The sequence below is a fragment of the Pseudomonas sp. rhizo25 genome, from assembly GCF_031931935.1.
Classification (GTDB): Bacteria; Pseudomonadota; Gammaproteobacteria; order Pseudomonadales; family Pseudomonadaceae; genus Aquipseudomonas; species Aquipseudomonas synxantha.
The window spans coordinates 450661-681346 of the sequence record NZ_JAUJXA010000001.1 but is presented as its reverse complement, the minus strand read 5'-3'; the positions used below and the strand labels follow the sequence as shown (position 1 = coordinate 681346).

Here is a 230686-nt window from a genome sequence, read left to right as displayed (position 1 = left end):
TCTACGACCTGCAGTCCGGCCGTTACCTGGCCTTGGGCATGAAGAACGAAGAGAAACAGGCCTATGACTTCGGCTTCACCGCCACCACCAGCGACTTCACCCCAGCGGCCCTGCGCCAGGACGGTGTTCGCTAACCTGTAGGAGCGAGCTTGCTCGCGAAGGTCGTCAACGATAACGCGCCCATCCTGGATGGGCGCGTTGTTTTTGAGTGCTTCGCGAGCAAGCTCGCTCCTACTTCTTCCCAGGAGTCTGGGCGAGATATTTTTTGTCGTAGTTCTTTTTCAGCCATTTGTTGCAAAGATCTACAATCCCGCCGCTTTTACCGCTAGTCTGCGGACATCTGCAATGCCGACAACAGCCTTCTACAAGAGCCCGGCGATGACTGATCTGTCCCGAATCCACGGGCCTGCCAGCGTGGTGATTCCGACCCTGGAAGGCCGTTTCTACAGGCCCCCGCTACCTGACGGCTACGTGCTGCGCCCGCGCCTGTGCGAACGGCTGAATGCCGGCCTGGACGGGCGACTGCTGCTGGTCTGCGCCCCTGCGGGGTTCGGCAAGAGTTCGTTGGCGGTGGAGTTCTGCCAGGGCTTGCCAGCCCATTGGCAAAGCCTGTGGTTGGGCCTGAGCCCAAGGGACAGTGACCCCGGGCGCTTCCTGGAACGGCTGCTGGATGGCTTGCAGCAGTACTTTCCACAGCTCGGCGGCCAATCCCTCGGTTTGCTGAAAATGCGCCAGCGCCATCAACCCTTTGCCTTTGAAGAATGGCTCGATGGCCTGCTCGATGAGCTGGCGATGCACCTGTCTACGCGCTCGCCTTTGTTGCTGGTGCTGGACGACTACCACCTGGCCCAGGGCCCGGTGCTGGATCGCTGCCTGCAGTTTTTCCTCAACCATTTGCCCGATGGGCTGTTGGTTCTGGTTACCAGTCGGCAGCGCCCCGATTGGCACCTGGCGCGCCTGCGCCTGTCGCGGCACCTGCTGGAACTGCATGAGCAAGACCTGCGTCTGACCCATGACGAATCCCTGGCTGTGCTGGATGGGCACAGCAGTGCGTTGCGCGGCGAGGCGTTGGAAAACTTGATCCGCCGTAGCGAGGGTTGGGTCGCCGGCCTGCGCTTCTGGCTGCTGGCGGCCTCCGAAGCTGGCAGTGACGGCGCCTTGCCCCAGAGCCTGCACGGTGGCGAAGGGCTGATTCGCGATTATTTACTCGAAGAAGTCATCGATTGCCTGCCCGTGGAGGTGCAAGGGTTCCTCTACGACACGGCCTCCCAGGAGCGCTTTTGCAGCGAGTTGTGCGATGCGGTGCGCGAAGCCCATGACAGCGCAGAAATCCTGCGTTATCTGCAGGCTCACCAGGTATTTCTGGTACCTCTGGATGAACAAGGCCATTGGTACCGTTATCACCATCTGTTTTCGGACCTCCTACGTACTCGCCGCGAGAAGAGCGCGACCTTGCCGCCGGCCAGCTTGCACTTGCGCGCCTGCCGTTGGTTCAACGCCCAGGGGTTGATCGACGAAGCGGTGGAGCAGGCGCTGCGGGCCGGTCATCTGGATGTGGCGGCGAACCTGGTGCAGAACCTGTCCGAAGAGCAGCTGTTGGCGGAGCAGAATGTCGGCATGCTGCTGCGCTGGAAGATGGACTTGCCCGACAGCCTGCTGATCAGCACACCGCGCTTGATCGTGCTGTATAGCTGGGCACTGGGGCTGGCGTGCCAATTGGATGCGGCGCAGGAGCTGTCCAGCTATCTCAGCCGCTTCCTGCCGGCGCCATCGGCCACCGCGCAGAAATCCATGCTGGCCCAATGGCTGGCACTGAGCGGGATCATTGCCCGTGGGCGCGGGGACCGCGAGCTGACCCAGCGCTATTGCAACGAGGCGTTGGAAAGCCTGCCGCAAAAGCGTTACGGCCAGCGCCTGATGTGCCTGTCGACCCTGTCCAACCTGGCCATAGTCGATGCCGACCTGTGGCGCGCCCGGGGCCTGAACCGCGAATCCCTGGAACTGGCGCAGCGCGTCGGTAACCCACTGTTTGAAGCTTTGGCTCATTACGACCGGGCCCGGGTGCTGCAGGCGCGGGGCGAGATCCTGCGCTCCCTGGACGAAGTACGCCAGGGCCTGGAGCGCCTGCACGGCCTGGCGCCCCAACGGCTGTACGCCGTGCGCGCGCGGTTGTCGCTCTATGAAGGCTACCTGCTGCTGGCGCGTTACCAACCCGAAGCCGGCCTTGTGCGCTTGCGCGCCGGCTTGGCCGAAGCCCGCGCTTGCCGGGACATCAGCGTGCTGATCGGGCATTGCGTGATCGCCAACTTCGAAGGCCGGCGCGGCGATTTTTCCAATGCCTTTGCCGAGCTGGCCGAAGCCGAGCGCTTGATGCATATCTGGGACGTGCCGCCGATCTACTATCTGGCGATGATCACCCTGATCAAATGCGAATTGTGGCTGGCCCAGGGGCGCACTGACTTGGCCGATGCCTGGCTGACCCGGCTCGGGCAGACCTACAACGGTGAGCACGCCGCGGCCGCTCCGGAGTTTCATCCGCACCTGCCACAGCATATCGAGCTGCAACAAGCTGCCCTGGATGCCGCGCGCCATCAGCCCGACATTGCCCTGCAACGCCTCGAAAGACTGGCGCAACAGGCCCATGACAGTGGGCGCCAGATGATTGCCCTGATGGCCCTGACCCAGCAAGCACAGCTCCTGCTGGAGTGTGGTCAGGAGGCCAAGGCCAGGACGGTATTGGCTCGCGCACTTGAAGCTGGTGCGGGCGGCGCGCTACAGCCGTTTCAGCGGTTGCTGGAAGGTTACCCGGACTGGATGCGCGAGCAGCTGGGCAAGGAAGCCCATGGCCTGCTGAACCAGAGCTTGCTGGCGCTGCTGCCTCAAGCCCGTGTGGTCGAGGCCTCGCCTCATCAAGAAACCCTGAGCACGCGGGAACTGGCGGTGTTGCAACTGATTGCCCAAGGCTGTTCAAACCAGGAAATCAGCAACCAGCTGTTTATCTCCCTGCACACGGTGAAGACCCACGCCAGCCATATCAACAGCAAGCTCGGCGTGGAGCGTCGAACCCAGGCGGTGGCGCGAGCCAAGTCCATGGGTTTGCTGGCCTGAGTGCATCGCCGTTTATTGTGCAGCAGGGCAGCCTTTGAGTGATGTGTCGACCGTCTGATTGATCAACGCCGCGAAACGCTTGAGGTTGTTCTGGTGCGCCAACACCAGCTCGTCGATGCTCGGCCCTGCAGGTGACTGCAAGGTGCTGCGACAAGTCAGGGCCGGGTGATCGCCGTTGACCTGCCGCAGACGCCAGCGCACGTCGAGCAACGCGTACTGCCCGGGGACCGAGTCAAAACGCTGTACTTCAATGCGCAAGGCCACAGCCTGCTGCGGATTACTGTTGGCCAACTGATCCACCAAAGCGCTCCTCAGCTCGTCGGCGAGGCTGGCAGCCCACCACTGGGTTTCAAGAATCGCCAACCCACTGTCGCCCTGGCGCACCACTATCTGCGCGCGATCAACCTGGGGCGGCACACTGATGCTGTCAATGCGCACGCCGGCGGCATCCGCTCGCGAGCTGTTGCTCCAGTGCGCCGGGGTCAGGGTGTGGAAGGCAATGGGTTCACTGCGACACGCTGCGAGCAGCAGCAGGGAGGTCAGCAGCGTGATCTTCAACGGCAGCGTCATGGCGGCTCCAATGGTCATTTGCGCGGTGGTCCTTGCAGGTCGGTCGGCGCGGCGTTATCGGGACGACCGCGAATCAGCGACTCCGGATGCCGGCCAAGGTAATCCGAGAGTTCGCGCAAGGAGCGCGACATGCGCGCCAGTTCATCCAGGGTCTGGGTCAGTTGTTCACGCTGCGGCGAGTCTTCGGCCAGAGTAGAACTGGCTGATTGGAGGGTCTTGCTCACGTCGGCCAACGTCGTCTGAACACCCGGCAGAGTCTTGGCGTTGAATTGCGCCAGCCCCTTGCGCAGTTCGACCAGGCTGGCGTCGAGGTTGCCGGCAATGCGCTCGACAGGCAGTTGGCTAAGCTTGTTGACGATGCCTTCGAGCTTCTCCTGCAACTGTTCGAGGTTGCCGGGGATCGTGGGAATGCCAACCGGACGTTGGTTGGGGTCAAATGCGACTTTCTCGGCTTTGGGGTAGAAGTCCAGGGCGATGTACAACTGGCCGGTCAGCAAGTTACCGCTGCGAGCCTGGGCGCGCAGGCCGTTTTCGATGAAGCTGCCGATCAGGCGCACGCCAGCCGCCTCATCGTCAGGGTTATTGTTCATGGCCTTGAGCAGCTTGGTATGGGCTTCGCCGAGCAGTTGCGGATAGATCACGATGCCGACATTCACCGGGAAGCTGCGTTTCTTCGCATCGAAATCCAGGTTGATCGACACCACTTTACCGAACTCGACGCCGAGGAACTCCACCGGCGCGCCGACTTTCAGCCCGCGCAGGGCCTGGTCAAAGCGCAGGACCATGTATTGCCCCTTGCCATTGGGCGGGGCGAGGGCGCTTTGCTGGTCTTCGAACAGTTCAAAACCGCGGTTTTCCTCGGCTGGCTTGTCGTTGGGGTTGTAGGGTGGGGCCTGGAAGGAGATCCCGCCCATCAACATGGACGACACGGATTCGGTCTTCAACGCAAAGCCATTGGCGCCGACGCTCAAATCGATACCGCTGGCATTCCAGAAGCGGGTGTTCTCGGTGACATACAGGTCATTGGGCGCATGCACGAAAATTTCGATATTCACGCCCTTGCCTTCGCTGTCCAGCTCATAGGCCACCACCTGGCCCACGGGGATTTTGCGGTAATAGACCGGGGAGCCGATATCCAGCGACCCCAGGCCCTGGGTATGCAGGGTGAAGCGCTTGCCTGGCTCGCCGTAGGTGATGGGCGGCGGATTTTCCAGGCCTGTGAACTGTTTGGCGCGGGTCTCGGATTGGCCGATGTCTGCGCCGATGTAGTCACCGGAAAGCAGGGTGTCGATGCCGGATACGCCGCCTGCGCCGATACGTGGGCGCACCACCCAGTACTTGGAATCTTCGCGGGTGAAACTTTCCGCCTGCTTGGACAACTCGACGGTGGCGTTGACGCTTTTCTGGTCATCGCTCAATGCGACGTCTGTGACTTGGCCAATCACCACGTTGCGGTATTTGACTTCGGTCTTGTTGGCGACCAGACCACTGCCGGTCTTGAAGTTGAGGGTGATGGTCGGGCCTTGTTGCATGACGCTGTGAATCACCAGCGAGATGCCCACCAACACAGCGACAATCGGTACGATCCACACCAGTGAAACGCTGAAGCGACGCGTCTTGATCGCAGGCTTGCCTGCTGGGGTGTCAACGTCGTGTGGCGTCATCCGAACGCTCCTCATAGTGTGGGTTTTCCCAGATAAGCCGTGGGTCGAAACTCATGGCCGCGAGCATGGTAAACACCACCACCAAGCCAAAAAACAGAATGCCCAGGCGCGGCTCGATCGTGCCCAGGGCCTGGAACTTCACCAGTGCGGCCACCAGTGCGACCACGATCACATCGAGCATCGACCAATAGCCGATCAGCTCGATAAACCGGAACAGCTTGGAGCGCTCCTTGCGCGCCCACAGGCTATTGCGCTGCACGGTGACCAGCAACAGTGCCAATGACACGAACTTGATGCCCGGAACGGCGATGCTGGCGATGAAAATGATCAGGGCAATGTCCCAGGCGCCATGCTGCCAGAACTCCAGCACGCCGCTCATGATGGTACTGTCTGCCCCCGAGCCGAGCATGGTGGTGTTCATCACCGGCAGTAAATTGGCCGGTACATAAAAGGCGAGGGCGGTGAGCATGTAGGCCCAGGTTCGGGTCAGGGACTGAACCTTGCGCCGGTGCAAGGGCGCGCCGCAGCGGTCGCACTCGGTGGGCTCTTGGAGCATGTCGCAGGCCTGGCCGCAGGTGTGGCACAGGCACAGGTTGAGCTCGCGGGCAGTGGGCGGTGAATTCATACGGTGTCCCACAGGTCGCGCACATCGCGCCCGGCAATGCGGATCAGCAACAGGCTGAGGGCGGCCAAGGCAAACAGGCCGGTGCCGGGGATTACATCCAGCATACCGGCCAGCTTGAACACCGCGACCATCGCACCCAGCAGGCAGACTTCCAGCATGCTCCAGGGCCTGAGGGCTTCCAGCCAGCGCATGCACAGCTTGAATGCCGGCGAGCGTCGGCCGGCCAAGGCGAAGCTCAATACCCAGATCAGCAACAGCAGTTGAAACACCGGCGCGATGATGATGGAAATTGCCGCCACCAACGCAATAAACGTGATCGGCCCCAGGCTCAACGCCACCACCGAATCCCAGAGCGTCGCGCTGTTTTTCAAGCCCTGCAGGCTGATGCTCATCACCGGGTAAAAGTTGGCGAAGGTCCACAACACCGCTGCGGTTACCGTCAGGGCCAGGCGTTGTTGCACCGTCAGGCCGTTATGGCGCTGCAATACGCCCGCGCAGCGTACGCACAGGGCGGTTTGATGTTTGGCGAGCGTGACTTTTTCGTACACGCAGTCGCAGTGTTCGCAGATGACCTGCTGTTGATTCGCCATACGTCTTGCTCCAAACGCGACACGCTGCGGTCCTGGCTGTTGCTGGGTTCGATGGCGCTTGAGTAGCTTAGCATTTGATGCAACGCAAATTCGATGCCTTCCAGATCTGGGGCAACGTCAACCATACTGTGTCAGGAATGCCATAGAGCTTGCAGGAACGTCCCATGCTTAACCAGAAAGGCCCGTTGATCCGCGAAACTTTCCCCGTCGGCCCGTTGCAATGCAACTGCACCATCATCGGTGACCCGATCAGCAAAAAAGCCATTGTGGTCGACCCGGGCGGCAACCCTGAGTTGATCCTGGCGCGGCTGGCTGCCCTGGGCCTCCAGGTGGTGAGCATTATCCACACCCATGCCCATCTGGATCACTTCCTGGCCTCCGGGCAGTTGAAGGAGAAGACCGGCGCGACGCTGCACCTGCATAAAGAAGATCAATTCCTCTGGGACAACCTGGAAATGCAGTGCCGGATGTTTCGCGTGCCCTATGTCCCGGTGCCGTCGCCGGACCGCTGGCTGGAGGATGACGAGGAACTGGCCTGCGGTTGTGGCGTGGCCTTGCACACACCAGGGCATACGCCGGGTTCGATGAGTTTCTGGTTTGCCGATGCCAAGTTGCTGATTGCTGGTGACACCTTGTTCCGGCGCGGCGTTGGACGCACCGATTTATGGGGCGGCGACCAGGCGACAATCGTGCGTTCGATCAAGCAGCGCCTGTATACGCTCGACGAAGGCGCGACGGTGGTCACCGGTCATGGGCCGGACACCTGCCTGGGCGACGAGATGCGGGAAAATCCCTTCGTGCGCGCTTGATCGTCGATGAGTCTGACAAGCGCTGCAGCAAAACCCAGGTCGTTTTCTGCCTGCGTCTGCTACGGTTCCTGTAGCGGTGACATTGGCTAACCTTTTGTTACAGCATGGGCGGCGGCCACGGAATTTTTACCGCTGGTCGTGTTCCAAACTCGGCACAGGTCCATTGCCAATGTCCTCTGCATCACAGAATGCAAAAGTAGGAGCTTCCCTTCATGTTTACTCCGCGTCGTCTGCTTGTTGTCGCTACCGCCGTAGCCCTGTTGTCTGGCTGCGCTTCACCTAATCCATATGACGGCAGCCAGGGACAGGCCAGCAATGGTTCCGAAAGCGGTATGAGCAAGACCGCCAAGTACGGCGGCCTGGGTGCGCTGGCCGGCGCGTTGGCTGGTGCGGCCATCGACCATAACAACCGTGGCAAGGGCGCGCTGATTGGCGCAGTCGTCGCGGGTGCCGGCGCCGCTGGTTATGGCTACTACGCCGACCAGCAAGAGAAAAAACTGCGCGAAAGCATGGCCAACACCGGGGTGGAAGTGCAGCGCCAGGGCGACCAGATCAAGCTGATCATGCCGGGCAACATTACCTTCGCCACCAACTCGGACGCGATCTCCAGCAGCTTCTACCAGCCGCTGAACAACCTGGCCAACTCCCTCAAGCAGTTCAACCAGAACACCATCCAGATCGTCGGCTACACCGATAGCACTGGCAGCCGCCAGTTGAACATGGACCTGTCCCAGCGTCGTGCCCAGAGCGTGGCCAACTACCTGACTTCCCAGGGTGTCAGCGCTGCCAACCTGAGCGCCCGCGGTGCCGGCCCGGATAACCCGATTGCCAGCAACTCCGACGTGAATGGCCGTGCCCAGAACCGTCGCGTAGAGGTCAACCTCGGCCCGATCCCAGGCCAGCAATACGGCCAGCCGGGCCAGCAACAGCAGGTGCCACAGCAGAACAATCAGTTCCAGGGCAATCCATACCAGCAGTACCAATAAACCCTGCTCACAAAAAAGGGCGCCGTGCAGTCAATGCACGGCGCCCTTTTTTGTGGCTGCCGATCTACATCAATCGATGTACTCGAACACCTTGACGATCTTCTGCACACCGGACACACCCTGTACCAGGTTGGCGGCACGGGTGGCTTCGGCCTGGGTCAGCAGGCCCATCATGTAGACGATGCCGTTATCGGTGACGATCTTGATCCGCGAACCCGGGACCGCACTGTCGGTAAGCATCTGCGCCTTGATCTTGGTGGTCAGCAAAGCATCGTTGCTGATGGCCAGCAGGGTGATCGGGTCCATGACCTGCAACTCGTTATGGACCTTCTTGACCCGCTGCACCCCCGCGGCGGCTTGCTCGGCCTGGGCCTTGAGGTCGGCGCGGGGTGTTTGCCCTGCCAGCAGGACGACACCGTTGAAGCTGGTCACTACGATGCGCGATGCACCGTTGCCCAGGTCGGTGGCGGCCTTGGCGACGTTGACCTTGACCTTGGTTTCGATCAGCGAATCATCGATGGTGCTGCCGAATGTGCGCGTGCCCCTGTCGTCCTGGATGGGGGTGTCCCGTGTGGCGGTGATTGCCGAGCTGCAGCCGCTGATGGCTAGGCACAGCGTAATGGCCATAAGGCTGAGGCGGTTAACGGTCATTCTTCACTCCCGAACAGTTGGCTGTCGATCAGATCGCACAGGCAGTGGATCGCCAGCAGGTGGACTTCCTGGATGCGTGCGGTGACATTGGCCGGGACGCGAATCTCTACGTCCTCGGGCAGCAGCAGCGAAGCCATGCCGCCGCCGTCGCGTCCGGTCAAGGCTACGACAATCATTTCACGATCATGTGCGGCCTGGATCGCCTGAATAATATTCGCCGAGTTGCCGCTGGTGGAAATCGCCAGCAACACATCGCCCGGCTGGCCGAGGGCGCGGATCTGCTTGGAAAAGATTTCGTTGTAGCTGTAGTCATTGGCGATCGAGGTGATCGTCGACGAATCGGTGGTCAAGGCAATGGCCGGCAGGCTCGGGCGCTCACGCTCAAAGCGATTGAGCAGCTCGGACGAAAAATGCTGGGCATCGCCAGCCGAACCACCGTTGCCGCACGAAAGCATTTTGCCTTCGTTGAGCAAGGCGTTGACCATGACCTGACTGGCTTGCTCGATGTGCGGTGCAAGTACGTCCATCGCCTGTTGCTTGGTGTCGATGCTGGCCTGGAAAAGCTGGCGAATTCGGGATTGCATGTCCATCTGTGTGACCTTAAGTAGCGCGGCTGTTTGGCACAGGTAATGTGCAGCCCGCAAAGCAAAGAGCAAAAGTGTGGGTTGAAGGTGCCGGGTGGGTCAGCTGTCGAAGGCATCCTTGAGCCAGTTCAAATCAGCGGGACCCGACGGTGTGCTTTCCATGGCTACCACATCGAAACGGCAGGGGCTGTCAGCCCAGCGATGCTCTTTTTGCAGGAAGAACTGCGCAGCGAGTATCAGCTTCTGACGTTTGCGCCCGTCGATACTGGCGAGCGCGCCACCCCATTGTGCGTGTTTTCTATAGCGGACTTCGACAAATACTACTGTATCGCCGTCAAGCATGACCAGATCAAGCTCTCCGCGTTTACACAACCAGTTCTGCGCCAAAAGGCGCAGACCCTGTTGTTGCAGGTATTTCAGTGCCTGGAGTTCGGCATCCTTGCCGCTTTGTGCGCTGGACCGCTCGGGCATCAGCGCGGGGTATCTGGAAGGCGCTGGATGTCGCCGCCGACGAATTTCGCCCATGGCATCTGGCGATCAACGCGCTGGTTGGCGCTGATGCCCAGGTTGCCCGAGAGGCCGTCGACACGGGTGTCCGGCAGCGCCTTGAGCTGGCCCAGGCGTGGCGCCAGGCGGTAGGCATCGACACCCATGGCGTACAGGCGGCCGAGGCTGCCATTGGCCTGTGGCCATTGTGCGGCTACCTGGTTGCGCAGCGGGTCGGTGGTATTAAGCAGCCAAGGGGTTTCGCAGAACATCACGTTGGTCATGTCCAGGTACTGGTTGCGGTCGCCGCTGGCACTGAATACGTGGGATGTCGCGTAGACCGGCACATCACCGGCGTACTGGAAGTTCAGGGTCGGCTTGATCTGCTGGGCCAGTTGCGGGGTGACGGCCAGGAAGATGAACTCGATGTCCTGGCGACGCGAAGGCTGGGCGGCAACGTCGGTGCCGACCGTGCTTTGCAGGCTCTTGGCACGGCCTTCACTTTTGCGCAGCTGAAACAGATCGGCGATCTGTTGGGCCAGTGCCACGGGCTGATCGACATATTCGACACCCATGACGGTGCCGCCATTGGCTTCCCAATCCTGGCGGAAGGCCTTGTAGACACGCTCGCCCCATTCGCCACGTGGCACCATGGCGGCGGCGCGATGCAGGCCATCGGCGCGGGCACGGCGCGACACTTCACGGGCTTCGTCTTCAGCGGCCAGGCCGAACTGGAACAGTTGTGCCGGGCCTTGATCGGTCTCGCTGTAGTTCAGTGCCAGGGTAGTGATCGGCAATTGCGGGCGTGCACTGAGCTGCTTGACCAGTGGTTTTTCCAGCGGGCCAACCACCAATTGCACGCCGGCGGCCTGGGCCTTGGCGTAGAAGTCGTCGAGGGAGGTCATGCGCGAGCTGTCGTAGAACTCAATGATCGGCGCCTTCTGCCCGGCTTGTTCGGCCTGGTAGTGAGCCGCCATGAAGCCTTCACGCAGCGCCTTGCCAACCGAAGCCAGAGGGCCTTCCTGCGGCAGCAGCACGGCAATCTTGTTCAATGGCTGGCTGGCTAGTTCCTTGAGCTTGGTCAGCGGCGTAGGCAGTTGAACCGCGGCCGGGTGGCCCGGGTTCTGTGTGCGCCAGGTATCGATGGCGGCTTGTTGTTGCTCCAGGGTGCCGGCACCCTTGACCGCCTGGGCCAGGGTAATCCAGCCGTCCAGTGTCGGGTTGCCGGTGGCTTGCAGCTGTTCGGCAGGCAACGCAGCAATCAATACCCAGATGGCTTCGTGGTTGCTTGCAGCGGCATCCCCGGTGAGCAGCGGTGCCATGGCTACCCGCTCGCGAGCGGCGGCGAGGGTCTGGCCATCGGCTTCATAGGCGCGGGCATGCACGGTGCCGGTGCGGATCTGCTGGTCTGTCGGCAGCTCCTTCAGGCTTTGCAGGCTGGGATGGTTCAGCGCCGCCAATGCCGCCTTAGGCTGATTGCGCGTCATTGCCAGTTCGGCGGCCAGGGTGCTGGCAAATACTTGAGCGGCCGGCTTCAGGACATCCAGGGGCACCTGCGCAAGAATCTGCGACGAGCGTGCAGGGTTGTTCTGCTGGTAGGCCAGGTCAGCCGCACTCAGGCGCAACATGGCGGCCTTTTCTGGCGTCTTGGCGTTCGTTGCCTGTTCGAGCAATTGCTCGATACTGGCATCCGGGGTCCGTGGAAGGTCGCCAAGGCTGGACGAGGGCGAGCTGGCGCAAGCGGCCAGCAAGGCAGCGAGGCAGAGGGCGGAGAGCAGCCGCAGGCAAGCGATCATGTAAGTGTTCCTGATACCGATCAAATTAGCGTGGAAGTGTACCCAAGCACTGGCCCAGGCGCGATGTTAGTGGCGTGAAACAGTCGATTTAGGTCGTGCAAATGTTGCGTTTAACTAACGGTGGCTGAATCGGCATCCACCGTGATGGCATATTTTCAAGGCGTCTACGCGCTACAATGTTGCTTTTGCCAACCATCGAGGTGTGCGTTTTGACTGCTCCAGGTCCATTGAATTCCACTGCAGGCTCGCTTTTTGTCGTGGCGACGCCCATTGGCAACCTGGACGACATCAGTGCGCGGGCGCTGAAAGTGTTGCGCGAGGTTAAATTGATCGCGGCCGAAGATACGCGGCACTCCCTGCGGTTGATGCAGCATTTTGGAATCAGCACGCCATTAGCGGCATGCCACGAGCACAACGAGCGTGAAGAAGGCAGCCGTTTCATCACGCGCCTGCTGGCCGGCGATGACGTGGCGTTGATCTCCGATGCGGGTACGCCCTTGATTTCCGATCCGGGTTATCACTTGGTTCGCCAGGCACGCGCCGCTGGTATCAATGTAGTGCCTGTTCCGGGAGCCTGCGCGCTGATCGCTGCATTATCTGCCGCTGGCCTGCCATCGGACCGCTTTATCTTTGAAGGCTTCTTGCCGGCCAAGGCGGTGGGGCGTCGCGCACGCCTGCAAGCGTTGAAGGAAGAGCCGCGCACCCTGATCTTCTACGAAGCCCCGCACCGTATCCTGGAGTGCCTGCAGGATATGGAGCTGGTGTTTGGCGGTGAGCGCCTGGCGCTGTTGGCCCGGGAGCTGACCAAGACCTTTGAAACCCTCAAGGGCTTGCCGCTGGAAGAGCTTCGCGCATTTGTCGAAGGCGACAGCAATCAGCAGCGGGGTGAGTGCGTGGTGCTGGTGGCGGGTTGGGTTGCGCCGGAAAATGAAGATGCGGTGGGGAGCGAGGCGATGCGCATCCTCGATTTGCTGCTCAAGGAAATGCCGCTCAAGCGTGCCGCGGCCTTGGCGGCGGAAATTACCGGGGTGCGCAAAAATGTGTTGTACCAGGTGGCGCTGGATAAGCAGAAAGCCGAATAGTTCCGGGGGGGAACCTGTATTGCGTCTGAACGTGATGGCACCGCGGTACTTTTAATACTTGTCCTGAGGCCGCCGTGCCGTTAACCTGCGCGGCGGAGAGTCGATTGGACAGTCGCTGCCCTCTATGAAAATTAGGGGGGGGAGGAAAGTCCGGGCTCCATAGGGCGAAGTGCCAGGTAATGCCTGGGAGGCGTGAGCCTACGGAAAGTGCCACAGAAAATAACCGCCTAAGCACTTCGGTGCCGGTAAGGGTGAAAAGGTGCGGTAAGAGCGCACCGCACGACTGGCAACAGTTCGTGGCTAGGTAAACCCCACTTGGAGCAAGACCAAATAGGGTCCCAAGGCGTGGCCCGCGCTGGGACCGGGTAGGTTGCTAAAGATGTCCAGTGATGGCCATCGTAGACGAATGACTGTTCAAGACAGAACCCGGCTTACAGATCGACTCTCCACCTTTTTTCCTTGCGCTCGAATCTCGTGCGCAAACCCGGTAGTAACGCAAGAATCCCTCCCTGCCAAATCATTGGCAGATGCATCTTCGTAATACCAAAAAAATCTTACTCTTAATAAATTACTTTAACTTTAGGTCGTAGCTCTCTGAGCTATTTGCCGTTGTTGAGTCAAAAACATCGTCAAACTCTGGTTTCTCCTCCTTTTACCTTCCTAAATCTCCGTTCTGTAAGGCTTTTCCTTGAATACGCGCCTTGACGGTGTGGTAGGCGCATTCCTATAGTGTGCGCAAGTGGCGGAAAGTGGCACAAAGTGGGTTTTTTGAACGTAAAACGCTAAAATTTGGAGAAACGCATCTGTGTTTCGCGGAGCTAACGCTATCAGTCTCGATGCAAAAGGCCGTCTCGCCATGCCGAGCCGGTATCGTGACGAGCTCATTTCGCGAAGTTCAGGCCAGTTGATCATCACGATTGACGCCGTTGACCCTTGTTTGTGTGTTTACCCCCTCGATGAGTGGGAGTTGATTGAAACCAAGTTGCGCGCGCTGCCTTCATTGCGTGAAGAAAACCGCCGCCTCCAGCGTTTGCTGATCGGTAATGCCGTCGACCTTGAACTCGATGGCAGCGGTCGTTTCCTGGTGCCACCGCGTCTGCGCGAGTACGCCAAGCTCGACAAGCGCGCAATGCTGGTGGGCCAACTGAACAAGTTCCAATTGTGGGACGAAGATGCCTGGGATGCTGTGTCTGCAGCAGACCTGGCTGCTATTCAACAACCGGGCGCCATGCCTGATGAACTGCGTGATTTGATCCTGTGACTATTGATAGCGGCTTTAACCACATCACCGTACTGCTTGACGAAGCCGTTGAGGCTCTCGCCGTACGCGCGGATGGCTGCTATTTGGACGGCACCTTTGGCAGGGGCGGGCACAGCCGGTTGATACTCAGCCAGCTCGGACCCGACGGTAGGCTCCTCGGGTTCGACAAAGACCCTCAAGCGATTGCCACCGGGCAAGCGCTAGCGGCCGAAGACGGCCGCTTTGTCGTTGTGCAACGCAGCTTTGCCGAGTTGGGTGCCGAAGTCGCCGAGCGCGGCATGGCGGGCAAGGTGGCCGGGGTTTTGCTCGACCTGGGCGTGTCTTCGCCCCAGCTCGACGACCCGGAGCGCGGCTTCAGCTTCATGAACGACGGCCCCCTCGACATGCGCATGGACCCTACGCGAGGCGTCAGCGCTGCGCAGTTCATCGCCACGGCTCCGGTAGAAGAAATCGCCCGCGTATTCAAGGAATACGGTGAAGAGCGCTTTGCCGGCCGCATGGCGCGCGCCGTGGTCGAGCGCCGTGAAATCCAGCCGTTCGAGCGTACCGCCGACCTGGCCGAAGTGCTGAAGGTCGCCAACCCTGCGTGGGAAAAAGGCAAGAACCCGGCGACTCGTGCGTTCCAGGGCCTGCGCATTCACGTCAACAACGAATTGGGCGACCTGGAAACCGGCCTTGAAGCCGCGCTTGACGCCTTGGAAGTGGGCGGTCGTCTGGTGGTGATCAGCTTCCACTCCCTGGAAGACCGCATCGTCAAACTGTTCATGCGCCGTCTGGTCAAGGGCGAGTCCGACAACCTGCCGCGCAACCTACCGGTACGTTTCGAAGCCTTTGTGCCGAAAATCAAAATCCATGGCAAAGCGCAGTTCGCTTCCGAAGCCGAGCTCAAGGCCAACCCACGTTCCCGTAGCGCCGTCATGCGCGTCGCGGAGAAGCTGCGGTGAGCAAGCTTTTCGCCAAGCCCCTCCCGGGCGGCAGCTTCTTTATGTTGCTGCTGTTTGTCGGCGTGCTGGTGTCCGCGATTGCGGTGTCCTACAGCGCCCATTGGAACCGCCAGTTGCTCAACACCCTGTATGGGGAATTGAGCGTGCGTGACAAGGCGCAGGCCGAGTGGGGCCGCTTGATCCTCGAGCAAAGCACCTGGACGGCCCACAGTCGTATCGAAGTGCTGGCCACCGAACAGTTGAAGATGCACATCCCTGGCGCGGCCGAAGTCCGCATGGTGGCGCCATGATGAAACTCGAAGGCGCACTCTACCCATGGCGTTTCCGCCTGATGCTTGGCTTGCTGGCATTGATGGTGGGCGCGATCGTTTGGCGCATCTTCGACCTGCAGGTGGTCGATCGTGACTTCCTGATCGGCCAGGGTGATGCCCGAAGCCTGCGACATATTCCGATTCCCGCGCACCGTGGCCTGATCACCGACCGTAACGGCGAGCCCCTGGCCGTCAGTACCCCGGTAACCACGCTGTGGGCCAATGCCAAGGAGTTGCAGGTCGCCAAGGACAAGTGGCCCGAACTTGCCGCTGCCCTGGGCCAGGACCGCAAAGCCCTGACCGAACGCCTGGAAGCCCAGGCCAATAAGGAATTCATCTACCTGGTTCGTGGCCTCACCCCCGAACAAGGCCAGCAAGTGCTCGACCTTAAAGTCCCTGGTGTCTATGGCATCGAGGAGTTTCGTCGTTTCTACCCCGCGGGTGAAACCACGGCGCATATGGTCGGTTTTACCGATATTGATGACCATGGCCGCGAAGGCGTAGAGCTGGCCTATGACGAATGGCTGGCCGGTGTGCCCGGCAAGCGCCAGGTCATCAAGGATCGGCGCGGCAGATTGATCAAGGATGTCCAGGTCACCAAGAACGCCAAGGCCGGCAAGCCCTTGGCGTTGTCGATTGACCTGCGTCTGCAATACCTGGCCAACCGTGAACTGCGTAACGCGATCATGGAGAACGGCGCCAAGGCCGGCAGCCTGGTGATCATGGATGTGAAGACCGGCGAGATCCTTGCCATGGTCAACCAGCCGACCTACAACCCGAACAACCGTCGCAACCTGCAGCCGGCGATGATGCGTAACCGCGCAATGATCGACGTGTTTGAACCGGGTTCGACCATGAAAGCCATCTCCATGAGCGCCGCCCTGGAAACCGGGCGCTGGAAACCCAGTGACAAGGTAGAGGTGTATCCAGGCACGCTGCAATTAGGCAAGTACACCATTCGTGACGTGTCCCGCAGCGAAGGCCCGATCCTGGATTTGACCGGTATCCTGATCAACTCCAGTAACGTCGGCATGAGCAAGGTCGCCTTTGATATCGGCGGCGAGGCCATCTATCGCCTGGCGCAAAAAATCGGCCTGGGGCAACCTACCGGTCTCAACTTCCCGGGTGAGCGCGTCGGCAACCTGCCGAACTATCGCGAATGGAGAAAGGCTGAGACGGCCACGCTTTCCTACGGCTACGGCTTGTCGGTGACCGCGATCCAATTGGCCCATGCGTTCTCGGTATTGGCCAATAACGGCCGCATGGTCCCGCTGAGCCTGATCCATGTCGACGAACCGCCGCAAGCCACCCAAGTCATGCCGGAGAACGTCGCCAAGACCATCCAGGGCATGCTGCAACAAGTGATCGAAGCACCGCGTGGCGTATTCCGTGCCCAGGTCCCGGCGTATCACGTGGCAGGCAAGTCCGGTACTGCACGTAAGACCTCGGTGGGTACCAAGGGCTATGCCGAAAACTCCTATCGTTCGCTGTTCGCCGGCTTCGGTCCGATGAGCGATCCGCGCTACGCCATCGTCGTCGTGATCGACGAGCCAAGTAAAGCCGGCTACTTCGGTGGCCTGGTCTCGGCGCCGGTGTTCAGCAAAGTGATGTCCGGCACCCTGCGCCTGATGAACATCACGCCGGATAACTTGCCGCCGACCCAACAAGCCAACGCCGGCCCACCGGCCGCCGCTGTAAAAGCCAATGGAGGGCGCGGCTGATGTCTCTGAGCCTGAACAAGATTTTTGCCCATGCCGGCCGCGATCTGCTGATTCGCGAGTTGAGCCTGGACAGCCGTAATGTACGCGCCGGTGACCTGTTCCTGGCGGTGCCCGGCGGCAAGTTCGACGGCCGTGCGCATATCGCCGACGCCCTGCAACGCGGTGCGGCCGCCGTGGCGTATGAAGTGGAAGGCGCCACCGTGCTGCCGATCACCGATGTGCCGTTGATTCCGGTCAAGGGCCTGGCTGCGCAGCTTTCCGATATTGCCGGGCGTTTCTACGGTGACCCGAGCCGCCACCTCAACCTGGTGGGTGTGACCGGCACCAATGGCAAGACCAGCGTGACCCAATTGGTCGCCCAGGCCCTTGACCTGTTGGGCCAACACTGCGGCATTGTCGGCACCCTGGGCACGGGCTTTTATGGCACGCTGCAAAGCGGCCTGCACACCACCCCGAATCCGATTGCCGTGCAAGCGACCCTGGCCGACCTGAAAAAGGCCGGTGCCAAGGCCGTTGCCATGGAAGTTTCTTCACACGGCCTGGACCAGGGTCGAGTTACCGCCCTGGCCTTTGACGTTGCGGTGATGACCAACCTGTCCCGCGACCACCTCGATTACCACGGCACCATGGAGGCGTACGCCGCTGCCAAGGCCAAGCTGTTTGCCTGGAATGACTTGAAATGCCGGGTGGTCAACCTCGACGACGCATTCGGCCGTCAACTGGCTGGCGAAGACAGCGAAGCGCGCCTGATCAGCTATAGCCTGCAGGACTCCAGCGCATATCTGTTTTGCCGTGAAGCCCAATTCAATGACGAAGGCGTGCGCGCCACCTTGGTCACGCCCCAGGGCGAGCACCATTTGCGCAGCACCCTGCTCGGGCGTTTCAACCTGAGCAACCTGCTCGCCGCCATCGGCGCATTGCTGGGCCTGGATTACGCCCTGGATGAAATCCTGCGCGTGCTGCCGAAGCTGGAAGGCCCGGCTGGCCGCATGCAGCGCCTGGGTGGCGGCACGCAGCCATTGGTGGTGGTCGATTACGCCCACACCCCGGACGCCTTGGAAAAAGTCCTCGAAGCCTTGCGCCCGCACGCCAAGGGCAAATTGCTCTGCCTGTTCGGGTGCGGCGGTGATCGTGACCGCGGCAAGCGTCCATTGATGGCCGAGATCGTCGAGCGTCTGGCCGATGGCGTAGTCGTCACCGACGATAACCCGCGCAGCGAAGACCCGAGCCAGATTTTCGACGACATCCGTGTCGGCTTCAAAGATGTCGCCAAGGCCACTTTTGTTGCCGGCCGCGGCGCCGCCATTGCCCGGTTGATTGCCAGCGCTGGTGTTGACGACGTGGTTGTCCTTGCGGGCAAAGGCCACGAGGACTACCAGGAAATCAACGGCGAACGCCATGCCTTCTCCGATCTGGTCGAGGCCGATCGCGCCCTGACCGCCTGGGAGGCCGCCCATGCTTAAAGCGATGAAGTTCAGCGAACTGGCGCACGCGCTGTCGGCCCGTGTACTTTCGAGCGACTGCACGTTCACTGGCGTCAGTATCGACAGCCGCAATATCCAGCCGGGGCAATTGTTTGTCGCGCTGGCAGGCCCGCGTTTTGACGGCCACGACTATCTCAACGAAGTCGCCGCCAAGGGTGCCGTCGGCGCCCTGGTGCAGCGCGAAGTGGCAGACTCCACTTTGCCACAACTGCTGGTTGCCGATACCCGCTTGGCCTTGGGCCAATTGGGTGCGCTCAACCGTGCCGCCTTCGATAAGCCGGTAGCGGCCATTACCGGCTCCAGCGGCAAGACCACGGTCAAGGAATTGCTCGCCGGTGTCCTGCGCACGCGCGGGCCGGTACTCGCCACCCGTGGCAACCTGAACAATGACTTCGGCGCACCGCTGACCCTGCTTGAACTGGCCCCGGAACACACGGCGGCAGTGATCGAGCTGGGCGCTTCGCGTATCGGCGAAATCGCCTACACCGTGGCGCTGACCAAGCCCCACGTTGCAATTATCAACAACGCCGGTACCGCCCATGTCGGCGAATTCGGCGGCCCGGAAAAAATTGTCGAAGCCAAGGGCGAAATCCTTGAAGGCCTCGACGCCGCGGGCACTGCCGTACTTAACCTGGACGACAAGGCTTTCGAGACCTGGCGTGTACGCGCCGCCGGTCGCAAGGTGCTGACGTTTGCGGTGCTGAATGCGGCCGCCGATTTCCATGCTTGCGACATCCATGTTGACGCTCGTGGTTGCCCGTCCTTTACCTTGCACACCCCGCAAGGTGACGAGCACGTGCAGTTGAACCTGCTGGGCAACCATAACGTCGCCAACGCCCTGGCCGCCGCCGCCGCCGCCCACGCGCTGGGCGTGTCGCTGTTCGGTATTGCCACCGGCCTGGGCGCGGTGCAGCCGGTCAAGGGCCGCACCGTAGCGCAATTGGCCAGCAACGGCATGCGCGTCATCGATGACACCTACAACGCCAACCAGTCCTCGGTCTGCGCCGCCATAGACCTGCTCAAGAGCTTCGATGGTCGCAAGGTACTGGTGCTGGGCGATATCGCCGAGCTGGGCGACTGGGCCGAGCAGTCCCATCGCGAAGTTGGCACCTACGCCGCCGCCAAGGTCGACGCGCTCTACGCGGTCGGCCCGAACATGGCGCACGCCGTTAGTGCCTTCGGCCCCGGTGCGCGGCATTTCGCGACGCAGGCTGAATTGATCCAAGCGCTGGCCGCTGGTGAACACGATAAAAACACAACCATTTTGATCAAGGGATCGCGCAGCGCGGTGATGGAAAACGTCGTCGCAGCCTTGTGTGGCTCAAGTACGGAGAAACATTAATGCTGCTGCTGCTGGCTGAGTATCTGCAACAGTTCCACAAAGGCTTCGCGGTCTTTCAGTACCTGACCCTGCGCGGGATCCTGGGTGTGCTGACCGCGTTGTGTTTGTCGCTGTTCCTGGGGCCGTGGATGATCCGCACCCTGCAGAACCTGCAAATTGGTCAATCGGTTCGCAATGACGGCCCGCAGTCGCACCTGTCCAAGTCCGGCACCCCGACCATGGGCGGTGCGTTGATCCTGTCGTCCATCGGCATCAGCACCTTGCTCTGGGCTGACTTGCACAACCGCTACGTGTGGGTGGTGCTGCTGGTGACCCTATTGTTCGGCGCCATCGGCTGGGTCGATGACTACCGCAAGGTGATCGAGAAAAACTCCAAGGGGCTGCCAAGCCGCTGGAAGTATTTCTGGCAGTCGGTGTTTGGTCTGGCCGCGGCGATCTTCCTCTACACAACGGCCCCAAGCGCAGTCGAGACCACCCTGATCATCCCGATGCTCAAGGACGCCAGCATCCCCCTGGGCATTGGTTTCGTGGTGCTGACCTACTTCGTGATCGTCGGCTCCAGCAATGCGGTCAACCTGACTGACGGCCTCGACGGCCTGGCGATCATGCCGACGGTGATGGTGGGCGGCGCCCTCGGCATCTTCTGCTACCTGTCGGGCAACGTGAAATTCGCTGAATACCTGCTGATTCCTTATGTACCGGGCGCGGGTGAGTTGATCGTGTTCTGCGGCGCGCTGATTGGTGCTGGCCTGGGGTTCCTGTGGTTCAACACCTACCCCGCACAAGTCTTCATGGGCGATGTCGGCGCACTGGCGCTGGGCGCAGCCCTGGGCACCATCGCGGTGATCGTCCGCCAGGAAATCGTGCTGTTCATCATGGGCGGCGTGTTCGTGATGGAAACCCTGTCGGTGGTCATCCAGGTGGCTTCCTTCAAATTGACCGGGCGTCGCGTGTTCCGCATGGCGCCGATCCACCACCACTTTGAACTCAAGGGCTGGCCCGAGCCACGCGTGATTGTCCGCTTCTGGATCATCACCGTGATTCTGGTACTGGTCGGCCTTGCCACCCTGAAACTGAGGTAGAAACGAGTGTCCCTGATCGCTTCAGACCACTTCCGCATCGTTGTCGGCCTCGGCAAGAGCGGCATGTCCCTGGTTCGCTTCCTGGCGAACCGGGGCACGTCGTTTGCCGTGGCCGACACGCGGGAAAATCCACCGGAGCTGGTCACGCTGCGCCGTGACTACCCGCACGTGGAAGTGCGTTGTGGCGAGCTGGATGTCGAGTTTCTGTGCCGTGCCGACGAACTCTACGTGAGCCCGGGTCTGGCCCTGGCGACACCGTCCCTGCAAGCGGCTGCGGCGCGTGGCGTGAAGCTGTCCGGCGATATCGACCTGTTTGCGCGTAACGCGAAGGCGCCGATCGTGGCCATCAGCGGTTCCAACGCGAAAAGCACCGTGACTACCCTGGTTGGCGAGATGGCGGCTGCGGCCGGCAAGCGCGTGGCCGTGGGCGGCAATCTCGGCGTGCCGGCGTTGGACCTGCTCAGCGATGACGTCGAGCTTTACGTGATGGAACTGTCGAGCTTCCAGCTGGAAACCACCCACGACCTCGGCGCTGAAGTGGCTACCGTGCTGAACGTCAGCGAAGACCACATGGACCGCTACAGTGGCCTGCCGGCTTATCACCTGGCCAAGCACCGGATCTTCCGTGGTGCCAAGCAATTTGTAGTCAATCGCCAGGATGCCCTGAGCCGTCCGCTGATGGGCGAGGGCATGCCTTGCTGGACTTTCGGCCTGGGCAAACCCGATTTCAAAGGCTTCGGCATTCGCGAAGAGAACGGCGAGAAATACCTGGCCTTTGAATTCCAGAACCTCATGCCGGTGCGCGAGCTGAAAATCCGTGGTGCCCATAACCAGTCCAATGCCCTGGCGGCCTTGGCGCTCGGGCATGCCGTCGGCTTGCCGTTCGACGCCATGCTCGCCAGCCTGCGCACGTTTGCCGGGCTCGAGCATCGCTGCCAGTGGGTACGCGACCTGAATGGCGTCAGCTATTACAACGATTCCAAAGCCACCAACGTCGGTGCCGCCCTGGCGGCCATCGAGGGCCTGGGGGCGGATATTGACGGCAAGCTGGTGTTGATCGCAGGTGGCGATGGTAAGGGCGCCGACTTCAAGGATCTTAAAGGCCCGGTGGCTGCACATTGCCGTGCCGTGGTGCTCATGGGCCGTGATTCGGATTTGATCGCCGCCGCCCTCGGCGATGGGGTGCCGCAAGTACGCGCCACCTCCCTGGACGACGCCATTGCCCAGTGCCAGGCGTTGGCCCAGCCGGGTGACGCTGTGTTGCTGTCGCCCGCATGTGCCAGTTTCGACATGTTCAAGAACTACGAAGAGCGCGGCCAGCTGTTCGCTCGCGCCGTGGAGGCCTTGGCATGAACATCAACTTGCGCAACATCATCAAGCCGTACCCGTCGCCGATCATCACCGGGCGCGGTGTCGACCTTGATTTCCCGATGCTCGCCGGTTGCCTGGCGCTGCTGGGCCTGGGCCTGGTGATGATCACTTCGGCATCCTCCGAAGTGGCTGCCGTGCAATCGGGCAACACCCTGTACATGATGATCCGTCACCTGGTGTACCTGGTGATCGGCCTCGGCGCGTGCATCGTCACCATGATGATCCCCATCGCCACTTGGCAGCGCCTGGGTTGGCTGATGCTGATCGGCGCGTTCGGCTTGCTGGTCATGGTGATCCTGCCCGGCATCGGTCGCGAGGTGAATGGCTCGATGCGCTGGATCGGCTTCGGCGCGTTCAACGTGCAGCCTTCGGAAATCGCTAAGGTGTTCGTGGTGATCTACCTCGCCGGCTACCTGGTGCGACGCCAGAAAGAAGTGCGCGAAAGCTGGATGGGCTTTTTCAAGCCGTTCATCGTGCTGCTGCCCATGGCCGGCCTGTTGCTGATGGAACCGGACTTCGGCGCCACCGTGGTGATGATGGGGGCGGCGGCGGCGATGCTGTTCCTCGGCGGCGTCGGCCTGTTCCGCTTCACCTTGATGGTGGTGCTGGCGGTGGCAGCAGTGACGATTCTGGTACAGGCGCAACCCTACCGGATGGCGCGCTTGATCACCTTTACCGATCCCTGGTCCGACCAGTTCGGTTCAGGCTATCAGCTGACCCAGGCACTGATCGCCTTTGGTCGCGGCGAGTGGCTGGGCGTGGGCCTGGGCAACAGTGTGCAGAAGCAGTTCTACCTGCCGGAAGCGCACACCGACTTTGTGTTCTCGGTATTGGCCGAAGAGCTTGGCGTGGTCGGTTCGCTGTGCACCGTGGCGCTGTTCGTGTTCGTGTGTGTGCGCGGCATGTACATCGGTTTGTGGGCCGAGCGGGCCAAACAGTATTTCGCCGCCTATGTGGCATACGGCTTGTCGTTCCTGTGGATCGGCCAGTTCCTGATCAACATCGGCGTGAACGTCGGCCTGCTGCCGACCAAGGGCCTGACCTTGCCGTTCCTCAGTTACGGCGGCAGTTCGTTGGTAATCTGCTGCGCCTGTCTTGGCTTGTTGCTGCGTATCGAGTGGGAGAGTCGGACCCACCTGGGCAGTGAAGAGATGGAGTTCAGCGAAAGCGACTTCGCCGAGGAGCCGACCCATGGGCGCTAACGTGCTGATCATGGCGGGCGGCACCGGGGGCCACGTGTTCCCGGCCTTGGCCTGTGCGCGTGAATTCCAGAGCCGCGGCTACACCGTGCACTGGCTGGGTACACCCCGTGGCATCGAGAACGAGTTGGTGCCGAGTGCCGGCTTACCCCTGCATTTGATCAACGTCACCGGTCTGCGCGGCAAGGGCAAGCTGTCCCTGCTCAAGGCACCGTTCGTATTGCTCAAGGCGGTATGGCAGGCACGCAAGGTCATTCGTGAATTGAAGCCTGTGTGTGTGCTTGGCTTTGGTGGCTACGTGACCGGCCCGGGCGGCGTCGCGGCGAAGCTCGCCGGCGTACCGGTGATCGTGCACGAACAGAACGCCGTCGCCGGTACCGCCAACCGCCTGCTGGTGCCATTGGCCTCGCGGGTGTGTGAAGCCTTCCCGAAAACGTTCGCCGCCTCGGACAAGCTGCGTACCACCGGCAACCCGGTGCGTACTGAGCTGTTCATGGCCATTGCGCGTGATGCGCTGGCCGGGCGCAAGGCGCACCTGTTGATCCTGGGCGGAAGCCTGGGCGCCGAACCGCTGAACAAACTGCTGCCCGAAGCGGTGGCGCAGCTGCCTGTGCAATTGCGCCCGGAGATCTTCCACCAGGCTGGCAAGCATCACGATGAAGTCACCGCAACGCGTTATCGCGAGGCGGGTGTGGAGGCGAATGTGCAGCCCTTCATCAAAGACATGGCCCAAGCCTATGGCTGGGCCGACCTGGTGGTCTGCCGCGCTGGCGCGCTGACCGTCAGTGAACTGGCCGCCGCCGGTCTGCCGTCCTTGCTGGTGCCTTTGCCCCACGCCATCGACGATCACCAGACCCGCAACGCCGAATATTTGGCCGGGGAGGGCGCTGCCTTCCTGCTGCCGCAAAGAACGACCGGCGCCGCCGATTTGGCCGCACGCCTGACCGAGGTTTTGATGCAACCGGAACGACTCAACAGCATGGCGAGCACCGCAAGCCGCCTGGCCAAACCTGACGCAACCCGCACCGTGGTGGATATCTGCCTGGAGGTGGCCCATGGTTGAGAATCAGAAAGCCATGCCGCAACCCGAGATGCGCCGCATCCGGCGTATCCACTTCGTCGGTATCGGCGGCGTGGGCATGTGCGGAATTGCCGAAGTGTTGCTGAACCTGGGCTACCAGGTGTCCGGCTCGGACTTGAAGGAGTCGCCGGTCACTGATCGCCTGAAGTCCTTTGGCGCGCAGATTTTTATCGGTCACCGTGCCGAGAACGCCGCCGAGGCCGATGTACTGGTGGTGTCCAGCGCCGTGAACACCTCCAACCCGGAAGTGGCCACTGCCCTTGAGCGCCGTATTCCAGTGGTGCCGCGTGCCGAGATGCTCGCCGAGCTGATGCGCTACCGCCATGGCATCGCCGTTGCCGGTACCCATGGCAAGACCACGACCACCAGCCTGATCGCCTCGGTGTTCGCCGCCGGTGGCCTGGACCCGACCTTCGTCATCGGTGGCCGCCTGAATGCAGCCGGCACCAATGCCCAGCTCGGCACCAGCCGCTATCTGATCGCCGAAGCCGATGAGAGCGATGCGAGCTTCCTGCACCTGCAACCGCTGGTCGCCGTCGTCACCAACATCGACGAAGACCACATGGCGACCTACGACGGTGACTTCAACAAACTGAAGAAAACCTTCGTCGATTTCCTGCACAACCTGCCGTTCTACGGTCTGGCGGTGGTGTGCCTGGACGACCCGGTGGTGCGTGAAATCCTGCCGCAGGTCAAGCGTCCGACCGTGACCTACGGCTTCAGCGAAGACGCCGATGTGCGCGCAATCAATGTACGCCAGGAAGGCATGCAAACCTTCTTCACCGTGCTGCGTCCCGACCGCGAACCGCTGGATGTCTCGGTGAACATGCCGGGCAACCACAACGTGCTGAACTCCCTGGCGACCATCTGCATCGCCACCGATGAGGGCGTCAGCGATGAAGCCATCGTCGAGGGGCTGTCGCGCTTTGCTGGTGTCGGCCGTCGCTTCCAGGTCTACGGTCAGTTGCCGGTTGAAGGCGGTGACGTGATGCTGGTGGACGACTACGGTCACCACCCGACCGAAGTTGCCGCTGTGATCAAGGCCGTGCGCGGCGGCTGGCCGGAGCGCCGTCTGGTGATGGTTTACCAGCCGCATCGCTACAGCCGTACCCGCGACCTGTACGACGATTTCGTCAATGTACTGGCCGATGCCAACGTGCTGCTGCTGATGGAGGTTTACCCGGCCGGTGAAGAACCGATCCCGGGCGCTGACAGCCGCAAGCTGTGCAACAGCATCCGCCAGCGCGGCCAACTGGACCCGATCTACATCGAGCGTGGCGTCGACCTGGCCCCTATCGTCAAGCCGCTGTTGCGCGCCGGTGACATCCTGCTGTGCCAGGGTGCCGGTGATATCGGTGGCCTTGCGCCCAAGTTGCTGGCGAGCCCGCTGTTTGCAGCCGTGGCAAAGGGGGCGTCGAAATGATCACTGACTACGGCTCCCTGTTTTCCACTGTCGCGCCTGCCGATTTCGGTCGCGTCGCCGTGCTGTTCGGCGGCAAGAGCGCTGAGCGCGAAGTGTCGCTCAAGTCTGGCAATGCCGTGCTCGAAGCCCTGCAAAGTGCGGGTGTGAACGCCTTCGGTATCGACGTGGGCGATGACTTCCTCGCCCGCCTGCAGGCCGAAAAGATCGACCGCGCCTTCATCATTCTTCATGGCCGTGGCGGTGAAGACGGCAGCATGCAAGGCCTGCTCGAATGCGCCGGCATCCCCTACACCGGTAGCGGTATCCTTGCTTCCGCGCTGGCGATGGACAAATTGCGCACCAAGCAGGTGTGGCACAGCCTGGGTATTCCAACACCACGTCACGCCGTGCTGTGCAGCGAAGACGATTGTATTTCTGCGGCCAAGGAACTGGGCCTGCCTTTGATCGTCAAACCAGCCCATGAAGGCTCCAGTATCGGCATGGCTAAAGTGAACTCGGCCGCCGAATTGATCGACGCATGGAAAGCGGCAAGTACCTACGATTCGCAAGTGTTGGTGGAACAGTGGATTTCCGGTCCCGAGTACACCATCGCCACCCTGCGTGGCCAGGTATTGCCGCCCATCGCTTTGGGCACGCCCCACACCTTTTATGACTACGACGCCAAGTACGTGGCCTCCGATACCCAGTACCGGATCCCGTGCGGCCTCGATGCAACCAAGGAACAGCAATTGATGGACCTCACGGCAAAAGCCTGTGAGGCGCTGGGTATCGCCGGTTGGGCGCGGGCAGACGTGATGCAGGATGACCAAGGGAATTTCTGGTTCCTTGAAGTCAACACCGCACCGGGCATGACCGACCACAGCCTGGTTCCCATGGCCGCCCGTGCCGCCGGTCTGGACTTCCAGCAGTTGGTGCTGGCGATCCTGGCCGACAGCATTGAGCCAAGAGGCTGAACACATGAAAGGCGCATCGCTTCGTCATCAGCCCCCACAAGCACCGAGCCGCAAGCCGGTGCCGCGGGGCGCCAGCCGAATGGTGGCTAAAGAGCCGATGTCGGCGCGCCTGCCGAAAGCCAACTTTGGTTTTATCAAGGCGCTGTTCTGGCCGGTGCTGCTGGTGGTATTGGGCTTTGGTACCTACGAAGGCGCGCAGCGTCTGTTGCCGTATGCCGACCGGCCGATCACCAAGATCAGCGTGCAGGGCGACTTGAGCTACATCAGTCAGCAGGCGGTACAGCAGCGCATCGGCCCGTACCTGGCGGCGAGCTTCTTTACCATCGACCTGGCCGGCATGCGCTCGGAGCTGGAACAGATGCCGTGGATCGCCCACGCCGAAGTCCGCCGTGTCTGGCCGGACCAGGTGACGATCCGCCTGGAAGAACAACTGCCCGTGGCCCGTTGGGGTGATGAAGCGCTGTTGAACAACCAGGGCCAGGCGTTCACCCCGCGTGAGCTGGCCAACTACGAGCACCTGCCGCAGCTGTTCGGGCCGCAGCGGGCGCAGCAGCAAGTGATGCAGCAGTACCAGGCCCTGAGCCAGATGCTGCGGCCACTGGGCTTCTCCATTGCACGCCTGGAATTGCGTGAGCGGGGCAGCTGGTTTTTGACGACCGGGGCAGGCAGTTCCGGCCCGGGCATCGAGTTGTTGCTGGGACGCGACCGCTTGGTGGAAAAGATGCGCCGCTTTATTGCCATCTATGAAAAAACCTTGAAAGAACAGATTACGAACATTGCGAGCGTCGACCTGCGTTACGCCAACGGCCTGGCCGTCGGCTGGCGTGCACCGGCTGCGCCCACGGCAGCACAACCCGCTGTCGCGAAGAATTAAGAAGAGGCAGGACCCATGGCAAACGTGCAAAGCGGCAAAATGATCGTCGGTCTCGATATCGGCACCTCCAAGGTGGTGGCGCTGGTGGGCGAGGTCGGGGAAGACGGCGCGATCGAAATCGTCGGTATTGGCACGCATCCGTCCCGGGGCCTGAAGAAGGGCGTGGTGGTGAACATCGAGTCCACCGTGCAATCGATCCAGCGCGCCATTGAAGAAGCGCAGCTGATGGCCGGTTGCCGGATCCACTCGGCGTTCGTCGGCGTGGCGGGCAACCATATCCGCAGCCTGAACTCCCACGGCATCGTGGCAATCCGCGACCGCGAAGTCAGCTCCGCCGACCTTGAGCGCGTCCTCGACGCCGCCCAGGCCGTGGCGATCCCGGCTGACCAGCGCGTGTTGCACACCCTGCCGCAGGATTACGTGATCGATAACCAGGAAGGCGTGCGCGAGCCCCTGGGCATGTCGGGCGTGCGCCTGGAAGCCAAGGTCCACGTGGTGACCTGTGCCGTCAACGCCGCGCAGAACATTGAAAAATGCGTGCGCCGCTGCGGCCTGGAAATCGACGACATCATTCTCGAGCAGCTGGCTTCGGCGTACTCGGTGCTGACCGACGACGAAAAAGAACTGGGCGTGTGCCTGGTGGACATCGGCGGTGGCACCACCGACATCGCGATTTTCACCGAGGGTGCGATCCGTCACACCGCGGTGATCCCGATTGCCGGTGACCAGGTCACCAACGACATCGCCATGGCGCTGCGTACACCGACCCAGTACGCCGAAGAAATCAAGATTCGTTATGCCTGCGCCCTGGCCAAGCTGGCCGGTGCCGGCGAGACCATCAAGGTGCCAAGTGTCGGCGACCGTCCTCCCCGTGAGCTGTCGCGCCAGGCCCTGGCCGAAGTGGTCGAGCCACGCTACGACGAACTGTTCACCCTGATCCAGGCTGAACTGCGCCGCAGCGGCTACGAAGACCTGATCCCGGCCGGCATCGTGCTGACTGGTGGCACCTCGAAGATGGAAGGCGCGGTCGAACTGGCCGAGGAAATCTTCCACATGCCAGTGCGCCTGGGCGTGCCCCATGGTGTGAAAGGCCTGGGCGACGTCGTGCGCAACCCGATTTATTCCACCGGTGTGGGCTTGCTGTTGTACGGGCTGCAGAAGCAGACCGACGGCATTTCCCTGTCGGGCCCGAGTATCCGCGACAGCTACCGCAGCGACGACGAAGTGAAAGCGCCGTTGTTCGAGCGGTTGCAGGCTTGGGTCAAAGGCAATTTCTAAAGATTTACCGCGACACCGCAGCACCCGCAGTAAGCAGTAGGCGAAAAAACTAGAGAAAATGAAAGGAGAGGGAACATGTTCGAACTCGTAGACAACATCCCCGCAAGCCCGGTTATCAAAGTAATCGGTGTTGGCGGTGGCGGCGGCAACGCTGTCAATCACATGGTCAAGAGCAACATTGAAGGCGTTGAATTCATCTGCGCCAACACTGATGCCCAGGCGCTGAAAAGCATCGGCGCGCGGACCATCCTGCAATTGGGCACAGCCGTGACCAAGGGCCTCGGCGCTGGCGCCAATCCGGAAGTCGGCCGTCAAGCCGCCCTGGAAGACCGCGAGCGTATTGCCGAAGTGCTGCAGGGCACCAACATGGTGTTCATCACCACCGGCATGGGCGGCGGTACCGGTACCGGTGCTGCACCGATCATTGCCGAAGTGGCCAAGGAAATGGGGATCCTGACGGTTGCCGTCGTGACCCGTCCGTTCCCGTTCGAAGGCCGCAAGCGCATGCAGATCGCCGACGAAGGTATCCGTCTGCTGTCTGAAAGCGTCGACTCGTTGATCACCATCCCCAACGAGAAACTGCTGACCATCCTGGGCAAGGACGCCAGCCTGCTGTCCGCGTTCGCCAAGGCTGACGATGTACTGGCCGGTGCCGTTCGCGGGATCTCCGACATCATCAAGCGCCCGGGCATGATCAACGTCGACTTTGCCGACGTACGTACCGTGATGAGCGAAATGGGCATGGCGATGATGGGCACTGGCTGCGCCAGCGGTCCGAACCGTGCACGCGAAGCCACCGAAGCGGCCATCCGCAACCCGTTGCTCGAAGACGTGAACCTGCAAGGCGCACGCGGCATCCTGGTGAACATCACTGCCGGCCCTGACCTGTCCCTGGGTGAGTACTCCGACGTGGGTAGCATCATCGAAGCCTTCGCTTCCGAGCACGCCATGGTCAAGGTCGGTACCGTTATCGATCCGGACATGCGCGACGAACTGCACGTGACCGTGGTTGCCACCGGCCTGGGTGCGAAAATCGAGAAGCCTGTGAAGGTCATCGACAACACCCTGCATAACAGCCAGGCCAGCCACGCCAGCCAGGCGGCCGCCGCTCCAGCACCTGCTCGCCAGGAGTTGCCATCGGTGAACTACCGTGACCTGGACCGTCCGACCGTGATGCGCAACCAGGCCCAGGCCGGTGCTGCTGCGTCCCGTAGCCCGAATCCGCAAGATGACCTGGACTACCTGGACATCCCGGCATTCTTGCGTCGTCAGGCCGATTAATGGAATGTATCAGGGCTATGAAGGTGATTGGTGTTCAGCAAAGGTCTGGTCTGCTATTATCGCCAGCCTTTGTTGATACCAGTTCGCAATTTGCGCTGAAGCGGTCCAAGCCATGATTAAACAACGCACCCTGAAGAATATTATTCGTGCCACAGGTGTAGGTCTGCACTCCGGGGAAAAGGTCTACCTGACCCTCAAGCCTGCACCTGTCGACACCGGCATCGTGTTTGTGCGTGCCGACCTGGACCCTGTGGTGCAGATACCTGCTCGCGCGGAAAACGTTGGCGAAACCACTATGTCGACCACATTGGTCAACGGTGACGTCAAAGTGGACACGGTGGAGCACTTGCTCTCGGCCATGGCCGGTTTGGGCATCGATAACGCCTACGTCGAGCTCTCCGCGTCCGAAGTCCCGATCATGGATGGCAGCGCTGGACCCTTCGTATTCCTGATTCAATCTGCCGGCCTGGAAGAACAGGACGCAGCCAAGAAGTTCATTCGCATTCTGCGGGAAGTGACAGTAGAAGACGGCGACAAGCGCGCCACCTTCGTCCCGTTCGAAGGCTTTAAAGTGAGCTTTGAGATCGATTTCGATCACCCGGTATTCCGTGACCGCACCCAAAGTGCAAGCGTGGATTTTTCCAGCACTTCGTTCGTAAAAGAAGTCAGCCGCGCCCGTACCTTTGGTTTCATGAGTGACATCGAGTACCTGCGCAAGCACAACCTCGCACTCGGCGGCAGCGTTGAAAACGCCATTGTGGTCGACGCGGATGGTGTACTGAACGAAGACGGCCTTCGCTACGAAGACGAATTCGTGAAGCACAAGATCCTCGATGCAATCGGTGACCTCTACCTGCTGGGCAATAGCCTGATAGGCGAGTTCAAAGGCTTCAAGTCGGGCCACGCCCTTAACAACCAGCTGCTGCGCAAGTTGATTGAGCAGACAGACGCTTGGGAAGTCGTGACCTTCGAAGATGCCAGCACCGCACCGATCTCTTACATGCGTCCCGTTGCGGCGGTGTAAGTAACAACTCTCTTTCTTTAGTTTTAAAGGCTGCCTTCGGGTGGCCTTTTTTTATGCCTCGTTTATAGGGGCGCGGCATCCACAATCCGATTGCGCCCCGTGTGCTTGGCCTCATACAACGCCTGGTCGGCCTTGAGCAGCACACTCTCAAGGGACATACCGCTACGTTTCTGCCAGGTACTCATGCCGATGCTCACGGTAACCGGCTGTTTATCCCCAGCCACCCGTGGCAAACGCTCGACGCTGATGCGGATGCGCTCGGCGATCACCCAGGCGCCGTTGGCGTCGGTATGGGGCAGCACCACGGCAAACTCTTCACCGCCATAGCGTGCTGCCAGGTCGGCCGGACGGCGGATATTGCTGTCGATCACCTGCGCCACTGCGCGCAACGCATCATCGCCACCCTGGTGACCATGGCGGTCGTTGAAGGCCTTGAAGTGGTCTACATCGATCATCAACACGGTCAAGGGCTCCGTCGAGCGCTGTGCCCGGTCCCACTCCAGGCGCAGGCGCTCGTCCAGGGTACGGCGGTTGGCCAGGCCGGTGAGGGCATCAGTGGCTGCCAATTCTGACAGCACCTGTTCAGCGCGATGACGACGGCGCAGCTCCATGCACAGCGCCCAGGTCAGCCACAACAGGCCTACGCACAGCACGCCTGTGGCGATGCTCACCAGCCACGCCGCACGCCGCCATGGCGCAAATATCTCGTTGCTGGACAAAGCCACCGCGACGATCAGCGGCAGGTTGCCCACACTGGAGAAACTGTACAACCGCGTCTGGTGATCGACACTGGAGATACTCTGGAAGCTGCCATCGCGCTCGCGCAGCATGCGTGCCACATTGGGGCGCTGGCTCAGGTCCTTGTCGAGCATGCCTGCTTCCAGCAAAGGTTCTTGGGCCAACAGGATGCCTTGGTGGTTGAGCAGGTTGATCGTGCTGTTGCTGCCGATGTTCAGGCTGCTGAACAACTGGTGGAAGTACGACAGGCGCATGGAGGCGGCGGCGACGCCCAGGAAGCGCCCGTCCGGCGACGAAACGCGGCGGCTGAACGCGATGCGCCATGGGTCATCGCACACACAGCGGGCCATGAATGGACGGCTGATATATAACCCCGCGTCCGGATTTTCGCGGTGCACCTGAAAATAATCCCGATCAGAGAAGTTACCCAGCTTGGGTGTGAGCAGGGACGAATCGGCAATCACCTCGCCGTTCGGGCTCAGCAGCAGGATATCGCCCTTGTACGGCGCCGCCGCCGAGCGATCGAACAGCACCAGATGGCGGATGCTCGCTGAAACGTCTTGCAGGTCAGTGCGCTCGGTGGCGGCGATCAGGCCTTTGAGGGCCATGTCGTAGAGCTCCACGTTGCGCAGCACGTCGGCATCGATCAATTGCGTGATGGTATTGGCGGTGCGTTTGGCCGTCTGCAAGGTATTGGCCTGTTCCCGAATCAGCAGCGCGGTGACGATCCCCACGATCAGCAACACTGTCAGCGTACTGCCCAGGATCAGCAAGCGCTCCGGGCGGCGGTCAGGACGGGTTAGGCTTGGGCTCATCGGACGCACTTCTGCTTTGGGGATGCCCATAGCTTAGTAGTAACTCTGGAATAGGTCGCAGAACCAAAATGTGGGAGCAAGCCCCCACATTAGGAACGCTGTCAGAAGACGTTGATGGGGTAGTCCACAATCACGCGGTACTCATCCACGTCTCGATCCACTGCCGAATAGCCATTGCTGCCTCGATTGGTCGCCCATTGCAGGCGCACCGACAGGTCCTTGGCCTTGCCGCCTTGCACTACATATTTCAAATCGATATCCCGCTCCCAGTGCTTGGCATCTTTGCCATCGGCGCTGTACCAGCTGCTATAGCTGCGGCTGTTGGGGTCGACCTTGGTCAGGTCGGTCTTGCCGCTGATGTAGGACACAGCGGACGTCAGGCCAGGCACACCGAGGCCGGCGAAGTCGTAGGCGTACTTGAGCTTCCATGAGCGCTCGTTGGGGCCGTTGAAGTCCGAGTACTGCTGGGAGTTATCCAGGTAAATGCTGTCGCCCTGGGCGATGTAGTCGAACGGCGTGTTGCCGTTGACCCGCTGGTAGGTGGCCGTGACGCTGTGGTTGCCCACGCCGACAGTGAAATGCAGGCTGTAGGTGTTGTTGTCGATATCCCCCAGCAGGGATTGGCCGGTGTCCTGGGTGTGGTAGTAGTGCAGGCCTGGGGTCAGGCTGACCAGGTCGTTGAGAGCATAGGTGTATTCGAGGTCGTAGTAGTACTGATGCCATACGTCCTTGAGTTCGGAGGCGTACAGGTTGCTGGTCAGCCCCGTGATACCGCTGAACGATACGCCGGCCCAGTCCAGGTGCTGGCTGTCGGCGTTGGCGGGCAAGGCGCCATAACTGGTGCCGATGCGCCGGTGGCCGCTCTGGTTGTAGAGCTTGGTGAAGCTGGCCTGGCCGCCCTCGATCATCCAACCGTCGAAGCTGTGGTTGGTCACACTCACACCACGGAAGGTCTGCGGCAGCATGCGGGTCATGCCGCCGGCGATCACCGGGTTATTGAGGAACAGGTCGCCGGCTTTCAGTTCGGTATCGAAGGCACGCATTTTCAAGGTGCCGCCGGCGGTAGAGAACGATCCGGGTGCCTTGCCGTTGCCACTGCCGTAGGGAAGGATGCTGGAGCCATCGGTGCCACCACCACCGTCGAGCTTGAGGCCGAGCATTGCATTGAGGTCCAGGCCGAAGCCGACGGCGCCTTGGGTGTAGCCGGACTCGAAGGTGCCGATAAAACCCTGGCCCCATTCCTTGCTGTCATCGGTATGAATGTCGCGACGGTCGCGGTTCATGTAGTAGTTGCGCGTATTGATCGTGAGGTGGGAGCCTTCAACGAAACCGTCGGTGGGGGTGGTGTCTGCCGCCTGGGCGAGGGGAGTGATCGTTGCTGCAACTGCGAGGAATAACGGGGTGAACGTCAGCGAGTTCTTCACCGGTGGAGCTCCTTTGGTCAATCAAGAACGGCCAGTGTCGTGGGGGTGTGCCTGGCCTTTTTTTACGGCAAAAAAAAGCCGCTGAAGTCAGCGGCTTTAAGACAGATTCCCAGTGTAGAGCCCTGGAAAAAAGTCGAGGGAAATTCGGGTAAGCGGGTCAGCTGCCTTTGCCGTCGCGCTCATCGATGCGTCAAAGTAACGCAGGTGAGCGGTGCGATACAGAGTGTAACAAGATAATAACTATTGCCCAAACTGTAACAGTTAGACGAAGGATCTGCGTAAAGCTAACTGGGGAGGTGTTCCCAAGTTTAGACGGGCAGAGTAATGCCAAAGGTATTACCGCCGTGCTCACTACGCACAAACACATCCCCCCCATGCATCAACGCAATCGCCTTGACGATGGCCAGCCCCAGCCCGTGGTTCGCTCCGCTGTTGCTGCGCGACGCATCTACCCGATAGAAACGTTCGAACAGGCGCGGCAAGTGCTCGCGGGCAATCGCCTCGCCAGGGTTGGTCACGCCGATTACCACTTGTTGCTCCCGCACCTCGATGTTCACGTCGATCACCTGCCCCGCAGCGGTGTGCTGCACCGCATTGCTCAGCAGGTTGATCAGCGCACGCCGCAGGTGGGCCTTTTCGATCTGCACCCGGGCATCGCCGTGCACGCGCACTTCAACCTGGGCGTCTTCGAGGATGAAATCCAGGTAATCGAGGGTCGTCGCTACCTCATCAGCCAGGGAGCTTTCGATCAGCTTGGTGGCCTTGCTGCCCTGGTCGGCGCTGGCGAGGAACAGCATGTCATTGATGATCGAGCGCAGCCGTTCCAACTCTTCCAGGTTCGATTGCAGCACCTCGAAGTACTGCTCCGCGGAACGCCCGCGGGTGAGGGCGACCTGGGTCTGGCCGATCAGGTTGGTCAGCGGCGAGCGCAGTTCATGGGCCACATCGGCATTGAAGGATTCCAGGCGTGAGTAGGCTTGTTCGACGCGGTCGAGGGTGGCGTTGAACGAGTTGACGAACTGGCTCAGTTCCGGCGGCAGCGGTGACAGATGCAGGCGCCCGGAGAGTTTGGGTGGCGCAAGTTTCTGTGCCTCATCCGAGAGCTTACCCAGGGGCTTAAGGCCGATACGCGCGACCCAGAACCCCAGCAGCGCCGCCAGCACCACGCCGACCAGCGCCAGGCTGACCAACGCTACCAGCAGGTGGTGCTGGGTGGCGCGAAAGTTTTCGGTGTCGATGGCGATCATGAAGCGCAGCGCCGGACGTTGGTCCTTGGCCGCAAACTGGCTGACCAGCACCTTGAACGGATAATCATGGCCGGGCAGGCGCAGGTCGCGCTTGCCTGTCGGACCCTGTGCAAAGGCGCGGATTTGCGCATCGGGCTCGCCGTATTCATAGCTCGGGTCACTGCTGACCACCCAGAAACGGATACGCTTGTCTTCTTCGCCCAGCAACTTGAGCTTGGCCTTGATCTTGACCCAATGCTCCGGCGTACCGAAGCGATTGACCGACGATTCCAGCACGCTGTAGCGCGCATCCAGCTCGGCCTCGGGCAACAACCCCAGGCCGCGATCCACCTGCTGATACAGCACGCCGCCGATCAGCACGAAGATCAGCAACGCCACCAGGGTGAACATGCCGCTCAGGCGCAGAGCAATGGAATTAGCCGACACTACGGTTCTCCAGCACATAACCCATGCCGCGGATGGTGTGCAGCAGCTTGTGTTCGAACGGCCCGTCGAGCTTGGCGCGCAGGCGCTTGATCGCCACTTCTACCACGTTGGCATCGCTGTCGAAATTGATGTCCCAGACCATCTCGGCAATGGCGGTCTTGGACAGGATCTCGCCCTGGCGCCGCGCCAATACGCTGAGCAGCGAGAACTCCTTGGCGGTCAGGTCCAGGCGTTGGCCGTTGCGGCTGGCCTTGCGGCTGATCAGGTCGATCCACAAGTCGGCTACCGTAACCTGCACTGGCTCGTGGCCGCCGCTGCGGCGGGTCAGGGCTTGCAGGCGCGCTACCAGTTCCAGGAACGAAAACGGTTTGCCCAGGTAATCGTCGGCGCCTTCACGCAGGCCGCGGATGCGGTCTTCCACGCGCTCGCGGGCGGTGAGCATGATCACCGGCGTCTGCTTGCGGGCGCGCAACGCACGCAACACACCAAAGCCATCCAGGCCGGGCAGCATCACATCGAGCACGATCACCGCGTAATCGTTTTCCAGCGCCAGGTGCAGACCCTCGACGCCTTCACGCGCCACGTCGACGGTGTAGCCTTGCTCCGTAAGGCCGCGGTGCAGGTAGTCCGCGGTTTTCTCTTCATCTTCAATAATCAGGACGCGCATGACCGCCTCAGTGTGTGGTCGCCAGCGCCAGCGCTGGTTTGGGCCTGTGGAAAAACCGTTCAAGGTACAAGTATATGACCGGCGTAGTGAACAGCGTCAGTGCCTGGCTCACCAGCAAGCCACCGACTACCGCGATGCCCAACGGCTGGCGCAGTTCCGCACCCGGACCCGAGCCCAGCATCAACGGCACTGCCCCAAGCAAGGCGGCGAGGGTGGTCATGATGATCGGCCGGAATCGCGTGACGCAGGCTTCGTAAATCGCATCCTCCGGCGGCAAACCGCGTACGCGTTGGGCTTCCAGGGCAAAGTCGATCATCAGGATGCCGTTTTTCTTCACAATGCCGATCAGCAATACCAGGCCGATCAAGGCCATGATTGAAAAATCCTGGCCCAGCAACCACAGCATGACCAGCGCACCGAGGCCCGCCGAGGGGAGGGTGGAAATGATCGTCAGCGGGTGCACGAAACTCTCGTACAGCACACCCAGGATAATGTAGACCGCCACCAGCGCCGCAAGGATCAACCACGGTTGGCTGGCCAGCGAACTCTGGAACGCCTGGGCCGCGCCCTGGAAGTTGCCGATCAGGGTACTCGGCATGCCGATGTCGTTCTTGGCCTGGTCGAGCATGATCACGGCATCGCCCAGGGCCACGCCGGGCGCCAGGTTGAACGACAGGTTGGCGGCGGGGAACATGCCGTCATGACTGATGGACAGCGGCCCGACAGTGGGCGGGTCGACCCTGGCCAGCGCCGACAACGGCACCATCTCGTTGGTCAGCGGCGAACGCAGGTAGAAGTAATTGAGGCTTTCGGCTTTGCCGCGCTGTTGGCTGTCCAGTTCGAGTATCACTTGGTATTGGTTGATCTCGGTCTGGAACTCGTTGATCTGGCGCTGGCCAAAGGCGTCGTACAGCGCCTGGTCGACATCGGTGGCGGTCAGGCCGAAGCGGGCAGCGGCCTGGCGGTCGATACTGATGTGGGTGATGCTGCCGCCCAGTTGCAGATCATTGGACAGGTCGCGAAACGCCGGGTTGGCGCGCAGTTTTTCGGTGAGGCGTTGGGTCCAGGTGTTCAGCGTCGGGCCGTCATTGCTCTTGAGCACATACTGGTACTGGGCGCGGCTGGGGCCGGAGCTCAGGTTGATGTCCTGGCCAGCGCGCAGGTACAGCACGATACCCGGCACCTTGGCCAGTTGTGGGCGCAGGCGATCGATGAATTGGCTGGCAGATACGTCACGGTCACCGCGGTCTTTCAAGGCAATCCAGAAGCGCCCGTTGGCGATGGTCTGGTTGCTGCCGGTGACGCCCACTGAGTGGGAGAAGGCTTGCACTGCCGGGTCGGCCTTGACGATCTCGGCCAGTGCCTTGTGCTTGGCGACCATGTCCGGATACGACACATCGGCCGCCGCCTCGCTGGTGCCGAGCACAAAGCCGGTGTCCTGGACCGGGAAGAACCCCTTGGGGATAAACACGTAGCCGACCACGGCCAGTGCCAGGGTCACCACGAAGATCGCGGCCATGCTGCGTTGATGCGCCAGCGCACGGCGCAGGTTGCGTGCATAGCCGGCCAGCAGGCGTTCGCTGAAGGTGGGCTTGGCGTGGGCGTGATGGGTGGGTGCACGCATGAACAGGGCCGCCAATGTCGGTGCCAAGGTCAGCGAAACCACCACCGAAATCAGGATGGTCGAGGTGGCTGTCAGCGCGAACTCCTTGAACAGCCGCCCGACCACGCCGCCCATGAAGAGCAGCGGAATAAACGCCGCCACCAGCGAGAAGCTGATGGACACCACGGTAAAGCCAATCTCGCCGGAGCCCTTGATCGCGGCTTCGCGCTTGCCCAGGCCCGCCTCCAGGTGCCGGTGAATGTTCTCCACCACCACAATCGCATCGTCGACCACAAAGCCCACGGCAATCACGATGGCCACCAAGGTCAGGTTATTCAGGCTGAACCCCATCAGGTACATCAGGGCGAAACTGGCAACCAGCGATACGCCAAGCACAGCCGACACAATCAGCGTCGCCGACAGCTGGCGCAGGAACAGCGCCATGACCGCCACCACCAGCAGGATAGCGATCAGCAGGGTCATTTCCACTTCATGCAATGAGGCGCGGATGGTTTTGGTGCGGTCGGTCAATACACTCACCTGCACCGAGGCCGGCAACATGCCTTGCAGGCGCGGCAGTTCGGCTTGAATGCGGTCGACGGTCTCGACGATGTTGGCGCCGGGCTGACGTGAAATCACCAGGTTCACGCCCGGGGTATCGCCGGACCAGGCTTGCACGTAGGCGTTTTCTGAACCATTGACGACTTTGGCGATATCACGAAGTTGCACCGGCGCGCCGTCCTTGTAGGAAACGATCAGCTGACCGTATTCCTCCGGGTGAAACAGTTGGTCGTTGGTCGACAGGGTCGACACGCTGTTCTCGCCATAGATCGCGCCCTTGGCCAGGTTCAGGCTCGATTGCTGGATGGTCAGGCGAATATCGGCGAGGGTCAGGCCGATGGCCGCGAGCTTGTCAGGGGATGCCTGCACACGAATCGCCGGACGCTGCTGGCCGGTGATGTTGATCTGGCCGACGCCGTCGATCTGGCTGATCTGGCGCGCCAGCAGGGTTTCCACGTAGTCGCTCAGTTCGGTGCTGGGCATGCTATCTGAGCTGACACTGAGGATCAGCACCGGGCTGTCCGCCGGGTTGACCTTTCTCCAGGTCGGCAAACTCGGCATATCGCTGGGCAGCTTGCCCGATGCGGTGTTGATGGCGGCCTGGACTTCCTGGGCGGCGGTGTCGATGCTTTTTTCCAGGGTGAATTGCAGGGTCAGTTGGCTGGACCCCAGGGCGCTGCTGGAAGTCATCTGGGTCATGCCGGGGATGGCACTGAATTGCACCTCCAGGGGCGTGGCCACCGATGAGGCCATGGTGTCCGGGCTGGCGCCGGGCAGCTGCGCGGTGACCTGGATCGTTGGGAATTCCGCTTCCGGCAGGGGCGCTACAGCCAGGCGCGGGAAGGCAATGATCCCCAGCAGTACGAGGGCGAAGGTCAGCAGCAGGGTGGCGACCGGGTGATCAACACACCAGGCCGAGGGCGAACGGCCGCCGTTCATGGTTGCACCTTGGCGTCAGCGGTCTGGATTACTTGCGGCGGCTCCTTGAGCACCTCCACCCGGGCACCGGCCTTGAGCCGCGACTGGCCGTCGCTGACCAGCACATCCCCGGCCTGCACGCCCTTGATAATGTTGATCTCGCTGTCCTGGTAGGCGACCTGCACCGGCACCACCTCCACGGTGTCATCGCTCACCCGGTACACGAAGTGCGAGTCCAGGCCACGCTGCACCACGGTCGGCGGCACCACCAGGGCGTTCTTGTCGAGGGCGGTCTGGATCTTGATGGTCACCAGTTGCCCCGGCCACAGCTTTTGCGATGGGTTATTGAACTCGGCCTTGGCCCGCAGGGTGCCGGTGGTGGAACTGATCTGGTTGTCGATCAGGCTCAGGTGGCCTTCGCCGAGCAGGTCGCCGGTCTGGCCGTCGGTGTCGGCGCCCAGGTAGGCATCGACACTTGCCCGGGTCGGCGCGGCAATCAGGCCCTGCAAGGTCGGCAGCATCTGCTGGGGCAGGGAGAACGTCACGGCTATCGGGTCGATCTGGGTGACTGAAAACAGTCCCTGGGTGTCGCTCATGCGCAGGAAGTTACCTTCATCCACGCTGCGAATACCTACGCGGCCACTGACCGGGGATCGGATCTGGGTGTAGGAAAGTTGTACCTGAGCCGCATCTATCGCAGCCTGGTTGCCTTGCGCCGTGGCCTTGAGCTGGTTGACCAGTGCCTGTTGCTGGTCATAGGTCTGCTTCGACACGCCGTCGTCAATGCTCAGCTCCTTGTAGCGCTTGAGGTTGACCAGTGCCACTTGCAGTTGCGCCTGGCTTTCGCCCAATTGCGCCTTGGCCTGGTCGAGGCTGGCCCGGATAGAGCGGTCGTCGATGCTAGCCAGCAAGTCACCGGCTTTTACCAGTTGGCCTTCCTTGACCAGCAGTTTGGTGAGGATGCCGTCGATCTGCGGACGAATCACCACACTGTGCAACGACAACACCGAGCCGATGCCGCTGACGTACCGCGCAACATCCTGCTGCACCACGCTCACCACCCGAACCGGAATTGCGCTGGGTGCTGCCAGCCGGGTCTTGGCTGGGCGGGTCAACGCCCAGGCTGCAACGCCCAGTATCAGGAGTACGCCTACTATCAAGGCCGTGTTTCGTTTTATGTGCATGGAAAGACGCCAGCGGCGCAGTTGCAGGTTTCAAGCTGCACGCTGCAAGTTGAAGTTAGAATGAGTGCTTTATAGCGCTGTCATGCGGTCAGCACAGTGACGGCAAACTGACAGCGGTGACAGCTGGGGGTTGAACTTGCGGTTGAAGCTTACCGCTGGCAGCTCCAGCCCCGTATACTCGCGTTTTTACGCCTATAGCTGCGCCGGAGCCCCTATGTCTTCCCCCACCCAACCCCCTGTCGAAGCGGCCGAACTCGTCGACCTGGCCACTGCCGATGGCGTTGAAAAAGCCGAGATCCCGGCGTTCAAGTTCCCCTTCAAGCCGGGCGAGCTGGCCGCGGTCAAGCATGCCGGCCAGCCTTGGTACAAAGGCGGTGCCAAGAATGGCCATGCCAAGACGCCAGGTATGGCGCCACCTGGCACTCGTCGTTCCATGGGTAAACGTTAGGATCAAAGCTTGTTGCGCTGTATCGGCTGTTGCCTACAGCGCGCGTAGATATTTCTGATTGTAGGTCCGCGACCATTTCTTGAAAGCTGGCACAGTACTTTACTCCGCCCCAATGATGCTCATCGGGTGCGGTGAGCCAGTTTTTCCCGGAAAAGGACGTTCCTGTGGCCCTGATACACATTTGTGCTGTGTTTGCTCTCTTGCTGTCGACGACTGTTGCTGCCGCCAGCGATCAACCACGACACGAAATCCGTTTCGCCGTCGCCGCGCACTTCCCGCCGTTCCAACACCGCAACTCCCAAGGGCAACTGGTGGGGTTGAATATCGAACTGGGTAACGCCCTGTGCGAGCAACTCAACGTGCGCTGTACCTGGGTCGACCAAGTGGTCATGGAAAATTTCCCGGCCCTGGACGGCCGAAAGTTCGACGCGATCATGGGCATGGCGCCGACGTCGAATCGGCGACAACAGGTGAGCTTTACCAATGCGCTCTACCCCATCACCACCCGCTTGGTGGCCCGTAAAACCGCAGGCCTGACCCCTGATCGGCGGTCGCTCAAGGGCAAGCGTGTCGGGGTCTTGATCAGAAGCAATCGTGAAGCCTTTGCCCTGTCGCAGTGGGCGCCGGCAGGCGTGATCATCAAGAGTTTCTGGCTCAATGATCAACTGATCAACAGCCTCCTCGCGGGCGATATCGATGCGACCCTGCAAGGTGCGGTAGAGATACGTGAGGCCCTGCTGGACACGGCTCAGGGCCTGGATTTCGATTTTCTCGGCCCGGTTGTTTCGTCTGACCTGTTGGGCGACAGCGTGGCGATCGCAGTGCGCAAGCTCGATACCTCGTTGCGCAATGAACTCAACCATGCGCTTGAAGAGCTGATGCAAAACGGTGAATACCAGCGCATCGTCGAGCCCTATCGTCTCGATGTGCTGCCATCCAGTCCGTGATGGCTGGGGGCGAGCCCCCATTGACATGAGGCGCACCCGCCAAACCCCCATCAGCGGTCAGGCCGCCCTCAGTGAGATAAACGCATAGTTGGCCGGCACCTCGGTGGCAATCTGCGCACCGGCGTCCAGCAGTTGTTCGGCGATATCCATCCCGGACACATGGAACACCCATTCAGTGGCCATGGCTGGCTGGTCGGTCGCCTGCTCAATGGCGTGGGTGAATGCCTGCATATCTGGCAGGTACGCGGTAAAGCCATCGCCCTTGAGCGCAGTTGTCCGAATGCCGAGCAACGCGCACACCGCCTCCTTGGCCTGCACATCATCACGGTCGGCCTGGCGCGAACGACGGATCAGTTCAACCAGTTCCAGGTCCATCAGTTCGCCACCAACGATCAGCGCCGGACCCTGTTCCCAGGACTGCGGCGGGCAATCCTTGGCACTCGGGTTCAGCGGGATATGCGGGTTGATCTCCATCGGATAGATCCGGCACACCAGAGGGCGTCGTTCGTAGATGCGACAGCGGTTGTCTTCGTCAAGATTCCGGCAGGGGCCGGCGTTGTAGGCCGCAAAGGTGATTGCCACGAACGCCTCGGTATTGCCGCTGGGCACAATCACTGAACGGCGCTCGGCGTGCTCGCGTTGTTGCAGGGGCAAGCCCAGGCCGTTACGCAGGAAGCCTTCGACCAGAACGATGACATTACCGCCGTCCGCCGCCCATTGCCGGGCCTCTTCGAGGGTCAGGGGCACGTGATGGTCGTTGCAGCATTTGCCGCAACCTACGCAGGAAAAATGAGTGTTCATGGCGGATCTGTCACCAGGCAAGTTCAGAGGGAACGCTTGAGTGGTGACGGGTTTTTACCTCTATCCACCGCTCGGGCTCTCTGGAAGCAAGTTATGCGCCAGTGGTTATCAGTCCTTGGTCACTATGTCCCGTAGGACAAATTTCATACCCGCACTTTCATACAGCTGCCGGGCACGCAGGTTGCTCTCCAGCACCTTAAGATCCACATAAGGTTCGCCGCGCTGCTTGAACATCTGGAAGGTCTGCAGCAACAAGGCTCGGCCCAGTCCCTGGCCTTGGGCGCAAGGGTGCACGGAGAGGTTCTTGATAAAGGCACTGGTCCAGCATTGCGCCACCCCGAGGATGCCGCCGGCGTTACTGGCTACCAGGCACAGTGTCGGATCGAACTCGGCATTGGTGACGAATTGCCGGCGCCATTCATCCAGCCGGGCGACACGGCCGCCGCCCTGGTCCTGGGTCATGCGCAGCACGGCATGGATCGCCGGGGCCAGTTCATCCCGGTAATGATCCAGCTGCGTATCCGCTGGCCACTGCGGGGCGGTCAGGCTGCCTGTGAGGTCGCGACGCAGCAGCTGGAAATAATCGGCCAACGCCTACAGGCCCTTTTGCGCCACGGCTTTGGCGGCCACGACCAGGCACTTGGTCAGTTCCGGCGATGAGAACTTGGTCAGCACCGCATCGGCACCGGCCAGGCGGGCTTTTTCGCTGTTCATCGCGCTGTCCAGGGAAGTGTGCAACAGCACATAGAGGTCCTGGAAGTCTGGGGTTTCGCGCAGGGTACGGGTCAGGGCGTAGCCGTCCATCTCGGACATTTCGATGTCCGACACCACCACGTTGATTTGCTCGCCGGTGCCTTGCAGCTCCAGCAACACGTCGATGGCCTCCTTGGCGCTGCGGGCGGTGTGGCAGGTCAGACCGAGGTTGCGCAGGGTGTGTACCGATTGCTGCAGGGCCACCTGGCTGTCGTCCACCACCAGGATGCGCGCATTGCCCAGTACTTCGGCTTCTTCCATGGTCAGGTCGGTCGGCGCCGCTTCAATCGGTGCCGGGGCGATGCCGTGGATGACTTTCTCGATATCCAGCACCTGCACCAGGCCACCTTCCACCTGGGTCACCCCGGTGATAAACGCCCGATTGCCGCCAGAACCGTAGGGGGGCGGGCGGATATCGGTGGTCAGGCAATGCACGATCTTGCTCACCGCCTGCACATGCAGGCCCTGCTTGGAACGGCTGACATCGGTGACGATCAGGCAGCCGCCGTCCGGGTCTTGCAAGGGCATTTCGCCCAGGGCGCGGCTCAGGTCGATCACCGAAAGTGAAGCACCGCGCAAGGTGGCGATGCCTTTGACGTGGGGATGGGACTCCGGCAGCTTGGTCAGCGGCGGGCAGGGTATGATTTCACTGACTTTCAACAGGTTGATAGCCATCAGCTTGCCGCTGCGCAAGGTAAAGAGCAGAAGCGAGAGTGAGTCTGCGCGGGCTTTAGTGGTGGACATAAAAACCTTCTGTGGATCAGGGATGACAATCATCTATGGAAGGTTATCGACTCGGCTGGCCTGGGCTTTAACCGGATTTTGTGTCGGGCACTGCTAATGTGGGAGGGGGCTTGCTGCCGATAGCGGCGTGTCAGCCAGCAGATGTACAACTGATCCACCGCCATCGGGAGCAAGCCCCCTCCCACATTGGGTTATGTATCAGCCTTTCCAGGCCTGGGGATTCACCAGATCCTGCGGGCGCTGGCCCAGCAGCGCGCTACGCAGGTTGGCCACGGCGCGGTTGGCCATGGCTTCGCGGGTTTCGTCGGTGGCCGAGCCGATATGCGGCAGGGTCACGGCATTGCTCAACTGGAACAGTGGCGATTCGGCCAGTGGTTCCTTTTCATACACATCCAGGCCGGCACCACGAATACGTTGGGTTTGCAACGCTTCGACCAGCGCCGATTCATCCACCACGGGCCCACGGGAAATATTGATCAGGATCGCGCTGGACTTCATCAGACCCAATTCGCGAGTGCTGATCAGGTGTTGGGTCTTGTCGCTCAATGGCACCACCAGGCAGACAAAATCCGCCTCGGCCAGCAACTGGTCCAGGCTCCGGAACTGCGCGCCGAGCTCTTGTTCCAGCGCGGTCTTGCGGCTGTTGCCGCTGTACAGGATCGGCATGTTGAACCCCAGGCGTCCACGCCGGGCTACGGCTGCGCCGATATTGCCCATGCCGACGATGCCCAGGGTCTTGCCGTGCACATCGCAGCCAAACAACGGTGCGCCCACGCTGGCTTTCCAGTGGCCGGCCTTGGTCCAGGCGTCCAGCTCGGCCACCCGGCGTGCGCTGCTCATCAGCAGGGCAAAGGCCAGGTCGGCGGTGCTTTCGGTGAGCACATCGGGGGTGTTGGTGAGCATGATCCCGCGCTCATTGAAGTACGGCACGTCGTAGTTGTCGTAACCCACCGACACACTGGACACCACCTCCAGCTTGCTCGCGCCTTCGAGCTGCTCGCGGCCGAGCTTGCGGCCCACACCTATCAAGCCGTGGGCGTGGGGCAGGGCTTCGTTGAACTGTGCGTTGATATCCCCCTGTTTGGGATTGGGCACTATCACCTCGAAATCCTGTTGCAGGCGTTCGATCATGGGCGCGTTGATGCGGCTGAAGGCCAGGACAGTCTTTTTCATTGCAGGCGGGCTCATCGACTACGGAAGAATGCCAAGCACGCTAACATTCCCGCCGTTGATTGTCAGGACACTCTAGCTCTAAAGGGGGGGGCAGGCTCTGAATGTAGGAGGGGGCTTGCTCCCGATGGCTATGGTTCAGTCAAAACATTTAGTGACTGACACCCTGCTATCGGGAGCAAGCCCCGTCCCACAGTTGTTCTGTGTTGTCGGGCAGAAATCAGGTCGCCATCCGCACGCCACCCAAACCACCACTCAACTCATACGCCACCAGCTCAGCCTGGTGCGCCGCCAGGATCTCCGGCAACGAACCGCGCAGGTATTCCACCCAGGTCTTGATCTTTGCATCCAGGTATTGGCGCGAGGGGTAGATGGCGTACAGGTTCAATTCCTGGGAGCGGTAGGTCGGCATCACCCGCACCAGTGTGCCGTTGCGCAACCCTTCGATGGCGGCATACACCGGCAACAGGCCGACGCCCATGCCGCTGGTGATTGCGGTTTTCATCGCGTCGGCCGAATTGACCAGGAACGGCGAGCTGTTGATCGCCACGCTTTCCTGGCCTTCGGGGCCGTTGAAGGTCCATTTGTCCAGCTGGATCACCGGGCTGACCAGGCGCAGGCACGCATGGTTGAGCAAGTCCTGGGGCCGCTGTGCGCAGCCCTTGGCCTTGACGTATTCCGGTGAGGCGCAGGCGATGCTGTAGGTGATGCCCAGGCGCTGGGACACGAACCCAGAGTCCGGCAGTTCGCTGGCCAGCACGATGGACACGTCGTAGCCCTCGTCGAGCAGGTCCGGCACGCGGTTGGCCAGGGTCAGGTCGAAGGTCACGTCGGGATGGGTGCGGCGGTAGCGGGCAATCGCGTCGATGACGAAGTGCTGGCCGATTCCGGTCATGGTGTGCACTTTGAGCTGCCCGGCGGGGCGGGCGTGGGCATCGCTGGCTTCGGCTTCGGCCTCTTCCACATAGGCGAGGATCTGCTCGCAGCGCAGCAAATAGCGTTTGCCGGCCTCGGTCAGCGCGATACGCCGGGTGGTGCGGTTGAGCAAGCGGGTTTGCAGGTGGGCCTCAAGGTTGGAGACCGCGCGCGAGACATTGGCCGTGGTGGTGTCCAGTTGCACGGCGGCGGCGGTGAAGCTGCCGGCTTCGGCCACGCAACTGAAAGCGCGCATATTTTGCAAAGTGTCCATGGGGTGTTCTCAAGGGAGATAGCAAATTGTGACAGAAAGTAACGCCGTCCAGTGATCCCTACCAACGGATTATCGCCTGAACGGTAACAAAGATTCACAGGAATGCCAGCTTATCGTCCTCCTTGCCGCCGCCTAGAATTGCGCCACCTCTTGCGCAACACCCTCTCAGGAATTCGCTTGCCGTGCCGCGTCACATCAGCAGAGAGCTGAAGACTCTCAGTGTTTGGGCCTTATCGTTAGCCATCAGCGGCTGCATCGGAACCGGAGGAATCGCCCCCCAAGGCCACGCCCTCAACGCCAATACTTTGGCCACCGACGAAGCCATTCAAGACGCCGCCCAGGACGCCCACTGGCCCACCACCCAATGGTGGCAAGCCTACGGCGATCCGCAACTCAACCGCTGGGTCGAACTCGCCACCCAGAACAGTCCCAGCCTCGCCATGGCGGCCGCCCGCGTGCGGCAAGCGCGGGCGCTGGCCGGGGTGGCAGAGTCGGCAGAGTCGTTGCAGATCAACAGCGACACCACCCTCAAGCGTCACAATTGGCCGAAAGATCAGTTCTACGGCCCCGGCGAACTGAGCGGTGCCAACACCTGGGACAACAATTCATCCCTGGGCCTGAGCTACGCACTCGACCTGTGGGGGCGGGAAAGCAACAACACCGAGCGCGCCGTCGACCTCGCCCATATGAGCGCCGCCGAAGCGCGCCAGGCCCAGCTCGAACTGCAGAACAACGTGGTGCGCGCCTATATCCAGCTGTCGTTGCACTACGCCAACCGCGATATCGTCGCCGCCACTCTGGCCCAGCAACAGCAGATTCTCGACCTGGCCCACAAACGCCTGGCCGCCGGGATCGGCACGCACTTCGACGTCAGCCAGGCCGAAAGCCCGCTGCCGGAAACCCATCGCCAGCTGGATGCCCTTGACGAAGAAATCGCCTTGAGCCGTAACCAGCTGGCGGCGCTGGCGGGCAAAGGCCCGGGCGAGGGCGCGCAGTTGCAACGCCCGTGCCTGGCCCTCGCGGCACCTTTGAAACTGCCTTCGAGCCTGCCGGCGCAGTTGCTCGGTCAACGCCCGGACGTGGTCGCCAGCCGCTGGCAGGTGGCGGCCCAGGCCCGTGGCATTGATGTGGCCCACGCCGGTTTCTACCCCAACGTCGACCTGGTCGGCAGCCTCGGCTACATGGCCACCGGCGGCGGCATGCTGGAATTCCTGGCGGGGAAGAAATTCAACTACAACGTTGGCCCGGCGATCACCTTGCCAATTTTTGATGGCGGCCGCCTGCGCGCCCAACTGGGTGAAGCCAGTGCCGGTTATGACATCGCCGTCGCCCAGTACAACCAGACCCTGGTCAACGCGCTCAAGGGCGTCAGCGACCAGTTGATCCGCCGCGAGTCCATGGACAAGCAGTCGGCCTTCGCCGCGCAGTCGGTGGCCTCGGCGCAGAAAACCTACGACATCGCCATGATCGCCTACCAGCGTGGCCTCACCGATTACCTCAATGTGCTCAACGCCCAGACCCTGCTGTTCCGTCAGCAACAGGTCGAGCAACAGGTGCAGGCGGCACGCCTGAGTGCCCACGCCGAACTGGTGACCGCCCTGGGCGGCGGCCTCGGTGCCGGCAACGATGTGCCCCAGGATGCCAAGACCCTTCCGAGCAAGACCCCGGCGGCGCTTGCCGTGTTTGATCACTGAGTAGGATTTGATGACTCCCTTGCCTGCACCGCTGCGCTGGCTGCATTCCCTTGAGTGGCGCCGTGGCTTTTTCGACTGGGCACGCAGCGACGGCGTGACCTGGGTGTATATCTTCAAGGTGCTGGTCGCTGCGTTTCTCACGCTGTGGCTGGCCATGCGCCTGGAGTTGCCGCAACCGCGCACGGCGATGATCACCGTATTTATCGTAATGCAGCCCCAAAGCGGCCAGGTGTTCGCCAAAAGTTTCTACCGCTTCCTCGGCACGTTGGCGGGGTCGGCGGTGATGGTGCTACTGATCGCCTTGTTTGCGCAGAACACCGAACTGTTCCTCGGCGCGCTGGCGATCTGGGTGGGCATTTGTACCGCCGGCGCCACACGTAACCGCAACTTCCGCGCCTATGGCTTTGTGCTCGCCGGCTACACCGCAGCGATGGTCGGCCTGCCGGCCCTGGCCCACCCGGACGGCGCCTTTATGGCGGCCGTGTGGCGGGTGCTGGAAATCTCCCTGGGGATTCTGTGTTCGACGCTGGTCAGCGCGGCCATCCTGCCGCAGACCTCCAGCGCGGCCATGCGTAACGCGTTGTACCAGCGCTTTGGCGTGTTCGCGCTGTTTGTCACCGACGGCCTGCGTGGGCGCAGCCAGCGCGAGCATTTCGAGGCCAGCAACGTACGCTTTATCGCTGAAGCCGTGGGCCTGGAAGGCTTGCGCAGCGTCACCGTGTTTGAAGACCCGCACATGCGTCGGCGCAATGGGCGACTCAGTCGCCTCAACAGCGAATTCATGAGCATCACCACGCGCTTCAACGCCCTGCACCAGTTGCTTGAACGCTTGCGTGCCGATGAGGCTGATCATGTGGTCGCAGCGATCAAACCCGGCCTGCAAGACCTGGCCGAAGTGCTCGACAGCTTCTCCGGTCGCGCCCTCACCAGCCCGGATGCCGCACGCCTGGTCAATCAACTGAGCGCCTACAAGGACGGCCTGCCTGCCAAGGTGCGCAGCCTGCGGGCGAGCTTCCAGGACGATAACCCTACCGAAGCCGAGCAACTGGATTTCCATACTGCCTACGAGTTGTTGTACCGCTTCGTCGACGACCTGCACAACTACGCGCAAACCCACGCGTCCCTGGCCGACCACCACCATGCGCGGGAAGACTGGCACGAGTCCTACACGCCAAAAACCAACTGGTTGGCCTGCGCCGCCGCCGGGGTACGGGCCTCATTTATCCTTGTCGTACTGGGCAGTTACTGGGTCGCCACCGCCTGGCCCAGTGGCGCGACCATGACCTTGATCGCAGCGGCCACGGTGGGCCTCTCCGCCGCCACACCCAACCCCAAGCGCATGGCGTTCCAGATGGCCTGCGGCACCTTGATCGGCGCCTTGGTCGGCTTTGTCGAAATGTTCTTCGTGTTCCCCAGGATCGACGGTTTCCCGTTGCTGTGCGTGATGCTCGCACCGGTGATCATCTTCGGGGCCTTTCTCTCTTCCCGCCCCAGGTACGCCGGTGTCGGTGTGGGGCTGTTGATTTTCTTCAGCACCGGCTCGGTGCCGGACAACCTCACGGTCTACAACCCCTACACCTTTATCAACGACTACATCGCCATGGTCATCGGCATGCTGGTATGCGCGGCGGCAGGGGCGATCATCCTGCCGCCCAACAGCCGCTGGCTGTGGCGCCGCCTGGAGCAGGACCTGCGTGAGCAGGTGGTATATGCGATCAGCGCCAAGCTCAAGGGTCTGACTTCGAGCTTTGAAAGCCGCACCCGCGACCTGCTGCACCAGGCCTACGGCCTCGCGGTCGGCCAGCCGCAGGTGCAGCGCGACTTGCTGCGCTGGATGTTCGTCGTGCTGGAGGTCGGCCACGCGATCATCGAGCTGCGCAAGGAGCAAGCGATCCTGCCGGTGCACCCGGCGTATGCCGAGTCCCAGCCGTGGCGCCAGGCAATCCGTGTGATGGGCCGTTCGCTGGTGCGCTTGTTCCTGCAACCCAGCGCCAGCAACCTGGAGCGCGGCTTGATCGCCGTCGACCATGCGATCAGCCGCGTACAGGCCACCGATGAACCTTTCGCCCCGCACTTCGATACCTCGGCCCTGCGCCGGGTGAAGAGCTACCTGCACTTTATCCGCACTTCGCTGCTCGACCCGCAATCGCCACTGGCGGCCCTAAAAGGAGCCTCGAATGCCCCGTGAAATCGCATTTCATGGCATCTATATGCCGACCATGACCCTGATGTTCCTGATCGCCGCGGTGTTGGCCTGGGCGATTGATCGCTTCCTGGCCGGGTTCGACCTGTATCGGTTTTTCTGGCACCCGGCGTTGCTGCGCCTGAGCCTGTTCGCTTGCTTGTTCGGCGCCCTGGCGCTGAGCGTCTACCGTTGAGAATGCCCCGATGAAAAAGTTTTTCAGCCTGCTCGCGACCTTGCTGGTTCTGGCCTTGGCGATCTGGATTGGCCGCACGTTGTGGGTGCACTACATGCAAACGCCATGGACCCGCGACGGCCGCGTACGCGCCGACATCATCAACGTCGCGGCTGACGTGACCGGCGAGGTGGTGGACGTGCCGGTACGCGATAACCAGTTGGTAAAAAAAGGCGACCTGCTGATGCAGATCGACCCCGAGCACTACCGCATTGCCGTCAAGCAAGCTCAATCGCTGGTGGCCTCACGCAAGGCTACCTGGGAGATGCGCAAGCTCAACGCCCACCGCCGCGCCGACCTCGACGCCCTGGTGATCTCCAGGGAAAACCGCGACGACGCCAGTAATATCGCTGACTCGGCCCTGGCCGATTACCAGCACGCCCTGGCGCAACTGGAAGCCGCCGAACTCAACCTGAAACGCACCCGCGTGCTGGCGGCGGTGGACGGCTACGTCACCAACCTCAACGTGCATCGCGGCGACTATGCGCGTATCGGCGAGGCGAAGATGGCTGTGGTGGATATGAATTCCTTCTGGGTCTACGGCTTCTTTGAAGAAACTAAGTTGCCCCACGTCAAAGTCGGGGATAAAGCCGATATGCAATTGATGAGCGGCGAGACCCTCAGGGGCCATGTGGAAAGCATCTCCCGCGGTATCTACGACCGTGACAACCCTGAGAGCCGCGAGCTGATTGCCGATGTGAACCCCACGTTCAACTGGGTGAGGCTGGCCCAGCGCGTGCCGGTGCGCATTCACATTGATGAAGTGCCCGAGGGCGTGCTGCTGGCGGCTGGCATCACCTGCACCGTGATCGTCAACCCAACACAAAACTAAAAACTGTGGGAGATTCAAATGTGGGAGGGGCGGTGCGACGATTCGACTTGCCCCCGATGGCGGTGGGTCAGTCACAGATGTGCTTACTGACACTCCCTCATCGGGAGCAAGCCCCCTCCCACATTTAGACCCGTGTTATGCCTTGATAAAGGTCTCATGCAAGTGCCGCCAAAGCAGCGCACCACTGGCCTGTTTCTCAAATACTACCGTGGCGCGGCGGTCGGTCTGGGTGCCGCTGTCGTCAATCTGATGCTCGCGATACGTGACCGTCGCGCCGCGTGCATGGCGGTCGATGCCGGTCATTTCACTCAAGGTGATTTTCAACCCCGGGCGCATCCCGCCCAGGCGCGTGAACAACGCATTGACCCCGGCCCTGTTGACCCGCGTGCCGGTGGCGGGCGCGATCATGCTGAACTCGGGTGAGAAGCGCGCCAGCAGGTTTTGCAGCGTGCCCTCAGGCGCAACACCGGCAAACCATTGCTCGATCTCGACGTGGGTCTGGATCACTTCTTCAAAAAAATCACTGTAGTCAATCATGCTTGGGCTCGCTGGAAGGGTGAAGCAGGCTGCGTACCCTGGACGCATCCAGGCGCAGCACTGCGAAAAGCGGCAACAGGGTCAAGGCTGCCGCCATCGTGAAGGTTATGGCGAAGGAATCCAAGGTCGACAGCACGGCACTGAGCACGGCGGCACCTACGCAGAAACTTACTTGGCGGTTGATATTCCACAAGGCACTGGCGTGGCCCATGCGCTCGGCGGGGATATCCAGAAAGGCCAGGGTCTGTGCGGTGCTGCTGCACAGGCTGCCGCCCAGGCCCATCAACACATAGGCGGCAATGATCAGGGCCGGCTCGTTGAGCAACAGGATGCCGCCGCATTGCAGTGTCATGCCCGCCACCAGCAAGGGTTTCGGACCACAACGATTGAAGAGTTGCTTGCTCAGGTAGATCGCCATGGCCGAGGCCAGGGCCCAGGGCAACATGAGTGCGCCGGTCTGGGTAGCGTCATACCCCAGGCCGCGTACATAGAGGATGGCAATCAGGCTGGTGCCGATAAATACCCCGGGAATGCACAGGTAGACCAGCATCGCCACGCGCAGCATCGGGCTGGCGGCCTGTTTGAAAATACTGCCCAGGTCCAGGGGCGGGCGCGTGCTTGTGGGCACATCGGGTTTTATCCACAGGAGTGTCAGCAGCAGGGTGATCAAGGCCAGTGGCAGGTTGGCGTAGAAAATCCAGCGCCAGGACAGGCTGTCGACAATCACCCCGCCCAACGCCGGGGACAGCGCCGGCACCAGCAATGCCACCGACATGACCCGCGCCGTCAACTGGCTGCGCTCGGCCGCTGGAAAGTGCCGGTAGGCCATGGCTTGCCCCACCGGAATCAACAAGCCGCCGCCGAGTCCCTGCAAAGCGCGCCAGCCGATCAACGCATCGATGGAACCGGCCTGGCCGACCATCACCGAGGCTCCTGCGAACAGCAGCAGACTGGTAGCGATCAGTGTGCGCTCGCCCATGATTGCCGCCAGCCATACACTCAAGGGAATAATTACCGTCAACCCGAGCATGTAGGCATTGCTGATCCACGCCAGCTGCGTGACCGAAGCGTGCAGCTCGCGAGCGATATCCGGGTAGGCGACGGTGGCGACAAACATGTTCACCAGGTCCAGGGCGAAGCCCAGTAAAAAGATCCAGGCGACTTTCGAGCAGTAGTTCATGAACGCTATCCTGCGAATGAAGCGTGCAGGGTAGGGCGGGCGTAGCGTTTGAGATACGTCGGTTTGGCTGTTAGTTTGTCAAAAATATTTTGACAACGGAGGACGTGGCCCATGGTCAGCCTGGACCGATTCGACACCTTCAAGGCCGTGGTCGAGGCGGGCTCGCTCACGGCCGCCGCGGATCTGCTCGGCCAGACCCGCGCCGTGGTCAGCTTCAACCTCAAGCGCTTGGAAGCGGAGTTGGGCGTTACCCTGCTGACCCGCAATACCCGCCAGCTGGCGCTCACCGATGCCGGCGAACGTTTCTACCTGCGCTGCACCCGCATGCTTGAAGAGGCTCGTTTGGCGGTGGAAGAAGCCCGCTCCGAGCACGCGCAGCTCAAAGGCACTCTGCGGATCACCACCACCGTGGAATACGCCCTGGCCGTGGTCGCCCCGGCGGTAGAAGCCTTTCGCCGCCTGCACCCGGACCTGAATATTCACTTATCCACATCCTCCACCCATGCCGATCTGATTTCCGAGCGTTTTGACGTAGCGATTCGCCTGGGTCGCTTGCTGGACTCCAATCACCGCGCCGTGCAGTTGTCGACGTTTGACGTGTTCGCCGTCGCGGCGCCAGCGTTTGCAGGCGTTAAGACCTTGGATGAGTTGGAACAGGTGCCCAGGCTGGGCCATGGTCGCCTGACCGAATTGAGCGTGACCGACCCCGGCGGCAATGAGCACCAATACCGTGCCGGTCCCGCCGCGTTAGTGGCCGACAGTGCGGCGGTGCTCCAGACGTTTGCCGTGCGTGGCCATGGTGTGGCGATTCTGCCGCAATGGCTGGTGCAGGATGATCTGGACGCAGGCAGGCTGGTGCGCGTGTTGGCGGACCATCGCTTTGCGCCGCAAGGGATCTATGCGATGTATCCGGATACGCGGCATTTGCCGCTGAAAGTGCGGGCGTTTATTGATTTTATGAAGGGTTGGTATCAGTTGGTTAGTTGACGGATGACATTTACGAGGATGGGGGCAAAAGGCTTCAGCCGATTGTGCGCATCGGGCAGTCTTAAGTCTTCCAGTAGCATCTTCAGAAGCTCGCCGTCTTCGGCTTCAAGGTCATTGCCTTCCATTCCGTAGTCGAAGAGCAGCGTATCAAGAATGGATTTTCTGGCGCTGAACAGCGTGCGATTGTTTTCACGGCAGTCGCCAAGGTTCAGCACTTGGATGGACGTGATCGCCCTGGGGCTCAAACCCTCCACACGGCCTGATAGATAAAACTTCAGTTCGGTTTCGCATTCGTCCATCAAGGATGTCAGTGGCAATGTCTGATGTGCATGGGCTTTGCCACACTGTTTGCTGCGGTTGCAGCTGGCGACGATATTTGAATAATCGAGCGTCCGATGGGGGTGGGTCTCCCGGGCCGCAACGTGTTCGTTATGGGCAGTCTCTTGGGTAATTGCATGGCAGCAATACGCGCACAAACCATGCTGCTCTTCGATACAGGCTTGGCGAATACTGTTTCTTTCTTCGTGGGTTAGGTCGCAGTAGCGACCTTTCGGATTGTCGCGCATCCATTTCGTCAATTCTGCTGGTTCATTTCCTTTTATGATCTTACGCACTGCGCAACTCCAGCTTGCGGATCAGAAGGGCGGCTTTGGTCAGTTCGATATGGCCAGGGGGCAGGTCAGTGGACAGCTCTTCGAACAGTGCATTGGCTTCTTTCAGCTTTTTTTCTTGCAGCAACTCCAGCAAGCGATCCAGTCGAGACTGAACTTCACTGTTGCGTATATCTGTGTCCATGACGCTGAGCAGTACCTGATTGGCATCAAGGCCGTATAGGCCGGTGCGCTCCTCCAGTTCGCCATCGTCGAGGACATAGCACAGGACGTTCTTGGTATCGCTGATCACCAATGGGGAATGGGTCGTCAGGATGAATTGGCAGTTGGGGAAGGTTTCAGTGAGTTGCTGGATTAGGCGGCGTTGCCATTGAGGGTGCAGATGAAGGTCGACCTCGTCGATTAGGATGACACCAGTGCCTTCAAGCGGATTCTTCAATGAGGGATTCATGAGTGCCAAGCGGCGAGCAATGTCGCCGACAAGTGCCATCAGTGATTTTTCCCCTTGAGAAAGTTGAGAAACACTGAGTGTATTGCCTAGCTTGTCGATAGCCATATGCAATCTAGGTTTTCGCTGGACTCTAAGGTTGCTAAAGTCAGGCATAAACTTGCTGACGGCGGTCCGCACGGCATTTAGCTGAGGATCACGTGATGCTAGGTGCATATTTTTCAGCTCAGATACCAGTTTTTCATCCGTACTGGAGATTTTTTCCAGCTGTTCCATTACGGCTGAGGATATGCCCTGCTCGTTCTCAGTATCTTCTCTGTCACGGAACCATTCAAAAAACCGTCCGAAATCTACGCCACCATTTAGAGCGTTTTCGTATCCATCAAACTGATCGAATGGATTTTCGGATTTTCGGATTGTTAGTGGAACGTCAAGGACAGATCTTTCGACAGGGTAGAAGGCCACTAGGGGAAGTGAGCCGCTGCCATCAATCAACCCTAGATGAACGCGATAGAGTTCAGCCAGCTCAGTTAACTTAGTAAGAGAGCTATTTACCTTTGCTTTATGGCCCCGCAAGGTGCGAGCAAGTGTCCATGAATAGGTCGCCGAGGCTGATGCTGACGGGTGAGTTATACCGCTGACTTCAGCCTCGATTGTCGCGAATCGCTCACCATTAGTGACCACATCCTCTTGGATGGGACTGCCGCCGCCATTGTCGGTGCGAATGCGGCCAACCAGCCAACTTAACGACGTGGCTATCGACTTCAAAATCGTCGTCTTCCCCGCCCCATTGTTCCCCACAAACACCGTCACCTTCGACGCATGCTTTTCGGTAGGCGCAAAGGCGACTTCCAAGTCGGCAAAACGACCGACGTTATTCAGTCGAATTTTTCTGATTTCCATCGCATTACCCTTGTGGGGCCAGTCAGTTTCAAGAGGCAGGCGGCGATTATGGCACTCATCCCGGATTTTGGCAGGTAGGCTTCACGCTTGCTTACAACACACCACCCAACCCAAAACGCTTCTTCAACACCTTCTCCAGCAACCCCTTGGGCAACAACGCCGCCATCAGCGGCAACGCCCGGCTGCCATTGCCTGAACGCAACAGACGCGGTGGCTGCGCTCGCTGCACGGCCTTGAGCACATCCGCGGCAAATTCACTGGCCGGGGTGGGTTTATCCTGGGAGGCTTGGCTGCGTGCCCGAATGCCTTCGCGCAACGACCACCAGGGTGACTTTTCGTTGATCAACAGTTCGGCCTGAGCCCCGGCGTTTTTCGCGAAGCGGGTATCAATGGCGCCGGGCTGTACTTCCATTACCCGCACGTCAAAAGGTGCCAATTCCATGCGCAGGGCATCGCTCAAGGCATGTACAGCCGCTTTGGACGCGCAGTAGGCGCCGGCGAACGGTGTGACCAGTACTCCGGAAACACTGCCGATATTCACCACCAAGCCTTTATTGCGACGCAGGGCGGGGAACAGTGCCTGGGTCACGCCGACGATGGAAAATACATTGGTTTGGAACTGGCGTTGCATCGCTTCGGTGCCGCCGTCGAGCAACGGGCCCATGGCGCCGTAGCCGGCGTTGTTGACCAGTACATCCAGCTCGCCCAATTGCTCGGCCAGACGTTGCAAGGCGGCGCTGTCGTTGACGTCCAACTGCACGGCATTGAAGCTTGCGGCAGCGAGGGCGGCGACGTCATCGGGCTGGCGAGCGCTGGCCCACACGTTGAAGCCTGCGGCTTTGAACGCGTCGGCGAGGGCGCGGCCGATGCCACTTGAGCAACCGGTGATCAGTACGTTGGGCATGCATCATTCCTTTGTCAGTCCGAGAAACTGCCTTGCAGGTGCTCGGCGCGAAATTCCAGGGTTTGCGGGCGATAGCCGGGGCGCAGTGGCGGGGTGGGCAGGCAATCGTCCCAGGTGGCGCCGGCCTGTAATTCGCCTGGGCCACGATAGCGCGGGGCGGCGTAGACGTTGTCGGCCAGGTTGACTATGTCCCCCGGCGCATAGGCCGCGACGCGCCAGCGCAGTTCGGTCAGCGGTACGTCGTTGCCGTTGTTCAGGGTCAGTTTTAAAGGACGGTCGGCCGGGCATTCCTGCGGGGCGTAAGTAATGCGTAGTTCAAGGCGAGCCAATTGCGCGGCCTCGCGGTTGTCCAGCCAGACGACCCAGACGGCGATGAAACCCAGGCCGACGGCAGCGGCCAGCGATACCGGCAGCGCCTTGGCCGGATAGCGCAGCAGCAGAACCAGCCAGGTGATGATCAGGAGAACGCCGAAGAACATGGAGACCACCTCGAATAGGGAACGAGCATCCTAACTTAAGCGTAGGTGTGACCGCGATCGGGTACTTGAGCTTACATTTCCAGCGGAACCACTGCGCCTTGAACACTCACACATCTGACGCCCTACAGGGAGTGTAGCGACAACATTCACACTTCCCTATGAGGCTCATTTTATGTTGGGACCTACCCCGAATTCGCCCCGTCTTCTTTCCGTGCAAAGCGTCAACACCACAGACGCATTTGCAGCCAAATTGGTCAGCAACGCTGAAACTGCCAATGACGCGGACTCGCACAATCGCGTGCCTATTTCGCCGGTTTTAACCTACGCACCCGCTGGCACTTCTGTTCCCAGTTCGCCCGGCATACCACCTGTCAGGGTGGAGTATCCGCAGCTAGTACGGCAATTCAAGGTCACCGATCAGGAGGCACTCGTCACCCAACATGCCTTTTTAACCCGCGACATGCAGCGTTTGCATGGTGAGCAACCGAGTTTCAATGATTTCCTGCGCCAGCAACTAGGCCAAATGGTCCCGGACCAGCCGTCCCTGAGGCTAAAAGACCTGACGTTCAAACGCTGGATCACGCAGAGCGATGGCACGGTGAAAACGCTGTCTTCAGAGCCACTACGGGACGCCTTGAGCAGAAAGGTGGTGAGCCTGTTGACCGATCCTGACCAGAAGGACGAGGCAGACAGCGCCGAACAGTTCGGCATATTTACCCGTGCTTCAGACGGCTCCGAGAGTGTCAGCGTCAATGTGCAGCTCACGCTGGATACGATTGCCCGGCGCATTGTCACGCAATTTGCGCCGACCCTTCAGGCATTCTGGACAACACCTCGCCCGACTTTGCGAGACCCCAACGTTCTGGAGTCTCCTCAGAATCAGTTGTTGGCTCTGCATAAGCAACAACTGTCGACCCTCGCCGCGTTGCGTGTGAGTGATGGAACACTGAGCGCGGCGAGCAAGCGATTGATCGACGCCGCATTGCAGTACCCCACGCTGGCCGAACGGGAAGCGGCCTTTCCCAATGATGCACGCCCGGGTGTCTACCCGCTTACCATGGATGATGGCACTGAGCGCGGCGCCTTGATGGCGGGCAGCTTCCTCATCACCAGTACTGACGGGTCCGAGGCGACGCCTCCCACCTGGGCGAAAGGCCGGACCCTGCCTCTCAATGATGCAAACGGGCCGGTTGTGCTGTACACCCCAAGTGAAGGGTTCGAAGAGTTCGCTACACCTGCCCAGGCACGCCAGGTACTTGCGCAGCGTCTTGATGCGGCGGGCCCCAATGCTGATCTATTGCGGCAAACGCTGCCATTGGCGCTGCAAAACAAGACCGAGCCACCCTCTGGCGATGATTTGATGTGGAGCGTCGAACCCTTGGCAGGGGATGTGCTGGGCGAGGGCATTTCCCGGATGCTCAAGCGCCAGGAGGAGGAAATCAACGCGAACTTTTCCCGCGCAGCGACGGACCCGGGAGCATGGAAGGCTTTCGATAATGCCGCTGATTGGTCGTACCTGCTCAGTGGTGACAATGCTATGTTGGCGCGGGATGAAAAACTGGCTGATAAGCTGGCGCCTGAGTGGCTCAAAAATTTGACCCCGGAGCAAGAAACTCTCTTTGATTTTCTGGAGCACTCCGAGGCAATTAGCACACGTGCGCTGGCATCGATGCTGGAAAAACTTCCTGCTTTGAACGTCTTTGCCCGAGACCGGATAAACGAAGCAATCAAAAAGCTGTACCCGAGCGCGCAGGTGAATGCGGACAAGTTGATGGTGCAGGTGAAAACCAGGTCGAGTCTGCAGAGTGGCGGACGAGGCAGTACCCATACACTCGGCTTCAACAACACAAGTATGTCGCTGACGGATCTGGCACTGAAAAACCCCAGCGAATTTCCAGCCATTGAGAGGGGCCGGTTCACTCAAGTCACGTACACATTGCCGCTGACCGACACCCAGGGCAACCCGATCCTGGATGCTGAAGGCAAGCCCGTAATTCTGGATACCGAGCAGCTCAAAGCGTTGGTCAACACCACTGATGTGGGGGGAGGGTATACCCGATTGCTTAAAGAACAGTTGGCCACGGACACCCAGGAGGGTGCTGCGGGTGAGCTGCGCAAAGCATGGAAAGCCAGCCTGAGTGACGCGCTGGATAAAGAAGCTTTTCTGGCATCACTCAACCCCGATGCCTACACGTCGCCAGCGATCCTCGACACGAGTTCCAAACGGGGCGCGCAGTGGGTTGCGGCTGTTCTTGATCATCCAGATCCGGCCGACCGGCCTCAGGTCGATGGAAAAAACATTGTCGTCAATGCGCTTGTCCAGCGTGGGTTGCCGGTTCAGGGCGTCATGGTGATTGGCAACCAGACAGACAAACAGCTGGTGCTGTACACGCCGGATGCGCCCGACGGTGTGTCCTTTCGCGAAGTGGCCGATGAAGAAGCTTTGAATGCCTTGATGGATAAAAAGGAGTGGAGGCTTTACAGCGCGAGCAGGACATCACCGATCGATAAAAATGATGTGGTCAAAGCTGGCGAGGCCATCAGGTCGTATGCGTTCGATGCGACGAAGAATCCAGTGCGCACCGTCGGACTGCTCATCGACATGCTCAAGTTGACGAGTGCTCGCATGACACTCAAGCCCATCGATGGCAACTTCCAGGAGGAACTGTACAAGCAAAAAGTAAAATCGCTCATCGACCATGCTGACCATCAATCCGTCAGTAGCGCCGAGGTTGCGACTCAATCGAAAATCAACAAGGCTCTATTCGGTATTGAAGTGGCGATGATCTTTGCAGACTTGTTGCCTGTGCTCGGCAAAGGCGTGTCGATGGGGGTGCGCTTAGGTAAAGCAGCCTTGACGACCTTGCGCGCCAATGCCCGAATCCTGCCACGGCTGATCAAGAAACCGGGGCTACTGCGTGGGGTTTATTCGGAGTTCAGTGTGGCTGCCTCTGGTATCCCCAACGTTCGTGTCGCGCCGTTGCGGCCGGTCCCCAAGAGCCCATTGACCAGCAGGGCACCTGCTCCAGTGATCCCGTTACATACGTCAGGTAGTGTGCCTGCGTCAGCGGCCGGCGCGAGCCAAAACCTCAACCTGAGTGCCATTGCTGTGTCGGACGATGTCATCAAAGGCCGGCCGTTGAGGCCCGACGGCACCTACAACGTCGGCGACAATTGGTACGTGCGCTTTACCGACGATACCCAGGTCAGCAGGGTGTATCAGATTGACTCGGCCTTCCATGCGCGCGATGGGCGAGTCGCGATCATCGATCCCGGCATGCCCTCGACCGCGCCAAAACTCTATCGGGTACGGGCGTTTCTGCAGTCGGACGGTAATGGTGGATGGCGATCGAGCCGATTGCCAGGTGGGGCTCCACAACCTACGACGGTTTCCCAGGGTACCAAACGCCCGGCGAGCCAGGGCAGTTCTACAACCGGCGCCGGCACGAGTAGCGCGACAAATGGCCTACCGGCCTCCAAGCGACCCAGGGTGCCTGAAAGTTTCCCGGGCGAAAAAGCGCTGATGGAGCCGCCGGTCAAAGGTAAAAATGTTTTTTATCACTACACCTGGGCCAAGCCGCATGCCGCGATAACGGCCGATCGAAGTCTTTCGCCTTCAAGTTCAGACTTGAGCGGTCAACCTCTTCCCGGCAAGCGAGGCAGGCATTACTTTACGGACTTGGCGCCAGGGGATATGCCGACCAAGCAGATTTCCGAAACCATCTTCGGAAAGCGTAAACATGGCAATGCGCTGGATAAAATGTCGCACTACTATGAAGTCAATACCTCGGGTTTGAATGTCATACAAAGCCCAAATAACCCGCATATTTTTTATGTGGATATACCGTTTGAAATTCCGTTGAAGTACCGGGGCGGGCCAAACGGTGAGTTAGTTGATCGTGTCATTTCCCATGGGAAAACACCGCTTAAATTGTAAGTACATGGCGGCTGCTTTCACGTAGAGCGTGGAAGCAAAAAGCCCCCACCCAACCCACTGCGGATAGGGGACGCAATGGGCTGGGTGAGGGCTTCTTGTACGACTGTTTTATTGCGCGATAGTTTTCACCGACACGCCACGTTCAACCGGCGTCGAGCGACCGTAGATATCTTCGAAGCGCTCGATATCGTCTTCGCCCAAATAGCTGCCCGACTGCACTTCGATGATCTCCAACGGGATCTTGCCCGGATTGCGCAGGCGGTGCACCGAGGCGATCGGGATGTAGGTGGACTGGTTCTCGCAAAGCAGGAACACGTTCTCGTCACAGGTGACTTCGGCGGTGCCGCTGACTACGATCCAGTGTTCGGCACGGTGGTGGTGCATCTGCAGGGACAGGCACGCGCCCGGCTTGACCGAGATGTGCTTGACCTGGAAGCGCCCGCCCATGTCCACCGAGTCGTAGGAGCCCCACGGACGATAGACTTCGCAGTGGTTCTGGGTTTCGCTGCGGCCTTGCTCGTTGAGGGTGTTGACCATCTGCTTGACGCCCTGGACCTTGTCCTTGTGGGCAATCATCATCGCGTCCTTGGTTTCCACCACCACGATGTTGTCAAGGCCGATCACCGACACCAGTTTGCCGTTGCCATGCACCATGCAGTTGCGGCTGTCCTGGATCACCACGTCGCCTTTGCTGACGTTACCGTTGGCGTCTTTGTCATTGACCGCCCACAGCGAGGCCCAGCAACCCACGTCGCTCCAGCCGGCGCTCAATGGCACCACGCAGGCACGCTGGGTTTTTTCCATTACTGCGTAGTCGATGGAATTGTCCGGGCAGCAGGCGAAGGTGGCGTCGTCGAAGGTCACGGTGTCGTGGGTCTGCTCGCTGCGCTCCAGGGTCAGTACGCAGGTGTCGTAGATGTCCGGATCGTGCTTTTTCAGCTCTTCAAGGAAGCGGCTGGCACGGAACAGGAACATGCCGCTGTTCCAGAAGTAACCACCGCTTTTGACGAACTCGATGGCGCGCTTTTCATCGGGTTTTTCCACGAACTGCTGCACGCGGCTCACACCTTCGGGCAGCAGCGAGTCGTTGGTGGACTTGATGTAGCCGTAACCGGTTTCCGGACGGGTCGCCGGTACGCCGAACAGCACCATCTCGCCACGCTCGGCGGCCACGGTGGCCAGGGCCAGGGCACGTTGCAGGGCTTTCTGGTCGTCGATCACGTGGTCGGCGGGCAGCACCAGCATCAGTTCGTCGCGGCCTTCGTTAACCAGCATCATCGCGGTCAGGGCCACGGCCGGTGCGGTGTTGCGGCCAAATGGCTCCATCAGGATGCGTTGGCATTCGAGCTTACGTGCGCTCAGTTGCTCATTGACGATGAAGCGGTGGTCTTTGTTGCAGACCACGATAGGGGAGTCCATGCCTTCGAACACCAGGCGCTCCAGGGTTTGCTGGAACAGCGTGTGCTCGCCGGTCAGGGCCAGGAACTGCTTGGGGAACTGTTTACGCGAAAGCGGCCAAAGACGTGAGCCGCTACCACCGGAAAGGATTACTGGGATCATGGGTGTTTCTCCTTGAATCAGTTTGGGTCAGAGCTACGAAGGTTTGTCGTTTCACTCTTGTTTTTGTCTCGTATCCTGGCCGGCCGCAGCCGACCAGGAAAATTCATTCAGCGGGTCGACACCGGGCGTTTCACCCAGACTGGCGACAGGCTCGAACCGGAACCGGTGACGTACAGCACCGCTGCCTCACCGCGCTCCAGGGCAACCGGCTTCACATCGCCGACCTTCTTGTCGCCGTCATACAGCGCCAGGCTCACCTTCACCGGGTTGATCTCGCGCTCGCCACGGCCCTTGGCGGCCACCGACTTGACCACATCGGTCTTGCCGTCGGCAGTTTTCAGGGTCAGGGCCTTGTCGCTGAGGTTCTGCACGCGTACCAGGGATTTCTGCTTGTTCTTGAACGGCGGCTCTTCGATCAACTGAGGTTGGCCGCTGCTGTTGTTGACCAGGGTGTAGTAGTGATCGGCAGCGAGTTTGACCGGCACGGTCTGGCTGCCGACCTTGGCGCTGTAGTCACCGCCCGGCATGAAGCTGAAGTCGCTGCTGGCCAATGGCGCCACGTCGCTGAGGTTGGTGCTGCCGACGGTGGCGCTGACTTCCTGGTTGCTGGCGTTGTAGATGCGCACGAAGCTCGAACCCTTTGGCGCGGTTGGGCCGTACAGGGCGGCGTCACCACCGGCGAAGGCTGACATCGATACGAAGCTCAAGCCGGCAGCGATGGCCAGGGTCTTGGCGAGACGACGCGGAGTAGTAGTGAAAGTCATGTGAGTTACCTCTCTTTCAGTTTTGCGCCCGGTCGGGCGTCTCGGATTTAGGTGTGTTGCTTGCCATGTTCTGTTGGCGCGAACCGGCTTGTTTAAGCTGCGCAACCCACGATGGGTCGGCATCACCGATTTCGTTATTTACGGGCAGATAGCGTTCGGGAAATTCCCAGATCAGCACCTGGGGCGGGTTGTTCTTGAAGTCGTCGCTTTTCAGGTAGCTGAGCATCGGCAGGATCGGGCCGTGGCCGTCTTCGGCGTAGCTGACCACGTCACTGCCCAGGGCTTGCTTGAGGGCGCCGACGAAGTTCCAGTTGGGGTTGGCGCTGTAGCTGGTGCCCACCAGTGCCACTGGGGTTTCGCTGTCGCTGAACAGCGCGTCGTCGCCTTTGGTTTCGGCCAGGTGCGTGACGCGTTTTTCCAGCGGCTCTTTAGGTGGCATCAGGTTTTCGAACAGCGGGTCCAGGGGCAGGAACAAGCGCAGGTCGCCTTTGTGTGGCTCGATCTTTTCGGCCTCGGTGACAAAACGCTGCGGCTCGCCGCTCAGCGGGGTCTTGTCGGCAATGGTTTTCGCCAGTTGCTTGGCGGCGATTTCCGCGCCATCCGGCGTCCAGTGGGTGTCGGTGCGCAGGAATACCTGCTTGCCGCCCAGCTTGGCCTGTTGCAGCGGCCCAAGCAGGTCGGGGGCCGGGATGTTGTCGGCGGCGACCCGGGCGTGGAAGTCCTGGTACAGGTTGGCGTGAATGCTCGCCGGTTTCACCTCACCCAGGTGTTCCGGGTACAAGCGCACCTTGGCCGGCACGATCGCCATTACCAATTGAATGCCCTGGGCCTTGAGCTTCTGGCGCACGCCCTCGACCAGCGCGTAGTTGCCCTCCAGGTTCTGGTCTTCGTTGACGGCGGGGTTGAATTCCTCATCGCTGTACAGCCAGTGATCGCGGCCCAGCACCACCCCAGGGCGGCCCTCATTGAACAGCTTGTAGTCCAGCGCTGCCCACAGGTTGGTGCCGATGCGCTTGATCGGGAATTCGTCGTCGTAATGGGTCTCGACGGCTTTGGTCCAGCGCCCGTTAAGCACGGTGGCGTCAGCATTGGTGCTGAAGCCCATGAAGCTGCGCAGCGACCAGGCGCCCAGTGCCAGCAACAGCACCATGAACAGGCTGATATAGAGGACGCGTAATGAACGGGTCATGGTCGGCTCCCTCAGAATTGGAAGTAAAGGAACGGCGAGAAACTCTGCGCCGACAGTTTCAGGATCGACGCCACGAACAGCAGCAGCACCGCAGCGCGCATGGCGTAGCGTGGCCAGTCAGCGGTCCAGTAGGCCGGTTGCACGGCGGCGTCACGGCCTACGCTGAAACCAGGCTCGTGGATGCTGCCAGGGTTGTCGCCAGGCACTGCCTTGATCAGGCTCGGGTCGGCCGGCTTGGTTTTCTCGGCAGGGCGATTAGTGTAGAAGTCGCGCAGGCCGAAGAACGCCAGGGTCGCGTAGGCCACCACCAGGGTCGCCACTTGCAGGCCGGTGAGGTTGGCGCGGTTGAGTTCCGACAGCGACCACTCGCCAAAGCTGAACATCGCACCGTACATGCGCCCGGCGACGTGCAGGTTTTCAGCGCGGAAGATCACCCAGCCCATCACCACCAGCAGGAAAGTGAAGGCCCAGCGCAGCACATTGAAGCTGCGCGGCGCGGTGTTCAGGCCAATGGCTTTTTCAACCGCCAGCCACATGCCGTGCCAGGCGCCCCAGACGATGTAGGTGATGTTCGCACCGTGCCACAGGCCACCGAGCAGCATGGTCAGGAACAGGTTGCGATAGGTGGTCAGCGTGCCTTTGCGGTTGCCGCCCAGGGTGATGTACAGGTAATCACGCAGCCAGGTAGAGAGGCTGATGTGCCAGCGCCGCCAGAACTCGGTGATCGACTGGCTGATGTACGGCTGTTTGAAGTTTTCCATGAAGCGAAAACCCATCATCAGGCCCAGGCCGATGGCCATGTCGCTGTAGCCGGAGAAGTCGAAGTACAGCTGCGCGGTGTAGGCCAGTGCACCCAGCCAGGCGTCGCCGGTGGTGGGGTTTTGCAAGGCGAAGCAATGGTCGGCCACCACCGCCAGGGTGTCGGCAATAAAGACTTTCTTGATGAAACCCTGCATGAACCGCGTGCAGCCCTCGGAGAACTTGTCGAGGGTGTGGGTGCGGTTGTTGAACTGGTCGGCCAGGTCACGGAAACGCAACACCGGGCCGGCAATCAAGTGCGGGAAGATCGCCACGAACGCCGCGAAGTCGATCAGGTTGCGGGTCGCCGGGGTGTCGCCACGGTACACGTCGATGATGTAGCTGATGGACTCGAAGATGTAGAACGAGATCCCGATCGGCAACAGCACGTGGGTGAGGATGAAAGGCTCCAGGCCCGCCGACTTCATCATCACGTTGATGCTGTCGACGCCGAAGTTGGCGTACTTGAAATAGCCGAGGATGCACAGGTCGACTGCCACGCCGAGCAGCAACCAGCGCTGCGCCGGCTTGGTACGCACGCCGGCGGCACCGACCTTGAGGCCGATCCAGTAGTTCCACAGCGTGACGGCGGCGAACAGCGCCAGGAAGTCCACTCGCCACCAGGCGTAGAACACGTAGCTGGCAATCAGCAGCAGCAGATTGCGATAGCGTTGCCCGCTCAAGTAGTACAAGCCGAGAAAGATCGGCAAGAACAGAAACAGGAACACATTGGACGAGAAAACCATCCCGATCTCTCCATGTTTAACCAACAGTCAAGGGCCAGAGCCCCCCCAAACCCCCCCACGATTTCGGGGGAGGTTGTATTGCATTTCTACTGACGAAACCGGCTTCAAATGTGGGAGGGGGCTTGCTCCCGATAGCGGTGTGTCATTGAGCACAGATGGCGACTGTTACACCGCCATCGGGAGCAAGCCCCCTCCCACATTTTTTACCGCGTTTGCTCAGGAACCTTTTTTGCCTTTTTCGTGCGCCGGGTCGTAGACCTTGGTCAGGTCGCCACCCAGGCGGAATGTCTTGAACGGCTGCATCTCATGCTTGCGCTCGATCACATCCGGCGCGCAGGTGTAGAGCGTGCAGAAGGGCTCAAGCCAGGCAAATTTCATGTCTTCCTTGAGGTCCTTCATGTCCTGCTCTTTGCCGTTCTTCTGCTCGAAGATCTCCGGGTCTTTCACCCCGGCCAGCACCTTGTCGCCCAGGCGTTTGAGCGCGCCGTTGTTTTCCTGGCGCAGGTCCACGCCGTTGACCAGGGCAAAACTGGCGATCATCGACAGCGGCGGCAGGGCGTAGTTGTGATACGACAGGGCGCGCTGTTGGCGCTTCAACTCGTTCGGCAAAAAGCCTTGGTCATCGACCTGGTTGGCGCCGACCTTGTATTCCTTCACCGCCCAATCAAACAGGTCGCGGCGGTTAGTGGCGATGGAAGTCGCCATCACCGACCAGGCGGCCCAGTAGGAGTGGTTGTTGGTTTTTTCCAGCGGCAGGTTGTCCCAGTCGCTTACCACCTGGTCGGCCAGCTTGTTGAACCAGGCTTCGATCTGTTGGGATTCCTGCGGGTGCTTGGCCAGCGGCTGCGACTCGGAGAATTTCAGGCGTACATAGGCTGAAGCCATGCTGCCCAGTGCCCATTTGCGCATGGATTTGCCGGTGTGGTTGAAGTCCTTGGACATCAGCGCGTCGGCCTTGGCCCACGACACCAGCCAGTTCAGCGTGCATTCGAGCTGCTGGGGGCGGCCGTCACGCATGAACTGCATCACGCGCTTACTGGTGTCTTTTTCCAGCTTGGTGATGTCGGCGGTGCTGTCGCGAAAGGCCTTTTCGGACTGCACATTCAGCGTGGAGCGCGCCTTGTCCGAACCTTCGTACTTGCTGCGAAATTGCAGCGAACCGGTGTACGGCGCTGGCATGGCGTCGCAGTCATTCTTGAAGTCGCCGGTCTTGAACGCTTCGATCGGTGCGAAATAGCCCTGAGGCGGACGCAGTGGCGCGGCGGCGTTGGCGGCCCCGGCGAAGATCGCCAGGCCCAGCAACGATGGAATCAATAACTTTTGCATAAGTAACCTCATTGCCCGGTTGAAGCGGTTTGTTGACCGCCGGCTGGGAATACGTTGCGTGTGCAAATTTTCGCTTCGACCTTCTGCGCGGCAGCACCCTGTTCCGGGCCCTGCACTTCCACGGCCAGCAAGTTCTGCGAGGCCCAGTCTTCATCGGTGCGCAGTTCAAAGGCGAAACGCCCGTCTGTATCGGATGTTTCGGGTTTCTCGATCTTGATGTCCTCGTGGCGACCGTTCATATACCAGAGGGTGGCTTGCAAGGTTTTCACCGACGGATCGGCGAAGCGGATATCGACCTGGTGATTGGCGTTGCGCAGGTCCTTGTTGGCACTGTTGACCATCAGCTCGTTCTTGCCGGGCTTGAGGGTGGTGCTGGCGGACATCTGCGCGGTCTTGCCTTCGCACCCGTTGTCCAGCAGCGCCATCATCTGGCGATAGATGGTTTCCTGGTCGAGGCGGTACAGCGGCGAGAATTCCCAGATCAGGATCTTCGGCGGAGTCTTCTGGAATTCGTCGCTGCCCAGGTACTGGATCATCGACCCTTCCAGGCCACCGCCGGGGAAGGCGACGTTAAGGATGTCGGCGCCGATTTCCTCCTGGAGGAAGCCGGCGAAATTGTAGTTCTTGCCGCTGTGGCTGGTGCCCACCAGGGTAATCTGCGGGTTGCCCGAATCGCTGAACAGGTCGCCGTCACCGGCTTCGCCCTTGGGCTCGGTGGTGAACTGGTCCATGTACTGGATCGCATAGCTGGTGCCGCACAGTTGCCCGGCCATGTTGTGCAGGGTGCCGGTCTTGCCCATGCGGCCCGAGCGCTTGGTCTCGAATTCGCGCTTGGGAATTTCGGCGTACTCAGGCATTTGCTTGACCTTGGCCGCGACGATTTTCGCCGTGCGCTGGGCTCCGTACGGGGTCCAGTGCTGGTCACCGCGGAAGTAGAAATCGTGGGCCGGCAATTCGTCTGGCAATTGCTCGTTGGTCAGTGGCGAAAGGTCCGGCACTACGTAGCCCATCTTGGCGAAACGGCCAAGCATGGTCTTGTAGTTGGTCAGGGCCTTGTCGAAGTCGAACTTGGCTTTCTCTTCGGGGTTGAGCTTGTTGCGGTTCACCAGGCCACGGGTCGGTTGGTAGACCACCACCAGTTCCACGCCCTTGGCCTTGAACGCATCGTGCAACTGCTGCATGCGTTTGTAGCCTGCCGGTGTGGTGTCGAATTCGGTGCGCAGGTCTTCCTGGGTACGAAACAGCCAGTCGCCCTGGGCTTGTACCAGAGTGGTGAAGTTCTGCTGGTAGCGCGTGGTGTAGTTCTTCGCGTCATGGGCGGCCGGGCACAGGCTGCAGCATGGCTCGGCGGTGAAGGTCGGCGCCTTGACTTCGTCGGCGCGCACGCCCTGGCTGGCCGCAAGCAGGCCGAGGGTCAGACCCGAGAGGCTCAGCAGTTTGATCATGTGTGGGTGCATAAGGGTCATCCTCAGTCCTGCATTTCGGTCTGGCGTTCGACAGGGTCGATCAGCACGGCTTTCTGCTGGCGCACCAGCAAGTCGAGAATTTCTTCCTGGCGCTCGCCAAGAATGCCGTTGAAGCTGATGCCGCTGGATTTGGTCGGCGCCAGCATCGACACGCGGTACAGCTCGACACTCAGCGGCGAATCGATGGACAGCGGCCCGCTGCCGTTGCCCGCCAGTTCACCACCTACCACGATCAGCGAGACCTTAGCGTCGAATGGGTCGAGGGCAATGTCGCGGTCGGTGTCGGTCAAGTCCTTGATGTGGCCGTAGAGCCCCGTCAGGCCGTTGGCCATCGAGGTGTTTTCGTAGAGCTTGATATTCACGCTGTTACGCACACGAATGCCGTGGCGACGATTGGCGATGACCTTGTTGCCCCACAGCAGGTTGTCGCCGCTCTCATAGAGGGTGATGCCGTCGGTGTGGTTGCGGTAGATCTCGTTGTCGGCGATCAGGTTGTTCACGCTGTTACGGTCGATCACCAGGCCTGAGAGCTTGTTGTCGTAGCTGCGGTTGTTGAAGATGAAGCTGTCGTTCACTTCCCGGGAAATGATGATGCCGTGCTTCTTCTTGGTGCCGTACACCGTGTTGTCGGCGATGATCAGGCCGTGGGAACGGTCATGGGGGTCAATGCCGTAGACGATGTTGTCTTTGTAGGTATTGCCCTTGATCACGAAGCCCGTGGTCTCGTAGCAATAGAAGCCGTACCACATGTCCGAGAACTCGGAGTCGATGATCCAGCCGGTCGGCTCAGGACGCTTGAGCACCTTGGCCATGTTCGGCGTGTACTGGGAAATACTCACCCCGTAGGACTTACTGTTGGCGTAGCCGAAGCTGGCCATCTTGGTCTTGGAGATATAGGTCTCGGTGCCGCCCCAGGCCAGCAGGAACGGGCGGAATTCCTTGGCCGACTTGAACAGCGCCGGGCCATTGGCTTTTTCATCCCAACCGGTGACCTTGGTATCGCGCACAAACAGCTGGCCGTCGTTGATCAAAAACGAGCCGGCTTGCTGGGACAGACGCAATTCCTGGGTATTTTTGTCGATATCGAGGATGCCCTTGCGCCCGACCACGATCGGCAGCTTGGCCAAAAAGACACCCGGCGACGTTTCGCTGAAGTACTGCTTGGGCACCTTGCCCAGCAGGTCCTTGAGGTTCATGTAGCCATCGTCGACAAAGATCGCCTGGGGAATGCCGTGCTGGCGCACTACCCATTCGGCCATCTTGTTATCGCCACCGATAAAGTCCTTGAGCGCGTCTTCCTGCATCATGCGGCGCACGCTGATCTTGCCCGGCTTGGTCTTGACGATCTTCTTTTCCATGGCTGCGGCGGTGTAGCCCGACAGGTCCGGCAGGGCAGGCTTGGCCATTTCCAGCGGCGCGGTGGGCGGGCTGGAAATGGTGTAGGTCTTGGCCTGTTGCAGTTCCTTGGCGATGATCGGCGCCTTGGCCGTCGTATCGGCGAACGCTGTGGCGCTGGCCAACAGCATTGCCGCGACGAGTAGGCTTTGAGCATTCATGGCGCAGGCTCCCATCAGAATTTCCAGACCACGTCGACAAACGCGCGGTGCATGTAGGAGTCGACCTGGCTGCCATAGGCGTCGCCCGGCTTGAACACGCCGGCACGCAAGCGCACCAGGGCCGACGGCTCGTCGATCGACTGGCTCAGCGCGGCGGGCAGCAAGCCTTTCTTGAAGTACTTGGTGACCACCAGGTCCATCTCCTGGCCGAGGTCTTTCTTACCGTCTTCCAGAGGCAGGGACGTGCTGGAGAGGATCGCGCCGGTGACGTCATCGGTGTTGTTCTGCACTGCATCGATACCGTTGCTGCCCACCGGCTTGTTGCCGTCCACGCGCCAGAACTTGTGGTACACCAGGCTGGCGTCGTAGTCCTCGCGCAGCTGCCAGGAACCGAACAGGCTCATGGACTGCATGTTGTTCATCTCGCCGCGATACGCTTCGCCGAAGCGGTGCACGCGGGATTGGGTGCCGGTCCAGTTCGAACGGTTGCTTTGCAGGCCGTTCTGCTCGTACTCGGCACTGGCGCGGGAGTAGGCCGCGCCCACTTGCCATTGCGGGTCCAGACGCAGACGCACGCCGAGGTCGGTGGCCCAGCCACTCACGTTATCGCTGCGCTTGGCATTGGTCGGACGAGTGCCGTCGGCATTCAAGGCATTTACGGTGTCGCGGTCGCCGCGCATGCCGGTGATGCTGGCCCAGTAGTTGACGGTGTTGGTATTGCGCCAGTTGTAGGCGTCGCTGTTGGCTTCGATGCCGAGCCAGGTCAGGTCGCCGTTCTCGCGTTTGTCCAACGGGTCCGTGGCCACGCCTGGTTCGGCGTAGTCGAGCTTGCCGTCGTCATGGGTGTGGTGACCGCGCAGGCCGATCCACTGGCCCGGCGTCCACTGGTAGGCGGCGTCGGCGTAGAAGTGCTGGCGGTCCTTGTCCTTGGGCGAGAGTTCCTTGAGGTCGGTGCGGTACTCGCTGAAACGTTCGGCGGCGCCGACATTGGCCTTGAGCAAGGTGGTGTCGAAGGTCCAGTTCAGCGCTTCGATGTTGGTGTCGCGCCATTGGCCGTCGTCATTGCGCAGGCGTTGGCGACCGAACTTGAGGATCTCGCCGGGGTAGGGCGTGAAGCCGCTGTAGCCAACCCAGAACTCGCGCAGGGCCAGGTAGTTTTTCTTGGCCTTGCGGTCGTCGTTGCTCGACTGTTCGGTGGTGTCATCGGCCGACTGTTGCAAGGTGTCGGTCTCGATGATGTCGCTGGACACGACGGCCTGGCCCATGGCGTAGGCACTCCACGCGCCGCTTTCGCCGTAGATCCACGGGCGCAGGTCGAGGCCGATGCCGTTGACGTCGCCGCCTTTCTGGGTGCCGAGGTCGCGGTCATCTTCGGACTGTGCAGTGGCTTTGACCTCCAGGCCGAAGTTCTTGGCTTCGGTCAGCGCGGCCAGGGTCGGGCACGACCACAGCAGGGCGAAGGTCAGGCCGATACCGGCCTTGACGAATGGGTTGAGCTTCATAGGGATTCCTCGCCGTCTTCTTCTTGCAGGGCGTGCAGTTGCAGCGTGCTTTGGGCCAGGGTGCCGCGGGCGGCCAGTTCCTGTTGCACCAGGCGTTGGCCTTCGGCGCGTTGCTCAGGGGTCAATGGCGCCTCGAGCTGGGTAGCCAGGTCATTGGCCTCTGGCGTGTTCTGGGCCTTGGCCAGTTGGCTGAAGACATAGGCGTTCAATGGGTCGGGCTTGGTGCCCTTGCCTTGGGAAAACAGTTGGGCGATGGCGAAGTCGGCGCTGTTCTGGCCGTTGCGCGCAGCGGTCAGCAGGTGGTCCAGGGCTTTTTGCGGGTAGACCTTGCCCAGGTAGCCACGGCGGTAGATCTGGCCGAGGTAGTAATCGGCGGCCACTTCACGGCCCACGGCTTTTTCGAAGTGGGCTTCGGCGGCCTTGGCGTCGGCCGGCACCCACTTGCCTTCGTAGTAGAGCTTGCCCAGCAGCAGTTCGGCGCGCGGCTGGTCGGCGGCGCGGCCGTTGTCGAGGTACTTCATCATCTGGTCGACGTCGCCCATTTCGGGGAAGTCGTAGAGCAGTTGCGCCAGGCTGACCCAGGAGGCCGGGTAGGCAGGGGCGATTTTTTCAAGCAAAGCCTGGGCGGTTTTTTCGTCCGGCGTGCCGAGGCTGGCATCACCGAGTACGCGGGCCACGCTGTCGACGCGCTGGGCGGTGACGCTGCCACGGCTGTAGCCTGCTTCCATCTGCTTGAGCAGCTCAGCCTGTTTTTCCGGCTCGGCTTTTTTCTGGTAGACCGTGGCCAGCTCGACATAGCAGATATCGGTGGTGTTCAACGCGGCCTTGCAGATGCGCTCGACGTCATCCAGGTGCTGGTCGTAAGTGTCTTGGGTGCGATACAGCAGCACCTGGGCCAGGCCGGCTTCCGGGTAACCGGCCGCTTGCCATTTGCTGATCTGCTGCTGGGCATTCACGTTGGGAAAGCTGTGCGGGTATTGCAGGTACAGCATCGCCAGCGGGATCAGGGTGTTGCCTTCGCCATTGGCGAAGGCTTTTTTCAGCAGGCTTTCGGCTTCATGGTGCTCAGCTTCAGTGGCACCGGGCTTGGCCACCAGCAGGCGGCCAAGGCGCGCCTGGGCGCGGGGCGAAGTGTCCGCCGCCGCACGGTAAGTGGCTTCGGCCTGCTTGATTTGCGCCGGATCGCGGGTGCCTACCTGGATATCGGCCAGGCCCACCTGGGCCTCGCTGTAGCCCAGGTCTGCCAGTTGCTGGTAATTCTGCTGCGCGGTGACGGTATCGCCGCGTTTCAGCGCTTCATTGGCCAGGCGTTGGTCGGGCAGGCCGGCGCAACCGGCCAGGCTCATGGCCAGTGCCAGCGCGCAGTACGCAGAGGCCAAGTGAAAACTGCTCTGTGTGGGAGCTGGCTTGCCTGCGATGGCATCGCTGCGGTGCAACTGATGCACCGAGTCGCCTGCATCGCGGGCAAGCCCGGCTCCCACAGAGGTCAGCGGTGTTGTTGGAATAGGGTTCACAGGCATGTCCTCGCTTACAGACCGTGGGCCATGGCTTTGTCGATCAGCCAGTTCAGCGATGGGCCGCGGTCACTGGTGACTTCCACCGGGCGACCGGCGTAGGTGCTGTCCAGCGGTGCGTCGGGCTTGATCTGCACACGGATGTCAGAGGACAGGTCGGCGCTGTTCAGGCTGGTGCTGCTGACGATGGTGCCGGTGCGAACCTGTTCTTCGTCGGCGACCTGGAAGCTCACCGGCGTACCTGGACGCACATCGCCAAACTGGCGGTAGGTGAAGCGGGCTTCGACGTTAGCCTGGCTGCCACGCGGCACCAGTTGGAAGATCACATCGCCCTTGCTGGCGTACTGGCCGTCGGCGACCAGTTGCTGGGCGACCACGCAATCGCATGGCGAGGTGAGGGTGCCGGTCATTTGCTTGCCGAACAGCTCTTCAACCTTGGCCGGTTGCAGTTGGTCTTCGTCCAGGTGGCCCTTGAGCACGTCGAGCATACTGGTGCTGAACGTCGCCAGTGGCGCGCCCTTGGCCGCTACCGAGTCACCTTTGAGCAGGCTCTGCACGGTGCCGTCACGCGGCATGGTTACGTTCATGCCCGGTACGCTGACGAGGCCGGCCTGGGCGTGGCTGACGAAGTACATGCCGTACAGCGATTTGAAGACAAAACCGAACGCGGCCAGGCCCACCAGGAAAATCGCCAGGCTGAACGTCACGGCACGCAGGCGACCGAATGCGGTCATGCCGCTGCCGCCGTCCTTGACCTTGCGTGCCTTGGTGAAGTTGTCGCGTTGCAGGGTCGCCAGCACGTCGCCCATGGTCACGATGTCGCCGGACAGGTGCGAGGTGATCAGGTGGCGCAGGGTGGAAATGTCCTGGGCATCGAGGTTCTGGAACTGGCAGCCGGTGCGGCCGGTCTGGCGGTCGTAGGAGCGAATCTGCAGCTCCACATCCATGGCCAGGCCGAGGTTATCGATCACGAACTGCAGGCGGCCCTTGTGCACCTGGCCGACGGTGAGCGGCTGGGTCGCGGTGAAGGCCAGGCCGCCGGCGGACAGGTCGATGACCCGCGCTTCGGTCGGCGTGCGGTCGCTGTTGAAGAAGCGCAGCTTGGCCGGGATTTTGACCCGTGCATGCTGGCGCTGGGCTTCGGATTCGTGGACAACGTTGGCGTTTACTTGGCTGTTCATAATGTTCTAGTTCCTAGTTAATTCAGGCTTGGCAGGGTCAGACCATCATCAGCAACACGGCAACGAAGATGCTGCCGGCGGAGAAGGTCATGGTCCGAGACGACCAGGTGTTGAACCAACGTTGAAAGCTGGCCAAATCGCGGGTCAGTTTGGTGTCCTGGCGGGTCCAGGACTGTTGATCAAGGCGGAAGAACACGTAGATCTTCACCAACGCGCCCATGATCTGGTTGTAATAGAGAATCATCGGGTAGGCCGGGCCGATCTTGTGGCCCGAGCACGACAGCAGCAGGGTCAGGATCAGGCGGGTAAGACCGATCCACAGCAGGTAGACCAGGATGAACGCGCCGCCGTACTTGAAGGTGGCAATCATCGCCACGGTCAGGCCTAGCAGGGAGGTCCACATCGACACGCGCTGATCGAACAGCACTACGCTGGTGAACAGGCCGAGGCGACGTACACCCAGGCCGAGGGCGCGGGAGTTCTGGCGCAGGTTGTTGCCATACCAGCGGAACATCAGCTTGCGGCTGGCCTTGATGAAGCTTTTTTCCGGCGGATGTTCCACGGTGTTGATCGCGGCGTCCGGCACGTAGAAGGTGTCGTAGCCCAGGCGCATCAGGCTGAACCAGCTGGACTTGTCATCACCGGTCAGGAACTTGAAGCGCCCCAGGCGCCAGTGTTGCAGCGAGTCGCTTTCCACGTCGGCGATAAAGCCCGGGTCGGTGACCACGCTGGCACGGAACACCGACATGCGCCCGGTCATGGTCAGTACGCGCTTGGACAAGGCCATGGAGCACATGTTGATGTGGCGCTGGGCGAAACGCAGCTTGTGCCACTCGCTCATGATATAGCCGCCGCGTACTTCGCAGAATTCGTTGGTGGTCAGGCCGCCGACATTACCGAACAGTTGGAACCACGGCACGGTCTTGCGCACCACACCTTCGGCCAGCACCGTGTCGCCATCGATTACGGCTACCACGGCGCGGTCATCCGGCAGGTGGCGAGAGATAGCACGGAAACCAAAGGCCAGGCCGTCACGCTTGCCGGTACCGGCGATGCGCACGAAGTCGAGCTTGACGTGGGCCGGCGGGTTCATCTTTTCCCAGAGGCTCTTGACCAGCAGCTCATCGGACATTTCCACCAGCGAGCAGACCACGGTAGTAGGGAAGCCGCATTCGATGGCTTCACGGATCACCGAGCTGTAGACCTGGGCGGTGGTCAGCGCGTCGATGCGGAAACTGGTGACCATCAGGAACACATGGGACGGGTCGGCGGCCTTGCCCAGCTTGCGCACTTTGCGGCGCAGGTGCGGATAGACCACGTACAGGAACAGCATGCCGCGAAAGAAATGCGTCGCGCCCATGGAGTAGCGCCAGATACCCACGGCACCAATCAGGAAAATAAAATTCTTCGATTGCGAATCGAAGGTGCTCGCCGGCAACAGCAGGGCGAGACCCATCAGCAGGCTGAGGAAGAACAACCAGCCGGCCGCTTGCAGAAATATATGTTTTAACTTGGACATAAGCGTCATCCGCAGGGGGAGGAGGCTTCAGGCTGCAAGCGCTGGGGATAAAGACACTTGCAGCCTGAAACTTGCCGTTGCTGTTACCAGCAAATACCTTCGGTACGGCCGCTCACGCTGGTGGCCTTGGACATGAAGCCCACCAGATCGACCACTTGCTTGCCATGCGGGGCGTTCTGCGCCAGGGCACGGAACTTCTCATCACGGTTGCCCAGGATGATCACGTCGGAGTTGTTGATCACGTCGTCGAAGTTCGAGTTGAGCAGGGACGACACGTGGGGGATCTTGCCTTCGATGTAGTCCTTGTTTGCGCCGTGCACACGGGCGTACTCGACGTTGCTGTCGTAGATGCTCAGGTCGTAGCCCTTGCCGATCAGCATTTCCGCCAGTTCCACCAGTGGGCTTTCACGCAGGTCGTCGGTACCGGCCTTGAAGCTCAGGCCCAACAGCGCAACTTTGCGCTTGTCGTGGCTGGAAACGATGTCGAAGGCGTTCTGTACCTGGGACTCGTTGCTGCGCATCAGCGAGTTGAGCAGCGGCGCTTCCACGTCCAGGGAGCCGGCGCGGTAGGTCAGGGCACGCACGTCTTTTGGCAGGCACGAACCGCCGAAGGCGAAGCCTGGACGCATGTAGTACTGGGACAGGTTGAGGGTTTTGTCCTGGCACACCACTTCCATTACTTCGCGACCATCGACGCCGACGGCCTTGGCGATGTTGCCGATCTCGTTGGCGAAGGTGACCTTGGTGGCGTGCCACACGTTGCAGGTGTACTTGATCATCTCGGCAACGGCGATGTCCTTGCGGATGATCGGTGCGTCGAGTTCTTCGTACAGCGACTGCAGGACATCGCCGGAGGCTTTGTCGAACTCGCCGATGACGGTCATCGGTGGCAGGTCGTAGTCAGCGATGGCGGTGGATTCACGCAGGAATTCCGGGTTGACCGCGACACCGAAGTCGACGCCGGCTTTCTTGCCGGAGCAATCTTCGAGGATCGGGATCACCACGTTGGCCACGGTGCCAGGCAATACGGTGCTGCGCACCACGATGGTGTGGCGGGTGGTCTTGTCACGCAGCACAAAACCGATCTCGCGGCATACCGATTCGATGTAGTTGAGCTCCAGGTCGCCGTTTTTCTTGCTTGGCGTACCGACGCAGATCATCGACAAGTCGGTGTCACGAATGGCTTCGGCGAAGTTGGTGGTACCGCGCAGCCGGCCAGTCTCGATGCCCTGGCTCAACAGTTCGCCCAGACCCGGTTCAACGATTGGCGATTTACCCGCGTTGATCAGGTCGATCTTTTCCTTGGAGATGTCTACGCCGACCACTTCGTGGCCACGGGCAGACAGGCAACCGGCACAGACCGCGCCAACGTAACCCAAACCAAATATGCTGATACGCATCGCATTTACCTCTTTGTCACTGAAGACGTTCTTAATCATGCCAATAGATGGCCGGAGTTCATGTTTGCAAGCGTCACTGATGCCGCGAAAGTTAGGCGAATAGACGCCGACTTGCCGCGTGCAGGCATGTTGAATAGTGAGTGACTAACTATTGCACTCAAGTTGTGCGCAACTTGGCCTTTTTATTGGGGCTTGCCCTGAAATGCAGCCGGGCTTCCTTGGTGGAGGGCTCCGGCGCCAGTGCCGCAGGGCTTTGATACAGGCTTAAAGCCTTTTGATATCAATGCCTTGGGTTTTCACCACTGGCTCATTTAGGTCAGCGCTGCCTTGGCCTTCAGGGTTGGCAATAAGTGCTTATCGCTACCCTCAACTCAAACAGTTGATGTTATGACCATAGAGTCAAAGTGTTTTATGACAACTTGACTACTTCCGTTGGTCGCTGTGTAAGTCATCTCTTACGTAAACAGAGAATTTCGTTACCGGTGGTATGAGCGGCGCTTCAGGGTGAAGTTCCTGGCCGCTCATCCTGTTTCTGGAAATTTCTTGAAATATTAGAAAAGATGGCACTGGTACTATAGTGATAGCACTTGCTATTTAGGCCAGTAGTTGTAGGGAGTTGGAGAGAGAAGATAGTTTTGTGCCACTACTGTTTAAAAAAAGTGGTGCCACTACGAAAAAAACTGACGAGTGTCGAGTGAAGAAATCGTTAGGGTTGTATCTGGATATTTTTCTGGCGCCAAATAAATGACGATTTATGGTTTGGAATACAAACAAAATGTGGGAGGGGGCTTGCTCCCGATAGCGGTGCGTCAGTCACTGAAGTGTTGACTGAATTACCGCTATCGGGAGCAAGCCCCCTCCCACATTTGATCCGCAGTGTCTGTGCAGCCTTATTCCGGTGCGTGATCGCGCAAGAACACCAGGTTATCCGGCTTGGACTGCTCCGCATTGAAGCGATAGCCCTGTACATCGAACTGCTTGAGCTTGGCCGGGTCGTTGATGCGCTCTTCGATCACAAAGCGGCTCATCATGCCCCGGGCCTTCTTCGCGTAGAAGCTGATGATCTTGTACTGGCCGTTCTTCAGGTCCTTGAACTCGGTGTTGATGACCCGCGCATTCAGGGCCGGGCGCTTGACCGCCGAGAAGTACTCGTTGGAGGCCAGGTTGAGCAGCACGTCATCGCCCTGTGCGGACAATGCTTCGTTCAGCCATTCGCTGATGCGCGTGCTCCAGAAGGCGTAGAGGTCCTTGCCACGGGCGTTGGCCAGCTTGGTGCCCATCTCCAGGCGGTAGGGCATCATCAGGTCCAGGGGGCGCAGCAGGCCGTAGAGGCCCGAGAGCATGCGCAGGTGATCCTGGGCGTAGCTGAAATCGGCATCGCTGAAGGTCTCGGCGTTCAGGCCGGTGTACACATCGCCCTTGAATGCCAGCAGCGCCTGCTTGGCATTGGCCGGGGTGAAGGCGGGCGTCCAGCTGCCGAAGCGGGCGGCGTTGAGGCCACCGATCTTGTCGGAGACGTGCATCAACTCGCTGATTTGCGCCGGGCTCAGCTTGCGCAGTTGTTCGATCAGTTCCTGGGAGTGGTCCAGGTATTGCGGCTGGGTGAAGCGCGCAGTGACCGGCTTGGACTCGAAGTCGAGGGTTTTGGCGGGGGAAATCACCATCAGCATGAAGTTGGCTCCTTTAATCGTGGGCGAGATTCTAGGGGGTGGGGCGTTTTGACTCCACCTATGATGGTGATAGGTGCGATCCGCTATGATGGCCGGTAACTCTGGAAAGGAAGACCCCGTGTGCGATTAGCGCTTTTATTGTCGGCTTGTCTACTATGCGTCACCGCCCAAGCCGCGCCGGTTGACGTAGCCAGCCTCGACCGCAGCACCTGGCCGGAAAAACTCAGCAGCCCGGCGCTGTTCGATGTGGCTTCGCGTGCGGAGATCCTCATGTTTGCCCACAGCCTGTTGGCCAGTGAGGCCCTGGACGAAAGCGCGCTCAAGCAGCGCCTGGGCTTGAAGATCATCAACCTGGCGGCTATCGACGACCTGCGTCGCCAGTTGTGGCAACGGCTGTTGGAGAACTACAGCTTCGCCCAGCAAAGCTGCGAAGAAGATGCCTCGTTCTGCTTCCTGGTGGACAACATGGACGACCTGCGTGAGCAGGCCGGCAAGTTCGAGGTCAGTGACAACTCTTTCTATATAGGCTGGGCCGCCCCCAGCCGGCACTTCCACGAGCGCTATCTCGACGAACTGCTGCGCAAGGCCGCGCTGTTCCCGCAGATCAGCAGTGAAGTGGCGCGCTTTGGTGATCATGAGCGCAATGGCGACGAGCTCAATGACCGCATGTTCCTGCTGACCTTCGATGGCGGCCCGGCACCGGTTGGCGGCAATACCGACTGGCTCACCGACTACCTGCGCAAACAGAAGATGAACGCCACGTTCTTTGCCCTCGGCAGCAGCTTGCAAACCCGTGTAGAGCGCAGCTCTGCTGCCGATGTGCAGGCGCTGTACCAGGGGCAGTGCGTAGGTATCCAGGGTTGGGAGTACCGTTCCCACAGCCATTGGGTTGACTGGCAAAGCTCCATCACCCGCAGTGCCGCGCTGGTGCAGAACCTGATGCCGGAGAACTATCTGCCGCTGTTCCGCCCACCCTATGGGCAGCGCCGCGCGGACAGCCAGGGTTTCTTCCAGCAACAGGGTTTGCAGGTGGCGTTGTGGGACATCGATTCCCAGGACGAGCCGGGCAAGCTCAAGGCCGATGAGTCGGCGCAACGGGTGCTGACGCTGATGCTGCTGTGGCGCAAAGGTGTGATTGCCTTTCATGACACCCAGGACAAGGCGCGGGTGGCAATACCAATGGTGTTGCAGGCAACGGCGCAGAGTGGCTTGGGTTGGCAGGAGTGCCGCGAGGCGTTTCGCTGAGAATGCCCGGCCCTGTTGGGGATGAGGGTTTTTAGGGGTGATTTGCTGCGACATTTCGATGCAGGCGGACTTCCGACTTTAACGGGGCAGCTGGCACTCGGCTAGTGCTATTCGTCATCCTGAAAAATAAACTTCAAAAAAGCGTCAAAGTGCTTTTTCCTGTCATGGGTTTTGCGGTATTACGAAGTCAGACCGCCGAACCCTGCAACACAGGTGGCGTCTTCCAAGACTCCTCATGTGGGCACTGCACTTGACGTCACTCAGGTGTGGTCGGTGGTCGAATCGAGGCGCAGCACCGCCCAGGTATTGCGTCGACTGGCTCCCACAAAGGTGACCGAGTATGGATGATCATGGACGTACCCCTTCTTCCGACCAGCCAATCCTTTACGTGCTTGATACCAACGTATTGATCCACGATCCAAACGCACTGCTTAACTTCGAAGAACATCACGTCGCCATCCCGATGATCGTGCTTGAGGAGCTCGACAAACTCAAAAGCGGCCACCACAGCGTTGCCGCCGAATGCCGCCAGGCCATCCGCCTGATCGACAAGACGTTGGGTGAAGCTTCGCCCGAGGATGTTGAGGTCGGCGTGCCGATCCAGCGTGGCAAGAGCGGGCCCAAGGGCTTGCTGTCGATCCTGATGAGCAAGCGCAGCGAGCCCAATAGCCTGCTGCCGGAAAACCTCAACGACAACAAGATCATCAACCAGTTGATCGACCTGCACGCGCGCGACAAGGACCTGCGCGTAGTGCTGGTGACCAAAGACATCAATATGCGCCTCAAGGCACGAGCGTGTGGGATCGCTGCCGAGGACTACAGCACCGACCAGCTGGTCGACGACGTGTCGATGCTCTCCCGTGGTTATCACATGATGACCGGCTCGTTCTGGGATCGTGTCAGCAAGGTCGAGACCCGCCAGGACCACGGCCGTACCTGGCACCAGGTGCAGCTGATCGACAACCTGCCGGCCGTGCATATCAATGAGTTCATCGTCGACGAACAAGGCTTCGTGGGCTGGATCAAAGAGATCCAGGTCGACAAGCTGCTGATCCTCGACCTGCATCAGGAACCCCTGTTGCACCAGGAAGCCTGGGGCCTGAAACCGCGTGATATCTACCAGAGCCTGGCGCTGTACGCGCTGCTCGACCCGGATATCCACCTGGTCAATCTGACCGGTGCCGCAGGTTCGGGCAAAACCATCCTCGCCCTGGCTGCCGCCATCGAGCAAACCATGGTGACCAAGCGCTACCGCCGCATCATCGCCACCCGCAGCGTGCAGGGCTTGGACCAGGAAATCGGCTTCCTGCCTGGCACCGAGGCGGAAAAAATGGAGCCGTGGCTAGGGGCGATCACCGACAACCTCGAAGCCTTGCACATGGATGACGAAAACACCCATGGCAGCGTCGACTACATCCTCAGCAAAGTGCCGTTGCAGTTCAAATCCCTCAACTACATCCGCGGGCGCAGCTTCCAGCAGAGCCTGATCCTGATCGATGAATGCCAGAACCTTACCCCGCACCAGATGAAAACCATCATCACCCGTGCCGGCGCCGGTTCCAAAGTGGTGTGCCTGGGCAATCTGGCACAGATCGACACCCCTTACCTGTCCGCGACCAGCTCCGGGCTGACCTACCTGACGGAACGCTTCAAAGACTTCCCCAACGGCGTGCATATCGCGCTGCAAGGGGTGCCTCGTTCGATCCTGGCTGAATACGCCGAATCCCACCTGTAACCAACAAGTGGCTAAATGCCACGAACCACCCCGGATTTTTCACGAAATCCGGGGTTTTTGTTGTTGGCGACATTTGTCTGCGATAACGCGCCCTGGGTGCTTGTGGTCTTTGTAATTATTTTGTTACATTTTTTCTCGCGGTAAAAACAATAAAAACACTCCACAACCCGTCGGAGCGCCACCTCCTTGATTCGACGAACCTTTTGAAGACCTATCTAGGGTTTTCACCGTGACCCTGCCTATTACAAAAGCCCGAAACACCGCTCATTGACGACGCACATATCCAAAGGGAAAGGAAAATGGACGTAGCAGGTAATGGCTTCACTGTGTCGCAACGCAAGCACTCTACTCGTTTCAAGCAGATGCCCCTGACACCCATCGCACTCGGCCTGGCCCTATGGCTGGGGCAGGGCTCGATGGCCTGGGCCGATGACAATCCCTATACGTCACAAGTATTGGAATCGGCGTTCAGGAAAGCCGTCGCGTCATTCGGCCCCAACACCGACGTGTACAAGAACCTGCGGTTTGCCTACGCGGATATCGTCGACCTGGCGGCCAAGGACTTCGCTGCCCAGTCCGGAAAGTTCGACTCGGCCCTCAAGCAGAACTACGAACTACAGCCTGAAAACCTCACCATCGGCGCCATGCTCGGCGATACCCGGCGACCGCTGGACTACACCTCGCGCCTGGATTACTACCGCAGTCGGCTGTTCAGCAACAATGGTCGCTACACCACCAATATTCTCGATTTTTCCAAGGCCATCATCGCCAACCTGCCGGCCGCCAAGCCCTATACCTACGTAGAGCCGGGCGTGAGCAGCAACCTCAACGCGCAACTGAACGCCGGGCAATCCTGGGCTGGCGCAACCCGTGACTGGAGCGCCAACGCGCAAACCTGGAAGACCCCGGAAGCCCAGGTCAACTCTGGCCTGGACCGCACCAACGCGTACTATGCCTATGCCCTGGGCATCACCGGCAAGGGTGTGAATGTCGGCGTGCTGGACTCGGGCGTTCTCACCCGGCACTTCGAATTCCAGGGCAAGAATGCCCAGGGCCAGGACCGCGTGCAGGCGGTGACCTCCACCGGCGAGTACTACGCCACCCATCCGCGCTACCGTCTTGAAGTGCCCAGCGGCGAGTTCAAGCAGGGTGAGCATTTCAGCATTCCCGGGGAATACGACCCGGCGTTCAACGATGGTCACGGTACGGAAATGTCCGGTGTGCTCGGGGCCAGCCGCAACGGCACCGGTATGCACGGCATTGCCTTCGATGCGAATATCTTTGTCGCCAACACCGGCGGCAGCGACAACGATCGGTACCAAGGTTCCAACGACCTCGACTACAACGCGTTCATGGCCAGCTATAACGCCCTGGCGGCGAAGAACGTGTCGATCGTCAACCAGAGCTGGGGGCAAAGCTCGCGCGATGACGTGGAGAACCACTTCGGTACGGTCGGCGACAGCGCCGCGCAAAATCTGCGGGACATGACCGCGGCCTATCGCCCGTTCTGGGACAAGGCCCACGCCGGTCACAAGACCTGGATGGACGCCATGGCTGACACCGCACGGCAAAACACCTTTATCCAGATCATCTCGGCGGGCAACGACAGCCACGGTGCCAACCCGGATACCAACGCCAACCTGCCGTTTTTCAAGCCGGATATTGAAGGCAAATTCCTCGCGATCACCGGCTATGACGAGACCAGCGCCCAGGTCTACAACCGTTGCGGCACCTCGAAGTGGTGGTGCGTGATGGGTGTGTCGGGCATCCCGTCCGCAGGGCCGGAGGGTGAAATCATCCCCAACGCCAACGGCACCTCCGCCGCCGCGCCGAGCGTTTCCGGGGCCTTGGCCCTGGTGATCCAGCGCTTTCCCTACATGACCGCCAGCCAGGCGCGGGACGTATTGCTCACCACCTCCAGCCTGCAGGCGCCGGATGGCCCAGACACACCTGTCGGTGAGCTGACAGGTGGCCGCACCTACGACAACCTGCAGCCGGTGCACGATGCCGCCCTGGGTACGCCGCAAGTGCCGGGTGTGGTCAGCGGCTGGGGCCTGCCCAACCTGCAAAAAGCCATGCAAGGGCCAGGGCAGTTCCTCGGTGCGGTGGCGGTGGCCTTGCCTGCCGGTACCCGCGATATCTGGGCCAACCCGATTTCCGATGAGGCCATTCGCGCCCGGCGCGTGGAAGACGCTGCCGAGCAGGCGACCTGGACGGCGACCAAGCAGCAAAAGGGCTGGTTCAATGGCCTGCCCGCCAATGCCTCGGCCGATGATCAGTTCGAATACGAGATCGGCCATGCCCGGGAACAGGCGACGCTGACCCGTGGCCAGGACCTGCTTACCGGCGCCACCTACGTTGGCAGCCTGGTCAAGTCGGGGGATGGCGAACTGGTGCTGGAGGGCCAGAACACCTATTCAGGCAGCACCTGGGTGCGCGGTGGCACATTGTCGGTGGATGGCGTGTTGACCTCTGCCGTGACGGTGGATGGCAGCGCCGTGGGCACGCGCAATGCGGATAACGGCGTGCTGACCACCTTGGGCGGCACCCTTGCCGGCAACGGTACAGTGGGCGTCTTGAGCTTGAACGCTGGCGGGCGCGTGGCACCGGGGCATTCGATTGGCACGTTGCGTACTGGCGACGTGACCTTCAATCCGGGCTCGGTGTATGCCGTCGAAGTCGGCCCCAATGGCCGCAGCGACCAGATCCAGAGCAGCGGCGTGGCGACCCTCAATGGCGGCCAGGTGAACGTGTCCCTGGAGAACAGCCAAAACCTGCTGTCCGCCAGCGAGGCGCGCAGTTTGCTGGGCCAGCAGTTCAGCATCCTCAGCGCCAGCCAGGGCATCAATGGCCAGTTTGCGGCGTTCGCGCCCAACTACCTGTTCATTGGCACGCAGCTCAACTACCAACCCAACCAGCTGACCCTGGCGATAGCGCGCAACCAGACCAGCTTCGCCAGCGTCGCACAAACCCGCAACGAACGGGCGGTGGCGACAGCGGCCGAGACGCTGGGCGCCGGCAGCCCGGTCTACGAAAGCCTGTTGGCTTCGGATTCCGCCGACCAGGCACGGGACGCGTTCAAGCAACTCTCGGGGCAACTGCACTCGGATGTGGCGGCGGCGCAAATGGCCGACAGCCGTTACCTGCGCGAAGCGGTCAACGGGCGTCTGCAGCAGGCCCAGGCGCTGGATTCCAGCGCGCAGATTCAGGCCAGCGACAACGGCGGCTGGGTGCAACTGCTGGGCGGGCGTAATAACGTCAGCGGTGACAACAACGCTAGTGGCTACTCGTCGTCCACCAGCGGCGTGCTGCTGGGTTTGGACACCGAGGTGAGTGATGGCTGGCGGGTGGGGGCGGCGACCGGTTATACCCAGAGCCACCTCAATGGCCAGTCGGCTTCGGCGGACAGCGACAACTATCACCTGTCGGTATATGGCGGTAAGCGCTTCGAAGCCATTGCCCTGCGCCTGGGTGGCGCCACCACCTGGCACCGCCTGGACACTTCGCGGCGGGTCGCCTACGCCAATCAGTCGGACTACGCCAAGGCCGACTACAGCGCACGCACCGACCAAGTGTTCGCCGAGATCGGCTACACCCAATGGAGCCTGCTCGAACCCTTCGCCAACCTCACGTACCTGAACTATCAAAGCGACTCGTTCAAGGAGAAAGGCGGTGCCGCTGCTTTGCACGCCAGTAAGCAAAGCCAGGACGCGACGCTGTCGACCCTGGGCCTGCGTGCGCATACGCAGTTGCCGATCAGCGCCACCTCGGCGGTGACCTTGCGCGGTGAGTTGGGTTGGGAGCATCAGTTCGGTGACACCGACCGCGAAGCCTCGCTGAAGTTTGCCGGCAGCGACACCGCCTTTGCCGTCAACAGCGTGCCCGTGGCCCGGGATGGCGCGGTGATCAAGGCCAGCGCGGAGATGGCCTTGACCAAGGACACCCTGGTGTCGTTGAACTACAGCGGCTTGCTGTCCAACCGCGGTAACAACAACGGGATCAATGCCGGGTTTACCTTCCGTTTCTAACCTTGCACTTGATCTTCGTGTAGGAGCGAGCTTGCTCGCGAAGGACGCCAACGATAACGCGGGGTAGCAGGAACCCCGCGATATCGTCTGGTTTTTCGCGAGCAAGCTTGCTTCTACAAGGTTTACAATTGCTGCTCCCGATCAGGAGTATCCCTGTGCTGACTCATCTCGATTCCCAAGGTCGCGCCCATATGGTCGACGTCACCGATAAAGCCGTGACCTTCCGTGAGGCGGTGGCCGAAGCGCGGGTGCGCATGTTGCCCGAAACCCTGACAATGATTGTCGACGGCGCCCACCCCAAGGGCGACGTATTCGCCGTGGCCCGCATCGCCGGGATCCAGGCGGCAAAAAAAACCAGTGACTTGATCCCCCTGTGCCACCCGCTGATGCTTACCGGCGTCAAGGTCGAGCTACGCGCCGATGGCGTGGATGCCGTGCATATCCTGGCGCGCTGCAAACTCTCCGGCCAGACCGGCGTGGAAATGGAAGCCTTGACTGCCGCCAGCGTTGCGGCGTTGACCATCTACGACATGTGCAAGGCCGTGGACCGTGGCATGACCATCGAAAGCATTCGCCTGCTGGAAAAGCTGGGCGGTAAGAGCGGGCACTTCAAGGCGGATCAGGTATGAGTATCAACGTGCTGTTTTTTGCCCGCTACAGCGAAGCGATTGGCCTGGATTCGCTGGAGATGGAAGGTGACTTCGCCACCGTCGACGCCGTACGCCAAGCATTGGCGGGTGATCCGGGCTTCGAAGTGCTCAACGAGACCAGCCTGATGTGCGCCCGCAACCAGGAGCTATGTGGCCTCGACGAGCCACTGCAAGCCGGCGATGAAGTCGCGTTTTTCCCACCCGTGACCGGAGGCTGACCATGGCCATTCGTGTGCAAGTCGAAGCCTTTGATCCCGGCGCTGAAGTCAACGCCATGCACGCCGCCAATGTCGGCGTGGGCGCGGTGGTGAGTTTTGTCGGCTATGTGCGCGACTTCAATGACGGGTGTGATGTGTCGGGGATGTTTCTTGAGCACTACTCCGGCATGACCGAAAAGGCTTTGGCCAAGATTGCCGTCGAGGCTGAGCAGCGCTGGCCGTTGCTCAAGCTGGAGGTGCTGCATCGTATCGGCGCGCTGGAGCCGGGAGAGCCGATTGTGTTTGTCGCGGCGGCGAGTGCGCATCGCCAGGCGGCGTTTGATGCCTGTGCGTTTGTGATGGATTACTTGAAGACGCGGGCGCCGTTCTGGAAGAAGGAAAACACCAGCGAGGGGCCGCGTTGGGTAGACGGGCGGGACAGCGACCACGCGGCAGCAGACCGCTGGAAATAGCACGCCAAACACAGATGCAAATGTGGGAGGGGGCTTGCTCCCGATAGCGGTGGCACATTCAACATCTCTGTTGATTGACCCATTGCTATCGGGAGCAAGCCCCCTCCCACATTTTTGATCGAGTTTTAGCCGTTAAGGGCGTTTGCGTTCTACAGCTCGCAGCAAGTGCGTTGGCGGCGTCTCACAACTGATCTTGCGCCCCAGCAGTGTCTCGATCGACGGCAACTGATACGAATCATCTTCCCCGGCAAAGCTGATCGACACACCCGCAGCCCCGGCACGCCCGGTACGACCGATACGGTGCACGTAGTCGTCCGGCACTTCCGGCAGGGTGAAGTTGATCACGTGGCTGATGCCGTCGATATGAATACCGCGCCCGGCCACGTCGGTGGCCACCAGTACGCGGATCTTGCCTTCGCGAAAGCCTTCCAACGTCTTGATACGCTTGTGCTGCGGCACGTCGCCCGACAGTTGCGCGGCATTGACGCCATCGCGCACCAGGCGTTCTTCGATGCGGCGCACTTCGTCCTTGCGGTTGGCGAACACCATCACGCGCTCCCAACCGTTGTCATTGACCAGGTTGTAGAGCAGCTTGTACTTGTCGGCACCGGCCACGGCGTAGATGTGCTGCTCGACGTTTTCGCTGGCGACGTTCAGCGCCTCGATCTCGACGATGGACGGGTCGGTGGTCCACTGCTTGGCGAGGTTCATCACGTCTTCGGTGAAGGTCGCGGAGAACAGCAGGGTCTGGCGCTCGGCTTTGGGCGGGGTCTGGCGGATGATCTGGCGTACTTGCGGGATAAAGCCCATGTCGAGCATGCGGTCGGCTTCGTCCAGCACCATCACTTCGACCATGTCCAGGTGCACGTCGCCGCGCTGGTTGAAGTCCAGCAGGCGGCCGGGGGTGGCGACCAGGATATCGCAGTGGCGGGCTTCAAGGTGCTTGAGCTGTTTGTCGAAGTCCATGCCGCCGACGAAGGTCATCACGTTGAGGCCGGTGTACTTGGTCAGATCGGCGGCGTCCTTGGCGATCTGCACCACCAGCTCCCGGGTCGGGGCGATGATCAACGCGCGCGGTTCACCCATGTAGCGCTCTTTCGGCGGTGGCGTCTGCAGCAGCTGGGTGATGATCGAGATCAGGAATGCGGCGGTCTTGCCGGTACCGGTCTGGGCACGGCCGATGGCGTCTTTACCCGCGAGGGTGAAACCCAGCACCTGCGCCTGGATCGGCGTGCAGTACGGGAAGCCCAGGTCCTGGATGGCATGCATCAGTTCCGGGGCCAGCTTGAAGTCGTGGAAGCGGGTCTTGCCTTCCTGGGGCTCGACGACGAAGTCTTCGAGTTTCCACGGGGTTACCGGCGGCTTGGGCGCGCGTTCGCGACGTGGTTTGGCCGCAGGCGCCGTAGCGACCTCGGCAGGCTGGGCCTGTTCAGGCGGCGTCACCGAGGGTTGTTTCGGTGCGGCGGCGGGCGTAGTCCGGCCAGGCTGTGGACCGTCATTGCGGTTGCCGGGCTTGGGGGCAGGAGCACTGGGAACAGGCGCGAGCGGCTCAGCCGCGCTTTTGCCGAACATCTTCTTGAGTGCTTTGAGCACGGTCATCTCATTAATTGGTTAAGGAATATACGCCGGCCAGTGTAATGCAAGAATCGGGCGCGGCGTAGTGCGTCTGTCATACGGCTACATAAACGCGGGTTTCAGCGCAGGCGTTCAGCCAGCCAGGTGCCGATATCGCGTATCTCTTCGGGTAACACTTCGTGGCCCATTGGGTATTCCTGCCATGCCACGGTGACACCACGGCCCTTCAAATGCTCATAGGCGCTACGGCCCATGGCGTTCTGCACCACCTCGTCGTACTGACCATGCAGGCACAGTGTCGGAATGCGCTGCTGGCTGGCGGATAATTCCAGCTCATTATCAAAGGTTGGCGCGTAGGTGGAGAGGGCTATGACGCCACCCAGTGGCCCCTCCCAATTTAAGAACGCGGTGTGGAAAACCACGGCACCGCCCTGGGAAAAACCCGCGAGGAAAATTCGCGAAGCGTCTATCCCGGTTCTCTTCTGAGCCTCGATCAAATCAGTGAGCATTTTCGCCGAGACTTCCAGTTCTTCCAGGCTGATCGAACGCGCCGGGCTCATGGCCTTGATGTCGTACCAGCTCGGCATCTCGTAGCCGCCGTTGATGGTCACCGGGCGCGTCGGCGCCTGGGGCAAAACGAAGCGCGTGGTCAGCAAGCTTTCCTGCAGCGCCTCGGCTACCGGCAGGAAGTCGTAGCGATCGGCACCCAGGCCATGCAACCAGATAACGCAGGCATCTGCGGGCTTGGCGGGCTGAAGAATCAAGGGTTCGGTCATGTCTGCTCCATATATGTGCGCGCGCTCCGATTGGGGGCGTCGGAACGGTGCGCGACAGGTTGATCTGTTAAGAGAATGTCGCAAGGGTGAATCTTTTGCCATTAACCCAGGGTTGCAAGCGCTTGGCCAGCACTCTGGTACGCGCCTTGCTATGTGTAGGTCGATGTCAGAACTCTCCCGGGACGGTAACACTATCAGTGACCGCCGTTCAGGGGATAGCCGCTGGAATGATTGCGAAAACCTCATGCCGCTTGACCCCAAAAAAAGCCAACACGGGTCGATATCGCCTCATAAGGGTGCGCTGGGGTTGGAGCTTGGACACAACAAGAGCAACTGGAGGTTTGAATGAAGGTATTGAAATCCACCCTGGCCATCGTCACTGCGGCGGCTGTATTGGGTGTCAGTGGGTTTGCCCAGGCGGGCGCCACCCTGGATGCCGTGCAGAAGAAAGGCTTTGTGCAATGTGGCGTGAGTGATGGCCTGCCGGGCTTCTCGGTGCCGGATGCCAGTGGCAAGATCCTCGGCATTGATGCCGACTACTGCCGCGCCGTAGCCGCTGCGGTTTTCGGTGACGCCACCAAGGTCAAGTTCAGCCAGTTGAATGCCAAGGAGCGTTTCACCGCGCTGCAATCGGGCGAAGTCGACATCCTGTCGCGCAACACCACCATGACCAGCTCTCGCGATGCGGGCATGGGCCTGAAATTCCCAGGCTTCATTACCTACTACGACGGCATCGGCTTTTTGGTCAACAACAAGCTCGGCGTGAAAAGCGCCAAGGAGCTGGACGGAGCAACCATCTGCATCCAGGCCGGTACCACCACCGAGCTGAACGTTTCCGACTACTTCCGCGCCAATAACCTCAAGTACACCCCGATCACCTTCGACACCTCCGACGAAAGCGCCAAGTCGCTGGAATCCGGGCGTTGCGACGTGTTGACATCCGATAAGTCGCAACTGTTTGCTCAGCGCAGCAAGCTGGCCGCGCCGAAAGACTACGTGGTGCTGCCGGAAACCATTTCCAAGGAGCCTCTGGGCCCGGTCGTGCGTAACGGTGACGACGAGTGGCTGGCCATCGTGCGCTGGGTGGGCTACGCCATGCTCAACGCTGAAGAAGCCGGTGTGACCTCGAAAAACGTTGAAGCTGAAGCCAAGTCCACCAAGAACCCCGACGTCGCGCGTTTGCTCGGTGCCGATGGTGAATATGGCAAAGACTTGAAAGTGAAGAAGGACTGGGTCGTACAGATCGTCAAGCAAGTGGGCAACTACGGCGAAATGTTCGAGCGCAACCTGGGCAAGAGCACGCCACTGGAAATCGACCGTGGCCTGAACGCGCTGTGGAACAACGGCGGCATCCAATACGCACCCCCTGTGCGCTGATCGCTGATGGTTCTATCACCCGGTGGGCCAACCGCCGGGTGATGTTCTGTTCCATTCTTTGCGGGGCACTTCATGCAAAATCAAATCGGCGCACCCAAGCAGAAGCTCAGCTTCAGCGATCCCAAAGTGCGCGCGTGGCTATTCCAGATCATCACCATCGTGGCGGTGGTCTCGCTGGGCTGGTACCTGTTCCATAACACCCAGACCAACCTGCAACACCGGGGTATTACCTCGGGTTTCGACTTTCTTGAACGCAGTGCCGGCTTCGGCATCGCGCAGCATTTGATCGACTACACCGAATCGGACAGCTATGCCCGGGTGTTTGTGATCGGCTTGCTCAATACCTTGCTGGTGACCGTGATCGGTGTGGTGCTGGCAACCCTGCTCGGCTTTATCATCGGCGTGGCGCGGCTGTCGCCCAACTGGATGATCAGCAAGCTGGCGACGGTCTACGTAGAAGTCTTTCGCAATATCCCGCCGTTACTGCAAATCCTGTTCTGGTATTTCGCGGTGTTCCTGACCATGCCGGGGCCGCGCAACAGCCATAACTTCGGTGACACCTTCTTCGTCAGCAGTCGTGGTCTGAACATGCCGGCAGCCCTGGCGGCCGACGGGTTCTGGCCATTTGTCGCCAGCCTGGTGATCGCCATTGTCGCCATCGTGCTGATGACCCGCTGGGCCAACAGGCGCTTTGAAGCCACTGGCGTACCCTTCCATAAATTCTGGGCCGGCCTGGCGCTGTTCATCGTGATCCCGGCGTTATGTGCGTTGATCTTCGGCGCGCCGCTGCACTGGGAAATGCCCCGGCTTGCAGGCTTCAACTTCGTCGGTGGCTGGGTATTGATCCCTGAACTGCTGGCGCTGACCCTGGCGCTGACGGTGTATACAGCGGCGTTTATCGCCGAGATTGTGCGCTCGGGGATCAAGTCCGTGAGCCACGGCCAGACCGAAGCCGCGCGCTCACTAGGCTTGCGCCCGGGGCCAACGCTGCGCAAGGTCATCATCCCGCAGGCGCTGCGCGTGATCATCCCGCCGCTGACCAGCCAATACCTGAACCTGGCGAAAAACTCGTCGCTGGCCGCCGGTATCGGCTACCCGGAAATGGTTTCGCTGTTTGCCGGCACGGTGCTCAACCAGACCGGCCAGGCCATCGAGGTCATTGCCATCACCATGAGCGTGTACCTGGCGATCAGCATCAGCATTTCCCTGCTGATGAACTGGTACAACAAGCGCATTGCGCTGATCGAGCGGTGAGGAAACGCCCATGACGACGCATACGTTCAAACCTGACATGCCGCCGCCGAGCAAAGTCTTCGGGCCGGTGGCGTGGATGCGCGCCAACTTGTTCTCAAGCTGGCTCAACACCCTGCTGACCTTGCTGGCGATCTACCTGGTGTACCTGGTGGTGCCGCCGATCCTGCAGTGGGCCATTCTCGACGCCAACTGGGTCGGCACTACCCGCGCCGATTGCACGAAAGAGGGTGCTTGCTGGGTGTTCATCCAACAACGCTTCGGGCAATTCATGTACGGATACTACCCAGGCGAGCTGCGCTGGCGCGTAGACCTGACGGTGTGGCTGGCCATTGTCGGCGTGGCGCCGTTGTTCATCTCGCGTTTGCAACGCAAGGCGATCTACGGTCTGGGCTTTCTGGTGCTGTACCCGATCATCGCCTACTTCCTGCTGCACGGCGGCGTCTTCGGCCTGAGCACGGTGGCGACCAGCCAATGGGGCGGCCTGATGCTGACCCTGGTGATTGCCACGGTCGGCATCGCTGGTGCCTTGCCGCTGGGCATTGTGTTGGCGTTGGGGCGGCGCTCGAACATGCCGGCGATCCGGGTGGTTTGCGTGACCTTCATCGAGTTCTGGCGCGGCGTGCCGTTGATCACCGTGCTGTTCATGTCCTCGGTGATGTTGCCGTTGTTCCTGCCCGAAGGCATGAACTTCGACAAGCTGCTGCGAGCGCTGATCGGCGTGATCCTGTTCCAGTCGGCCTATGTGGCAGAAGTGGTGCGTGGTGGCTTGCAGGCGATTCCCAAGGGGCAGTACGAAGCCGCCGCGGCGATGGGCCTGGGTTACTGGCGCAGCATGGGCCTGGTGATTCTGCCGCAGGCTTTGAAGATGGTGATCCCGGGGATCGTCAATACCTTCATCGCACTGTTCAAGGACACCAGCCTTGTGATCATCATCGGCCTGTTCGACCTGCTCAACAGCGTCAAGCAAGCCGCCGCCGACCCCAAATGGCTGGGCATGGCCACCGAAGGCTACGTGTTCGCCGCCCTGGTGTTCTGGATTTTCTGTTTTGGCATGTCGCGCTATTCCATGCACCTGGAACGCAAGCTCGACACCGGCCACAAGCGTTAGGAGTGGTTTTTATGAGCGAAGCAATCAAGCAGCCTGTGAGCCCTGAAGGCATTATCCAGATGCAGGGTGTCAACAAGTGGTACGGCCAGTTCCATGTGTTGAAGGACATCAACCTCAACGTCAAGCAAGGCGAGCGCATCGTGCTGTGCGGCCCGTCGGGTTCGGGCAAGTCCACCACCATCCGCTGCCTCAATCGTCTGGAAGAGCACCAGCAGGGCCGCATCGTGGTCGATGGCGTGGAACTGACCAACGACCTCAAGCAGATCGAAGCGATCCGCCGTGAAGTCGGCATGGTGTTCCAGCACTTCAACCTGTTCCCGCATCTGACCATCCTGCAGAACTGCACACTGGCGCCGATGTGGGTGCGCAAGATGCCCAAGCGCAAGGCCGAGGAAATCGCCATGCATTACCTGGAGCGCGTGCGCATCCCGGAGCAGGCCCACAAGTTTCCGGGGCAACTCTCCGGCGGCCAGCAACAGCGTGTGGCGATTGCCCGTGCGCTGTGCATGAAGCCGAAAATCATGCTGTTCGACGAACCGACTTCGGCGCTGGACCCGGAAATGGTCAAGGAGGTATTGGACACCATGATCGGCCTGGCCGAAGACGGCATGACCATGTTGTGCGTGACCCACGAAATGGGCTTTGCCCGCACCGTGGCCAACCGTGTGATCTTCATGGACAAGGGCGAGATCGTGGAACAGGCGGCGCCGAATGACTTCTTTGACAACCCGCAGAATGATCGAACCAAGTTGTTCTTGAGCCAGATTTTGCATTGATCGGTGTTTGAAAAAACAAACCCGGCCTGGCCGGGTTTATTTTTTGGGTTAGGACGCTTTGAGTGCTTCAGTGTCGTTGTTCACGGTGTAGGTGAAGGCGCCGCGCATATCAGCGCCTTCCGCCAGGGCTTTCGCGTCCGCAAGCAGGTGCGGGTGGCGATCCAAGAATCGCATCAGCAGCACCAAGGGTTTGGGGGCTGGAACTTCGCCGCGTTCGTACCGGGAGAATGCGTTGTGGCCGCCACCGGACAGCAAATCCACGGCTTCCTTTTGCGTAAGGTGCAGTTTTCGGCGGATGCGCTTCATCTCGGCGCCGATCATTTTTCGAGCGGCGAGGACTAGCTCGTCACCCGCTTCGCCATAGCGATCTGCACTATCGGTATCGGGGTCCCAAAAGCCGTCGCCGCATACCTTGCATTCCCAGCCTGCAAGATTGTCGACTCGACGCTCCATGCCTTTGACGCTTATGGTTTCGCTGCGGCCCTCGAAATAGCTCAATGCATCAGGGGCGCCACAGATGTAGCACAGCTCGGTTTTTTTCATGGGTGTTTCTCCTTGAAGGAGATTACCGGAGGTCTACCGTCTGTGCAGTAAGTGACCTTGATGTAAATCTCCCTGCCTTTTGAATGAGTGTGGTACACGTCCTGCCAGACTCGATGGTCTCCATAAGTGGTCATCGACTTGTACAACATCCAGTTTTGCAACTCATAGATGACCTCCTGCATTTCCTCAAGGCTAAAGCACAGGTCCCAGCCGCATCGTTGTGCTGACTGGGTAAATGCTTTCCTCCCGAGCCGCCTGACGTCTGCTTTGATCACCGCCAAATCGTAATGAGGTGTGTACTTTTCCATAAGACACCTGAGTCCAATAATTACCCTATGAGGGTAATTTTACCAATCGAAAATACTGCTCCTTTTTGCTGCCTAAGAACCCTAGTGCGTTGCCTTTGTAGGCAACTCCGAATAGCCTGTAGGAAAATTCATCCTATGATTGGACGAAAGCGCAAACCCCATGACAGACATCGCCCCACTGATCAAACGCTCCCTGGTCGACCAGGCCCTGGAGCAGTTACGTCTGCGCATTGCCCAAGGCGTGTGGGCCATCGGCGAACGCCTGCCCACCGAGCCGGAGCTGTCTGCCGAGCTGGGCATCAGCCGCAATACCGTGCGCGAGGCCATGCGTGTGTTGGCGTTCTCTGGCTTGATCGAAATCCGCCAGGGTGACGGCAGCTATCTGCGCTCGATGACCGATCCGTTGGGCACAATGCGTGCGCTGTCCCATTGCACGCTGGAGCAGGCGCAGGAGACGCGGCAGATCCTCGAAGTGGAGGCTGTCGGCCTCGCCGCAGTGCGGCGCACCGATGAAGACCTCGGCGCGTTGCGCCAGACGCTCCAGGTCAGCGCCGAGCTGTATCACGGTGACCTGGAGGCTTACATCAACGCCGACCTGGTGTTCCATCGTCGGTTGGTAGATGCCGCACATAACCCGGCATTGAGCGAGCTGTACCACTACTTTTCGGCCATCGTCGGCGCGCAGTTGCGCCAGACCCTGAACATCTCACCGCGTCGCCAGGCCGTGTTCGACCTGCACAGCGCCTTGCTCGACGCGGTAGAGCACCAAGACCCCGAACGCGCCAAATCCCTCTGCCGGCAGTTGATCAATGAACCCTGAAACCCAACGCAAGACTGAAGTCGAAGAGCTGTTGATCGACGCCGAAGCCGATGACGAGGTGGTGCAACACACATCGCCGCTCGTCACCCGCCCGTGGCTGTTGCTGCTGGGCCTGATCCTGGTGGCGCTGAACCTGCGCCCGGCGCTGTCGAGCATGGCGCCGCTGCTCAGCGAGGTGTCCGCGAGCCTGGGGTTGTCGGCGGCCAAGGCCGGGTTGCTGACCACCTTGCCGGTGCTGTGCCTGGGCCTGTTCGCGCCGCTGGCGCCGGTGCTGGCGCGGCGTTTTGGTGCTGAGCGCGTGGTGCTGGGCATTCTGCTGACACTGGCCGCCGGCATCATTCTGCGCAGCTGCTTAGGTGAGGTGGGCCTGTTCGCCGGCAGCCTGATCGCTGGTGCGAGTATCGGCATCATCGGCGTGTTGTTGCCGGGCATCGTCAAGCGTGACTTTGCCAGGCACGCCGGCACCATGACTGGCGTCTACACCATGGCCCTGTGCCTGGGCGCCGCGCTGGCGGCGGGGGCTACGGTGCCGTTGAGTCATTACTTCGGCGGCAGCTGGAACATCGGCCTGGGGTTCTGGATTTTACCGGCGCTGCTGGCGGCGTTGTTCTGGTTGCCCCAGGTCGGGCCGAAACACGGTGCCCATCAGGTCGCCTATCGCGTAAGAGGTTTGCTGCGCGACCCGCTGGCGTGGCAGGTCACCTTGTACATGGGCCTGCAATCCTCCCTGGCCTACATCGTGTTTGGCTGGCTGCCGTCGATCCTGATCGGGCGCGGCCTGAGTGCTACTGAGGCCGGGTTGGCGCTGTCCGGCTCGATCATCGTGCAGTTGTTCAGTTCGCTCGCCGCGCCCTGGCTGGCCACCCGCGGCAAAGACCAGCGCTTGGCCATCGTAGTGGTGATGCTGCTGACCCTCGGCGGCCTGTTCGGTTGTCTCTATGCGCCCTTGGATGGGCTATGGGGCTGGGCGATTCTGCTCGGCCTGGGGCAGGGCGGCACTTTCAGCCTGGCGTTGACCTTGATCGTGCTGCGTTCGCGCGATTCCCACGTCGCGGCCAACCTGTCGAGCATGGCCCAGGGCTTTGGCTACACCCTGGCCTCCATGGGCCCGTTCGCAGTCGGCCTGGTGCATGACTGGACCGGGGGGTGGGGCGCTACCGGCTGGATCTTCGCCGTGATCGGCCTGGGCGCGATCGTGGCGGGCCTGGGTGCCGGGCGGGCGCGCTATGTGCAGGTCTCCAGCGAGAAGGTCTAGAGGTAAACCACTTCCAGCGTGGCCGAGCCATCCAGGGGCGTGTCGACGCTCAGGTCGAGGTTGCGCCGGGCACTGATCACGGTGTGGATACTCACGGTGCCGGTCAGCGTGCCAATCGCCGAGGGCCCGGCGACGCTGCCTTCGATGTCTGTAAAGCCCAGGTAGCTGTTGGCGCCGATGTCGATGGGGTTGAGGTTGGCGGTGCGCCAGGCCACGCCGCCGGTGGTCGACTCGGTGCCGTAGATCGACGCGATGGTGTCCGCCTGGGTTTGTCGTGGGTCGAAGCTCATGGAGTACAGGCCGAGACGGTTGCCGCTGTGGTCGAAACCCAGCCCGTAGTAAATCTCACTGTTGACCGTGGCCGAGCCGTCGCGGTTGTCGCGCATGCGCAGGGCATAGCGGCTGGGCGCATTGCAGTCGATGCTGATCTGCAGAGTCTTGACGGGCAGGCGCGTGCCTTGCTCGAGGTTCAGGTCCTGGTGGGAAATCTTGCCGTAGTCGATTACTCCGCCTGCGGACAACAGTGGCGTGCAAGCCGTGGGGATGATACGGCCCAGGACACTCAGGTCGATGCTGGAGGCGGCTTGGGCCGGCGCGGCGCTCAGCGCAAGCAACAAGGCGGGCAGTGCAGTGCGGTGGATGTTCATCAGGCGAACTCCTTACAAGTAGATGATTTCGATGGTGCCAGAGCCGTTGATACGCACCACTTCACGCAGGTCCAGCGATTGTGTGGGGGCCAGGTAGGTCTTGATGCGTACGGTGCCGCTCAGGTTCTGGATAGCCACCGGCCCTGTGGTGGTGCCGAGCCTGTCGGTGAAACCCATGATGCTGTTGGCGGCCATGGGGATCTGGCGCTGGCTGGAGCTGCTCCAGGCCACGCCGTTGCTGGTGGAATCGGTTCGATACAGCGATGTGAAGGCATCGGCGGTGAATTCCGCCGGGTCGACCGTAACGAAATACACGCCGATTTTGTTGCGGCCGGCATCCAGGTCCAGACCGTAGGCGGTCTCATCGATACCACCGGTGGCCGAGCCTTCGCGGTTATCGTGCATGCGCAGGGCGAACGGGGTCGGCGCATCGCAACTGACGGCAAAGCCCAGGGTCCTCAGGGGCATCGGGGTTTCGGTGGTGGCGTTCAGGCTTTTCGCCGGCAGGACGCCGTAATCCACCACGCCATGATCGGACAGTGACGGTTGGCAGGCGGCCGGGGCAAAATGCGCGCGCAAGGTCAGCTCGCGATAGCGCCCCTGCAACGGCGAGTAAAAGGTTCCGGACACTTCCCAGGTGGTGGCGTCTCGCACCCGGGTGGCGGCACTGTCGGCCCAGGCGCGCAGCGTCAGTTGCAGGGACAGGGTGCTGCCTGTGACCACGCTGCCCTGCAAGGTCGGTGCGATGCCATGGCCGGCGTGCCAGTCCTGCACACTGGCGTTGCTCAGCGGTGGCTGCCCCCGGGCGGCGAGCAAGCCTAACTCCACCGCTTTGCCATCGACCACACCGTTGCTGGCTTCAATCTGGTAGTGACCGTGCTCGGTAAATTGCAGTTGCTGCGCATCGGCGGCCAGGGCGCGGTAGAACAGGCTCAGGTCTTGGGGCTGGGGGCAATTGAAGGTCAGGCTCAGGCGCCGTTCGCCGAGCAGGCGTTGTGGCGCACTGTCGTTCTGGGCGATACGGCTCATCAAGCCGAAATCCAGCAGCGATTCGCTGAGCGTGAGCTGGCATTCATCTGCAGCCAGGACGTTGCCGGCCAGGCCGAGCAGTAGCCACAGGCTGATAGGGCGCAAGAAAGTCATACGGGACATCACGGTGATCCTCAAGGCGTTTGGCATCGGGCAGGGGCAGTTTCGAAATACACCGAGGGGTCGGCTTTCTTCGGCAACTCGAAGCGCAACACACAACGGCTGCCTCCGGGCAAAGTGACCCACAGCGTCGGCTGCTCCAACACATTGGGCAGGAACACTTGGCTGGAGTCCTGCACCAGGGTGACGAACTCACCCTCTGCGGTGCTGACCGAGGCGCCCCTCGGCAAGGGCGCGCCCTCATCGGTGCTGACGGTGAGCAATGCGCGGCGCGTCAGGCCCACGCCGAACTCGACCCGGTCCACCGCGCCGCGGCCTGCGGCGATCACCGCCAGGCCGTTGTTGATATCGGCGTTGCGCGGCAGCGAACGGGTCTGGACCTCCACCGGGCTGCGTCCATAGGCGCTCACCTGGGGCACTACCGCCTGGCCTTGCCAATCGGTCCAGACCGGCCCGCTGGGCGTGCTGACCTTGATCCCGCTCATCTCACCGACCGAGAGCAGGGCGAAGGTGTCGCGCACCGGGTAGGGTGAGAAGGTCACGCCATCACCATGCAGCACCACGCCGCCGCGTGCGCCGCCCTGGTAGCTGGAACGCTCGGCGTCGGAGCGGCTGTAGCTCAAGTCGAGTTGGGTGTAGCGCGGCAGGGCCGAGAGGCCCAGGGTGGTTTCCACTTGGTTATCGCGGGTGTCGTGCTCGGCGCTGACGCGATAGCTCAATTGATCGTCGAGCTGGTCGTTGATACCCACGCCGGTGCGGTGTTCGCCACCGGAATTACGTGCCCAGGCGCGCATCCGGCGATTCTCGCCCAGGGGCAGGCTGATATTCAGATACACGGCATTGTCCTGTTGATTCTGCCCGCCCATCTGCCATTCGGCACTGGCAGACAGCGATACCCCGCCGACGCTGGTGCCCCACGACGCCAGGCCTCGACTGCTGCTGCGGCCGTCGAAGCTGGCGGCGCGGGAAAACCCGGCACTGAAGGCCCCGAGCCAGGGGTGGGACCAGCCCAAGGTGGCGCTTTGCTGGTCGCGGTAACGCGAACGACTCTGCTCGTTGCTGACCTGACGGTAGGTGCTTTCTTCCAGCTCGCGATAGCCGGGGCTGCGCCAGGAATTGGCGACACTGAATGACCATCGCTCATTCAGGCGCTGTGACCAGGACAGGTCGGTCTGCACGCCAGACACCTGTTCCCAGCCGCTGCTATCGGAGAGCTGGCTGGTCAGTTGCACTTGGCTGTCCAGCCAAGGCAGCCAGCTCAGGCTGACGCCGCTGGCACGGTAGTCGTCGGCCACTGTCACGCCGCCGCCGACGCTCAGTTGCGCGTGCACGGGGCCGGTCCAGCCGGCGCTGGCCACCCAGGGGTCGGTGCCCTGTGCGTCGCCGATATTGCGCACGCGGCCCGCCGCCAGGGAGTAGCCCGGGGCCGGCAAACCGAGCCCCAGCATCGCCGCCGGCACGGTGAACCGCCGTTCACCGCCGACGCTTTCCTTGACCGTGACCTCCACATCCGAACGGGTGTTGAGGCGCCGCACATCGCTCAGGGCAAATGGCCCGGCGGGCACCACCGTGGAATGGATCAACGCCCCGTTCTGGCGTACCTCGACTTGCGCCGGGCTGTTGGCGATACCTTCGATCACCGCGCCCTGGCCTTGCTCCTGCAGGGCTTGCTCGGTGAGTACCTGCACCCCGTTGATCTGCGCGCCGGCCAGCACCGGATTATAGAGGTTGATCTGCCCGGCCTGCAGCACCGCCTGGTGGCTGGCGAAGGTGCGCTGGGCATAGGCTTCCAGGTGGGTGCTGCGTGACAAGCCGTCCTGCCAGGTTTGCACCTGGCGGCTGCGTACGATCCAGTCGCCGGCATTGAACCCGATTTCAGTATTGGCCGAGCCGAACCGGCTGGCATCATCGCCGTAACGGTTGTAGAAACCACTGAGGTCGTAGTTGAGCAGACCGGCGAACCCACCGGTTTCATACCCCGAAACATCCTGGGGCACCGGGCGTAAGGCATCGGTGGGCACCACCAGCGCCACCGAGAGCGTGGCCGGATCCGGCTCCACCAGGCTTTGCGGGTACTGCCCGATAAAGTCGTGGCACGGGCCGCTGTCGTTGGGCGTCAGTAGATGGGCAGCCTCCAGCAGGGCGCGATCGAAGCACAGCCTGCCCTGCTGATCGAACGCCACCTCTAGCCGCCCTCGACGCTGGCCGTTGACCCGCAGGGTGATCTTATGCCGGCCAGCGGCGAAACGCGGCGCGTCCAGCAGCAGGCTTGCCAGTTGCGGATCAATGCCGCGCTGGTTCAGGGTCTGTGCGTCGAAGCCTGGCCTTGGCGCGGCGTCGGGCCACGCCTTGGCCGGCACCAGTGCGCACAGCAATACCAGGGTCGCCAACGGTGGACGGGCAGATGCAGCGGGCACGGCTTCGCCGTCACGGTAACTCAGGACTGTTTTCACGAAAGGCACTCAATCTGGTGGACGCCCGGTGCCGGCCCTGGCTACGTTGGCGGCGTCCTGGCAACGGTCGATGCGCCGTCACTCGTTATGCAGGCGCCTGCCTGGCGCCTGTTGGTTTCAAAGGGTGATAGGCGCGTCGTAGGCGGCCACGGCAAAGCCATACACGGTGGCCGGCTGCAGCCGCACCTGGGTCGCTGGCCCGCCGGTAGCCGGCACATTGAGGGTTTCGCCGGGCAGCACATAAGTGCGTGGCAAGGTCGCCTGGCCGTCGCCGGGCAGCAGGCGCAGTTCCTGGGCGAGGCGCACCACATACGGCGTATCGTTACGCACCTGCAATGTGCCGTCGCGCAGGGTCCAGGTCAGGTCGGTCCAGGGTGTGCGATTAATCGCCAGGCCCTTGGGATGCACGATCACCGGCAGGTTCTGGCGTACGGTCACGCCGACCCGGGCGTGCCCGGCTTCGGTGGCGGCCCGGCCCTGGGGCATGCCTTCAAAAATCGCGCGTTTGAGGCGCTGAGTGCGCAACGGCGCCTGGTTTTGCAGGATGAAGCGCACCAGTTGCGACTTGCCGCTTTCCACCCTGGACAACGGTGGCGTCACCACCAGCAGCGGCTCGGAGTCTTCGGGAATGTCTTGCAAGGTCACGTGCAGCAAGGCCAGGTTGCTGTCGGTGTTGGTGACCGAGACAGCCGCCTCACCATCGGCTTCGTGGATGATTACCACGGAGGTGTCGGGCACCATGCCGTCAGCCTGGGCATTGAGGCTCAACAGTAAGGCCAGGGTCGCAAGTGTGAGGCGTGTCGACGTCATGACAAAGTTTCCATTGGGCAAGTGAGTGGTTCAGAGGTAGCGCAAGTCCAGGACGACGGAACCGTCGAGGGGCACTTCCTGATCCAGGGTCAGGTACTGCGAAAAGTTGATCGAGGTGTCGACCCGCAGTTGGACGTTCAACTGGCGGATGAAGTCCGGTAGACGGTCGCCGGGCAGGGCAAACCCCATGTAGGACCTGGGATAGGCATTGGGCTCCGCCGCCCAGGTTTCGCCGCTGTCGTAGGAAGCCAATACCTGCATCGTCTGGGCGTCGCCTACCGGGTTACGCAACGACAGTGCCACGGAGCCGAGGCGTTCTTGCGGGGCGTGGACATTTCTGCCCAGGCCGTAGAAGTAATCCGGTGCCAGGGATGAATCCGCACGGTTGTCGATGCCCACCAGGGCAAACAGCATCGGCCGGTTACAGCGCACCGTCAGTTCCAGCAGTTGAGCCGGCAATACGGTGAATTCGTCGCTGCTGAGGGTGTGGGCGGGAATGCGGCCGTGATCGACGGAGCCGTTGTCGGACAGTTCCACATTACAGGCGTCAGGGGTCAGACGGCCGGTCACCGTAAGGTCGACGAAGGAGGCCGCGAGCGCCGGGGCGGCCAGTGTCAGTGCGAGTACGACAGCAAAAAGGCGAGGGCGCATGTTCATCGGTGCAGGTCACTGGGTCGAATGAGGGTGGCCGATACGAAAAAAAGCCCATGCAGGCCGGTTTCCAGGCCGGCATGGGCGTACAGCAGATTAGAGATACATCACGGTCAGGGTGGCTGAACCATCAATCTGGACTTCATTGCTCAGGTCCAGGCGATCCGTGCGGTTGATGGTGGTATCCACCTCCAGGTCCAGCAGCAGTTCTTGCACCGGCACCGGCTGAGTCGGGTCACTCATGTCGGCTACCGAAATGTAAAAGTTGGGGTCCCAGAATTTTTCAAGGAACCAATTGTCCTGGCCGTTGATAGAGGCAATGGACTGCACTGCGACGCCGTCAGCGATGGGGTTAATGACTCTGATGTGATAGTGGCCGAGTTTCTCGGTGCCATTGATCAGGCCCAAACCGTAATCGCCGTTACTGATAGACGAGCCTTTACGATTGTCTTCCGATTGCAGCGCAATAAGGGTCTGCCCCTCGCAGACCACCGCCATCGTCAGGGTGTGCAAACCAATCATTGTCGGGTTGTCGGGGTTGAGGTCCTTGGCGGAAATCTTGCCATGGTCAATCACGCCGCCACTGGACAGGCTCGGCGTGCACGCGCTGGGGACGATCAGGCCCTTGACCGTCAGGTCCACGGTCGAGGCAGCGAAAGTGGTTGTGGTGGCGAGCAGCAGCGTCGCGCTGGTCAGTGCGCCAAGTAGTGTTTTCATGGGACATGTTCCTTCGATGGGGTCTGTATGCAGCGGTTACAGGTACATGAGTTGTACGGTGGCGTGGCCGTCCACCGGCACTTCGTCAAGCAGCGTCAGGCTGTCGCTGGGCGCGATATGGGTGTTGAGCCTGAGGTTGGCCTGGAACTGGCGCACCGCGACCGGCACCGGCACGTTGTTGATCGCCACTGCCGTCAATACGGTGGGGTTGAGCTGGGTGCCCAGTTGCCACGTCGTGCCGCCATCGCTTGAGTTGATGGTCTGGGCGGGCAGGTTGTCGGCCAGCGGGTTATACAGGTTGAAGCCGGCGCCGCCGATCTTCTCGCCTTCTGCGGTCATGCCCAGGCCATGCCAGTGCGGGTGATTGGCGCTGGAGCCGGGCCGGTTGTCGATGGTGTTCAGGGTGAACAGCGTCGGCCCTTCGCAGCTCACGCTCAATTGCACGGTCTGCCGGGGCAGCGGAGTGTATTGGTCGGCATTGAGCTCTTTGGCCGACATTTTTCCGAAATCGACCACGCCGCCGCCGGTAATCAGGGTTTCGCAGGCGCTGGGGGTAATTACCCCGGTAACGGTGAGGTCCTGGGAACTGGCCGCGAAGGCGGGGGGCGCGCAGGTAATCAACAGAACGCTGCCAAGGGCAACCAAATGCTTGTTCATAAATGTGTTGTTCCGGTGTGTGACCAACAGGCGAAAACAGACCCATGGCGACCCACTGCAGCAAGGCAAGTGCTGTCAGGTCTGGTTTATAGCCGCCCTTGATAAATGTGGCGGGTCGTTACCCTCTGGCGGGGTGCAAACAATTTAGTCAGCGCCGTTACACACGGATATACAACTTTTACGACATTGGCCCAGCGGCAAGTAAAGGGAGGCGGGGTAAAGCTATTTAAGCGAGAAAGTTTTTTTTCGTAGTTGTTGTATCGTCAGTCATACATCTGAAAGGATATTTTGAGTGTGCGATTACAGTTATTTGAACGGCTTTGAGGGCTGCGCTATGCAGCGCCTTGAATGTCTGTTCCTGGCTGTTACGTCAGTGCTGCCCGAACTCAAGTAGTACTGCAAGGAGCACCTGATGAGGTAAGCGGGCGTGCTTTCGAGCGATGTCGCTTCGCAGAAAAACTGATGCGCCATGCCGCGACACCGGCACATTGGCGACAACAGTGTGTATTGGTAGTGGAGGATCACTGCGTCTTCAGGGCGATGACGGGCTGGCAACTGGATAAGCTCGGGCTGAGCCACCACTTGGTCGAGAATGGCAGCAGTGCCATGGCGGCCATTGCGTGCCGGCGTTTTGACCTGGTGATCAGCGACTGTCAGATGCCGGTCATGGATGGGTATAGCCTGGCGCGTGCCATACGCCAGCGCGAGCAAGACCTGGGGTGTGAGCGAGTGCCGATCATTGCGCTGACCGGCAACCTGGTGCACGACGACCCGCAACGCTGCCGCGACGCCGGCATGGATGCCTGGTTGCTCAAACCGCTGGCCCTTGAACCGTTGCGTGACATGCTGATGCGCTGGCTGCCCGGCGAGCGGGTAGCGCTTCCGAGCCGGTCGCCGGGCGTTTCTGCGCCGGGGTGGCCTACCCGCGCCAGCCTGGTCGAGCTGTTTGGCAGCCCGCAGGTCGTGGATCAGATGCTGCGTAGCCTGCTCACCGAAGCGCTGCTGGACACCCAGGCACTCACTCTCGCACGCAACGCCTTGGATGCCAGATTGACTGCTGAGCGCTTGCATCGCCTGGTAGGCAGCCTGGCCTTCTTGGGTGGCGCGGGGCTGGAGTCCAGGGGCAGCGCCTTGATCAGTGAGGTACGTACCCATGGCGTGGCATTCAACCAGCAGAAGTTGGAAGTGTTCCAGCGCGATCTGGCGGCTTATCTCGACTACTTACGTGAATTGTGACGATTTTTCGAAGTTGAACGGTTTTGTCGTGACTTTGGAGTGTAAGAATTTTCCTTTTGTTCTGTAAGTTCAAAACTACCCCCTTCAAAACATGGGGTGCGGCTGAACCTCACTTGCTGTTACCGGTTGTTACCAATCGCCAGCAAGGTTATTTTGCGTGCATTCAATTTGCCATCATTCGTGGGTATGTATGCTTCGTGTAATTATTGCTGACGATCATCCCATTGTACGTATTGGGCAGAGAGTGGTGATTGAGGCGGGCGGCAGGTGCAAGGTGGTCGCGGAGGCCAACGGTCCCGATGAGTTGCTCAACTTATTGGCCAAGGTACCTTGCGATGTGCTCGTCACTGACTTCGCCATGCCCGGGGGGCAGCAGGCCGACGGTTACGGCCTGTTGAGCCTGTTGAGTCGCCAGTACCCGGCGCTGCCGGTGATTCTGGTAACCATGTTCGCCAACATCGCTACCTTGCGCGCCTCATTTGCCCATGGCGCACGCGCCATCGTTGCCAAGAGCGCCTCGGCCAAGGAACTGCCCCTGGCGATCAAGGCAGTGTGCGCCGGCCAGAACTTCGCCAGCGAGTCCCTGCGCGAGCAGTTGGTGGAGGCAGGGCCGGGTGATCAATCGCAACAGCCGCAGCTGTCGGGCAAGGAGCGCGAGGTGGTGCGCATGCTGGCCAGCGGCATGACCGTCAGCCAGATTGCGGCGCGGGTCAATCGCAGTATTTCCACCATCAGCAAGCAGAAAAGCACGGCCATGCACCGGTTGTGTATATCCACGGATGTGGACTTGTTCGCTTATGCGCGTGCCGCAGGCATGGTGCCTTAGAAAGTTGCAGTTTTATGACAGTGGTTGATTAACTAGTGTGCGATTTTGGATTCGTATTAGTTGTATTCAGCTCAAGGTCGACCTGCTCTAAGTTGTGATGGTCTTTCTGTCGTTACTGCGATGGGCTGACATCCCTAGTCTAATTAGTTGAGTCGAACTTCAGGTTGGCAAAACGCCGGAGTGCGTTGTTCGATCCGTTGATAATCGGCCGAAAGTGAGCATTGATATGCAACCGTCTCGTGCACTTATGACCGCCGCCCTTTGGCTGGCGGGTGTTTCCAATGTAATGGCTGCGTCCAGTGTGGACCTCAGTGTGGTCGGCAAGATCACACCGGCAGCCTGTACGCCTCTCTTGTCCAATGCCGGCGTGGTGGACCATGGCAAGATCTCGGCCCAGGACCTGCATCCTACCGGCTACACGAAGCTGCCGGACGCCTCGCTTGAGTTGTCGGTCACTTGTGATGCGCCCACCTTGCTGGCGGTCAAGAGCACTGATAACCGTCCCGGCACCTCGGCCGAGCAGTTGGGCTCGGCTTCAGTGTTTGGCCTGGGCCTGGCCAGTGGCAATGAAAAAATCGGCTGGTACAGCCTGATGATGGCGCAAGTGAGCGCCGACGACGTACCGGGTATGCCGATTGAGTCGGCCAATGGCAACATGTGGCTCGATGCTGCGGGCAACACGGTCTGGCAGCCGGGCTTTCTGCGCAGCATCAAGGACCCGGGCAACGCCACTCCGACACCATTGGCGATGACCACCTTCAAGGGCGTGCTGGAGGTGTCCACGACACTCACCTATAAGAGAAACCTGCCGATCAGCGAAGAGATCCAGATAGACGGCAGCGCCACCCTGGAAGTGGTCTACCTCTGATACCGCCGGGCATCGCTCATCGACGCGGTGAATAGCCATGGCTTTCCCACGCGGTGCGGACTATCGTTCAGTCCTTCCTGAACCACGTGCGAAGCCTGCCCATGAGTGATGCCCATAACGCCCTGATTACCCAGTTCTACCAGGCTTTCCAGCGCCTGGACGCTGAAGCCATGGCCGCCTGCTACAGCGACGACGTGGTGTTCAGCGACCCGGCTTTCGGTGAGCTGCATGGGCGTGATGCCGGTGACATGTGGCGCATGCTCACCACCCGTGCCAAGGACTTCTCCCTGACATTCGACCAGGTGCGCAGTGATGAAACTACTGGCAGCGCGCACTGGGTGGCGACCTATCTGTTCAGCGCCACCGGTAATACCGTGGTCAACGATATCGGCGCCAGGTTTGTGTTTCGCGACGGCAAGATCTGCGAACACCATGACCACTTCGACCTGTGGCGTTGGTCGCGCCAGGCGTTGGGCCTCAAGGGCCTGTTGCTCGGCTGGTCGCCAGCGCTGAAAAACGCCGTGCGTGCCCAGGCACGCAAAGGCTTGAAGGCATTCCAGGCCGGTCGTTGATAAGATTGGCCTCCCTGCGGTTTGCCGAAACGACTTGTGACTGATCCTTCTGAATCCAAACCCTGGTTTGTCTACCTGGTGCGCGCCGCCAATGGCTCGCTGTATTGCGGCATCAGCAATGATCCGGTGCGCCGCTTTGCCTCCCATCAAAGCGGCAAGGGCGCGCGGTTTTTCTTGTCCAGCCCGGCTGTTGCGCTGGTTTATACCGAGCAGTGTGCAAGCAAAGGGGAGGCGTTGCGCCAGGAGCGGCTGATCAAGAAGCTTAAGAAGAGCGCCAAGGAATGCCTGGCGGCGAGCGGCTCGTTGATTGACAGGGGCGGCTAGGGCATCCGAGAAAATATTTTCTGATTCAGGTGAGGTAAACCCACGGCCCATCCGTGTAGTGCATGAACTGCGATCTATTCGCATTAACAGCGTTCTCTACACGGGTTCTCACAGCATGAAGTCAGCGGCAGGCGGTTGGGTAAAACAGTGGCTGGGAGCCTCGGTATTAGCGGTGTCGGGGTTGGCATTGCTGCCGCTTGGCATCGCCCAGGCGCAGGAGCAGCAAAGCGCCCAGTTCACGTTTGCCCTGGCCGCCAAACCGTTGCCCCAGGCCTTGAGTGATTTCAGCCGGGTCACGGGCCTGAGCGTGATCTATACCGATGACGCGCCCTATGGCCTCAATGCCCCGGCCGTCAGCGGGCAGATGAGTGCGACCCAGGCCCTGCAACGCCTGCTGAGCCATTCAGGTTTTACCTTCCGCCAGATCGACGCCCGCACCCTGGCCCTGGAGCCGGTGCCTACCGACGCAGCGGTGAGCCTCGGCGCCACCACCATCAGCGCAGCCAACCCGACCCAGGACAGCACCAGCTACCAGCCGCCGCCCACCAGCTCGGTGATGCGCTCCCATGGCCTTCTGCTGGAAACCCCGCAAACCGTCAACGTGGTGCCGGCCCAGGTGCTGCGCGACCAACAGCCGCGCAACCTGGATGACGCCCTGGGCAATATCAGCGGCATCACCCAGTCCAACACCCTCGGCAGCACCCAGGACGCGGTGATGTTGCGCGGTTTTGGCGACAACCGTAATGGCTCGATCATGAAGGACGGCATGCCGGTGGTGCAGGGCCGGGCCATGAACGCGACCGCCGAACGGGTCGAAGTGCTCAAGGGCCCATCGTCTTTGTTGTATGGCATCCAGGACCCGGGTGGCGTGGTCAATATCGTCAGCAAGAAGCCCGAGCTGGTGCAGTCCACCTCGCTGACCGCCCGTGGCTCAAGCTTCGGCAGCGGCAAGAACGGTAGCGGTGGCAACCTGGACACCACCGGCCCGCTCGGTGACAGCGGCCTGGGTTATCGGCTGATTGTCGATCATGAAGATGAAGACTACTGGCGCAACTACGGCACCCATCGTGAGACGCTGGTGGCGCCGTCCCTGGCCTGGTATGGCGACACCACCCAAGTGGTAGCGGCCTATGAGCACCGCGAATTTCTTGCGCCGTTCGACCGTGGCACCGCCATCGATCCCAAGACCAACCATCCGTTGAACATCCCCGCCACCCGTCGCCTGGATGAGCCATTCAACAACATGGAGGGCCGCTCGGATTTGTACCGCCTCACGGTCGATCATGATCTGAACGACGACTGGAAGGCCCACTTCGGTTACAGCTGGAACCGCGAGACCTACGATGCCAGCCAGGTGCGGGTGGTCAAGGTCAACACCAACGGCACCCTGACCCGCAGCATGGACGGCACCCAGGGCGCGTTGACCACTGACCGCTTTGCCACCGCCAGCCTCGAGGGCAAGGTCAACGTGGCCGGTATGCAACATGACTTGGTGTTCGGCCTGGACGACGAGTACCGCAAGATCTACCGTGCCGACCTGATCCGCCAGGCGCCGCGTGGCACGTTCGACTACAACAACCCCGTGTATGGCAACGAAGTGGCGGGGTCCAGGGTCAGCGCCCCCGACAGCAACCAGACCGACCTGCTGCGCAGCGACTCGCTGTTCTTCCAGGATGCCATCCACCTCAATGACCAGTGGATCCTGGTCGGCGGTGCGCGCTACCAGATGTACGACCAATACGCCGGCAAAGGCGTACCGTTCACTGCCAACACTGATGGCAACGGGCAGAAGTGGGTGCCGCGTGCCGGCCTGGTGTATCGCTACACCGATGAGCTGTCGTTCTACGGCAGCTATACCGAGTCGTTCAAGCCCAACTCCACCATCGCGCCACTGGCGAATAAAACCGTGCTGGACGGCAGCCTGCAACCGGAAGAGTCCAAGGCCTGGGAGCTGGGCACCAAGTTCGATATGCCGGGACGTATCACTGCGAGCGCGGCGCTGTTCACGATCGACAAGCGCAATGTGCTGGTGCAGGTGGGTGAAGGCTTGACGTCGGTCTACAGCGTGGCGGGCAAGGTGCGCTCCCGTGGTCTGGAGCTGGATGCCAGCGGCCAGTTGACCGACAACTGGAGCCTGATCGGCAGCTATGCCTACACCGATGCCGAGGTCACCGAAGACCCGACGCTCAAAGGCAACCGCCTGCAGAACGTGGCGAAAAATACCGGCTCGCTGTCGGCGGTGTATGACTTCGGCAGCATCTTCGGCGGTGATCAACTGCGGGTCGGCGGGGGCGCTCGCTATGTGGGCGAGCGCGCCGGGGACGCGGCCAACAGCTTCGAACTGCCGAGCTACACCGTGGCCGATGTGTTCGCCAGCTATGACACCAGGCTTGAGGGGCAGAAGGTCAAGTTCCAGCTCAACGTGAAGAACCTGTTCGACCGCACTTACTACACCTCGTCGGTGAATACGCAGTTTGTGTCGGTTGGCGATGCGCGGCAGGTGTCGGTGTCCAGCACACTTACCTTCTAACGCCATCCCTTTGTAGGAGCGAGCTTGCTCGCGAAAAACGTCAATGCTCACGCGGGCTGCCTGGTTTAACGCGTTGCCTGTGCGTTCTTCGCGAGCAAGCTCGCTCCTACAGTGTTAGCGTTGCCGTTATTGTTGATTTTGCGGGAACGGCACACTGATGCACTTTGGAAAATGGTTTCACACCAGCACCCTGCTGGTCGGCTTGAGCTTTTTACTGGGTGGCTGCGCCAGCGTTTCGCAGACGTCCACGCCTGCCACCCTGGACAAACTGTTAAGCGACCCGGCGCTGCACGGCGCCACGGTGTCGCTGATGGTGCGCGATGCCCGCACGGGCACCACGCTTTACCAGCACAACCCACGCACACGGTTGGTGCCCGCTTCCAACCTCAAGCTGCTGACCACGGCAGCGGCGATGGATGTGTTGGGGCCGCAGTACCGTTTCTCTACCCAGTTAGTCAGTGATGGCATACGTCAGGGCGACCGTCTGACTGGCAACCTGTACCTGCGTGGACTCGGCGACCCGAGCATCCAGTTCGCCGACTACCAGGCCCTCGCCGCGCAGTTGGCCAGTCAGGGTGTGCGCCAGGTGCAGGGCGACCTGGTGTTCGATGACACCTGGTTCGATGCCGAGCGGCTGGGTGTCGACTGGTCCCATGATGATGAAACCACCTACTACGGCGCGCAGATTTCGGCGCTGACTGTGTCACCCAATGCGGATTTCGATGCCGGCAGCGTGCTGGTCACCGCCAAGGCGCCGTTGCGGGCCGGCTCGCCAGTGGGTGTCGATATTTTCCCGCCCACCGATTACCTGCAACTGAGCAACCGCGCCGTGAGTGGGCCGGGCAACACCTATGGAATCAACCGCCGCCATGGCACCAACCTGCTGCAACTCAGCGGTGCGGTGGCTCCGGGGCGACAGAGCCAGCAACTGATCAGTGTCTGGGAGCCGACGCAACTGGTGGCCAATCTGTTTGAGCAGGCGCTGGCGCAGCAGGGGATTAAAGTATTAGGGCGTCGAGTGATGGGCGCGGCAAGTCCGGCAGCAGTGACAGTGCTGGCCGAGCACCAATCGGCGCCATTGCAGGAGCTGATCGTGCCGCTGCTCAAGCTCTCGAACAACAACATGTCCGAAGCCTTGCTCAAGGCCATGGGCCGCCAGACCGCCAACAGCGGCACGGCGGCGGCGGGCGTGACGGCGGTGGCCGGGTTCTTGAAGCGCCAGGGGGTGGACACAAGCAGCCTCAATCAAGTCGACGGTTCCGGCCTGTCGCGGCGCAACCTGGTGTCGGCGCAAACCCTCACCGACCTGCTGCTGGCCGCGAGCAAACAGCCATGGTTCAACGCCTGGTACAACGCGCTGCCGGTTGCCGGCAACACTGACCGCATGACGGGCGGCAGCCTGGGTTATCGCCTGCGTGGCACCTCGGCCGAAAACAACCTGCATGCCAAGACCGGCTCCATGGGCGGCGTGTCGTCATTGAGCGGCTACGTTACCGACGGCCACGGGCGCAAGCTCGTGTTCTCGATGCTGACCAACAATCATGTGGTGGCCGGTGCGCAGGTCAAGGCGCTGGAGGATCGCCTGGCTGTGGCTTTGTCACGCAGCGAGGATTGATTCAGGGCTGATAGCCCATGCGCCAACTCACGGCCCGGGTCGCCGCCAGCAGATGCTGCGCCGCCGGGCCATCTTCATCGGCGTGGAACAGCGACGTCGGGCCGACTACGGTCATCACCGCTGCCACCTGCCCGACGGCATTGAACACCGGCGCCGACAACGCATCCACGCCGGGCATCAGCAAGCCATGCACAAAATGCAGGCCACGGCTGCGGATCTGCTCGCACACCGTGGCGTAGGCCTGATCGTCCGCCAGCGAGTGGGCGATGCCGGCTTGAATCTCGCGTTCGCGCAATTCCACGGTTTCCCGCGACGGCAGGTAGGCGCTGAACACCAGCCCGGTGGACGAGCTGAGCAGCGGCAACACCGAGCCCAGCTGTGTGACCACAGTGACGGCACGCACCGCCGGTTCGATCTGCACCACTGTTGCGCCCTGGTTGCCCCACACCGCCAGGAAGCAGGTTTCATTCAATTCATCGCGCAGCTCCGCCAGGGGCATGGCGCCGACTTTCAACACATCCATGCTGCCCAGCGCCGCCAGGCCCACGCGCAGTGCTTCGCGGCCCAGGCCGTAATGGTTGGTGGCGGGGTTCTGTTCGGCAAACCCCGAGGCGATCAGCGCCTGCAAATAGCGGTGGACCTTGCTCGCCGGCATCTGCACATGGTCAGCCAGACGTGACAGTGAAGTGGCCGGAGACAGTTCGGCCAGGGCCTTGAGAATATCGGTGCCGACTTCCGCCGAGCGGACTTTCTGTTTACCGGTGTCGCGGGGCTTTTCCATGGAAGGGCGAGAATCCGAGAGATGAATGGGCGTCTTTATAGCTTGACGCTCGATAGCGATCAAATTACGTTATGCGTAACTGGATTACGATAAAAACAACTTGTGTACAGAGGATGATCCATGCACCTCGAATATCTATCTGGCTTTGGCAATGAATTCGCCAGCGAAGCCTTGCCTGGCGCGCTGCCGGTCGGTCAGAACTCGCCACAAAAAGCCCCTTACGGGCTCTATACCGAACTGTTTTCCGGTACCGCCTTCACCATGGCCCGCAGCGAAGCGCGGCGTACCTGGCTGTACCGCATCCAGCCGTCGGCCAACCACCCGGCGTTCATCAAGCTGGAACGCCAATTGGCCGGTGGCCCGCTGGGCGCAGTAACGCCCAATCGCCTGCGTTGGAACCCCTTGGATCTTCCGAGTGAGCCGACGGACTTTATCGACGGCCTGGTCGGCATGGTGGCCAACTCGGGGTCGGAAAAACCTTCGGGCATCAGCATCTATCACTACCGCGCCAATCGCTCCATGGAGCGCGTGTTCTTCAATGCTGACGGCGAACTGCTGATCGTCCCCGAACAGGGTCGCCTGCGCGTCACTACCGAACTGGGCGTGCTGGACGTCGAGCCGCTGGAAATTGTCGTACTGCCCCGCGGGCTGAAGTTCCGTATCGAACTGCTGGACGCGCAAGCACGCGGCTACGTCGCGGAAAACCACGGCGCCCCGCTGCGCCTGCCCGACCTGGGCCCGATCGGCAGCAACGGCCTGGCCAACCCCCGCGACTTCCTTACACCGGTTGCCCACTATGAAGACCTCAAGCAACCTACAACGCTGGTACAGAAATTCCTCGGTGAACTGTGGGCCTGCGAGCTCGATCATTCGCCACTCAACGTGGTCGCCTGGCACGGCAATAACGTGCCGTACAAATACGATCTGCGCCGGTTCAACACCATCGGCACGGTGAGTTTCGATCACCCGGACCCGTCGATCTTCACCGTATTGACTTCGCCCACCAGCGTGCACGGCCTGGCCAATCTCGACTTTGTGATTTTCCCGCCGCGCTGGATGGTGGCCGAGAATACCTTCCGTCCGCCGTGGTTCCACCGCAACCTGATGAACGAATACATGGGCTTGATCCAGGGCGCCTACGATGCCAAGGCCGAAGGCTTCCTGCCCGGCGGCGCGTCGCTGCACAGTTGCATGAGCGCCCACGGCCCGGACGGCGAGACCTGCACCAAGGCCATCAATGCAGACCTGGCGCCGCACAAGATCGATAACACCATGGCCTTCATGTTCGAGACCAGCCAGGTGCTGCGCCCGACTCAGTTCGCCCTCGAGTGCCCGCAACTGCAACCCGCTTATGACCAGTGCTGGGCCGCACTGCCCGCCACCTTCAACCCGAATCGGAGATAACCCATGACGCAATCAACGCTTGCCCGCAGCTGGGTGGCCTCCGCCAACGGCCACGCGGATTTCCCCCTGCAAAACCTGCCCCTGGGCATATTCAGCATCAATGGCTCGGCACCGCGCAGTGGCGTGGCGATTGGCGACGCAATCCTCGACCTGCATGCCGCGTTGGATGAGTTTGACGGTGAAGCCCGACGCGCCGTCGAGGCCACGGCGGGTGGCCAACTGAACGCGTTTTTTGAACTCGGCCGTGGCCCTCGGGTTGCCCTGCGCGAGCGCCTGCTGGAACTGCTGGCCGAAGGCAGTAAGCTGCAAACCCGCGAGGCGCAGGTGCTGCACCGTGCCGCCGATTGCCAGATGCACTTGCCGGCCAGGATCAATGACTACACCGACTTCTACGTCGGCATCGAACACGCGCAGAACGTTGGCAAATTGTTCCGCCCGGATAATCCATTGTTGCCGAACTACAAGTACGTGCCGATTGGCTACCACGGCCGTGCCTCGACCATTCGCCCGTCAGGCACGGATGTGCGGCGCCCCAAGGGCCAGACCCTGCCGGCCGGCCAGACCGAGCCGACCTTCGGTCCCTGTGCACGCCTGGACTACGAATTGGAATTGGGCATCTGGATCGGCCAGGGCAATGCCATGGGCGACGCGATTGCCATTGGCGATGCCGCCGAACATATCGCCGGCTTCTGCTTGCTCAACGACTGGTCGGCGCGGGATATCCAGGCCTGGGAATACCAGCCGCTGGGGCCGTTCCTGTCCAAAAGCTTTATCACCAGCATCTCGCCATGGGTGGTGACGGCCGAAGCGCTGGAGCCATTCCGTAAAGCACAACCGGCGCGGCCCGAGGGTGATCCACAACCCTTGTCGTATCTCTTGGATAAGCGCGATCAGAACGCGGGTGCCTTTGATATCGAACTGGAGGTGCTGCTCACCACGGCTTTGATGCGTGAGCAGAACCTGCCCGCTCATCGTCTGACTTTGAGTAACACCGAACACATGTACTGGACCGTGGCGCAAATGGTCGCGCACCACAGCGTCAACGGCTGCCAGTTGCAGGCCGGTGATCTGTTCGGCTCGGGCACCTTGTCCGGTCCGCAACCGGGGCAGTTTGGCAGCCTGTTGGAGATCACCGAAGGCGGTAAGAAGCCAATCGAATTGCCCAGCGGGGAGGTGCGTAAATTCCTTGAGGACGGCGACGAAATCATCCTGCGTGGCCGTTGCATCCGCGAAGGTTTTGCCAGCATCGGCTTTGGTGAATGTCGCGGCACCGTGGTCGCGGCGCGCTGAGAGGGCAGGGCAATGGAACTCTATACCTACTACCGTTCCACCGCGTCGTATCGGGTACGAATTGCCCTGGCGCTCAAGGGCCTGGACTTCACCGCGCTGCCGGTCAACCTGCTGGTGCCGACAGGCGGCGCCAATCACCAGCCCGAGTACCTGGCGATCAACCCGCAAGGGCGCGTGCCGGCGTTGCGCACTGATGAAGGCGCGTTGCTGATTCAGTCACAGGCGATCGTTGAGTACCTGGAGGAATGTTATCCACAGGTGCCGCTGCTTCCGAAAGATCCCGCGTCCCGTGCCCACCAGCGCGCAGTTGCGTCGATCATCGCCTGCGATATCCACCCGTTGCATAACTCCAGCACTCAAAACCTGTTGCGTAAGTGGGGGCATGATGAAACGCAACTGCTCGAGTGGATCGCCCATTGGGTCAGTCAGGGATTGGGCACGGTGGAGCAGTTGATTGGCGATGACGGGTTTTGCTTCGGCGCGCAGCCGGGCATGGCGGACGCGTTTCTGATACCCCAGCTGTACGCGGCCGAGCGCTTCAAGGTGCCGCTGGGGGCGTACCCGCGTATCGGCCGAGTAGCGGCGTTGGCGGCGCAGCATCCGGCGTTTGTGCAGGCTCATCCTGCCAACCAACCTGACACACCTTAGCTTTCAGAAATTGCCTAAATCCAAATGTGGGAGGGGGCTTGCTCCCGATTGCTGTGTATCAGCAATAAGTTTGTCAACTGACACACCGCTATCGGGAGCAAGCCCCCTCCCACATTTGATCGTGCCAACATAAAAAAAATAAAGGTCCCTTGCGATGCACAATCAGATTGCCAGCTTTCGCGCGGCACTCGACGCCCGCCCGGTGTCGCGCTATCAATGGTTGATTCTCCTGTTGCTGGCACTGCTACTGGTCACCGATGGCTATGATGCCCAGGTGCTGGGTTATGTGGTGCCGGCGCTGGCCAAGGATTGGGGCCTGGAAAAAGCCGCGTTCGGCCCGGTCTTCAGTGCCAACCTGCTCGGCCTGACCCTGGGCTCACTGCTGGTGACGCCGCTGGCGGATCGGTTTGGCGTGCGACGTATTTTGCTGGCCTGTGTGCTGATCTACGCCAGCCTCACAGTGCTGATGGTATTTGCCAATTCCCTGACCACCCTGATGACGGCGCGGTTTATCTGCGGCATCGGCATGGGCGGTGCTATGCCCAGCGCCATGGCATTGATGTCGGAATATTCGCCGCCTCGCTTGCGCACCTTGATGGTGACCTTGGCCGCGTGTGGCTTTTCGTTCGGCGGCGCGGCGGGCGGGTTTGTAGCCGCCGGCTTTATCGACGGCTTTGGTTGGCAGGCGGTATTCCTGGCCGGCGGTGTGACGCCGTTGTTGCTGTTTCCATTCCTGATGTGGCTGTTACCGGAATCCCTGCCGCGTCTATTACGCGATAAGCCGCCGTACCTGCGATTGCGCAAGGTCACGGCGCGCATGTTGCCCGACTGGCAACCGCCACTCGCGAGCGAAGCCGAAAACCTGCGGGAGCAGGGCAGTAAGTTCACGGTGGTGGAACTGTTCCGAAATGGTTACGCGCGCCCGACGTTGCTGATCTGGGCGACCTTTTTTGTCAGCCTGATCCTGCTGTACTTCATGATCAGCTGGTTGCCTTCACTGCTGCTCGAAAGCGGCCTGGCGCTGAATGAAGCCAACCTGGTCACCTCCATGTTCCTGTTCGCCGGCACCTTGGGCGCGATCCTCATGGCCTGGTTTGCCGACCGCCTGAAAAGCAAAGTGCGGCTGCTGTGCGGCGTACTGGCGGCAGCGGCGTTGTGCACCGTCCTGCTGGGCTTGAACCACGACAACCCACGCTACCTGGTGGCCTGCGTGTTTGCCGCCGGGTTCTGCATCATTGGCGGGCAACTGACCCTCAATGCGTTTGCGAGCAATTTCTACCCGGCGCAGGTGCGCGCCACCGGCACGGGCTGGGCATTGGGTGTGGGGCGGTTCGGGTCAATTCTGGGGCCGTTGTTTGGCAGCCTGTTGCTGGCGATGCATATACCGGTGCAGCAGATTTTCTTTTTCTGCGCGATTCCGGCGGTGATGGCGGCGCTGTTGATTATCCAGGTGCGCTCGCCGGGCGTGAGCGAACCCATAGACCCGGCGCATAACGACATTCTCAAGGCGTCCTAATGCACCACTGAATTGGGCGGCAGGTGCCCCAGCCGCTCGGTCAGGCGCAGACGCTGGATGGGATCATCACTGAGCATCAGCGCATGTTCCAGGTCAAAGCGTTCAGCACTCGGGCAGTCCAGGCGCTGGTACAGGCTGGCCCGCGCCAGGTAGTCGGCGGCGTTGGCACTGCCCAGTTCCAGCACGCGCTCGGCGTCTACCAAAGCGGCCAGCGGTTCGTCGTTGGAAAGGTGCAGTTGGCGCAGGTTGCGCGACAAGCGTTGCAGAATCGCCCGTGGTTCGGCGGTATGCAGGTGGTCGGCCTGCAACTTGAGTTTCGGCCCGTATTGCCGGTGCAGCAGCTCGCGACAGTCATTGGGGTACAGGCGCCGTCCACCGCACGGGTCGAGCAGGTGATCGGTACCGGGCACCCGCAGCAGGAAGTGGCCCGGGAAGTTCACACCGACCATGGGGATATCCAGGCGCCGCGCCATTTCCAACGCGATCAGGCCCATGGCCAAGGGCTGCCCGCGTTTGCGTTGCAGCACCTTGTCGAGCAATGCGGCAGCGGGACGCAACGGGGTGTGGTCATCCTGGGCGAACCCGAGGTCATTCATGCGCCGCAGCAGCGGTTGGCCCAGCTCGTCCGCCGGCAACATGGGCATGCCCAGGCTGACCTGTTGTTGTAGCGCGGTGAGATCCTGCAGGATCAACAGTGGTTGCACACTGGCATCGTGTTCGGCAGCAATCCACAGCGCCGCTTCGAACAGCGCAGGGGGTGAACGGTCCAGGCAGGCGAAAAAGGCGGTGCGGGGATTCATTGCGTTCTCCGGCGGATGCCCCTGTTTTAGCCTTGCAGGGAATTTTCGTCCAGCGTCTTAAGAAATATCCCGCGCTCTTATGTCGTAGATCCCACGAAACAGCGCGGCTTATTCCAGTGCAATCCAGCAGTTTTTTACCGCCGGCCTATACTTGGCCCACTACCAGAAGTAATTCGGGAGCTCGAAGATGTTTGCGCTCATGCACAGCACCCGCCTGGAATCGCTGCACCTGAGCGTAGACCCGGTGACCGGGTTGAAGGCGATCATTGCCATCCACGACAGTCGCCGCGGGCCTGCTTTGGGCGGTTGTCGCTACCTTGCTTACCCTGACGATGAAAGTGCCGTGGCCGATGCTGCGCGGCTGGCCCAAGGGATGAGCTATAAGGCCGCGTTGGCTGGGCTGCCGGTGGGCGGCGCTACTGCGGTAATCATGCGTCCTGCGCACGTGGAAAGTCGTGCGGCCCTGTTCGAAGCATTTGGCCGCTGTATCGAAAAACTCGATGGCCGCTACATCACCGCCATCGACAGCGGCACCTCAGTCGCCGATATGGACTGTATCGCCCAGCACACCCGCTTCGTCACCAGTACCACCGCCGCCGGCGACCCTGCGCCCCATGCTGCCATGGGCGTCTTCGCCGGCATCCGCACCACCGCCATGGCGCGCCTGGGCAGCGACAACCTCGAGGGCCTGCGCGTCGCGGTGCAGGGCCTGGGCAACGTCGGTTATGCCCTGGCCGAGCAACTGCACGCCGCCGGTGCCGAATTGCTGGTCAGCGACATTGATCACGGCAAGGTGCAGCTGGCCATGGAGCAACTGGGCGCCCACCCCATCGCCAACGACGCCTTGCTCAGCACCCCCTGCGACATCCTCGCGCCCTGCGGCGTGGGTGCTGTCTTCAACCGCAGCAGCGTTGGTCAGCTGCGTTGCGCCGCGGTGGCCGGTTCGGCCAGCGCCCAACTGACCAACCTGGACATCGCCGACCAGTTGGAAGGCCGTGGCATCCTCTACGCCCCGGACTACGTGATCAATTCCGGTGGCCTGATCTACGTCGCCCTCAAACACGCCGGCACGGACTTGCCTGGCATCACCGCGCACCTGTCGAACATCGGCACGCGCCTGACCGAAATCTTCGCCCACGCCCAAGCCGAAAAACGCTCCCCGGCACGGGTGGCCGACGAGCTGGCCGAACGCCTGCTGTACAAATAGCCCAGGCATTAAAAAGGCCCTGAATCGATGATTCAGGGCCTGTTCAATTCGGGCTTTACTCTGCCGCCGGGTTCAGCAACTCGGACAGCGCGTCCGGTTGGCTCTTGAACGCCTTGGCAAATACATCGCGGTTCTTCGCCATGTAGATCCCGGCTTCTTCCACCTGCTGCTCGCTCAGCGACGGCACGGCTTTTTGCAACACTTCTGCCAGCAATTCAGCGAGTTCCAGCATTTTGTCATGACGGTCAGCTTCGGCTTTATCCATGAACAAACGCTCCAGATCTCGGCTGCTGCGGTATACCACTTCGACGGCCATTCACCACCTCACATGCCTTCACGATAGTTGTCTTTTGCGACTACTGTATTTATATACAGCGAAAAGGATAAGCCAAACGTTGGGGTTTGGATAGTAGGTTTTTAATGTAGTTGGGAAATGGGGGTTTGCTACACCGGAAATTTCTGACAACTTGCCGGGGTTGCGCTGGAATTGTCCGGTGGCTTACCTTCCTCGGGCGCTGCATTTGCAGCGAGTGGGCTTGGCGGCCCAACAAGGAAGCGCAACGACCCCCCCCTGTAAGAATGTTGGATTTTTGCATTAGCATTCTTCTGCCATGGCGGGTTGCGCATGGACCCTTCGGGGTGCCGGGGTGTTCCTTGCCGGTCCGCCAACCTTGTGCAATCCGTCACCCAATCTGCTTGGCGGCAGCCGGTGATGGTTTCTTAACTAAGGAACTAGGCCATGAAAAAACACACACCCAACCCCCCGCCTACTGAGTCGGTGCTATTCAGTGTCACACCTGAGGCAGACACAGAGACCTTACTCGCAAACGCCAGCGAAACGCTGAGCAGTGCCTGTGAGATGGCCAATAAGCTGGCATTCGACCTTGAAGGTCCGCAGCGAAGCCTGGTCCTGGCAATTCATCAGTTGATTGAAATGGGCGGTCTGCTGGTCGAGCGCGCGCTGGAGCAAGTCGCACCAACTTGATGCTAAGGCCCGATCGTTCTCACACTCGTGGGAACGATCCGAGCACAATTAAGTGCCTCGTGTCACTCGGCCACCATCTCACTATCCTGCCTATGGCCTTGTTTCTGCATGCAGAACAACCGTCACGTCCAACCCGCATTATCCGGTCGAGCCGACCTAAGGAAACACCATCGTGAAAATCAACTGGGCCGAAAGGCTGCGCCAGCAAGTCCATGGGCTGGCCGAGTCCCTGGGCAATCTGTTTGTAGAGTCGTTCCACTACCTGGCGCTGTTTGCCATCGGAGCGGTAACCGCCTGGGCAGCGGTGATGGAATTTCTGGGGATGCTGGAGAACGGGCACATCAAGATCGATGACATCTTGCTGCTGTTCATCTACCTGGAATTGGGCGCGATGGTGGGGATTTACTTCAAGACCAACCACATGCCCGTGCGCTTCCTGATCTACGTGGCGATCACCGCGCTGACGCGCCTGCTGATCTCCAACGTGTCACACCACAACCCGCCGGATATCGGCATCATCTACCTGTGCGGTGGCATCCTGCTGTTGGCGTTTGCCATCCTGGTGGTGCGCTACGCGTCGTCGGCTTTCCCTTCGGTGAAGGTCGAAGGCCCGCGTCGCAAGGGCGAGGCGAGCCTTGAAACCGAGAAAGGTGAGCTTTAAAGCCCGACGCTGAACGGCAGGGTACGGGCGGGCGGTTGCTGCAGGAGTTTGTGGTTGTCGCCGTCCGTCATCAGTTCGAGGATTTCCACGGCGCTATGGCCCTGCTCGATGGCGATGCCGAACTGGATGCTCTGTACCAGGCGTCGCAGCCTTTGCGGGTCGTTGCGCTGTTCGGCGCTGATCATGCGCTTGGCCACCACGCCGGTTTCATCCGACAGGGTGAGCATGATGCTGCCGTCCAGCCGCTGGATGCTCAGGTTAACGCGGTATTGGGGGCTGAAGGTATCGGTGATGATCTGAAAAGGGTTGTCCATGGTGCGTTACCGCCTGATAAGAACATGCAGTCATTGACGGCCGGTGTCGGGATTAGTTCGCATTGCCTGACCATCGGCCAAAGTCCGTTTTCCTCGTAAGTTCTACAGCAAGCCTCGTGCCGTACAAGCGCTGAAGTTTTAATGTGGGAGGGGGCTTGCCCCCGATAGCGGTCTTTCAGCCAAGTATTTATTGGCTGACACACAGCTATCGGGGGCAAGCCCCCTCCCACATTTGTTTTGTGTGGCCATTGGGGGCGGTGAACTGTTTCAGGGCAACGCTGAGAAAATGATCGCAGACAGCGCAGTCGGGATGCTCGGGTAGGAGTGCCCCAATCAGCACTCCACCCAGCTGACCGCCAGGCCGCCCCGTGACGTTTCTTTGTATTTGTCATGCATGTCGGCGCCGGTATCGCGCATGGTGCGGATCACCCGGTCGAGGGAAATGAAGTGCTTGCCGTCGCCGCGCAGGGCCATTTGCGTGGCGTTGATCGCCTTGACCGCGGCAATGGCGTTGCGCTCGATGCACGGCACTTGCACCAGGCCGCCAACCGGGTCGCAGGTCAGGCCGAGGTTGTGTTCCAGGCCGATTTCGGCGGCGTTTTCCAGTTGCTCCGGGGTGGCGCCGAGTATATCGGCCAGCCCGGCGGCGGCCATGGCGCAGGCCGAACCGACTTCACCCTGGCAACCGACTTCGGCGCCGGAGATCGAGGCGTTTTTCTTGCAGAGAATGCCGACGGCGGCAGCGGCCAGGAAGAAATTTACTACGTCGTCATCGGACGCATCAGGGTTGAACTTCATGTAGTAATGCAGCACCGCCGGGATGATCCCCGCCGCACCATTGGTCGGCGCGGTGACCATGCGCCCGCCGGCGGCGTTTTCTTCGTTGACGGCGAGGGCGAACAGGTTGACCCACTCCATCGCCGACAGGGTCGAGGTGATGACGTTGGGTTTGCCAATTTCCAACAGGCTGCGGTGCAATTTTGCCGCCCTACGTGGCACATCCAGGCCACCGGGCAGGATGCCTTCATCACGCAGGCCCTGTTCCACGCAGTCGCGCATCACCGACCAGATATGCAAGAGGCCGCTGCGGATCTCTTCGTCGCTGCGCCACGCGCGTTCGTTGGCCATCATCAGTTCGGAAACCCGCAGGCCGTGCTTGTTGCACAGGGCCAGCAGTTCCACCGCGCTGGAAAAGTCGTAGGGCAATTGCACATCGCTGGTCGGGGCAATGCCCGAGGCGGCCTCTGCAGCTTCGATGATGAAGCCACCGCCAACCGAGTAATAGGTTTGCTCGCTCAATAAGCCGTTGTCGCCATAGGCGTGCAAGGACATGGCGTTGGGGTGGTAAGGCAGGCTTTCATCCAATAGCAGGAGGTCGGTTTGCCAGTTGAAGGCAATTTCCTGGGAACCCGCAAGCAGTAATTGGCCGGACTCGCGCAGCTGCTGGATGCGTGCATTGATCGAGGTGGGGTCGACCTTATCCGGCCATTCGCCCATCAGGCCCATGACACAGGCGCGGTCGGTGGCGTGGCCGATGCCCGTGGCGGACAGCGAGCCGTACAGGCGTATCTCGACGCGGCGGGTCTGGCTGAGCAACTGCTGGTCGACCAACGCCTGGGCGAATGTTGCCGCAGCGCGCATCGGGCCGACGGTGTGGGAGCTGGAGGGGCCAATGCCCACTTTGAATAGATCGAAAACACTGATAGCCATGCTAAACCCTTACAAGCAATGGAGTAGAAATCGCTGCCATGTTTTGTAGGACGAGCGCAATTAGGGCGATACTGAGCCTATAGATCGACACTGACCAACGAATTGTTCTAAGACACCCTTTAGCAGGACTAAACCCTATGACCCGCCCCCTCAATGGCCAGACCTATGTCTGGTTGCATGTTTTCTCCTGCGCTGCACGGCACCTGTCGTTCACCCGCTGCGCCGAAGAACTGCACATCACACCAGGTGCGGTGAGCCAGCAGATTCGCCAGCTGGAGGAACGCCTGGGGTTTCGGTTGTTTCATCGGCGTGCGCGCGGGGTGGAGCTCAGCGCCGAGGGGCAGCGCCTGGCGGCCGTGGTGGGGGAGGCCTATGGCAGCATTGATGCGGAATTGCGGCGCCTGGACGCGGGAATGATCAGCGGCACCTTACGCTTGCGTTCGATCCCGTCGTTTCTCGGCAAGTGGCTGACCCCGCGCCTGCCGCGTTTGCAGCAGCGTTTTCCGGATATTCAATTGCGCCTGGTCGCCGAGGACAGCAGCATCGCCTTGCATGAAGGTGATTTCGACCTTGCTATTGACCTGAACGACGGCAGCTACCCCGGCTTGTTATCCACAGCCCTGCTGGACGAGCAGATATTCCCGGTATGCGCGCCCAGCTTGTTGCGTGGCCGGCCACCGTTGCACGGCCCGGCTGACCTCGCGCACTTCCCACTGCTACACGACATCACCGCCTGGCGTGGGAGTTATGAATATGCCGAGTGGGAGTTTTACCTGAATGCCATCGGCTATCACGGTGCGGATGTGCGGCGCGGGCATACCTTCAATCGCAATCACTTGACCATCGAAGCCGCCATTGCCGGCATGGGCGTGGCAATTGCGCGGCGCACCTTGCTCAATGATGAACTGGAGCGCGGCACCCTGATCGTGCCATTCGGCGTGGCCGTGCCCAACCATAAACGCTACGTGCTGCTGTACGCGCCAGGTGCGTTGAACCATCCGGGCGTGCGTGCGGTGCATGATTGGCTGGTAGAGGAAGCAGGGGTTTTTCGCGTTTTGCACCCTTTGGCAGAGGCGCAATTATGAGATTGGTTGGTCGTAAGAAGATGTAACTAACTCCCCACCCTACCAGCGTTTTTGCCCGTCGTCAGGGTTAATTTGTAATGTAGGATTTATCTTTGCAAAGGGGTTGAATTGTTTCAGCAGGTGCTCAATTGTGTAATCAGGAGGTCATGGTTTCACCACCCCGGTGTTGCAGTTTGTGACCTCTGGCGAGCTAGCTGAAATAAGGGAAGAACTATGCAAATCCAAGTCAATAGCGATAACCATATTGAAAGCAGCATCCGACTGGAGGAGTGGGTACGTACTACCATTGAGAGCACGCTCGAACGTTATGAAGAAGACCTGACCCGTGTTGAGGTCTACCTGCGGGATGAGAACGGCGACAAGCCCGGTCCCCACGATTTAAGTTGCCGCCTGGAAGCACGGCCAAAGGGCCATCAACCGGTTTCCGTGTGCCATAAAGCAGATACGCTGGAACAAGCGATCGATGGCGCCGCCACCAAGCTGGACCATGCGTTGGAACACCTGTTTGGCAAACTGCAAGGCAAGCCTCGCGCTGCTGCGAAAACCCAGCCAATCAACAAAGTGAATGAAGACGCGCTTGAAGAGGAATTCCTGGAAAACGAAAACGCTGCAATCAACGGCTGACCGTTTTTTAAACCCCCACTGAAAACGGGCCTGCATATGCAGGCCCGTTTTCGTTCAGCCACGGAGCCTGAAGAAATACCGGCTCAGCGCGGCTAATCCGCAAGCCCCCAAGCCCGCAAAGAGCATGGCCCAACCGGCGCCGGTGCGCAGTGCCGTCTGCGCATCAACGGCGGTCAGCCCCGGCGCGTTCAGCTTGCCTGCTGCAATATGCTGGCTGAGCGCTGCCCACTCCAATGCCGTGTTGTCAGGCAGCACATTGGCCAGGTGGTGGCTGATCCCCAGCAACAGCACCAGGCCCATCAACGCAATGTTGAGTGCCAGGGTGATCAGTCGTGCGCTGAAGTCGATGCCCGACGCCATGCCCGCACGGTCAGCCGAGACGGCCCCGGTAGTGGTGTTGGTGGTGGGCGAGTTGGTCAACGCCAGGCCAATGCCGGCGATCACGCAACTGAGCAACACCAGTGCGGTGCTTGGCTGTGCGGCGACATTGACGGCGGCCATGGCCAGGAACCCCGCGCCCATCGTACCCAGGCCCAGGGGAATGATGCGTTCGGCGCCGAAACGCAGGGCCAGGCGTTCGGCCAGGGGCGGCACCAGCAGGGTAGGCAAGGTGTAGGCAAGCAGGGCGGCGCCAGTGGTCAGGGTGTCGTAACCCAAACCGGCCTGGAAATACAACGGCAGGTAAATCATGAACGGCCAGAAGCTGAAGTTCATGCCGATCGAGCCCATCAACGCACCGTTGAAGCGCTGGATACGGAATACCGAGAAATCGAACATCGGGTGTGGGCTGCGCAGTTCGAGCAAAATGAACAGCAGCATGCCTATCAAGGACAGGCCGGCCCAGCCGAGCATCGCCGGGGTGCCAAAGCCATACTCGCTGCCCTGGGTGATGAAATAGACCAGCGCGAACACCGTCATCGTCAAGGTCAGCATACCGGCGATGTCCAGGCGATGACTGGCCGGGTCACGGGATTCCTGCACGCTGGCATGCAGCAGCACCAAAGTGAACAGGGTCAGCGGTACGTGGACCAGGAACACCCAGCGCCAGTCCGCCACGGCCAGGATTAATGCCCCGACCATCGGCCCGAAACCCAGGCCCACGCCGGCAATCACTCCCCATATCGCGAAGGCTCGCGCTCGCGCCGCCGGCTCGCGGAACTGATGGGACAGGATGGCGAACTGGCAAATCATCATCGCCCCGGCACCAATGCCTTGGACGAACCGCGCCACGATCAGGGTCGACGCATTGTCCGCCAGCCCACAGGCCAGCGAGGCCAGGCCGAACAGCCACAGGCACAGCACCAGTACGCGCCGACGGCCGAAGCGATCGGCCAAGGTACCCGCCGCCATCAGCACACTGGTGCAAGCCAGGGTATAGGCATTCATGATCCATTGGGCGTCCTGGAAACCGGTGCCTAGTTGCTGTTCAAGGGTCGGCAGGATGACCGGCACGCTGGAGATTTCCAGGCCGAACATCAGGGCTACCAGGCAGACGGCGGTGAGGGCCAAGCCATTTCTGGTGGTGCTTGGCGGGTGGAGGGCCGATACAGCAGCGGCGGGCGGCATGACAGGTTCCTTTTGAATAGGGGAGGGTTCTATTCTCTCGGGAACCAGATTCGTTATTTGTGATAAGTTTTCCATTAATAAGGGAATCACAGGCGACAATTGACTCATGGCCACCCCGCGTTTTGATGGCGTCGAGCTGTTTCTGCAAATTGTCGAGAGCGGTAACCTCACCGAAGCCGCCGAGCGCCTGAACCTCACGCGCTCGGCCGTCGGTAAAGGCTTGGCGCGCCTGGAGGCGCGGCTTGGCACATGTCTGCTGCAGCGCTCCACGCGCCGCCAACGATTGACCGAGGACGGGCAGGCGTACTACGAGCATTGCCTGCGCGCTTTGGCCGAACTGGAAGCCGCCGAATCGGTGCTCGAAAGTGGTCGGCAACAACCACGCGGGCGGTTACGGGCGAGCGTGCCGTTGGCTTTCGGGCACCACTATGCGGCTCCGGCGTTGTGGGGCTTGATGGAGCGTTACTCTGAACTGGAAATCGAGATTTGCTTCTCCGACCGCATGATTGATCTGGCACAGGAGGGCTTCGATATGGCCGTGCGGATCGGCACGTTGCCGGATACCGACCGCCTGAGTGCACGCCGCCTGGGACAGCAGGTCATGGGGCTGGCGGCGTCACCGGCGTATCTGCAGCGCAGGGGGAGCATTGAAAGTATGGAAGACCTGACCGTTCATCGCGGCATCGCGTATCGCAGCAACACCACGCATCGCTCGCACTTGGCCTCGCTGTTGGTGCTGGATGATCTCCAAGCGGTAGCCGATGCGGTCATCGCGGGCGTAGGGCTGGCCTGGTTACCGAGTTGGTTGATCGCCCACTATGCGTTGCGCGGGCAATTGCAGGCAGTGTTGCCAAGCTATCGCGAGCAGCCGGCGCCTATCCATGTAGTCTGGCCGACGGCGGTGCATATGCCGGCCAAGACGCGGTGTGCCATCGATGCGTTGGTGGCGGGTACGCCCAGTTGCCTGGCGGGTAGCTAGACCCTCGGATGTACTTCAATCCTGGACACACTGAATATCAAATGTGGGAGGGGGCAAGCACCCTCCCACATTTGGATTTGTTACGGTCTGCAGGTTGGAGGCAGATCAGAACGCAATGGACGTCTGCACATACACCGTACGCGGCTCACCCACGTACTTGCCCTTGTTGTTATCGTCGAACGAGCGGGTGTAGTACTGCTTGTTGAAGATGTTCTTCACCCCCACCGCCACATTCAAATCCGACAGTTGCGGGCCGAAGTCATAGGCCGCACGGCTGCTGAACAGCATGTAGCCGGGGATGCGCCCATTGGCACCGTCGGCGCTTTCGGCCTGGGTGTTGGCATTGTCGGCAAACTGGCTGCTCTGGTAGCTGCTGTCCACATTCAGCTTCCACGGGCCGTCGGTGTAACCCACACCGAGAGTGCCTTTGTGCTTGGACGAGAAGGGCACGCGGTTGCCTTTGTTCGGGCCGTCTTCGCGGATGGTCGCGTCAACATAGGCATAAGTGGCATACACATCGAAACCCGCCAGCGCCGGGCTCAGGCCGTCGAGGGCGTAGTTGATGCTCGACTCGATGCCCTGGTGGCGCGTCTCACCACGGGCGATCACCGTGTCGTTGGTCTGGTTGCTGTCGTACTGGTTGTCAAAGTTGATCAGGAACGCGCCGATTTCAGCACGCAGCGTGCCGTTGTCATAGCGCGTGCCGAGCTCCCAGGTGCGGGCTTTTTCCGGTTTGACTTCGCCGCTGTTCACGCGGTTGGGCATCTGGCTGTACTGCACGCTGCCGAATGAGCCTTCGGTGTTGGCGTAGAGGTTCCAGTCCTCGGTGAGGTGGTAGAGCACGTTCAGCGCCGGCAGCGCGGTGTTGTAGTCACCCTTGTATTTGACGTTGCTCAGGTTGTTGGTCTGCTGGGACTCGATCATCTCGTAGCGGATGCCCGGAGTGATGGTCCACTTGCCGATATCAATGCGGTCGTCGATGAAGAACGCATTGGCTTCGGTGCCACCGCGCGTGTCGCGGTCGTTGCGGCTGTCGGTGGTGGGGATTTGCTGATTGGCGGCGATTGGCGTGCGGTAGCGCAGTTCGTGGCCGGCTTCATTGATGTAGCGGTAGCCGACGCCCACTTCATGACTCGTGGGGCCGAGGTCGAAACCCTGGGCGAATCGGGTCTCGAGGCCGCGTACCCAATATTCGCGTGGCGACAGCGACAGGAAGCTGCCCTGGTCCAGATAACCGCTGCGCAGGGTCTTGGTGAAGAAGCTGTTGACCGTGAATTCGCGACGGTCCTGCTCGTAGCGATAGCCGACGTTGAACATGGTACGGCGGCCCCAAAACTTGTCGTAGGGGCGGGTGGACTGGTATGGATCGGCTTTGTAATCCTTGACGTTCAAGCCGCCGGGCATATCGGCCTGGCCTTCGTAGTACTGTGCCATGGCGTTGAAGCTGTTGGCGTCGTCCAGTTGGTATTTGCCCTTGAGGATCAGGTCGTCGATGCGCGTATTGCTGTTTTCGCGCCAGTCGCCGCCGCGGGTGCCGGAGTACAGCAGCGCGCCGCCCAGGCCATTGTCGGCAGTGCCGCCGGCCAGCAGGTTGCCGGTGGTCTTGAAGCCATCGTGGCTGGAAGACGGGCTGGTCTCGGTCTGCAACCCGCCCTTGACCGTGGGCGCATCCGGGATAGCGCGGGTCACGAAGTTGACGATGCCACCGACGTTCTGCGGGCCGTAGCGCACCGCACCGCCGCCGCGTACCACATCCACCGCGTCCATGTTGCCCATGCTGATCGGCGCAAAGGACAACTGTGGCTGGCCGTAGGGCGCAAAAGGCACCGGGATGCCATCCATCAATACCGTGGAGCGCGACGCCAGGCGCGGGTTGAGCCCGCGAATGCCGAAGTTCAACGCCATGTCGTGGCTGCCGGTGCCGTTGTTTTCCGGGGCATTGACGCCGGGGATGCGGTTGAGCACATCGCGGGCCTGGGTTGCGCCTTGGCGTTCAAACTCTTCACGGCGGATAACGTCACGGGCGCCGGGGTGTTCGAACACGTTGGTTTGCGCTGCGTCACCGAGCCAGTCGCCGACCACGTTGGAGGTTTGCAATTCAAGGGGGGCGGTGACGCCGGTCGGTTGCAGGCTGTAGGCATTGTCACCTTCGGCCCGGGCTTGCAGGCCGGTGCCTTCCAGTAATTTCTGCAGGCCGTCGGCGGCGCTGTAATTGCCCGACAGGCCGCGGCTTTGCATGCCGGCCGTCACTTCGGAACCGAAAGACACCAGCACCCCGGCTTCGCGACCAAATTGATTCAGGGCCGCTTCCAGGGTGGTCGGCGCGATGTGGTAGGTCTTGGTGTCGGCAGCCATCGCGGGGGGAAGGACGGTCAGGCTGAGGCTGGCGCCCAATAGGAGTTGGCGCAAGGTGCGGGCGAGAAGCGTCGGTTGCTGGGGCATGAAGGCGGTCCTGAGAAGGAAGGATCAAGGTGGCTTTCCTTCTCTGTCACGCCAGGTGCGGAAAACGGCTCACTTAAACGCAAAATAAATTCAGGCACGTGCCTGCACGGTCACCCAATAGCGGGTAAAGCGCCGCACTTTCACCGGCAGGCTGACTTCCAGCAGGTCGAGGATGCGTTCGCTGTCATCCAGCGGGTAGCTGCCGGACAGCAGCAGGTTCGCCACTTGCGGGTCGCAATGCAGCTGGCCGCGGCGATAACGCCCCAGTTCGCTGAGAAAGTCTTCCAGGCGCATATGCGCGGCCACCAGCATACCGTCGGCCCAGGCGCCGCTGTTGGCGTCGGTCGGGCGCGGGGTGTCCCAGCCTTTGCGGGTGAAATTCATCTGGTGCGCGGCCGCTACGTTCAGTGGCAAGCCACCGTAGTTATTGGGCGTGACCTCGACCTGACCAGCCAGCACTGCGAGTTGGGTATGGTCGTTGAACTGGCGCACATTCAGGCGCGCCGCCTGGCTGCTGAGCAGGCCCTGGCCGGTCAGCACGCGCAACGGCGTATCGCCTGCATGGGCGGTCAGCAGAATTTCGCCTTCAAGCAGGCGGATCAGCCGTTGCTGCCCATCGATATGCACATCCACTGCGCTGCCCGTGTTGAGTTTCAACTGGCTGCCATCGGCCAGTTGCACGGTGCGACGCTGGCCCACCGGGCTGCGATAGTCGGCGCTCAGCGGTGGCAGGATATGTTGCTGGCGCAGGCTCCAAACTGCTGCCGAACCGGCGCCCAGGATCAGCAGCAACTTCAGCGCCTGGCGCCGGCTGCGCAAGGTGGGGGCATTCAACGCCGCGTGGGCCAGAGGCGAGGGCATGCCGCGCAGGCGTTGATTGACCTGCTGGATCTGTTCCCAGGCGCGCTGGTGCTCGCTGTGGGCATTCAGCCATTGTTGCCAGGCTGCTTGCTGGCGTGGAGTGAGCGCGCCTTGCTGCATTTCCAGCAGCCAGTGCACGGCTTGTTCGGCGACTTGGCTGGAGACGTTCATAACGCGAAGTAACAGCGCATGGCCGCTTTGGTCAGGTGGCGCTTGACGGTGGCGATGGAGATGCCCAGTTCAGCGCTGATCTGCGCGTAGGTCAGGCCATCGAGCTGGGCGAGCAGGAAGGCCCGCTTGACCAGCCTGGGCAAGCCATCGAGCAGTTGGTCCAGCTCCAGCAGGGTTTGCAGGATGATTGCGCGGTCTTCTTCCGACGGTGCGACGTGCTCGGGCATTTGCGCCAAGGCATCGAGGTAGGCGCGCTCCAGGTCCTGGCGGCGATAGAAGTTGAACAATACGCGCTTGGCCACGGTGGTGAGGAAGGCGCGGGGTTCGATCAGGGTCGGGGTGTCCCTTGCGCTGAGCACGCGGATGAAGGTGTCCTGCGCCAGGTCGGCGGCGTTTTCCGGGCAGCCGAGCTTGCGTCGCAACCAGCCGGTGAGCCAGTGGTGATGGTCGTTGTACAGAACTTCGACGGTATTGGACGGCTGCAACGCGATCACTCCGTAAGCATCGCCATGCTTTAGAGAACAAGAATTGTTCGCATTGTAGGGGCGACGACGAGGTTCGGCAATCCGTCACGGCAGGTGATTCATCCGTTCTCTTTTGCTTATGAGAATATTTATCATTAATATTGCGCGCTGATCAGCTTGGCGTCTGCCGCATGAAAAGCAAAACCTCATTGCCCGTTTCCTACCGCCTCGCCGTCACCTCGCGTGTGCTGGCGGCTGTTATCGGCGGCTACCTGATGGCATCCCTGGCCGCCATCTGCCTGGCGTTGTGGATGCCCACATCGCGTGCCGACGCGGTGGTCACCGGCATGATGAGCTCGTTTGTGTTCTACCTGCTGGCGGTGCTCTGGTGCTTTGCCTGCCGCACTGCGTGGCGTGCCTGGGCGGGGGTGATGCTGCCAAGCGCGCTGTTTGCCACCCTGGCCGGCGTAGGTTTGTGGATGGTGCGCACATGAAGGAGGGTTTTCGCCAAGCCATGGCCTGGCTGCATACCTGGGCCGGGTTGATCTTCGGCTGGCTGCTGTTCGCGATTTTCCTGACCGGCACCCTGGCCTATTTCAAAGACGAAATCACCCACTGGATGCAGCCCGAAGTGCAGGCCCATCCCCTGGATGACGGGCGCAGCCTTGCCGTGGCCCAAAGCTACCTGCAACAACAGGCGCCGACTGCGGCGAGCTGGTTCATCAGCTTGCCGACCAGCCGCGACCCAGGCTTGTCGGTGATGTGGCAAGACAAGGCCGAGCCGGGCAAACGCGGCACCTTCATCCAGAAAATCCTCGACCCGGTCAGCGGCCAACCGGTGCAGGCCCGCGACAGCAAGGGCGGCGAGTTCTTCTATCGTTTCCACTTCCAACTGCAAATGCCTTACCCGTGGGGCCGCTGGCTGTCGACCATCGCCGCCATGGTGATGTTTGTCGCGCTGATCACCGGCATCATCACCCACAAGAAAATCTTCAAGGACTTCTTCACCTTCCGCCCGCGCAAAGGCCAGCGTTCCTGGCTGGACGGGCACAACGCGGTGGGCGTGCTGGTGCTGCCATTTCATCTGATGATTACCTACAGCAGCCTGGTGATTTTCATGAGCATGGTGATGCCGGCGCCGATCATGGCGTCCTATGGCGACGACAGCCGGGCATTCTTCAAGGAGCTGTTTCCCAACACCGACAACCCGCCGGCCCTCGGCCAACCGGGCCAGTTGCTGCCGTTATTGCCGATGTACCAGCAGGCGCGGCAGCAGTGGGCGGGCGGCCATGTGGGACGGGTGGCAGTCAACAACCCTGGGGATGTGAACGCGTCGGTCAACGTGTTCCGCGCCGGCTCCGATAGCGTGGTGCATGATTTCGGCAATACCGTGTCGTTCAATGGCACCACCGGCGAGTTGTTGCGGGTTAGTGGCGAGCCGTCCCTGCCGGCGGTCGTCGGTGGCAGTTTCTACGGCCTGCACATGGGCCATTTTGCCGGCCCGGTACTGCGCTGGCTGTACTTTATCTGCGGGTTGGCGGGCACGGCGATGATCGGCACAGGGCTGGTGATCTGGCTCGGCAAGCGTCAGCTCAAGCACGCCAAGAGCGCAGTGATGCCGTTTGAATTGCGCCTGGTAGAGGTGCTGAATATCGCCAGCATGTCTGGCTTGATGATCGCCATCGCCGCGTTTTTCTGGGCCAACCGCCTGTTGCCGGTAAGTTTCGCCGCGCGCTCTGACTGGGAGGTGCAAGCCTTCTTTGTCGCCTGGGGCCTGAGTTTGTTGCACGCGATGCTGCGTCGCGGTCGTCGAGGCTGGGTCGAACAACTGAGCATCGGCGCGCTGCTGTTTGTGGCGATCCCGCTGCTTAACGCAATGACCACCACGCAGCATTTGGGCGTCTCGCTGATGAACGGCGACTGGGCCATGGCCGGCTTCGACCTGACCTGCCTGGCCAGCGGTGTGTTCCTTGCCTGGGCGGCGTGGAAGATGCAACGCCGTACCGCGTCGCAACCCAAAGCCGAACGTGCGCGTGGGTTGACGCTCAAGCAGGAGGCCGGCTGATGCTCCTCGCGCTGCTGATGTGCTACGCCGGGTTTACCGCGCTGTGCCTGTCCACCGACCGTCATCACGGCGAGCTGCTGCACAGCAAACTCACGTCGAAGCGGCGCTTGGGGCTGCGGCTGGGTGGCTGGTTGCTGCTGATTGCCGCGATCTGGCCGGCGGTGCTGGCCGCAGGCTGGAGCCAGGGCCTGGTCGAGTGGTGCGCAGTGTTGATGCTCAGCGCCTTGTTGCTGGTACTGCTGTTGCCATATCGGCCAAGGCTGGCGCTGATTCTGGCAGGCCTCAGCCTGCTGGCCAGCCCTGTCGCGGCACTAGCCCTGTCCTGAGCCTGCCATGATGATCAGCCCACCGCCGGAACCCCAGGACCGCCCGCACCCCGATGCGGCCGGTGGGCGCGCGCATTTCCTGCAGGTGTTTTTGTCCCAGCGTTCGCAGATGGAAGCGCTGGTCAGTCGCCGTGTCGGGTGCCGCGCCACGGCAGCCGACCTGGTGCAGGATTTGTTCCTGCGCTTCTGGCGTCGCCCCTTGGTGCAGGTTGAAGAACTCAGCACCTACCTGCTGCGCTGCGCCAGCAATATCGCCATCGATCACCTGCGTAGCGAAGGTGCACGAGTACGCAGCAGCGAAGGCTGGTTGCCCGAGCAATCAGATCACCAAGTCTGCGAACCCCAGGCCGCACTGGAGGCAGGCCACGATCTGCGCCACGTGGAAACCGCCCTGCGCAATTTGCCCGAGCGTACCCGCCAGATTTTCCTGCTTAACCGTATCCACGGGCGCAAGTATGCAGAAATTGCCAAGGCCATGGGGCTGTCCCAAAGTGCCGTGGAAAAACATATGATGCGCGCCCTCGAAGCCTGCAAGGCCAGCCTTCGTGAACCAACGCAGCCACGCACGCCAGGGAAAGCACCGTGAACATCACGCCGACACCCGCCCAGGAACAGGCCGCCCTTGACTGGCTCAGCCTGCTGCATGACCAGCCCAGCAGCGGCGACCAGGCTACGTTCAGCCGCTGGCTGCGCGCTGATCCCGCGCATGCCGAGGCGTACGCCCAGGCTCAGGTACTGTGGGAACTGAGCGAAGAGCCGGCGCGCAAGCTGGCCGATGAGGACGCGCTGGCCTTGCAGGCCTACCTCAATAAGATGAATTCCTCCAGGCGCTCCCGTGCACTGCGCTGGCCCGGCGCCCTGGCCATGGCCGCCTGCCTGCTGGCGATGGTGTCGATGGGCGCCGGTTGGCAGCCGTCGCGCTGGGTCGATGAGTTGGGTGCTGACTACGTGACGGCGCCGGGGGAGGTGAAGACCTTCACCCTGACCGATCAATCCGTGGTCACCCTTGACGCCGACAGCGCCATTGCCGTGGATTTCAGCCATGGTCAACGGCATATCCAGCTGCGGCGTGGCGCGGGATTCTTCAGCGTGGCACACACCGGCCAGTCCTTTGTGGTGGAGGCGGGCGGTGGTCAAGCGCAGGTGCTGGGCACCCAGTTTGAGGTGCGCCTGCAACCGGCCGGAGCCGAGGTTACCGTATTGTCCGGCCGGGTGGGCGTCACACCATCGGAACAGGGCCAGCAGCAGGTTTTGACAGCAGGTCAGCAAGTGGCCTACGCCGATGGCGTTGCCGATGCCATGCACGCTGTCGACAGCGAATCCCGCCTGGCCTGGCGCGATGGTTGGCTTAACTACTACCAGGCGCCGCTGGCCGATGTGGTCCAGGACTTGAGTCGTTATTACCCTGGCCGATTGCTTCTGCTCAATGAAGAGATGGGCGCCAAACGCGTCAGCGGCAGTTTCCCGAGCAACGACCCGTTGGCGGTATTGAACGCCTTGCAAGCGGTGCTGGGCTTTGAACAACACAGGCTGCTGGGTCGCATCATCGTGTTGCGCTAGACGCAGCGCCGTTCACCGAACCTTCATCGCAATCGCTAAAACCTGTCACCAAACGGTTACACGTGCCGTGGATCATCCCTGGGTTCCTGAGCAAGTGGTCAAGAAGAGCACCTCTGCCCCATACAACACAACAATGTCAGTAAGGGATCTACACGTGAACTACAACTCTCTTTATGCCCTGCTTCTGGCATCGGGCCTGGGCGGCTTTGCACCGCTGGTTATGGCTGATGACACCCAGGACGTAGGTTCGGTGAACGTTGCCGGCAAGCAGACCCTGGGCAACGGCCACATGATTCGCGAAGAAAGTGCCAAGGCGCGCTCGACGGTGACCAAGGAGGCCATGGACGAAATGTCGGCCACCGCCAACGCCATCGACAAGCTCAAATACACGCCGGGCATCAACGTTTCCAGCGATGACGCCAGCGGCACCAGCGGCACCAACTTCACTATGCGCGGCATGAGTTCGGACCAGGTCGGGGTGTCGGTGGACGGCGTGCCGATCAACGATTCTGGCAACTACAGCGTGTATTCCAACCAGTTGGGCGACCCGGAAAACCTTGCCGAAGTGTTCGCCACCCAGGGCTCCTCCGAGGCCGACGGCCCGCACATCGGTTCCAGCGGCGGCAACATCGGCATGATTACGATGCGGCCAACCAAGGAGGCGGGGGTTTTTGCCAAGCAGACCTTGGGTACCAATAACCTGCGCAAGACCTTCGTTCGGGCGAATACCGGCGATTTCGGTGGTCTCAAGACCTGGGTCTCGGCATCGCACCTGGAAGGTGACAAGTGGCGCGGCAAGGGTACCCTGCGCAGCGATAAAATCGAGTGGAGCAGCCTGTTCGAAGGTGACAACGGCAATTCCACGTTGGCCACGGTCAAGTACAACAAGCAGGAAAATTACAACTACAACAGCCTGAGCAAGTCGCAGTTCGACAATGAAGGACGGCGCAAGGACTACGCTGAAAGCCCGGTGTACAAGGCCGGTTTGTTGTCTGCGTCCTACAAGCTCAACCGCAACCCCTTTGAAAGCGTCAACGCCACGCTGACCCAGCGCTGGCAACTGCAAGACAACCTGTCGTTGACGGTCACGCCGTATTACTACTGGTCCAACGGTGGCAGCTTCAGCGGCCAGACTGCCTCCAACCTGGGGCCGAGATCCGACAAAGCCGGTAACTACGACCTCGGCAACCTGCAATCGGCCAACTACTATCGCCCTTCGTGGACCGAGACCTGGCGCCCCGGCGTCACGGCCAAAATGAAGTGGGACATCAACGAAGAACACAGCCTGGACTACGGCTACTGGTATGAACGCGCACGCCAGCGCCAGACCCAGCCGTTTATCGGCATCAACGGCGAAGGCGCGCCGGATGATGTGTGGGGCGACTACAACAGCGGCGGACAGGTGGTCGACAAGAACGGTGCGACGGTACAAGGTCGTCACTACTACACCGTCACCCCATCGCAAAAGCTCTGGGTACAGGACAGCTGGCAAGCCACGCCGGACCTGAGTTTTGTCGGCGGCGTGGCCTACCAATACGTCGAACGTGACGGCAACAACCTCGGCAGCCTGTACGACAAGCCGGAAAAACGTAACACCCGTTACCACCAATTCCTGCCCAGCTTCAGCGCCAAGTACCAGGTCGACGAGAGCAACCAGGCGTTCTACAACGTCACCCGCAACATGCGCACGCCGCCCAACTATGTGCTGTACAACAAAGGCGACTCCGTCAGCCTCAAGTCCGAGTTGAGCTGGAACCAGGAACTGGGCTGGCGCTACACCGAAGACGACATGGCCTTGAGCGCGACCCTGTTCTACATCAGCTTCAAGGATCGCCAGGTGTCGACCACCGATGCCAGCGGCGACTACATGGTGCTTAACGTTGGCAGCGTCGCTAACAAAGGCCTGGAATTGGAATGGAGTGGTTTGTTGCCCCACAACTTCAACTACTACGCCTCGTACACCTACACCCAGTCCGAGCAGAAGGACGACCTGCTCAGCAAGAATGTGCTGTTGCCCACCTCTGGCAAGCAACTGGCCAACGTACCGGAAAATATGTTCAACCTGGTGTTCGGCTATGACGACTCGCGGTTCTACGGCAACGTGGCGGGCAAGTATGTCGGCAGCTTCTACGGTGATTTGACCAACAAGGAGAAGATCGAAGGCCGTACGGTGTTTGACCTCAATGCCGGTATCTATTTGCCGGTGGACAAGAAGGTCATCAAGTCGGCGACCCTGCGCTTGTCGATGCTCAACGTCTTCGACAAGGAATACCTCAGCTCGGCCCGCACCGTGGCGTTCAACTCGACACCGGTCAACGGCCTGGCGCCGAGCACGGCGTATTACAACGTAGGGGAGGAGCGCACGGCGATGGTGTCTCTAGAGGCCAACTTCTAAGACCACCGCAAAACCAAATGTGGGAGGGAGCAAGTCGAATCGTCGCACCGCCCCTCCCACATTTGATCCACGGTGTTTCAGGAGCTGGGTTATTTCAGGGCCGCCATGATCGCATCCGGGTCGTAGTCGCGGATCAGTGTGCCATTGACGTCCACAAATGGAATTCCGCCACCACCCAACGCCTCATAGGCCTTGCGCGCCTGGGCGTCCTTCTCGATATCCAGCGCCTGGTACGGGATACCCTTCTGGTCCAGAAAACGTCGGATCTGCTTGCAGTATCCGCACCACTGCGTGGAATACAGCACCACACGTGCCGAGTTGCGTACCTGTTCCGAAACCACCTGGGACGGGTTGAACAGCCGCTCGACCTTGCCCCAGTTCTGGATCACCACCACCACCAGCAATACCAGCAGGACTTTCTTGAAGACCCCGCCCAGCATCAATTACGACGCTTGAGCTGGTCGGTCAGTTGGGTCGGCAGGCCCTTGATGATCAAGGTGCCGGCAGCTTCGTCGTACTCGATCTTGTCGCCCAGCAGGTGTGCTTCAAAGCTGATGGACAAGCCCTCGGCGCGCCCGGTGAAACGGCGGAACTGGTTGAGGGTGCGTTTGTCCGCCGGGATTTCCGGCGACAGGCCGTAGTCCTTGTTGCGGATATGGTCGTAGAAGGCTTTTGGCCGATCTTCATCGATCAGGCCGGAAAGTTCTTCCAGGCCCATGGGCTCGCCGAGCTTGGCCTGGCTGCTGGCGTAGTCCACCAGGGTCTTGGTCTTTTCACGGGCGGATTCGTCAGGCAGGTCTTCGCTTTCGACGAAGTCGCTGAACGCCTTGAGCAGGGTGCGGGTTTCGCCCGGGCCGTCGACGCCTTCCTGGCAGCCGATAAAGTCGCGGAAGTACTCCGAGACCTTCTTGCCGTTCTTGCCTTTGATAAAGGAGATGTATTGCTTGGACTGCTTGTTGTTCTGCCACTCGGAGACGTTGATGCGTGCTGCCAGGTGCAACTGGCCCAGGTCCAGGTGACGCGAGGGGGTCACGTCCAGCTCGTCGGTCACCGCCACGCCTTCGCTGTGGTGCAGCAGGGCGATCGCCAGGTAGTCGGTCATGCCTTGCTGGTAGTGGGCAAATAGCACGTGGCCGCCGGTGGAGAGGTTGGATTCCTCCATCAGCTTCTGCAGATGCTCCACGGCGGTACGGCTGAAAGTGGTGAAATCCTGGCCACCGTCAAAGTATTCCTTCAACCAGCCGCTGAACGGGTGCGCGCCGGACTCGGCATGGAAGAAACCCCAGGCCTTGCCTTGTTTGGCGTTGTAGCTCTCGTTGAGGTCGGCAAGCATGTTCTCGATGGCGGCCGACTCGGACAGCTCGGAGTCGCGGGCGTGGAGAACTGCGGGTGTGCCGTCGGGTTTTTTGTCGATCAGGTGGACGATGCAATGACGGATCGGCATAGGCTTCTCGGCTGGTTGAAGGGGGAGCGGTTGGCCTCCCCGAAAAGTCGCCCAGTGTACCGCACCCATTGGTCAAGACGTGCCCCGAAGGGCATTTTGCCCTTCTCCGACCGGCCATATGCCTTTTTTTCACGGTTTAGAGCGATAAAGCTGACCAAATGGGTATGTTGAGGCGGATATTTCCCCGTCTCTGTGCTAGTTTTGCCCGGTCTTACGCCAAGTCTCGGCGTTAAGCGTGCATTCAGCATTTGTCAGGTCGAACCAATCCCCGTTTCAAGCATCTATAACCCCGATCTCCGTGGTTATGGCCGGGGATGCCAGGCCATGACGGTCGGGCTCGACGGCTGACACTGCACTCTGCAATCCATATGAATTTGATAGGGAAGGAACACCACAATGGCTTTGACTAAAGACCAACTGATCGCTGATATCGCTGAAGCTATCGACGCGCCAAAAACCACCGCGCGTGCTGCTCTGGACCAACTGGGCCAGATCGTTGCTGATCAGCTGGAAAACGGCGGCGAAATCACTCTGCCAGGCATTGGCAAGCTGAAAGTGACCGAGCGTCCTGCCCGTACTGGCCGTAACCCTTCGACTGGCGCTGCCATCGAAATCGCTGCCAAGAAAGTTATCAAGCTGGTTGTGGCTAAAGGCCTGACCGACGCTGTTAACAAGTAAGAAGCAGTAAAAAAAACCGTGCTTCGGAGTGATCCGGGCACGGTTTTTTGTTGCCTGCGGTTTTTCTAACTAACTGTAGGAGCGAGCTTGCTCGCGAAAGACGTTAACGATAACGCGTCCGTTCTGGTTGAACGCGGCGCCTTGGTGTTTTTTCGCGAGCAAGCTCGCTCCTACAGGTGGGCTAGCGGACCCAGCGCTGGCGCCAGATCTGCTGCTCATTCTTGGTCTGGAACGTCCACGCCACAAACCGGCTTTGCTTCTGCCCCTGAGACATCTCCACCACCTGGCTTTCCAGCACGCCGGCTTTTTTCAGCGCGGTCTGGATCGCGGGCAGGTTTGACGCTTTTGACACCAGGGTGCTGAACCACAACACCTTGTGGGCAAAATGCGCACTCTCGGCGATCAACTGCGTCACAAAGCGTGCTTCGCCGCCTTCACACCACAGCTCGGCCGATTGGCCACCGAAGTTGAGGACCGGCAACTTGCGTTTCGGATCGGCCTTGCCCAGGGCACGCCACTTGCGCTCGCTACCCTTGGTGGCTTCGTCCATGGACGCATGGAACGGCGGGTTGCACATGGTCAGGTCAAAGCGCTCGCCCGGCTCCAGCAAGCCCAGCAGGATCTGCTTGGGGTTGGGCTGTTGGCGCAGCTGGATGACCTTGCCCAGGTCATTGGACTGCACGATGGCCTTGGCGGCGGCGACGGCTATAGGGTCGACTTCCGAGCCCAGGAAGTTCCAGCGATACTCCATATAGCCAATCAGCGGGTAGACGCAGTTGGCGCCCATGCCGATGTCCAGCACCTTGACGATGGAGCCGCGCGGGATCTTGCCGTCGTTGACGCTGGCCAGCAGGTCGGCGAGAAAATGCACATAGTCGGCACGCCCCGGCACCGGCGGGCACAGGTAATCGGCCGGGATGTCCCAATGCTCGATGCCATAGAACGACTTGAGCAAGGCCCGGTTGAATACCCGCACCGCGTCCGGGCTGGCAAAGTCGATGCTTTCCTTGCCATAGGGATTGATGATCACGAATTGCGCCAGCTCTGGCGTGGTCTTGATCAGCGCCGGGAAATCGTAACGGCCTGTGTGACGGTTGCGCGGGTGCAGGGTGGCCTCTTTGCGCGGAACCACGGGCTTGGCCGGGGTAGCGGATTTAGGCTTCTTGCGCGGGGGTTTAGGCGTAGTGGGGGCGGTCATGTTGATTCTGGTGTTGGCTCAAAGTGGCGGCCATTGTCACACATTCCCGAGGACAACTCGGTCAAATGTGGGAGGGGGCTTGCTCCCGATAGCGGTGTGACAGTCAAGAATATTGAGACTGATCCACCGCTATCGGGAGCAAGCCCCCTCCCACAGAGGCAAAAAAAGAGACCCGGAGGTCTCTTTTTTCACGCGAATTGAACCTTACAGGCTGGAGATCCGCGCATGTTGCTCGGCCAGCTTGCCCAAAGCCTGTTCAGCTTCGGCCAACTTGGCGCGTTCTTTGTCGATCACTTCTGCCGGTGCCTTGTCGACGAACGCCGCGTTGGACAGCTTGCCGCCCACGCGTTGCACTTCGCCTTGCAGGCGGGCGATTTCCTTGTCGAGACGGGCCAGTTCCGCGCCCTTGTCGATCAGACCGGCCATCGGCACCAGCACTTCCATGTCGCCGACCAACGCAGTGGCGGACAGCGGCGCTTCGGCATCGGCAGCCAATACGGTGATCGACTCCAGCTTCGCCAGCTTCTTAAGCAGCGCGTCGTTCTCGCTGAGGCGACGCTGATCTTCAGCGCTGGCGTTCTTCACGAACACCGCCAGTGGCTTGCCCGGCCCGATGTTCATTTCGGCGCGGATGTTGCGCGTGCCGAGCATCAGGGTCTTGAGCCACTCGATATCGCTTTCGGCGGCCGCATCGATGCGCGCTTCATTGGCCACCGGCCAAGGTTGCAGCATGATGGTCTTGCCTTCGATACCGGCCAGCGGCGCCAGGCGCTGCCAGATTTCTTCGGTGATGAACGGCATGAACGGATGCGCCAGGCGCAACGCCACTTCCAATACGCGCACCAGGGTGCGACGGGTGCCGCGCTGGCGTTCGACCGGGGCGTTTTCGTCCCACAATACCGGCTTGGACAGTTCCAGGTACCAGTCGCAATACTGGTTCCAGATGAACTCGTACAGGGCCTGTGCGGCCAGGTCGAAACGGAACTGGTCGAGCTGGCGGGTCACTTCGGCTTCGGTGCGCTGCAACTGCGAGATGATCCAGCGATCTGCCAGGCTCAACTCATAGGCTTCGCCGTTCTGGCCGCAGTCTTCGCCTTTATCCAGCACGTAGCGCGCAGCGTTCCAGATCTTGTTGCAGAAGTTGCGATAGCCTTCGACGCGGCCCATGTCGAACTTGATGTCGCGACCGGTAGAGGCCAGCGAGCAGAAGGTGAAGCGCAGGGCGTCGGTGCCGTAGCTGGCGATGCCGTCGGCGAATTCGTCGCGGGTCTGCTTCTCGATCTTTTTCGCCAGCTTCGGCTGCATCAGGCCCGAGGTGCGTTTCTGCACCAGGGTTTCCAGGTCGATGCCGTCAATGATGTCCAATGGGTCCAGGACGTTGCCCTTGGACTTGGACATCTTCTGGCCCTGGCCGTCGCGTACCAGGCCGTGCACGTACACGGTCTTGAACGGTACCTGCGGGGTGCCGTCTTCGTTCTTCACCAAATGCATGGTGAGCATGATCATCCGCGCAACCCAGAAGAAAATGATATCGAAACCAGTGACCAGCACGTCGGTTGAGTGGAATTTCTTCAGGAACTCGGTCTGCTGCGGCCAGCCCAGGGTGGAGAAAGTCCACAGGCCCGAGCTGAACCAGGTGTCGAGTACGTCGTTGTCCTGTTGCAGCACAACATCCGCGCCCAGGTTGTGCTTGGCACGCACTTCGGCTTCGTCGCGGCCAACGTAAACCTTGCCCGACTCGTCGTACCAGGCCGGGATGCGGTGGCCCCACCACAGCTGGCGGCTGATGCACCAGTCCTGGATGTCGCGCATCCACGAGAAGTACATGTTTTCGTACTGCTTGGGCACGAACTGGATACGGCCATCTTCCACGGCGGCAATCGCAGGCTCAGCCAGCGGCTTGGTGGACACGTACCACTGGTCGGTCAGCCACGGCTCGATCACGGTGCCGGAGCGGTCGCCCTTCGGCACTTTCAGGCCATGGTCGTCAACGCTGACCAGCAACCCGGCAGCGTCGAACGCGGCAACGATCTGCTTGCGCGCTTCGAAGCGGTCGAGACCGGCGTATTCGGCCGGGATTTTGCCGTCGATGCTGTCGTTCAACGTACCGTCCAGGTTGAACACCTGGCAGGCCGGCAACACGGCGGCATTCTTGTCGAAGATGTTCAGCAGCGGCAGGTTGTGACGCTTGCCGACTTCATAGTCGTTGAAATCGTGGGCCGGAGTGATTTTCACGCAGCCGGTGCCGAATTCAGGGTCGCAGTAGTCGTCGGCGATAATCGGGATGCGACGGCCAACCAGCGGCAGTTCGACGAACTTGCCGATCAGCGCCTGGTAGCGCTCGTCGTTCGGGTTCACCGCGACGGCGGCGTCGCCGAGCATGGTTTCCGGACGAGTAGTGGCGACGATCAGGTAGTCGTTGCCTTCAGCGGTCTTGGCGCCGTCGGCCAGCGGGTACTTGAGGTTCCACAGGAAGCCTTTTTCGTCGTGGTTTTCCACTTCGAGGTCGGAAATGGCCGTGTGCAACTTGGTGTCCCAGTTGACCAGGCGCTTGCCGCGGTAGATCAGGCCGTCTTCATGCAGGCGCACGAAAGCTTCTTTAACGGCTTCCGACAGGCCGTCGTCCATGGTGAAGCGCTCGCGGCTCCAGTCTACGGACGAACCCAGGCGACGGATCTGACGGCTGATATTGCCGCCGGACTGGTCTTTCCATTCCCAGATCTTTTCCAGGAATTTCTCGCGGCCCAGGTCGTGACGGCTCTGGCCGGTGGCTTCGAGTTGACGCTCCACCAGCATCTGGGTGGCGATACCGGCGTGGTCGGTGCCCGGTTGCCACAGGGTATTGCGGCCCTGCATGCGGCGGAAACGGATCAACGCATCCATGATCGCATTGTTGAAGCCATGGCCCATGTGCAGGCTGCCAGTGACGTTCGGTGGCGGAATCATGATGGTGTAGGAGTCGCCGGCACCTTGTGGGGCGAAATAGTTTTCGGACTCCCAGGTGTTGTACCAGGAAGTTTCGATAGCGTGGGGCTGGTAGGTCTTATCCATGCGCGGCGGGACCCTAGTTGGCATTTATTCAGGAAAGCCGGCAAGTATAACGGGGCAGGACGAGGAGGGCGAGTTGAAGACGGACTTAAGGCTGATGCAAAACTAATGTGGGAGGGGGCTTGCTCCCGATTGCTGAGTGTCAGCCACCGAATCATCGGCTGATACACCGCTATCGGGAGCAAGCCCCCTCCCACAGGAAATATCAGTGTGGTTTAGGACTGGTACTGGCTGAGCAACCGTTCCATGCGCGCATCCATCCGCCGCTTGATCTCAGCTTCAATATGCGGGGCAAAGTCGTCGATCACATCCTGCATGATCAGTTGCGCGGCGGCGCGTAGTTCGTTGTCCAGGTGCAGCAGCAGGGCATCGGGGGCTTTTTCTGCGGCCGGAGCGGGTTCGGCAACCACAGGTTCCGGTGCGGCAGGCTTGCCGCCGACCATATCGAACAGCAGCGGAATCTGTACCTCGCCATCGACCGTGTCGGTCAGAAGAGGCGGCTGCAGGTTGTCATCACCCAGCAACTGGCGGATCGACTCAAGGTCGTCCAGCAGGTGGTCGTCTTTTTTCAGCGGGTTGGGAGTGTCCATCGTGTACTCAGAGTCGTTGTAGCCGGTGATCCTGCAAAGAATAGCCCTGTTCGCGGTAGAAACGAAAACTCTCCCGCGCGGCCTGACGAATAGCCGGGTCTTCCACCACCACTTCCGCCACGCGGGCAAACGTCTTGGCAAAGGCCGGTACTTTCAGGTCGAGGTTGACCAGCAGGTCCTGGTGATCGCCGCAACTGTCCCCTAAACCCAGGACAACCAGGCTTTCAGGTTCGGATTCGGCGGGGCCGTGGGGCACGAAGCTTTCGCCCTTGAAGCGCCACAGGCGGGCATCCAGTTCGTCACGTTGGGCTGCATCGCTGCAATGCAGGTAGATGCGGTGGCCCATGCGCCAGGCTTTTTCGGTGAGCTTGCAGGCAAAGTCCAGGCGCGCGAGGGGATCGGCGCTGGGCAATATATAGAAGTCGACTTGGGTCATTGCAGTTCCTGGTGCTGGCCCGCCAGTTCTGTAGGAACGAGCTTGCTCGCTCCTACAGAAGGGCCGGTGGCGCTTAGGCTTTGGCGCGATCCAGCAGGTACTGGGTCAGCAGCGGTACTGGACGACCAGTGGCGCCCTTGTCCTTGCCGCCGCTGGTCCAGGCCGTGCCGGCGATGTCCAGGTGCGCCCAGTTGAAGTTCTTGGCAAAGCGCGACAGGAAGCAGGCCGCCGTGATGGTGCCGGCTTTCGGACCACCAATGTTGGCGATGTCGGCGAACGGGCTGTCCAGCTGTTCCTGATACTCATCGAACAGCGGCAGTTGCCAGGCACGGTCATCGGCGGCCTTGCCGGCGCTGAGCAGTTGCTCGATCAGTTCGTCGTTGTTGCCCAGCAGGCCCGAGGTGTGGGAGCCCAGGGCAACGATGCAGGCCCCGGTCAGGGTGGCGATGTCGATCACGGCTTGCGGCTTGAAGCGCTCGGCATAGGTCAGGGCATCGCAAAGCACCAGGCGGCCTTCGGCGTCGGTGTTGAGGATTTCCACGGTCTGGCCGCTCATGGTCGTGACGATATCGCCTGGGCGGGCAGCGCCGCCGCTCGGCATGTTCTCGGCACACGCCAGGATGCACACCAGGTTGACCGGCAGTTTGAGTTCCAGCACCGCACGCAGGGTGCCGAACACGCTGGCGGCGCCGCCCATGTCGTACTTCATCTCGTCCATGCCGGCGCCCGGCTTGAGGCTGATGCCGCCGGTGTCGAAAGTAATGCCTTTACCCACCAGGGCGTAGGGCTTCTCGGACTTCTTGGCGCCGTTATATTGCATCACGATCAGGCGTGGCGGCTGGTCGCTGCCCTGGCCCACGGCATAGAACGAGCCCATGCCCAGTTCCTTGATCTTCTTCTCGTCGAGCACTTCGACTTTCAGGCTCTTGAACTCCTTGCCCAGCGCCTTGGCCTGTTCGCCCAGGAAGGTCGGGTGGCAGATGTTCGGCGGCAGGTTGCCCAGGTCGCGGGTGAACGACATGCCCTTGGCGATGGCCTGGGCGTGGGTCACGGCGCGCTCGACTTCAGCCTGGGCGGCCTTGATGGTCAGCAGGGTGATTTTTTTCAGGGCGCGCGGTTCGGCCTTCTGGCTCTTGAACTGGTCGAAGGTATAGCCGCCGTCCACCAGGCTTTCGGCCAGCAGGCGGGTCTTGCCATAGCTGTCACGGCCCTTGATGACGATTTCGTCGAGTGCCAGTGCCGCATCCGTGCCACCGAGGCCCTTGAGGGTGGTGAGGATGCCGCTGACAATTTTGCGGAACGGACGGTCGCCCAGTTCAGCATCCTTGCCCACGCCCACCAGCAAGACACGCTCGGCTTTAAGGTTAGGCAGGCTCTGCAGCAGCAGGCTCTGGCCGACTTTGCCGGCCAGGTCGCCGCGCTTGAGCACTGCGCTGATAGCGCCGCCGCTCAGTTCGTCCAGTTGCTTGGCGGCGACGCCGAGTTTGCGGCCTTCGCCGACAGCGACCACGAGGGTGGCGGTTTTCAACGTTTCGGGGCTAACGCTTTTTACAACCAATTCCATTTTCGGGTCCCTTATAAGGTCGGTGAGCCTGGCGTTTGTACCCAGGCTTTAAAGCTTGGCGGCGTTGTAAGCCGCCCGCGACAAAGGCCGCAGTTTGAACCTCGCCGACGGAGCCTGACAACCCTTGGCGCGTGCTTTGTGCGTGCGCATGAGTAAGCTCCGTGACAGGCGCGACCAATCACAGGATAATGCCCCATCTTTTTAGCCGGCCCGCGCAAACGGGCTGACTCGGTATGCTTGCTTGTTTGGCCGCCTTAGCCTGACAACCCTGGAGTGTCTGGTTTGATCGTCTTCCGTTATCTATCCCGCGAAGTCCTGTTGACCCTGAGTGCCGTGAGTGCGGTATTGCTGGTCATCATCATGAGTGGTCGTTTCGTCAAGTTCCTGGCCCAGGCCGCTGCTGGCGCCCTGGATCCAGGTTCACTGTTCCTGATCATGGGCTACCGGATGCCCGGCATGCTGCAGCTGATCCTGCCGCTCGGGCTGTTTCTCGGCATATTGCTGGCCTATGGCCGGCTGTACCTGGAAAGTGAGATGACTGTGTTGTCGGCCACCGGCATGAGCCAGCAGCGCCTGCTGGCCATGACCATGGTGCCGGCCGCCGGCGTTGCCCTGGTGGTGGCCTGGTTGAGCATGAGCCTGGCACCCCAGGGGGCCATGCAGTTCCAGCTGCTGCTGAACAAGCAGGATGCGATGACTGAGTTCGATACCCTCGAGCCCGGGCGCTTCCAGGCGCTCAGCGACGGTTCGCGGGTGACCTACACCGAAACCATGACCGACGACCGCTCCAACCTCGGCGGCGTGTTCATTTCCCAGAAGAACCTCGGCCAGAACCAGAAAGACCGTGGCATTACCATCCTGGTGGCCGATAGCGGGCGCCAGGAAATCCGTCCCGATGGCAACCGCTACCTGATCCTGGAAAACGGCTACCGCTACGACGGCAGCCCTGGCCTGGCGGATTATCGGGCGATCAAGTACGACACCTATGGCGTCATGCTGCCGAAGGCCGAGATCAGTGACGAGGTCACCGACCGCGACGCACTGCCCACCTCATCGCTGTTCGGTAACCCGGAATTGCGCTCCGTCGCCGAGTTGCAATGGCGCCTGTCCCTGCCGCTGCTGGTGTTCATCGTGACTCTGATGGCCGTGCCGCTGTCGCGCGTCAACCCGCGCCAGGGGCGCTTCCTCAAGTTGCTGCCGGCGATCCTGCTGTACATGGCCTACCTGACCATCCTGATTTCTGCCCGTGGTTCCCTGGAGAAGGGCAAGTTGCCGCCAGCCCTGGGCCTGTGGTGGGTACACGGGGTTTTCCTGATGATCGGTCTGGGACTGCTCTACTGGGAACCTATCCGTTTGAAAATGAAGAGCCGTCGTGGCCTGAAGGAGTTGGCTCGTGGCTAAGCTTGATCGTTACATTGGTAGCAGCGTACTGATCGCCATCCTGGCGGTATTGGGCATCATCCTCGGCCTGGCCTTGTTGTTCGCCTTCATTGATGAAGTGGGCAACGTTACCGACACTTACACAGTCACGGACGTGCTGAGCTACGTGGCACTGACTGCGCCGCGTCGTCTCTACGACATGATGCCGATGGCCGCGCTGATCGGTTGCCTGATTGGCCTGGGCACCCTGGCCAGCAACAGCGAACTGACCATCATGCGCGCCGCTGGCGTCTCCATTGGTCGTATCGTCTGGGCGGTGATGAAGCCGATGCTGCTGCTGATGGCGTGCAGCGTACTGATCGGCGAATACGTTGCGCCTCCGGCGGAAGCCACCGCCCAGGCCAACCGCGCCCTGGCCCAGGGGTCGGGCGATGCGCAAAGCGCCAAGCACGGCCTGTGGCACCGCCAGGGTGATGAGTTCATCCACATCAATGCCGTGCAGCCAGGCGGCCTGCTGATCGGGGTGACCCGCTACACGTTTGATAAAGAGCGGCACATGCTGTCCTCCAGCTTTGCCAAGCGCGCGCAATACAGTGCCGAGCAATGGCAACTGAGCGATGTCACCACCACTTACTTCCGTAATGTGGGCCAGGGCACCAAGTCCAGCACCGAAGTGATCAATGTGCCGACCGAGCAATGGGATATCGCCCTGAAGCCGGAATTGCTCAATACGGTGGTCATGGTTCCGGAAGCACTGCCGATCTCCGGTTTGTGGAGCTATATCCATTACCTCAAGGACCAGGGCCTGAACAACGGTCGCTACTGGCTGGCGTTCTGGGTCAAGGTGCTGCAGCCGGTGGTCACCGCCGCGCTGGTGCTGATGGCGATCTCCTTTATTTTCGGGCCATTGCGTTCCGTGACCCTGGGCCAACGGGTATTTACCGGCGTGCTGGTGGGCTTTACCTTCCGCATCGCCCAGGATTTGCTCGGGCCCTCGAGCCTGGTGTTCGGTTTCTCGCCGCTGTTTGCGGTGCTGGTGCCGACGGCCATCTGTACTCTGGCCGGGTTCTGGCTGCTGCGCCGGGCCGGTTGACGTCGCGCTTATGCACAAAAAATGCCCCGCTCCCATGAGCGGGGCATTTTTGTTCTGGTCACCAAAGATGACGCCTGGCCCGAGCATCAGGTACAATTCCCGGCTATTTTTCAGCGGGCAATCTGCCTGCAGCCTTTTTGAGTGTTGATCCGTGAGTGATTTGAGTCATATCCGCAATTTCTCCATCATCGCCCACATTGACCATGGCAAGTCGACGCTGGCCGATCGGTTTATCCAGATGTGCGGCGGCCTTGCCGAGCGTGAAATGGAAGCCCAGGTCCTGGACTCCATGGATCTTGAGCGCGAGCGCGGGATCACCATCAAGGCCCACAGCGTGACGCTGTACTACACCGCCAAAGACGGTATCAAGTACCAGCTGAATTTCATTGACACCCCAGGCCACGTCGACTTCACCTATGAAGTCAGCCGCTCCCTGGCCGCCTGCGAAGGCGCGTTGCTGGTGGTGGACGCGGGGCAGGGCGTTGAAGCCCAGTCCGTGGCCAATTGCTACACCGCCATCGAGCAGGGCCTGGAGGTCATGCCGGTACTGAACAAGATCGACCTGCCTCAAGCCGACCCTGATCGCGTCAAGGAAGAAATCGAGAAAATCATCGGCATTGACGCCACCGACGCCGTCGAGTGCAGCGCCAAGACCGGCCTGGGCGTCGACGAAGTGCTCGAGCGCCTGGTCAAGACCATTCCCGCGCCAACCGGCAACTACGAAGATCCGCTGCAAGCGTTGATCATCGACTCCTGGTTCGACAACTACCTGGGGGTTGTCTCCCTGGTACGCGTGCGCCATGGCCGTGTGAAGAAGGGCGACAAGATCCTGGTCAAGTCCACCGGCAAGATCCACCTGGTGGACAGCGTCGGTGTATTCAACCCCAAGCACACCGCCACCACTGATCTGAAAGCCGGTGAAGTAGGCTTCATCATCGCAGGTATCAAGGACATCCATGGTGCGCCGGTAGGTGACACCCTGACTTTGAGCTCTACCCCCGACGTCGCCATGCTGCCGGGCTTCAAGCGTATCCAGCCGCAGGTCTACGCCGGCCTGTTCCCGGTCAGCTCCGACGACTTCGAAGACTTCCGTGAAGCCTTGCAGAAGCTGACGCTCAACGACTCGTCGCTGCAGTACACCCCGGAAAGCTCCGATGCCCTGGGCTTCGGCTTCCGCTGCGGGTTCCTGGGCATGCTGCACATGGAAATCATCCAGGAGCGCCTCGAGCGCGAATACGACCTGGACCTGATCACTACGGCACCGACCGTTATTTTTGAGCTGGCGCTGAAAACCGGTGAAACGATTTACGTCGACAACCCGTCCAAGCTTCCAGACCTGTCTTCCATCGAAGACATGCGCGAACCGATCGTGCGCGCCAATATCCTTGTGCCACAGGAACACCTGGGCAATGTGATTACCTTGTGTATCGAAAAGCGTGGCGTACAGCACGACATGCTCTTCCTCGGTACCCAGGTGCAAGTGACCTACGACTTGCCGATGAACGAAGTGGTCCTGGACTTCTTCGACCGTCTCAAATCCACCAGTCGCGGCTATGCTTCGCTGGATTACCATTTCGACCGTTACCAATCGGCTAATCTGGTGAAACTGGATGTGTTGATCAACGGCGACAAGGTCGATGCCCTGGCACTGATCGTGCACAAGGACAACGCGCACTACAAAGGTCGCCAGTTGACCGAGAAGATGAAAGAACTGATTCCGCGCCAGATGTTCGACGTCGCGATCCAGGCCGCCATTGGCGGGCAGATCATTGCGCGGACCTCCGTCAAGGCTCTCAGAAAGAACGTACTGGCCAAATGCTACGGCGGCGACGTAAGCCGTAAGCGCAAGCTGCTTGAGAAGCAAAAGGCCGGTAAAAAACGCATGAAGCAAGTGGGCAACGTGGAAATTCCACAAGAAGCCTTCCTTGCGGTGCTCAGGTTGGATAGTTAGGTCCTATGTCACTAAATTTCCCGCTGTTGCTGGTCATCGCCGTTGCCGTCTGTGGTTTCCTGGCGTTGCTCGATCTGGTGTTTTTCGCCCCGCGTCGGCGGGCAGCCATCGCTTCCTATCAGGGCAGCGTCAGCCAGCCCGATGCGGTGGTGGTCGAGAAGCTCAACAAAGAGCCCTTGCTGGTTGAATACGGCAAGTCGTTCTTCCCGGTGTTGTTCATCGTGCTGGTGCTGCGCTCGTTTCTTGTAGAGCCATTCCAGATCCCTTCGGGGTCGATGAAACCGACCCTGGACGTGGGTGACTTCATCCTGGTGAACAAGTTTTCCTACGGGATTCGCCTGCCGGTGATCGACAAGAAAGTCATCCCGGTCGGTGACCCGCAGCGCGGCGATGTGATGGTGTTCCGCTACCCAAGCGACCCTAACGTCAACTACATCAAGCGTGTCGTCGGCCTGCCGGGCGACGTGGTGCGCTACACCAGCGACAAGCGCCTGTTGATCAACGGTGAGTCAGTGGCCGAGAAGCTGCTGGGCGCCGAGCCGAATACGCTGGGCAGCGCCGAGCTGTATCAGGAAAAACTCGGCACGGTAGAGCACGAAATCCGCAAGGAAATGAGCCGCTACCGCGCGATGCCTGATGGCGAGTGGAAAGTGCCTGCCGGGCACTATTTCATGATGGGCGACAACCGCGACAACTCCAACGACAGCCGTTACTGGGATGACCCCAATATTCCCAAGGACCTGCTGGGCATGGTGCCCGACGAGAATATCGTCGGCAAAGCCTTCGCGGTCTGGATGAGTTGGCCGGAGCCCAAGCTCAGCCACCTGCCGAACTTCTCGCGGGTCGGGCTGATCAAGTAATACAGGCGGCGCTGTGAACACAGCGCCGAATGCTTTTCTGGGGCTTGGACAATTAACCGTCCGGCCTCATGCAGCACCAATCAGGATGTGAATTTGAACATTGCGTCAATCGTCGATGGCCGCCGGTGCCACCAACTAGATATGGATAAACCGTGACCGTTTCTCTAAGCCGTCTCGAGCGCCAGCTCGGCTATACCTTCAAGGACCAGGAATTGATGGTCCTTGCCCTCACACACCGCAGCTTTGCAGGGCGCAATAACGAGCGCCTGGAATTCCTCGGTGATGCCATCCTCAATTTCGCCGCCGGTGAGGCGCTGTTCGAGCGTTTTCCGCAAGCGCGCGAAGGCCAGCTTTCGCGCCTGCGGGCTCGCCTTGTGAAAGGCGAGACCCTGGCCGTGCTGGCCCGCGGTTTCGGCTTGGGCGAGTACCTGCGGCTAGGGTCCGGTGAGTTGAAAAGCGGCGGTTTCCGTCGCGAATCGATTCTGGCCGATGCCCTGGAAGCATTGATCGGTGCGATCTACCTCGATGCAGGAATGGAGACGGCCAAGGAGCGCGTGGTTGCCTGGCTGGCATCGGAAATCGAAAGCCTGACACTGGTCGACACCAACAAAGATCCCAAGACCCGCCTGCAGGAATACCTGCAGTCCCGCGGTTGCGAACTGCCACGCTACGAAGTGGTAGATATCCAGGGTGAGCCCCATTGCCGCGTGTTCTTCGTGGAATGTGAAATCACCTTATTGAACGAAAAAAGCCGAGGTCAGGGTGTGAGCCGTCGTATTGCCGAACAGGTAGCGGCCGCTGCAGCACTGATTGCCCTGGGCGTGGAGAATGGCCATGACTGATTCAACCGCAACACGCTGTGGCTATGTTGCCATCGTCGGCCGCCCGAACGTGGGCAAGTCCACGCTGCTCAACCACATCCTCGGCCAGAAGCTCGCGATCACCTCGCGCAAGCCCCAGACCACCCGCCACAACATGCTGGGCATCAAGACCGAAGGCAACGTGCAAGCGGTCTACGTCGATACCCCGGGCATGCACAAAGGCGGCGAGAAAGCCCTGAACCGCTACATGAACAAGACCGCTTCGGCGGCGTTGAAAGACGTCGACGTGGTGATCTTCGTGGTCGACCGCACCAAGTGGACCGACGAAGACCAGATGGTCCTCGAGCGCGTGCAGTACGTCACCGGCCCGTTGATCGTGGCGTTGAACAAGACCGATCGCATCGAAGACAAGGCCGAACTGATGCCGCACCTGAGCTGGCTGCAGGAACAACTGCCGAACGCCCAGATCATGCCGATCTCGGCCCAGCACGGCCACAACCTCGAAGCCCTGGAGCGCGTGATCGCCGGTTACCTGCCGGAGAACGAGCACTTCTTCCCGGAAGACCAGATCACCGACCGCAGCAGCCGCTTCCTCGCCGCTGAACTGGTGCGCGAGAAAATCATGCGCCAGATGGGCGCCGAGCTGCCGTACCAGATCACCGTGGAAATCGAAGAGTTCAAGCAGCAGGGCAAGACCCTGCATATCCATGCGCTGATCCTCGTCGAACGTGACGGCCAGAAGAAAATCATCATTGGCGACAAGGGCGAGCGCATCAAGCGCATCGGCACCGAAGCGCGCAAGGATATGGAATTGCTGTTCGACTCCAAGATCATGCTTAACCTGTGGGTGAAGGTTAAGGGCGGCTGGTCCGATGACGAGCGTGCACTGCGCTCCCTGGGCTATGGCGACCTGTAAGGTCTCGAATGCACCACAGGGCTGAAAAGTGTGAGAGGGGGCTTGCTCCCGATAGCGGTGGGTCAGTTAACCATTAAGTGACTGACACACTGCAATCGGGGGCAAGCCCCCTCCCACATTGGGTTTGTGTCGTTTTCAAAAATGCATTCCAACAGTGAGCATCCATGTCCCAATCCCCGCCTCCCAGCCAACTCGCCTACGTGCTGCACAGCCGCGCCTATCGTGAGACCAGCGCTTTGGTGGACTTCCTCACGCCTCAAGGCCGCTTGCGCGCGGTATTGCGCAGTGCGCGAGGCAAGGCGGGTACGTTGGCGCGGCCGTTCGTGGCCCTGGATGTGGAGTTTCGCGGCAAGGGCGAGCTGAAGAACGTCGGCCGCCTGGAAAGCGTCGGCACCAGCGCCTGGCTAAATGGGGATGCACTGTTCAGTGGCCTTTACCTCAATGAACTGCTGATCCGCCTGTTGCCCGCCGAAGACCCGCACCCGGCGGTCTTCGATCACTACGCCGCCACGTTGCTGGCCCTGGCCGAAGGCCGGCCCCTGGAGCCGTTGCTGCGCGCCTTCGAATGGCGCTTGCTCGACGACCTTGGCTACGGCTTCGAACTGAGTAACGACCTGCACGGCGAGCCCATCGCCGCCGATGGCATGTACCGCCTGCAAGTGGACGCTGGCCTGGAGCGTGTGTACCTGCTGCAACCGGGCCTGTTCCAGGGCTCCGAACTGCTGGCCATGAGTGACGCGGATTGGACTGCGCCGGGTGCCTTGTCCGCCGCCAAGCGTTTGATGCGCCAGGCCCTGGCCGTGCATCTGGGCGGGCGGCCGCTGGTCAGTCGCGAGTTGTTTCGAAAGCCCTGACATCCCCGTGTATGCTGTGCACCGATTCTTTCCCTTTTCAGGAGTGCTTCCGTGACCACCAGCAATCGCATTCTTCTTGGCGTCAACATCGACCACGTCGCCACCCTGCGCCAGGCCCGGGGCACCCGTTACCCTGACCCGGTCAAGGCCGCGCTGGACGCCGAAGAAGCGGGTGCCGACGGCATTACCGTGCACTTGCGCGAAGATCGCCGCCACATCCAGGAGCGCGATGTGCTGCTGCTCAGGGACGTGCTGCAAACGCGCATGAACTTCGAAATGGGCGTTACCGAAGAAATGATGGTGTTTGCCGAGCGCATCCGCCCGGCGCATATCTGCCTGGTGCCGGAAACCCGCCAAGAACTGACCACCGAGGGCGGCCTTGATGTCGCAGGTCAAGAAGCGCGGATCAAGGCCGCGGTGGAGCGGCTGTCGAAGATCGGCAGCGAAGTGTCCTTGTTTATCGACGCCGACGAACGCCAGATCCAAGCCTCGCGCCGTGTCGGCGCCCCGGCCATCGAACTGCACACTGGCCGTTACGCCGATGCCACCACCCCGACCGAAGTGGCTGATGAGCTGCAACGCATCATCGACGGCGTGAACTGCGGGCTCAACGAAGGCTTGATCGTCAACGCCGGCCACGGCCTGCACTACCACAACGTCGAAGCGGTGGCCGCGATCAAGGGCATCAACGAGCTGAACATCGGCCATGCGCTGGTGGCCCATGCATTGTTCGTTGGTTTCAAAGGCGCAGTGGCCGAGATGAAAGCCCTGATCCTGGCTGCTGCCAAGCACTAACTGCAGTTCCACCTGTAGGAGCGAGCTTGCTCGCGAAAAACCTGATAGCAACGCGGGCAGCCAGACTTCCCCCAGCATCGTTAACGACCTTCGCGAGCAAGCTCGCTCCTACAGGTTTCTGCCGTCATTCATCTGTGCGGCAATGCGAACCCTTACTGTTTAGCCACCGCAGGTGTATCGTATCTGCCCTTTGCAGGCCCTGCGCCTGCGGCAGATACGTGAGGTTGTTGTGTCCCCATCGTTTTCCCGTCGACAGATCCTCGGTGGCCTTGCCGGCCTGGCAGTAGCCGGTGTGGGTGCCGGCGGCGCCTACCGCTACTGGCTGGGCAAGGTTGCCGATGCCAACGCAGGAAGCGACTACCAATTGATTGCCGCGCCTCTGGACGTGGAACTGGTGCCGGGGCACAAGACCGAGGCCTGGGCATTCGGCCCTTCGGCGCCTGGCACCGAGCTGCGCGTGCGCCAAGGCGAATGGCTGCGGGTACGCTTCATCAACCACCTGCCGGTTGCCACCACCATTCACTGGCATGGCATCCGCCTGCCGCTGGAAATGGACGGCGTGCCCTACGTCTCGCAGTTGCCGGTACTGCCGGGCGAATACTTCGACTATCAATTCCGTGTGCCCGATGCCGGCAGCTACTGGTACCACCCCCACGTGAACAGCAGCGAAGAACTCGGCCGTGGCCTGGTCGGCCCGCTGATCATCGAAGAGCGTGAGCCCACCGGTTTCATCTACGAGCGCACCCTCAGCCTGAAAAGCTGGCATGTGGACGAAGAGGGCGCCTTCGTCGCCTTCAGCATTCCCCGTGAAGCAGCGCGTGGCGGTACGGCGGGGCGCTTGTCGACAATCAACGGAGTGTCCCAGGCAGTCGTCGATCTCCCAGCCGGGCAGATTACCCGGGTGCGCCTGCTCAACCTCGACAACACACTGACTTATCGTCTTAACATCCCTGACGTCGAAGCACAGATCTACGCGCTGGATGGCAACCCCATCGAGCCGCGCCCGTTGGGCAAGGAATACTGGCTGGGCCCGGGCATGCGTATCTGCCTGGCGATCAAGGCACCGCCGGCGGGTGAAGAACTGTCGATCCGCAACGGCCCCGTGCGTCTTGGCACCTTTCGTTCGGTGGCCAATACCGACGCGCCCACTCAGTGGCCACCGGCATTACCGGCCAACCCGATTGCCGAGCCGGACCTGGCCAATGCCGAGAAACTCAACTTCAATTTCGAATGGGTCGGTTCGGTGTCGGTCAACGTCGACAACGGCAAGCCGCCGAGCCTGTGGCAGATCAACGGCCAGGCCTGGGACATCACCGACAAGACCTGCGCCGACCGCCCGATTGCCAAGCTTGAGAAGGGCAAGAGCTACATCTTCGAATTGAAGAACATGACTCAGTACCAGCACCCGATTCACTTGCACGGCATGAGCTTCAAGGTGATCGCTTCGAACCGCCACAAGGTGATTCCGTATTTCACCGACACCTACCTGCTGGGCAAGAACGAACGCGCCCGTGTGGCGTTGGTGGCGGATAACCCGGGGGTGTGGATGTTCCATTGCCATGTGATCGACCATATGGAAACCGGCCTGATGGCCGCCATCGAGGTGGTGTGATGCGCCAGGTTCGCCCCACGGCAATTATCGACCGCAGCCGCGATCAGGATTTCATGCGCGAAGCCTTGGCCCTTGCTGCCCAAGGCGCGGCGTTGGGCGAGGTGCCGGTAGGTGCGGTGCTGGTGCAGGACGGTGAAATCATCGGGCGCGGCTTCAATTGCCCGATCATCGGCAACGACCCCAGCGCCCATGCCGAAATGGTCGCGATCCGCGCTGCCGCCCAGGCGATCAGTAACTATCGCCTGGTGGGCAGCACGCTGTATGTGACCCTGGAGCCGTGCAGCATGTGCGCCGGGTTGATCGTGCATTCGCGCATCGCAAGGGTGGTGTATGGCGCACTGGAGCCCAAGGCTGGGATTGTGCAGAGTCAGGGGCAGTTTTTTACCCAGGGCTTTCTCAACCATAAGGTGCTGTTTGAAGGCGGCGTGCTTGCTGAGGAGTGCGGCACGGTGTTGAGCGAATTCTTCAAGGCCCGCCGAGCTAAACCACCACTCTAAAGAACACTGAGAACAAAAAATGTGGGAGGGGGCTTCATCTATTCAGTGATTACTTCTTGGCGATGATCACAGCCCGCATCGGCGCCGGCAGCCCTTCGATGGTCTTGCTGTGATCTTCGGGGTCGAGGAAGTCACAGAGCGACTGGTACTTCATCCACTCTGTCCCCCGCTGTTCCTCAACTGTGGTCACGCTCACATCTACGCACCTCACCTCACTGAATCCGGCACGGCGCAGCCACAGCATCAAGGCCGGCACCGAGGGCAGGAACCACACGTTACGCATCTGTGCGTAGCGATCTTCCGGCACCAGCACCTGCTGCTGATCGCCTTCCACCACCAGGGTTTCCAAGACCAGTTCGCCGCCTTTGACCAGTGTGTCTTTCAGCGCCAGCAAGTGCTCGATCGGCGAGCGGCGGTGGTAGAACACGCCCATGGAAAACACCGTATCAAAGCCTTCCAGGTTCGCCGGCAAATCTTCGAACGGGAAAGGCAGGTGCCAGGCTTTGGGCTCAGACAGGTAACGTTGCACCGCCTGGAACTGGCAGAAGAACAACCAGTTCGGGTCCACGCCAATCACGCTGTCGGCCCCGGCGCCGAGCATGCGCCACATGTAGTACCCGTTGCCGCAACCCACATCGAGGATACGCTTGCCGTTCAGGTCCAGGTGCGGTGCTACCCGCGACCACTTCCAGTCCGAGCGCCATTCGGTGTCCACATGCACACCGAACAGGTGGAACGGGCCTTTGCGCCAGGGGCTCAGGCCCATCAGGGCAGTGTGCATTTGCGCACGGGTGGCGTCGTCGCAGTCGGTGTCCAGCACCAGTCCGTTGAGCAAGTCGACTTCACTGGGTTGAATCTTTGGCAGCGCATCCAACGCGCTCTGCCAGCGTTCCAGGTCGCCATGACCTTTTTCCATCTTGCTATCGAGCTGCGCTTGCAGGCCCTGGGCCCACACGGCCAAGGGAGTGCCGACCAGGTGGCGGGCGAGGGGGGACAAATCAATCATGGCAAGGCAATCAACGAGGCAAAGTTAAGACACTGGAACCACGGCACGACTTTCGAGAACCCGGCCGCCAGCAGGCGTTCGCGGTGTTCTTCGAGGCTGTCGGGCTTCATGACGTTTTCGATGGCGCTGCGCTTCTGGGCGATTTCCAGTTCGCTGTAGCCGTTGGCGCGCTTGAAGGCGATATGCAGGTCGGTGAGCAGCGCGTGTTCTTCAACATCGTTGAAGCGCAGCTTTTCCGAAAGGATCAACGCCCCGCCTGGCAGCAGCGCCTGGCGGATACGCCCGAGCAACGCCAGGCGTTCGTCAGGGGCGATAAATTGCAGGGTGAAGTTCAGCGCCACCACCGAGGCGGGCTGGAACTGCAGGGCGAGAATATCGCCCTCAATCACCTCGACCGGCAGCAGCTCCTGGAACATCGAGTCCTGGCCGTTGAGGTATTCCCGGCAACGCTCGACCATCGCCGCCGAGTTATCCACAGCGATCACCCGGCAGCCATCGGTGCGTACGTGACGACGCAGGGCCTGAGTGACAGCACCCAGGGATGAACCCAGGTCATACAGCACGCTGTTGGGCTGGGCAAATTGTGCGGCCAGCACGCCGAGGTTCTCAACGATGGTCGGGTAACCCGGCACCGAGCGCTTGATCATGTCCGGGAACACCCGCACCACATCCTCGTTAAAGGCGAAGTCCGGCACCTGGGGCAGGGGCTGGGCGAATAGGCGATCGGGTTCTTTGCTCACGACTGTTCCGGCGACGAGGGGGAAAGGCCGGCATTTTAGCCAAGTTGGTCTTCGGATGCGCGGGTTGTCTGATGGAAAGCAGAGGCGGTGATGCCCCATTGCCCGAGCCAATAGGTGATGATCAACAAATAGGGGGCTGCTTCGAATGTCACTACAAAGCGGTTGATACCGATCAACGTATCGGAAAACACAAACGACACTGCACCCGCCGCCGCCAGCAGCGCTGAGCGTTTCGGCACCTCGCTGCCCAACCGCGCCAGCGCACGCCAAAGCATGGCGCTGATCACCAGCGCGTAAACCACCACCGGTATCAGCAACTCGCCCAAGCCGTGGGATATCAGGATGCTCAGCAGGATTGCCCCGACTCCAAGGGCCAGCACCAGCGGCAGCAGTGCCAGGCGCCGGCAGTCACTGAAATAGGCCTTGAGATAGGCCAGGTGCGCGCACAGGAATGCGCCCAGGCCAAAGATAAACAGGTCCCCCGGCCAGGCGAGCAAAACGTCGCCCACCAGGGAAAAAATCAGCCCCAGGCTGATCCAGCGCCGATAGTCGGTGGGCGGTGCGTCATGCAGCCACCCCAGCAGTGCCAGCACCGGCAGCGGCTTGACCAGCAGGCACAGCAGCGTCGCATGGGTCGCCAGGCCGTAGATGAAGGTGCCGGCGCCCATCAAGGCAAGGATCAGCCATGGCATATCAGTTCACCGTAATGGCGCAGTCAAAGGTTTCGACGGGCTCGGCTTCCGGTTCCCAGGGTTGCTGGGAGGTCAGGCGCAAACGGCCCTGGCCAGGGGCAAATGCCTGGAAGCGCCAGGTGGACTGCCCGCCACCGCCAATTACGCCGGATTCGCTGCTGCTATAAACCTCGGGGCTCAAGGCGCGCAAGACACCGCCGGCAGAGTCCTGGATGGCCCAGCGATAACCGGTGGTGGGGTTGCTTGGCAGGGTGAGGATCAGGTTTTGTCCGGTTTTAAGCAGGATTGGGCAACTGCTCTGGTTTTCCACGCTGATGTTTTGCTTGGGAGCACTGGCGCAAGCGGCCAGCAGGGCAAGGCTCAAGGGGAGAAGCAGGCGGGCAGCGGTCATGGGGGCTCCGTTTATACACGACGAAGGGCGAGCATAACCGAAGATGAGACAGGGTGTGACAAGCAGGATATGTGTCGCGGCCACTGACGCCATCGGGGGCAAAGCCCCCTCCCACACTTGAATGTGTTCACAAATCAAAATGTGTGAGGGGGCTTGCCCCCGATGAGGCCGGTTCAGGCGCTAGAGCTCTATCAGAACAGCACCTTCGCCACATCCGCAAAGCGCTTGGCAAAGTGCACCGTCATGCCTTCCTTCAGATACTCCGGCAATTCTTCAAAACTGCCACGGTTCGGCTCCGGCAAGATCAACTCGTGGATCTTCTGACGCCGCGCCGCAATGACTTTCTCGCGCACCCCACCAATCGGCAATACATGCCCGGTCAGCGTCAGTTCACCGGTCATCGCTACGCCTTTCTTCGGCGGTTGGTTGCGCGCCAGGGACAGCAATGCACTGGCCATGGTCACACCCGCGCTCGGGCCGTCTTTCGGCGTGGCGCCTTCCGGTACGTGCAAGTGCACGAAGGCTTCGTCGAAGAACTTCGGATCACCGCCAAATGACTTCAAGTTCGAGCTGATGTAGCTGTAGGCGATTTCGGCGGACTCCTTCATCACTTCACCCAGCTGCCCGGTAAGCTTGAAGCCGCGATTGAGCGTGTGGATACGCGTCGCCTCGATCGGCAACGTAGCGCCGCCCATGCTGGTCCAGGCCAGACCGGTGATGACGCCGGTGCCGGACAGTACTTGCTCGTTACGGAACACCGGCATGCCCAGGGAGCTTTCCAGGTCCTTGTTGCCAATCTTGATCACGCTATTGGGCTCATCCAGCAGCTTGACCACCGCTTTGCGCACCAGTTTGCCCAGTTGTTTTTCCAACTGGCGCACACCGGCTTCCCGTGCATAACCGTCGATCAACGCACGCAGGGCGCCGTCGCTGATACTCAGGCTGTTTTTTGCCACGCCGGCTTTTTCCAACTGTTTGGGCCATAGGTGGCGCTTGGCGATGGCGACTTTTTCTTCGGTGATATAGCCCGACAGGCGAATCACTTCCATACGGTCGAGCAACGGGCCTGGGATCGAATCGAGGGTGTTGGCGGTGCACACGAACAGTACTTTGGACAGGTCCAGGCGCAGGTCCAGGTAATGGTCGAGGAATTCGACGTTCTGCTCAGGGTCGAGGGTTTCCAACAACGCCGACGCGGGGTCGCCCTGGAAGCTCTGGCCCATCTTGTCGATCTCGTCGAGCATGATTACCGGGTTCATGACCTCCACGTCTTTCAATGCCTGCACCAGCTTGCCGGGCAGGGCGCCGATGTAGGTGCGGCGGTGGCCCTTGATCTCGGCTTCGTCGCGCATGCCGCCGACGCTGAAACGGTAGAACGGTCGGCCCAGGGATTCAGCGATGGATTTACCCACACTGGTCTTGCCCACGCCCGGCGGGCCCACCAGCAGCACAATGGAGCCGGCGACTTCGCCTTTATAGGCGCCGACGGCGAGGAATTCGAGGATGCGGCTCTTGATGTCGTCCAGGCCCGCGTGATGCTTGTCCAGCACCTTGCGTGCATGCTTGAGGTCGAGCTTGTCTGCGCCGTACACGCCCCACGGCACCGAGGTGGCCCAGTCCAGGTAGTTGCGCGTCACGGCGTATTCCGGCGAACCGGTCTCGAGAATCGACAGCTTGTTCAGTTCTTCATCTATGCGCTTTTTCGCCTGAGCCGGCAGCACCTTGCCTTCCAGGCGCTGCTCGAACTGCTCGACGTCGGCGCTGCGGTCGTCCTTGGTCAGGCCCAGCTCTTGCTGGATGACCTTGAGTTGTTCCTTGAGGAAGAACTCGCGCTGGTGCTCGCCGATCTTGCGGTTCACTTCGGCGGACAGCTCTTTTTGCAGGCGCGCGACTTCGACTTCCTTGCGCAGCATCGGCAAGACTTTCTCCATGCGCTTGAGCATGGGCACGCAGTCCAGCACTTCCTGCAACTCGTTACCGGTGGCCGAGGTCAGCGCGGCGGCGAAGTCGGTGAGCGGTGAGGGGTCGTTGGGGCTGAAACGGTTGAGGTAGTTCTTCAACTCTTCGCTGTACAGCGGGTTGAGGGGCAGCAGTTCCTTGATCGCGTTGATCAGCGCCATGCCGTAGGCCTTGACCTCGTCGGTGGGCTCGCTGGGCTGGTGCGGGTATTCGACTTCCACCAGGTAGGGTGGGCGGTGGTGCTTGAGCCAGGTCTTGATGCGCACGCGGGTCAGGCCCTGGGCCACGAATTGCAGCTTGCCGTTCTCGCGGCTGGCGTGGTGCACCTTGACCAGGGTGCCGTACAGCGGCAGGGCGGAGGTATCGAAATGCCGTGGGTCTTCGGGCGGCGTGTCCATGAAAAACAGCGCGAGCGAATGGTGGTCGGATTTGCTCACCAACTCCAGGGTCTCGGCCCAGGGCTCTTCATTGACAATCACCGGCAATACTTGCGCCGGGAAAAACGGCCGGTTGTGGATCGGGATGATATAGACCTTGTCCGGCAGGTTTTGCCCAGGCAGGGCCAGGCCAGTGTTGGACGAGGTGGTGTCAGCGTTTTCGGGGTCGGCGTAGTCGTTCAGGTCGTAATCAGGGACGTCTTGCTGGTCGCTCATGGGGCACCTGCATAAGGAAGTATGGAGGTTAGATGGGGCGGGTCAGCAGTGGTTTCAATGGTGGGGGTGAGATAGCAACATATTGCATGAAATTACTGCGGCTACCTGGAGAGTATGGGAGGGGGCAAGCTCCTTCCTGACAGTTGACCCGTATTGAATCAGCTGATTTTGTGCAGATACGCAGGCAGCGGCTGTTCCGGCAACACCGATAGCACCTTCAATCGCTGCAACATCCGCTGCCTGGCTCGCTGCAAATGCTCGCGCAGATTCAACGCTGCGGCATCGAACGCCCCATGCAGCAACAATTCAAGAATCAAGCGATGTTCGGCGAGCATGGCAGGATCGGCGCCGATCCCCAGTAAACGATGGAAAATTCGGCTGATAATCATCGGGCTTTGGCCCTGGCGGATCAGGGCCGCGATCTTGCGGTTCTGCAGGCCGGCGAGGCAGTGCTGGTGCAAGTCCTGCTCGATCTGTTCGATGGCTTCCAGGCTGCAATGGGGGCTGTCCTGGGCGTCGAGCACGCGCTGCAGCATAGCCTGGAGCATGACGCGGTCCAGGTCCGGTGCACTCTGGCGCAGGGCTTCGGGCTCCAAACAAGCGCGCAATTCGTAGTCTTCGGTGACTTCTCGGGCAGTCAGCGGCCCTGCGAGCCATTGGGAGTAAGGTTCTTTCTCCACCAGGCCACGGTCGCGCAGGCGCATCAGTGCTTCGCGCACCACGGCGCGGCTGACGCCGTAGTGGTCGGCGGCGGCTTGCTCGTCCAGGCGGTAATGACCGAAGGCGATGCAGGTAGACAACGCCGCGCCGATCTCCTCGACAATTCGCTCGCCCAGCGGCCGGGTGTCTACCAACTCGTCTTCATGGTTCAGGCCCAGGTGTCCGTGGCTCAAGGGCAGGCGCAGGGGCTCCATGGCCAGGCCGTCGGGGTTGATCAGGTAACCGCGGCCGTTGAAACGGCAAATCAGCCCTTCGGCATGCAGCAGGTCCAGCGCCTTACGCACCGGTACGCGGCTGGTACCGAACAAGTCGGCCAGCGGCGCCTCGAGCAGGACCAGCCCGTGGCGGGCGGTGCCGTTGACGATCGCGTCGCGCAAAACTCGGTGGATCATCGCGTAACGGGACGCCGAGGCGGACACTGCTTTCATAGCTTTCCTGTGGCTGTGGACGGTGGCCAGGGATTCTCTCATAGATGCGTCTGTCACTCTGCGCCACGTCGACGGCACTTTTTTGGGGCTGTAAACATGGGGCTGTTACTTTTTTGCACCAAAACGTACTTTTTAATTAAAGGTACATTATTTAATTCGCGATTTAGGTGGATGCCTTCGCGAGATTTTTATTTCATGAAAAACTATCTAGCTCGATGGTTCGAAGGGAGACCGTCGAGCTAGGGAAGAATCCTCTAACGAGACTGGCACGAAAGCTGCCTTTATAAAACGTACATTTTATTAATATGTACGTTTATATAAGGGTATGCCGATGTCAGATGCCACCTCAATGGCCGAAGCATTCGCCAGCGGTCACAGCGACCCGGTGCAGGTGCTTGAACAGGCCCTCGTTCACGCGAGCATGGCCCCCAGCGTTTTCATCTCCCTGACCGTCGAGCGCGCCCGGCGTGAAGCCGAGGCTTCGGCCGCCCGTTGGCGTGCCGGGCAACCCTTGAGCGTATTCGATGGCGTGCCATTGGCCTGGAAAGATTTGTTCGACATGGCGGGCACCGTCACCACGGCCGGTGCTGCTTACCGCCGCAACGCGGCGCCTGCTGCTCATGACGCTCCCAGTGTTGGGCTGTTGTGCCGCGCTGGCATGGTCAGCCTGGGCAAGACCAACCTCAGCGAGCTGGCGTATTCCGGCCTGGGTCTCAACCCGCATTTCGGCACGCCCCACAACCCCAATAGCAGTGATCAACCACGCATTCCCGGAGGCTCGTCCTCGGGGTCGGCGGTTGCCGTGGCGGCCGGTATTGTGCCGATTGCCATGGGCACCGATACCGCCGGCTCGATCCGCATTCCTGCCGCGCTCAACGGCGTGGTGGGCTACCGCAGCAGTTGCCGGCGCTACAGCCGCGAAGGCGTTTTCCCCCTGGCACACACCCTCGACAGCCTCGGCCCGCTGACCCGCAGCGTGCGCGATGCGCTGGCCATCGATGATGTGCTCACTGGCCGTACTGGCCGTAGCCAACGCCACATCGCCAGCAGCCTCAAGGGCCAGCGCTGGGTGCTGGAGCAAGGCACCCTGGACACTATCGAGCCGGTCGTACGCATTAACCTGCTACATGCCGTCGATCAATTGAAGGCCGCCGGTGCGTTAGTCGAGGTGCGTCCGTCCGCCACTTTCCAGGCCACCCTTGCGCTGATCGAGGCGCACGGCTGGCTCGGTTCATTCGAAGCCTTCGCTTTGCACGAAGCCTTGCTCGATAGCGCCGATGCCGAGCAACTCGACCCCCGTGTGCGGCGTCGCCTCGACGCCGCACGCTCACTGCCGGCCAGCCAGCTCATGCACCTGATCGAAGGGCGCCGGCGCCTGCAACAGCAGTTGATCGACGACCTCGACGGCGCCCTGCTGATCACCCCGACGGTGGCCCATGTCGCCCCAGCGTTGGCAGCGCTGGAGTCCGACGATGAGCTGTTCGTCACCACTAACCTCACCACCCTGCGCCTGACCATGCCCGGCAGCTTGCTCGACATGCCGGGCGTCAGCTTGCCCAGCGGCCGCGATGCCCAGGGCTTGCCCACCGGGCTGCTGCTCAGCGCCCCGACGGGGGAAGACGCACGCCTGTTGCGCGCTGCGTTGGCCGTCGAATCCGTACTTAACGTTTAAGGAGACACACCATGGCTAAAGATATTCTCTGTGCATTTGGCGTCGACGTGGACGCCGTCGCCGGCTGGCTGGGTTCCTATGGGGGCGAAGACTCGCCCGACGACATTTCCCGCGGCCTGTTTGCCGGTGAAGTCGGCGCGCCGCGTTTGCTCAAGCTGTTCGAGCGCTACGGCCTGCGCACCACCTGGTTTATCCCGGGGCACTCGATGGAAACCTTCCCCGAGCAGATGAAGGCGGTGGCTGATGCCGGCCACGAAATCGGTGTGCATGGCTACAGCCACGAAAACCCCATCGCCATGACCGCCGAGCAGGAAGAAATCGTGCTCGACAAGTCCATCGAGCTGATCACCCAGGTCACCGGCAAACGCCCCACCGGCTACGTCGCGCCCTGGTGGGAATTCAGCAAGGTCACCAACGAGCTGCTGTTGAAAAAAGGCATCAAGTACGACCACAGCCTGATGCATAACGATTTCCACCCTTACTACGTGCGCAAGGGCGACAGCTGGACCAAGATCGACTACAGCCAGCACCCCGACACCTGGATGAAACCCCTGGTGCGCGGCGAGGAAACCGATCTGGTGGAGATCCCGGCCAACTGGTACCTCGACGACCTGCCGCCGATGATGTTCATCAAGAAAGCCCCCAACAGCCACGGCTTCGTCAACCCGCGCCACCTGGAAGAAATGTGGCGCGACCAGTTCGACTGGGTCTACCGCGAGCACGAACACGCGGTGTTCACCATGACCATCCACCCCGACGTGTCCGGTCGCCCGCAAGTGCTGCTGATGCTGGAGCGCCTGATCGAGCATATCCAGAGCCATGCCGGCGTGCGCTTCGTCACCTTCGACGAAATCGCCGATGACTTTATCCGCCGCCAACCGCGTACCTGACCCTTTGACCACCCCCCCGAGGCGCGATCCATGTCTATCTACAACAAGCTTGACCTGACTGGCTGGAAACCCCGGCAATTGACGTCCCAGGAAGTGCGCTTTGCCACCTGGATCGCGTTTTTCGCCTGGGTATTTGCGGTGTACGACTTCATTCTGTTCGGCACCTTGCTGCCGGAAATCGGCCGGCACTTTGGCTGGGGTGAAGTGGAACAAGCCGAGATCGCGACCTGGGTGGCGGTGGGCACGGCGGTGGTGGCATTCGCCATTGGCCCCGTCGTCGATAAATTGGGCCGCCGCACGGGCATCATCTTTACCGTGGCCGGCTCTGCGTTGTGCTCGGCGCTCACCGCGATCGGCGGGGCATGGGGCAAGTCACCGCTGATTCTGATTCGTTCGTTGGGCGGCCTTGGGTATGCCGAGGAAACGGTCAATGCCACCTATCTGAGCGAGTTGTATGGCGCCTCGCAAGACCCACGGCTGACCAAGCGTCGCGGCTTCATCTACAGCCTGGTGCAGGGCGGCTGGCCAGTGGGTGCGTTGATCGCCGCAGGGTTGACCGCGTTGTTGCTGCCAATCATCGGCTGGCAGGGCTGCTTCGTCTTCGCCGCGATCCCGGCCATTGTGATTGCGATCATGGCACGCAAGCTCAAGGAGAGCCCGCAGTTCCAGATCCATAAGCGCATCAGCCAACTGCGCAAAAGCGGCGCGGTGAGCGAAGCGCAGAACGTCGCGCTGACCTACGGCGTGGACTACGACGAACACAGCAAGGCGGGTCTCAAGGCCGCGTTCCGTGGCCCGGCCCGTCGCGCCACCCTGGTGATCGGTGCCGCGCTGTTGCTCAACTGGGCGGCGATCCAGGTGTTCAGTGTGTTGGGTACTTCGGTGATCGTCAGCGTGCACCACATCTCCTTCGAGAACTCGCTGATCATCCTGGTGCTGTCGAACCTGGTGGGTTACTGCGGCTACCTCAGCCACGGCTGGATGGGCGACAAGATCGGTCGCCGCAATGTCATCGCCCTGGGCTGGATGCTCGGCGGCCTGGCGTTCGCCGGCATGTTGTTTGGGCCGAGCAATTTGCCGATGGTGGTCGGGCTGTACAGCCTGGGCCTGTTCTTCCTGATCGGGCCCTACTCGGCAGCGCTGTTCTTTATCAGCGAGAGTTTCCCCACCAGCATTCGCGCCACCGGCGGCGCGATCATCCACGCCATGGGCCCGATCGGCGCGGTGGTCGCCGGCTTTGGCGCGACCCAAGTGCTGGCCGCCGGCAGTGACTGGCAGACCGCTGCGCTGTGGTTCGGCGCACTACCGTGCTTCTTGTCCGGCGCCTTGATGTTTGCCGCACGCCATGTGCGTCCGGAAACCGTTCAGTAAGGAGAGTGTGATGACGCCTAAAGTTGCCTTGATCACCGGTGCCGCCAGCGGCATCGGCCAAGCCCTCGCCGTGACCTATGCGCGCAATGGCGTGGCGGTGATGGGCGGGTATTACCCGGCCGATCCCCATGACCCGCAGACCACCGTGTCATTAGTGCAAGAGGCTGGCGGTGAGTGCCTGATGCTGCCGTTGGACGTGGGCAACAGCGCCTCGGTGGACGCCTTGGCCGAGCAGGCCGTGGCGCATTTCGGGCGCTTGGACTACGCGGTGGCCAATGCCGGTTTGTTACGCCGTGCACCCTTGTTGGAAATGACCGACGCGCTGTGGGATGAAATGCTCAATGTCGACCTGACTGGGGTGATGCGCACCTTTCGCGCCGCGACCCGGCATATGAAGAAAGGCGGCGCACTGGTGGCGATTTCATCGATTGCCGGCGGCGTGTATGGCTGGCAGGAGCATAGCCATTATGCGGCGGCCAAGGCTGGGGTGCCGGGGCTATGTCGGTCGTTGGCGGTGGAGTTGGCGGCATTGGGTATTCGTTGCAATGCGGTGATCCCGGGGTTGATCGAGACGCCGCAGTCGCTGGATGCGAAGAATTCGCTGGGCCCCGAGGGTTTGGCCAAAGCGGCGCGGGCGATCCCGTTGGGCCGGGTAGGGCGGGCCGATGAAGTGGCGTCGTTGGTGCAGTTCTTGACCAGTGATGCATCGAGCTATTTGACCGGCCAAAGCATCGTCATCGATGGCGGCCTGACCGTGCGCTGGCCTGACTGATGTACTCAATCCAAAAATGAGAAGGGGCGGTGCGACCGCCACTCCCACATTGGAACTGTGTTTTTCCAGGAGTTTTTTATGAATCAACTCACCCATCGCCGCGCCGTCATCACTGGCGCCGGCAGTGGCATCGGTGCCGCCATCGCCCGGGCCTACGCCGCCGAAGGTGCCCGCCTGCTGCTGGCCGACCGCGACGCTGCGAGCCTGGCCGAAACCGCCATCACCTGCCGCAATCTCGGCGCCGAGGTGTTCGAATGCTTGGCCGATGTCGGCAGCCTTGAAGGCGCACAGGCCAGTGTCGACCGTTGCGTCGAACATTTTGGCGGTATCGATATCCTGGTCAACAACGCCGGCATGCTCACCCAGGCGCGCTGTGTCGAGTTAAGCATCGAGATGTGGAACGACATGCTGCGTGTCGATCTCACCAGCGTCTTTATCGCCAGCCAGCGCGCCTTGCCGCATATGCTTGCGCAGCGTTGGGGACGGATCATTAACGTTGCCTCGCAGCTGGGCATCAAAGGCGGCGCCGAGTTGACCCATTACGCCGCAGCCAAGGCTGGGGTGATCGGCTTTACCAAATCCCTGGCACTGGAAGTGGCCAAGGACAATGTGCTGGTCAATGCCATCGCGCCTGGGCCTATCGAGACGCCGTTGGTGGGCGGCATCAGCGACAGCTGGAAACGCGCCAAGGCCGCCGAGTTGCCCCTGGGCCGTTTCGGCCTGGCGGACGAAGTCGCGCCGGTGGCGGTACTGCTGGCCAGTGAGCCAGGCGGCAATCTGTTTGTCGGCCAGACCCTGGGCCCGAACTCCGGCGATGTCATGCCATGAACGAGGTGTAGCCATGTGCGGACTCTGCGGGCTGTTAGGTGAGGATTTGCACTGGAGCGATCCCTTGGGTGACGAGTTACCGCGACGTCGTGAGCGCCTGCGCCGGATCGCGGCGATCAACCAGGTGCTGGCGGCGTTTCGGCTCAAGGTCGAAGACTTTCAGGGTGCGTCGTATCTGCTGCTCGGCGCCACCGGTAAACAGGCGCTGGCGAGCGGTCTGGATCAACTCTGGCAAGCAGCTGAAAACATGCTGGGCCGACCCTTGGATCCACTTGATTCGCACCTCTTGGATCACCTGGAGTCGGCTGTATGAGCATCGCCCTGAATGTCATCACCGGCTTCCTCGGCAGCGGCAAGACCACCTTGCTCACCCGCCTGTTGCACGGCGAAAGCCTCGGTGACACGGCCTTGCTGATCAATGAATTCGGCGACGTCGGCATCGACCATCTGCTGGTAGAAGAGGTCGCCCCCGACACCGTCCTGCTGCCCAGCGGCTGCGTGTGCTGCTCGATCCGCGGCGAGTTGAAAGACGCGCTGCTCGGCTTGCTGCAACGCCGCGAACGCGGGGAAATTCCGGCGTTCAAACGGGTGATTCTGGAAACCACCGGCCTGGCCGACCCGGCGCCAATCCTGGCGACTCTGAACAATGACGTGCAATTGCGCGGGCGCTTTCATATCGGCCTGGTCATCACCCTGGTCGACGCCAGCCACGCCGCGCTGCAAGAGCGCCTGCACCCGGAATGGCTGGCCCAGGTGGCGGCGGCGGATCGCTTGCTGTTGAGCAAGACCGACTTGGCAGGCAACTGCGAGCCACTGCGCGCGCACCTGCGGGCAATCAATGCCGGCACGCCGATCCTCAACACCTTGGAGATTCACAGCGGCGAGCAACTGCTTCTGGGCGAAGGCTTGCGCAGCGCCGAGCCGGCCGTGGAAGTCAGCCGCTGGCAACTGCGCCCCACCACCACGACCACCCACGGCGCCGCGCAGGTGTGCTGCCTGACCTTCGATCAACCGCTGGACTGGGTCGGTTTCGGGGTGTGGCTGTCGATGCTGCTAAGATGCCACGGCGAACGAATCCTTCGTGTCAAAGGACTGCTCAACGTGAACGCCAGTAACGCTCCCATCGTCATTCATGGCGTGCAGCACTGCCTGCATGCCCCGGTCCATTTGCCTGCGTGGCCGGGCAAAGACCGCCAATCGCGGCTGGTATTTATCCTGCGCGGCCTTGATCCGGCGCTGCTGCGCCGCTCCTTTGAAGTCTTCTCCCGGCGGTTCGCGGCATGATCACCCTGCGTGTCCTTGGCACATCCGTGACCCTGCTTGAAACGCTGCGCGTGCGCGCCGAACAGGACCTGGGTATTCGCCTGGTATACCAGGTACACGATGTCGAGCAGGCCCAGCGCATCGCGGTGATGCAGCCCGATAGCTATGACCTGTATGACCAGTGGTTCCACAACGTTGACTTCGTCTGGCCGGCACGGGCGATCCAGCCCATTGACACCCGGCGTATTGCCCTGTGGCATGAGATCAATGACCTGCCCAAGCGCGGGCGCTTGTCTGCAGGCGACCGCCTGGGCAGCGGCAGCGTGCCCAGCGAACGTCTGTTCGTGCAGCACGATGGCAGCCTCGGCAGCACCGTCACCGAGCGCATCAGCATGCTGCCCCTGACTCACAACGCCGACAGTTTCGCTTACCGCCCCGAGCGTTTGCCTGAAGGCTTTTGCAGCCGCAACGAAAGCTGGGGCTGGTTGCTGGACCCGGCCTGGAGTGCGCGCACCGCCTTGCAGAGCGACGCCGCCATCGGTGCCCTGGATGCGGCGTTGGCGGTGCAGGGCGCCGGGCTGGCGACATTCAAGGACATCGGCAATATGAGCATCGAAGAAATCGATGTGCTGGCCGACATCCTGGTGCGCAAGCAGAAGCAAGGGCACTTCGCGGCGTTCTGGTCGGACGATGAAGAAGCCGCGCAGCTGATGCTCAGCCCGAACATCGATATTCAGAGCCTGTGGTCGCCGACCTTGATGCGCCTGCACCGTGCCGGGGTGAAATACCGCCTGGCGGTGCCCCGCGAAGGCTATCGCGCCTGGTTCGGTGGTTTGTCTTTGTCGCGCCATGCCCAGGGGCCGGTGCTGGATGCGGCCTATGCGTACTTGAATTGGTGGCTTTGCGGCTGGCCCGGGGCTGTCATGGCGCGCCAGGGCTACTACATCGGCAACCCGGCGCGTACCCGTGATCACCTGAGCAGCGCCGAATGGGATTACTGGTACGCGGGCAAGCCGGCACGGGAGGAGCTGCCGGGCAGCGATGGCTTGCCGTTGATCGATATCGGCGATGTGCGCGATGGGGGCTCCTATGAACAGCGCATGGGGCATATCGCCGTGTGGAATTCGGTGATGGATGAGCACAACTATCTGGTGCGCCGTTGGGGGGACTTTATGCGTGCGCGAGGTGCATAACCTGTCTGGTCAATAATATGACGCTAATCTCCCGGTATTTATTGGGTTTACTTATGCCCAGTCCCAGCTAATCTGCTGAAATCGAATATTCCATTTAAATGGATATTTTTTTGACGCCAGGTTAACAGTTGGCAGGGACGCGTATGACCACAGGAAGGGGGCCCAGAGAGCGTCGAGCACGGCCAGAGGGCATGGCAATGCAGTGGCGCCACACTTTTCAAACCCGCATTGCCGCGGTGTTGGCGCTGTTGTTGCTGGTGGTCGTGGTCGCGACTTACTTCGCGGTCAAGGCTGCCACTACTCGCGCTGTGGAAAACCAGGCCGAGGTGCAGCTGAACACCGGTCGACAGGTGTTCGAACGCTTGTTGGACCTGCGCGGTCGCCGTCTGCAATACGGCTTGGAATGGCTCACCGTCGACGGTCCTTTCAAGCGTGCCGTGGCCAGCGGCGAAGCCTCGGCGATACAAGCGGCGCTGCGTCGGCACGGAACCGGTGTCAGCTCCAGTGCAGTGTTCGTACTTGGCCTCGATGACAAGGTCATCGCCAGTACGTTACCCGTGCTGGCTCGGGGCCAGCTCTTTCCCTATCAAGAGGCGTTGCGCCAGGCGCGACGCAGCAGTCAGCAAATGCTGATCGTGGCGATGGATGGGCAACCCTACTTGCTGGTACAAAAGGAAATGCTCGACCCGCAGCCCATCGCCCGCGTGGTCATGGGCTTCCCCATGGATGCGCAATTTGCCCATGAGCTACGGTCCATGAGCAACCTTGAGGTGTCGTTTCTCAGTGTGCAGGACGATCGTGTCGGCCAGCTCTTTACGACCCAACCCGACGGCTACCGCGCTACGGTCACCAGCCTGCTGCGTGCCGCGCAACTTGATCGACAGGCGCAGGTGTATCTGTTTCATGGCCAGCGCGTGCTCAGCCAAGTACTGCCTTTGGCCAACGCCGGTGAACGCGACGAGGTGCGCGTCTTGCTGCAAAGCCCGCTGGATCATGCCCTGCAATCCTTTGCACCGCTGGACCGGCAATTTCTCGCAATTGCCCTGGCGGTGTTGCTGGTCTCCCTGGCGGCGGCGTTGTTGCTTGCACGGCGAGTGTCGCGCCCCCTCGATGCGTTGGTGCAAGCCGCCGAACGCATAGGTGCCGGTGACTACCGCACGCCGGTGCGGGTGCGTAGCCATGATGAGTTCGGCCTGCTGGCCCGCGCCTTCAATGCCATGCAAAGCGGTATCGCCATGCGCGAACGGCAACTGGCCCATAACGCCTTGCATGACCCGCTCACTGGCCTGCCCAATCGCGCCCTGGCCATGGAGCGCCTGGGCAGTGCGATCAGTGCGCGGCGGCCGGTGGTGCTGCTGTACCTGGGGATTGAAAACTATCGGGTCATCAATGAGAGCTTCGGCCCCCAGGGAGTCGAGCAAATGTTGCGCGAAGCCAGTCGTTGCCTGTCCATGAGCCTGCTGGCCAGCGACACTGCGGCACGTATGGCCGGCAGTGAATTCCTGCTGTTGCTGGAAAACACCGGAATCGACCGCGCTGTGGCCCGTGCCGACCGCCTCTACGGACTGCTGACCGAACCCAAGCACATCGGCAACGACGAAGTGCGCCACGAAGTGAGCATCGGTATCGCGGCGTACCCCGCTGACGGGCAGCAGGTAGAGGAATTGATCAATCGCGCCGCCATCGCCCGGCATGACGCGGCCAACTTGCCGGGGCATTTGCAGATATACCAGCCGGACCGCGACCTCGCTCACCAACGCCAGATCGCCCTGATCCGCGACCTGCGCCGCGCGGTGATCGAACGCGAGTTGTTCCTGTGCTACCAGCCCAAGCTCGACCTCACCCATGGCCACGTGCGCCAGGCCGAAGCTCTGTTGCGTTGGCAACATCCAAGCTTCGGACAAGTCTCGCCCGCTGAGTTCATTCCCCTCGCCGAGCGTACCGGCAGCATGGGCGGCCTGACCTTATGGGTGATCGAGGAGGCCATTCGCCAAATGGCAGAGTGGGCGCAGCGTGGCTTGCCGATGCAGCTGTCAGTGAATATATCCGTGGATGACCTGGCCGATGATGAACTGGCCGTTCGCGTCACCGCAATGTTGATGCAATACGGGGTGGCGGCCGAACACTTGATTTTCGAAATCACCGAAAGCGCCATCATGCACAACCCGCAACAGGCCCTCAGCGTGCTGGAACAGTTGCGTGGTTGCGGCATCAGCCTGTCTGTGGATGATTTCGGCACTGGTTACTCATCCCTGGCGCAATTGCAGCGCCTGCCAGTGCAAGAGTTGAAGATTGACCAGTCTTTTGTGCGCAATCTCGACAGTACCAGCGGCGATGGTGTGATCGTGCGCTCCACCATCGAGATGAGCCATAACCTGGGGCTCAAGGTGGTGGCCGAAGGCGTTGAGTTCGAGCACAGCCTCACCCTGCTCAAGCGCTGGAAATGCGACACCGCCCAGGGCTACCTGATCAGCCGGCCCTTGAATGCCATGGCGTTCGAGAGGTGGATGAGGCGTGAGCGGGTGCCTATCTAGAAGGCATTTCAATCACCAGGGACTGCAATAGCGCCCATAACCCTTCGACATGCTGGCGTTCGGTGCCCAGTGCGCCGATGGACACGCGCACCATCCAGCGTTCATCGAGGATCGCCGGCGTGACGTAGGCTTTGCCTGACAGGTTGAGCCTTTCTGCCCAGTCGCGCGTGTGCTTATCCAGCGCTTCGCCGCTCAAGCCTGGCGGTTCGTGGCGAATGCACAGGGTTTGCAGGGCCGGCGCTGCCACCAGTTTCCAGTGCGCACTGCCCTCAATCTGCTCCGCCAGCCAGCGCGCATTGGCCAGGTCTCGTCGCAGCCGCGCTTGCAGGCCGCTGACGCCTTGCTCGCGGATCAGGAACCACAGCTTCAGGGCGCGGAAGCGGCTACCCAGGGAAATCCGCCAGTCGCGGTAGTTTCTGACCTGACCGTCGGCGCTGGACTGCAGATAGCTCGGGTTGGTGGTCATGATGCGAATCAAATGCTCAGGGTCACGAACGTAGTACACCGAGCAATCGAAGGCCGCGCCCAGCCACTTATGCGGGTTGAGGACCAGAGAGTCGGCGTTTTCGATACCACGCCACAGCGCCCGGCATTCCGGCAGGATCATCGCGGCGCCGGCCATGGCCGAGTCGACATGCAGCCACAAGCCATGGCGCTGGGTCAGTTCGCCAATCGCATCCAGGGGGTCGATCGCCATGGCGGCCGTGGTCCCGGTGGTGGCAATCACCACGCAGGGGCGGTTGCCGGCGGCCAGGTCCTGCTCGATGGCTTGCGCTAACGCCTGGGGTGACATGGCGTTGCGTTCGTCGGTGGCGACCGTGCGGATATTGTTCTGGCCGAATCCAGCGAGAATGGCCGCCTTGTTCACTGAACTATGGGCGTGGGCCGAGGTGTAGACGATCAGGGGCGCGCCGCTGTCTTGCAGGCCGTCATGCATCAGCGCGTACTGGGAGCTGCGTTCCCTGGCGCTGATGAGTGCCACCAGGGTGGAGGTTGACGCGGAATCCTGGATCACGCCACTCCATTCGTGGCTCAGGCCGATCATGTCGCGCAGCCAGTCGGTGGTCACTTCCTCAATTTCGGTAAGCGCCGGGCTGGATTGCCAAGACAATCCCACCACACCCAAGCCGGTGCTCAGGCAATCGCCCAGTACTGAGGACAGTTCCACGTTGGAGGGGAAGAAACCGAAAAAACTCGGATGCTGCCAGTGCAGCAGCCCGGGCATGATCAGTTTTTCCACATCACCCATGATCTGTTCGAAGGGTTCGGCGCTTTCAGGCGGGCTGGCCGGCAGGGCGGCTTTGATTTCGCCAGGAACAGTCGTGGGCTGCACGCCGCGTTGCTCGATATTTTCTCGATAGTCTGCGATCAGGTCGATCATGGCGTAGCCATGGCGACGGAATTCTTCGGGGGTCATAAAAACATATCCATTTGCAAGCGGGTTAAAAGTATCAGCACCAGAAATAAAACGGTTCGCCAGGGGTATAGCCGATAAACGACTGCATGCTGATACGTTTTCCCGACTCGAATCCGCAAATGGCGTGGGGGCGGCGGGTATTGATGATCACCAGTTCGTTGTTGCGCGGCTGGATACGTAACGGCTTTTGCAAACGGTCCTCGGGCAGTTGTGCGCCTTCGAAACGCTTGACCTCGTCATAGGCAAAGGCCTCGGTATCCCAGATGATCAACTCTCCGCCTGATGGCGGCGTTTCCAGATAAATATTGGCGCTGAATTGGTGTTCCAGTTCCGCGATCGACAGAGGCAGGCAATCCACATGGGGAACCGTTTCCGAGAGGTGCGCCGTCTCGGGAAACATGGCACGGATAATCCCGCAGAACATCGGTTGGCCTTGAAAAGCTGCGGTGACTGCGCCTTGCGGCCAGATCTCCTGGAGCTGCTCCATCAGGTGTTGGATGGGCGGCTTTTCAGGTGCGCAAATGCTGTCGATCACACCGCGCATATGGGCCGCGTCAGCATAATATTTGGCTTGGGCATCGCTGCCGGCAGCCTTGCCGTAGGTGGAGTTGAACGGGGTGCCCCAGCGATGCACGCCGTAGAAATGCTGTACGACGTGGCCATCCTCGTAGGTTTCATGGCTGTATTGTTCCAGCGTGTCGGCCTCACCGATGATTTGATTTAACCGCTCGCTGGTTTTGGCGTTCGCAAACTCAGGTATTCGGATAGCAAGTACTTCTCCACTGATCAGTTGTTTCAAACTTGAGGTGTCGAGATATTCAAGTTCTATAATTTTTGCTGATTTGGACGTGGTTGGTTTTGTCGCAGCATGGTCCATCATGTTCAGAAGCTCCCTTTAGAGTTTTATGAGTAGGCGTATAGGGTACGCAGGGCGTGTGCAGTAAATTAGTTTTAAGGGCGCAGGGGATGGATAGGATTTTTCTTGAAACGCTGGTTTTTTAGCCGGCTGATTAATCGCGTATTAACGATCGTCAATTTTTGGCAGACGAAAAAAAAAGCGGCTACCCATCAGGTAGCCGCCCTTGTTTTACCGCCGGGTCCACTTAATCCGGCAGTTTGAACGCCATCACATAGTCACCCTGTTTGGTACCCAGGGAACCATGACCGCCGGCCATGACCAGCACGTATTGCTTGCCGTCCTTGCCGGTGTAGGTCATTGGTGTGGTTTGCGCGCCTGCAGGCAGGCGGCCTTCCCACAGTTGCTTGCCGTTTTTCACGTCATAGGCACGCAGGTACTGGTCGAGGGTGCCGCTGAGGAACGCGACGCCACCGGCAGTGGTGAACGTACCGCCCAGGCTAGGCACACCCATGGTCAGCGGGATAGGGACCGGCGAGCTGTCACGCACAGTGCCGTTCTTGTGCATCCAGATGGTCTGGTGGTTGGTCAGGTCGACCGCTGCCACGTAGCCCCACGCTGGTGCCTGGCACGGCAGGCCCATGGGCGACAGCAGCGCTTCGAGGATCACGCCGTACGGCGCGCCTTTGTTTGGCTGTACGCCTTCGGTTTCGCTGACGCGTGGGCCTTGCTTGGCGATGTCTGCAGCCGGGATCAGCTTCGATTTGAACGCCATGTAGCTTGGGTTCACGAAGGCGATCTGGCGTACTGGATCGACCGAGATGCCGCCCCAGTCGAACACACCGAAGTTACCTGGGTAAACGATCGAGCCTTGCAGCGATGGCGGGGTGAACGGGCCGTCGTAGCGCATCGACTTGAAGTCGATCCGGCAGATCAGTTGGTCGAACGGCGTAACGCCCCACATGTCGCGTTCTTTCAACGGCGGCGGCATGAAGTTCAGGTCGGACTTGGGCTGGGTAGGGGAGGTACGGTCGCCCGCCACTGCGCCTTGGGGTACGGCAACTTCGTGGATTGGCACCACCGGCTGGCCGGTAGCGCGGTCCAGCACGTAGATGCTGCCTTGCTTGGTCGACGCCATCACGGCCTGCTTGACGCCGGCTTCGGTCTTGATGTCGATCAGCGAAGGCTGGCCGCCGACGTCCATGTCCCACAGGTCGTGGTGGGTGAACTGGAAGGTCCACTTCACGTGGCCTGTGTCGATGTCCAGGGCCGTCAAGCCAGCGGCGTATTTTTCCGAATCGTCGGTACGGTCGCCGCCGTACTGGTCGGGCATCTGGTTGCCCATCGGCAGGTAAAGCATGCCGAGTTTTTCATCCACGGCGAACATGGACCACATGTTCGGCGAGTTGCGGGTGTAGGTCTTACCCTCGGCCAACGGGGTGGTGTCGTCCGGGTTGCCGCTGTCCCAGTTCCACACCAGTTTGCCGGTGTGCACGTCGAACGCACGGATCACGCCGCTTGGCTCATCGATCGAAACGTTGTCGGTCACGTGACCGCCGATCACCACCAGGTTCTTGGTCACGGCCGGTGGCGAGGTGGAGTAGTAACCGCCTGGGGCGAAGCTGCCGATGTTGGCACGCAGGTCGACCTGGCCTTTGTCACCGAAGTCTTCGCACATCTTGCCGGTGTCGGCGTTCAGCGCGATCAGGCGAGTGTCAGCAGTAGGGACGAAGATACGTTTCGGGCAGGCATTCGGCGCGGCAGCCGGGCTGGCGCTGCCGGTTGGGCTCTGCTCGGAAGCGTAGGCAGCGTCATCGTGGTACGACACGCCACGGCAAGTCATGTGCGCCCAACCCTTGAAGCTTTCAGCACCCTGGGTGGTGATCTTCGGGTCGAAACGCCAGATTTCCTTGCCGGTGTCCGGGTCCAGGGCAATCACTTGGCTGTGCGGAGTGCACACGTAGAGCATGCCGTTGACTTTCAGCGGGGTATTTTCCGCGGTGGTTTCACCGGGATCGCTTGGGCCAGGGATGTCGCCGGTACGGAAGGTCCACGCGGGTACCAGCTTATGCGCATTTTCCGGGGTGATCTGTGCCAGTGGCGAATAACGATCACCGTGGGCGGAACGGCCATAGGAATTCCAGTCGCCATCAGCCTGGGCCGGTGCAGCGCTGGCCATGCCCGGTACCGCGTCGCGGTCCAGTTGGCCGGTTTTGACCATTTCACCTGGGTTGGTGAACTGGCTGGCCAGGGCGGTAGCACCGGCCAGCACCACGGCCACGCTCAGCGCGCCAGTGCCCAGTGGCGCGGCTTGGCCACGCAACAACGGACGGCGAAACCACGGCAGCAACATGACGATGCCCAGGGCGAACAGCAGGGCCAGGCGCGGCACCAGTTGCCACCAGTCCAGGCCGACTTCCCACAGTGCCCACACGGTGCTGGCGAACAGTACCAGTGCATAAAGGCCCAGCGCGGCGCGGCGGGTGGCGAGCAGCAATATGCCAGTCAGGGCGATGCCGATACCGGCCAGCAGGTAGTACAGCGACCCGCCGAGCATGCTCAGCTTGACACCGCCGGCCAGCAAGGCCAGCCCCATGATCAGCAGCAAGATCCCCAGCAGCCTGGGCAGCAGGCGGCTTGGGCTTGAAGCCCCATCAGTGCTCATAGTGTGTTTCTCCGTTACGTTGGAATTATGTAACCCCGTGCTTCACTCACTGTAGATGACGATTCGGCTCGGGCTTGGTTCATCGTTATTTTTGATTTTTCTGTGGATAACCGGGTTATCCACAGGCGGGCAATAACCCCTCCAGCGCTGGTCGAAGTAAGACAGCGCTGTCTTTGCGTATAGGAAAAATTGGCAAAGGGGATCGACCGGGAGGTGAAGCGTTTCAGATTGTTGCGAAGAATAATGCGGCGGGGCGTTTTGAGAAAGAGTGAATCGCAAGATGCATCATTTCAGTTTTGGTAACAGTGACTCATTGTCGCTGCAAAATTGAGGTGGGAGGGGGCAAGCGCCCTCCCACAGGGGATTTGCTGTGTTGGTCAGAAGGTGGTGCGGATGCCGAACTGCACACTGCGCCCCGGTGCCGGTGCGATGTCGCGCAGGATCGAGCTGGCATAGCGCACGGTCTGGTTGGTCAGGTTCTCGCCGTTGACAAAGGCCAGCCACTGGCTCCCACCGACATTGAAGCGATACCCCGCGCTGGCACCCAGGGTGGTGTAGCCATCGGTGCCGCTTTCGTTATCCGGCACGCGCCCTTGGCCTGCTGCGTGTTCCACATCGATACGCGCCTGCCAGCGGTCCAGTTCCCATAGCAAGCCGCTGTTCAAGCGCAGCGGCGCCATGCGTGGCAGGGCTTCGCCGGTGTCCAGGTTGGTGGCGCGGGTGTAGTCGCCCGACAGTTCCAGTGCAAACTTGCCGTAGGCGCCTTCGCCGAGCTTCCAGTGATCCTGGGCTTCGAAGCCGGCAAAACGCGCACGCACACCGGAATATTCGTATTCGGGGATACCGCTTGCGTCCTCTTCACCCTCATCGTTCAAAGTGCGCCCCGTGCCGAGCAGGCCGATGTAGTTGGAGAAGCGGCTGTAGAACACGCCGAAGCTGCCCTTGTGGGTGCCATTGTCAAAGCGCAGTGCGAGGTCGCTGGACACGGCTTTTTCTTTCTTCAGGTTGGCATCGCCCAGCTCAAAGGTGCCAGTGGCGACATGGGCGCCGTTGGCATACAGCTCATAGAAGGTCGGTGCGCGCTCGGTGTAGCCCAACGTAGCAGCCAGGGACCAGATTGGCGTGAGGGTATACACCGCGCCGGACGACAGGCTGCCGGCGGTGAAGTCATTGCGCTTGCTGGCATTGGCAAATCGCTCGTTGCCCTTGGCATCGGGATCGACGCTGGTGTGTTCCACGCGGGCGCCGAGGCTGAGTTTCAGGCGCTCGGTGGCTTGCATCTCTTCGAGGATGAACAGTGCGCCGGCATTGGTGTCGGTCTGCGGCACGAAAGCTTCTTCGCCCAGGGCCGAGAACTCGTTGCGGGTCACTTGGGCGCCGACCACGCCGTCGAATGGGCCGATCGGCTGGTGGCGAGCTTCAACACGGGCTTCATAGCCTTTGTTCTTGAAGATCGTACCGGTCTCGCCGCCTTCGATTTCGCGATGTTCATAGTCGGTGTAGCCCGCGTCGAGTTTCACCGAGGTGAACGGCCCTTGCAGGTTACGGATTTCGGACGCAAAGGCGTAGTGATCCTGCTGCATGCGGATGCGCACATCCTGCTCGGCCGGCGAGCCGTAGTTGCTGTCGTAGTTGCTGTAGGACAGCCCGGCATAACCATCGTCCCAGGTGTAGGAACCGCCGACGGCACCACCGTCTTGGCGCCCGTCGCTGTTGCCCAGGCGGCCATTCTTGCCTGGGCCGTCTTCGGTGGTCGGGGCATGGCGGCTGCGGGCATAACCTGGGATTTTCAGGTCGTTGAATTCCCGTGCATTGGCATCCAGGTGCAGGGCGAAGGTGCCGTTGCCGGCTTCCAGCTTGCCCGCGCTGCTACGGGTGGTATCGGCGCCACCGTAGCGCAACTCGCCGGCGCCGTGGATGCCTTCGATAGCCTCTGTGGGGATGCGGTTGTCGAAGGTATTAACCACACCGCCGATGGCGCTGCCGCCATACAGCAGGGCAGCCGGGCCGCGCACGATTTCAATGCGGTCAACGTTGATCGGATCGAGCGGCACCGCGTGGTCGTAGGACAGCGACGACGCATCCAGCGCGCCTACACCATTGCGCAGGATACGAATGCGGTCGCCATCCTGGCCGCGAATGATCGGGCGGCTGGCGCCCGGGCCGAAATACGAAGATGACACCCCCGGTTGCTTGTTCAGGGTTTCGCCGAGGCTGCCTTTTTGTTGCAAGGTCAGCTCATCACCTTCCAGTACGGTGGTGGGCGAGGCCAGTTGTTCGCTGCCCAGTGGGTTGCCGGTGACCACTTGGGGTGGCAATTCCAGGGCATGGGCTTGGGAGCTGATCAACAAGGCAGCGGCGAGAGGGGACAGGCGCCAGAGAGAAGGCAGGGACATCGGATATTCCTAGGTAAAACTTCTGTTAGATATAGTTACAATATAACATCTCTTTTTTATCGGAAAGTGGAACTTTTCCTGGCGGGCTATATTCAATGCCATGCTTCCACCTGCACGCCTCGTCGGCTAAGGTGCGCGGCTGTGTTTCCTCTATTTGCAAAAGGCCCGGCATGACCGCGACAAGCAACGACCCGCTCCACGGTGTGACCCTGCAACACGTGCTCACCACCCTGGTTGAACATTACGAGTGGAGCGGCCTGGCCGAGCGTATTGATATCCGCTGCTTCAAGAGCGACCCGAGCATCAAGTCGAGCCTGACCTTCCTGCGCAAGACCCCTTGGGCACGGGAGAAAGTCGAAAGCCTGTACGTCAAACTGATGCGCACCAAACGCCCGCTGGATTGAGGCCATGAAGCGCTTTGTGGCGGTAGCGGCGCTGGCCGGTTGGGTGGGGCTGGCGATCCAGCAATACCTGATCTTCTATTCACGCTGGGCCATCGACGCCAGCCTGTTGGGTGGGCTGATCAGCTTTTTCAGTTTCTTTACGGTGCTGACCAACACCCTGGCGGTGGTGGTGCTCAGCTATGCAGGGACCAAGCGCGACTCAGCGATAAAACGGTTTTTCCTGGCGCCAGTGGTCAGCAGCGCAGTCGCCGCGAGCATCATTGTGGTGAGCCTGGCGTATAACCTGCTGCTGCGGCATTTGTGGAGCCCCGAAGGCTTTCAATTCATCGCGGATGAATTGCTGCATGACGTGATGCCGCTGCTGTTTGTGATCTATTGGTGGCAGTGCGTGCCAAAGGGGCAGCTGCGTTTCAGGCACATTGGCGCCTGGGTGATCTACCCATTGGTGTACTTCGGTTATGTGCTGTTGCGCGGGGATTTGCTCGGGCAGTATCAGTACCCGTTCATTGATGTGCTGACCCTGGGTTACCCACAGGTGTTCGTGAATGCCGGAGGGCTATTGGCGGGGTTTGTGCTGGTGGCGCTGGTAGTGGTGGGGTTGGATAAGCGCCTGGGCCGGGCGCACTCCAACTGATACAGCTTGATCCAATGTGTGAGGGGGCTTCAGTCAGTTAAGCGTACATCGCCCTCCTACAAAGAGCCTTAACTGACTGACAGTAGGGCAAGCCCCCTCTCACATTTCCACCGTGTCAGCCTTATTCGTCTTCGCTGCCTTCGGCCCGCCAGTAGCCCACAGCCTTCAAGAACTCCTCGTTGACCTTGTGCGTATCCAGCAACACCCGCCGCACCTGGCGTGACAGCTTGGTTTCGGTCGCGACAAAACTGTACAGCGTGCCGCCAGGCAGCGTCAGATTGCGTACTACATCGAGCAGGTCTTCCTGGCCGCGCACCACCCAAATAGTCTCAACATCCGCAGCGCTCTCCAGCACTTGCTGTTCCGCTGCATCGGCGATTTCTATCACCGCCAGCACCTTTCGACCCGCCGGCAGTTCTTCCAGGCGCCGCGCGATGGCCGGGATTGCGGTTTCATCGCCAATCAACAGGTAGCTGTCGAAGATATCCGGCACGATCATCGAGCCCCGTGGCCCGCCGATATACAGGTACTGGCCGACCTGCACCTGCTCGGCCCAGGTGGAGGCGGGGCCGTCGCCGTGCAGCACGAAGTCGATATCCAGTTCACCGATGCTCAAATCGTAGCGCCGTGGCGTGTAATCGCGCATGGCCGGTTGCGGGCCGTCGCCCTTGATGGTGAATGTGGGGCTTTCCAGTGCGGCTTGTTCGGCGGCGTTCTGTGGGAACAGCAGCTTGATGTGATCGTCGCTGCCCAGGCTGACAAAGCCGGCCAACTCTGGACCACCCAGGGTGATGCGGCGCATGCGCGGCGTGAGGTCGACCACCCGTAGGACTTGCAGGCGGCGGCGTTTGATTTCGTGGGTAACGCGATGGATGGCTTGAGTATTCATTGGTCTTTCCCGTCGACGATGGCTTGGGCGGTGCCGTTGAGCAGCGCCGCGACACGAACGATTTCTTCCGGGCTCCAACGCCCATGGTGCGAATGCAAGGCATGACGCAGGTTGTGCACCGCCTCGTGGATTTCCGGCGGGCGGTCGTGGCCGCGCAGTGAGCGCTTGCTGACTTCCATGCGCATGCGAATGCCTTGGAGGGCAACCGCCTGTTCGCTTAAGAAGAGACGACCGGCGTCGGTGATTGTGTAGCGTTTTTTTCCGCCTTCGGCGTCACCGCTGATCAATTCGCTCTCTTCAAGGAAGGTCAGGGTGGGGTAGATCACGCCCGGGCTCGGGGTGTAAGCGCCGTCGAACAGGTTTTCGATCTGGCGGATCAAGTCGTAGCCATGGCAGGGCTGTTCGGCGATCAGCGCCGGCAACAGCAGTTTCAAGTCGCCGGGCGCGAACACCCGAGGGCCGCGGCCTGGGCGTTTATCGAAGCCGTCGCGGCCATGGTGAGGGTGGTGCTCTCTCATTTTTAAGTTCTCCATCTCGGTTAAGATAGAACTTAAGATATATCTTTTGATTTGGCAAGCTCGGGCGACTGATGGTCGGGCAGCGGCAGGTGTAAGAGGGGGGGTGAAAGGAACATCCGCTGGCGCGGTCCGGCAGACGAGCACGCACATTATCTTCGATGCGCAGCAGCCCGCTTCATGACCGGTGGCACAGCGCCTCTCCCGTCGCTTCCAGATACGGCACCAGCATCGGTGCCATGCCCTTGAGCACTTGCACCGGCAAGGCCGAGGTAAAGGTGAAGCCTTGGGCCGAGCTGCCGGGAACGAACGCGGTGAGGGTGCCGAAGTGGCGGTCACCGATAAAAAACACAAAGGTGGCGGTGCGGTTGATCGCCTTGGAGCTGAGTATCCGCCCACCGGCGCCGATGGCTTCGATGCGGTTGTCGCCGGTGCCGGTCTTGCCACCCATGGCCAGGGGCGTGCCGTCGGCCAGCTTGAAACTGCCGGCCACGCGCTTGGCTGTGCCAGCGTCCACCACCTGGGACAGCGCGCCGCGCAGGGCCCGGGCCACTTCCACCGGCATCACGCGCTTGCTGCGGTTGGGGTCGTTGACCAGGCGGGTATCATAGGGCGTGCCGGCGCCGAAGTGCAGGCTGTCGATGCGCAGTACCGGCAGGCGCACGCCGTCGTTGAGGATGATCCCCATCAACTCGGCCAGGGCCGCGGGGCGGTCACCGGAGCTGCCAATGGCGCTGGCCAGGGACGGCACCAGGTGGTCGAAGGGGTAACCGACGGCCTGCCAGCGCTGGTGGATCTCCAGGAAGGCTTCGACCTCGAGCATGGTGCGGATCCGGCTGTCACGGGCGCTCTGATGGCGGCTCTTGAACAACCAGCTGTAGACCTCCTGGCGTTCGAATTGGCTGGCCTTGACCACCTCGCTGAACGTCGCTTCGGGATGCTTGAGCAAGTGGCCTACCAGCCACAGGTCCAACGGGTGGACCTTGGCGATATAACCTTGGTCCGGCAGGTCATAGGCCCCGGGGCCGTAATCCCGATAGAGTTTTTGCAGGCGTTCGTCGCTGAGTTTTTCATTCGCCTTGGCGCCGGTCAGGTGCGCACGCACGAACCGGTTGAAACTGTCCTGGCTGGCGTCGGGCAACAGGTAGCGGTGTACGGCGGCCAGGCGCATGGGCGTGGGGCGCAGGCCGTCGAGAAAAGTATCGAGACGTGCCTGGGTGTCTTTCTTCTGGTACTTCTTCCAGAACTTGCGCAGGTAGGTCGTACCTTCACGGTCGGCGAAACCGGCGAGGTATTCCTGGCGACGCGGGTCGCTGTCGTCCTTGAGCAGTGCCGCGCTGTTGTTGGCGCCAGAGTAGGTGGTGAAGCGCACCAGGTCACGCATCAGGCGAATGAAGGGCAGGTTGATCGACTCGCGCAGGGCGTCACGCAAGGTCGGGTTGCGGTGGTTGTCTTCATTGCGAAAATTATGGAAGTGATGCAGGCCGCCACCGGTGAAAAAACCTTCGTAGGGGCTGGCCGAGTAGGTGCGGTCGAGGGCAGCATCGAGCATGTTTGCCAGGGATTTATCCGCAGCCTGGATCAGGTAGTCGACGGCCCAGCGGCTGATACGATCCTGCTCGGCGATGTCGAGTTTCTTCAGGGCGGCCGGGGCCAGTACGGCGTACTTCTCGTGCAGCTCGGCGATGATCTGCAGGTAGGTGGTGAGCACCCGCAGCTTGGCGGTGGAGCCCAGTTCGAGCTTGCTGCCTTCGTTGATGTCGAAAGGTTGGTCGGTATTGTCGGTTTGCACCCGCACCCGCGCACCGTTTGCGGTGCGCTCGAACAGGGTAAAACTGTAGCGCACCTGTGCGGTGCTGGCGGGGCTGAGCAAGCGTTCACCGAGCAGGCCGAGCTTGGCGGCATACGCTGGTTCGGCGAGCTGCTTGAGGTAGTCGGTGAGTTGGTTCTGCAAGGAGCCTTGCAAGGTACTGGTGGCGGCCAGGTCGAGGCGATCAAGGTCGTACAGCGGGCGGTTGAGCAGGCCGGCCAATTGGCTGCGCGCCACGCTGATGCCTTTATTGCTGTCGACCCGTTGCAACGTCGGTTGCTGTTGCCAATCACGGAAACTGACCTGGGCAGCCAGCGCCGCCTTGGTCAGGTCGGCATCAATGATCTGATGATGGGCCAACAAGCGCAGGTGGCTGTCGGTCAGTTCGGTCAACTCGTCGCGGCCCTTGATCAGGTAATGGGAAGGACGGCGCTGGGCAATCATCAACGAAAGTACCTGGCGCAAGGCCAGGCCACGTGCGGCGAGGCTGGTCGGGGCTCGGCCAGTGTCCGCCAGCGCCCGGTTGACCTGGGCAAAATCGGCGCCGTACCACACCCGCAGCCCTTCGGCCATGCCGTGCACCTCGCCATGACCGGGCACTGCCGACAGCGGCACGCTGTTGAGGTAGTCGCGCACCACGTTTTGCCGGGCGGCCAGGGTGTCGGGGCCATGCTGGTAGGCGCGCACGCTGGCGGACAGCATCTGGCGGATTTTTTCACTGCCTGACAGGGTCAGGCCGTCGGGTGAGTGGCGGTACTTTTCCAGTTGGGTCGCCAAGGTGCTGCCGCCGGCCGTTTGCCCGGGCAAGTGCAACTGGCGGGCGACTTGCGACCAGGCCGCCTTGGCAAATCGCGGCCAGTCCACGGCCGGGTTGGCCTGGGCCGGGTCGGGGTCCAGCAGTTCGCGGTTTTCGATGAACAACAGGCTGTGCACCAGCAGCGGTGGCACGTCGGTGAAGCGTGCATACAGCTGGGGCGGGTAGCTGAACTGATACAGCGGCGTGGCGCGGCAATCGGTGATCGACAACCCGGCCTGGAGTTTCTCGGCGTAGGGAATAAATAACCCATGGCGACTGTAATTCATCAGCGCCTCGGAGAAGCGTGCCTGGGATGCGACCACGTAGTTGCGCTTGAGCAGGCGCGGCAGGAACTCACCCAGGGCGCTGTAGCCCAGGCGCTGGTCAAAGGGCCCGGCGCCGGGATACACCATGGCATCGCTGGTGCCGGGGGCGACACTGTAGGTCAGCTCGCTTGCCCACTGGCTGAATAAGCGGGCTTGCAAGTGGGCGCTGCGCATTTCCCGTAGTGCGGCATAACCAGCGGCGAGCACGGCCATTAACACAATCAGCCAGCCCAGCCGCCGCCAGAGACGGGGCGGCGGTTTGCTTTTCGACAAAGGCGCGGGGGACGGGCTGTCGTTATTGACTTCAGCCTTGCTCGGATCGGTTTGCCACAGAGCGCCCATAGTCGATTGATCCATGCAGATTGATCGGACCTGTCTCAAGCGTAGACGTAGATTGGCGGTTCAGACGGGCGCATTAGACGGACTGGGCACTGGCTCGGCGACCTCGCCCAAGGAATTTTTCGTACCTGGCATTTCAAATGCTGATCAGTGATACGCCAATTGTTTTTCCGGTGATGCGCGTATTGAGTATTTGTGATTGCCGGGCCATGCCTTGCTGGCCAGGCGCTTGTTTTTCAGCGTGGATTAGCCCTGGCGCCTGGTGGCAGCTCGCTCGTCAACGGCGCGGACACAGGGGCCCGGATGCAGACAAGTTATGTAATAATTCCCGCCGTTTTGCGCCGTGAAGGCCGATTTAGACGCTTGCAACTGCAGCCGTCGAAAGCGGTTTTTACGGGGCTTATCGCCAAATTTTGCTGTTTATTGAGTGAAAAGCCCTGTCCGTAGCTTTTTATACTGCACGCCCCGCTGACCTGCCCGGTTTTTACGGTCAGGCGGGTTTGCCCACGAGGCAGGCCCGGTCCCAGCCGGTGTATCAGGCCATCCGCTGATACACCTGAGGCTCGGTGGCTAATCCAATAACAAGATGAGGTTGTACCCTTATGCCAGTCGGCAACCCACTGCCCCATGGCGAGACCGCTCAAGGCGGCCCGCTCAAACGTGAACTCGGTGAACGGCATATTCGTCTGATGGCCCTTGGCGCCTGTATCGGTGTCGGCCTGTTCCTCGGCTCGGCCAAGGCCATCGAAATGGCCGGCCCGGCGATCATGCTCTCCTACATCATTGGCGGCCTGGCGATCCTGGTGATCATGCGCGCCCTCGGCGAAATGGCGGTGCACAACCCCGTCGCCGGTTCGTTCAGCCGTTATGCCCAGGACTACCTCGGCCCGTTGGCGGGCTTTCTCACCGGTTGGAACTACTGGTTCCTGTGGCTGGTGACCTGTGTCGCTGAAATCACTGCCGTTGCCGTGTACATGGGCGTCTGGTTCCCCGATACGCCGCGCTGGATCTGGGCCCTGGCAGCACTGATCAGCATGGGCACCATCAACCTGATCGCGGTCAAGGCGTTCGGTGAGTTCGAATTCTGGTTCGCGTTGATCAAGATCGTCACCATCATTGCCATGGTGATCGGCGGCGTCGGCATCATCGCCTTCGGTTTCGGCAATGACGGCGTGGCACTGGGGATCTCCAACCTGTGGGCCCACGGCGGTTTCCTGCCCAATGGCGTGCAGGGCGTGCTGATGTCCCTGCAAATGGTGATGTTCGCCTACCTGGGCGTGGAGATGATCGGCCTCACCGCCGGTGAAGCGAAGAACCCGCAGAAGACCATCCCGAATGCCATCGGCTCGGTGTTCTGGCGCATCCTGCTGTTCTATGTGGGCGCCTTGTTCGTGATCCTGTCGATCTACCCGTGGAACGAAATCGGCACCCAGGGCAGCCCCTTTGTGATGACTTTCGAGCGCCTGGGTATCAAGACCGCCGCCGGCATCATCAACTTCGTGGTGATCACCGCCGCGCTGTCCTCCTGCAACGGCGGCATCTTCAGCACCGGTCGCATGCTCTACAGCCTGGCGCAGAACGGCCAGGCGCCGGCGACCTTCGGCACCACCTCCAGCAACGGCGTACCGCGCAAGGCGTTGCTGCTGTCGATCTTCGCCCTGCTGCTGGGCGTACTGCTCAACTACCTGGTGCCGGAAAAAGTCTTTGTCTGGGTGACCTCAATCGCCACCTTCGGCGCGATCTGGACCTGGGTGATGATCCTGCTGGCCCAGCTCAAGTTCCGCAAGGGCCTGAGCCCGGCCGAACAGAAAGCCCTGAAATACCGCATGTGGCTTTACCCGGTCAGTTCCTACCTGGCCCTGGCATTCCTGGTGTTGGTGGTGGGCCTGATGGCGTACTTCCCGGACACCCGCATTGCGCTGTACGTCGGCCCGGTGTTCCTGGTGCTGCTGACGGTGCTGTTCTACGTGTTCAGGTTGCAGCCGACCAACGCTGGTGAGGGAGCGGCGCTCAAGCAGCCATGAGCCACTGAGCGTGCCTGTGCACGCAAACGTGGCGCCTAGAGGGGCGCCATATTTGCGTGCCGGTGCCCCTACCTATCTATTCCTCCCTGCGGTTATTAACTCTTTAGGCTGGCTGCTTCGACTGCCATTTTTTAAAGAGTGACACCATGCCCGACAGTAATCCCCTGCTGCTGCCCTATGATCGGCCGCCGTTTTCAACGATCCAGGCGCACCACCTGGTGCCCGCCATTCAGCAGATCATCACCGAGTGCCGCAGTGCCACCGCTTCGATTATTGCCAGTCAGGCAGCCTTTCCCACCTGGGATGACCTGGTGTTGGCCGTGGATGAACTGGAAGCGCGCCTGGATGGTTTTGTTCATGTCCTTACGCTGCTTGACTCCGTCCCCCAAGGGTTGGCCTGGCAGCAGGCATCAACGCGTAGTCAAGCGATGGCAACACAGTACAAAGCCGAGCTGGCAGGCAATGGCGACCTGTATCGGCTTCACCGACAACTGGCCGCCAGCCCGATCGCCGCGCTGTTTAGTGAGCAACGCCAAGGCGCACTGCAAAAAAAACTGCGCAAGTACCGCGTGGCCGGCCTTGAGCTGTCACCGGACAAGCAGCTACAGCTCAATGCGTTGAACCAAGACATCGAGGTCTTCAGCCAGGCATTCCTGGACCGCGTGAAAAACGCAAACGATGCATGGCGCAAGCACATCCTGGACGCGTCATTGTTGAGCGGATTGCCTGATTCAGCTCAGGCGCGCATGGCGGCCGCGGCTACGGCGGCCGGTCTGCAAGGCTGGTTATTGACTCTGTCGGAGCAGTCCTTTCGCGAGGTGATGACATACGCCGATCATCGAGGCTTGCGTAAGGAAATCATGCTCGCTTACTACAGCCGTGCAGTGGACAGCGGCCCGGATGCGATTGCCAATGACAATGAACAGGTGCTGACAACGTTGCTCTATAGTCGTCATCAGAAAGCGCAGTTGCTGGGTTACGCCAATTTCGCCCAACTGGCACTGGTAGAGCAGATGGCAAGCACAACGGAGCAGGTCAGCGCATTTATTCACCAACAGATCGACCTGGCACGCACAACGTTTACCCACGAGGCACAGCAACTGCAAAACTATGCCGCGCAACGGGGTATCGATGTGCTGGAGCCCTGGGACCACGATTATTTCGCGGAAAAAATCCGTCAGGATCTGGCGGGCATCTCCCAGCAAACCGTGGGTAACTATTTCCCGTTTGAGTGGGTACTGCAAAGGCTGTGCATGTTTGCCAAGATTCTGTTCGGCGTCGATTTGATCGAACAGGCCACGGTCGATACCTGGCACCCGGATGTGCGGGTATTTGAGCTCAGAGAGTACTCAGAGCCGATCGGGTATTTGTTCATTGACCCTTATCGCCGCAGTGAAGGGGCGGGGTTTGGCTTTACGTCCAGTCTACGAAGCCACCGAATGACAGCTGAAGGACGACCAAAACTGCCCATGGCGATGCTGCGTACCCAGATACCGGCCCCGACCACGACCCATCCTTGCTTGCTGGATCATTTACAGCTGCGGGTCTTGCTACACGAGTTTGGCCACTGTCTGCAGCACCTGTTGACCTCGGCGCCTTATCGGACGCTCTCCAGTATTGATCAACTGAGCCGTGACGCGTCGGAGTTCGTCAGTCAGGTCTTGGAGCAGTTCTGCTTTACACCCTCGTTCCTGATCTGGCTCTCAAGCCATTTCCAGACGGGCGAACCTTTGCCTGACGACATGGCCACCAAAATCAGCCGGTTGATTCACACCCAGACCAGCCAGGAAACCGCCAGGGTTTTGCTCACAAGCCTCGTCGACTTCGAATTGCACCGTACCTTTGGCGACGGGCGTACGCCCCATGAGGTTTTCAGCCAATGCAACGCGCAAGTTGGTCATTTGCAATGGCCGGCTGGCGCTCGTCCACTCAATAGCTTTGAACAGCTTATCGACTACGGTGCCAACGCCTACTCCTACAGGTGGTCGGGTGTCCTGGCCAGGCAGGCATTTGAACGGTTCGAGCGTGACGGGCTGTTCAACCCGGAGACCGGGAGAGCCTTTCGTGAAGCGTTCATCACTCAAGGGGACACCGGCACATTGTTAAAGTCACTGGCGCTTTTTCGGGGTGAAGGCGACTCCTGCGCCGAGCACTCCAAGGCATGACGCTTCGTTGTATATATAGCGCATCGGCGCAAGCCTGAACTGCCAGAGTGACCCTCCCGGATCACTCATGGCTGTTTATCCAGCAGCCAGGCCTGCATGGAGCGCACTTGATGGCTAGCGATAACCTTCCGTATTTTTTTTGCGAAACCCAAACCGACCGTACACAACTGACCGAGCGCCAAAGCGCGCGCCACTTCACGCTCCAGGACCTCGACTGGCTCGACACTGTCTATCTGGCCACTGATGCCTTGCGCCAGGCACAAAAAGCGCCGATGCATGTGCAAACTCTGCACCTGAGCGTACCCGATGAACAGCCGATTGAACTGGCGGGCGCGTTTGTCATGAGTCCCGCCCCAGGCGCAGGGGTATTTCTCTACACACCTGCTCGAGGCCTGGAAAAGCTGGAAAGCCGTGGGGCTCTCAATACCCAATTGGCAACCTGGCTGAAGGATCCGCTGCAGCGCCAGCCGTTGCTTGATTACCTGTCCATTGCCCAGCAAGCGCAGCTGGCGTCGGTGACGAGCCTGAGTATTTCCACCCAAACCGTGGCTGGCGCTGTCTTCGAAGCACAGCAAGCGACCCTCACCAACAACCGGCTTGAAAATGCCCGCCTGATGCGCGAGGAATTGCTCAATCTACCCAGTTTCATGTCTCTGCTGGATGAATACATCGCCGCACAAATGGCTCAGTCCTTCGCAGGTATCGACCAGCGCCAGACTCAAGTGCAGAGCACACTCGTCGATACTTCCAGCTCCTGCGGTGACACCGATACGCCAGCGTGCCGACACACCACCATGCGCTCCCTGCATGAAACCGTGCTGATGTATTTCGTCGCCAATGGCTGGCCTAGGGGAGAAACCCGGCATTACTCCAACCCCCAGCGATTGACTCAGGGCGCCGATGATCAGTTGCGCTGGGAAACCTCAGTCCAAGGGCTGGCCCAGGGGCTCAGCGCATACATGCTGCAACAGCCCAAGTTGTTTTGGCAGCAACCGGCTTCGACCGGAATGACGCGACAGCAGTTGTTTATCCAAGCGATGTTCCATGGGTTTCTCGTCGCCCTGCTGGACCAACAACAGCAAGGCATCATTTCGCCTGAGCAGCGTCTGCAACTGCAGGCGCTGCCGCTCAAGGCCGACCCTGGCGCGATCACCATCGCGCCCGCCCTGGCGGTCGATAAAGCCCTTCTGGAGGGGCCGCGACAGCCCTCGACCGAGTTGGCCAGCACTTTGATTATCCGCCATGACAAAAGCGGCGAGGCATCGCTCTGGCTGCTCTATAGCCCTCATCTGGGCTTACAACCGTTTACCGAGTTGGACTCACTCAAAGCCTACCTTCTCGGTCACCTGAACCCCCAGCAGCATCCCACTGCCTGGAGAAACTATCTGTCCAGACCGGAACGCTGCAGCGAAGTCGACCTGCAAACCAGCGACATCGCCCCCGCGCCCATCACCGGGGGTATTTTCCAAAGCCTCCTGGAAGGCATCATTCAAAAGCAAGGACGCAACCTTGGATATGCGCTGGACCAGTATCGCCTGAGCCAGGGCACCCTGGACCTCGACGCGCTGGTCGACCATGTGCTGGATGTGCGCGGCATGGTTGATCCAGCACTATTGACCCTCGAACCCATGGGGCGCTGGAGTACGCAGTTGGCGGCCGCCTGGACGGCGAGTGCGCTGCAACCGAGGATTCCACCAACGCTCCTGGCGATGCGCACCACGGTGCATTTGCTCGAAAACGTCGCTGCCGAAATCGAGCAGCAACGATCGTCGCGACCCTCGCTGGAACGCTCGGCCATTACTTATCTGAATACCAAACTGCACAGCCTCAAGCTCGCGCACCTGCAGGCTGCGTGCTTGTCGGTGCGCCATTACAGCCGCCCCTCGAGTGCCACCGGACAACCTCAGATATTGTCATCGAGCAGCATGGTCGAGCATTTTCTGGCGCGCTTATGTGGTGAAGCAGGCCCACTTACCGACTCGCCGGACACCCAGCTCTATTCAACCGCACCTGACAACGCCGCCAGCAAAATCTCCGGCTTGGAGGTCAAGACCTTCAATCATCTGATCGAAACGGCCATGGGTGGTTTTACCCAGTATTTGCGTCGGACCCACAGCCTGTACCCCAACATGGAGCCGGTGCTGAGAAAAGCCATGGAGATGGGCCTGATCGCGGAAATGCAGCTCAGGCTCTGGAACAACGCTGTGTTACCGATCGACTACGAGGTGCTGTCGAGCGTGCTGGGTATTTATGCCAGGGACCTGCGCCTGAGTGTCAACGGGTTCCGCCCTGATGCGTTTTACTTGAAGGTGGCGATCATTGGGCAAGTGACCTCGTACGCCCTCAAGAACTGCTTCGTGTTGACCGAGCGCGGTGGGCTGGACCCGCAATACTCAGGACGCATTCTGCTATGGACGCCTGCGTTGGGGCTGGAAGGTTTTCGTTCATTAAGTCAGTTCAAAGCCTGCGTGGATCAACGCCTGGCAGATCCGGCCGAACGCCAGGTTTTCCTGGAGAACCTGGCTCGACCGGACTGGCAGGCCTACCCGACCTATGCACTCAGTAGCCTTGAACTGATCGAAGACAACCTTGTTGAGCACGTTCAACGAACCCATGCCCAACAAAAAGACCTTGAGCTGGCACACATCCTGTCGATGCAGCTGTCTGCCCAGCAGTTGCACAAGCTATGGCAGGTTCGAGTCACGCAAAGCCTGGCGCCCACCAATGTGCAGCGAGCCATGGACATGGCCCAGTCCATGATCGTGCAACATGGTCTGCAGTGGTTGGGCCAGTCCAGTGCCGTCGATCAACAGCTCTATGCCGAACTGCTGGAGCAGTATCGAAACAATGTGAATGACAACCAGGATTACCTGCACGGGATCGACTCGCTGGCTCAGTTCACGCGCAAAAAGCTCAGTGCTTTGCTGACGACGCTGGACGAGCGCATCAGCATCAGTCCTGATGAAATCGAAGTAGGCCTGCCGGCCCAGGGCGACAAGCCTGCCCGCAATCAGCCGCTGCTGGCGTATGCACTGAGTCATCAATCGTATTGGAAGGATGAGGTGCCTTTCTTTGCCGGTACCGGCACAACGATGCTGCCTGCCACCCTGGACTCGCAGACACTGAACAATGGTATCCAGGCGCTGAAGATCAACGAGGCCTATAAGACTTACATCGAATTACGCCTGGGCGCCGCCAGTGCGGACTTCGTGCAACGCTCTACTCGGTTCGCCAAGCAATTGCCTTGGCAACTGATGCAATACGCTCATAGCCTGACATTGCAAGGCCAGCTGTCACCGACGGCCTTCGGACTTATCCAGCAGATCATGGATATGCCGGATGCGACTGCCCGGGCGACTGTAGTGGATGCCGATGCCAGCATCTGTGCGCTGCAAGTGCTGATCGATGCCGGGAAGAACATCCTCAAGGTGCCTGGGGTGTACTTGATCAGCCGTGCCGGTGCTGACAAGACGCCTCTAGTTCTCTATGCGCCTTATAGCCCTGGCCATGCCCTCAAGGAATATCCGGATGAGGCCGGGCTCGTTGCTGGACTGACATCGCCAGGCGCCTTGAAGAGTTGGCTGTTGCAGGTGACCCCGGCAGTCGACCAGGCCACGCTGACAGACGCCCTCAAAGGCACAGGGGTGAAACTGGCTTACGACGCCATCAACGTACCGCTGTTCAAACAGTTGTGCATCGATAATACCGAGCTGCTGACGTGCCTGCTGGGCTGCCAGAAAAAAGCCAATGCGCAGGCCTCCTGGGAGATGGTCAAGGCCGTGTTTTCGGCAGGCGTACAGGCTGCCAGCGTGTTCATTCCCGGCAAGCTGGCTTATCCCTTGATCGTCTGGCAGAGCTTCAAGCTGTTCAAAGACAGTGCCGATGACCTGCAAAGCCAAAACTGGCATGAGGCACTTGGGCATTTCATCGCAGGCGTTGCCCTGATGGCCAGCCTGCGCCGCTCCAGGCCCGCCGTGCCAGAAAGCGGCAGCCCCCCGGCGTCTCCTGACTCTGCAACGGCTGTGGTGTCGTGGCCCGCATTGGATATAACCGCGGCGCAACGCACCCGGCTACAACGGTTCGAAGTCCTTGAGCCAACCTTGGCCAGCCTGGTTAAAGACACCGCCCTCAACCTTTACCGGTCCGCTTCCAATCACTACTACGCAGCCGTGGCAGGCAAAGTCTTCCGGGTTATCAAGCTCGGCCTGGGTTGGCACATTACCGGCGATGCAGAAATTGGCCCTTTGGTGCAAAGCAACACGCAACAACAGTGGATGCTCAGTAGCAGTGACCCATTGCTGACCGGCCGCAGAGCGGTTGCACGATTGACCAATCGCTTCTACTCGGAGCCCTTTGCACGGCCCAATATGAATATATTGGCCATTGGCATGCGCGATATCCGCGCGCTTTACGCGCAAGAATCATTGATGATCACCGAGGCACTGGCAATGGCGACGTTCTATGCAAAGAACGCCCAGGAGAACGTGCGGCTGCTCCTGCAAACGCCTCATGCCGAGCCTGAACTGGTCAAACAGATCAAACTGTTTTTTGGCTTGCAGGTTCTCGAGGTCCAGCATCTTGAAAAAATCCAGGAGGTGGTCGACAAGGTCTGCAACGCGTTGCTGGAGCCCTCATTGAGCTCGCCGAACTCAACGCGATTTGTCATCGGCCGCTCACGAATGCCGGCGCTCACGGGCACCTATAAAGTGATGGCGTTCACGATCGTCCCTGACCCTCTTCAATTGCTGTACTTGACCGAGGCTTTTTTTAACCCAGGCTTGAAATACAGTCGTCTGTTAATCAAACCTTTTTACGTCAACGTTCATGCGCGTGCGACGACGCTCATTCACGAAATCTCTCATCATGAATGTGAGACGTTGGACTTGGCCTACGTGCATTCCACCCACCCCTTCCATGACTTGATCGACCCTCAGACCCATGACGGCATCAGCACTAAACGGGTGCTCGAAAACCGCCAGCTTTCGCGACTGTCGCTCAGCACACCGGCCCATGAATTGTTCCAGGTTGTGGACATCGCCACCGGTCTCAAAGCAGACCCGGCCCAGGGCACGTCAACGGCGCCTGTTCTCAACCGGCTGCTCGCCGCCACGGGCACGCAAACCCTCAGCGATGCTCGGCAAGCTTTCCGCAATGATCCGTTGAAACGCATCACTATAGTGCTCAACAACGCCGACTCCGTCGCCTACTTGATTACACTCTTGGGACGTCGAAAAGCCATGCCTATAAGTCCAACCAGCGACTCCCGCTGATGCGCAATCCTCAATGACATCGCGCCGAGTGAATTCGGGGACTGCAGGTTACCCGACAGTCCGTTGAGCACTTGGTGGCTGCCGGCGGCGGTTACCTATTTAGCGTCGTTTCGCGCGGCGCCTGATTGAGGCGTTTGTTGAACTCCAGCCAGGCTGCGAGAGCCGACATCAGCACCACACCGACCAGGGCGGTGAGCAACTGCATGGCCATGGCGTCACCCGCCAGGGCATTGAGCATATCTGCCAGCGGCGCCAGCACCACACCCAGGCAAAACACCTCGAGTGAATAGCGGCCCATCTGGCAGACGCGCTCGGCCAGCGGGTTTTGCGTCCAGCCCCGTTCGGGCAGCAGCTTGGCGGTGACATAGGCCAGGGCAAGGAAATGCACCAGGCGCACCGGCGACAGGTCGGTCTTGCTGATGGGGTACAGCAGGTTGCTGAGCGCGGTCGGCATCACTGCGTCATGAACCTCAGGCCAGAGCCACGACAGCGTGATTACGCCAGCCACCAGCACGTACAGCGCCGCTGCGACAAACAACGGCTGACGCTTCAAGGGGCGCTTCTCTGGCTCTCGGGGGCGCTGGCTGTAGATCGCCGCGGCGCCTCCCAGCACAAACAGCAATTGCCAGGTGACCGGGTTGAAATACCACACGCCATCGGCGATCGCCCGCAGGTTCCAGCCCATCCACGGTGCCAGCAGGTACACCACCAGCGAAACGCCCACCACCGCCCAGGTAGCGCGCACCATCAGTGGCAGCACCACGGACAAACCGGCAAGCAAGACGATATACAGCGGCAACGGGTCCATCAGGTTGGGCTTGAAGCGCAGCAGCAGCTCATCGGTCAGCGCCTGTTGCGGGTGGGTGACGAAGTGCGTCAGGCCCATCTCCGCCACGAGGTCACGGGTTTCCACATGGCTATTGGCGAAGAACACAATGCCCATCAACAGTGCCAGCAGGAAGATATGCACCACGTACAGCACCCAGGTGCGCCGCAGGATCTTCAAGCAGGCCATCCAGTAGCCCTCGCGCTGCAGGACTTTGCCGTAGGCCAGTACTGAGGCGAAGCCGGCGAGAAATACGAAGACTTCCGCCGCGTCGCTGAAGCCGAAGTTACGCAAGGTGATCAGGCCGAAGGGGTTGTGAGGCACGTGATCCCAGAAAATGAAGATCAACGCCAGGCCCCGAAAAAAATCGATGCGCGGGTCGCGTCCGTTCAGCATGGCAGCGGGCTCTTGAACAAGTTGTTGAATGACGATAGGTGAGTGCGCGGGTTGTCGTACGCCGCACATCGGGCGGGCGCAGGTTGGCGGTATTTGTAAGCAAATGCAAAGGATGGATATTACTGGATGTCTCTAGACATCAATGATGACCAGCGTGCCTTCGCTACCAGGCAGCACTGCATGAGCAGTACCCGCTTCGACAAGGTACATCTGGCCGGCACCCACTCGGATCTCCTTGTCGGCGATGCTCAAGCGCAGCAGGCCGCTGACTACCAGCAGCCCTTCGTTGTAACCATGGGTTTCTTCTTCATACGCCTGCTCATCCATGCGTAACACCTTGATCCGCGCCGAGCCGACCTGACCCAGGCCGGTGGATTTCCAGCTCTGGGGTAATTGCTCTGCAATGGCGGCGAAGTCGAATAACGGCATGAGAATCTCCTTGTTTTCAACGATGCCGTCGGTGATCCGGTTCAACGGGCAAATGATTACTTTCAGAAAGCGTCCATCAACAAGAACCTGCACGGCTCGGCCTGGTAGGCGTTGATCTGCGGCACCAACCGCGTGAAATGCTCGGTCTGGCAGTGCGCATCCAGCGCCGCCTGATCGGGCCACTGTTCGATAAAAATAAAGTGTCCCAGGTCTTTCTGGTCAACGAACAGATCGTAGGCGATGCACAGCGGTTCCTGACGGGTTTTCTCCACCAGTTCGGCGTACCACGGCCGCACGGTCTCCAAGTGTTCAGGCCGGATGAAATCTTCGGCGATGACTTTCAACATGGCGGGCGTCCTCAGGCAGCGGCTACTTCATGGGGCTCAAAACTATCCGCCCGCGCCATCTGCCACATACGCGAATAGAACTCGCCGTTCACTTCACCTGTGAGCAATTCGCCGGGCTTCAAGAACACATGCAGCTGCGAGAACAGCTTGATCTCGGTCGCCGACATGCGTCGCACCAAGTGTTTGGCCGACAACTGCGAGGGATGATCCAGGCCGGCAGCGGCGAGCATTTCCGCCAAGGCGTGCAGGGTGTTGCGGTGGAAGTTGAACACGCGCTGGGCTTTGTCCGGCACCACCAGTGCGCGTTGGCGCAGTGGGTCTTGAGTAGCGACGCCAGTCGGGCATTTGTTGGTGTGGCACGACTGCGACTGAATGCAGCCGATGGCGAACATAAAGCCGCGCGCCGAGTTGGCCCAGTCGGCGCCGATGGCCAGGACGCTGGCGATATCGAAGGCGCTGACGATCTTGCCGCTGGCACCCAGCTTGATCTTGTCGCGCAGGTTCAGGCCCACCAGGGTGTTGTGCACAAACAGCAGGCCCTCACGCAATGGCACGCCGATATGGTCGGTGAACTCCACCGGAGCTGCGCCGGTGCCGCCTTCCTTGCCATCGACCACGATAAAGTCCGGGAGGATGCCGGTTTCGAGCATGGCCTTGGCGATGCCCATGAATTCCCAGGGGTGGCCCAGGCAAAACTTGAAGCCTACGGGCTTACCGCCGGACAGTTCACGCAACTGGGCAATGAACTGCATCAGCTCGATCGGCGTGGAAAACGCACTGTGCCGCGACGGCGAGATGCAGTCTTCGCCCATCATGATGCCGCGGGTTTCGGCGATTTCCTGGGTGACCTTGTGCTTGGGCAGAATCCCGCCATGGCCGGGCTTGGCGCCCTGGCTCATCTTGATTTCAATCATGCGCACTTGCGGGTTCTGCGCCTGCGCGGCGAAGCGTTCCGGGTCAAAACGGCCGTCGCTGGTGCGGCAGCCGAAGTAGCCGCTGCCCAGTTCCCAGGTCAGGTCGCCGCCATTTTCACGATGGTAGGGGCTGATGCTGCCTTCGCCGGTGTCATGGGCAAAATTGCCGAGCTTGGCGCCCTGGTTGAGGGCGCGGATCGCGTTGGCACTCAACGAGCCAAAGCTCATCGCCGAGATATTGAACACCGACGCCGAGTACGGCTGCGTGCACTGTGGGCCGCCGACCATCACGCGAAAGGCACTGGGGTCACTCAACGGTGCCGGGCGCATGGAGTGGCCGATAAATTCGAAGCCCGACTGGTACACGTCAATCAAGGTGCCGAAGGGTTTGTCTGCCGTTTCATTCTTGGCGCGCGAGTACACCAGTGAACGCTGGGCCCGGGAGAAGGGCAACGCGTCGCTGTCGGACTCCAGCAGGTACTGGCGGATTTCCGGGCGGATACCTTCCACCAGGTAACGGATATTGCCCAGGATCGGATAGTTGCGGCGCACCGCGTGGGGGCTTTGCAGCAGGTCGAAAATACCAATCAGGCTGAGGATGCCGGTGACCAGTGTGAAGGGCCACAGCCATTCATGTTGGATAAAGGGGAGGCTGGCGAGGGTGAAAATGACGCACACGGCAAAGAAGGCGTAACGGCTTAACAAAGACAGGCTCATACGGTTTTCCTTGGTTTCAACTCTGAAGGTCGATTACCCATTCTGCGCCTGTCGATAAAGCACGGACAAGGATTGATCTTCCGGTCGCGTATTTGTGCGTGCGAATCTTTGTACAGTAAAAAATATCTATCAACGTCATAGAGGAATCAATGACTGCAGCGTTACCACTCTTTAGGCACCTTCGGCATCTGGGTGTGACCAGATCGCGCTGGTAGGCCAAGGACGCATTTTTCGAGACGGAGTTTATAACGACTAGAACAAGTGATTTTTGTATGACTATATTGAGCGATGTTGGTGATAGTGGACGTATCTTTAACGCTTCAGATTACTTAGCCGATGATCATGAGGAAAAGGTTGCTGCGCATATCGCCCAAGCGCACAAACGGATGGAAGGTATCGAGAAGCCCGAGCAGGACGTGCGGCTAAAGCCGGATTTCTCCACGGGCCGCCCGCCGGGTGATACCCGCTCCGCTGAACAAATCATTGAGGACAACCCGATCCTCAAGAACCTTGGTGATGAGAAAGATATCAATCGTTCATTGGCTTATAAACGTCTGGGTGATTGGACCATTAATAACCCGGACCCGGACGCACGAGCCGACGCAGCATTCAACGCAGCGAGGGTACTCAACTATATCGATACGTCGTTATCGGCGACGGGCAAAGACCGTGGCAAATCCCATGACAATGGCGTGCTTGAAGGCATTACCAGCAGCGGCGATGCCAGGCGTGGTACGCCGGCAGGCATGTGGAAGGACTTTACTGAGCAGGGTTATACCGCCCTGCGAGACGATCATCGCCTCGATCCCACCAACGACAGCTATGTCAGGGAGGACGGTACGATCAAAAACGATTTCCAGTGGTTCGCTGGTAAGGTCGGAGAATATACTTGGATGTTTCCCGGGCTCAGCAATATGGCCAATGGGATCAGCAATTCGGAACCGGGGATAGGCGGGGCCATCGAGGGAGCCAAGGCCGGTTTTGACAAAACCCGGGCTGATGGTTTGGATAAGGCCCTTGCCAGTGCTACGAGTGGCGACTACAAGGGTATCGCCGAAGCCTATGCCGATACGGTGCGCAATAACGAGTCCACGCCGGAGGTGGTCAAGTCAGCATTGGATGCTGTGCGCAGTTAAGGCCGTTGGGTTAAAGCGGCTGGGGCTCCTATGAGGTGGGCTTGATTCACCGCGTTTTCCGGGCAAACCCGGCGAGCGGGCGTTTCGTGGGTCACAGCTTCTGGGAGCCCCCATAGACCTTTGCGCTTTACCAATATCGCAATTGGTTCTCGTTTGGAAGCGATTTTGTGTGTTACTGTATAACACTAAATACATCCAGACTCCCCGGAGGCCTTATGAAAGCTGGTATCCATCCCGACTATCGCACCGTGCTGTTTCACGACACTGCCGCCGACGTTTTCTTCCTGATCGGCTCCACCGCCGACAGTGATCGCACCTACAAGCACACCGATGGCAATACCTATCCCTACATTCCATTGGACGTGTCCAGCGCATCGCACCCGATCTACACCGGCCAGCAGCGCAAGACCCAGGCCGAAGGCCGCATCGCCGGGTTCAACAAGCGTTTCGCGTCGTTTGGCTCAAGCCCGAAAAAAGCCGAGCAATGAGTATGAGCCGGCGGCGTGCCCTACGCCGCCGTCTGCCGAATCGGCAGGACCACCCGAAATGTGGTGCCCTTGCCCGGTTCGCTGCTGACTGATATGTCGCCGTGGTGTTTCTTGACGATGCCGTAGGACAGTGACAATCCCAGCCCCGTACCTTCACCCACCGGCTTGGTGGTAAAAAACGGGTCGAAGATCTTCTGCATGGTCTGCGGGGCAATCCCGCAACCGTTGTCGGCCACTTCCAGCCAGATGTTCTCGCCTTCCACGCCATTGCTGATGGTGATGGTGCCGCGCTCTGGGCCCATGGCTTGGGCTGCGTTGATCACCAGGTTCATCACTACCTGGTTGAGCTGCGAGGCCAGGCATTCGATGTCTGGCAAGGGCGCATAGTGCTTGATCACGTCTGCCTTGTACTTGAGTTCGCTGGCGACAATATTCAATGTTGAATCGATGCCGTGCTGCAAGTTGGCGAACTGCCAGGTCTGGTCGTTATCCACTCGTGAGAAATTCTTCAGGTCCTTGACGATCTGTACCACGCGGCCAATGCCCTCCTTGGATTCGCGTATCAGGATCGGAATGTCCTCCCTGAGAAAGTCCAACTCCAGCGTCGTGCGCAGTGCCTGGAGTTGATCGCGTTGGTCCTGCGCCGTAATGAACGCTTCGCTGTGCTGGTAGGCCTCGAGCATCTGCTGCAGTCGATTGAAGTAACTGTCGAGGGTACTGAGGTTGGAGGAAATGAAGCCTACCGGGTTGTTGATCTCATGGGCGACTCCGGCTGCGAGTTGCCCCAGTGAGGCGAGTTTCTCCGATTGCACCAGTTGGCTTTCCAACAGCTTGCGCTCGTCGATTTCCAGTTGCAGCGCCTGGGTGCGCTGTGCCACCAGTTGCTCCAGCTTCTCGGTTTGCAGGGAGGCGCGGCGGGCCATGTCCCATTTGTTGGCCAGGGTGTTGGCCATTTGCTGGACTTCAATGTTGTCGAAGGGTTTTTTCAGGATCAGCAAGCGCTCGTGGGCATGCAGGCGAAACAGCAGGTCTTCCCAGGAGTAATCGGAGTACGCGGTACACACCACCACTTGCAGGTCGGGGGCAACTTTCCACAATTCTTCGATCGTGCGGGCACCGTCCCAGCCCTGAGGCATGCGCATGTCGACAAAGGCCAAGGCATAGGGGCGTTTTTCGGCCATGGCCGTGGTCAGCAAGCCCAGGCCTTCTTCGCCGCCATAGGCCGAGTGCAGCTCGAACGCCTGGGCCTGGGGTTTGGCGGTTTCACCAAACAGGGCTGATTCCATCGCGTCCAACGCCTGGTTGGATTCCATCGCAGGCATCAGGATCTTGCGAAAATCATCATGAATGGATGGCGTGTCATCAATCAGCAGGACGCGCCGGTTGGGCGGTTGGTTCATGGGGTTGTTCCGGCGTGGGTGAGAGGGATGGTCAAGGTAAACACAGCACCACGGCCCGGCCCGTCGCTGTGGGCGCTGAGCTGGCCATTCATTTCCACTGCCGCCAGGGCGCAGCTGTGCAGGCCGAAGCCATGGCCTTCCTTGCGCGTGGTAAAGCCGTGGGTGAAGATCCGGATCATGTTTTCGGGCGGTATCCCTTCGCCGTCATCCTTCACGCTGATCTTCAAGGTGTCATCAGCCCCCGGCAGCACCGTCAGGGTCATCTGGCGTGGCCGGTCGCTGAGGCCGGTCATGGCGTACTTGGCGTTGCTGATCAGGTTGACCATGATCAGCAGCAGCCGGTGCTTGTCGCCGAGAATCTGCGGCACCTGCGCGTACTCCTTGACCACGGTGACGTGATGACGGCTCAGGGCGCCGGCGTTCATGCGCAGGGCGTCGTCCATCAGGGCGCCGATGTCGACGGGTTCGAGCAGTGATGAGGCCCCGGCGTAGGACTGTTGGGTCGAGACGATGTCCTTGATGTGGTCGACGCTCTTGCTCAATTGCGTCAGCTCATCGGCCATGCCTTGCTGTTCAAGCGCAATCGCGTCCACCAGTTGGTTCAAGTAGCCCGGCAGCAATTTGCCTTTGGCATCCTCGGTAAGGAAGGTACCCAGGTCGCCGGGGTGCTCGTTGAGCAATTGCATGGCCTTGCCCAGGCCCTTTGCCTTGCTATTGCGCAATGTGCGCGTGACCAGGTCGGCGGAGATATTCACGCTGTTGAGCACGTTGCCGACATTGTGCAGCACGTTGGTGGCGATCTCGGCCATGCCGGCCTGGCGGGCGCTGTCCATCAGCTCGCTCTGGGCATCCTTGAGCTGTTGGGTGCGGCGTTCCACCCGTTGCTCCAGGGTTTCGTTGGCCGCCTGCAAGGCGCGATTGACCCGGTTGATCTCGGAGAAACTGCGCAACAGCCGCATCGCCAGGTAGAGCAGCAACACCACCAGCAAGGTCGAGAAGATCAACAGGTAGCGATGGTATTGGTGATCGATGAGGTCGGCGGTCTGCTGGTCCTGGTTGAGATGGGTGGTCAGCTCATCCAGGCGCTCGCCCACCGGGACGGCTGCGATCTGCTCAAGCAGGCTGTTGACCAGTGGCTGCTCGCGCAGGATCAGCGAGATGTGATTGCTGAGGATCTCCACCGGCGCCTGGAAGTCGCTGGGCAGGCTCTCTTTGTTGATCGCCAGCTTGCCCAGGCCTACCAGGATATCGGCAGCGCGCTCGTCGCTGGTAACCTGGGCAAACTCCAGGCTGCTGAGCAGCAGGTCGTAGGTGTCGGTGGCCACGCCTTGCAGGCGCAGCCGGCCTTCATCGTCAATTTCATTGAATTGGGCCTGGATATCGTCTTCGGCCGTCGGCAGAAAGGCCAGGGAGTTGCGCAATACCGCGTTGTGGGATTTGAACTGGTCCACCAACCGCGCCTTTTCCTGAATGGCGGCCTGATAGGCCTCCTGGCTGCTACGCCAACGTGGCAGGTCGACAGGGTTATGGAAGGTGTCACGGCTTTGCAGCTCAGCCCATATCCGCGTCATTTCCGCCAGCGGCGTGACCAGGGGATCGTAGTTGTGGGTAATCGCGATGCGGGCCTTGAGCACTTCGCTGTCCCACTGGGCATTGAGTTGCTGGAGCTGGCGGATCAGGTCCCTGGATTGGGTGTAGCTGGCCGTCTGGTCGCGGGAGGACTTCAGGTACAAAAACACCAGCGTCGAGGCCAGCAGCAGGGTTATCAGGCCCAGTAGCAGTTGGCTGGTGCGACGGCGGGACAGCGGCGAGCGCAATTTCATAGTGGCTTGCCCGCCCATTCGCCGGTCAAGGTCTTGAGAAACTGGATAATCAGGTCCTTGTCTTCCTGGCTCGGCGTGCGTCCCAGCTGGTATTTGAACATCACGTCGACGGCCTCTTCCAGGGTCTTGGCCGAGGCGTCGTGGAAGTACGGCGCGGTGACCGCCACATTTCGCAGGCTGGGTACCTTGAACACATGCCGGTCTTCTTCATCCTGGGTCACCAGGTAGCGGCCAAGGTCCGATTCCAGCGGGTTGCCGCGGGCCTTGAAATAGTCGCCCATCACGCCGAACTTCTGGAACATGTTGCCGCCGATATTCACCCCCTGGTGGCAGGCGATGCAGCCGTAGTCCTTGAAGCGCTGGTAGCCGTACTTTTCCTGGATCGTCAGGATCTCGGTATTACCCAGCAGGTACTGGTCAAACCGCGAGTTGGGGGTCAGCAGCGTACGCTCATAGGTGGCCAGGGCGTCTTGCACATTGGCGGCGGTGACGCCGTCGGGGTATGCCTGCTTGAACGCGTTCTGGTAGACGGGCAGGGCGGACAGGTTCTGCACCACGGTTTTCCAGTCACTGCCCATTTCCAGCGGGCTGATCACCACGTGTTCGACCTGCGCTTGCAGGGTATCGACCCGGCCATCCCAGAACTGCTTGAAGTTCAGGCTGGCGTTGAACACGGTGGGCGTATTGAGGGGCACCGGCTTGCCGTCAAAGCCCAGGGAGAAGGCTTTGTCATCGGCACCATTGGTTTGCAGATGGTGGCAGCTGGCGCAGGACAGCGTGTTGTTGACCGACAGCCGTGGTTCATTGAACAGCTGGTGGCCCAGTTCGACCTTTGCCGGGTCAAGTGTCGCAATGGCCGGCAGGGGCTTGAGCGCTTCGTCCAACGGTGCGGCCATCAAGGGCACCGCCAGGCCCGACCCCAGCAGCCATATCAGGCCGAGGCGGTAAATCGAGACATCGCTCAAGCGAGCACTCCTTGCAAGCAATGGGTTATTGATCGGGCATCAGTGTTGCGCCACCCGCTTGCAGCAACTGGGCGAAATCCTCGGCCGGCAAGGCCTTGCTGAAGAGAAAACCCTGGCCTTCCTCGCACTGCTGGGCTTGCAGGAATTTCAACTGTTCAACGGTTTCCACGCCTTCGGCGATGATGTTCAGCTCCAGGCTCTTGCCCATGCCGATGATAGCGCTGATCAGTTGTGCGTCCTGGTTATTTACACTCAGGCCGCGCACGAAGGATTGGTCGATTTTCAGCACGTCGATGGGAAAGCGCCGCAGGTAGCTGAGGCTGGAGTAGCCAGTGCCGAAATCATCCAGGGCCAGGCGCACGCCCATGGCCTTGATCCGGTGCAGCCTCTCTACAGTGGCATCGACGTTCTGCATCAGTACGCTTTCGGTGATCTCCAGTTCCAGCAGGGTAGGTGGCAGGCCGGTGTGTTGGAGGATGCCGGCCAGGTTGTCAACAAAGTCGCGCTGGCGGAAGTCGATGGCCGAGATATTCACCGAGATCGGCAAGGGCGGCAGGCCCATGGCCCGCCAGGCCTGGGCTTGTTCGCAGGCCTGGCGCAACACCCATTGGGTCAGGCGCACGATCAGCCCACTGTCTTCGGCAACCGGAATGAAGTCCGCCGGGCTGATCCAGCCTGCACGCGGCTGGAACCAGCGGGCCAGCGCTTCGGCACCGACGATGCGCCCGGTTTTCAGCGCCAGCTTGGGTTGGTAGTGCAGAGTGAGTTCATCCCGCTCCAGGGCCTGGCGCAGCGCGCTTTCCAGGTGTTGCTGGTGCTGGGCGCGCCGGTTCATGTCTTCGGTATAGAAGCTGAAGTCGTTCGGGCCACGCTCCTTGCTGGTGTGCATGGCAGTTTCCGCATGCTTGATCAACGCCACCGCGTGGGCGCTGTCATTGGGGCAGATACTGATCCCCAGGCTGGCGGTGATGCTCAGGTCATGCCCCGCCACGTGGCGAGTCACGCTGACCGCCTTGAGCACCTTCTGCGCAATATGCTGGGTTTGCTGGGGATGCTGGATGTCGTTGAGCAGGATCACGAACTCATCGGAGCCATAACGAAACACCGAGTCCGAGGCCCGCACCGTCGTCGCCAGGCTTTGGCTGACCTGCTGCAGCAGCTCGTCGCCCACCGGGTAACCCAGGGCGTTGTTGATGCGCTTGAAGCGGTCGAGCCCGAGGAACATCACCGCCAGTTGCGTGTCGTGCCGCCGGCCCAAGGCGATCGCCTGGGTCAGCCGGTCGCCCAGCAAGGTGCTGTTGGGCAAGGCCGTGAGCGCGTCGTATTGCAACAAATGCGAGACCTTGAGCAGCTCTTGCACACGTTCCTCAATGGTGCGTTCCAGGCCGATCACCTTGAGGGCTACATCCTGGGCCAGTTGCCATTTCCAGGTCAGGGCGCTGGCCATCTGGCGGATTTCCAGGGGGTCGAAGGGCTTTTTCAGAATCAGCAACTGGTCGTCGTATTTCAGCCGCGCTTCGATGGCTTCGAAGGAGTAGTCCGAATAGGCGGTGCACAGGGCGATTTGCAGGTTGGGATCGGCCGTCCACAGCTGCTCGATGGTTTGCAGGCCATCCCAGCCAGGCGGCATGCGCATATCGATAAACACCATGGCGTAGGGGGCATTGGCGGCCAGGGCTGTGTTGACCAGCGCCAGTGCTTCCTCGCCCTGGTAGGCGGAGTCAAGCTCGAAGCCGTGGCGCACCGGCGCAGTCGTGCCAAAGAGGGTGGACTCCAGGCTGTCGAGGGTTTGCTCACCCTGTTCATCGGCACACAGGATCTTGCGAAAGTCCTGGTGGATCGAGGCGGTGTCATCCACGATCAGAATGCGGCGGTTGGCCCGCACAGCCTTGGCGTTCATGATGCGCTCGGTAATGGTAAACGGCTTGATAGCATAACGCTTCCTTCCCTGGTCCTCGCTCGAGCGGGGCGCGAACTGACTATGACAGCATAGTCGAGCTCCCTTGATATCGACGGCCAGTTGGCGTCAAATCAACAGCGATTGCTGTATGAGGCCCGTCAGCGACGGAGCACGGCACGATACAACGGCTCAATGTAGCCCAACTTGGTTTTATTAAGGCAGAGTTACCATGGATGAACCACTCGCTACCAAGCCGGCTGTGCTGCTTGTGGACGATGAAGAGTCGATTCTCAACAGCCTGCGCCGCCTGCTGCGTAGCCAGCCCTACGACGTGGTGTTGGCGACCAGCGGCGCCCAGGCCCTCGAGATCATGGCCGGTCGGCCCATTGACCTGGTAATGAGCGATGCACGCATGCCCGGCATGGACGGGGCAACGCTGTTGGCCGAGGTGCATCGTCTGTATCCCACCACCGGTCGTATCCTGCTGACCGGCTACGCTGACCTGACCACCATCATCAAGGCAATCAACGACGGGCAGATCCACCGCTACATCAGCAAACCCTGGAATGACGAGGAGCTGCCGCTGGTGTTGCAGCAGGTCCTCGAGCATCAGCGCCTGCAACGCCTGGCCCACGGGCAGAACGAGCAGCTCAAGGTACTCAACGCTACGCTGGAAAAACGCGTGGTGGCGCGTACTGCTGAATTGCAGCAGACCGCCGACATGCTCGACCTGGCCTACGACGAGCTCAAGCGCAGCTACGTGACCGGCACCGAAGTGTTCTCGTTGCTGGCCAACCTGCGCTTACCCAAGGACAAACAGACCAACCGCGCCTTGATCGAGCTGATCCGCGTGTACTGCGCCAGCCAGGCCATGGACGAAGCCAGTACCCGCGACCTGACCATGGCCGCCGCGTTATACAATATCGGCAAATTGAGCTGGACCGACAGCATGATGATCGCGCCATCGGACAGGCTGCACAGTACCGACCGCGGGCTGTACCGCGAGTACCCGACGCAGAGCGAATCGTTGCTGATGACCCTGGAACCGATGAAGGATGCCGCGCGTATCATTCGTCATCACCAGGAGCGCTGGGACGGCAGCGGCTTTCCCGATCACCTCAAGGGCGAGGCGATCCCCGCCGGTTCGCGCCTGCTGAAACTGGCGGTGGACTTCATCGAGCTGCAAAAAGGCCTGATCCTCGAGCGGCATTTGAACAGCGACGAAGCGCTGCTGTATATCCGCAAGTACGCCGGGCGCCTTTACGACCCGCAACTGGTCGAGGCCTTTGTGCTGGCCTGCGCCACTTTCCTCAGCGACGTGACCCTGGGCGACCCCAACGTCAAGGTCATGGGCACCCGCGAACTGGCCGAAGGCATGGTGCTGGCGCGCAACCTCAATGCCGACAATGGCATGTTGCTGCTTAATGCCGGCAAGGTGCTGAACTTGCCGCTGGTGGACAAACTGATCGCGTTCGAAGCCATGGAGGGCGCCAAGTACAGTGTGTTTATCCGGGTTCCGGAGGAAGCGCCGCCGTTGCCGTAGTGGCTGCGGGGCTACACGCCCCAGGCCACGTGCTTGCTGCCGTGATAGTCAAAGATGCCACGGATGATGTAGACATCCTTGCCGCCTTCCTTGCCGTTTTGTTCTATCGCCACACGCCACAGACCACGCCCCGAGCCGGCCTGTACCTGGGGTAGATCAACATAGGTGTAGTTGTTGATCCGCTTGCGGCTCAGGCGCCCGGCCTGGATATCCTGGGTGATCTGCTCGAGCTTGGTCATGGCGCTATCGGGCAGGAGTCTTTTCTGGGTCTGTGCCAACTCATCCAGCTTCACGATATTGATGTCCGGGTCACGGGCCGGGATGGCTTGCGTGACCGACGGCGTGGCCGGCCTCGGGCGTTGGGTCCTGTGGGTTTGAACGCGCGGTATTTCAAACTCCAGGGGCGTGGAAAATTTCGGCAGTTCCCGTTCGAATTGCGTGACGGTGCGGCTGTCGACCATGGTGACGCCAGCGTCAGCGTCGTGCTTGCCCCGTGACATGGCAATGTAGGGAATGCCGGACTTCTTGAAGTCTTCTGAATAAGAGGTGACCTGAAGCCTGGCGAGTTTTGCCTTGAAGGTATCCTTCATGAAGTCATCCAGGGTTTTCTTCACATCGGGCCGCAATAGAAACTGATGCGCCGCCTGTTCGAGGGGGATGTTGATGTCGGCGGCCAGTTTGAAAATCTGCGCGCGACGTGCCGGTTCGTTGGCGAACTCATTCAGCGCCGCCTGTTGCCAGGTGTAGAGCTCATATTTCTGCGCAAACCGCTCCATCGCATTCTGGTGTTTTTGCGTGATGGCGTAGCCGACGAATTGCGCCTCGGTGTCGGGGTCGATAATGGATATCGAGGTGCGGATCTCCTTGGCGAAATTGTCGTTCTTGCCAATCAGTCGTTTGACCTGCTTGAACAGCTCATCCTTGTCCGCGGCGGACAGCGGTGGCGTCAGGCTGCGGGTCGACTTGTGGATGTGTTCGTACGCGGCCAGGTCGAAGCGCAGGGTCAGCACGGACGTGCGTAGTTTTTGTTGATTGGCTGTGCTCAAGCTGTAGGGTCTGGACAGCCAGCGGCGAAACTCAGCCTCATCCACATTCGCGCCCAGTTGCTGGCGTGCGCGGGTGATGAAGTTGAGTTTTTGCGCGGCGCTGGTTTGTCTGATGACCTCTTCTAACACCCGCATCTCTGCTTCTGTGGCATAGACCTGCATAGCCAGGATCAGGTCCGCATCCACTTGCTGTTCAGGGGTGAGAGGGCGCAAGGCCCCGAGAACCGGGCCGCCGCCCCTGGCGTTGCGTTCGAACCGCGGCTTCCAGCCCTTGGCATCTGCGGGCACGACCATAAAGTCCACGTGGTTCCCCGCCGGGTCGCGTACATAGCGTGCGCCGTCCTCTACATAGGACGGGTACAAGTAATAGCGGCCTGCCTGATCGCGCATCGCAATGCGTTGGTTATTGTGCTTATCAAAAAAATACGGCGCGCTGCCGGTTTGGCGCGACAGCTTGTAGCGGTTGGCCTGGGCAAACCCCGCAACATTGAAAAACGGCCCGATCTGCTCGGGTAACCGATAAGGCGTCACATCCACCCAGGCGGGTTCCAGCGGGCGCACGGAGGTCGCGGCCAGCGTGACGCGGGTTTTCTGGGCAGCGCCGATTTTCTTCGCCAGCCCCGGTACTCGCTGCCCTAGCTGCCTGGCCAGGCCCAGCCCGCGTTGGACACCGCGGCGCAGCAGCGACAGGGTGGCTTTGCCGGGAACCAGGCCAAGCAGGGTATCGGTAGCCTCCACGCCCAACATGAAGGCGTTCACCGCCGACTCACGTGAGACCTCGGCATTGCTGCGTGAGCGGAAGTCGGCGTGGGCCAGTTGAAACCCCAGCTGCGCCGAATACAGGTACGCGTGGATATTCCCGCTGATGGGCGTCAAGGCATACCGGTGCACACCGCGGGTATCGTTGAAGATGCGCTTGATTTCTTCGGCATCCTGGATCGCCATGCGCGGCCTGAAATACGCCTGCCATTCGACCCTGGCCTTGAGCGTGTCGAGCTGCGCCAGGCCCTTGGTGAGTTCACGCACGGGTATGCCATCCGGGGCGTCCGGCGTATACAGCAGGCTGACGCCGTCGGGCTTGGTGCCCTTGCGCTGAATCACCAGCACGCGATTGATCACCTGCCCACCTTGGCCCCTGGCCTGCGCGCCGCCCATGACCAGCAGGTTGACCTCTATCTCGTGATCGCTGACCCGGGGGCGGTTCGTTGAGTTGGGGTATTCGGTAACCGCCTTGATCCAGTCGCGGCCGCTGCCGGGGGTACGGAAAGTAAACAGCGCGTCAGCATCAGGGTTGAGTCGGCTCTCCAGAGCGTCCTTGTTCAGTTGTGCCGCACAGGCTGCCTGCCAGGCAATGGCAAAGGTGCTTCCCGCGCCATCTGATGCGAACGCGTTGCGCAGGTAGTTGGCGTAGCCCTGGCCAATGTCGGCCTCTTGGGCGAGCGCACGCAGATCTTCAGTGCCGAGCTTGCCTCGATGCACGCCGGCGGTGTCGAAGATATTCGCGCTGGCGCTGACCCGAGTGAGTAGGGCGCCTACGGAAAACGACTCGACATTGCGTCGGGCATAGCTGGCCAGTGTGCGCAGGTCGACAAGGATCGAGGTGCGCCAGGTGCCCCATGTCACCTGTTTACCTTGCAGGAACTGCGGGATGTCGATCTTCGGGTCTTCGCTGACGTAGACAATGCCGCTGGCCTCATCACGATAACCGCGCACCTCAGCCGACCTCGACCCCTGTTCGGCGGACACACGCAGATGTACCAGGCTTCTGTACGGGTCGATCTCCACGTCGGCATAAACGGGTTTTTGTTGTTTCAGCACCTTGTCGGTCTGCGCTTCGGCGAAGGTTTGCAGGCTCGAGATGGTTTCCAGCAGCGGCAAAAGCACCAGGTTGCTGTCGAGCAGTGCCTTGTCCAATTGCCGGTAGCGGGCTTGATCCTGCACGCTGGCGGTTTTCAACCAGGCGGGTTCGGCGTCTATCAGGCGTAGGTTGCGTGCAACGAAAGCGACAGCTACATCCAGTTGCGGGGCCAGGTCAATCGCCAGGTCGAGCTCACCGGCCTGGGGCACGACTTCACTGCGCACGGCATGACAGGCCGCATAATATTGGCGCACGCGCAATGAGTGGACGCTGTGGGCAATCACGTCGGCGCTGATTCGCACCGGTTGCGTCGACAGCACCGGCAGGCCGGTCAGGCTGCTGCGTGCGGCTGCGGACAGGCTGGCAACCAGCAGCTTTGCGGCCGGCCCGTCGGCCTGGATTCGCGCCGCGATGGTTTCATTCAAGCGCTGCAGGTTGTCAAATTCCTCGTATTCCTCGCTCGCGCTGTACAACAGCACCTTGCCAGTGGGCGGTGTGTCCTGGGTGGGGCTAAGGATAAATGCCCCGGCGAACTCACTGCCATCGGCCAGCGCCAGGCGGTAGGCCGCGGGTCTGCTGCTGGCGGGTAGCGCCAGTTCCCGCGCCGCGTCACTGGGGTACTTGAGTACTGTTTCCGCCAGTGCCTGTGCGCTGGCCGACAACGTGCCGTCAAGCACGCGCAACGCCAGTTGATGGGCCAGCACCTTGCGGCGCAAGTCGACCAGTTGTGCTTGCGGGTTGGCCTGGGGCGGCTGGTCGCTGGTCCAGAATGTATTCAGGCTCAAGGTAATGGCGACTTCCAGCCGGCTGGGCAGGGTGATAATTCCGGCTGTGGAGGCCAGGCGTTTGTCGGCGTCCAGCGTGTCGCGTTCGCGGTAGAAAGCGCCGCTTTGCGCGCTCAGGTAGGCTTCTGCGCCAGGCTCACGCAACCTCTTGAGCAACATGCCCAGGGGCTCGCAGGACAGCAGTTGTTTTTGTCCGTCCTGATCTTCGCGGTAGCGACTGTAAAAGATCTGGTTAGCATCGATGGGCCGATGCAGTTCGGGGAACATCTCGGCCAAATGTTGCTGGTACACACCGCCCGCACTCGGTTGTTGCTGTAGCAGTTGCTGGGTCTGGGTATTGAGCGTGTCGAGGGCTCGGATGAGGTGGGCCGACTGCTCGTCAGTGGACAGCGAAGCCGGCGGCATGACGGGCAGCGTTACTGGCTGTGCGGTCGCGTCGTCGGCCTGAGGTTCGTCAGCAGTGGGTTCCGGGGTTGGGGGCGATGAAATAGGCATGGGCAAACTCGTCAAAAAGGGGCACGGCGCTACATCGATGCGGCGCGCCGAGGGCAATAGGAGTGTGCGAGTCTAGGGTTGCCGATGGTGGGGACGGCGGTGCATGTATGTCGGCAAGGTTGTGTGGGCTGCAAGCCCATGGGATCCTTGGCGACTTTCAGAACCTGGGGGTGCTCCATGTCCAAGACTATCCGCATTGCCGCTGCCATCCTGATCGGCAGCGACGGCCAGACCCTGCTGGTGCGTAAGCGCGGCACCCAAGCCTTCATGCAACCTGGCGGCAAGATCGATGCAGGCGAGCAGCCGGTGCAAGCCCTGGCCCGTGAGCTGCGCGAAGAACTGGACCTGCATATCGACCCAAGTAAAGCCACGTACATCGGCACATTCTCGGGACCGGCCGCCAACGAGCCAGGGTTTGTCGTCGAAGCCCAGATGTTCCAATTACGGATCGACGTGGCAGTGACCCCCGCCGCGGAGATCGAAGAAGTGCGCTGGATCGACCCGGCCGGCGACGGCGGCTTGCAGTTGGCGCCGTTGACCCGTGACCATATCCTGCCGTTTTACCGCGCTTCACTGACCGCGCCGGCCTGAGGCGCGCAATTGGGTCGATGCGGGGGCGGGGCTGCGGGTGGCGAGGATCCAGTTGATGCACCACTGTGTAAATGTGGGAGCTGGCTTGCCTGCGATGAGCATGGGTATCTACACAACTGAGTAGCATCCGACGCTAACCACGATGCGCAGCGAGCCGCTCTTGAACTTGATCTGCTTTTGATCTTAGGCGCCCGTTAAACCACGCTGGCGGATTACGGGCACACCGAGCCTGGGCGAGGTGCCGAGTGGTGGGGGCAAGCACCTGCTTAACGCACCGCGCTGACCCCATCCAACGTGGAAAACGAGGTGTCCTTGGCCGTCAGCAGGAAGTCGCGCATATACGGCGCGTCCAGCATGTCCGCCCGAATCCCGGCATACAGCGTTGCAAACAAGCCTTTCTCGCCCAGGCGCTTGGCCTTCACGTAGCCGCGTGAACTGTATTCATGCAAGGCCCAATGGGGCATACCGCACACGCCGCGACCGCTGGCCACCAGTTGCATCATCATCACCGTGAGTTCCGAGGTGCGCACCTGGGCCGGCTCGACGTCGGCGGGTTCCAGGAAGCGCGTGAAGATATCCAGGCGGTCACGCTCCACCGGGTAGGTGATCAGGGTTTCGGTGAGCAGGTCTTCGGGCACGATGTAGGGTTTGTTTGCCAGCGGGTGTTGGTTGGCCACGGCAAGCATGGCTTCATAGGTGAACAACGGCACGTAGGTGATACCGGCCAGTTCCAATGGATCGGAGGTCACCACCAGGTCCAGGTCGCCGCGGGCCAGGGCCGGCAGTGGCGCGAAGGCGAAACCTGAAGCCAGGTCCAATTCGACTTCCGGCCAGGCATCGCGGAACTGGTCGATGGTCGGCATCAGCCATTGGAAACAACTGTGGCATTCGATGGCCATGTGCAGGCGCCCGGCGGTACCGCCGGCCAAGCGGGCAATATCGCGCTCGGCGCCACGTAGCAGCGGCAGGGTGGCGTCGGCCAGTTGCAGCAGGCGCAAGCCGGCGCTGGTAAAGCGCAGCGGCTTGGTCTTGCGCACGAATAGCGGCATGCCCAGGCGCTCTTCCAGTTCCTTGAATTGGTGGGAGAGTGCCGACTGGGTGAGATGCAAGCGCTCGGCAGCCTCCACCAGGCTGTCGGCTTCGCGCAAGGCGTGCAGGGTCTTGAGGTGGCGGATTTCCAGCACGATGGCCTCCATGAGCAGAATTTGTGATCAATGGTAACCCATTGAGTTCTGCTCATGTTTACCTGGCCCCTGTAATAGAGTGCTATTGGACCGCGCTGAAATGTTTATTGACGAACGGCTTACCGATGTTGCCACGCCAGATTTTCAGGTCGGCGAAGGTTACGCCGCGTCCTTCGGCGGCCATTTGCCAATGCAGGCCCAGGTAACGTTGGCGCGGTATTTTCAAATGCCCCGCGACGAAACTGTCGAGCGCCGAGTCGGCCAGTGTGTAGTGCGAGTGCGCATACCATGCCGGCGTGTCCGGGGCCTGGCGGTCGTGGTTGCCAGCGGATCGCTTGCGCTGGGGGAGAACAACGCTTGTTGCCGGTCGAGCAACCAGCGTTCCATGTCCGTGCGTCGGGTGAAGGTATGCCAGGCCGGTGCGAGGGTCGGCAGGTACAAAAGTTGATTGACCGGTTCCTCGTTATCCACGGTCAGCACCCAGGCGCCGGGCAGGGCAATGGTGCGGCGGCCGGCGGCATATAGCTATCGACACGACCGTTGAGCGATCTTCATTAAACTGTCATGCAACTGTGGCAGCGCGCTTGAACAAACTTCATCAGACTCGCGCTCTACTGGGGTTCTGCGTTTTGGTGTTTTTCATGCGTGTGTTGCTTTTACTGGCCGCTCTCTTGTTCGGCCTGCCGTCTTTTGCGGCGTCTCGATGTGATGTCAATGTTCCGACCCAAACGGTCGACCTGGAACAGGTGAGCATCGCCTACCAGAGCATCGGTCGTGCCTCCGACCCGGCCCTGCTGCTGGTGATGGGCTTGGGCGGGCAGTTGATCCACTGGCCCGATGAAGTGGTGGTGGCCTTGTGTGAACAAGGTTTTAGGGTCATCCGTTATGACAATCGTGACGTGGGCCTGTCCACTTGGCGCCAGGCCCCCGCCAGCGCCAACCTGACGTTCGAAGTGCTGCGCTACAAGCTCGGCCTGCCGGTGGCTGCACCTTACACCCTGACGGACATGGCCGATGATGCCCTGGGCTTGATGGATGCGTTGCAGGTTCGGCAATTCCACGTACTGGGCGCGAGCATGGGCGGCATGATCGCCCAGCATCTGGCAGCAATGGCCCCGCAGCGGGTGGAAAGCCTCACGCTGATCATGACCAGTTCCGGTGCCGAGGGCCTGCCAGCGCCGAACGCGGCGCTGGTGCAATTACTGTCACGGCGCAGTGCGCCCAATCGTGAGGTGGCGCTGGAGCAACAGGCGGATTTACTCGCCGCCCTGGGTAGCCCGGATGTGCAGGATGATCGCCAGGCGCTGTTGCACCAGGCGGCGCTGTCCTACGACCGCGCCTTCAACCCTGAGGGCGTCAAGCGCCAGATCATGGCGATCCTCGCCGAGCCCAGCCGTGTGCCGTTGCTCAACCAACTGAGAGTGCCGACCCTGGTGGTGCATGGCACTGCCGACCCGTTGTTGCCGGTGATGCATGGCGTACACCTGGCCGCACATATTCAAGGCAGCCAGTTGAAATTGATTCCAGGCCTGGCCCACCGTTTTCAGGAGGCATTCAAGGCGCCGTTGCTGGCGGCTGTATTGCCGTACCTGCAAGCCCATCGTGAAGATGCCGCGCACTGGGCGCAGATTGACCTTGGCGAGCCTGCGAAGCTGTTGTGAAGTTGGTGTATCGTGCAACCTTTATGGCGCACATTTAATGCCAGCGAGGTTGCCTGCATGAGTACTCCCCTGAAAATCGATTTCGTCAGCGACGTGTCCTGCCCCTGGTGCATCATCGGCTTGCGTGGCCTGACCGAAGCCCTGGACCAATTGGGCACCGAGGTGCAGGCCGAGATTCATTTCCAGCCCTTCGAACTGAACCCGGACATGCCCGCCATCGGTCAGAATATCGTCGAGCACATCACTGAGAAGTACGGCTCCACGCCTGAACAATCCCAGGCCAACCGCGAGCGTATCCGCGACATGGGCGCGGCGTTGGGCTTTGCTTTCCGTACCGATGGCCAGAGCCGCATCTACAACACCTTCGATGCCCATCGCCTGCTGCATTGGGCGGGGTTGGAAGGCTTGCAGTACAACCTCAAGGAAGCGCTGTTCAAGGCTTATTTTACCGATGGTCGCGACCCTTCAGACCACGCGACCCTGGCGATCATCGCCGAAAGCGTCGGCCTGGACCTCAAGCGCGCCGCCCAGATTCTAGCCTCTGATGAATATGCCACCGAAGTTCGCGAACAGGAGCAACTGTGGACCTCTCGTGGCGTGACTTCGGTGCCGACCATCGTGTTCAATGACCAATATGCGGTGAGCGGCGGGCAGCCAGTCGAAGCCTTTATTGGTGCGATTCGCCAGATCATCGAAGAAGCCAAAAACTAAAGCCAAAGCCGGGGCACCGCTCATAGCCCTGGCCCGCCCCTTGCATCACCCCCCTGAAGCCCAGCCGGCCTGCGGTTGGGCGCTGCCATTAGGGGTGAAACATTACCTTGAACATTCTTGACCTCGACCACAGCCTCACCGGCCAGGCACCCATTGCCCGGCGGTTGGCCAGCGGCCGGGCCACGCGCCTTGATCTGCTGGACCTGGGCCCGAAACTGCGTTTGTGGGCCACCGAGAAAACCTGGAAGCGCTTTGTTGCGCGCCTGGCGCAACGGCCACGGCCCAGGGATGCGCGCCCGGAGATCCTGTTTGTTGGCTCCGGTGACTATCACCATCTCACGCCGGCCTTTTTGGCCGACCTGAAAGAACCCATCAGCCTGATCCACTTCGACAACCACCCCGACTGGGTGCGCTTTGCGCCCAAGCGCCACTGTGGTTCGTGGGTCAACCGTGCGCTGAAGATGCCGGCGATCAAACGCATCGTTACCCTCGGCCCGTGCAGTGATGACCTGCACAACCCGCAACTGCGCGGCGGCAATCTCGGCGCCCTCAAGCGCGGGCACTTGCAGTTGTTTCCTTGGCAGCATCCGCCGTCGAAAGTCTGGGGCCGGGTAGGCGACGGTGCCGGCCACCAGCAACAGGAAAACCACCTGCACTGGCGCAACCTGGCGGACCTGGACTGGGCAGCGTTCCTCGACCAGATGATCGCCAGCCTGCCCACCGAAGCGATCTGGATCACCATCGACAAGGATGTGCTGGCCAGCGAAGACGCCGCCACCAACTGGGACCAGGGCGGCATGCGCCTGACCCACTTGCTCCAGGCCCTGCGGGCGTTGGCGGCGCATAAACGCATCATTGGTATCGATGTGTGCGGTGAGTTCGCTGTGCCGGCGTTCAGCAACGCGTTCAAGCGCTGGGAAGCCAAGTCCGACCAGCCGTCACCGGAGCGCTGGAGTGCGCAGGATCTGCAGCGCAATGCCGCGACCAATGAAGCCTTGATCGACCTGTTTGAGGAGCTGTTCCCATGACCCTGACCGTGGTGTTGTTGCTGGCCTTTTCCATCGTCCTCGATGTGATCGGCCAGTTGTGTTTCAAGTTGGGCGTAGACCGTTTGCCCCAGCTTGATGGTGGCTTTCGACTGCGCGCATTCTGGGGCCAGGTATTCAATGCGCCGCTGCTCTGGGCTGGCGTCGGGGCCTATGTCATCGAGTTTTTTGTCTGGCTCGAGGCCTTGTCCCGTGCGCCGTTGAGTCTGTTGTTTCCGCTGGCGGCATTGGCGTATTGCCTGGTGGTACTGGCGGGCAGGGTAGTGCTCAAGGAAACCGTCAGCCCCAGGCGTTGGGTGGGCACGCTGGTGATTACCTTGGGCGTGATGTTGGTAGCGATTGCGGGGAGCCAGGCATGACGACGCAAACAGGCGATAGCGGTTGGTTACATGGGCGTCTTGGCACCCTGATGCTGTGGGCGCTGCTGATCGCGACCGAAAGCGCCGGGCAGTTGTTTACCAAGGTGGCCGGTGATCAGTTGGGGCAGATGGACTTCACCTGGCAATGGCTGGCTGACGTGGCGCGCAACCCGGGGATCCTGGCGGCGATTGCCAGTTATCTCGGCGCGTTTTTCGTGTGGATGCTGATCCTGCGGCGCAGCAGTTTGTCCTTGGCATTTCCCTTGAGTTCGCTGGTGTTCGTGGCAGTGTTGCTCGGGTCGTGGTTGGGGCTGGGGGAGCACATCAGCCTGTTGCATTGGGTGGGCGTGGTGGTGATTGTGGCGGGGATTGTGTTGTTGGCGGAGGGGGAGGAGAGCTGAGTGGGCTGGTATGTCGGACTCAGTTCAAAATGTGGGAGGGGGCTTGCCCCGATGACAGGGTGTCAGTTATCTGATTAATTGACTGACCCACCGCTATCGGGAGCAAGCCCCCTCCCACATTTTGATTTTCTTACATCAGGCTGATCTATACCTGCTTTTTGCTCTGGCTTTAATCGAAGGTGTAGCTGATCGCCGTCTGCACCTGGCCCTGATTCACATCGCCAGCCTGCTTGACGATGCTGCTCTTGGCCGCCGAGCCCACCAGGTGCACCCAGCTGGCACTGGTCAGCAGGGACCAGTGGGGCGCCAGGGGGAAGGCGAAGCTTTGGCTCAGCGTCACGTTCTGGAAACCGCCGCTGGCGTTGTAGGGCCGAAAGCCGGTGGCGGCGGCTTCGTTGCTGTCGACGCCGAAGTAGGTGTTGGCCTGGCGCGCATCGGCAAAATGCGCGACCAAGCCGCTGCTGCCGATGATCCCGCCACCCAGCGGGTAGCCCAGTTCACCGCCAATTTTACCCAGGGCGCCGCTCTGGGAATGCCCGCCGCCCACGGCCTGGCCCAGTTGCGCGTAGACGCGCCAGAAATTGGCCGGGGCGTACTGGATAAAACCGCCGACCTCGGCCATGTCCGACACGTTGCGCAAACCCTGCAACTCGCCGTTGGAAGTACGCCCCGACAGGTAATTGATATAGGGGCCGGCGGTGATGCCGTGGCTGTTCAGCGCGCTCCAGGTCAGGCCGTCATCGGTACTCAGGCTGACGTCTCCCCAGTCCAGGTCCAGGTAGGGCACGGGCCGGGTTTCGTAGCGGCTGCCGCTGGGGTCATGGGGCTGATAGCTCAGGCCTGCGCCCACGTCGCCGCTGATGCCGTCCGCCCACGCGGCACTGGAAGCGCTGCACAGCCCAAGTAGACCGGTGAATACAGCAGATGTGAGCTTGGACATGGTGCGTTTTCCTAAGGTGGACAGGCGCGCATGAACGCGCAAACCCTCGCTTCTGCGCAAGCACTCATCTTGTTTGTAGCAAGCTACAAAAATTGTAGCTCCCAAGACACATTGTCCTCTGCAAATCCTGCAAACCCCCCGGCCTCACTGGGTTTTGCCCAGTTGGCACAGTCCCTGCTCTATCCCAGGTGCAAGCGCAGACAGCGCGCTCTCTTAGGTAAAGGCAGATGATCCACTGGCATATCGTGTGTGACTTCGATGGGACCATTACCCCCACGGATGTCATCGACAACGTCCTCCAACGCTTCGCCGGCCCCGAGTGGGAAACCATCGAACAGCAATGGCTGGATGGGCACATCGGTTCACGCGAATGCCTGAGCCGCCAACTGGCGCTGATCAAGGCGACCCCAAGTGAACTGCTGGCGTATTTCGACAGCGTCGAGATCGACCCGGACTTCCCGGATTTCGTCGACCACGTCATGGACCTGGGCGCGACCATCGAAGTGGTCAGCGACGGCATCGAACAAGGCATCGCCCGCATCCTGTCGCGCCACTACGTGACCCTGCTACCGATCCTCGCCAACCGCCTGCGCCAGGTCGACCACAACAGCTGGCGCATCGACTTCCCCTATGCCAGCGATGCCTGCCGCGCCGCGTCCGGTAACTGCAAGTGCAAATCCACCCCGCGCAACAAACGCGTGCTGGTGATCGGCGACGGCAAGTCGGACATGTGCGTGGCCTCCACCGCCGACTTCGTGTTCGCCAAAGGCAGCCTCGCCGAATACTGCGTCGCCAACCAGATCCCTCACGCGCGCTTCGAAACCTTTGCCGAAGTGCCTGCATTGCTGGCCAAGCTGCCACATGGCATCGCCGCCAACGCCACCACCTTCAATACCTCTGCTGACAATCAGGAACTCTTCCATCATGTCTGATATCCGTATCGCTACCGTCGAAGACCAGGTTCTGCTGGATAAGGAAGCCAAGTACTGCTCCTACGGCGACACCGTTCACTACATCGAACCGCCGCGCATTTTCAGCCGCTGCGAAGGCTCCTATGTGTGGGACACCGAAGACCAGGCTTACCTCGACCTGCAAATGTGGTACTCGGCGGTCAACTTCGGCTATGCCAACCCGCGCCTGAACAACGCGCTGAAAAAGCAAATCGACACCCTGCCGCAAATCGCCAGCCAGTACCTGCACAAAGGCAAGATCGAGCTGTCGGAAATGATCGCAGTCGACGCCAAGAACAAGTTCGGCCTCGACGGTCGCGTGCACTTCAACGTCGGCGGTTCGCAGTCCATCGAAGATTCCCTGAAAGTGGTACGTAATGCCACCAACGGCAAGAGCCTGATGTTCGCCTTCGAAGGCGGCTACCACGGGCGCACCCTCGGCGCCTCGTCGATCACCTCCAGCTACCGCTACCGTCGTCGCTACGGCCACTTCGGCGAGCGTGCGCAATTTATCCCGTTTCCATACCACTTCCGTGGCCCGAAAGGCATGACCAAGGAAGAGTACGGCAGCCACTGCGTGCAGCAATTCGCCCGCCTGTTCGAGACCGAATACAACGGCGTGTGGGACCCGAAAGTCGGCCAGAGCGAATACGCTGCGTTCTACGTCGAGCCGATCCAGGGCACCGGTGGCTACGTGATCCCGCCGATGAACTTCTACCGCGAACTCAAGCATGTGCTGGACCAGCACGGCATCCTGATGGTGTCCGACGAAATCCAGATGGGCTTCTATCGCACCGGCAAGCTGTGGTCGATCGAACACTTCGACGTACAACCGGACGTGATCGTGTTCGGCAAGGCGCTGACCAATGGCCTCAACCCACTGGGCGGCATCTGGGCCCGTGAAGAGTTGATCAACCCGAAGATCTTCCCGCCAGGTTCGACCCACTCCACCTTCGCCTCGAACCCGTTGGGTACGGCGGTGGGCCTGGAGATGTTCAAGATGACCAGCGAAGTCGACTACGGCGCGATGGTCATGGCCAAGGGCAAATACTTCCTGGAAGGCTTGCAAGACCTGCAGAAACGCTTCCCGATCATCGGCGACGTCGATGGCCTGGGCCTGGCGCTGCGTTGCGAAATCTGCGGGCCGGACGGCTTCACTCCGGACAAGGCGACCCTGGACTACATGGTCGAAGAAGGCATGAAAGGCGACATGGTGGTGGACGGCCAGAAACTCGGGTTGATCCTCGATGTAGGCGGTTACTACAAAAACGTAATCACCCTGGCCCCGTCCCTGGAAATCAGCTACCCGGAAATCGACCTGGGCCTCAAGCTGCTCGAGCAACTACTGGTGCGAGCGACCCAGCGGTGAGTGCGCACGGTATTGACCTCGGTGAAGGCGATGCCGGTTTCGTACTCGGTGAAGGTCCGGTCGGGATCCTGTTGATCCACGGCCTGACCGGCACCCCGACGGAGTTGCGCCAGGTCGCCAAGGGCCTGGCCAAGGCGGGTAACTGCACAGTGTATGTGCCGACGTTGGCCGGGCACTGCGGCGACAACAGCGACCTGCAAGCCACCGGTTGGCTGGACTGGTACGAAGGGGTGCGCAAGACCTTCGTACAGGTCAGGCAACGCCACGAGCAGGTGTTCGTCGGTGGCTTGTCCATGGGGGCGGTGATGTCGATGTATGTCGCATCTGAACACCCAGGCCAAGTCGCCGGGCTGCTGATGTATTCCACCACCTTGAAGTACGACGGTTGGAGCATTAACAAGCTGGCGTTTCTCACGCCGTTGCTGATGAAGATTCCGTTCGGTGTGCACATTTGCCGCTTCGAAGAGAAGCCGCCCTACGGCATCAAGAACGAGCGCCTGCGGGCCATCGTCGAGCGGCAGATGAAGGAAGGGGAAAGCAGCGAGGCGGGGTTGCTGACCATGGAAGGCATCACGGTGCGCGAGTTGCACCGTATGAACGCCGTGGTCAAGAAACGCATGCCCCAGGTCAAGGTACCGGCGCTGGTGTTGCACTCCATCGAGGATGACATCACCAGCCGCTGGAACGCCGACTACGTGGAGCGCCACCTCGGCGGTCCGGTGACCAAGATCCTGCTGGATAACTGCTATCACATGATTACCGTCGACCTGCAATACCGACGGGTTATCGAGTTGAGTGCCGAGTTTATCGGGCAGCACGCGGTGCAACTCAATCGTGTGGCCTGATCCGCTTACCTGTAGGAGCTAACTTGCTCGCGAAGGGTGTTAACGATAGCGCGTACTGCCAGGCTGAACGCGGTATCTGTGCGATTTTCGCGAGCAAGCTCGCTCCCACAGTGGGGCGGTGTTGATAAGGAAAAACTGTGCTAACCACCCAAGCCTTCCCGACCATCCGCGCCATCCAGCGCGATGCCTGGAACGACTGTTTTCCCGGTGCCCTGGAGGATTGGGACTATTACCTGGCCGTGGAAAACGCCGCGATCGATGACTTTCAGTGGCGTTACCTGGCGGTCTTTGACGATCAAACGCTAGTGGCTGTGGCTGCCGCGTTCATCACCCATTATCGCCTCGACACCACCGTGTCGGGGGCCGGCAAGCGCTTGACCGAGCGCCTGGACCGGCTGTGGCCGGGTGCTTTGCAACTGGCGTTGTACGCCATCGGTTCGCCGGTGGCTGAGCGCTGTGATGCCGGGGTCGCCAGCCATGTGCCCAAGGCACGGCGCCCGTTGTTGCTGCAACAGTTGCTGGCGGCTGCGCGTGCCGACGCCGATCAACTCGGTATCGGGCTGGTGGCGGTCAAGGACGCGCCGACCAACGACCCGCATTGGGCTGAAAGCTGCCGGGCAGCAGGTTTTCAAAATATGCCGAGCTTGCCTACTGGTGTGTTACCGCTGCCCTACGGTTCAGTAGACGCTTACTTGGGTTCGCTGGGCAAATCCACTCGCAAGGACCTGCGCCGCAAACTGCGCGCACCGGGGCCGCGGGTCGAGTGGCGCCGCAATATCGATGATGTGCTGCCCGAGGTCATGCGCCTGTATGAAGCGACGCTGACGCGCGCGGACCTGCAGTTCGAGCGCCTGCCCGCCGGTTACTTCACCCAAGTACTCGAACAACTGAACGAGCGGGCGGTCTGTGTTCTTTACTGGGTGGGCGAACACCTGGTGGCGTTCAACCTGATCCTGCTGGACGAGCATCGGCTGGTGGACAAGTTCTTTGGTCACGACATCCAGTTCAGCCGCGAATACAACCTGTACTTTCGCAGTTGGCTGACCAATGTCGACTATTGTATTCAACACAAAATCCCGCTGTACGAGTGCGGCCAGGCCGGGTATGCCAGTAAACTGCGCCTGGGGTGCGAGTTCCAGGGCAACAGCCTGTTCTTTCGCCACCGCAACCGGCTGGTCAACGGCTTGCTCAAGCTTGTAAAACTGTTTATTCGACCGGATCGTTCCGACCCTGCCATGGCTGCTGCGATAAGCGAAACCTGATGATCACCAAGACCCGCCAGAAAGCCCGCCCCTTTGCCATTTCGCGTTGGAGCGTCCAGCGCAAGCTGGTGCTGGCGTTCTGGCTGGTCAGCGTTATTCCGACCATGATCGCGGCCGAGCTGGCCGCCACCACGCTATCGCAGATTTTCGACAGCAACGTACGCATCTGGCTGCAAGAGTCGACCAAGATCGTCAAGGACGAGATCGGCGACATCCTTCATGACAACGCGCGCATGGCCAAGCTGTTTTTGCGTTACACCAGCCCGCCGTCGTCCAAACAAGCCGCCAAGCATGACCGGCTCACCGCCGATATCGCCGACGCCACTGATATCGACGTGGTGGCGCTGATTCGCACCAGTGACCATAAGGTGGTGTTCAGCACGGCCGCCGATGACATCGTCAGGCAGATCAGCCTGACCAGCAATGCGGTGCTGCAGACCGTGCAAGTCGCCGGGGTGAGTACCGGCCTGGTGGTGTCGACCTTCGAAACCAGCCGTGACGGCGTTGATTACCTGCTGCTGGTGGCTACCTACCTGGATAGCAGTTTCCTGACCAGCGTGGCCGATGTGCATTCCCTCGACCTGCGTCTTTACCTGGCCAACCCCGCAGGCTTTTCCGAAATATTTTCCACCCAGCGCTTCGAGAATCACCCCTCGCGCATCCCGAAAAACGTCGAGGCTGCACTGCGCAGTACCAAACAACCCAGCGAGCAGTTCACCAACCAGTACAGCGGGTTGTATTGGCCGATCTTCAACGATGCTGGCGAGCTGCAAGGGGTGATTTTCAGCGGACTGCTACGTCATACCAGCCTGGTGGGGCTGGTGAACCAGAGCAACCTGTTCGTGCTGATTTTCCTGCTTAGCTCGGCCCTTTCGCTGGCGGCCGGGTTGCTGGTGTCGCGGCGCCTGACCAAGCCGCTGCGGGACCTGTCCCAGGGCGTGGACGCCGTGATCTCGGGCAGTTACGCCCACCGTGTGGTGGTCAGCGGTGGTGACGAGCTGGCGCAGCTGAGCAGCACCTTCAATCACATGACCGAGCGCCTGGGCGAGTTGCATCACCTCGAAGCCCAGTTGCGCCGGCGTGATCGCCTGCATGCGCTGGGTGAAGTAGCCATGGGCCTGGCCCACGAAATCCGCAACCCGCTGGGCATCATCAAGACCGCCACCCAACTGTTGCACCGGCGCGCCGACCTCGCGGACGCCGACAAGCGCCACCTGGAATATGTGATCAGCGAGGTCAGCCGCATCAACGACCTGATCACCGAGTTCCTCGACTTTGCCAAGCCCAACCCACCGATCCGCGTGTTGCAGCCGGCCCGCGCCTTGGTGGAAGAGATCCTCGGTTTCTGCAGCCCGGAGCTGAGCAGCCACAACATCGATGCACAGATAGACGACCAGGCGCCTGACGCCACGATCTATGCGGACGCCAAGCAGCTCAAGCAGGCCTGCCTCAACCTGATTCTTAATGCTATCGATGCGATGCCCGAAGGTGGGCGCCTGACCCTGGGGATCCGCAGCGTCGGCGATAACACGGTGATCAGCATCGGCGATACCGGCCAGGGCATTGCCGCGGATATGGTCGAGCGCATCTTCACGCCGTTCGTCACCACCAAGGCGTCGGGCACCGGGCTGGGCCTGGCCAAAGTCTATTCGATCATGGAAAGTCATGACGGCAGCATCGAATGCGCCAGCGAGAAAGATGCCGGCGCCACGTTCAGCCTGTACATTCCGGCTAACGGTGAAGACGACGGCGAAGATGAGGACAGGCATGACGCATAACGTATTAGTGGTGGATGACGAGACCAAACTGTGTGACCTGTTGTCGTCCGCCCTGAGCCAGAATGGCATCCAGGTATTCAGCGCGGGCAATGGCCTGCATGCCCTCAAGGTGCTGGGGGATGAGGACATTGACCTAGTCATCAGCGACTGGCGCATGCCGGGCATGGATGGCCCGGCGCTGCTGGCCGAGATCAAGCTGCGCTACCCCCAAGTGCCGGTGATCGTGATGACCGCCTACAGCACGGTGAAAAATGCTGTGCAATCGATGCGCAACGGCGCCTATGACTACATCGCCAAGCCGTTCGATATCGACGAGCTGGACATCACCGTGGCCAAGGCCCTGCAATTTCGCGACATCATGCGCGATAACGCACGCATGCGCGCCGAACTGGACGAGCACGCACAGTTTGACAGCCTGGTCGGCGACAGCCCGGCGTTCCGCAAGGTATTGCAGGCGGTGGATTCGGTACGTGACAGCAGCACGACCATCCTGCTGACCGGCGAAAGCGGCACCGGCAAGGAAATGGTCGCCCGCGCCATCCACAAGCACGGCAGCCGCGCCGACAAACCCTTTGTGGCAGTGAACTGCGCGGCGATTCCCGAAGGCTTGCTGGAAAGCGAGATGTTCGGGCATCGCAAAGGCGCTTTCACCGGCGCCGTGGCGGACCGGGTCGGGCGTTTCATGCAAGCTGACAAAGGCACGTTGTTTCTCGACGAAGTCGGGGATATGCCCCTGGCGTTGCAGGCCAAGATTTTGCGTGCCTTGCAAGAGCGGGTGATCGAGCCGGTGGGCGACCCTCGGGAGCGCAAGGTCGACGTGCGAGTGATCGCCGCCACCAACAAGAACCTGCTGGACGCGGTGGCCAACAAAGAGTTTCGCGAAGACCTGTATTACCGCCTCAACGTCTTCCCGATTCCGCTGCCGGCCCTGCGCGAGCGCGTGGAAGATATAGCGCCCCTGGCCCGGCACTTCGCCCAGACCTTGAGCGCCACCGCCGGCAAACGCATCACCGGTTTCAGCCCCGAGGCGTTGCAGGCCATGGCGGCGTATCACTGGCCGGGCAATATCCGCGAGCTGCAGAACTGCGTGGAACGCGCGACCATCGTGGCGGCGTCGCCGGTGATCGAAGATATTGATTTGCCGGGGTATCTGTTTGCTTCCAAGCCAAGTGAGGGCGGGGTGACGGCGGTCCTCAGCGACGGGCCGGGCGTGCCGCGGGACCTGGATGCGGCGTTGGCGGAGGTGGAGAAGGCCTACATCCTCGCGGCGTTGCAGGAGAGCAATGGCGTTCAGGCCGCGGCGGCACAGCGCATCGGGATTTCCGAGCGCAGCTTCTGGTATCGCCTGAAGAAACTAGGAATTCAAGTAGACAAAATAGTCCGCTGACACACCGCTATTGGGGTAAGCCCCCTCCCACATTTTTGACCGAGTTGAGTCAGGTATGGAGGCGTACCCACACGCTGACCAGCACCGTCGCGGCCATCAACCACGCTACGGCCGCCACAGCGAGTGACGCTTCCAGCCGCATCCGATCCACCATCACATACAAGGTCGCCAAATACACAAAGTAAGGAATGATCGACCACATCCCGAACACGATGGTGGTCTTCAAGTCCTCCACCGAACGGCCCTTGCCGACGATGTAATGGGCGATCAGCGCAAAGGTCGGAAACAGCGGCACCAATCCGGCGATGTAATAATTTTTGGTTTTGGCCAACGCCGCCAGGATCAATACCACCGCCGCGCCAAGGGCGGCCTTCAGAACAAGATCCATCAGTGGCTCAACCCGTATTTCTTGACC

The 230686-nt window shown here is 60.7% G+C and carries 196 protein-coding genes and 1 other RNA gene (2 of these 197 running past the window's edge); 105 read left to right on the top strand and 92 right to left on the bottom strand.

What is annotated here, in order from left to right:
- Together QZR30_RS03185 and QZR30_RS03180 are read left to right on the top strand one after the other, a co-directional pair.
- Positions 1 to 134 carry the final stretch of a DUF1329 domain-containing protein gene (locus tag QZR30_RS03185; protein ID WP_046070951.1) on the top strand. Its footprint begins 1231 nt before the window's first position, so 134 of the gene's 1365 nt are visible here — the last part of the coding sequence; the start codon falls outside the window, past its left edge; its stop codon occupies positions 132 to 134.
- Between the two features lie 244 nt (positions 135 to 378).
- A complete protein-coding gene (locus QZR30_RS03180) occupies positions 379 to 3108 on the top strand; it encodes a LuxR C-terminal-related transcriptional regulator (RefSeq protein ID WP_046070952.1) in 2730 nt (909 codons plus the stop codon).
- Between the two features lie 12 nt (positions 3109 to 3120).
- Here the strand turns inward: QZR30_RS03180 and QZR30_RS03175 are convergent, their stop codons facing one another.
- The 4 genes from QZR30_RS03175 to QZR30_RS03160 are packed head-to-tail and all read right to left on the bottom strand — an operon-like array spanning position 3121 to position 6557.
- Entirely contained in the window at positions 3121 to 3678 is a 558-nt protein-coding gene (locus QZR30_RS03175) for a PqiC family protein (RefSeq protein ID WP_056845591.1), read from the bottom strand.
- A 14-nt stretch (positions 3679 to 3692) separates the two neighbouring features.
- Complete coding sequence (locus tag QZR30_RS03170) at positions 3693 to 5342, bottom strand: PqiB family protein (RefSeq protein ID WP_046070953.1); 1650 nt, start codon at positions 5340 to 5342, stop codon at positions 3693 to 3695.
- Positions 5323 to 5967, bottom strand: a complete 645-nt coding sequence (locus tag QZR30_RS03165) for a paraquat-inducible protein A (protein WP_046070954.1) — start codon at positions 5965 to 5967, stop codon at positions 5323 to 5325. Before QZR30_RS03165 ends, QZR30_RS03170 begins: the two co-directional genes overlap by 20 nt.
- Entirely contained in the window at positions 5964 to 6557 is a 594-nt protein-coding gene (locus tag QZR30_RS03160; RefSeq protein WP_043050535.1) for a paraquat-inducible protein A, read from the bottom strand. The genes QZR30_RS03165 and QZR30_RS03160 overlap by 4 nt, the downstream gene beginning before the upstream one ends.
- Before the next feature lie 164 nt (positions 6558 to 6721).
- Here QZR30_RS03160 and QZR30_RS03155 point away from each other — a divergent pair, with 164 nt between their 5' ends.
- Together QZR30_RS03155 and QZR30_RS03150 are read left to right on the top strand one after the other, a co-directional pair.
- Positions 6722 to 7366 carry an MBL fold metallo-hydrolase gene (locus QZR30_RS03155; RefSeq protein WP_046070955.1) on the top strand — a complete coding sequence of 215 codons (645 nt, stop codon included), beginning with the start codon at positions 6722 to 6724 and terminating at the stop codon, positions 7364 to 7366.
- Positions 7367 to 7578: 212 nt separating this feature from the next.
- Positions 7579 to 8352 (top strand): OmpA family protein, encoded by a 774-nt coding sequence (locus tag QZR30_RS03150; RefSeq protein WP_046070956.1) that lies wholly within the window; start codon positions 7579 to 7581, stop codon positions 8350 to 8352.
- 69 nt (positions 8353 to 8421) lie between these two features.
- Here the strand turns inward: QZR30_RS03150 and QZR30_RS03145 are convergent, their stop codons facing one another.
- The 4 genes from QZR30_RS03145 to QZR30_RS03130 form a co-directional block, all read right to left on the bottom strand.
- Positions 8422 to 9003: a BON domain-containing protein gene (locus QZR30_RS03145; protein WP_043050538.1), complete on the bottom strand. Its 582-nt coding sequence runs from the start codon at positions 9001 to 9003 to the stop codon at positions 8422 to 8424.
- Positions 9000 to 9593 (bottom strand): phosphoheptose isomerase, encoded by a 594-nt coding sequence (locus QZR30_RS03140; RefSeq protein ID WP_007904374.1) that lies wholly within the window; start codon positions 9591 to 9593, stop codon positions 9000 to 9002. The genes QZR30_RS03145 and QZR30_RS03140 overlap by 4 nt, the downstream gene beginning before the upstream one ends.
- Before the next feature lie 93 nt (positions 9594 to 9686).
- A complete protein-coding gene (locus QZR30_RS03135; RefSeq protein ID WP_046070957.1) occupies positions 9687 to 10058 on the bottom strand; it encodes a YraN family protein in 372 nt (123 codons plus the stop codon).
- Positions 10058 to 11869: a penicillin-binding protein activator gene (locus QZR30_RS03130; protein ID WP_046070958.1), complete on the bottom strand. Its 1812-nt coding sequence runs from the start codon at positions 11867 to 11869 to the stop codon at positions 10058 to 10060. The genes QZR30_RS03135 and QZR30_RS03130 overlap by 1 nt, the downstream gene beginning before the upstream one ends.
- Positions 11870 to 12045: 176 nt before the next feature.
- Here QZR30_RS03130 and rsmI point away from each other — a divergent pair, with 176 nt between their 5' ends.
- From rsmI to lpxC, 18 genes are all read left to right on the top strand, one after another.
- Positions 12046 to 12951, top strand: a complete 906-nt coding sequence (gene rsmI, locus QZR30_RS03125) for a 16S rRNA (cytidine(1402)-2'-O)-methyltransferase (RefSeq protein WP_108240700.1) — start codon at positions 12046 to 12048, stop codon at positions 12949 to 12951.
- Between the two features lie 96 nt (positions 12952 to 13047).
- Positions 13048 to 13401, top strand: an RNA gene (gene rnpB, locus QZR30_RS03120) — RNase P RNA component class A.
- Between the two features lie 355 nt (positions 13402 to 13756).
- Complete coding sequence (gene mraZ, locus QZR30_RS03115) at positions 13757 to 14212, top strand: division/cell wall cluster transcriptional repressor MraZ (RefSeq protein ID WP_003171868.1); 456 nt, start codon at positions 13757 to 13759, stop codon at positions 14210 to 14212.
- Positions 14209 to 15156, top strand: coding sequence for a 16S rRNA (cytosine(1402)-N(4))-methyltransferase RsmH (rsmH, locus tag QZR30_RS03110; protein ID WP_046070959.1), 948 nt, complete (start codon positions 14209 to 14211; stop codon positions 15154 to 15156). Before mraZ ends, rsmH begins: the two co-directional genes overlap by 4 nt.
- Positions 15153 to 15446: a cell division protein FtsL gene (gene ftsL, locus QZR30_RS03105; protein WP_003188663.1), complete on the top strand. Its 294-nt coding sequence runs from the start codon at positions 15153 to 15155 to the stop codon at positions 15444 to 15446. Before rsmH ends, ftsL begins: the two co-directional genes overlap by 4 nt.
- Positions 15446 to 17188, top strand: coding sequence for a peptidoglycan D,D-transpeptidase FtsI family protein (locus tag QZR30_RS03100; RefSeq protein WP_164484468.1), 1743 nt, complete (start codon positions 15446 to 15448; stop codon positions 17186 to 17188). Before ftsL ends, QZR30_RS03100 begins: the two co-directional genes overlap by 1 nt.
- Positions 17188 to 18651, top strand: a complete 1464-nt coding sequence (locus QZR30_RS03095; RefSeq protein ID WP_046070961.1) for a UDP-N-acetylmuramoyl-L-alanyl-D-glutamate--2,6-diaminopimelate ligase — start codon at positions 17188 to 17190, stop codon at positions 18649 to 18651. The genes QZR30_RS03100 and QZR30_RS03095 overlap by 1 nt, the downstream gene beginning before the upstream one ends.
- Entirely contained in the window at positions 18644 to 20014 is a 1371-nt protein-coding gene (locus QZR30_RS03090) for a UDP-N-acetylmuramoyl-tripeptide--D-alanyl-D-alanine ligase (RefSeq protein WP_311902933.1), read from the top strand. Before QZR30_RS03095 ends, QZR30_RS03090 begins: the two co-directional genes overlap by 8 nt.
- The gene (mraY, locus tag QZR30_RS03085; protein WP_004371987.1) at positions 20014 to 21096 is read left to right on the top strand and encodes a phospho-N-acetylmuramoyl-pentapeptide-transferase; all 1083 of its coding nucleotides are present in this window, start codon (positions 20014 to 20016) and stop codon (positions 21094 to 21096) included. Before QZR30_RS03090 ends, mraY begins: the two co-directional genes overlap by 1 nt.
- A gap of 6 nt (positions 21097 to 21102) precedes the next feature.
- Positions 21103 to 22449: a UDP-N-acetylmuramoyl-L-alanine--D-glutamate ligase gene (gene murD, locus QZR30_RS03080; protein ID WP_046070963.1), complete on the top strand. Its 1347-nt coding sequence runs from the start codon at positions 21103 to 21105 to the stop codon at positions 22447 to 22449.
- Positions 22446 to 23669 (top strand): putative lipid II flippase FtsW, encoded by a 1224-nt coding sequence (gene ftsW / locus QZR30_RS03075; RefSeq protein WP_046070964.1) that lies wholly within the window; start codon positions 22446 to 22448, stop codon positions 23667 to 23669. Before murD ends, ftsW begins: the two co-directional genes overlap by 4 nt.
- Complete coding sequence (murG, locus tag QZR30_RS03070; protein WP_046070965.1) at positions 23659 to 24729, top strand: undecaprenyldiphospho-muramoylpentapeptide beta-N-acetylglucosaminyltransferase; 1071 nt, start codon at positions 23659 to 23661, stop codon at positions 24727 to 24729. Before ftsW ends, murG begins: the two co-directional genes overlap by 11 nt.
- The gene (murC, locus tag QZR30_RS03065; RefSeq protein WP_046070966.1) at positions 24722 to 26170 is read left to right on the top strand and encodes a UDP-N-acetylmuramate--L-alanine ligase; all 1449 of its coding nucleotides are present in this window, start codon (positions 24722 to 24724) and stop codon (positions 26168 to 26170) included. The genes murG and murC overlap by 8 nt, the downstream gene beginning before the upstream one ends.
- A complete protein-coding gene (locus tag QZR30_RS03060) occupies positions 26167 to 27123 on the top strand; it encodes a D-alanine--D-alanine ligase (protein ID WP_068966211.1) in 957 nt (318 codons plus the stop codon). The genes murC and QZR30_RS03060 overlap by 4 nt, the downstream gene beginning before the upstream one ends.
- Before the next feature lie 4 nt (positions 27124 to 27127).
- Positions 27128 to 27997: a cell division protein FtsQ/DivIB gene (locus tag QZR30_RS03055; protein WP_032803262.1), complete on the top strand. Its 870-nt coding sequence runs from the start codon at positions 27128 to 27130 to the stop codon at positions 27995 to 27997.
- Between the two features lie 15 nt (positions 27998 to 28012).
- On the top strand, positions 28013 to 29275 hold the full coding sequence (ftsA, locus tag QZR30_RS03050) for a cell division protein FtsA (RefSeq protein WP_043050551.1): 1263 nt from the start codon (positions 28013 to 28015) through the stop codon (positions 29273 to 29275).
- 75 nt (positions 29276 to 29350) lie between these two features.
- Complete coding sequence (ftsZ, locus tag QZR30_RS03045) at positions 29351 to 30556, top strand: cell division protein FtsZ (protein ID WP_046070969.1); 1206 nt, start codon at positions 29351 to 29353, stop codon at positions 30554 to 30556.
- A 112-nt stretch (positions 30557 to 30668) separates the two neighbouring features.
- A complete protein-coding gene (lpxC, locus tag QZR30_RS03040) occupies positions 30669 to 31580 on the top strand; it encodes a UDP-3-O-acyl-N-acetylglucosamine deacetylase (protein WP_003171886.1) in 912 nt (303 codons plus the stop codon).
- A 62-nt stretch (positions 31581 to 31642) separates the two neighbouring features.
- Here the strand turns inward: lpxC and QZR30_RS03035 are convergent, their stop codons facing one another.
- From QZR30_RS03035 to QZR30_RS03010, 6 genes are all read right to left on the bottom strand, one after another.
- The gene (locus QZR30_RS03035) at positions 31643 to 33133 is read right to left on the bottom strand and encodes a diguanylate cyclase (protein ID WP_311902932.1); all 1491 of its coding nucleotides are present in this window, start codon (positions 33131 to 33133) and stop codon (positions 31643 to 31645) included.
- Positions 33134 to 33234: 101 nt separating this feature from the next.
- Positions 33235 to 34557, bottom strand: coding sequence for an OprD family porin (locus QZR30_RS03030; RefSeq protein ID WP_311902931.1), 1323 nt, complete (start codon positions 34555 to 34557; stop codon positions 33235 to 33237).
- A gap of 308 nt (positions 34558 to 34865) precedes the next feature.
- Positions 34866 to 36230 carry a heavy metal sensor histidine kinase gene (locus QZR30_RS03025; protein WP_046070972.1) on the bottom strand — a complete coding sequence of 455 codons (1365 nt, stop codon included), beginning with the start codon at positions 36228 to 36230 and terminating at the stop codon, positions 34866 to 34868.
- Positions 36220 to 36897: a heavy metal response regulator transcription factor gene (locus QZR30_RS03020; protein WP_046070973.1), complete on the bottom strand. Its 678-nt coding sequence runs from the start codon at positions 36895 to 36897 to the stop codon at positions 36220 to 36222. Before QZR30_RS03020 ends, QZR30_RS03025 begins: the two co-directional genes overlap by 11 nt.
- A gap of 7 nt (positions 36898 to 36904) precedes the next feature.
- Complete coding sequence (locus QZR30_RS03015; RefSeq protein ID WP_046070974.1) at positions 36905 to 40000, bottom strand: multidrug efflux RND transporter permease subunit; 3096 nt, start codon at positions 39998 to 40000, stop codon at positions 36905 to 36907.
- Positions 39997 to 41163: an efflux RND transporter periplasmic adaptor subunit gene (locus QZR30_RS03010; protein WP_056845490.1), complete on the bottom strand. Its 1167-nt coding sequence runs from the start codon at positions 41161 to 41163 to the stop codon at positions 39997 to 39999. The genes QZR30_RS03015 and QZR30_RS03010 overlap by 4 nt, the downstream gene beginning before the upstream one ends.
- Positions 41164 to 41377: 214 nt before the next feature.
- On the opposite strand from QZR30_RS03010, the gene QZR30_RS03005 reads away from it, so the two are divergent.
- Together QZR30_RS03005 and QZR30_RS03000 are read left to right on the top strand one after the other, a co-directional pair.
- A complete protein-coding gene (locus tag QZR30_RS03005; protein ID WP_046070976.1) occupies positions 41378 to 41611 on the top strand; it encodes a hypothetical protein in 234 nt (77 codons plus the stop codon).
- A gap of 164 nt (positions 41612 to 41775) precedes the next feature.
- The gene (locus tag QZR30_RS03000) at positions 41776 to 42558 is read left to right on the top strand and encodes a transporter substrate-binding domain-containing protein (protein ID WP_046070977.1); all 783 of its coding nucleotides are present in this window, start codon (positions 41776 to 41778) and stop codon (positions 42556 to 42558) included.
- Between the two features lie 57 nt (positions 42559 to 42615).
- Here the strand turns inward: QZR30_RS03000 and QZR30_RS02995 are convergent, their stop codons facing one another.
- The 5 genes from QZR30_RS02995 to QZR30_RS02975 all read right to left on the bottom strand — a co-directional run bounded on the left by QZR30_RS02995 (position 42616) and on the right by QZR30_RS02975 (position 47215).
- Positions 42616 to 43359: a YkgJ family cysteine cluster protein gene (locus tag QZR30_RS02995; RefSeq protein ID WP_056845489.1), complete on the bottom strand. Its 744-nt coding sequence runs from the start codon at positions 43357 to 43359 to the stop codon at positions 42616 to 42618.
- Between the two features lie 108 nt (positions 43360 to 43467).
- Positions 43468 to 43950 carry a GNAT family N-acetyltransferase gene (locus QZR30_RS02990; RefSeq protein ID WP_046070979.1) on the bottom strand — a complete coding sequence of 161 codons (483 nt, stop codon included), beginning with the start codon at positions 43948 to 43950 and terminating at the stop codon, positions 43468 to 43470.
- A 3-nt stretch (positions 43951 to 43953) separates the two neighbouring features.
- Positions 43954 to 44856 (bottom strand): chemotaxis protein CheV, encoded by a 903-nt coding sequence (locus QZR30_RS02985; RefSeq protein WP_043049769.1) that lies wholly within the window; start codon positions 44854 to 44856, stop codon positions 43954 to 43956.
- Between the two features lie 198 nt (positions 44857 to 45054).
- A complete protein-coding gene (locus QZR30_RS02980) occupies positions 45055 to 46029 on the bottom strand; it encodes a 2-hydroxyacid dehydrogenase (RefSeq protein ID WP_046070980.1) in 975 nt (324 codons plus the stop codon).
- A gap of 217 nt (positions 46030 to 46246) precedes the next feature.
- Positions 46247 to 47215, bottom strand: a complete 969-nt coding sequence (locus QZR30_RS02975) for a LysR family transcriptional regulator (RefSeq protein ID WP_043049771.1) — start codon at positions 47213 to 47215, stop codon at positions 46247 to 46249.
- A gap of 182 nt (positions 47216 to 47397) precedes the next feature.
- On the opposite strand from QZR30_RS02975, the gene QZR30_RS02970 reads away from it, so the two are divergent.
- The 4 genes from QZR30_RS02970 to QZR30_RS02955 are packed head-to-tail and all read left to right on the top strand — an operon-like array spanning position 47398 to position 52158.
- Positions 47398 to 48909: an efflux transporter outer membrane subunit gene (locus QZR30_RS02970; protein ID WP_056845487.1), complete on the top strand. Its 1512-nt coding sequence runs from the start codon at positions 47398 to 47400 to the stop codon at positions 48907 to 48909.
- 10 nt (positions 48910 to 48919) lie between these two features.
- Positions 48920 to 51097 carry an FUSC family protein gene (locus tag QZR30_RS02965; protein WP_046070982.1) on the top strand — a complete coding sequence of 726 codons (2178 nt, stop codon included), beginning with the start codon at positions 48920 to 48922 and terminating at the stop codon, positions 51095 to 51097.
- The gene (locus QZR30_RS02960) at positions 51087 to 51287 is read left to right on the top strand and encodes a DUF1656 domain-containing protein (RefSeq protein ID WP_046070983.1); all 201 of its coding nucleotides are present in this window, start codon (positions 51087 to 51089) and stop codon (positions 51285 to 51287) included. Before QZR30_RS02965 ends, QZR30_RS02960 begins: the two co-directional genes overlap by 11 nt.
- 10 nt (positions 51288 to 51297) lie before the next feature.
- Entirely contained in the window at positions 51298 to 52158 is an 861-nt protein-coding gene (locus QZR30_RS02955) for an efflux RND transporter periplasmic adaptor subunit (RefSeq protein ID WP_056845486.1), read from the top strand.
- Positions 52159 to 52293: 135 nt separating this feature from the next.
- On the opposite strand, the gene QZR30_RS02950 is transcribed toward QZR30_RS02955, so the two are convergent.
- Both QZR30_RS02950 and QZR30_RS02945 read right to left on the bottom strand, forming a co-directional pair.
- A complete protein-coding gene (locus QZR30_RS02950; protein WP_046070985.1) occupies positions 52294 to 52695 on the bottom strand; it encodes a nuclear transport factor 2 family protein in 402 nt (133 codons plus the stop codon).
- Entirely contained in the window at positions 52688 to 53875 is a 1188-nt protein-coding gene (locus QZR30_RS02945; RefSeq protein ID WP_046070986.1) for an MFS transporter, read from the bottom strand. Before QZR30_RS02945 ends, QZR30_RS02950 begins: the two co-directional genes overlap by 8 nt.
- A gap of 111 nt (positions 53876 to 53986) precedes the next feature.
- Here QZR30_RS02945 and QZR30_RS02940 point away from each other — a divergent pair, with 111 nt between their 5' ends.
- Positions 53987 to 54862 (top strand): LysR family transcriptional regulator, encoded by an 876-nt coding sequence (locus QZR30_RS02940; protein WP_068966223.1) that lies wholly within the window; start codon positions 53987 to 53989, stop codon positions 54860 to 54862.
- On the opposite strand, the gene QZR30_RS02935 is transcribed toward QZR30_RS02940, so the two are convergent.
- The 4 genes from QZR30_RS02935 to QZR30_RS02920 form a co-directional block, all read right to left on the bottom strand.
- The gene (locus QZR30_RS02935) at positions 54847 to 55476 is read right to left on the bottom strand and encodes a retron system putative HNH endonuclease (RefSeq protein ID WP_046070988.1); all 630 of its coding nucleotides are present in this window, start codon (positions 55474 to 55476) and stop codon (positions 54847 to 54849) included. The genes QZR30_RS02940 and QZR30_RS02935 overlap by 16 nt on opposite strands.
- Complete coding sequence (locus QZR30_RS02930; RefSeq protein WP_046070989.1) at positions 55469 to 56824, bottom strand: AAA family ATPase; 1356 nt, start codon at positions 56822 to 56824, stop codon at positions 55469 to 55471. The genes QZR30_RS02935 and QZR30_RS02930 overlap by 8 nt, the downstream gene beginning before the upstream one ends.
- Before the next feature lie 91 nt (positions 56825 to 56915).
- Entirely contained in the window at positions 56916 to 57728 is an 813-nt protein-coding gene (locus QZR30_RS02925; protein ID WP_311902929.1) for an SDR family oxidoreductase, read from the bottom strand.
- Positions 57729 to 57742: 14 nt separating this feature from the next.
- Positions 57743 to 58207 (bottom strand): multidrug transporter, encoded by a 465-nt coding sequence (locus QZR30_RS02920; protein WP_311902928.1) that lies wholly within the window; start codon positions 58205 to 58207, stop codon positions 57743 to 57745.
- A gap of 172 nt (positions 58208 to 58379) precedes the next feature.
- On the opposite strand from QZR30_RS02920, the gene QZR30_RS02915 reads away from it, so the two are divergent.
- Complete coding sequence (locus QZR30_RS02915; RefSeq protein ID WP_311902927.1) at positions 58380 to 62144, top strand: dermonecrotic toxin domain-containing protein; 3765 nt, start codon at positions 58380 to 58382, stop codon at positions 62142 to 62144.
- A gap of 108 nt (positions 62145 to 62252) precedes the next feature.
- On the opposite strand, the gene QZR30_RS02910 is transcribed toward QZR30_RS02915, so the two are convergent.
- The 13 genes from QZR30_RS02910 to yaaA all read right to left on the bottom strand — a co-directional run bounded on the left by QZR30_RS02910 (position 62253) and on the right by yaaA (position 80335).
- A complete protein-coding gene (locus QZR30_RS02910) occupies positions 62253 to 63704 on the bottom strand; it encodes a mannose-1-phosphate guanylyltransferase/mannose-6-phosphate isomerase (RefSeq protein ID WP_046070992.1) in 1452 nt (483 codons plus the stop codon).
- 107 nt (positions 63705 to 63811) lie between these two features.
- Positions 63812 to 64468 carry an alginate O-acetyltransferase AlgF gene (locus QZR30_RS02905; protein WP_043049782.1) on the bottom strand — a complete coding sequence of 219 codons (657 nt, stop codon included), beginning with the start codon at positions 64466 to 64468 and terminating at the stop codon, positions 63812 to 63814.
- A gap of 16 nt (positions 64469 to 64484) precedes the next feature.
- Entirely contained in the window at positions 64485 to 65657 is a 1173-nt protein-coding gene (locus QZR30_RS02900) for an alginate O-acetyltransferase (RefSeq protein ID WP_046070993.1), read from the bottom strand.
- An 11-nt stretch (positions 65658 to 65668) separates the two neighbouring features.
- Positions 65669 to 67201 (bottom strand): MBOAT family O-acyltransferase, encoded by a 1533-nt coding sequence (locus QZR30_RS02895; RefSeq protein WP_046070994.1) that lies wholly within the window; start codon positions 67199 to 67201, stop codon positions 65669 to 65671.
- 216 nt (positions 67202 to 67417) lie between these two features.
- Positions 67418 to 68527 carry a mannuronate-specific alginate lyase gene (locus QZR30_RS02890; RefSeq protein WP_081214400.1) on the bottom strand — a complete coding sequence of 370 codons (1110 nt, stop codon included), beginning with the start codon at positions 68525 to 68527 and terminating at the stop codon, positions 67418 to 67420.
- Between the two features lie 8 nt (positions 68528 to 68535).
- A complete protein-coding gene (locus QZR30_RS02885) occupies positions 68536 to 69984 on the bottom strand; it encodes an alginate O-acetyltransferase (protein WP_046072649.1) in 1449 nt (482 codons plus the stop codon).
- A gap of 11 nt (positions 69985 to 69995) precedes the next feature.
- Positions 69996 to 71564 (bottom strand): mannuronan 5-epimerase AlgG, encoded by a 1569-nt coding sequence (algG, locus tag QZR30_RS02880; protein ID WP_056845481.1) that lies wholly within the window; start codon positions 71562 to 71564, stop codon positions 69996 to 69998.
- Positions 71564 to 73051: an alginate export family protein gene (locus QZR30_RS02875; protein WP_046070997.1), complete on the bottom strand. Its 1488-nt coding sequence runs from the start codon at positions 73049 to 73051 to the stop codon at positions 71564 to 71566. The genes algG and QZR30_RS02875 overlap by 1 nt, the downstream gene beginning before the upstream one ends.
- Positions 73048 to 74397, bottom strand: a complete 1350-nt coding sequence (gene algK / locus QZR30_RS02870) for an alginate biosynthesis TPR repeat lipoprotein AlgK (RefSeq protein ID WP_311902944.1) — start codon at positions 74395 to 74397, stop codon at positions 73048 to 73050. Before algK ends, QZR30_RS02875 begins: the two co-directional genes overlap by 4 nt.
- Before the next feature lie 182 nt (positions 74398 to 74579).
- Positions 74580 to 75746, bottom strand: a complete 1167-nt coding sequence (locus tag QZR30_RS02865) for an alginate biosynthesis protein Alg44 (protein ID WP_005785015.1) — start codon at positions 75744 to 75746, stop codon at positions 74580 to 74582.
- A 37-nt stretch (positions 75747 to 75783) separates the two neighbouring features.
- Positions 75784 to 77265: a mannuronan synthase gene (gene alg8 / locus QZR30_RS02860; RefSeq protein WP_162252742.1), complete on the bottom strand. Its 1482-nt coding sequence runs from the start codon at positions 77263 to 77265 to the stop codon at positions 75784 to 75786.
- Positions 77266 to 77348: 83 nt separating this feature from the next.
- Positions 77349 to 78665: a nucleotide sugar dehydrogenase gene (locus QZR30_RS02855; RefSeq protein ID WP_043049799.1), complete on the bottom strand. Its 1317-nt coding sequence runs from the start codon at positions 78663 to 78665 to the stop codon at positions 77349 to 77351.
- Positions 78666 to 79555: 890 nt separating this feature from the next.
- Positions 79556 to 80335 carry a peroxide stress protein YaaA gene (gene yaaA, locus QZR30_RS02850; RefSeq protein ID WP_046071000.1) on the bottom strand — a complete coding sequence of 260 codons (780 nt, stop codon included), beginning with the start codon at positions 80333 to 80335 and terminating at the stop codon, positions 79556 to 79558.
- 120 nt (positions 80336 to 80455) lie between these two features.
- Here yaaA and QZR30_RS02845 point away from each other — a divergent pair, with 120 nt between their 5' ends.
- The 6 genes from QZR30_RS02845 to moaE all read left to right on the top strand — a co-directional run bounded on the left by QZR30_RS02845 (position 80456) and on the right by moaE (position 88663).
- A complete protein-coding gene (locus QZR30_RS02845) occupies positions 80456 to 81580 on the top strand; it encodes a polysaccharide deacetylase family protein (RefSeq protein ID WP_056845477.1) in 1125 nt (374 codons plus the stop codon).
- Between the two features lie 340 nt (positions 81581 to 81920).
- Positions 81921 to 83315 carry a PhoH family protein gene (locus QZR30_RS02840; protein ID WP_032877681.1) on the top strand — a complete coding sequence of 465 codons (1395 nt, stop codon included), beginning with the start codon at positions 81921 to 81923 and terminating at the stop codon, positions 83313 to 83315.
- Between the two features lie 299 nt (positions 83316 to 83614).
- A complete protein-coding gene (locus QZR30_RS02835; RefSeq protein ID WP_311902926.1) occupies positions 83615 to 87343 on the top strand; it encodes an autotransporter domain-containing protein in 3729 nt (1242 codons plus the stop codon).
- 155 nt (positions 87344 to 87498) lie between these two features.
- Positions 87499 to 87972, top strand: a complete 474-nt coding sequence (gene moaC, locus QZR30_RS02830; RefSeq protein WP_046071003.1) for a cyclic pyranopterin monophosphate synthase MoaC — start codon at positions 87499 to 87501, stop codon at positions 87970 to 87972.
- Positions 87969 to 88211, top strand: a complete 243-nt coding sequence (moaD, locus tag QZR30_RS02825; RefSeq protein WP_311902925.1) for a molybdopterin converting factor subunit 1 — start codon at positions 87969 to 87971, stop codon at positions 88209 to 88211. Before moaC ends, moaD begins: the two co-directional genes overlap by 4 nt.
- Positions 88212 to 88213: 2 nt before the next feature.
- Positions 88214 to 88663, top strand: a complete 450-nt coding sequence (moaE, locus tag QZR30_RS02820; RefSeq protein ID WP_068966246.1) for a molybdopterin synthase catalytic subunit MoaE — start codon at positions 88214 to 88216, stop codon at positions 88661 to 88663.
- A gap of 132 nt (positions 88664 to 88795) precedes the next feature.
- On the opposite strand, the gene rhlB is transcribed toward moaE, so the two are convergent.
- Complete coding sequence (gene rhlB, locus QZR30_RS02815) at positions 88796 to 90262, bottom strand: ATP-dependent RNA helicase RhlB (RefSeq protein ID WP_046071006.1); 1467 nt, start codon at positions 90260 to 90262, stop codon at positions 88796 to 88798.
- 95 nt (positions 90263 to 90357) lie between these two features.
- Complete coding sequence (locus tag QZR30_RS02810; RefSeq protein ID WP_046071007.1) at positions 90358 to 91014, bottom strand: alpha/beta hydrolase; 657 nt, start codon at positions 91012 to 91014, stop codon at positions 90358 to 90360.
- 345 nt (positions 91015 to 91359) lie between these two features.
- Between QZR30_RS02810 and QZR30_RS02805 the strand changes: the two genes are divergently transcribed.
- From QZR30_RS02805 to QZR30_RS02790, 4 genes are all read left to right on the top strand, one after another.
- A complete protein-coding gene (locus QZR30_RS02805; protein WP_005785045.1) occupies positions 91360 to 92391 on the top strand; it encodes an amino acid ABC transporter substrate-binding protein in 1032 nt (343 codons plus the stop codon).
- A gap of 72 nt (positions 92392 to 92463) precedes the next feature.
- Entirely contained in the window at positions 92464 to 93645 is a 1182-nt protein-coding gene (locus QZR30_RS02800) for an amino acid ABC transporter permease (protein ID WP_046071008.1), read from the top strand.
- A gap of 10 nt (positions 93646 to 93655) precedes the next feature.
- Positions 93656 to 94753, top strand: a complete 1098-nt coding sequence (locus tag QZR30_RS02795) for an amino acid ABC transporter permease (protein ID WP_046071009.1) — start codon at positions 93656 to 93658, stop codon at positions 94751 to 94753.
- 11 nt (positions 94754 to 94764) lie between these two features.
- Complete coding sequence (locus tag QZR30_RS02790; protein ID WP_003171943.1) at positions 94765 to 95529, top strand: amino acid ABC transporter ATP-binding protein; 765 nt, start codon at positions 94765 to 94767, stop codon at positions 95527 to 95529.
- 48 nt (positions 95530 to 95577) lie between these two features.
- Here the strand turns inward: QZR30_RS02790 and QZR30_RS02785 are convergent, their stop codons facing one another.
- Together QZR30_RS02785 and QZR30_RS02780 are read right to left on the bottom strand one after the other, a co-directional pair.
- Positions 95578 to 96072 carry a type II toxin-antitoxin system MqsA family antitoxin gene (locus QZR30_RS02785; RefSeq protein ID WP_056845475.1) on the bottom strand — a complete coding sequence of 165 codons (495 nt, stop codon included), beginning with the start codon at positions 96070 to 96072 and terminating at the stop codon, positions 95578 to 95580.
- Positions 96069 to 96380 (bottom strand): type II toxin-antitoxin system MqsR family toxin, encoded by a 312-nt coding sequence (locus tag QZR30_RS02780; protein WP_043048596.1) that lies wholly within the window; start codon positions 96378 to 96380, stop codon positions 96069 to 96071. Before QZR30_RS02780 ends, QZR30_RS02785 begins: the two co-directional genes overlap by 4 nt.
- 160 nt (positions 96381 to 96540) lie before the next feature.
- Between QZR30_RS02780 and QZR30_RS02775 the strand changes: the two genes are divergently transcribed.
- Both QZR30_RS02775 and QZR30_RS02770 read left to right on the top strand, forming a co-directional pair.
- Positions 96541 to 97200 (top strand): FadR/GntR family transcriptional regulator, encoded by a 660-nt coding sequence (locus tag QZR30_RS02775; protein WP_046071011.1) that lies wholly within the window; start codon positions 96541 to 96543, stop codon positions 97198 to 97200.
- Entirely contained in the window at positions 97190 to 98455 is a 1266-nt protein-coding gene (locus QZR30_RS02770; RefSeq protein WP_046071012.1) for a CynX/NimT family MFS transporter, read from the top strand. The genes QZR30_RS02775 and QZR30_RS02770 overlap by 11 nt, the downstream gene beginning before the upstream one ends.
- On the opposite strand, the gene QZR30_RS02765 is transcribed toward QZR30_RS02770, so the two are convergent.
- The 7 genes from QZR30_RS02765 to QZR30_RS02735 all read right to left on the bottom strand — a co-directional run bounded on the left by QZR30_RS02765 (position 98452) and on the right by QZR30_RS02735 (position 105539).
- Positions 98452 to 99102 (bottom strand): DUF1120 domain-containing protein, encoded by a 651-nt coding sequence (locus QZR30_RS02765; RefSeq protein WP_046071013.1) that lies wholly within the window; start codon positions 99100 to 99102, stop codon positions 98452 to 98454. The two genes, QZR30_RS02770 and QZR30_RS02765, sit on opposite strands and share 4 nt — an antisense overlap.
- 12 nt (positions 99103 to 99114) lie before the next feature.
- A complete protein-coding gene (locus QZR30_RS02760) occupies positions 99115 to 100254 on the bottom strand; it encodes a DUF1120 domain-containing protein (RefSeq protein ID WP_056845472.1) in 1140 nt (379 codons plus the stop codon).
- A gap of 11 nt (positions 100255 to 100265) precedes the next feature.
- Complete coding sequence (locus QZR30_RS02755) at positions 100266 to 102704, bottom strand: fimbria/pilus outer membrane usher protein (protein ID WP_311902924.1); 2439 nt, start codon at positions 102702 to 102704, stop codon at positions 100266 to 100268.
- A 117-nt stretch (positions 102705 to 102821) separates the two neighbouring features.
- Positions 102822 to 103514 carry a fimbria/pilus chaperone family protein gene (locus QZR30_RS02750; RefSeq protein WP_046071015.1) on the bottom strand — a complete coding sequence of 231 codons (693 nt, stop codon included), beginning with the start codon at positions 103512 to 103514 and terminating at the stop codon, positions 102822 to 102824.
- Between the two features lie 30 nt (positions 103515 to 103544).
- Positions 103545 to 104171 (bottom strand): DUF1120 domain-containing protein, encoded by a 627-nt coding sequence (locus tag QZR30_RS02745; protein WP_046071016.1) that lies wholly within the window; start codon positions 104169 to 104171, stop codon positions 103545 to 103547.
- A gap of 90 nt (positions 104172 to 104261) precedes the next feature.
- Positions 104262 to 104882, bottom strand: a complete 621-nt coding sequence (locus QZR30_RS02740) for a DUF1120 domain-containing protein (RefSeq protein ID WP_059398027.1) — start codon at positions 104880 to 104882, stop codon at positions 104262 to 104264.
- A gap of 36 nt (positions 104883 to 104918) precedes the next feature.
- Positions 104919 to 105539 carry a DUF1120 domain-containing protein gene (locus QZR30_RS02735; protein ID WP_056845470.1) on the bottom strand — a complete coding sequence of 207 codons (621 nt, stop codon included), beginning with the start codon at positions 105537 to 105539 and terminating at the stop codon, positions 104919 to 104921.
- Between the two features lie 462 nt (positions 105540 to 106001).
- On the opposite strand from QZR30_RS02735, the gene QZR30_RS02730 reads away from it, so the two are divergent.
- The 7 genes from QZR30_RS02730 (at position 106002) to dacB (ending at position 113510) form a co-directional block, all read left to right on the top strand.
- Positions 106002 to 106775: a response regulator gene (locus QZR30_RS02730; RefSeq protein WP_311902923.1), complete on the top strand. Its 774-nt coding sequence runs from the start codon at positions 106002 to 106004 to the stop codon at positions 106773 to 106775.
- A 190-nt stretch (positions 106776 to 106965) separates the two neighbouring features.
- Positions 106966 to 107601 carry a response regulator transcription factor gene (locus QZR30_RS02725; protein ID WP_046071020.1) on the top strand — a complete coding sequence of 212 codons (636 nt, stop codon included), beginning with the start codon at positions 106966 to 106968 and terminating at the stop codon, positions 107599 to 107601.
- Positions 107602 to 107848: 247 nt separating this feature from the next.
- Positions 107849 to 108469, top strand: a complete 621-nt coding sequence (locus QZR30_RS02720; protein ID WP_233518665.1) for a DUF1120 domain-containing protein — start codon at positions 107849 to 107851, stop codon at positions 108467 to 108469.
- Between the two features lie 101 nt (positions 108470 to 108570).
- On the top strand, positions 108571 to 109041 hold the full coding sequence (locus QZR30_RS02715; RefSeq protein WP_046071022.1) for a nuclear transport factor 2 family protein: 471 nt from the start codon (positions 108571 to 108573) through the stop codon (positions 109039 to 109041).
- A 36-nt stretch (positions 109042 to 109077) separates the two neighbouring features.
- Positions 109078 to 109365 (top strand): GIY-YIG nuclease family protein, encoded by a 288-nt coding sequence (locus QZR30_RS02710; protein ID WP_046071023.1) that lies wholly within the window; start codon positions 109078 to 109080, stop codon positions 109363 to 109365.
- Between the two features lie 115 nt (positions 109366 to 109480).
- Positions 109481 to 111895 carry a TonB-dependent siderophore receptor gene (locus tag QZR30_RS02705; RefSeq protein ID WP_311902922.1) on the top strand — a complete coding sequence of 805 codons (2415 nt, stop codon included), beginning with the start codon at positions 109481 to 109483 and terminating at the stop codon, positions 111893 to 111895.
- 157 nt (positions 111896 to 112052) lie between these two features.
- Positions 112053 to 113510 carry a D-alanyl-D-alanine carboxypeptidase/D-alanyl-D-alanine endopeptidase gene (gene dacB, locus QZR30_RS02700; protein ID WP_311902921.1) on the top strand — a complete coding sequence of 486 codons (1458 nt, stop codon included), beginning with the start codon at positions 112053 to 112055 and terminating at the stop codon, positions 113508 to 113510.
- A 1-nt stretch (position 113511) separates the two neighbouring features.
- Here the strand turns inward: dacB and QZR30_RS02695 are convergent, their stop codons facing one another.
- A complete protein-coding gene (locus tag QZR30_RS02695; RefSeq protein WP_056845465.1) occupies positions 113512 to 114291 on the bottom strand; it encodes an IclR family transcriptional regulator in 780 nt (259 codons plus the stop codon).
- Positions 114292 to 114411: 120 nt separating this feature from the next.
- Here QZR30_RS02695 and hmgA point away from each other — a divergent pair, with 120 nt between their 5' ends.
- The 4 genes from hmgA (at position 114412) to QZR30_RS02675 (ending at position 119149) form a co-directional block, all read left to right on the top strand.
- On the top strand, positions 114412 to 115695 hold the full coding sequence (gene hmgA / locus QZR30_RS02690; RefSeq protein ID WP_056845464.1) for a homogentisate 1,2-dioxygenase: 1284 nt from the start codon (positions 114412 to 114414) through the stop codon (positions 115693 to 115695).
- 3 nt (positions 115696 to 115698) lie between these two features.
- A complete protein-coding gene (fahA, locus tag QZR30_RS02685) occupies positions 115699 to 116985 on the top strand; it encodes a fumarylacetoacetase (protein ID WP_056845463.1) in 1287 nt (428 codons plus the stop codon).
- A 12-nt stretch (positions 116986 to 116997) separates the two neighbouring features.
- Positions 116998 to 117633, top strand: coding sequence for a maleylacetoacetate isomerase (maiA, locus tag QZR30_RS02680; protein WP_056845462.1), 636 nt, complete (start codon positions 116998 to 117000; stop codon positions 117631 to 117633).
- A gap of 154 nt (positions 117634 to 117787) precedes the next feature.
- Entirely contained in the window at positions 117788 to 119149 is a 1362-nt protein-coding gene (locus QZR30_RS02675; RefSeq protein ID WP_046071030.1) for an MFS transporter, read from the top strand.
- On the opposite strand, the gene QZR30_RS02670 is transcribed toward QZR30_RS02675, so the two are convergent.
- Entirely contained in the window at positions 119146 to 119949 is an 804-nt protein-coding gene (locus QZR30_RS02670; RefSeq protein ID WP_046071031.1) for a SirB1 family protein, read from the bottom strand. The two genes, QZR30_RS02675 and QZR30_RS02670, sit on opposite strands and share 4 nt — an antisense overlap.
- A gap of 187 nt (positions 119950 to 120136) precedes the next feature.
- Here QZR30_RS02670 and QZR30_RS02665 point away from each other — a divergent pair, with 187 nt between their 5' ends.
- The gene (locus tag QZR30_RS02665; RefSeq protein ID WP_046071032.1) at positions 120137 to 121156 is read left to right on the top strand and encodes a Glu/Leu/Phe/Val dehydrogenase family protein; all 1020 of its coding nucleotides are present in this window, start codon (positions 120137 to 120139) and stop codon (positions 121154 to 121156) included.
- Positions 121157 to 121211: 55 nt separating this feature from the next.
- On the opposite strand, the gene QZR30_RS02660 is transcribed toward QZR30_RS02665, so the two are convergent.
- Positions 121212 to 121472, bottom strand: a complete 261-nt coding sequence (locus QZR30_RS02660) for a YebG family protein (RefSeq protein ID WP_003188807.1) — start codon at positions 121470 to 121472, stop codon at positions 121212 to 121214.
- A 423-nt stretch (positions 121473 to 121895) separates the two neighbouring features.
- Here QZR30_RS02660 and QZR30_RS02655 point away from each other — a divergent pair, with 423 nt between their 5' ends.
- Both QZR30_RS02655 and QZR30_RS02650 read left to right on the top strand, forming a co-directional pair.
- Entirely contained in the window at positions 121896 to 122141 is a 246-nt protein-coding gene (locus tag QZR30_RS02655; RefSeq protein WP_046071067.1) for a DUF6124 family protein, read from the top strand.
- A gap of 172 nt (positions 122142 to 122313) precedes the next feature.
- A complete protein-coding gene (locus QZR30_RS02650) occupies positions 122314 to 122802 on the top strand; it encodes a phosphate-starvation-inducible protein PsiE (protein WP_056845459.1) in 489 nt (162 codons plus the stop codon).
- Here QZR30_RS02650 and QZR30_RS02645 read toward each other — a convergent pair.
- The gene (locus QZR30_RS02645) at positions 122799 to 123116 is read right to left on the bottom strand and encodes a DUF3509 domain-containing protein (protein WP_056845458.1); all 318 of its coding nucleotides are present in this window, start codon (positions 123114 to 123116) and stop codon (positions 122799 to 122801) included. The two genes, QZR30_RS02650 and QZR30_RS02645, sit on opposite strands and share 4 nt — an antisense overlap.
- A 333-nt stretch (positions 123117 to 123449) precedes the next feature.
- The gene (locus QZR30_RS02640; RefSeq protein ID WP_311902919.1) at positions 123450 to 124826 is read right to left on the bottom strand and encodes an L-serine ammonia-lyase; all 1377 of its coding nucleotides are present in this window, start codon (positions 124824 to 124826) and stop codon (positions 123450 to 123452) included.
- A gap of 137 nt (positions 124827 to 124963) precedes the next feature.
- Here QZR30_RS02640 and QZR30_RS02635 point away from each other — a divergent pair, with 137 nt between their 5' ends.
- The gene (locus QZR30_RS02635; RefSeq protein WP_046071070.1) at positions 124964 to 125911 is read left to right on the top strand and encodes a LysR substrate-binding domain-containing protein; all 948 of its coding nucleotides are present in this window, start codon (positions 124964 to 124966) and stop codon (positions 125909 to 125911) included.
- Between the two features lie 213 nt (positions 125912 to 126124).
- Complete coding sequence (locus tag QZR30_RS02630) at positions 126125 to 126535, top strand: HPF/RaiA family ribosome-associated protein (protein WP_032877636.1); 411 nt, start codon at positions 126125 to 126127, stop codon at positions 126533 to 126535.
- A gap of 54 nt (positions 126536 to 126589) precedes the next feature.
- Here QZR30_RS02630 and QZR30_RS02625 read toward each other — a convergent pair whose 3' ends face one another.
- Positions 126590 to 128101 (bottom strand): MFS transporter, encoded by a 1512-nt coding sequence (locus tag QZR30_RS02625; protein WP_274358017.1) that lies wholly within the window; start codon positions 128099 to 128101, stop codon positions 126590 to 126592.
- 106 nt (positions 128102 to 128207) lie between these two features.
- Here QZR30_RS02625 and QZR30_RS02620 point away from each other — a divergent pair, with 106 nt between their 5' ends.
- Entirely contained in the window at positions 128208 to 129080 is an 873-nt protein-coding gene (locus QZR30_RS02620) for a LysR family transcriptional regulator (protein ID WP_046071072.1), read from the top strand.
- A gap of 105 nt (positions 129081 to 129185) precedes the next feature.
- Here the strand turns inward: QZR30_RS02620 and fecA are convergent, their stop codons facing one another.
- The 3 genes from fecA to QZR30_RS02605 form a co-directional block, all read right to left on the bottom strand.
- A complete protein-coding gene (gene fecA / locus QZR30_RS02615) occupies positions 129186 to 131522 on the bottom strand; it encodes a TonB-dependent Fe(3+) dicitrate receptor FecA (RefSeq protein ID WP_046071073.1) in 2337 nt (778 codons plus the stop codon).
- A 90-nt stretch (positions 131523 to 131612) separates the two neighbouring features.
- Entirely contained in the window at positions 131613 to 132554 is a 942-nt protein-coding gene (locus QZR30_RS02610; RefSeq protein ID WP_311902918.1) for a FecR domain-containing protein, read from the bottom strand.
- The gene (locus tag QZR30_RS02605; protein ID WP_046072657.1) at positions 132551 to 133039 is read right to left on the bottom strand and encodes a sigma-70 family RNA polymerase sigma factor; all 489 of its coding nucleotides are present in this window, start codon (positions 133037 to 133039) and stop codon (positions 132551 to 132553) included. The genes QZR30_RS02610 and QZR30_RS02605 overlap by 4 nt, the downstream gene beginning before the upstream one ends.
- A gap of 170 nt (positions 133040 to 133209) precedes the next feature.
- Here QZR30_RS02605 and QZR30_RS02600 point away from each other — a divergent pair, with 170 nt between their 5' ends.
- From QZR30_RS02600 to QZR30_RS02575, 6 genes are all read left to right on the top strand, one after another.
- A complete protein-coding gene (locus tag QZR30_RS02600) occupies positions 133210 to 133512 on the top strand; it encodes a DUF3649 domain-containing protein (protein ID WP_043048646.1) in 303 nt (100 codons plus the stop codon).
- Complete coding sequence (locus tag QZR30_RS02595) at positions 133509 to 135083, top strand: PepSY domain-containing protein (RefSeq protein WP_059398018.1); 1575 nt, start codon at positions 133509 to 133511, stop codon at positions 135081 to 135083. The genes QZR30_RS02600 and QZR30_RS02595 overlap by 4 nt, the downstream gene beginning before the upstream one ends.
- A complete protein-coding gene (locus QZR30_RS02590) occupies positions 135083 to 135409 on the top strand; it encodes a DUF3325 domain-containing protein (protein ID WP_046071076.1) in 327 nt (108 codons plus the stop codon). Before QZR30_RS02595 ends, QZR30_RS02590 begins: the two co-directional genes overlap by 1 nt.
- A 7-nt stretch (positions 135410 to 135416) precedes the next feature.
- Positions 135417 to 135995: an RNA polymerase sigma factor gene (locus QZR30_RS02585; RefSeq protein ID WP_046071077.1), complete on the top strand. Its 579-nt coding sequence runs from the start codon at positions 135417 to 135419 to the stop codon at positions 135993 to 135995.
- Complete coding sequence (locus tag QZR30_RS02580; protein WP_046071078.1) at positions 135992 to 136969, top strand: FecR family protein; 978 nt, start codon at positions 135992 to 135994, stop codon at positions 136967 to 136969. The genes QZR30_RS02585 and QZR30_RS02580 overlap by 4 nt, the downstream gene beginning before the upstream one ends.
- Positions 136970 to 137123: 154 nt before the next feature.
- A complete protein-coding gene (locus QZR30_RS02575) occupies positions 137124 to 139364 on the top strand; it encodes a TonB-dependent receptor family protein (RefSeq protein ID WP_108240703.1) in 2241 nt (746 codons plus the stop codon).
- An 89-nt stretch (positions 139365 to 139453) separates the two neighbouring features.
- On the opposite strand, the gene QZR30_RS02570 is transcribed toward QZR30_RS02575, so the two are convergent.
- Together QZR30_RS02570 and yejK are read right to left on the bottom strand one after the other, a co-directional pair.
- Entirely contained in the window at positions 139454 to 139804 is a 351-nt protein-coding gene (locus tag QZR30_RS02570) for a glutaredoxin family protein (RefSeq protein WP_046071080.1), read from the bottom strand.
- Entirely contained in the window at positions 139804 to 140808 is a 1005-nt protein-coding gene (gene yejK / locus QZR30_RS02565) for a nucleoid-associated protein YejK (protein ID WP_003171997.1), read from the bottom strand. Before yejK ends, QZR30_RS02570 begins: the two co-directional genes overlap by 1 nt.
- Before the next feature lie 396 nt (positions 140809 to 141204).
- Between yejK and QZR30_RS02560 the strand changes: the two genes are divergently transcribed.
- The gene (locus QZR30_RS02560) at positions 141205 to 141486 is read left to right on the top strand and encodes an HU family DNA-binding protein (RefSeq protein WP_005785131.1); all 282 of its coding nucleotides are present in this window, start codon (positions 141205 to 141207) and stop codon (positions 141484 to 141486) included.
- Positions 141487 to 141667: 181 nt separating this feature from the next.
- Here the strand turns inward: QZR30_RS02560 and rlmF are convergent, their stop codons facing one another.
- From rlmF to QZR30_RS02535, 5 genes are all read right to left on the bottom strand, one after another.
- The gene (rlmF, locus tag QZR30_RS02555) at positions 141668 to 142684 is read right to left on the bottom strand and encodes a 23S rRNA (adenine(1618)-N(6))-methyltransferase RlmF (RefSeq protein WP_046071081.1); all 1017 of its coding nucleotides are present in this window, start codon (positions 142682 to 142684) and stop codon (positions 141668 to 141670) included.
- A 204-nt stretch (positions 142685 to 142888) separates the two neighbouring features.
- Entirely contained in the window at positions 142889 to 145735 is a 2847-nt protein-coding gene (locus QZR30_RS02550; RefSeq protein WP_059398016.1) for a valine--tRNA ligase, read from the bottom strand.
- Positions 145736 to 145947: 212 nt separating this feature from the next.
- Complete coding sequence (locus tag QZR30_RS02545) at positions 145948 to 146322, bottom strand: hypothetical protein (RefSeq protein ID WP_046071083.1); 375 nt, start codon at positions 146320 to 146322, stop codon at positions 145948 to 145950.
- 7 nt (positions 146323 to 146329) lie between these two features.
- Positions 146330 to 146758: a DNA polymerase III subunit chi gene (locus tag QZR30_RS02540; RefSeq protein ID WP_056845448.1), complete on the bottom strand. Its 429-nt coding sequence runs from the start codon at positions 146756 to 146758 to the stop codon at positions 146330 to 146332.
- A gap of 73 nt (positions 146759 to 146831) precedes the next feature.
- Positions 146832 to 148322, bottom strand: a complete 1491-nt coding sequence (locus QZR30_RS02535; protein ID WP_046071085.1) for a leucyl aminopeptidase — start codon at positions 148320 to 148322, stop codon at positions 146832 to 146834.
- A gap of 282 nt (positions 148323 to 148604) precedes the next feature.
- On the opposite strand from QZR30_RS02535, the gene lptF reads away from it, so the two are divergent.
- The 10 genes from lptF (at position 148605) to tadA (ending at position 159101) form a co-directional block, all read left to right on the top strand.
- On the top strand, positions 148605 to 149723 hold the full coding sequence (gene lptF, locus QZR30_RS02530; protein ID WP_046071086.1) for an LPS export ABC transporter permease LptF: 1119 nt from the start codon (positions 148605 to 148607) through the stop codon (positions 149721 to 149723).
- Positions 149716 to 150795 (top strand): LPS export ABC transporter permease LptG, encoded by a 1080-nt coding sequence (gene lptG, locus QZR30_RS02525; protein WP_046071087.1) that lies wholly within the window; start codon positions 149716 to 149718, stop codon positions 150793 to 150795. The genes lptF and lptG overlap by 8 nt, the downstream gene beginning before the upstream one ends.
- A 151-nt stretch (positions 150796 to 150946) precedes the next feature.
- Positions 150947 to 152746: a translation elongation factor 4 gene (gene lepA, locus QZR30_RS02520; protein ID WP_043048666.1), complete on the top strand. Its 1800-nt coding sequence runs from the start codon at positions 150947 to 150949 to the stop codon at positions 152744 to 152746.
- 5 nt (positions 152747 to 152751) lie between these two features.
- The gene (gene lepB / locus QZR30_RS02515; RefSeq protein ID WP_046071088.1) at positions 152752 to 153606 is read left to right on the top strand and encodes a signal peptidase I; all 855 of its coding nucleotides are present in this window, start codon (positions 152752 to 152754) and stop codon (positions 153604 to 153606) included.
- A gap of 152 nt (positions 153607 to 153758) precedes the next feature.
- Positions 153759 to 154448: a ribonuclease III gene (gene rnc, locus QZR30_RS02510; protein ID WP_003188856.1), complete on the top strand. Its 690-nt coding sequence runs from the start codon at positions 153759 to 153761 to the stop codon at positions 154446 to 154448.
- The gene (era, locus tag QZR30_RS02505) at positions 154441 to 155343 is read left to right on the top strand and encodes a GTPase Era (RefSeq protein ID WP_029297473.1); all 903 of its coding nucleotides are present in this window, start codon (positions 154441 to 154443) and stop codon (positions 155341 to 155343) included. The genes rnc and era overlap by 8 nt, the downstream gene beginning before the upstream one ends.
- Positions 155344 to 155507: 164 nt before the next feature.
- Positions 155508 to 156197, top strand: coding sequence for a DNA repair protein RecO (gene recO, locus QZR30_RS02500; RefSeq protein WP_046071089.1), 690 nt, complete (start codon positions 155508 to 155510; stop codon positions 156195 to 156197).
- A 51-nt stretch (positions 156198 to 156248) separates the two neighbouring features.
- The gene (pdxJ, locus tag QZR30_RS02495; RefSeq protein ID WP_046071090.1) at positions 156249 to 156992 is read left to right on the top strand and encodes a pyridoxine 5'-phosphate synthase; all 744 of its coding nucleotides are present in this window, start codon (positions 156249 to 156251) and stop codon (positions 156990 to 156992) included.
- 229 nt (positions 156993 to 157221) lie between these two features.
- Positions 157222 to 158604: a multicopper oxidase family protein gene (locus tag QZR30_RS02485; protein ID WP_311902916.1), complete on the top strand. Its 1383-nt coding sequence runs from the start codon at positions 157222 to 157224 to the stop codon at positions 158602 to 158604.
- On the top strand, positions 158604 to 159101 hold the full coding sequence (gene tadA, locus QZR30_RS02480) for a tRNA adenosine(34) deaminase TadA (protein ID WP_056845446.1): 498 nt from the start codon (positions 158604 to 158606) through the stop codon (positions 159099 to 159101). Before QZR30_RS02485 ends, tadA begins: the two co-directional genes overlap by 1 nt.
- 49 nt (positions 159102 to 159150) lie before the next feature.
- Here the strand turns inward: tadA and cmoB are convergent, their stop codons facing one another.
- From cmoB to QZR30_RS02450, 6 genes are all read right to left on the bottom strand, one after another.
- Positions 159151 to 160107, bottom strand: coding sequence for a tRNA 5-methoxyuridine(34)/uridine 5-oxyacetic acid(34) synthase CmoB (cmoB, locus tag QZR30_RS02475; protein WP_056845445.1), 957 nt, complete (start codon positions 160105 to 160107; stop codon positions 159151 to 159153).
- Complete coding sequence (gene cmoA / locus QZR30_RS02470) at positions 160104 to 160847, bottom strand: carboxy-S-adenosyl-L-methionine synthase CmoA (RefSeq protein WP_046071093.1); 744 nt, start codon at positions 160845 to 160847, stop codon at positions 160104 to 160106. Before cmoA ends, cmoB begins: the two co-directional genes overlap by 4 nt.
- A 35-nt stretch (positions 160848 to 160882) precedes the next feature.
- The gene (locus tag QZR30_RS02465) at positions 160883 to 161539 is read right to left on the bottom strand and encodes a lysoplasmalogenase (RefSeq protein WP_056845444.1); all 657 of its coding nucleotides are present in this window, start codon (positions 161537 to 161539) and stop codon (positions 160883 to 160885) included.
- Between the two features lies 1 nt (position 161540).
- On the bottom strand, positions 161541 to 161930 hold the full coding sequence (locus QZR30_RS02460) for a protease inhibitor I42 family protein (RefSeq protein ID WP_059398013.1): 390 nt from the start codon (positions 161928 to 161930) through the stop codon (positions 161541 to 161543).
- Positions 161931 to 162121: 191 nt separating this feature from the next.
- Positions 162122 to 164542: an endopeptidase La gene (gene lon / locus QZR30_RS02455; protein WP_046071096.1), complete on the bottom strand. Its 2421-nt coding sequence runs from the start codon at positions 164540 to 164542 to the stop codon at positions 162122 to 162124.
- Positions 164543 to 164700: 158 nt separating this feature from the next.
- A complete protein-coding gene (locus tag QZR30_RS02450) occupies positions 164701 to 165690 on the bottom strand; it encodes a GntR family transcriptional regulator (protein WP_056845443.1) in 990 nt (329 codons plus the stop codon).
- Between the two features lie 331 nt (positions 165691 to 166021).
- On the opposite strand from QZR30_RS02450, the gene QZR30_RS02445 reads away from it, so the two are divergent.
- The 9 genes from QZR30_RS02445 to QZR30_RS02405 all read left to right on the top strand — a co-directional run bounded on the left by QZR30_RS02445 (position 166022) and on the right by QZR30_RS02405 (position 176213).
- Positions 166022 to 167362, top strand: coding sequence for an amidase (locus QZR30_RS02445; RefSeq protein WP_311902915.1), 1341 nt, complete (start codon positions 166022 to 166024; stop codon positions 167360 to 167362).
- 11 nt (positions 167363 to 167373) lie between these two features.
- The gene (locus tag QZR30_RS02440; RefSeq protein ID WP_010212857.1) at positions 167374 to 168252 is read left to right on the top strand and encodes a polysaccharide deacetylase family protein; all 879 of its coding nucleotides are present in this window, start codon (positions 167374 to 167376) and stop codon (positions 168250 to 168252) included.
- A gap of 30 nt (positions 168253 to 168282) precedes the next feature.
- Entirely contained in the window at positions 168283 to 169623 is a 1341-nt protein-coding gene (locus QZR30_RS02435) for an MFS transporter (protein ID WP_056845441.1), read from the top strand.
- A 10-nt stretch (positions 169624 to 169633) separates the two neighbouring features.
- Positions 169634 to 170395: an SDR family NAD(P)-dependent oxidoreductase gene (locus QZR30_RS02430; protein WP_046071101.1), complete on the top strand. Its 762-nt coding sequence runs from the start codon at positions 169634 to 169636 to the stop codon at positions 170393 to 170395.
- A 78-nt stretch (positions 170396 to 170473) separates the two neighbouring features.
- Positions 170474 to 171223: an SDR family NAD(P)-dependent oxidoreductase gene (locus QZR30_RS02425; RefSeq protein WP_046071102.1), complete on the top strand. Its 750-nt coding sequence runs from the start codon at positions 170474 to 170476 to the stop codon at positions 171221 to 171223.
- 13 nt (positions 171224 to 171236) lie between these two features.
- The gene (locus tag QZR30_RS02420) at positions 171237 to 171536 is read left to right on the top strand and encodes a hypothetical protein (RefSeq protein WP_046071103.1); all 300 of its coding nucleotides are present in this window, start codon (positions 171237 to 171239) and stop codon (positions 171534 to 171536) included.
- Entirely contained in the window at positions 171533 to 172507 is a 975-nt protein-coding gene (locus QZR30_RS02415; RefSeq protein ID WP_046071104.1) for a CobW family GTP-binding protein, read from the top strand. Before QZR30_RS02420 ends, QZR30_RS02415 begins: the two co-directional genes overlap by 4 nt.
- Complete coding sequence (locus QZR30_RS02410; RefSeq protein ID WP_046071105.1) at positions 172504 to 173679, top strand: ABC transporter substrate-binding protein; 1176 nt, start codon at positions 172504 to 172506, stop codon at positions 173677 to 173679. The genes QZR30_RS02415 and QZR30_RS02410 overlap by 4 nt, the downstream gene beginning before the upstream one ends.
- A 197-nt stretch (positions 173680 to 173876) precedes the next feature.
- Positions 173877 to 176213: a putative bifunctional diguanylate cyclase/phosphodiesterase gene (locus QZR30_RS02405; RefSeq protein ID WP_046071106.1), complete on the top strand. Its 2337-nt coding sequence runs from the start codon at positions 173877 to 173879 to the stop codon at positions 176211 to 176213.
- On the opposite strand, the gene QZR30_RS02400 is transcribed toward QZR30_RS02405, so the two are convergent.
- From QZR30_RS02400 to QZR30_RS02385, 4 genes are all read right to left on the bottom strand, one after another.
- Positions 176206 to 177630 carry a pyridoxal phosphate-dependent decarboxylase family protein gene (locus QZR30_RS02400; protein ID WP_311902914.1) on the bottom strand — a complete coding sequence of 475 codons (1425 nt, stop codon included), beginning with the start codon at positions 177628 to 177630 and terminating at the stop codon, positions 176206 to 176208. The two genes, QZR30_RS02405 and QZR30_RS02400, sit on opposite strands and share 8 nt — an antisense overlap.
- Before the next feature lie 34 nt (positions 177631 to 177664).
- A complete protein-coding gene (locus tag QZR30_RS02395) occupies positions 177665 to 178510 on the bottom strand; it encodes a 2OG-Fe(II) oxygenase (protein ID WP_046071108.1) in 846 nt (281 codons plus the stop codon).
- Between the two features lie 223 nt (positions 178511 to 178733).
- Entirely contained in the window at positions 178734 to 181151 is a 2418-nt protein-coding gene (locus QZR30_RS02390; RefSeq protein ID WP_311902913.1) for a glucose/quinate/shikimate family membrane-bound PQQ-dependent dehydrogenase, read from the bottom strand.
- 377 nt (positions 181152 to 181528) lie between these two features.
- Positions 181529 to 183547 (bottom strand): TonB-dependent receptor, encoded by a 2019-nt coding sequence (locus QZR30_RS02385; protein ID WP_311902912.1) that lies wholly within the window; start codon positions 183545 to 183547, stop codon positions 181529 to 181531.
- Positions 183548 to 183717: 170 nt separating this feature from the next.
- Here QZR30_RS02385 and QZR30_RS02380 point away from each other — a divergent pair, with 170 nt between their 5' ends.
- Entirely contained in the window at positions 183718 to 183951 is a 234-nt protein-coding gene (locus tag QZR30_RS02380) for a VF530 family DNA-binding protein (RefSeq protein ID WP_043048686.1), read from the top strand.
- A gap of 4 nt (positions 183952 to 183955) precedes the next feature.
- Complete coding sequence (locus QZR30_RS02375) at positions 183956 to 184585, top strand: Pr6Pr family membrane protein (protein WP_046071111.1); 630 nt, start codon at positions 183956 to 183958, stop codon at positions 184583 to 184585.
- A gap of 121 nt (positions 184586 to 184706) precedes the next feature.
- On the opposite strand, the gene QZR30_RS02370 is transcribed toward QZR30_RS02375, so the two are convergent.
- From QZR30_RS02370 to QZR30_RS02360, 3 genes are all read right to left on the bottom strand, one after another.
- On the bottom strand, positions 184707 to 185474 hold the full coding sequence (locus QZR30_RS02370) for a siderophore-interacting protein (protein WP_046071112.1): 768 nt from the start codon (positions 185472 to 185474) through the stop codon (positions 184707 to 184709).
- Entirely contained in the window at positions 185471 to 185992 is a 522-nt protein-coding gene (locus tag QZR30_RS02365) for a PadR family transcriptional regulator (protein WP_046071113.1), read from the bottom strand. The genes QZR30_RS02370 and QZR30_RS02365 overlap by 4 nt, the downstream gene beginning before the upstream one ends.
- A 175-nt stretch (positions 185993 to 186167) precedes the next feature.
- Complete coding sequence (locus QZR30_RS02360; RefSeq protein WP_311902911.1) at positions 186168 to 189263, bottom strand: transglycosylase domain-containing protein; 3096 nt, start codon at positions 189261 to 189263, stop codon at positions 186168 to 186170.
- 599 nt (positions 189264 to 189862) lie between these two features.
- Between QZR30_RS02360 and QZR30_RS02355 the strand changes: the two genes are divergently transcribed.
- From QZR30_RS02355 to QZR30_RS02345, 3 genes are all read left to right on the top strand, one after another.
- Positions 189863 to 191284, top strand: coding sequence for an amino acid permease (locus tag QZR30_RS02355; protein WP_046071115.1), 1422 nt, complete (start codon positions 189863 to 189865; stop codon positions 191282 to 191284).
- A 146-nt stretch (positions 191285 to 191430) separates the two neighbouring features.
- A complete protein-coding gene (locus tag QZR30_RS02350) occupies positions 191431 to 193449 on the top strand; it encodes a M3 family metallopeptidase (protein ID WP_068966290.1) in 2019 nt (672 codons plus the stop codon).
- 110 nt (positions 193450 to 193559) lie between these two features.
- Positions 193560 to 198719, top strand: coding sequence for a dermonecrotic toxin domain-containing protein (locus QZR30_RS02345; RefSeq protein WP_311902910.1), 5160 nt, complete (start codon positions 193560 to 193562; stop codon positions 198717 to 198719).
- Positions 198720 to 198810: 91 nt separating this feature from the next.
- Here QZR30_RS02345 and QZR30_RS02340 read toward each other — a convergent pair whose 3' ends face one another.
- The 4 genes from QZR30_RS02340 to QZR30_RS02325 all read right to left on the bottom strand — a co-directional run bounded on the left by QZR30_RS02340 (position 198811) and on the right by QZR30_RS02325 (position 202348).
- A complete protein-coding gene (locus tag QZR30_RS02340; protein WP_046071118.1) occupies positions 198811 to 199941 on the bottom strand; it encodes an OpgC family protein in 1131 nt (376 codons plus the stop codon).
- A gap of 132 nt (positions 199942 to 200073) precedes the next feature.
- Positions 200074 to 200370, bottom strand: coding sequence for a cupin domain-containing protein (locus QZR30_RS02335; RefSeq protein WP_046071119.1), 297 nt, complete (start codon positions 200368 to 200370; stop codon positions 200074 to 200076).
- A gap of 62 nt (positions 200371 to 200432) precedes the next feature.
- On the bottom strand, positions 200433 to 200717 hold the full coding sequence (locus QZR30_RS02330; RefSeq protein ID WP_056845430.1) for a putative quinol monooxygenase: 285 nt from the start codon (positions 200715 to 200717) through the stop codon (positions 200433 to 200435).
- Between the two features lie 11 nt (positions 200718 to 200728).
- The gene (locus QZR30_RS02325; RefSeq protein WP_059398002.1) at positions 200729 to 202348 is read right to left on the bottom strand and encodes an FMN-binding glutamate synthase family protein; all 1620 of its coding nucleotides are present in this window, start codon (positions 202346 to 202348) and stop codon (positions 200729 to 200731) included.
- Positions 202349 to 202620: 272 nt separating this feature from the next.
- Between QZR30_RS02325 and QZR30_RS02320 the strand changes: the two genes are divergently transcribed.
- Positions 202621 to 203484, top strand: coding sequence for a hypothetical protein (locus QZR30_RS02320; protein WP_233518667.1), 864 nt, complete (start codon positions 202621 to 202623; stop codon positions 203482 to 203484).
- A 215-nt stretch (positions 203485 to 203699) separates the two neighbouring features.
- Positions 203700 to 203972 (top strand): type B 50S ribosomal protein L31, encoded by a 273-nt coding sequence (locus tag QZR30_RS02315; RefSeq protein ID WP_046071122.1) that lies wholly within the window; start codon positions 203700 to 203702, stop codon positions 203970 to 203972.
- 20 nt (positions 203973 to 203992) lie between these two features.
- Here the strand turns inward: QZR30_RS02315 and QZR30_RS02310 are convergent, their stop codons facing one another.
- From QZR30_RS02310 to QZR30_RS02295, 4 genes are read right to left on the bottom strand one after another with little or no spacing between them, the layout of a single operon-like run.
- Complete coding sequence (locus QZR30_RS02310) at positions 203993 to 205372, bottom strand: ATP-binding protein (RefSeq protein ID WP_046071123.1); 1380 nt, start codon at positions 205370 to 205372, stop codon at positions 203993 to 203995.
- Positions 205369 to 207195 (bottom strand): DAHL domain-containing protein, encoded by a 1827-nt coding sequence (locus QZR30_RS02305; protein WP_233518668.1) that lies wholly within the window; start codon positions 207193 to 207195, stop codon positions 205369 to 205371. Before QZR30_RS02305 ends, QZR30_RS02310 begins: the two co-directional genes overlap by 4 nt.
- Positions 207192 to 208160 (bottom strand): cytochrome-c peroxidase, encoded by a 969-nt coding sequence (locus QZR30_RS02300; RefSeq protein ID WP_311902909.1) that lies wholly within the window; start codon positions 208158 to 208160, stop codon positions 207192 to 207194. Before QZR30_RS02300 ends, QZR30_RS02305 begins: the two co-directional genes overlap by 4 nt.
- 25 nt (positions 208161 to 208185) lie before the next feature.
- Positions 208186 to 210060, bottom strand: a complete 1875-nt coding sequence (locus QZR30_RS02295) for a putative bifunctional diguanylate cyclase/phosphodiesterase (protein WP_311902908.1) — start codon at positions 210058 to 210060, stop codon at positions 208186 to 208188.
- Between the two features lie 229 nt (positions 210061 to 210289).
- Between QZR30_RS02295 and QZR30_RS02290 the strand changes: the two genes are divergently transcribed.
- On the top strand, positions 210290 to 211603 hold the full coding sequence (locus tag QZR30_RS02290; protein ID WP_046071127.1) for an HD domain-containing phosphohydrolase: 1314 nt from the start codon (positions 210290 to 210292) through the stop codon (positions 211601 to 211603).
- A gap of 11 nt (positions 211604 to 211614) precedes the next feature.
- On the opposite strand, the gene QZR30_RS02285 is transcribed toward QZR30_RS02290, so the two are convergent.
- A complete protein-coding gene (locus QZR30_RS02285; RefSeq protein ID WP_311902907.1) occupies positions 211615 to 215787 on the bottom strand; it encodes a hypothetical protein in 4173 nt (1390 codons plus the stop codon).
- A 177-nt stretch (positions 215788 to 215964) separates the two neighbouring features.
- Here QZR30_RS02285 and QZR30_RS02280 point away from each other — a divergent pair, with 177 nt between their 5' ends.
- Complete coding sequence (locus QZR30_RS02280; protein WP_046071129.1) at positions 215965 to 216378, top strand: NUDIX hydrolase; 414 nt, start codon at positions 215965 to 215967, stop codon at positions 216376 to 216378.
- Positions 216379 to 216644: 266 nt separating this feature from the next.
- Here QZR30_RS02280 and metR read toward each other — a convergent pair whose 3' ends face one another.
- Together metR and QZR30_RS02270 are read right to left on the bottom strand one after the other, a co-directional pair.
- Positions 216645 to 217562, bottom strand: coding sequence for a transcriptional regulator MetR (gene metR, locus QZR30_RS02275; protein ID WP_043051677.1), 918 nt, complete (start codon positions 217560 to 217562; stop codon positions 216645 to 216647).
- A gap of 82 nt (positions 217563 to 217644) precedes the next feature.
- Positions 217645 to 217788: a hypothetical protein gene (locus QZR30_RS02270; protein ID WP_160319208.1), complete on the bottom strand. Its 144-nt coding sequence runs from the start codon at positions 217786 to 217788 to the stop codon at positions 217645 to 217647.
- Between the two features lie 415 nt (positions 217789 to 218203).
- Between QZR30_RS02270 and QZR30_RS02265 the strand changes: the two genes are divergently transcribed.
- The 5 genes from QZR30_RS02265 (at position 218204) to QZR30_RS02245 (ending at position 221740) form a co-directional block, all read left to right on the top strand.
- Positions 218204 to 219223 (top strand): alpha/beta fold hydrolase, encoded by a 1020-nt coding sequence (locus QZR30_RS02265; RefSeq protein WP_046072660.1) that lies wholly within the window; start codon positions 218204 to 218206, stop codon positions 219221 to 219223.
- A gap of 57 nt (positions 219224 to 219280) precedes the next feature.
- Complete coding sequence (locus tag QZR30_RS02260) at positions 219281 to 219934, top strand: DsbA family oxidoreductase (protein ID WP_311902905.1); 654 nt, start codon at positions 219281 to 219283, stop codon at positions 219932 to 219934.
- A 107-nt stretch (positions 219935 to 220041) separates the two neighbouring features.
- On the top strand, positions 220042 to 220962 hold the full coding sequence (locus QZR30_RS02255; protein ID WP_046071131.1) for an arginase: 921 nt from the start codon (positions 220042 to 220044) through the stop codon (positions 220960 to 220962).
- On the top strand, positions 220959 to 221339 hold the full coding sequence (locus tag QZR30_RS02250) for an EamA family transporter (RefSeq protein WP_043051675.1): 381 nt from the start codon (positions 220959 to 220961) through the stop codon (positions 221337 to 221339). The genes QZR30_RS02255 and QZR30_RS02250 overlap by 4 nt, the downstream gene beginning before the upstream one ends.
- On the top strand, positions 221336 to 221740 hold the full coding sequence (locus QZR30_RS02245) for an EamA family transporter (RefSeq protein WP_311902904.1): 405 nt from the start codon (positions 221336 to 221338) through the stop codon (positions 221738 to 221740). Before QZR30_RS02250 ends, QZR30_RS02245 begins: the two co-directional genes overlap by 4 nt.
- 169 nt (positions 221741 to 221909) lie before the next feature.
- On the opposite strand, the gene QZR30_RS02240 is transcribed toward QZR30_RS02245, so the two are convergent.
- Positions 221910 to 222680 (bottom strand): MipA/OmpV family protein, encoded by a 771-nt coding sequence (locus QZR30_RS02240; protein WP_311902903.1) that lies wholly within the window; start codon positions 222678 to 222680, stop codon positions 221910 to 221912.
- 227 nt (positions 222681 to 222907) lie between these two features.
- On the opposite strand from QZR30_RS02240, the gene QZR30_RS02235 reads away from it, so the two are divergent.
- The 6 genes from QZR30_RS02235 (at position 222908) to QZR30_RS02210 (ending at position 230271) form a co-directional block, all read left to right on the top strand.
- Positions 222908 to 223612: an MtnX-like HAD-IB family phosphatase gene (locus tag QZR30_RS02235; protein WP_056845424.1), complete on the top strand. Its 705-nt coding sequence runs from the start codon at positions 222908 to 222910 to the stop codon at positions 223610 to 223612.
- Positions 223605 to 224999 (top strand): aspartate aminotransferase family protein, encoded by a 1395-nt coding sequence (locus QZR30_RS02230; RefSeq protein ID WP_311902902.1) that lies wholly within the window; start codon positions 223605 to 223607, stop codon positions 224997 to 224999. Before QZR30_RS02235 ends, QZR30_RS02230 begins: the two co-directional genes overlap by 8 nt.
- Complete coding sequence (locus QZR30_RS02225) at positions 224996 to 225844, top strand: alpha/beta hydrolase (RefSeq protein ID WP_046071136.1); 849 nt, start codon at positions 224996 to 224998, stop codon at positions 225842 to 225844. The genes QZR30_RS02230 and QZR30_RS02225 overlap by 4 nt, the downstream gene beginning before the upstream one ends.
- 137 nt (positions 225845 to 225981) lie before the next feature.
- A complete protein-coding gene (locus QZR30_RS02220; RefSeq protein WP_274358032.1) occupies positions 225982 to 227106 on the top strand; it encodes a GNAT family N-acetyltransferase in 1125 nt (374 codons plus the stop codon).
- On the top strand, positions 227106 to 228884 hold the full coding sequence (locus QZR30_RS02215; RefSeq protein ID WP_046071138.1) for a sensor histidine kinase: 1779 nt from the start codon (positions 227106 to 227108) through the stop codon (positions 228882 to 228884). Before QZR30_RS02220 ends, QZR30_RS02215 begins: the two co-directional genes overlap by 1 nt.
- Positions 228874 to 230271: a sigma-54-dependent transcriptional regulator gene (locus QZR30_RS02210; RefSeq protein WP_311902901.1), complete on the top strand. Its 1398-nt coding sequence runs from the start codon at positions 228874 to 228876 to the stop codon at positions 230269 to 230271. Before QZR30_RS02215 ends, QZR30_RS02210 begins: the two co-directional genes overlap by 11 nt.
- Positions 230272 to 230320: 49 nt before the next feature.
- Here the strand turns inward: QZR30_RS02210 and QZR30_RS02205 are convergent, their stop codons facing one another.
- Together QZR30_RS02205 and QZR30_RS02200 are read right to left on the bottom strand one after the other, a co-directional pair.
- Positions 230321 to 230659, bottom strand: a complete 339-nt coding sequence (locus QZR30_RS02205; RefSeq protein WP_056845422.1) for a GlpM family protein — start codon at positions 230657 to 230659, stop codon at positions 230321 to 230323.
- Positions 230659 to 230686: the end of a sigma-54-dependent transcriptional regulator gene (locus tag QZR30_RS02200; protein ID WP_046071141.1), read on the bottom strand. The gene runs 1322 nt beyond the window's last position; the window shows 28 of its 1350 coding nt (coding positions 1323-1350); the start codon falls outside the window, past its right edge; it ends in the stop codon at positions 230659 to 230661. Before QZR30_RS02200 ends, QZR30_RS02205 begins: the two co-directional genes overlap by 1 nt.

What these genes read in the sequence shown, in the direction of transcription:
- QZR30_RS03180 (WP_046070952.1), top strand. Translation starts at nt 379, where the DNA reads ATGACTGATCTGTCCCGAATCCACGGGCCTGCCAGCGTGGTGATTCCG.
- QZR30_RS03175 (WP_056845591.1), bottom strand. Translation starts at nt 3,678, where the DNA reads ATGACGCTGCCGTTGAAGATCACGCTGCTGACCTCCCTGCTGCTGCTC.
- QZR30_RS03170 (WP_046070953.1), bottom strand. Translation starts at nt 5,342, where the DNA reads ATGACGCCACACGACGTTGACACCCCAGCAGGCAAGCCTGCGATCAAG.
- QZR30_RS03165 (WP_046070954.1), bottom strand. Translation starts at nt 5,967, where the DNA reads ATGAATTCACCGCCCACTGCCCGCGAGCTCAACCTGTGCCTGTGCCAC.
- QZR30_RS03160 (WP_043050535.1), bottom strand. Translation starts at nt 6,557, where the DNA reads ATGGCGAATCAACAGCAGGTCATCTGCGAACACTGCGACTGCGTGTAC.
- QZR30_RS03155 (WP_046070955.1), top strand. Translation starts at nt 6,722, where the DNA reads ATGCTTAACCAGAAAGGCCCGTTGATCCGCGAAACTTTCCCCGTCGGC.
- QZR30_RS03150 (WP_046070956.1), top strand. Translation starts at nt 7,579, where the DNA reads ATGTTTACTCCGCGTCGTCTGCTTGTTGTCGCTACCGCCGTAGCCCTG.
- QZR30_RS03145 (WP_043050538.1), bottom strand. Translation starts at nt 9,003, where the DNA reads ATGACCGTTAACCGCCTCAGCCTTATGGCCATTACGCTGTGCCTAGCC.
- QZR30_RS03140 (WP_007904374.1), bottom strand. Translation starts at nt 9,593, where the DNA reads ATGGACATGCAATCCCGAATTCGCCAGCTTTTCCAGGCCAGCATCGAC.
- QZR30_RS03135 (WP_046070957.1), bottom strand. Translation starts at nt 10,058, where the DNA reads ATGCCCGAGCGGTCCAGCGCACAAAGCGGCAAGGATGCCGAACTCCAG.
- QZR30_RS03130 (WP_046070958.1), bottom strand. Translation starts at nt 11,869, where the DNA reads ATGATCGCTTGCCTGCGGCTGCTCTCCGCCCTCTGCCTCGCTGCCTTG.
- rsmI (WP_108240700.1), top strand. Translation starts at nt 12,046, where the DNA reads ATGTTGCTTTTGCCAACCATCGAGGTGTGCGTTTTGACTGCTCCAGGT.
- QZR30_RS03100 (WP_164484468.1), top strand. Translation starts at nt 15,446, where the DNA reads ATGAAACTCGAAGGCGCACTCTACCCATGGCGTTTCCGCCTGATGCTT.
- QZR30_RS03095 (WP_046070961.1), top strand. Translation starts at nt 17,188, where the DNA reads ATGTCTCTGAGCCTGAACAAGATTTTTGCCCATGCCGGCCGCGATCTG.
- QZR30_RS03090 (WP_311902933.1), top strand. Translation starts at nt 18,644, where the DNA reads ATGCTTAAAGCGATGAAGTTCAGCGAACTGGCGCACGCGCTGTCGGCC.
- mraY (WP_004371987.1), top strand. Translation starts at nt 20,014, where the DNA reads ATGCTGCTGCTGCTGGCTGAGTATCTGCAACAGTTCCACAAAGGCTTC.
- ftsW (WP_046070964.1), top strand. Translation starts at nt 22,446, where the DNA reads ATGAACATCAACTTGCGCAACATCATCAAGCCGTACCCGTCGCCGATC.
- murG (WP_046070965.1), top strand. Translation starts at nt 23,659, where the DNA reads ATGGGCGCTAACGTGCTGATCATGGCGGGCGGCACCGGGGGCCACGTG.
- murC (WP_046070966.1), top strand. Translation starts at nt 24,722, where the DNA reads ATGGTTGAGAATCAGAAAGCCATGCCGCAACCCGAGATGCGCCGCATC.
- QZR30_RS03060 (WP_068966211.1), top strand. Translation starts at nt 26,167, where the DNA reads ATGATCACTGACTACGGCTCCCTGTTTTCCACTGTCGCGCCTGCCGAT.
- QZR30_RS03055 (WP_032803262.1), top strand. Translation starts at nt 27,128, where the DNA reads ATGAAAGGCGCATCGCTTCGTCATCAGCCCCCACAAGCACCGAGCCGC.
- ftsA (WP_043050551.1), top strand. Translation starts at nt 28,013, where the DNA reads ATGGCAAACGTGCAAAGCGGCAAAATGATCGTCGGTCTCGATATCGGC.
- ftsZ (WP_046070969.1), top strand. Translation starts at nt 29,351, where the DNA reads ATGTTCGAACTCGTAGACAACATCCCCGCAAGCCCGGTTATCAAAGTA.
- lpxC (WP_003171886.1), top strand. Translation starts at nt 30,669, where the DNA reads ATGATTAAACAACGCACCCTGAAGAATATTATTCGTGCCACAGGTGTA.
- QZR30_RS03035 (WP_311902932.1), bottom strand. Translation starts at nt 33,133, where the DNA reads ATGAGCCCAAGCCTAACCCGTCCTGACCGCCGCCCGGAGCGCTTGCTG.
- QZR30_RS03020 (WP_046070973.1), bottom strand. Translation starts at nt 36,897, where the DNA reads ATGCGCGTCCTGATTATTGAAGATGAAGAGAAAACCGCGGACTACCTG.
- QZR30_RS03015 (WP_046070974.1), bottom strand. Translation starts at nt 40,000, where the DNA reads ATGAACGGCGGCCGTTCGCCCTCGGCCTGGTGTGTTGATCACCCGGTC.
- QZR30_RS03010 (WP_056845490.1), bottom strand. Translation starts at nt 41,163, where the DNA reads ATGCACATAAAACGAAACACGGCCTTGATAGTAGGCGTACTCCTGATA.
- QZR30_RS03005 (WP_046070976.1), top strand. Translation starts at nt 41,378, where the DNA reads ATGTCTTCCCCCACCCAACCCCCTGTCGAAGCGGCCGAACTCGTCGAC.
- QZR30_RS02995 (WP_056845489.1), bottom strand. Translation starts at nt 43,359, where the DNA reads ATGAACACTCATTTTTCCTGCGTAGGTTGCGGCAAATGCTGCAACGAC.
- QZR30_RS02985 (WP_043049769.1), bottom strand. Translation starts at nt 44,856, where the DNA reads ATGTCCACCACTAAAGCCCGCGCAGACTCACTCTCGCTTCTGCTCTTT.
- QZR30_RS02980 (WP_046070980.1), bottom strand. Translation starts at nt 46,029, where the DNA reads ATGAAAAAGACTGTCCTGGCCTTCAGCCGCATCAACGCGCCCATGATC.
- QZR30_RS02975 (WP_043049771.1), bottom strand. Translation starts at nt 47,215, where the DNA reads ATGGACACTTTGCAAAATATGCGCGCTTTCAGTTGCGTGGCCGAAGCC.
- QZR30_RS02965 (WP_046070982.1), top strand. Translation starts at nt 48,920, where the DNA reads ATGACTCCCTTGCCTGCACCGCTGCGCTGGCTGCATTCCCTTGAGTGG.
- QZR30_RS02960 (WP_046070983.1), top strand. Translation starts at nt 51,087, where the DNA reads ATGCCCCGTGAAATCGCATTTCATGGCATCTATATGCCGACCATGACC.
- QZR30_RS02955 (WP_056845486.1), top strand. Translation starts at nt 51,298, where the DNA reads ATGAAAAAGTTTTTCAGCCTGCTCGCGACCTTGCTGGTTCTGGCCTTG.
- QZR30_RS02950 (WP_046070985.1), bottom strand. Translation starts at nt 52,695, where the DNA reads ATGATTGACTACAGTGATTTTTTTGAAGAAGTGATCCAGACCCACGTC.
- QZR30_RS02945 (WP_046070986.1), bottom strand. Translation starts at nt 53,875, where the DNA reads ATGAACTACTGCTCGAAAGTCGCCTGGATCTTTTTACTGGGCTTCGCC.
- QZR30_RS02940 (WP_068966223.1), top strand. Translation starts at nt 53,987, where the DNA reads ATGGTCAGCCTGGACCGATTCGACACCTTCAAGGCCGTGGTCGAGGCG.
- QZR30_RS02930 (WP_046070989.1), bottom strand. Translation starts at nt 56,824, where the DNA reads ATGGAAATCAGAAAAATTCGACTGAATAACGTCGGTCGTTTTGCCGAC.
- QZR30_RS02925 (WP_311902929.1), bottom strand. Translation starts at nt 57,728, where the DNA reads ATGCCCAACGTACTGATCACCGGTTGCTCAAGTGGCATCGGCCGCGCC.
- QZR30_RS02920 (WP_311902928.1), bottom strand. Translation starts at nt 58,207, where the DNA reads ATGTTCTTCGGCGTTCTCCTGATCATCACCTGGCTGGTTCTGCTGCTG.
- QZR30_RS02915 (WP_311902927.1), top strand. Translation starts at nt 58,380, where the DNA reads ATGTTGGGACCTACCCCGAATTCGCCCCGTCTTCTTTCCGTGCAAAGC.
- QZR30_RS02910 (WP_046070992.1), bottom strand. Translation starts at nt 63,704, where the DNA reads ATGATCCCAGTAATCCTTTCCGGTGGTAGCGGCTCACGTCTTTGGCCG.
- QZR30_RS02905 (WP_043049782.1), bottom strand. Translation starts at nt 64,468, where the DNA reads ATGACTTTCACTACTACTCCGCGTCGTCTCGCCAAGACCCTGGCCATC.
- QZR30_RS02900 (WP_046070993.1), bottom strand. Translation starts at nt 65,657, where the DNA reads ATGACCCGTTCATTACGCGTCCTCTATATCAGCCTGTTCATGGTGCTG.
- QZR30_RS02895 (WP_046070994.1), bottom strand. Translation starts at nt 67,201, where the DNA reads ATGGTTTTCTCGTCCAATGTGTTCCTGTTTCTGTTCTTGCCGATCTTT.
- QZR30_RS02890 (WP_081214400.1), bottom strand. Translation starts at nt 68,527, where the DNA reads ATGCAAAAGTTATTGATTCCATCGTTGCTGGGCCTGGCGATCTTCGCC.
- QZR30_RS02885 (WP_046072649.1), bottom strand. Translation starts at nt 69,984, where the DNA reads ATGCACCCACACATGATCAAACTGCTGAGCCTCTCGGGTCTGACCCTC.
- algG (WP_056845481.1), bottom strand. Translation starts at nt 71,564, where the DNA reads ATGGGAGCCTGCGCCATGAATGCTCAAAGCCTACTCGTCGCGGCAATG.
- QZR30_RS02875 (WP_046070997.1), bottom strand. Translation starts at nt 73,051, where the DNA reads ATGAAGCTCAACCCATTCGTCAAGGCCGGTATCGGCCTGACCTTCGCC.
- algK (WP_311902944.1), bottom strand. Translation starts at nt 74,397, where the DNA reads ATGAGCCTGGCCGGTTGCGCCGGCCTGCCCGACCAACGCCTGGCCAAT.
- QZR30_RS02865 (WP_005785015.1), bottom strand. Translation starts at nt 75,746, where the DNA reads ATGAACAGCCAAGTAAACGCCAACGTTGTCCACGAATCCGAAGCCCAG.
- alg8 (WP_162252742.1), bottom strand. Translation starts at nt 77,265, where the DNA reads ATGTCCAAGTTAAAACATATATTTCTGCAAGCGGCCGGCTGGTTGTTC.
- QZR30_RS02855 (WP_043049799.1), bottom strand. Translation starts at nt 78,665, where the DNA reads ATGCGTATCAGCATATTTGGTTTGGGTTACGTTGGCGCGGTCTGTGCC.
- yaaA (WP_046071000.1), bottom strand. Translation starts at nt 80,335, where the DNA reads ATGCTGATGGTGATTTCCCCCGCCAAAACCCTCGACTTCGAGTCCAAG.
- QZR30_RS02840 (WP_032877681.1), top strand. Translation starts at nt 81,921, where the DNA reads ATGGATGATCATGGACGTACCCCTTCTTCCGACCAGCCAATCCTTTAC.
- QZR30_RS02835 (WP_311902926.1), top strand. Translation starts at nt 83,615, where the DNA reads ATGGACGTAGCAGGTAATGGCTTCACTGTGTCGCAACGCAAGCACTCT.
- moaD (WP_311902925.1), top strand. Translation starts at nt 87,969, where the DNA reads ATGAGTATCAACGTGCTGTTTTTTGCCCGCTACAGCGAAGCGATTGGC.
- moaE (WP_068966246.1), top strand. Translation starts at nt 88,214, where the DNA reads ATGGCCATTCGTGTGCAAGTCGAAGCCTTTGATCCCGGCGCTGAAGTC.
- rhlB (WP_046071006.1), bottom strand. Translation starts at nt 90,262, where the DNA reads ATGACCGTGCTCAAAGCACTCAAGAAGATGTTCGGCAAAAGCGCGGCT.
- QZR30_RS02810 (WP_046071007.1), bottom strand. Translation starts at nt 91,014, where the DNA reads ATGACCGAACCCTTGATTCTTCAGCCCGCCAAGCCCGCAGATGCCTGC.
- QZR30_RS02805 (WP_005785045.1), top strand. Translation starts at nt 91,360, where the DNA reads ATGAAGGTATTGAAATCCACCCTGGCCATCGTCACTGCGGCGGCTGTA.
- QZR30_RS02800 (WP_046071008.1), top strand. Translation starts at nt 92,464, where the DNA reads ATGCAAAATCAAATCGGCGCACCCAAGCAGAAGCTCAGCTTCAGCGAT.
- QZR30_RS02795 (WP_046071009.1), top strand. Translation starts at nt 93,656, where the DNA reads ATGACGACGCATACGTTCAAACCTGACATGCCGCCGCCGAGCAAAGTC.
- QZR30_RS02790 (WP_003171943.1), top strand. Translation starts at nt 94,765, where the DNA reads ATGAGCGAAGCAATCAAGCAGCCTGTGAGCCCTGAAGGCATTATCCAG.
- QZR30_RS02785 (WP_056845475.1), bottom strand. Translation starts at nt 96,072, where the DNA reads ATGAAAAAAACCGAGCTGTGCTACATCTGTGGCGCCCCTGATGCATTG.
- QZR30_RS02780 (WP_043048596.1), bottom strand. Translation starts at nt 96,380, where the DNA reads ATGGAAAAGTACACACCTCATTACGATTTGGCGGTGATCAAAGCAGAC.
- QZR30_RS02775 (WP_046071011.1), top strand. Translation starts at nt 96,541, where the DNA reads ATGACAGACATCGCCCCACTGATCAAACGCTCCCTGGTCGACCAGGCC.
- QZR30_RS02770 (WP_046071012.1), top strand. Translation starts at nt 97,190, where the DNA reads ATGAACCCTGAAACCCAACGCAAGACTGAAGTCGAAGAGCTGTTGATC.
- QZR30_RS02765 (WP_046071013.1), bottom strand. Translation starts at nt 99,102, where the DNA reads ATGAACATCCACCGCACTGCACTGCCCGCCTTGTTGCTTGCGCTGAGC.
- QZR30_RS02760 (WP_056845472.1), bottom strand. Translation starts at nt 100,254, where the DNA reads ATGTCCCGTATGACTTTCTTGCGCCCTATCAGCCTGTGGCTACTGCTC.
- QZR30_RS02750 (WP_046071015.1), bottom strand. Translation starts at nt 103,514, where the DNA reads ATGACGTCGACACGCCTCACACTTGCGACCCTGGCCTTACTGTTGAGC.
- QZR30_RS02745 (WP_046071016.1), bottom strand. Translation starts at nt 104,171, where the DNA reads ATGAACATGCGCCCTCGCCTTTTTGCTGTCGTACTCGCACTGACACTG.
- QZR30_RS02740 (WP_059398027.1), bottom strand. Translation starts at nt 104,882, where the DNA reads ATGAAAACACTACTTGGCGCACTGACCAGCGCGACGCTGCTGCTCGCC.
- QZR30_RS02735 (WP_056845470.1), bottom strand. Translation starts at nt 105,539, where the DNA reads ATGAACAAGCATTTGGTTGCCCTTGGCAGCGTTCTGTTGATTACCTGC.
- QZR30_RS02730 (WP_311902923.1), top strand. Translation starts at nt 106,002, where the DNA reads ATGCGCCATGCCGCGACACCGGCACATTGGCGACAACAGTGTGTATTG.
- QZR30_RS02725 (WP_046071020.1), top strand. Translation starts at nt 106,966, where the DNA reads ATGCTTCGTGTAATTATTGCTGACGATCATCCCATTGTACGTATTGGG.
- QZR30_RS02720 (WP_233518665.1), top strand. Translation starts at nt 107,849, where the DNA reads ATGACCGCCGCCCTTTGGCTGGCGGGTGTTTCCAATGTAATGGCTGCG.
- QZR30_RS02715 (WP_046071022.1), top strand. Translation starts at nt 108,571, where the DNA reads ATGAGTGATGCCCATAACGCCCTGATTACCCAGTTCTACCAGGCTTTC.
- QZR30_RS02705 (WP_311902922.1), top strand. Translation starts at nt 109,481, where the DNA reads ATGAAGTCAGCGGCAGGCGGTTGGGTAAAACAGTGGCTGGGAGCCTCG.
- dacB (WP_311902921.1), top strand. Translation starts at nt 112,053, where the DNA reads ATGCACTTTGGAAAATGGTTTCACACCAGCACCCTGCTGGTCGGCTTG.
- QZR30_RS02695 (WP_056845465.1), bottom strand. Translation starts at nt 114,291, where the DNA reads ATGGAAAAGCCCCGCGACACCGGTAAACAGAAAGTCCGCTCGGCGGAA.
- hmgA (WP_056845464.1), top strand. Translation starts at nt 114,412, where the DNA reads ATGCACCTCGAATATCTATCTGGCTTTGGCAATGAATTCGCCAGCGAA.
- fahA (WP_056845463.1), top strand. Translation starts at nt 115,699, where the DNA reads ATGACGCAATCAACGCTTGCCCGCAGCTGGGTGGCCTCCGCCAACGGC.
- maiA (WP_056845462.1), top strand. Translation starts at nt 116,998, where the DNA reads ATGGAACTCTATACCTACTACCGTTCCACCGCGTCGTATCGGGTACGA.
- QZR30_RS02675 (WP_046071030.1), top strand. Translation starts at nt 117,788, where the DNA reads ATGCACAATCAGATTGCCAGCTTTCGCGCGGCACTCGACGCCCGCCCG.
- QZR30_RS02670 (WP_046071031.1), bottom strand. Translation starts at nt 119,949, where the DNA reads ATGAATCCCCGCACCGCCTTTTTCGCCTGCCTGGACCGTTCACCCCCT.
- QZR30_RS02665 (WP_046071032.1), top strand. Translation starts at nt 120,137, where the DNA reads ATGTTTGCGCTCATGCACAGCACCCGCCTGGAATCGCTGCACCTGAGC.
- QZR30_RS02660 (WP_003188807.1), bottom strand. Translation starts at nt 121,472, where the DNA reads ATGGCCGTCGAAGTGGTATACCGCAGCAGCCGAGATCTGGAGCGTTTG.
- QZR30_RS02655 (WP_046071067.1), top strand. Translation starts at nt 121,896, where the DNA reads ATGAAAAAACACACACCCAACCCCCCGCCTACTGAGTCGGTGCTATTC.
- QZR30_RS02645 (WP_056845458.1), bottom strand. Translation starts at nt 123,116, where the DNA reads ATGGACAACCCTTTTCAGATCATCACCGATACCTTCAGCCCCCAATAC.
- QZR30_RS02640 (WP_311902919.1), bottom strand. Translation starts at nt 124,826, where the DNA reads ATGGCTATCAGTGTTTTCGATCTATTCAAAGTGGGCATTGGCCCCTCC.
- QZR30_RS02635 (WP_046071070.1), top strand. Translation starts at nt 124,964, where the DNA reads ATGACCCGCCCCCTCAATGGCCAGACCTATGTCTGGTTGCATGTTTTC.
- QZR30_RS02630 (WP_032877636.1), top strand. Translation starts at nt 126,125, where the DNA reads ATGCAAATCCAAGTCAATAGCGATAACCATATTGAAAGCAGCATCCGA.
- QZR30_RS02625 (WP_274358017.1), bottom strand. Translation starts at nt 128,101, where the DNA reads ATGCCGCCCGCCGCTGCTGTATCGGCCCTCCACCCGCCAAGCACCACC.
- QZR30_RS02620 (WP_046071072.1), top strand. Translation starts at nt 128,208, where the DNA reads ATGGCCACCCCGCGTTTTGATGGCGTCGAGCTGTTTCTGCAAATTGTC.
- fecA (WP_046071073.1), bottom strand. Translation starts at nt 131,522, where the DNA reads ATGCCCCAGCAACCGACGCTTCTCGCCCGCACCTTGCGCCAACTCCTA.
- QZR30_RS02610 (WP_311902918.1), bottom strand. Translation starts at nt 132,554, where the DNA reads ATGAACGTCTCCAGCCAAGTCGCCGAACAAGCCGTGCACTGGCTGCTG.
- QZR30_RS02600 (WP_043048646.1), top strand. Translation starts at nt 133,210, where the DNA reads ATGAAAAGCAAAACCTCATTGCCCGTTTCCTACCGCCTCGCCGTCACC.
- QZR30_RS02595 (WP_059398018.1), top strand. Translation starts at nt 133,509, where the DNA reads ATGAAGGAGGGTTTTCGCCAAGCCATGGCCTGGCTGCATACCTGGGCC.
- QZR30_RS02590 (WP_046071076.1), top strand. Translation starts at nt 135,083, where the DNA reads ATGCTCCTCGCGCTGCTGATGTGCTACGCCGGGTTTACCGCGCTGTGC.
- QZR30_RS02585 (WP_046071077.1), top strand. Translation starts at nt 135,417, where the DNA reads ATGATGATCAGCCCACCGCCGGAACCCCAGGACCGCCCGCACCCCGAT.
- QZR30_RS02570 (WP_046071080.1), bottom strand. Translation starts at nt 139,804, where the DNA reads ATGCTGGGCGGGGTCTTCAAGAAAGTCCTGCTGGTATTGCTGGTGGTG.
- yejK (WP_003171997.1), bottom strand. Translation starts at nt 140,808, where the DNA reads ATGCCGATCCGTCATTGCATCGTCCACCTGATCGACAAAAAACCCGAC.
- QZR30_RS02560 (WP_005785131.1), top strand. Translation starts at nt 141,205, where the DNA reads ATGGCTTTGACTAAAGACCAACTGATCGCTGATATCGCTGAAGCTATC.
- rlmF (WP_046071081.1), bottom strand. Translation starts at nt 142,684, where the DNA reads ATGACCGCCCCCACTACGCCTAAACCCCCGCGCAAGAAGCCTAAATCC.
- QZR30_RS02550 (WP_059398016.1), bottom strand. Translation starts at nt 145,735, where the DNA reads ATGGATAAGACCTACCAGCCCCACGCTATCGAAACTTCCTGGTACAAC.
- QZR30_RS02545 (WP_046071083.1), bottom strand. Translation starts at nt 146,322, where the DNA reads ATGGACACTCCCAACCCGCTGAAAAAAGACGACCACCTGCTGGACGAC.
- QZR30_RS02540 (WP_056845448.1), bottom strand. Translation starts at nt 146,758, where the DNA reads ATGACCCAAGTCGACTTCTATATATTGCCCAGCGCCGATCCCCTCGCG.
- QZR30_RS02535 (WP_046071085.1), bottom strand. Translation starts at nt 148,322, where the DNA reads ATGGAATTGGTTGTAAAAAGCGTTAGCCCCGAAACGTTGAAAACCGCC.
- lepB (WP_046071088.1), top strand. Translation starts at nt 152,752, where the DNA reads ATGTCACTAAATTTCCCGCTGTTGCTGGTCATCGCCGTTGCCGTCTGT.
- era (WP_029297473.1), top strand. Translation starts at nt 154,441, where the DNA reads ATGACTGATTCAACCGCAACACGCTGTGGCTATGTTGCCATCGTCGGC.
- recO (WP_046071089.1), top strand. Translation starts at nt 155,508, where the DNA reads ATGTCCCAATCCCCGCCTCCCAGCCAACTCGCCTACGTGCTGCACAGC.
- tadA (WP_056845446.1), top strand. Translation starts at nt 158,604, where the DNA reads ATGCGCCAGGTTCGCCCCACGGCAATTATCGACCGCAGCCGCGATCAG.
- cmoB (WP_056845445.1), bottom strand. Translation starts at nt 160,107, where the DNA reads ATGATTGATTTGTCCCCCCTCGCCCGCCACCTGGTCGGCACTCCCTTG.
- QZR30_RS02465 (WP_056845444.1), bottom strand. Translation starts at nt 161,539, where the DNA reads ATGCCATGGCTGATCCTTGCCTTGATGGGCGCCGGCACCTTCATCTAC.
- QZR30_RS02460 (WP_059398013.1), bottom strand. Translation starts at nt 161,930, where the DNA reads ATGACCGCTGCCCGCCTGCTTCTCCCCTTGAGCCTTGCCCTGCTGGCC.
- lon (WP_046071096.1), bottom strand. Translation starts at nt 164,542, where the DNA reads ATGAGCGACCAGCAAGACGTCCCTGATTACGACCTGAACGACTACGCC.
- QZR30_RS02450 (WP_056845443.1), bottom strand. Translation starts at nt 165,690, where the DNA reads ATGAAAGCAGTGTCCGCCTCGGCGTCCCGTTACGCGATGATCCACCGA.
- QZR30_RS02445 (WP_311902915.1), top strand. Translation starts at nt 166,022, where the DNA reads ATGTCAGATGCCACCTCAATGGCCGAAGCATTCGCCAGCGGTCACAGC.
- QZR30_RS02440 (WP_010212857.1), top strand. Translation starts at nt 167,374, where the DNA reads ATGGCTAAAGATATTCTCTGTGCATTTGGCGTCGACGTGGACGCCGTC.
- QZR30_RS02435 (WP_056845441.1), top strand. Translation starts at nt 168,283, where the DNA reads ATGTCTATCTACAACAAGCTTGACCTGACTGGCTGGAAACCCCGGCAA.
- QZR30_RS02430 (WP_046071101.1), top strand. Translation starts at nt 169,634, where the DNA reads ATGACGCCTAAAGTTGCCTTGATCACCGGTGCCGCCAGCGGCATCGGC.
- QZR30_RS02425 (WP_046071102.1), top strand. Translation starts at nt 170,474, where the DNA reads ATGAATCAACTCACCCATCGCCGCGCCGTCATCACTGGCGCCGGCAGT.
- QZR30_RS02420 (WP_046071103.1), top strand. Translation starts at nt 171,237, where the DNA reads ATGTGCGGACTCTGCGGGCTGTTAGGTGAGGATTTGCACTGGAGCGAT.
- QZR30_RS02415 (WP_046071104.1), top strand. Translation starts at nt 171,533, where the DNA reads ATGAGCATCGCCCTGAATGTCATCACCGGCTTCCTCGGCAGCGGCAAG.
- QZR30_RS02410 (WP_046071105.1), top strand. Translation starts at nt 172,504, where the DNA reads ATGATCACCCTGCGTGTCCTTGGCACATCCGTGACCCTGCTTGAAACG.
- QZR30_RS02405 (WP_046071106.1), top strand. Translation starts at nt 173,877, where the DNA reads ATGCAGTGGCGCCACACTTTTCAAACCCGCATTGCCGCGGTGTTGGCG.
- QZR30_RS02400 (WP_311902914.1), bottom strand. Translation starts at nt 177,630, where the DNA reads ATGACCCCCGAAGAATTCCGTCGCCATGGCTACGCCATGATCGACCTG.
- QZR30_RS02395 (WP_046071108.1), bottom strand. Translation starts at nt 178,510, where the DNA reads ATGATGGACCATGCTGCGACAAAACCAACCACGTCCAAATCAGCAAAA.
- QZR30_RS02390 (WP_311902913.1), bottom strand. Translation starts at nt 181,151, where the DNA reads ATGAGCACTGATGGGGCTTCAAGCCCAAGCCGCCTGCTGCCCAGGCTG.
- QZR30_RS02385 (WP_311902912.1), bottom strand. Translation starts at nt 183,547, where the DNA reads ATGTCCCTGCCTTCTCTCTGGCGCCTGTCCCCTCTCGCCGCTGCCTTG.
- QZR30_RS02380 (WP_043048686.1), top strand. Translation starts at nt 183,718, where the DNA reads ATGACCGCGACAAGCAACGACCCGCTCCACGGTGTGACCCTGCAACAC.
- QZR30_RS02375 (WP_046071111.1), top strand. Translation starts at nt 183,956, where the DNA reads ATGAAGCGCTTTGTGGCGGTAGCGGCGCTGGCCGGTTGGGTGGGGCTG.
- QZR30_RS02370 (WP_046071112.1), bottom strand. Translation starts at nt 185,474, where the DNA reads ATGAATACTCAAGCCATCCATCGCGTTACCCACGAAATCAAACGCCGC.
- QZR30_RS02365 (WP_046071113.1), bottom strand. Translation starts at nt 185,992, where the DNA reads ATGAGAGAGCACCACCCTCACCATGGCCGCGACGGCTTCGATAAACGC.
- QZR30_RS02360 (WP_311902911.1), bottom strand. Translation starts at nt 189,263, where the DNA reads ATGGGCGCTCTGTGGCAAACCGATCCGAGCAAGGCTGAAGTCAATAAC.
- QZR30_RS02355 (WP_046071115.1), top strand. Translation starts at nt 189,863, where the DNA reads ATGCCAGTCGGCAACCCACTGCCCCATGGCGAGACCGCTCAAGGCGGC.
- QZR30_RS02350 (WP_068966290.1), top strand. Translation starts at nt 191,431, where the DNA reads ATGCCCGACAGTAATCCCCTGCTGCTGCCCTATGATCGGCCGCCGTTT.
- QZR30_RS02345 (WP_311902910.1), top strand. Translation starts at nt 193,560, where the DNA reads ATGGCTAGCGATAACCTTCCGTATTTTTTTTGCGAAACCCAAACCGAC.
- QZR30_RS02340 (WP_046071118.1), bottom strand. Translation starts at nt 199,941, where the DNA reads ATGCTGAACGGACGCGACCCGCGCATCGATTTTTTTCGGGGCCTGGCG.
- QZR30_RS02335 (WP_046071119.1), bottom strand. Translation starts at nt 200,370, where the DNA reads ATGCCGTTATTCGACTTCGCCGCCATTGCAGAGCAATTACCCCAGAGC.
- QZR30_RS02330 (WP_056845430.1), bottom strand. Translation starts at nt 200,717, where the DNA reads ATGTTGAAAGTCATCGCCGAAGATTTCATCCGGCCTGAACACTTGGAG.
- QZR30_RS02325 (WP_059398002.1), bottom strand. Translation starts at nt 202,348, where the DNA reads ATGAGCCTGTCTTTGTTAAGCCGTTACGCCTTCTTTGCCGTGTGCGTC.
- QZR30_RS02320 (WP_233518667.1), top strand. Translation starts at nt 202,621, where the DNA reads ATGACTATATTGAGCGATGTTGGTGATAGTGGACGTATCTTTAACGCT.
- QZR30_RS02315 (WP_046071122.1), top strand. Translation starts at nt 203,700, where the DNA reads ATGAAAGCTGGTATCCATCCCGACTATCGCACCGTGCTGTTTCACGAC.
- QZR30_RS02310 (WP_046071123.1), bottom strand. Translation starts at nt 205,372, where the DNA reads ATGAACCAACCGCCCAACCGGCGCGTCCTGCTGATTGATGACACGCCA.
- QZR30_RS02305 (WP_233518668.1), bottom strand. Translation starts at nt 207,195, where the DNA reads ATGAAATTGCGCTCGCCGCTGTCCCGCCGTCGCACCAGCCAACTGCTA.
- QZR30_RS02295 (WP_311902908.1), bottom strand. Translation starts at nt 210,060, where the DNA reads ATGAACGCCAAGGCTGTGCGGGCCAACCGCCGCATTCTGATCGTGGAT.
- QZR30_RS02290 (WP_046071127.1), top strand. Translation starts at nt 210,290, where the DNA reads ATGGATGAACCACTCGCTACCAAGCCGGCTGTGCTGCTTGTGGACGAT.
- QZR30_RS02285 (WP_311902907.1), bottom strand. Translation starts at nt 215,787, where the DNA reads ATGCCTATTTCATCGCCCCCAACCCCGGAACCCACTGCTGACGAACCT.
- QZR30_RS02280 (WP_046071129.1), top strand. Translation starts at nt 215,965, where the DNA reads ATGTCCAAGACTATCCGCATTGCCGCTGCCATCCTGATCGGCAGCGAC.
- QZR30_RS02265 (WP_046072660.1), top strand. Translation starts at nt 218,204, where the DNA reads ATGCGTGTGTTGCTTTTACTGGCCGCTCTCTTGTTCGGCCTGCCGTCT.
- QZR30_RS02260 (WP_311902905.1), top strand. Translation starts at nt 219,281, where the DNA reads ATGAGTACTCCCCTGAAAATCGATTTCGTCAGCGACGTGTCCTGCCCC.
- QZR30_RS02250 (WP_043051675.1), top strand. Translation starts at nt 220,959, where the DNA reads ATGACCCTGACCGTGGTGTTGTTGCTGGCCTTTTCCATCGTCCTCGAT.
- QZR30_RS02245 (WP_311902904.1), top strand. Translation starts at nt 221,336, where the DNA reads ATGACGACGCAAACAGGCGATAGCGGTTGGTTACATGGGCGTCTTGGC.
- QZR30_RS02240 (WP_311902903.1), bottom strand. Translation starts at nt 222,680, where the DNA reads ATGTCCAAGCTCACATCTGCTGTATTCACCGGTCTACTTGGGCTGTGC.
- QZR30_RS02235 (WP_056845424.1), top strand. Translation starts at nt 222,908, where the DNA reads ATGATCCACTGGCATATCGTGTGTGACTTCGATGGGACCATTACCCCC.
- QZR30_RS02230 (WP_311902902.1), top strand. Translation starts at nt 223,605, where the DNA reads ATGTCTGATATCCGTATCGCTACCGTCGAAGACCAGGTTCTGCTGGAT.
- QZR30_RS02215 (WP_046071138.1), top strand. Translation starts at nt 227,106, where the DNA reads ATGATCACCAAGACCCGCCAGAAAGCCCGCCCCTTTGCCATTTCGCGT.
- QZR30_RS02210 (WP_311902901.1), top strand. Translation starts at nt 228,874, where the DNA reads ATGACGCATAACGTATTAGTGGTGGATGACGAGACCAAACTGTGTGAC.
- QZR30_RS02205 (WP_056845422.1), bottom strand. Translation starts at nt 230,659, where the DNA reads ATGGATCTTGTTCTGAAGGCCGCCCTTGGCGCGGCGGTGGTATTGATC.